This is a genomic window from Lysobacter humi (ex Lee et al. 2017) (assembly GCF_054781815.1).
Genome location: NZ_BAAGTR010000001.1, coordinates 113,620 through 338,000, shown reverse-complemented (window position 1 = coordinate 338,000; position 224,381 = coordinate 113,620). Strand labels below are relative to the sequence as shown.

205 protein-coding genes, 2 tRNA genes, 1 other RNA gene, 2 pseudogenes and 2 riboswitches (2 of these 212 only partly in view) are annotated in these 224,381 nt (G+C 70.7%); of the genes and pseudogenes, 144 read left to right on the top strand and 66 right to left on the bottom strand.

Going from position 1 to position 224,381, the window contains the following annotated elements; all coding sequences use genetic code 11:
* The 3 genes in view from ACYVJJ_RS01530 to ACYVJJ_RS01520 are tightly spaced (at most 31 nt apart) and all read left to right on the top strand, a layout consistent with a single transcriptional unit that may run on beyond the window.
* Positions 1–911, top strand: partial view of a sodium:calcium antiporter gene (locus ACYVJJ_RS01530; RefSeq protein ID WP_460830540.1) — the 3' portion only. 40 nt of this gene lie to the left of the window's left edge; 911 of the gene's 951 nt are visible here — the last part of the coding sequence; its start codon lies off the left edge, out of view; it ends in the stop codon at positions 909–911.
* A gap of 31 nt (positions 912–942) precedes the next feature.
* Entirely contained in the window at positions 943–2,163 is a 1,221-nt protein-coding gene (nhaA, locus tag ACYVJJ_RS01525) for a Na+/H+ antiporter NhaA (RefSeq protein WP_460830538.1), read from the top strand.
* Positions 2,163–3,026, top strand: a complete 864-nt coding sequence (locus ACYVJJ_RS01520) for an NAD-dependent epimerase/dehydratase family protein (RefSeq protein ID WP_460830537.1) — start codon at positions 2,163–2,165, stop codon at positions 3,024–3,026. The genes nhaA and ACYVJJ_RS01520 overlap by 1 nt, the downstream gene beginning before the upstream one ends.
* A gap of 1 nt (position 3,027) precedes the next feature.
* Here ACYVJJ_RS01520 and ACYVJJ_RS01515 read toward each other — a convergent pair whose 3' ends face one another.
* The 3 genes from ACYVJJ_RS01515 to ACYVJJ_RS01505 all read right to left on the bottom strand — a co-directional run bounded on the left by ACYVJJ_RS01515 (position 3,028) and on the right by ACYVJJ_RS01505 (position 5,771).
* On the bottom strand, positions 3,028–3,933 hold the full coding sequence (locus ACYVJJ_RS01515; protein ID WP_460830536.1) for a DMT family transporter: 906 nt from the start codon (positions 3,931–3,933) through the stop codon (positions 3,028–3,030).
* Positions 3,934–3,936: 3 nt separating this feature from the next.
* Positions 3,937–4,413 (bottom strand): Mpo1 family 2-hydroxy fatty acid dioxygenase, encoded by a 477-nt coding sequence (locus tag ACYVJJ_RS01510; RefSeq protein WP_460830534.1) that lies wholly within the window; start codon positions 4,411–4,413, stop codon positions 3,937–3,939.
* A gap of 416 nt (positions 4,414–4,829) precedes the next feature.
* Positions 4,830–5,771 carry a phosphoribosylaminoimidazolesuccinocarboxamide synthase gene (locus ACYVJJ_RS01505; protein WP_460830533.1) on the bottom strand — a complete coding sequence of 314 codons (942 nt, stop codon included), beginning with the start codon at positions 5,769–5,771 and terminating at the stop codon, positions 4,830–4,832.
* Positions 5,772–5,888: 117 nt separating this feature from the next.
* Here ACYVJJ_RS01505 and ACYVJJ_RS01500 point away from each other — a divergent pair, with 117 nt between their 5' ends.
* Positions 5,889–6,230 carry a J domain-containing protein gene (locus tag ACYVJJ_RS01500; RefSeq protein ID WP_460830531.1) on the top strand — a complete coding sequence of 114 codons (342 nt, stop codon included), beginning with the start codon at positions 5,889–5,891 and terminating at the stop codon, positions 6,228–6,230.
* Between the two features lie 6 nt (positions 6,231–6,236).
* Here the strand turns inward: ACYVJJ_RS01500 and ACYVJJ_RS01495 are convergent, their stop codons facing one another.
* Positions 6,237–7,058, bottom strand: coding sequence for an outer membrane protein (locus ACYVJJ_RS01495; RefSeq protein ID WP_460830529.1), 822 nt, complete (start codon positions 7,056–7,058; stop codon positions 6,237–6,239).
* A gap of 124 nt (positions 7,059–7,182) precedes the next feature.
* On the opposite strand from ACYVJJ_RS01495, the gene rpe reads away from it, so the two are divergent.
* The 9 genes from rpe to ACYVJJ_RS01450 all read left to right on the top strand — a co-directional run bounded on the left by rpe (position 7,183) and on the right by ACYVJJ_RS01450 (position 14,961).
* Positions 7,183–7,857 carry a ribulose-phosphate 3-epimerase gene (gene rpe, locus ACYVJJ_RS01490; protein WP_460830527.1) on the top strand — a complete coding sequence of 225 codons (675 nt, stop codon included), beginning with the start codon at positions 7,183–7,185 and terminating at the stop codon, positions 7,855–7,857.
* 202 nt (positions 7,858–8,059) lie between these two features.
* Positions 8,060–9,037, top strand: a complete 978-nt coding sequence (yegS, locus tag ACYVJJ_RS01485) for a lipid kinase YegS (protein ID WP_460830526.1) — start codon at positions 8,060–8,062, stop codon at positions 9,035–9,037.
* Positions 9,038–9,147: 110 nt separating this feature from the next.
* Positions 9,148–10,629 (top strand): anthranilate synthase component I, encoded by a 1,482-nt coding sequence (gene trpE / locus ACYVJJ_RS01480; RefSeq protein WP_460830525.1) that lies wholly within the window; start codon positions 9,148–9,150, stop codon positions 10,627–10,629.
* Between the two features lie 73 nt (positions 10,630–10,702).
* A complete protein-coding gene (locus ACYVJJ_RS01475) occupies positions 10,703–11,479 on the top strand; it encodes an SIMPL domain-containing protein (RefSeq protein ID WP_460830523.1) in 777 nt (258 codons plus the stop codon).
* Between the two features lie 3 nt (positions 11,480–11,482).
* Positions 11,483–12,061, top strand: coding sequence for an anthranilate synthase component II (locus ACYVJJ_RS01470; RefSeq protein ID WP_460830521.1), 579 nt, complete (start codon positions 11,483–11,485; stop codon positions 12,059–12,061).
* Positions 12,062–12,063: 2 nt separating this feature from the next.
* Positions 12,064–13,098 carry an anthranilate phosphoribosyltransferase gene (gene trpD / locus ACYVJJ_RS01465; RefSeq protein WP_460830519.1) on the top strand — a complete coding sequence of 345 codons (1,035 nt, stop codon included), beginning with the start codon at positions 12,064–12,066 and terminating at the stop codon, positions 13,096–13,098.
* On the top strand, positions 13,095–13,445 hold the full coding sequence (locus ACYVJJ_RS01460; protein WP_460830518.1) for an antibiotic biosynthesis monooxygenase family protein: 351 nt from the start codon (positions 13,095–13,097) through the stop codon (positions 13,443–13,445). Before trpD ends, ACYVJJ_RS01460 begins: the two co-directional genes overlap by 4 nt.
* Positions 13,442–14,230, top strand: a complete 789-nt coding sequence (gene trpC / locus ACYVJJ_RS01455) for an indole-3-glycerol phosphate synthase TrpC (protein WP_460830516.1) — start codon at positions 13,442–13,444, stop codon at positions 14,228–14,230. The genes ACYVJJ_RS01460 and trpC overlap by 4 nt, the downstream gene beginning before the upstream one ends.
* Positions 14,227–14,961: an HAD-IB family phosphatase gene (locus ACYVJJ_RS01450; RefSeq protein ID WP_460830515.1), complete on the top strand. Its 735-nt coding sequence runs from the start codon at positions 14,227–14,229 to the stop codon at positions 14,959–14,961. Before trpC ends, ACYVJJ_RS01450 begins: the two co-directional genes overlap by 4 nt.
* Positions 14,962–15,035: 74 nt before the next feature.
* On the opposite strand, the gene ACYVJJ_RS01445 is transcribed toward ACYVJJ_RS01450, so the two are convergent.
* A complete protein-coding gene (locus tag ACYVJJ_RS01445; RefSeq protein WP_460830513.1) occupies positions 15,036–15,491 on the bottom strand; it encodes a GNAT family N-acetyltransferase in 456 nt (151 codons plus the stop codon).
* 3 nt (positions 15,492–15,494) lie between these two features.
* Positions 15,495–16,181: a cAMP-activated global transcriptional regulator CRP gene (crp, locus tag ACYVJJ_RS01440; RefSeq protein WP_460830511.1), complete on the bottom strand. Its 687-nt coding sequence runs from the start codon at positions 16,179–16,181 to the stop codon at positions 15,495–15,497.
* Between the two features lie 184 nt (positions 16,182–16,365).
* Between crp and speD the strand changes: the two genes are divergently transcribed.
* Entirely contained in the window at positions 16,366–17,160 is a 795-nt protein-coding gene (speD, locus tag ACYVJJ_RS01435; protein WP_460830509.1) for an adenosylmethionine decarboxylase, read from the top strand.
* Between the two features lie 60 nt (positions 17,161–17,220).
* Here the strand turns inward: speD and coq7 are convergent, their stop codons facing one another.
* Together coq7 and ACYVJJ_RS01425 are read right to left on the bottom strand one after the other, a co-directional pair.
* Positions 17,221–17,862, bottom strand: a complete 642-nt coding sequence (gene coq7, locus ACYVJJ_RS01430; RefSeq protein WP_460830508.1) for a 2-polyprenyl-3-methyl-6-methoxy-1,4-benzoquinone monooxygenase — start codon at positions 17,860–17,862, stop codon at positions 17,221–17,223.
* A gap of 68 nt (positions 17,863–17,930) precedes the next feature.
* On the bottom strand, positions 17,931–18,239 hold the full coding sequence (locus tag ACYVJJ_RS01425; RefSeq protein ID WP_460830506.1) for a 4Fe-4S dicluster domain-containing protein: 309 nt from the start codon (positions 18,237–18,239) through the stop codon (positions 17,931–17,933).
* Between the two features lie 166 nt (positions 18,240–18,405).
* Between ACYVJJ_RS01425 and rplM the strand changes: the two genes are divergently transcribed.
* From rplM to maiA, 6 genes are all read left to right on the top strand, one after another.
* Positions 18,406–18,834, top strand: coding sequence for a 50S ribosomal protein L13 (gene rplM / locus ACYVJJ_RS01420; RefSeq protein ID WP_460830504.1), 429 nt, complete (start codon positions 18,406–18,408; stop codon positions 18,832–18,834).
* 3 nt (positions 18,835–18,837) lie between these two features.
* The gene (gene rpsI / locus ACYVJJ_RS01415) at positions 18,838–19,230 is read left to right on the top strand and encodes a 30S ribosomal protein S9 (RefSeq protein WP_460830502.1); all 393 of its coding nucleotides are present in this window, start codon (positions 18,838–18,840) and stop codon (positions 19,228–19,230) included.
* Between the two features lie 63 nt (positions 19,231–19,293).
* Positions 19,294–19,368 (top strand) — tRNA-Gln (locus ACYVJJ_RS01410).
* A 77-nt stretch (positions 19,369–19,445) separates the two neighbouring features.
* Positions 19,446–20,195 (top strand): 2OG-Fe dioxygenase family protein, encoded by a 750-nt coding sequence (locus ACYVJJ_RS01405; protein ID WP_460830501.1) that lies wholly within the window; start codon positions 19,446–19,448, stop codon positions 20,193–20,195.
* Positions 20,196–20,393: 198 nt separating this feature from the next.
* Positions 20,394–21,380, top strand: a complete 987-nt coding sequence (locus ACYVJJ_RS01400) for a fumarylacetoacetate hydrolase family protein (protein WP_460830499.1) — start codon at positions 20,394–20,396, stop codon at positions 21,378–21,380.
* A 91-nt stretch (positions 21,381–21,471) separates the two neighbouring features.
* Positions 21,472–22,137 (top strand): maleylacetoacetate isomerase, encoded by a 666-nt coding sequence (gene maiA, locus ACYVJJ_RS01395; RefSeq protein ID WP_460830498.1) that lies wholly within the window; start codon positions 21,472–21,474, stop codon positions 22,135–22,137.
* Between the two features lie 3 nt (positions 22,138–22,140).
* On the opposite strand, the gene ACYVJJ_RS01390 is transcribed toward maiA, so the two are convergent.
* A complete protein-coding gene (locus ACYVJJ_RS01390) occupies positions 22,141–23,247 on the bottom strand; it encodes a PilT/PilU family type 4a pilus ATPase (protein ID WP_460830496.1) in 1,107 nt (368 codons plus the stop codon).
* 90 nt (positions 23,248–23,337) lie between these two features.
* Between ACYVJJ_RS01390 and ACYVJJ_RS01385 the strand changes: the two genes are divergently transcribed.
* From ACYVJJ_RS01385 to ACYVJJ_RS01320, 14 genes are all read left to right on the top strand, one after another.
* Positions 23,338–24,603 carry an OmpA family protein gene (locus ACYVJJ_RS01385; RefSeq protein WP_460830495.1) on the top strand — a complete coding sequence of 422 codons (1,266 nt, stop codon included), beginning with the start codon at positions 23,338–23,340 and terminating at the stop codon, positions 24,601–24,603.
* A gap of 241 nt (positions 24,604–24,844) precedes the next feature.
* Positions 24,845–25,066 (top strand): YdcH family protein, encoded by a 222-nt coding sequence (locus ACYVJJ_RS01380; protein WP_460830494.1) that lies wholly within the window; start codon positions 24,845–24,847, stop codon positions 25,064–25,066.
* Between the two features lie 121 nt (positions 25,067–25,187).
* Positions 25,188–26,564: a pyridoxal-phosphate dependent enzyme gene (locus ACYVJJ_RS01375; protein WP_460830492.1), complete on the top strand. Its 1,377-nt coding sequence runs from the start codon at positions 25,188–25,190 to the stop codon at positions 26,562–26,564.
* 285 nt (positions 26,565–26,849) lie between these two features.
* Positions 26,850–28,019, top strand: a complete 1,170-nt coding sequence (locus ACYVJJ_RS01370; RefSeq protein WP_460830490.1) for a cystathionine gamma-synthase — start codon at positions 26,850–26,852, stop codon at positions 28,017–28,019.
* Between the two features lie 10 nt (positions 28,020–28,029).
* Positions 28,030–28,818: an ABC transporter permease gene (locus ACYVJJ_RS01365; protein WP_460830489.1), complete on the top strand. Its 789-nt coding sequence runs from the start codon at positions 28,030–28,032 to the stop codon at positions 28,816–28,818.
* Between the two features lie 4 nt (positions 28,819–28,822).
* A complete protein-coding gene (locus ACYVJJ_RS01360; RefSeq protein ID WP_460830487.1) occupies positions 28,823–30,097 on the top strand; it encodes an ABC transporter ATP-binding protein in 1,275 nt (424 codons plus the stop codon).
* Between the two features lie 13 nt (positions 30,098–30,110).
* Entirely contained in the window at positions 30,111–33,608 is a 3,498-nt protein-coding gene (locus ACYVJJ_RS01355; protein WP_460830485.1) for a glycosyltransferase, read from the top strand.
* A gap of 2 nt (positions 33,609–33,610) precedes the next feature.
* Entirely contained in the window at positions 33,611–34,396 is a 786-nt protein-coding gene (locus ACYVJJ_RS01350) for a class I SAM-dependent methyltransferase (protein ID WP_460830484.1), read from the top strand.
* Between the two features lie 48 nt (positions 34,397–34,444).
* On the top strand, positions 34,445–36,910 hold the full coding sequence (locus ACYVJJ_RS01345) for a hypothetical protein (protein WP_460830482.1): 2,466 nt from the start codon (positions 34,445–34,447) through the stop codon (positions 36,908–36,910).
* A complete protein-coding gene (locus tag ACYVJJ_RS01340) occupies positions 36,907–37,938 on the top strand; it encodes a glycosyltransferase family 2 protein (RefSeq protein WP_460830481.1) in 1,032 nt (343 codons plus the stop codon). The genes ACYVJJ_RS01345 and ACYVJJ_RS01340 overlap by 4 nt, the downstream gene beginning before the upstream one ends.
* Positions 37,935–38,621 carry a class I SAM-dependent methyltransferase gene (locus tag ACYVJJ_RS01335; protein ID WP_460830480.1) on the top strand — a complete coding sequence of 229 codons (687 nt, stop codon included), beginning with the start codon at positions 37,935–37,937 and terminating at the stop codon, positions 38,619–38,621. The genes ACYVJJ_RS01340 and ACYVJJ_RS01335 overlap by 4 nt, the downstream gene beginning before the upstream one ends.
* On the top strand, positions 38,618–38,974 hold the full coding sequence (locus ACYVJJ_RS01330) for an SMR family transporter (protein ID WP_460830478.1): 357 nt from the start codon (positions 38,618–38,620) through the stop codon (positions 38,972–38,974). The genes ACYVJJ_RS01335 and ACYVJJ_RS01330 overlap by 4 nt, the downstream gene beginning before the upstream one ends.
* A 3-nt stretch (positions 38,975–38,977) precedes the next feature.
* A complete protein-coding gene (locus ACYVJJ_RS01325; RefSeq protein ID WP_460830477.1) occupies positions 38,978–40,192 on the top strand; it encodes an SDR family oxidoreductase in 1,215 nt (404 codons plus the stop codon).
* Positions 40,189–41,745 carry an FAD-dependent monooxygenase gene (locus tag ACYVJJ_RS01320; protein ID WP_460830475.1) on the top strand — a complete coding sequence of 519 codons (1,557 nt, stop codon included), beginning with the start codon at positions 40,189–40,191 and terminating at the stop codon, positions 41,743–41,745. The genes ACYVJJ_RS01325 and ACYVJJ_RS01320 overlap by 4 nt, the downstream gene beginning before the upstream one ends.
* 83 nt (positions 41,746–41,828) lie before the next feature.
* Here the strand turns inward: ACYVJJ_RS01320 and ACYVJJ_RS01315 are convergent, their stop codons facing one another.
* From ACYVJJ_RS01315 to ACYVJJ_RS01275, 9 genes are all read right to left on the bottom strand, one after another.
* On the bottom strand, positions 41,829–44,027 hold the full coding sequence (locus ACYVJJ_RS01315) for a hypothetical protein (RefSeq protein WP_460830474.1): 2,199 nt from the start codon (positions 44,025–44,027) through the stop codon (positions 41,829–41,831).
* Positions 44,028–44,034: 7 nt separating this feature from the next.
* The gene (locus tag ACYVJJ_RS01310) at positions 44,035–44,475 is read right to left on the bottom strand and encodes a hypothetical protein (RefSeq protein ID WP_460830473.1); all 441 of its coding nucleotides are present in this window, start codon (positions 44,473–44,475) and stop codon (positions 44,035–44,037) included.
* A gap of 44 nt (positions 44,476–44,519) precedes the next feature.
* The gene (gene rffA, locus ACYVJJ_RS01305) at positions 44,520–45,659 is read right to left on the bottom strand and encodes a dTDP-4-amino-4,6-dideoxygalactose transaminase (RefSeq protein ID WP_460830471.1); all 1,140 of its coding nucleotides are present in this window, start codon (positions 45,657–45,659) and stop codon (positions 44,520–44,522) included.
* 52 nt (positions 45,660–45,711) lie between these two features.
* A complete protein-coding gene (locus ACYVJJ_RS01300; protein ID WP_460830470.1) occupies positions 45,712–46,077 on the bottom strand; it encodes an EamA family transporter in 366 nt (121 codons plus the stop codon).
* A gap of 2 nt (positions 46,078–46,079) precedes the next feature.
* Positions 46,080–47,207, bottom strand: coding sequence for a GNAT family N-acetyltransferase (locus ACYVJJ_RS01295; RefSeq protein WP_460830468.1), 1,128 nt, complete (start codon positions 47,205–47,207; stop codon positions 46,080–46,082).
* Complete coding sequence (locus tag ACYVJJ_RS01290) at positions 47,204–48,133, bottom strand: glycosyltransferase family 2 protein (RefSeq protein WP_460830467.1); 930 nt, start codon at positions 48,131–48,133, stop codon at positions 47,204–47,206. The genes ACYVJJ_RS01295 and ACYVJJ_RS01290 overlap by 4 nt, the downstream gene beginning before the upstream one ends.
* A 70-nt stretch (positions 48,134–48,203) precedes the next feature.
* Positions 48,204–49,331, bottom strand: coding sequence for a non-hydrolyzing UDP-N-acetylglucosamine 2-epimerase (wecB, locus tag ACYVJJ_RS01285; RefSeq protein ID WP_460830465.1), 1,128 nt, complete (start codon positions 49,329–49,331; stop codon positions 48,204–48,206).
* 11 nt (positions 49,332–49,342) lie between these two features.
* Positions 49,343–50,281: an electron transfer flavoprotein subunit alpha/FixB family protein gene (locus ACYVJJ_RS01280; protein ID WP_460830463.1), complete on the bottom strand. Its 939-nt coding sequence runs from the start codon at positions 50,279–50,281 to the stop codon at positions 49,343–49,345.
* 85 nt (positions 50,282–50,366) lie between these two features.
* On the bottom strand, positions 50,367–51,119 hold the full coding sequence (locus tag ACYVJJ_RS01275) for an electron transfer flavoprotein subunit beta/FixA family protein (protein ID WP_460830461.1): 753 nt from the start codon (positions 51,117–51,119) through the stop codon (positions 50,367–50,369).
* 136 nt (positions 51,120–51,255) lie between these two features.
* Between ACYVJJ_RS01275 and ACYVJJ_RS01270 the strand changes: the two genes are divergently transcribed.
* The 4 genes from ACYVJJ_RS01270 to ACYVJJ_RS01255 all read left to right on the top strand — a co-directional run bounded on the left by ACYVJJ_RS01270 (position 51,256) and on the right by ACYVJJ_RS01255 (position 56,825).
* On the top strand, positions 51,256–52,668 hold the full coding sequence (locus tag ACYVJJ_RS01270) for a mannose-1-phosphate guanylyltransferase/mannose-6-phosphate isomerase (RefSeq protein ID WP_460830868.1): 1,413 nt from the start codon (positions 51,256–51,258) through the stop codon (positions 52,666–52,668).
* Positions 52,669–52,792: 124 nt separating this feature from the next.
* On the top strand, positions 52,793–53,509 hold the full coding sequence (locus ACYVJJ_RS01265; RefSeq protein ID WP_460830459.1) for a CoA transferase subunit A: 717 nt from the start codon (positions 52,793–52,795) through the stop codon (positions 53,507–53,509).
* Positions 53,510–53,640: 131 nt separating this feature from the next.
* A complete protein-coding gene (locus tag ACYVJJ_RS01260) occupies positions 53,641–54,270 on the top strand; it encodes a CoA transferase subunit B (RefSeq protein ID WP_460830457.1) in 630 nt (209 codons plus the stop codon).
* Between the two features lie 287 nt (positions 54,271–54,557).
* Positions 54,558–56,825: a reprolysin-like metallopeptidase gene (locus ACYVJJ_RS01255; RefSeq protein WP_460830455.1), complete on the top strand. Its 2,268-nt coding sequence runs from the start codon at positions 54,558–54,560 to the stop codon at positions 56,823–56,825.
* A gap of 46 nt (positions 56,826–56,871) precedes the next feature.
* On the opposite strand, the gene ACYVJJ_RS01250 is transcribed toward ACYVJJ_RS01255, so the two are convergent.
* A complete protein-coding gene (locus ACYVJJ_RS01250; protein WP_460830453.1) occupies positions 56,872–58,500 on the bottom strand; it encodes an electron transfer flavoprotein-ubiquinone oxidoreductase in 1,629 nt (542 codons plus the stop codon).
* A 78-nt stretch (positions 58,501–58,578) separates the two neighbouring features.
* On the opposite strand from ACYVJJ_RS01250, the gene ACYVJJ_RS01245 reads away from it, so the two are divergent.
* The gene (locus tag ACYVJJ_RS01245) at positions 58,579–59,187 is read left to right on the top strand and encodes an alpha-ketoglutarate-dependent dioxygenase AlkB family protein (RefSeq protein WP_460830451.1); all 609 of its coding nucleotides are present in this window, start codon (positions 58,579–58,581) and stop codon (positions 59,185–59,187) included.
* A gap of 142 nt (positions 59,188–59,329) precedes the next feature.
* Here ACYVJJ_RS01245 and ACYVJJ_RS01240 read toward each other — a convergent pair whose 3' ends face one another.
* The 4 genes from ACYVJJ_RS01240 to ACYVJJ_RS01225 are packed head-to-tail and all read right to left on the bottom strand — an operon-like array spanning position 59,330 to position 62,818.
* On the bottom strand, positions 59,330–59,986 hold the full coding sequence (locus ACYVJJ_RS01240; protein ID WP_460830450.1) for an ABC-type transport auxiliary lipoprotein family protein: 657 nt from the start codon (positions 59,984–59,986) through the stop codon (positions 59,330–59,332).
* Positions 59,983–60,909: an MlaD family protein gene (locus ACYVJJ_RS01235; RefSeq protein ID WP_460830448.1), complete on the bottom strand. Its 927-nt coding sequence runs from the start codon at positions 60,907–60,909 to the stop codon at positions 59,983–59,985. Before ACYVJJ_RS01235 ends, ACYVJJ_RS01240 begins: the two co-directional genes overlap by 4 nt.
* On the bottom strand, positions 60,909–61,700 hold the full coding sequence (locus ACYVJJ_RS01230) for an ABC transporter ATP-binding protein (protein WP_460830446.1): 792 nt from the start codon (positions 61,698–61,700) through the stop codon (positions 60,909–60,911). Before ACYVJJ_RS01230 ends, ACYVJJ_RS01235 begins: the two co-directional genes overlap by 1 nt.
* Entirely contained in the window at positions 61,700–62,818 is a 1,119-nt protein-coding gene (locus tag ACYVJJ_RS01225) for an ABC transporter permease (protein ID WP_460830444.1), read from the bottom strand. Before ACYVJJ_RS01225 ends, ACYVJJ_RS01230 begins: the two co-directional genes overlap by 1 nt.
* A 59-nt stretch (positions 62,819–62,877) precedes the next feature.
* On the opposite strand from ACYVJJ_RS01225, the gene ACYVJJ_RS01220 reads away from it, so the two are divergent.
* The gene (locus tag ACYVJJ_RS01220) at positions 62,878–64,122 is read left to right on the top strand and encodes a threonine/serine exporter family protein (protein ID WP_460830442.1); all 1,245 of its coding nucleotides are present in this window, start codon (positions 62,878–62,880) and stop codon (positions 64,120–64,122) included.
* Positions 64,123–64,299: 177 nt separating this feature from the next.
* Here the strand turns inward: ACYVJJ_RS01220 and ACYVJJ_RS01215 are convergent, their stop codons facing one another.
* From ACYVJJ_RS01215 to ACYVJJ_RS01200, 4 genes are all read right to left on the bottom strand, one after another.
* Positions 64,300–64,698: a YkvA family protein gene (locus tag ACYVJJ_RS01215; protein ID WP_460830441.1), complete on the bottom strand. Its 399-nt coding sequence runs from the start codon at positions 64,696–64,698 to the stop codon at positions 64,300–64,302.
* Positions 64,699–64,753: 55 nt separating this feature from the next.
* Positions 64,754–65,140 carry an H-NS histone family protein gene (locus ACYVJJ_RS01210; protein ID WP_460830440.1) on the bottom strand — a complete coding sequence of 129 codons (387 nt, stop codon included), beginning with the start codon at positions 65,138–65,140 and terminating at the stop codon, positions 64,754–64,756.
* Positions 65,141–65,229: 89 nt separating this feature from the next.
* The gene (locus ACYVJJ_RS01205; RefSeq protein WP_460830437.1) at positions 65,230–66,948 is read right to left on the bottom strand and encodes a proline--tRNA ligase; all 1,719 of its coding nucleotides are present in this window, start codon (positions 66,946–66,948) and stop codon (positions 65,230–65,232) included.
* 77 nt (positions 66,949–67,025) lie between these two features.
* Positions 67,026–67,448, bottom strand: coding sequence for a DUF4124 domain-containing protein (locus tag ACYVJJ_RS01200; protein ID WP_460830436.1), 423 nt, complete (start codon positions 67,446–67,448; stop codon positions 67,026–67,028).
* Positions 67,449–67,523: 75 nt separating this feature from the next.
* On the opposite strand from ACYVJJ_RS01200, the gene pssA reads away from it, so the two are divergent.
* From pssA to rimI, 3 genes are read left to right on the top strand one after another with little or no spacing between them, the layout of a single operon-like run.
* Entirely contained in the window at positions 67,524–68,300 is a 777-nt protein-coding gene (gene pssA, locus ACYVJJ_RS01195; protein WP_460830434.1) for a CDP-diacylglycerol--serine O-phosphatidyltransferase, read from the top strand.
* Positions 68,297–68,596, top strand: a complete 300-nt coding sequence (locus ACYVJJ_RS01190; protein WP_460830433.1) for a hypothetical protein — start codon at positions 68,297–68,299, stop codon at positions 68,594–68,596. The genes pssA and ACYVJJ_RS01190 overlap by 4 nt, the downstream gene beginning before the upstream one ends.
* On the top strand, positions 68,593–69,069 hold the full coding sequence (gene rimI, locus ACYVJJ_RS01185; RefSeq protein ID WP_460830431.1) for a ribosomal protein S18-alanine N-acetyltransferase: 477 nt from the start codon (positions 68,593–68,595) through the stop codon (positions 69,067–69,069). Before ACYVJJ_RS01190 ends, rimI begins: the two co-directional genes overlap by 4 nt.
* A 6-nt stretch (positions 69,070–69,075) precedes the next feature.
* Here rimI and ACYVJJ_RS01180 read toward each other — a convergent pair whose 3' ends face one another.
* Together ACYVJJ_RS01180 and ACYVJJ_RS01175 are read right to left on the bottom strand one after the other, a co-directional pair.
* Positions 69,076–69,216, bottom strand: coding sequence for a hypothetical protein (locus ACYVJJ_RS01180; protein WP_460830429.1), 141 nt, complete (start codon positions 69,214–69,216; stop codon positions 69,076–69,078).
* A 77-nt stretch (positions 69,217–69,293) separates the two neighbouring features.
* Positions 69,294–72,146 (bottom strand): valine--tRNA ligase, encoded by a 2,853-nt coding sequence (locus ACYVJJ_RS01175; protein WP_460830427.1) that lies wholly within the window; start codon positions 72,144–72,146, stop codon positions 69,294–69,296.
* Between the two features lie 221 nt (positions 72,147–72,367).
* Here ACYVJJ_RS01175 and ACYVJJ_RS01170 point away from each other — a divergent pair, with 221 nt between their 5' ends.
* On the top strand, positions 72,368–73,162 hold the full coding sequence (locus tag ACYVJJ_RS01170) for a hypothetical protein (protein ID WP_460830426.1): 795 nt from the start codon (positions 72,368–72,370) through the stop codon (positions 73,160–73,162).
* Positions 73,163–73,199: 37 nt separating this feature from the next.
* On the opposite strand, the gene ACYVJJ_RS01165 is transcribed toward ACYVJJ_RS01170, so the two are convergent.
* Both ACYVJJ_RS01165 and ACYVJJ_RS01160 read right to left on the bottom strand, forming a co-directional pair.
* Positions 73,200–73,625, bottom strand: a complete 426-nt coding sequence (locus ACYVJJ_RS01165; protein WP_460830425.1) for a DNA polymerase III subunit chi — start codon at positions 73,623–73,625, stop codon at positions 73,200–73,202.
* Between the two features lie 18 nt (positions 73,626–73,643).
* Positions 73,644–75,128 (bottom strand): leucyl aminopeptidase, encoded by a 1,485-nt coding sequence (locus ACYVJJ_RS01160; RefSeq protein WP_460830423.1) that lies wholly within the window; start codon positions 75,126–75,128, stop codon positions 73,644–73,646.
* 159 nt (positions 75,129–75,287) lie between these two features.
* Between ACYVJJ_RS01160 and lptF the strand changes: the two genes are divergently transcribed.
* Both lptF and lptG read left to right on the top strand, forming a co-directional pair.
* Positions 75,288–76,385 (top strand): LPS export ABC transporter permease LptF, encoded by a 1,098-nt coding sequence (gene lptF, locus ACYVJJ_RS01155; protein WP_460830422.1) that lies wholly within the window; start codon positions 75,288–75,290, stop codon positions 76,383–76,385.
* Positions 76,382–77,482, top strand: a complete 1,101-nt coding sequence (gene lptG, locus ACYVJJ_RS01150) for an LPS export ABC transporter permease LptG (protein WP_460830420.1) — start codon at positions 76,382–76,384, stop codon at positions 77,480–77,482. The genes lptF and lptG overlap by 4 nt, the downstream gene beginning before the upstream one ends.
* A gap of 168 nt (positions 77,483–77,650) precedes the next feature.
* Here the strand turns inward: lptG and ACYVJJ_RS01145 are convergent, their stop codons facing one another.
* Positions 77,651–78,109: an RDD family protein gene (locus ACYVJJ_RS01145; RefSeq protein WP_460830418.1), complete on the bottom strand. Its 459-nt coding sequence runs from the start codon at positions 78,107–78,109 to the stop codon at positions 77,651–77,653.
* Between the two features lie 29 nt (positions 78,110–78,138).
* On the opposite strand from ACYVJJ_RS01145, the gene xerD reads away from it, so the two are divergent.
* The 17 genes from xerD (at position 78,139) to ACYVJJ_RS01060 (ending at position 97,349) form a co-directional block, all read left to right on the top strand.
* The gene (gene xerD / locus ACYVJJ_RS01140) at positions 78,139–79,110 is read left to right on the top strand and encodes a site-specific tyrosine recombinase XerD (RefSeq protein ID WP_460830417.1); all 972 of its coding nucleotides are present in this window, start codon (positions 78,139–78,141) and stop codon (positions 79,108–79,110) included.
* 150 nt (positions 79,111–79,260) lie between these two features.
* Positions 79,261–79,611 carry a hypothetical protein gene (locus ACYVJJ_RS01135; RefSeq protein WP_460830415.1) on the top strand — a complete coding sequence of 117 codons (351 nt, stop codon included), beginning with the start codon at positions 79,261–79,263 and terminating at the stop codon, positions 79,609–79,611.
* 75 nt (positions 79,612–79,686) lie between these two features.
* On the top strand, positions 79,687–80,496 hold the full coding sequence (locus tag ACYVJJ_RS01130; RefSeq protein ID WP_460830413.1) for a thioredoxin fold domain-containing protein: 810 nt from the start codon (positions 79,687–79,689) through the stop codon (positions 80,494–80,496).
* Between the two features lie 64 nt (positions 80,497–80,560).
* Positions 80,561–84,481, top strand: a complete 3,921-nt coding sequence (gene purL / locus ACYVJJ_RS01125; RefSeq protein ID WP_460830412.1) for a phosphoribosylformylglycinamidine synthase — start codon at positions 80,561–80,563, stop codon at positions 84,479–84,481.
* A 176-nt stretch (positions 84,482–84,657) separates the two neighbouring features.
* A complete protein-coding gene (gspE, locus tag ACYVJJ_RS01120) occupies positions 84,658–86,307 on the top strand; it encodes a type II secretion system ATPase GspE (protein ID WP_460830866.1) in 1,650 nt (549 codons plus the stop codon).
* Positions 86,308–86,314: 7 nt separating this feature from the next.
* Positions 86,315–87,532: a type II secretion system protein XpsF gene (xpsF, locus tag ACYVJJ_RS01115; protein ID WP_460830410.1), complete on the top strand. Its 1,218-nt coding sequence runs from the start codon at positions 86,315–86,317 to the stop codon at positions 87,530–87,532.
* Between the two features lie 169 nt (positions 87,533–87,701).
* Positions 87,702–88,136, top strand: a complete 435-nt coding sequence (gene gspG / locus ACYVJJ_RS01110) for a type II secretion system major pseudopilin GspG (protein ID WP_460830408.1) — start codon at positions 87,702–87,704, stop codon at positions 88,134–88,136.
* Entirely contained in the window at positions 88,133–88,636 is a 504-nt protein-coding gene (gene xpsH / locus ACYVJJ_RS01105) for a type II secretion system protein XpsH (protein WP_460830406.1), read from the top strand. Before gspG ends, xpsH begins: the two co-directional genes overlap by 4 nt.
* Complete coding sequence (gene xpsI / locus ACYVJJ_RS01100) at positions 88,633–89,064, top strand: type II secretion system protein XpsI (protein WP_460830404.1); 432 nt, start codon at positions 88,633–88,635, stop codon at positions 89,062–89,064. The genes xpsH and xpsI overlap by 4 nt, the downstream gene beginning before the upstream one ends.
* Complete coding sequence (locus ACYVJJ_RS01095; RefSeq protein WP_460830402.1) at positions 89,061–89,699, top strand: prepilin-type N-terminal cleavage/methylation domain-containing protein; 639 nt, start codon at positions 89,061–89,063, stop codon at positions 89,697–89,699. Before xpsI ends, ACYVJJ_RS01095 begins: the two co-directional genes overlap by 4 nt.
* Entirely contained in the window at positions 89,696–90,574 is an 879-nt protein-coding gene (locus ACYVJJ_RS01090; RefSeq protein WP_460830400.1) for a type II secretion system minor pseudopilin, read from the top strand. The genes ACYVJJ_RS01095 and ACYVJJ_RS01090 overlap by 4 nt, the downstream gene beginning before the upstream one ends.
* A complete protein-coding gene (locus tag ACYVJJ_RS01085) occupies positions 90,571–91,725 on the top strand; it encodes a PilN domain-containing protein (RefSeq protein WP_460830399.1) in 1,155 nt (384 codons plus the stop codon). The genes ACYVJJ_RS01090 and ACYVJJ_RS01085 overlap by 4 nt, the downstream gene beginning before the upstream one ends.
* Positions 91,722–92,546 carry a type II secretion system protein GspM gene (gene gspM / locus ACYVJJ_RS01080; protein WP_460830397.1) on the top strand — a complete coding sequence of 275 codons (825 nt, stop codon included), beginning with the start codon at positions 91,722–91,724 and terminating at the stop codon, positions 92,544–92,546. The genes ACYVJJ_RS01085 and gspM overlap by 4 nt, the downstream gene beginning before the upstream one ends.
* Positions 92,536–93,333, top strand: a complete 798-nt coding sequence (locus ACYVJJ_RS01075) for a type II secretion system protein XpsN (RefSeq protein WP_460830396.1) — start codon at positions 92,536–92,538, stop codon at positions 93,331–93,333. The genes gspM and ACYVJJ_RS01075 overlap by 11 nt, the downstream gene beginning before the upstream one ends.
* Before the next feature lie 9 nt (positions 93,334–93,342).
* Complete coding sequence (gene gspD / locus ACYVJJ_RS01070; RefSeq protein WP_460830394.1) at positions 93,343–95,631, top strand: type II secretion system secretin GspD; 2,289 nt, start codon at positions 93,343–93,345, stop codon at positions 95,629–95,631.
* A 3-nt stretch (positions 95,632–95,634) separates the two neighbouring features.
* On the top strand, positions 95,635–96,507 hold the full coding sequence (locus ACYVJJ_RS01065; RefSeq protein WP_460830393.1) for a glycosyltransferase family 2 protein: 873 nt from the start codon (positions 95,635–95,637) through the stop codon (positions 96,505–96,507).
* Positions 96,504–97,349, top strand: coding sequence for a glycosyltransferase family 2 protein (locus ACYVJJ_RS01060; protein ID WP_460830392.1), 846 nt, complete (start codon positions 96,504–96,506; stop codon positions 97,347–97,349). The genes ACYVJJ_RS01065 and ACYVJJ_RS01060 overlap by 4 nt, the downstream gene beginning before the upstream one ends.
* Here the strand turns inward: ACYVJJ_RS01060 and ACYVJJ_RS01055 are convergent.
* The 5 genes from ACYVJJ_RS01055 to ettA form a co-directional block, all read right to left on the bottom strand.
* The gene (locus ACYVJJ_RS01055) at positions 97,346–97,861 is read right to left on the bottom strand and encodes a hypothetical protein (protein WP_460830390.1); all 516 of its coding nucleotides are present in this window, start codon (positions 97,859–97,861) and stop codon (positions 97,346–97,348) included. The two genes, ACYVJJ_RS01060 and ACYVJJ_RS01055, sit on opposite strands and share 4 nt — an antisense overlap.
* Positions 97,862–97,994: 133 nt before the next feature.
* Positions 97,995–98,807 carry an orotidine-5'-phosphate decarboxylase gene (gene pyrF, locus ACYVJJ_RS01050; protein WP_460830389.1) on the bottom strand — a complete coding sequence of 271 codons (813 nt, stop codon included), beginning with the start codon at positions 98,805–98,807 and terminating at the stop codon, positions 97,995–97,997.
* On the bottom strand, positions 98,804–99,112 hold the full coding sequence (locus tag ACYVJJ_RS01045) for a hypothetical protein (RefSeq protein WP_460830387.1): 309 nt from the start codon (positions 99,110–99,112) through the stop codon (positions 98,804–98,806). The genes pyrF and ACYVJJ_RS01045 overlap by 4 nt, the downstream gene beginning before the upstream one ends.
* Positions 99,109–99,279: a hypothetical protein gene (locus ACYVJJ_RS01040; RefSeq protein WP_460830385.1), complete on the bottom strand. Its 171-nt coding sequence runs from the start codon at positions 99,277–99,279 to the stop codon at positions 99,109–99,111. Before ACYVJJ_RS01040 ends, ACYVJJ_RS01045 begins: the two co-directional genes overlap by 4 nt.
* Positions 99,280–99,340: 61 nt before the next feature.
* A complete protein-coding gene (gene ettA / locus ACYVJJ_RS01035) occupies positions 99,341–101,002 on the bottom strand; it encodes an energy-dependent translational throttle protein EttA (protein WP_460830384.1) in 1,662 nt (553 codons plus the stop codon).
* 185 nt (positions 101,003–101,187) lie between these two features.
* Here ettA and glyA point away from each other — a divergent pair, with 185 nt between their 5' ends.
* The 11 genes from glyA (at position 101,188) to ACYVJJ_RS00980 (ending at position 110,038) form a co-directional block, all read left to right on the top strand.
* Entirely contained in the window at positions 101,188–102,447 is a 1,260-nt protein-coding gene (gene glyA, locus ACYVJJ_RS01030) for a serine hydroxymethyltransferase (protein ID WP_460830382.1), read from the top strand.
* On the top strand, positions 102,447–102,986 hold the full coding sequence (locus tag ACYVJJ_RS01025; protein ID WP_460830380.1) for an energy transducer TonB: 540 nt from the start codon (positions 102,447–102,449) through the stop codon (positions 102,984–102,986). Before glyA ends, ACYVJJ_RS01025 begins: the two co-directional genes overlap by 1 nt.
* Complete coding sequence (gene nrdR / locus ACYVJJ_RS01020; protein WP_460830379.1) at positions 102,986–103,507, top strand: transcriptional regulator NrdR; 522 nt, start codon at positions 102,986–102,988, stop codon at positions 103,505–103,507. Before ACYVJJ_RS01025 ends, nrdR begins: the two co-directional genes overlap by 1 nt.
* A 37-nt stretch (positions 103,508–103,544) precedes the next feature.
* Positions 103,545–104,639: a bifunctional diaminohydroxyphosphoribosylaminopyrimidine deaminase/5-amino-6-(5-phosphoribosylamino)uracil reductase RibD gene (gene ribD / locus ACYVJJ_RS01015; RefSeq protein WP_460830377.1), complete on the top strand. Its 1,095-nt coding sequence runs from the start codon at positions 103,545–103,547 to the stop codon at positions 104,637–104,639.
* On the top strand, positions 104,636–105,391 hold the full coding sequence (locus tag ACYVJJ_RS01010; protein ID WP_460830376.1) for a class I SAM-dependent methyltransferase: 756 nt from the start codon (positions 104,636–104,638) through the stop codon (positions 105,389–105,391). The genes ribD and ACYVJJ_RS01010 overlap by 4 nt, the downstream gene beginning before the upstream one ends.
* 91 nt (positions 105,392–105,482) lie before the next feature.
* Positions 105,483–105,646, top strand: a riboswitch (FMN riboswitch).
* Between the two features lie 130 nt (positions 105,647–105,776).
* Positions 105,777–106,376, top strand: a complete 600-nt coding sequence (locus tag ACYVJJ_RS01005; RefSeq protein ID WP_460830374.1) for a riboflavin synthase — start codon at positions 105,777–105,779, stop codon at positions 106,374–106,376.
* Complete coding sequence (gene ribB / locus ACYVJJ_RS01000) at positions 106,373–107,479, top strand: 3,4-dihydroxy-2-butanone-4-phosphate synthase (protein WP_460830373.1); 1,107 nt, start codon at positions 106,373–106,375, stop codon at positions 107,477–107,479. The genes ACYVJJ_RS01005 and ribB overlap by 4 nt, the downstream gene beginning before the upstream one ends.
* A 65-nt stretch (positions 107,480–107,544) precedes the next feature.
* A complete protein-coding gene (gene ribH / locus ACYVJJ_RS00995) occupies positions 107,545–108,024 on the top strand; it encodes a 6,7-dimethyl-8-ribityllumazine synthase (RefSeq protein ID WP_460830372.1) in 480 nt (159 codons plus the stop codon).
* Between the two features lie 67 nt (positions 108,025–108,091).
* The gene (gene nusB / locus ACYVJJ_RS00990) at positions 108,092–108,559 is read left to right on the top strand and encodes a transcription antitermination factor NusB (protein WP_460830370.1); all 468 of its coding nucleotides are present in this window, start codon (positions 108,092–108,094) and stop codon (positions 108,557–108,559) included.
* Between the two features lie 13 nt (positions 108,560–108,572).
* Positions 108,573–109,565 carry a thiamine-phosphate kinase gene (gene thiL, locus ACYVJJ_RS00985; protein ID WP_460830369.1) on the top strand — a complete coding sequence of 331 codons (993 nt, stop codon included), beginning with the start codon at positions 108,573–108,575 and terminating at the stop codon, positions 109,563–109,565.
* Positions 109,562–110,038: a hypothetical protein gene (locus ACYVJJ_RS00980; protein ID WP_460830367.1), complete on the top strand. Its 477-nt coding sequence runs from the start codon at positions 109,562–109,564 to the stop codon at positions 110,036–110,038. Before thiL ends, ACYVJJ_RS00980 begins: the two co-directional genes overlap by 4 nt.
* On the opposite strand, the gene ACYVJJ_RS00975 is transcribed toward ACYVJJ_RS00980, so the two are convergent.
* The 3 genes from ACYVJJ_RS00975 to ACYVJJ_RS00965 all read right to left on the bottom strand — a co-directional run bounded on the left by ACYVJJ_RS00975 (position 109,999) and on the right by ACYVJJ_RS00965 (position 112,710).
* Complete coding sequence (locus ACYVJJ_RS00975) at positions 109,999–110,619, bottom strand: uracil-DNA glycosylase family protein (RefSeq protein WP_460830365.1); 621 nt, start codon at positions 110,617–110,619, stop codon at positions 109,999–110,001. The two genes, ACYVJJ_RS00980 and ACYVJJ_RS00975, sit on opposite strands and share 40 nt — an antisense overlap.
* 359 nt (positions 110,620–110,978) lie before the next feature.
* A complete protein-coding gene (locus ACYVJJ_RS00970) occupies positions 110,979–111,398 on the bottom strand; it encodes a YraN family protein (RefSeq protein ID WP_460830363.1) in 420 nt (139 codons plus the stop codon).
* A complete protein-coding gene (locus ACYVJJ_RS00965) occupies positions 111,361–112,710 on the bottom strand; it encodes a penicillin-binding protein activator (protein WP_460830362.1) in 1,350 nt (449 codons plus the stop codon). Before ACYVJJ_RS00965 ends, ACYVJJ_RS00970 begins: the two co-directional genes overlap by 38 nt.
* 103 nt (positions 112,711–112,813) lie before the next feature.
* On the opposite strand from ACYVJJ_RS00965, the gene rsmI reads away from it, so the two are divergent.
* The 17 genes from rsmI to lpxC all read left to right on the top strand — a co-directional run bounded on the left by rsmI (position 112,814) and on the right by lpxC (position 131,479).
* The gene (gene rsmI, locus ACYVJJ_RS00960) at positions 112,814–113,638 is read left to right on the top strand and encodes a 16S rRNA (cytidine(1402)-2'-O)-methyltransferase (protein ID WP_460830361.1); all 825 of its coding nucleotides are present in this window, start codon (positions 112,814–112,816) and stop codon (positions 113,636–113,638) included.
* A gap of 76 nt (positions 113,639–113,714) precedes the next feature.
* Positions 113,715–114,062, top strand: an RNA gene (gene rnpB, locus ACYVJJ_RS00955) — RNase P RNA component class A.
* Between the two features lie 352 nt (positions 114,063–114,414).
* Positions 114,415–114,861, top strand: coding sequence for a division/cell wall cluster transcriptional repressor MraZ (gene mraZ, locus ACYVJJ_RS00950; RefSeq protein ID WP_460830359.1), 447 nt, complete (start codon positions 114,415–114,417; stop codon positions 114,859–114,861).
* An 11-nt stretch (positions 114,862–114,872) separates the two neighbouring features.
* On the top strand, positions 114,873–115,811 hold the full coding sequence (gene rsmH, locus ACYVJJ_RS00945) for a 16S rRNA (cytosine(1402)-N(4))-methyltransferase RsmH (RefSeq protein ID WP_460830357.1): 939 nt from the start codon (positions 114,873–114,875) through the stop codon (positions 115,809–115,811).
* Complete coding sequence (gene ftsL / locus ACYVJJ_RS00940) at positions 115,808–116,074, top strand: cell division protein FtsL (protein ID WP_460830355.1); 267 nt, start codon at positions 115,808–115,810, stop codon at positions 116,072–116,074. Before rsmH ends, ftsL begins: the two co-directional genes overlap by 4 nt.
* Before the next feature lie 68 nt (positions 116,075–116,142).
* Positions 116,143–117,939 carry a peptidoglycan D,D-transpeptidase FtsI family protein gene (locus ACYVJJ_RS00935; RefSeq protein WP_460830865.1) on the top strand — a complete coding sequence of 599 codons (1,797 nt, stop codon included), beginning with the start codon at positions 116,143–116,145 and terminating at the stop codon, positions 117,937–117,939.
* A gap of 8 nt (positions 117,940–117,947) precedes the next feature.
* Positions 117,948–119,405 (top strand): UDP-N-acetylmuramoyl-L-alanyl-D-glutamate--2,6-diaminopimelate ligase, encoded by a 1,458-nt coding sequence (locus ACYVJJ_RS00930; RefSeq protein WP_460830353.1) that lies wholly within the window; start codon positions 117,948–117,950, stop codon positions 119,403–119,405.
* Positions 119,402–120,787, top strand: a complete 1,386-nt coding sequence (locus ACYVJJ_RS00925) for a UDP-N-acetylmuramoyl-tripeptide--D-alanyl-D-alanine ligase (protein ID WP_460830352.1) — start codon at positions 119,402–119,404, stop codon at positions 120,785–120,787. Before ACYVJJ_RS00930 ends, ACYVJJ_RS00925 begins: the two co-directional genes overlap by 4 nt.
* On the top strand, positions 120,787–121,887 hold the full coding sequence (gene mraY / locus ACYVJJ_RS00920) for a phospho-N-acetylmuramoyl-pentapeptide-transferase (protein ID WP_460830350.1): 1,101 nt from the start codon (positions 120,787–120,789) through the stop codon (positions 121,885–121,887). The genes ACYVJJ_RS00925 and mraY overlap by 1 nt, the downstream gene beginning before the upstream one ends.
* The gene (gene ftsW, locus ACYVJJ_RS00915) at positions 121,887–123,224 is read left to right on the top strand and encodes a putative lipid II flippase FtsW (RefSeq protein ID WP_460830349.1); all 1,338 of its coding nucleotides are present in this window, start codon (positions 121,887–121,889) and stop codon (positions 123,222–123,224) included. Before mraY ends, ftsW begins: the two co-directional genes overlap by 1 nt.
* Positions 123,221–124,330, top strand: a complete 1,110-nt coding sequence (gene murG, locus ACYVJJ_RS00910) for an undecaprenyldiphospho-muramoylpentapeptide beta-N-acetylglucosaminyltransferase (RefSeq protein ID WP_460830348.1) — start codon at positions 123,221–123,223, stop codon at positions 124,328–124,330. The genes ftsW and murG overlap by 4 nt, the downstream gene beginning before the upstream one ends.
* The gene (gene murC / locus ACYVJJ_RS00905; RefSeq protein WP_460830346.1) at positions 124,327–125,763 is read left to right on the top strand and encodes a UDP-N-acetylmuramate--L-alanine ligase; all 1,437 of its coding nucleotides are present in this window, start codon (positions 124,327–124,329) and stop codon (positions 125,761–125,763) included. Before murG ends, murC begins: the two co-directional genes overlap by 4 nt.
* Positions 125,760–126,746 (top strand): D-alanine--D-alanine ligase, encoded by a 987-nt coding sequence (locus ACYVJJ_RS00900; protein WP_460830345.1) that lies wholly within the window; start codon positions 125,760–125,762, stop codon positions 126,744–126,746. Before murC ends, ACYVJJ_RS00900 begins: the two co-directional genes overlap by 4 nt.
* A complete protein-coding gene (locus ACYVJJ_RS00895; protein ID WP_460830344.1) occupies positions 126,743–127,576 on the top strand; it encodes a cell division protein FtsQ/DivIB in 834 nt (277 codons plus the stop codon). Before ACYVJJ_RS00900 ends, ACYVJJ_RS00895 begins: the two co-directional genes overlap by 4 nt.
* Positions 127,573–128,808 carry a cell division protein FtsA gene (ftsA, locus tag ACYVJJ_RS00890; protein ID WP_460830342.1) on the top strand — a complete coding sequence of 412 codons (1,236 nt, stop codon included), beginning with the start codon at positions 127,573–127,575 and terminating at the stop codon, positions 128,806–128,808. The genes ACYVJJ_RS00895 and ftsA overlap by 4 nt, the downstream gene beginning before the upstream one ends.
* 176 nt (positions 128,809–128,984) lie before the next feature.
* Positions 128,985–130,220, top strand: a complete 1,236-nt coding sequence (gene ftsZ, locus ACYVJJ_RS00885) for a cell division protein FtsZ (protein ID WP_460830341.1) — start codon at positions 128,985–128,987, stop codon at positions 130,218–130,220.
* Between the two features lie 350 nt (positions 130,221–130,570).
* Positions 130,571–131,479: a UDP-3-O-acyl-N-acetylglucosamine deacetylase gene (gene lpxC, locus ACYVJJ_RS00880; protein WP_460830339.1), complete on the top strand. Its 909-nt coding sequence runs from the start codon at positions 130,571–130,573 to the stop codon at positions 131,477–131,479.
* Positions 131,480–131,998: 519 nt separating this feature from the next.
* Here lpxC and ACYVJJ_RS00875 read toward each other — a convergent pair.
* Positions 131,999–132,421, bottom strand: a complete 423-nt coding sequence (locus ACYVJJ_RS00875; protein WP_460830338.1) for a DciA family protein — start codon at positions 132,419–132,421, stop codon at positions 131,999–132,001.
* Positions 132,422–132,533: 112 nt separating this feature from the next.
* Between ACYVJJ_RS00875 and ACYVJJ_RS00870 the strand changes: the two genes are divergently transcribed.
* The 4 genes from ACYVJJ_RS00870 to coaE all read left to right on the top strand — a co-directional run bounded on the left by ACYVJJ_RS00870 (position 132,534) and on the right by coaE (position 138,195).
* On the top strand, positions 132,534–133,334 hold the full coding sequence (locus tag ACYVJJ_RS00870) for a M23 family metallopeptidase (RefSeq protein WP_460830864.1): 801 nt from the start codon (positions 132,534–132,536) through the stop codon (positions 133,332–133,334).
* A gap of 404 nt (positions 133,335–133,738) precedes the next feature.
* The gene (secA, locus tag ACYVJJ_RS00865; protein ID WP_460830337.1) at positions 133,739–136,453 is read left to right on the top strand and encodes a preprotein translocase subunit SecA; all 2,715 of its coding nucleotides are present in this window, start codon (positions 133,739–133,741) and stop codon (positions 136,451–136,453) included.
* A 127-nt stretch (positions 136,454–136,580) separates the two neighbouring features.
* Positions 136,581–137,546, top strand: a complete 966-nt coding sequence (locus tag ACYVJJ_RS00860; RefSeq protein WP_460830336.1) for a Nudix family hydrolase — start codon at positions 136,581–136,583, stop codon at positions 137,544–137,546.
* Positions 137,547–137,571: 25 nt separating this feature from the next.
* Positions 137,572–138,195: a dephospho-CoA kinase gene (coaE, locus tag ACYVJJ_RS00855; protein WP_460830334.1), complete on the top strand. Its 624-nt coding sequence runs from the start codon at positions 137,572–137,574 to the stop codon at positions 138,193–138,195.
* Between the two features lie 6 nt (positions 138,196–138,201).
* Here the strand turns inward: coaE and ACYVJJ_RS00850 are convergent, their stop codons facing one another.
* Genes ACYVJJ_RS00850 through pilB form a run of 3 tightly spaced genes read right to left on the bottom strand, consistent with a single transcriptional unit; the run spans position 138,202 to position 142,052 of the window.
* A complete protein-coding gene (locus ACYVJJ_RS00850; RefSeq protein WP_460830333.1) occupies positions 138,202–139,065 on the bottom strand; it encodes a prepilin peptidase in 864 nt (287 codons plus the stop codon).
* 2 nt (positions 139,066–139,067) lie between these two features.
* Complete coding sequence (locus ACYVJJ_RS00845) at positions 139,068–140,321, bottom strand: type II secretion system F family protein (protein ID WP_460830332.1); 1,254 nt, start codon at positions 140,319–140,321, stop codon at positions 139,068–139,070.
* Positions 140,322–140,324: 3 nt separating this feature from the next.
* A complete protein-coding gene (gene pilB / locus ACYVJJ_RS00840; RefSeq protein WP_460830330.1) occupies positions 140,325–142,052 on the bottom strand; it encodes a type IV-A pilus assembly ATPase PilB in 1,728 nt (575 codons plus the stop codon).
* Between the two features lie 116 nt (positions 142,053–142,168).
* On the opposite strand from pilB, the gene ACYVJJ_RS00835 reads away from it, so the two are divergent.
* The 6 genes from ACYVJJ_RS00835 to ACYVJJ_RS00810 are packed head-to-tail and all read left to right on the top strand — an operon-like array spanning position 142,169 to position 147,151.
* Complete coding sequence (locus tag ACYVJJ_RS00835) at positions 142,169–143,023, top strand: glycosyltransferase family 2 protein (protein ID WP_460830328.1); 855 nt, start codon at positions 142,169–142,171, stop codon at positions 143,021–143,023.
* Positions 143,023–143,742: a class I SAM-dependent methyltransferase gene (locus ACYVJJ_RS00830; protein ID WP_460830327.1), complete on the top strand. Its 720-nt coding sequence runs from the start codon at positions 143,023–143,025 to the stop codon at positions 143,740–143,742. The genes ACYVJJ_RS00835 and ACYVJJ_RS00830 overlap by 1 nt, the downstream gene beginning before the upstream one ends.
* Positions 143,739–144,905 carry a glycosyltransferase gene (locus ACYVJJ_RS00825; protein ID WP_460830326.1) on the top strand — a complete coding sequence of 389 codons (1,167 nt, stop codon included), beginning with the start codon at positions 143,739–143,741 and terminating at the stop codon, positions 144,903–144,905. The genes ACYVJJ_RS00830 and ACYVJJ_RS00825 overlap by 4 nt, the downstream gene beginning before the upstream one ends.
* Positions 144,902–145,702, top strand: coding sequence for a class I SAM-dependent methyltransferase (locus ACYVJJ_RS00820; RefSeq protein ID WP_460830325.1), 801 nt, complete (start codon positions 144,902–144,904; stop codon positions 145,700–145,702). The genes ACYVJJ_RS00825 and ACYVJJ_RS00820 overlap by 4 nt, the downstream gene beginning before the upstream one ends.
* 10 nt (positions 145,703–145,712) lie before the next feature.
* Positions 145,713–146,642: a hypothetical protein gene (locus tag ACYVJJ_RS00815; RefSeq protein ID WP_460830323.1), complete on the top strand. Its 930-nt coding sequence runs from the start codon at positions 145,713–145,715 to the stop codon at positions 146,640–146,642.
* A complete protein-coding gene (locus ACYVJJ_RS00810; RefSeq protein ID WP_460830321.1) occupies positions 146,639–147,151 on the top strand; it encodes an acyltransferase in 513 nt (170 codons plus the stop codon). The genes ACYVJJ_RS00815 and ACYVJJ_RS00810 overlap by 4 nt, the downstream gene beginning before the upstream one ends.
* 8 nt (positions 147,152–147,159) lie before the next feature.
* Here ACYVJJ_RS00810 and ACYVJJ_RS00805 read toward each other — a convergent pair whose 3' ends face one another.
* The 6 genes from ACYVJJ_RS00805 to ACYVJJ_RS00780 all read right to left on the bottom strand — a co-directional run bounded on the left by ACYVJJ_RS00805 (position 147,160) and on the right by ACYVJJ_RS00780 (position 154,848).
* Entirely contained in the window at positions 147,160–148,197 is a 1,038-nt protein-coding gene (locus tag ACYVJJ_RS00805; RefSeq protein ID WP_460830320.1) for a DegT/DnrJ/EryC1/StrS family aminotransferase, read from the bottom strand.
* Between the two features lie 321 nt (positions 148,198–148,518).
* Positions 148,519–148,851, bottom strand: a complete 333-nt coding sequence (locus ACYVJJ_RS00800) for a pilin (RefSeq protein WP_460830318.1) — start codon at positions 148,849–148,851, stop codon at positions 148,519–148,521.
* Between the two features lie 68 nt (positions 148,852–148,919).
* Complete coding sequence (locus ACYVJJ_RS00795; RefSeq protein WP_460830317.1) at positions 148,920–150,782, bottom strand: hypothetical protein; 1,863 nt, start codon at positions 150,780–150,782, stop codon at positions 148,920–148,922.
* A 90-nt stretch (positions 150,783–150,872) separates the two neighbouring features.
* Positions 150,873–151,235: a prepilin-type N-terminal cleavage/methylation domain-containing protein gene (locus tag ACYVJJ_RS00790; protein WP_460830316.1), complete on the bottom strand. Its 363-nt coding sequence runs from the start codon at positions 151,233–151,235 to the stop codon at positions 150,873–150,875.
* Positions 151,236–151,698: 463 nt separating this feature from the next.
* Positions 151,699–153,144 (bottom strand): sigma-54-dependent transcriptional regulator, encoded by a 1,446-nt coding sequence (locus tag ACYVJJ_RS00785; protein ID WP_460830314.1) that lies wholly within the window; start codon positions 153,142–153,144, stop codon positions 151,699–151,701.
* Between the two features lie 102 nt (positions 153,145–153,246).
* Entirely contained in the window at positions 153,247–154,848 is a 1,602-nt protein-coding gene (locus ACYVJJ_RS00780) for a sensor histidine kinase (protein ID WP_460830862.1), read from the bottom strand.
* A gap of 172 nt (positions 154,849–155,020) precedes the next feature.
* Here ACYVJJ_RS00780 and sucC point away from each other — a divergent pair, with 172 nt between their 5' ends.
* The 6 genes from sucC (at position 155,021) to ACYVJJ_RS00750 (ending at position 163,715) form a co-directional block, all read left to right on the top strand.
* Positions 155,021–156,190, top strand: a complete 1,170-nt coding sequence (sucC, locus tag ACYVJJ_RS00775) for an ADP-forming succinate--CoA ligase subunit beta (protein ID WP_460830313.1) — start codon at positions 155,021–155,023, stop codon at positions 156,188–156,190.
* Between the two features lie 52 nt (positions 156,191–156,242).
* On the top strand, positions 156,243–157,118 hold the full coding sequence (gene sucD, locus ACYVJJ_RS00770) for a succinate--CoA ligase subunit alpha (protein ID WP_460830311.1): 876 nt from the start codon (positions 156,243–156,245) through the stop codon (positions 157,116–157,118).
* A 536-nt stretch (positions 157,119–157,654) separates the two neighbouring features.
* Positions 157,655–157,863: riboswitch (cobalamin riboswitch) on the top strand.
* A gap of 174 nt (positions 157,864–158,037) precedes the next feature.
* Positions 158,038–160,434 carry a ribonucleoside-diphosphate reductase subunit alpha gene (locus tag ACYVJJ_RS00765; protein ID WP_460830310.1) on the top strand — a complete coding sequence of 799 codons (2,397 nt, stop codon included), beginning with the start codon at positions 158,038–158,040 and terminating at the stop codon, positions 160,432–160,434.
* Positions 160,435–160,659: 225 nt separating this feature from the next.
* Positions 160,660–161,670 carry a ribonucleotide-diphosphate reductase subunit beta gene (locus ACYVJJ_RS00760; RefSeq protein WP_460830308.1) on the top strand — a complete coding sequence of 337 codons (1,011 nt, stop codon included), beginning with the start codon at positions 160,660–160,662 and terminating at the stop codon, positions 161,668–161,670.
* Positions 161,657–162,064 carry an acyl-CoA thioesterase gene (locus ACYVJJ_RS00755; RefSeq protein WP_460830307.1) on the top strand — a complete coding sequence of 136 codons (408 nt, stop codon included), beginning with the start codon at positions 161,657–161,659 and terminating at the stop codon, positions 162,062–162,064. Before ACYVJJ_RS00760 ends, ACYVJJ_RS00755 begins: the two co-directional genes overlap by 14 nt.
* Before the next feature lie 19 nt (positions 162,065–162,083).
* Complete coding sequence (locus tag ACYVJJ_RS00750) at positions 162,084–163,715, top strand: NAD+ synthase (protein WP_460830305.1); 1,632 nt, start codon at positions 162,084–162,086, stop codon at positions 163,713–163,715.
* A 267-nt stretch (positions 163,716–163,982) separates the two neighbouring features.
* Here ACYVJJ_RS00750 and ACYVJJ_RS00745 read toward each other — a convergent pair whose 3' ends face one another.
* Both ACYVJJ_RS00745 and ACYVJJ_RS00740 read right to left on the bottom strand, forming a co-directional pair.
* Positions 163,983–164,822, bottom strand: coding sequence for a PhzF family phenazine biosynthesis protein (locus tag ACYVJJ_RS00745; RefSeq protein WP_460830303.1), 840 nt, complete (start codon positions 164,820–164,822; stop codon positions 163,983–163,985).
* 147 nt (positions 164,823–164,969) lie between these two features.
* Positions 164,970–165,833, bottom strand: coding sequence for an outer membrane protein assembly factor BamD (locus tag ACYVJJ_RS00740; RefSeq protein ID WP_460830302.1), 864 nt, complete (start codon positions 165,831–165,833; stop codon positions 164,970–164,972).
* Positions 165,834–165,944: 111 nt separating this feature from the next.
* Here ACYVJJ_RS00740 and rluD point away from each other — a divergent pair, with 111 nt between their 5' ends.
* Genes rluD through ACYVJJ_RS00720 form a run of 4 tightly spaced genes read left to right on the top strand, consistent with a single transcriptional unit; the run spans position 165,945 to position 168,667 of the window.
* On the top strand, positions 165,945–166,916 hold the full coding sequence (rluD, locus tag ACYVJJ_RS00735; protein ID WP_460830300.1) for a 23S rRNA pseudouridine(1911/1915/1917) synthase RluD: 972 nt from the start codon (positions 165,945–165,947) through the stop codon (positions 166,914–166,916).
* The gene (gene pgeF / locus ACYVJJ_RS00730) at positions 166,913–167,671 is read left to right on the top strand and encodes a peptidoglycan editing factor PgeF (protein WP_460830299.1); all 759 of its coding nucleotides are present in this window, start codon (positions 166,913–166,915) and stop codon (positions 167,669–167,671) included. The genes rluD and pgeF overlap by 4 nt, the downstream gene beginning before the upstream one ends.
* Positions 167,668–168,189: a DUF4166 domain-containing protein gene (locus ACYVJJ_RS00725; RefSeq protein ID WP_460830297.1), complete on the top strand. Its 522-nt coding sequence runs from the start codon at positions 167,668–167,670 to the stop codon at positions 168,187–168,189. The genes pgeF and ACYVJJ_RS00725 overlap by 4 nt, the downstream gene beginning before the upstream one ends.
* Positions 168,179–168,667, top strand: a complete 489-nt coding sequence (locus ACYVJJ_RS00720; protein ID WP_460830296.1) for a thiol-disulfide oxidoreductase DCC family protein — start codon at positions 168,179–168,181, stop codon at positions 168,665–168,667. The genes ACYVJJ_RS00725 and ACYVJJ_RS00720 overlap by 11 nt, the downstream gene beginning before the upstream one ends.
* Here ACYVJJ_RS00720 and ACYVJJ_RS00715 read toward each other — a convergent pair.
* From ACYVJJ_RS00715 to otsB, 4 genes and pseudogenes are all read right to left on the bottom strand, one after another.
* On the bottom strand, positions 168,609–169,724 hold the full coding sequence (locus ACYVJJ_RS00715; RefSeq protein ID WP_460830294.1) for a saccharopine dehydrogenase family protein: 1,116 nt from the start codon (positions 169,722–169,724) through the stop codon (positions 168,609–168,611). The genes ACYVJJ_RS00720 and ACYVJJ_RS00715 overlap by 59 nt on opposite strands.
* A gap of 197 nt (positions 169,725–169,921) precedes the next feature.
* Positions 169,922–171,277 (bottom strand): annotated as a pseudogene (gene otsA / locus ACYVJJ_RS00710) (alpha,alpha-trehalose-phosphate synthase (UDP-forming)); the annotation flags it as partial.
* Between the two features lie 147 nt (positions 171,278–171,424).
* Positions 171,425–173,197, bottom strand: a complete 1,773-nt coding sequence (locus ACYVJJ_RS00705; RefSeq protein WP_460830292.1) for a glycoside hydrolase family 15 protein — start codon at positions 173,195–173,197, stop codon at positions 171,425–171,427.
* Entirely contained in the window at positions 173,194–173,964 is a 771-nt protein-coding gene (gene otsB, locus ACYVJJ_RS00700) for a trehalose-phosphatase (RefSeq protein ID WP_460830291.1), read from the bottom strand. The genes ACYVJJ_RS00705 and otsB overlap by 4 nt, the downstream gene beginning before the upstream one ends.
* Before the next feature lie 167 nt (positions 173,965–174,131).
* Here otsB and clpB point away from each other — a divergent pair.
* Positions 174,132–176,714: pseudogene (clpB, locus tag ACYVJJ_RS00695) on the top strand (ATP-dependent chaperone ClpB); the annotation flags it as partial.
* Between the two features lie 94 nt (positions 176,715–176,808).
* Here clpB and ACYVJJ_RS00690 read toward each other — a convergent pair.
* From ACYVJJ_RS00690 to ACYVJJ_RS00675, 4 genes are all read right to left on the bottom strand, one after another.
* Positions 176,809–177,537, bottom strand: coding sequence for an NAD-dependent deacylase (locus ACYVJJ_RS00690; protein ID WP_460830289.1), 729 nt, complete (start codon positions 177,535–177,537; stop codon positions 176,809–176,811).
* Positions 177,538–177,640: 103 nt separating this feature from the next.
* Positions 177,641–180,046: a TonB-dependent receptor plug domain-containing protein gene (locus tag ACYVJJ_RS00685; RefSeq protein WP_460830288.1), complete on the bottom strand. Its 2,406-nt coding sequence runs from the start codon at positions 180,044–180,046 to the stop codon at positions 177,641–177,643.
* A 263-nt stretch (positions 180,047–180,309) separates the two neighbouring features.
* The gene (locus ACYVJJ_RS00680; protein WP_460830287.1) at positions 180,310–180,930 is read right to left on the bottom strand and encodes a hypothetical protein; all 621 of its coding nucleotides are present in this window, start codon (positions 180,928–180,930) and stop codon (positions 180,310–180,312) included.
* Between the two features lie 97 nt (positions 180,931–181,027).
* Positions 181,028–182,719: a monovalent cation:proton antiporter-2 (CPA2) family protein gene (locus ACYVJJ_RS00675; RefSeq protein WP_460830285.1), complete on the bottom strand. Its 1,692-nt coding sequence runs from the start codon at positions 182,717–182,719 to the stop codon at positions 181,028–181,030.
* Between the two features lie 132 nt (positions 182,720–182,851).
* Between ACYVJJ_RS00675 and ACYVJJ_RS00670 the strand changes: the two genes are divergently transcribed.
* The 22 genes from ACYVJJ_RS00670 to ACYVJJ_RS00565 all read left to right on the top strand — a co-directional run bounded on the left by ACYVJJ_RS00670 (position 182,852) and on the right by ACYVJJ_RS00565 (position 202,084).
* Positions 182,852–184,702: an ABC-F family ATP-binding cassette domain-containing protein gene (locus tag ACYVJJ_RS00670; protein ID WP_460830283.1), complete on the top strand. Its 1,851-nt coding sequence runs from the start codon at positions 182,852–182,854 to the stop codon at positions 184,700–184,702.
* Positions 184,703–184,777: 75 nt separating this feature from the next.
* Complete coding sequence (locus ACYVJJ_RS00665) at positions 184,778–185,164, top strand: FmdB family zinc ribbon protein (protein WP_460830861.1); 387 nt, start codon at positions 184,778–184,780, stop codon at positions 185,162–185,164.
* Between the two features lie 111 nt (positions 185,165–185,275).
* Positions 185,276–187,048 carry an aspartate--tRNA ligase gene (gene aspS / locus ACYVJJ_RS00660; RefSeq protein ID WP_460830281.1) on the top strand — a complete coding sequence of 591 codons (1,773 nt, stop codon included), beginning with the start codon at positions 185,276–185,278 and terminating at the stop codon, positions 187,046–187,048.
* Entirely contained in the window at positions 187,045–187,575 is a 531-nt protein-coding gene (locus tag ACYVJJ_RS00655; RefSeq protein ID WP_460830280.1) for a GNAT family N-acetyltransferase, read from the top strand. The genes aspS and ACYVJJ_RS00655 overlap by 4 nt, the downstream gene beginning before the upstream one ends.
* A 20-nt stretch (positions 187,576–187,595) precedes the next feature.
* Entirely contained in the window at positions 187,596–187,997 is a 402-nt protein-coding gene (locus ACYVJJ_RS00650; RefSeq protein WP_460830278.1) for a lysozyme inhibitor LprI family protein, read from the top strand.
* A gap of 184 nt (positions 187,998–188,181) precedes the next feature.
* Complete coding sequence (locus ACYVJJ_RS00645; RefSeq protein ID WP_460830277.1) at positions 188,182–188,793, top strand: alpha/beta fold hydrolase; 612 nt, start codon at positions 188,182–188,184, stop codon at positions 188,791–188,793.
* 80 nt (positions 188,794–188,873) lie between these two features.
* Complete coding sequence (locus ACYVJJ_RS00640) at positions 188,874–189,605, top strand: YebC/PmpR family DNA-binding transcriptional regulator (RefSeq protein WP_460830275.1); 732 nt, start codon at positions 188,874–188,876, stop codon at positions 189,603–189,605.
* Positions 189,606–189,619: 14 nt separating this feature from the next.
* A complete protein-coding gene (ruvC, locus tag ACYVJJ_RS00635) occupies positions 189,620–190,147 on the top strand; it encodes a crossover junction endodeoxyribonuclease RuvC (RefSeq protein ID WP_460830274.1) in 528 nt (175 codons plus the stop codon).
* A gap of 133 nt (positions 190,148–190,280) precedes the next feature.
* Positions 190,281–190,877, top strand: a complete 597-nt coding sequence (gene ruvA / locus ACYVJJ_RS00630) for a Holliday junction branch migration protein RuvA (RefSeq protein ID WP_460830273.1) — start codon at positions 190,281–190,283, stop codon at positions 190,875–190,877.
* A gap of 53 nt (positions 190,878–190,930) precedes the next feature.
* Positions 190,931–192,832 (top strand): potassium transporter Kup, encoded by a 1,902-nt coding sequence (locus ACYVJJ_RS00625; RefSeq protein ID WP_460830271.1) that lies wholly within the window; start codon positions 190,931–190,933, stop codon positions 192,830–192,832.
* Between the two features lie 44 nt (positions 192,833–192,876).
* Positions 192,877–193,923, top strand: coding sequence for a Holliday junction branch migration DNA helicase RuvB (gene ruvB / locus ACYVJJ_RS00620; RefSeq protein WP_460830269.1), 1,047 nt, complete (start codon positions 192,877–192,879; stop codon positions 193,921–193,923).
* Positions 193,924–194,260: 337 nt separating this feature from the next.
* Entirely contained in the window at positions 194,261–194,710 is a 450-nt protein-coding gene (gene ybgC / locus ACYVJJ_RS00615) for a tol-pal system-associated acyl-CoA thioesterase (protein WP_460830268.1), read from the top strand.
* A 64-nt stretch (positions 194,711–194,774) separates the two neighbouring features.
* Positions 194,775–195,566, top strand: a complete 792-nt coding sequence (gene tolQ, locus ACYVJJ_RS00610; RefSeq protein ID WP_460830860.1) for a protein TolQ — start codon at positions 194,775–194,777, stop codon at positions 195,564–195,566.
* Between the two features lie 4 nt (positions 195,567–195,570).
* Entirely contained in the window at positions 195,571–196,008 is a 438-nt protein-coding gene (gene tolR / locus ACYVJJ_RS00605) for a protein TolR (RefSeq protein WP_460830267.1), read from the top strand.
* Complete coding sequence (locus ACYVJJ_RS00600) at positions 196,005–196,913, top strand: cell envelope integrity TolA family protein (RefSeq protein WP_460830265.1); 909 nt, start codon at positions 196,005–196,007, stop codon at positions 196,911–196,913. Before tolR ends, ACYVJJ_RS00600 begins: the two co-directional genes overlap by 4 nt.
* Before the next feature lie 70 nt (positions 196,914–196,983).
* Positions 196,984–198,291 carry a Tol-Pal system beta propeller repeat protein TolB gene (gene tolB / locus ACYVJJ_RS00595; RefSeq protein ID WP_460830264.1) on the top strand — a complete coding sequence of 436 codons (1,308 nt, stop codon included), beginning with the start codon at positions 196,984–196,986 and terminating at the stop codon, positions 198,289–198,291.
* A 40-nt stretch (positions 198,292–198,331) separates the two neighbouring features.
* Complete coding sequence (pal, locus tag ACYVJJ_RS00590; RefSeq protein ID WP_460830262.1) at positions 198,332–198,862, top strand: peptidoglycan-associated lipoprotein Pal; 531 nt, start codon at positions 198,332–198,334, stop codon at positions 198,860–198,862.
* A 203-nt stretch (positions 198,863–199,065) separates the two neighbouring features.
* The gene (gene ybgF, locus ACYVJJ_RS00585) at positions 199,066–199,893 is read left to right on the top strand and encodes a tol-pal system protein YbgF (RefSeq protein ID WP_460830260.1); all 828 of its coding nucleotides are present in this window, start codon (positions 199,066–199,068) and stop codon (positions 199,891–199,893) included.
* A 46-nt stretch (positions 199,894–199,939) separates the two neighbouring features.
* The gene (queE, locus tag ACYVJJ_RS00580; protein ID WP_460830259.1) at positions 199,940–200,614 is read left to right on the top strand and encodes a 7-carboxy-7-deazaguanine synthase QueE; all 675 of its coding nucleotides are present in this window, start codon (positions 199,940–199,942) and stop codon (positions 200,612–200,614) included.
* 105 nt (positions 200,615–200,719) lie between these two features.
* Positions 200,720–201,433 carry a 7-cyano-7-deazaguanine synthase QueC gene (gene queC, locus ACYVJJ_RS00575; RefSeq protein ID WP_460830257.1) on the top strand — a complete coding sequence of 238 codons (714 nt, stop codon included), beginning with the start codon at positions 200,720–200,722 and terminating at the stop codon, positions 201,431–201,433.
* A 44-nt stretch (positions 201,434–201,477) separates the two neighbouring features.
* Positions 201,478–201,553 (top strand) — tRNA-Lys (locus tag ACYVJJ_RS00570).
* 234 nt (positions 201,554–201,787) lie between these two features.
* Positions 201,788–202,084: a hypothetical protein gene (locus tag ACYVJJ_RS00565; RefSeq protein ID WP_460830256.1), complete on the top strand. Its 297-nt coding sequence runs from the start codon at positions 201,788–201,790 to the stop codon at positions 202,082–202,084.
* Here the strand turns inward: ACYVJJ_RS00565 and recQ are convergent.
* Positions 202,042–203,853: a DNA helicase RecQ gene (recQ, locus tag ACYVJJ_RS00560; protein ID WP_460830254.1), complete on the bottom strand. Its 1,812-nt coding sequence runs from the start codon at positions 203,851–203,853 to the stop codon at positions 202,042–202,044. The two genes, ACYVJJ_RS00565 and recQ, sit on opposite strands and share 43 nt — an antisense overlap.
* 261 nt (positions 203,854–204,114) lie before the next feature.
* Entirely contained in the window at positions 204,115–204,660 is a 546-nt protein-coding gene (locus tag ACYVJJ_RS00555; RefSeq protein WP_460830253.1) for a Dps family protein, read from the bottom strand.
* Between the two features lie 93 nt (positions 204,661–204,753).
* Here ACYVJJ_RS00555 and hrpA point away from each other — a divergent pair, with 93 nt between their 5' ends.
* Positions 204,754–209,010 carry an ATP-dependent RNA helicase HrpA gene (gene hrpA, locus ACYVJJ_RS00550; RefSeq protein WP_460830251.1) on the top strand — a complete coding sequence of 1,419 codons (4,257 nt, stop codon included), beginning with the start codon at positions 204,754–204,756 and terminating at the stop codon, positions 209,008–209,010.
* 11 nt (positions 209,011–209,021) lie between these two features.
* On the opposite strand, the gene ACYVJJ_RS00545 is transcribed toward hrpA, so the two are convergent.
* Positions 209,022–209,501: a hypothetical protein gene (locus ACYVJJ_RS00545; protein ID WP_460830250.1), complete on the bottom strand. Its 480-nt coding sequence runs from the start codon at positions 209,499–209,501 to the stop codon at positions 209,022–209,024.
* Positions 209,502–209,639: 138 nt separating this feature from the next.
* Here ACYVJJ_RS00545 and ACYVJJ_RS00540 point away from each other — a divergent pair, with 138 nt between their 5' ends.
* Positions 209,640–211,811 carry a RelA/SpoT family protein gene (locus ACYVJJ_RS00540; protein WP_460830248.1) on the top strand — a complete coding sequence of 724 codons (2,172 nt, stop codon included), beginning with the start codon at positions 209,640–209,642 and terminating at the stop codon, positions 211,809–211,811.
* A 4-nt stretch (positions 211,812–211,815) separates the two neighbouring features.
* Here ACYVJJ_RS00540 and ACYVJJ_RS00535 read toward each other — a convergent pair whose 3' ends face one another.
* A complete protein-coding gene (locus tag ACYVJJ_RS00535) occupies positions 211,816–213,912 on the bottom strand; it encodes a glycosyltransferase (protein ID WP_460830247.1) in 2,097 nt (698 codons plus the stop codon).
* 123 nt (positions 213,913–214,035) lie between these two features.
* On the opposite strand from ACYVJJ_RS00535, the gene mrcB reads away from it, so the two are divergent.
* Genes mrcB through tsaB form a run of 4 tightly spaced genes read left to right on the top strand, consistent with a single transcriptional unit; the run spans position 214,036 to position 219,779 of the window.
* Positions 214,036–216,489 carry a penicillin-binding protein 1B gene (gene mrcB, locus ACYVJJ_RS00530; RefSeq protein WP_460830245.1) on the top strand — a complete coding sequence of 818 codons (2,454 nt, stop codon included), beginning with the start codon at positions 214,036–214,038 and terminating at the stop codon, positions 216,487–216,489.
* Positions 216,489–217,010: a hypothetical protein gene (locus ACYVJJ_RS00525; RefSeq protein WP_460830244.1), complete on the top strand. Its 522-nt coding sequence runs from the start codon at positions 216,489–216,491 to the stop codon at positions 217,008–217,010. The genes mrcB and ACYVJJ_RS00525 overlap by 1 nt, the downstream gene beginning before the upstream one ends.
* A gap of 1 nt (position 217,011) precedes the next feature.
* Complete coding sequence (locus tag ACYVJJ_RS00520) at positions 217,012–219,072, top strand: ATP-dependent DNA helicase (RefSeq protein ID WP_460830243.1); 2,061 nt, start codon at positions 217,012–217,014, stop codon at positions 219,070–219,072.
* Positions 219,073–219,086: 14 nt separating this feature from the next.
* Positions 219,087–219,779 carry a tRNA (adenosine(37)-N6)-threonylcarbamoyltransferase complex dimerization subunit type 1 TsaB gene (tsaB, locus tag ACYVJJ_RS00515; protein ID WP_460830241.1) on the top strand — a complete coding sequence of 231 codons (693 nt, stop codon included), beginning with the start codon at positions 219,087–219,089 and terminating at the stop codon, positions 219,777–219,779.
* A 21-nt stretch (positions 219,780–219,800) separates the two neighbouring features.
* Here tsaB and ACYVJJ_RS00510 read toward each other — a convergent pair whose 3' ends face one another.
* Together ACYVJJ_RS00510 and gshB are read right to left on the bottom strand one after the other, a co-directional pair.
* Positions 219,801–220,670 (bottom strand): energy transducer TonB family protein, encoded by an 870-nt coding sequence (locus ACYVJJ_RS00510; RefSeq protein WP_460830240.1) that lies wholly within the window; start codon positions 220,668–220,670, stop codon positions 219,801–219,803.
* 1 nt (position 220,671) lies between these two features.
* Positions 220,672–221,625, bottom strand: a complete 954-nt coding sequence (gshB, locus tag ACYVJJ_RS00505; RefSeq protein WP_460830239.1) for a glutathione synthase — start codon at positions 221,623–221,625, stop codon at positions 220,672–220,674.
* 174 nt (positions 221,626–221,799) lie between these two features.
* On the opposite strand from gshB, the gene pilG reads away from it, so the two are divergent.
* The 4 genes in view from pilG to ACYVJJ_RS00485 are tightly spaced (at most 31 nt apart) and all read left to right on the top strand, a layout consistent with a single transcriptional unit that may run on beyond the window.
* Complete coding sequence (pilG, locus tag ACYVJJ_RS00500) at positions 221,800–222,198, top strand: twitching motility response regulator PilG (protein ID WP_460830237.1); 399 nt, start codon at positions 221,800–221,802, stop codon at positions 222,196–222,198.
* Positions 222,199–222,217: 19 nt separating this feature from the next.
* A complete protein-coding gene (locus ACYVJJ_RS00495) occupies positions 222,218–222,583 on the top strand; it encodes a response regulator (RefSeq protein WP_460830235.1) in 366 nt (121 codons plus the stop codon).
* 1 nt (position 222,584) lies between these two features.
* Positions 222,585–223,136, top strand: a complete 552-nt coding sequence (locus ACYVJJ_RS00490) for a chemotaxis protein CheW (protein WP_460830859.1) — start codon at positions 222,585–222,587, stop codon at positions 223,134–223,136.
* 31 nt (positions 223,137–223,167) lie between these two features.
* A protein-coding gene (locus ACYVJJ_RS00485) for a methyl-accepting chemotaxis protein (protein ID WP_460830233.1) crosses the window boundary here: on the top strand, positions 223,168–224,381 show its 5' portion. Its footprint extends 808 nt past the window's final position; 1,214 of the gene's 2,022 nt are visible here — the first part of the coding sequence; its start codon is at positions 223,168–223,170; the stop codon falls past the right edge of the window.

Here is a 224,381-nt window from a genome sequence, read left to right as displayed (position 1 = left end):
CCCTGGGCGGCGACTCGCTCATCAAGGGCGCGTCGGGTCTTGCGCGCGCGCGAGGCTGGTCGCCGTTCCGGACGGGCCTGGTGCTCGTCGCGCTGGCGAGCTCGATCCCGGAGATCGTCGTCAATGCGGTCGCCGTGTCACGCGGCCAGGACGAGCTCGCGCTCGGCAATGCGGTCGGCAGCAACGTGGTGAATGTCGGGCTCACGCTGGCGCTCGCGGCCCTCGCAGCCCCGCTCGTGGTGCGTTGGCGCAGCCTGTCGGCGCTGCTCGCGATGCTGCTGCTGATCACGCTCGCCGTGCTGCTGCTCGCGCTCGATGGGCGCCTGTCCGCCATCGAGGGCGTGCTTCTCGTCGCGGTGTTCGTCGGCGTGCTCGCCTTCAAGCTCGCGCGCAGCCGCGACGAGGCGCCCGAGCTGCGCGCGGAGATCGAGGCCTTCACCCAGACGAGCGACGTGCTCGGGCTGAACCTGGCACGGCTCGCGATCGCCGCGGGCCTGCTCGGCTACGGCGCGTGGCTCGTCGTGCGCGAGGCGCCCGCGATCGGCGCCGCGCTCGGCCTGTCGCCGCTGCTCACCGGCCTGCTGCCGGTCGCCATCGCGACCGCGCTGCCCGAAGCCGCTGCCGCGGTCCGCGCCGCGCGGCGCGCGCAGGGCGACCTCGTGGCCGGCCACGTGGTGGGCTCGAGCCTGGTCAACGTCAGCCTGGTCCTGGGCGGGATGGCCCTGCTCGGCGGCGGGCTCGCGATCCCTGCATCGTTCGTACGCTACGAGCTGCCGGCAGCGCTCGTGTTCTCGGCCATGCTGTTGCCCATGCTGCGCGGCGACATGCGCATCTCGCGCACCGAAGGCGGCGTGCTGTTCGTCGCGCTGCTCGCCTGGATCGCTTTCGAGGTGCTGATGCTGCGCGCCTGAGGCGACATCGGGCGCCGATATACTGCGGTGCATGCCGCCTGCGTCCACCGCTGCGCGCGGATCCCGCGCCGTCCGTGCCTTCGCCGAATTCTTCCGCCTCGAGGCGGCGGGCGGCATCGTGCTGATCGGCGCGGCCGCGCTCGCGCTGCTCTGCGCGAACTCGCCCCTGTCGGGCATGTACGAGGCCTTCCGCCAGCTGCCCGTCGAAATCCGGATCGGTACGTTCGCCCTGGCGAAGCCGTCGCTGCTGTGGATCAACGACGGCCTGATGGCGATCTTCTTCCTGCTCGTCGCGCTCGAGATCAAGCGCGAGGCGGTGAGCGGGCAGCTCGCACGCCGTGACCAGCTGATCCTGCCGATGGTCTGCGCCGCCGCGGGCGTGGTCGTGCCGGCGCTGATCTTCGTCGCCTTCAACCGCGGCGATGCCGGCGCGATCCGCGGCTGGGCGGTGCCCACGGCGACGGACATCGCCTTCGCCCTCGGCGTGCTCGCCCTGCTCGGCTCGCGCGTGCCGACCGGAATGAAGCTGCTGCTGTCGACGATCGCGGTGGTGGACGACCTGATCGCGATCGTGATCATCGCGCTCTTCTATTCGCACGGCCTGTCGCTGGCGTCGCTCGGCTGGGCCAGCGCCGCGCTGCTGGCGATGGTCATCCTCAACCGCCGCGGGGTCACCGCCCTCACGCCCTACCTGCTCCTGGGCGCGGTGCTGTGGATCTGCGTCCTGAAATCGGGCGTGCACGCCACGCTCGCGGGCGTGGCCACGGGCCTGATGATCCCGCACGTCGATCCGCACAATACGATCGACGACGAGATCGAGCACTCGCCGCTCGAGCACCTGGAGCATGCCCTGCACCCGTGGGTCGCCTACGCGATCCTGCCGGTCTTCGCCTTCGCCAATGCGGGGCTGCCGCTCGGCGGCCTGACGCCCGCCGCCTTCCTCGCGCCGGTCCCGCTCGGCGTCATGCTCGGCCTCGTCATTGGCAAGCCGATCGGCATCGTCGGCGCGGCGCTCGGCCTGCGTGCGACGGGCCTCGCGCAGCTGCCGGACGGCATGGATGCGCGCGCGACCCTCGGCCTCGGCCTGCTGTGCGGCATTGGGTTCACGATGAGCCTGTTCATCGCCTCGCTCGCCTACGGCGAGCCCGCGCGCTATTCCGCGGCGGTGGCGGGCATCCTCGGCGCCTCGCTCGTCGCGGCGGTCGCCGGCTACGGCTGGCTGCGCGCGACACTTCCGGCGGCGGCGCGCTGATGCGCCACGCGCTCGTCTTCGGCGCCACGGGGCAGATCGGCGAGCCGCTGCTCGCACGGCTGCGACGACAGGGCTGGCGCGTGACTGCCGTGTCGCGCCGCGCCCGGGCCGACGAGCCCGGTCTGGCCTGGCTGCAGGGGGATCTCGATGCACCGCCCGCGATGCCCGGGCACGTGGATGCGGTGCTCAGCTGCGGCCCGCTGGATGCGTTCGCGCGATGGTACGCACGTGGCGGCGTCGAGGCCGCGCGCGTGGTCGCGTTCGGCTCGACGAGCGTGGTGGTCAAGCAGCATTCGGTCGACGAGGCCGAGCGCGACGTGGCGCAGCGCCTGCAGCACGCCGAGGACGTACTCATGACCGCCGCGCGCCAGCGCGCCGCCGGCGCGACCGTGTTGCGGCCGACACTCGTCTACGGCGCCGCGCGCGATGCCACGCTCAGCCGGCTCGCCGCGATCGCGCAGCGCACGCGCTGGCTGCCGTTGCCGCGCCGCGCGCGCGGGCTCCGGCAGCCCGTGCACGTGGGCGACCTCGCCGATGCGGCCATCGCCTGCCTCGCGCAGTCCGTCACCGCCGGCCGCGCCTACGACCTGCCCGGCGGCGAGACGCTCGAATACCGCGAGATGGTGCGCCGGGTGCTGCAGGCGCTCGAGCCGCCGGCGCGGCTGGTCGAGCTGCCGGGGCCGGTGTTCGACGCGGTGCTGCGGCTCGCCCAGGCACGCGGTTACGCGGCGGACTTCGGCGACGCCGCGGTCGAGCGCATGCGACGCGATCTCGTCTTCGACATCGCGCCGGCGCGCGAGGATTTCGGCTACGCGCCGCGTTCCTTCCAGCCGACCGCGCGCATGTTCCCGCCGCGCAGCTGATTCAGGCGCCCGGCGCCGCGGGCACCTGCCGCGCCTTCGCGAGCGAGCGCAGCGCGATCATCAGTACGCCGCCGAGCACCATCGCGCCGCCGAGCAGCAGGCGCGGGCCGGGGCGGTCACCCCAGTAGAGGATGCCGAGCCCGACGGCGAGCAATGGCGCGATCAGCAGCCAGGGCGTCACCTGCGCGACCGGATGGCGCTGCACGAGCACGTAGAACAGCCCGTGCCCGAGCAGCGAGGACACGAAGGCGGCATAGATCGCACCGAACCAGCCCACCCAGCTCGACGCGCGCAGCGCCGCGAAGCCCTGCGGCTCGATCACCAGGCTGATCGCGAGCAGCGGCAGCACGGACATCAGCGCGATGAAGCCCTGCTGGCTGAAGACGTCGAGTCCCTTCACCGGCTTCATCACGACCGTGCCGAACGCGAGGAAGAAGGCCGAGACGAGCATCGTGACGAGCGCCGCCGGATGGTCGAGCACCATCGGATCGAAGCCCAGCACCAGCACGCCGGCGAAGCTCGTCGCGATCGCGAGCCCGGTGCGCCAGCCGAAGCGTTCGCCGAGCAATCCCCAGCCGAGCAGTGCCGCCATCGGCACGTAGCTCTGCATGACGATCGCGGGCGAGGAGAGGTCGCCGGCGAGCTTGAGCGCGGTGAAGCTCAGCCCGAAATGCAGCACGCCCAGGCTCAGGCCCGCGAGCACCAGGCGCGGCCACTGGCCGGGCGCCGGGCGCTTGAGGAACGGCAGCAGCGCGAGGCCGAGCATCGCGAAGCGCAGCGCGGTGAACAGGAACGGCGGGATCTCGCGCAGGGCGAGTGCGGCGGTCAGGAAATTGCCGGCCCAGGCGAGGCAGATCAGCATCGCCAGCAGCAGGTCGCGGCCGCCGAGGCCGGAGGATCGCGCCATCGGTCAGTACGCCATGCCGAAGCGGCGATAGAGCTTGGCGAGCACCCAGGCCGGGCCGATCAGCAGGTAGGTGAGGTCGGTGAGGAAGCTCGGCTTGCGGCCTTCGAGCTTGTGTCCGACGAACTGACCGATCCACGCCACGACGAACACCGCGAGGGCGAGCCCGGCGAGATCGCGCGGGCCGAGCGCGTCGTACAGCAGGCGGGCAACCCCACCGAAGACGAGGAAGACCGCCGCCATGCCCACGCCGAGGCGCCGCGACTGGCGCAGGTAGTACATCGCGGCGGCGAACATCGCCAGGCCCGCCCAGACACCCGGGCGGAACAGCGTGCCCGGCACCGGGATGCACCACAGCAGCGCGATCACGCTCCACAGGATCGCCGGCACGCAGACCAGGTGGATCGACTGGTTGGTCGCATGGCGATGGTCGTCGCTGTAGCTCGCGAACCAGCGGTCGATCGGACGGGCGGGAGCGTTCATGGCGGGGCCGCTCGGGGGAGATCACCATGATGCCGCAGCGCGCGGCGACGACGCGTCGCACCGCTGCAACGATGGGATGCGGGGCCGATGCTCAGGCGTCGACGCTGGGCGCCTGCCGGAAACTCTCGCCCTTGCCGTATCCGGGCAGGCGTAGAGCTGAGGGACTTCGTGGCGGACGGGGAGCCCGCGCGGCTCGCTGGGCAGGAACGGCGCCACGCCGCTCCCCTCGTGGAACGCCGGCATACGCCGTCGCGTCATCGGCGCGGCGCATGCCGTCGATCACGCGCAGGCCCGCAGCCCCGGCGAGTGCCCGGGCATCGAGCCGTCCGCGCGGGTGCCGCCAGGCGCGCACAGACCGCAGCCGGCGTCGTTCGCGGTGCCGGGGCGCGGACGCGCGCAGCCGGGCACGGACCCGCTCAGTCGACCTGCAGGCCGGCCAGTCGCTCGAGCGCTTCGGCGTACTTCGCGCGGGTCTTCTCGATGACCTCGGGCGGGAGCACAGGCCCCGGCGGCGTCTTGTCCCAGCCGATCCGCTCGAGGTAGTCGCGTACGAACTGCTTGTCGTAGCTCGGCGGGCTGGTGCCGACCTCGTAGGAATCGGCCGGCCAGTAGCGCGACGAGTCCGGTGTCAGCATCTCGTCCATCACGTAGAGGCGTCCGTCGGCATCGGTGCCGAACTCGAATTTGGTGTCCGCCAGCAGGATGCCGCGCTGCGCGGCGTAGTCGGCGGCGAAGGCGTACAGCCGCAGCGTCGCGTCGCGAACCGCCTCGGCGAGCTCGGCGCCGCACAGGCGCACGGCGGCGTCGAAGTCGATGTTCTCGTCGTGGTCGCCCACCGCGGCCTTCGTCGACGGCGTGAAGATCGGCTCGGCCAGCTGCTCGGCCTGGCGCAGGCCGTCGGGCAATGCAATGCCGGAAACGCGGCCGGTGCGCTGGTAGTCCTTCCAGCCGCTGCCGATGAGATAGCCGCGCGCGATGCATTCGATCGGCACCGGCCTGAGCCGCCGCGTGACGACCGCGCGCTGCGCGTACAGCGACGCATCGACGCCCGCGGGCAGCACGCTCGCGACATCGATGCCGGTGAGGTGGTTGGGCACCAGGTGCGCGGTCTTGTCGAACCAGAAATTCGAGATGCGGCAGAGCATCTCGCCCTTGCCGGGAATCGGATCGGGCAGCACCACGTCGAAGGCGCTGAGGCGATCGGTCGCGACGATGAGCAGGTGGTCGCCGGCGAGCGCGGCCTGCGGCGGCAGGCGATCGGCCGGCACGTCGAAGACATCGCGGACCTTGCCGCGATGGCGCAGGTGCAGGCCGGGCAGGTCGGAAGCGGAGAGCGAGGCTCGCGTCGAGGTGGACACGCACGTTCCCTGGATGGCGGTGGGCCCCGCCCGACAGCGGCGGGCCGGGCAGTGTACGCCGGCCGCGACCGGCCTGCAGGTAGACTGCCGACCCTTCCGCCGCGTGCCGGAGCCCGGGTGAAAACGCGCTGGTCCGGCAAACTGGTGGGCTTCTTCGTCGGCGCGCTTCTGCTGCGCGCGGAGCCGCCGCTGGGCGCGCTGCTCGGCCTGCTGATCGGCCATGCCGTCGACGCCGGCTGGTTCGAGGCACGCCGCGAGGATCCGTACCGCGAACTCGGCGTCGACGCCGACGCGAGCGATGCCGACATCGATCGCGCCTACCGCCGGCTGATGGCGCGCCACCATCCCGATCGACACGCCACCGCCGCCCCGCGCGTGCAGCGCGAGGCGGAGAAGCGCGCACGCGCGATCAACGCCGCCTACGACCGGATCCGCGCATTGCGGTCCGGTCGCGGTTGACTTCGCTCAGAAGCGCCAGTTGGCGACGACGCGGAACGTGCCGAAGTCGAGGTCCTCGTCGCTGCGGCGGAAGTCCGTGCCCTGCGGATTGGCGAGGATGAACGGGTTGGTCGCAGGCGCCGGGCCCGCGGCGCGCACGCGGAACTCGTCGTCGTCGAGCATCGTCATCACGTACTCGGCGCCGACCGTCCAGTTGCTGCCGATGCGGCGCTCGTAGCCGAGGCCCACCTGGCTGCCGGTGGCGTCGCTGTCGCCGTTGGTGGTGAACGTGTTTACGCCGTTGCTGGTGAGGTGCGTGTTCTCGATCGACGCACGCGCCGCGCCGGCGGTGACATAGGCCAGCTGCACGTCGTCGAAGGCATAGCCCACGCGGGCGCGCAGCGCGGCGAGCGTGTCGACCTTGCGCAGCATCGTGTAGCGCGCCGGCGTGGTGCTGAAGGCGGAGACCGCATCGCGCACGTCGCTGCCGCCGACGTCGAGCACCGCGCCCACCACCCACTGGCCCATCTGCCAGTCGTAGCCGGCGCGCACGCCGTAGTCGGCGCCGCCGGTGTTCTCGGCGCAACCGGCCGCCGGGGTGCGGTCGCGCGCCACGCCGTTGCAGAAGCCCGGCGAGAACGCATCGGCGCCGGCGGCGGTGCGCACGGTGTCGTTGAAGTTGCCGTCGAGGTTCGTGTCGAACAGGAAGCGGTCGGCATCGTCGTCGGGCTCGGTGGACGCGCCGGCATAGGCGCCGACGTAGCCACCGGTCCAGGCGTCCTGGGCGGCGGCGGGGAGGGCGACGGCGAGCAGCAGGCAGGCGGCGGGGGCGAGGCGGGAAGCGCGCATGAGGAACTCCATGAGGGGGGACGACGGCAGCCCTCGCGGGGCCACGTCCAGGGGACTACGGGCGCGATGCGGGCGGGGATGCACCGGATGCGACAATGGCGCCCTTTCCACGCCGGCCGCTCCCATGCAGTCCACCGTCATCGCGCCTTCGATCCTGTCCGCGAACTTCGCCAAGCTCGGCGAGGACGTCGATGCCGTGCTCGCAGCAGGCGCCGACTGGGTGCACTTCGACGTCATGGACAACCACTACGTGCCGAACCTCACCATCGGCCCGCTGGTCTGCGAGGCGCTGCGCAAGCACGGCGTGACGGCACCGATCGACGTGCACCTGATGGTGGAGCCGGTGGACCGCCTCATTCCGGACTTCGCCAAGGCCGGCGCCTCGATGATCACGTTCCACCCGGAGGCCAGCCGGCACGTGCATCGCACGGTCCAGCTCATCCGCTCGCACGGCTGCCAGGCCGGGATCGTGCTCAACCCGGCGACGCCGGTCGACGTGCTCGACTACGTGCTCGGCGACATCGACATGGTGCTGCTGATGAGCGTGAACCCGGGCTTCGGCGGGCAGGCCTTCATCCCGTCGGCGCTCGACAAGCTGCGCCGCGTGCGCTCGATGATCGATGCGAGCGGCCGCGCCGTGCGGCTGGAGATCGACGGCGGCGTGAAGGCCGACAACATCGGCGCAATCGCCGCGGCCGGTGCGGATACCTTCGTCGCGGGCTCGGCGATCTTCAACGCGCCCGACTACGCGGACGTGATCGCGCGCATGAAGCAGGCCGTCACGGCCGCCCGCGGCTGAGAAGGAAGGGCCGGCGTCCTCCGACACCGGCCCTCCGGAATAGTTGAGGCATCCTGCCTCGCCGGTCGTCCCTGCGATGGCCTTCGATGCTCCGCCGGCTGCATGACGCGCTCATAACAGCGGCGATCCCGCTGCTTCACCGTCGCCCGACCCGCGCCCCGCTAGCCTGTCCACTCGCGCGAAGGCGGAGGACAGGCAGGGCGTGAAGCGCTGGCGGCTCTTACTCAACGGCAAATCGGCGGACGACGCGCTCCTGCGCGAAGCCGTCACCGCGCGACGCGACGCCGGGCGCAGCGTGAGCGTACGCGTGACGTGGGAGCACGGCGATGCGCGCCGCTACGTCGCCGAGGCGATCGCCGACGGGATCGACTGCGTGATCGCGGCCGGCGGCGACGGCACGCTCGGCGAGACCGCCGGCGCGCTGGTGGAATTCGCGACCGAAGGCCGGCGCGTGCCCGCGCTCGCCGCGCTCCCGATGGGCACCGCCAATGATTTCGGCCGTGCGGCGGGCCTGCCCGAGGGGATCGACGATGCGCTCGAGCTCGCCGCGCACGGGCGGCCGCAACGCGTGGACATCCTGCGCGTCACCGCCGGTGCGCAGTCGCGCTGGTGCTTCAACCTCGTCAGCGGCGGCTTCGGCACCGAGGCCACGGTGGAGGCGCACGACCTGCTCAAGAAGGTGCTCGGCGGCTTCTCGTACGTGGTCAAGGGCATCGCGCGGCTGCATGCGATCGAGTCCACGCCGATCGAGCTGCGCGGCCCGGGCTTTCGCTGGCACGGGCCGATGATCGTGCTCGGCGTCGGCAACGCACGCCTCGCCGGCGGCGGCCAGCTGCTCTGTCCCGATGCCCTGATCGACGACGGCCTGCTCGACGTCACCGTGGTGCCGGAGCTCGAGGAAGGCGTGGTGATGACGATGGTGAACGTCGTCGTCGACGGCAAGCGTGCGACGCTCGAGCGCGTCGCCGCACGCGCGCGCCTGCCGTGGATCGAGATCCGCGCGGCCGAGCCCCTGCGCCTGAACCTCGACGGCGAGCCGATCGCGGCGCGGCGCCTGCGCATCGACTGCGTGCCCGCGGCGCTGTCGATGTACCTGCCGCGCGACTGCCCGCTAGTCCGGCGCACGCGGGCGCACGCGCTGGCGCCGCCGAATCGCATGGTCGACGCGGAGCCGCTATAGTCCGCCCATGGAACTCCGGGCGATCACGCATTCCCACAGGGCCGACGCAGGTTGGCGATGGTGGCCGCTGGCCGCCGCCGCCCGTGTCCGCACCTTCCAGGAAATGCCCCGTGACATCGCTCGAGTCGTTCCAGCAGCAGGCCGCTGACGGCCACACCCGCATCCCCGTCGTCCGCGAGGTCCTTTCCGACCTCGACACGCCGCTCTCGGTCTACCTGAAGCTGGCGGACGGGCCGCACACCTACCTCTTCGAATCTGTCGAAGGCGGCGAGCGCTTCGGGCGCTATTCGATCATCGGCCTGCCGGCGAAGCGCGTGTACGCCTTCGCAGGCCACACGCTGTTCGTCACCGAGGACGGCGAACTCCTCGGCGCGCGCGAGGTCGAGGACCCCTTCGCGGAGGTCGAGCGACTGCGCACCGAGCATTCGGTGCCGAAGATCGACGGCCTGCCGGGCTTCACCGGCGGGCTGGTGGGCTGGTTCGGCTTCGAGTGCATCGACTACATCGAGCCGCGCCTGGCCGCCTCGGGCCGCGGCAAGGAGGACCAGCTCGGCACGCCCGACATCCTGCTGATGCTCAGCGAGGAAGTCGCGGTCTTCGACAACCTCAAGGGCCGGCTGTACCTCATCGTGCACGCCGATCCGCGCGAGGAACGCGCCTTCGCAAAGGCGAACCGCCGCCTCGACGAACTCGTCCACCGCCTGCGCCAGGGCGGGCCCGGCTATCCCGAGACGCTGCAGTCCGCGGCCCTCGATGAGTCGGACTTCGTCTCCGGCTTCACGCAGGAAGGCTTCATCGCCGCGGTGGAGAAGTCGAAGGACTACATCCGCGCCGGCGACATCTTCCAGGTGGTGCTGAGCCAGCGCCTGTCGGTGCCGTTCAAGGCACGCCCGGTCGACGTCTATCGCGCACTGCGTGCGCTGAACCCGTCGCCCTACATGTATTTCCTCGACGTCGGTGACATGCAGGTGGTCGGCTCTTCGCCCGAGATCCTCGTGCGTCTCCAGGACGGCGAAGTCACTGTGCGCCCGATCGCCGGCACGCGCCCGCGCGGCGAAACGCCGGAGCAGGACGCCGCGCTCGAGGCCGAGCTGCTCGCCGATCCCAAGGAGCGTGCCGAGCACCTGATGTTGATCGACCTCGGCCGCAACGACGTCGGCCGCGTGAGCGAAGCCGGCAGCGTGCAGGTGGGCGAGCAGTTCGTGATCGAGCGCTACAGCCACGTCATGCACATCGTCAGCGAGGTCACCGGGCGCCTGAAGGACGGCCTCAGCTATGCCGACGTGCTGCGGGCCACGTTCCCGGCCGGCACCGTCAGCGGCGCGCCGAAGATCCGCGCGCTGGAGGTCATCCGCGAACTCGAGCCGATCCGCCGCAACGTCTATGCCGGCTCGATCGGCTACATCGGCTGGCACGGCGACGCCGACACCGCGATCGCGATCCGTACCGCCGTCATCCAGGACGGACGCCTCTACGTGCAGGCCGGCGCCGGCATCGTCTACGACTCCGATCCGCAGAAGGAATGGGAGGAGACGATGAACAAGGGGCGTGCATTGTTCCGGGCGGTGGCGCAGGCGGCGAAGGGGCTGTGATCGACCCCGCACGACCAATGCGGCCGTTGATCGGCATGCGGCACATTCGACCGCGAATCGTCACGGAGCTTCCATGATCCCGCGTCTGATCCTCTCGCTTGTATTGCTCACTGCCTCCGGTGTGGCCATTGCGCAGGTCAACGCGTTGCCGCCCACCCGCCACATCCTCGTCTACGGCGACGCGCAGGCCCGCGCCATCCCCGACCGGTTCAAGATCACACTCGACTTCAGCGCGCTCGACCACGATGCAGGTGCCGCTCGGCGGCGTGTCGAGGACTCGCTCGCCGGCGCCGTACGGCGGCTTCGTGATGTCGGCGTCCCCGACGCAGAGATCGTGGCGACGTCGCTCGCCATCGCGCCGGAGCGCCGCTACGACGAAGCACAGAGGACGCAAGTCTTCGCCGGCACCCGCGTGCGTCGATCATTGTCTGCACGGTTCGCCGGCAAGGCGGACGTCGAGGCCTTTCTGAGCGGGCTCCAGACGTCGCAGGAGTTGGCGGTGTCGCAGATCGAGACGGAGCTCGCGGATGAAAGGACGCTCCGTGCGGCATTGCGCACCGGTGCCATCGATTCCACGCGCGAGAAGGCCGCAACGTTGGCACGTGGCTATGGCGCGCGACTTGGAGCGCTGTACAGCGTGTCGGACGTCGCGCCGCAATTTGAATACGGTATCCGGGAAGGAAACTGGCCCGCCCTATATGAATGGAACCCGCGTACCCGTGCGCTCGATCGAATCGTGGTGACCGGGTCGCGGGTTTCGGCGCCTGCCGCCGCACCGCAGACCGCACTCCAAACGGGCTACGTCACCTACACCGATCGCATCTACGCCGTCTTCCTGCTTGCGGACTGAATCATGCTGTTGATGATCGACAACTACGACAGCTTCACCTGGAACCTCGTCCAGTACCTTCAGGCGCTGGGCGCGGAGGTGAAGGTGGTGCGCAACGACGAGCTGTCGGTGCCGCAGATCGAGGCGCTCGCGCCCGAGCGCATCGTGATCTCGCCAGGCCCGTGCACGCCGAATGAGGCGGGCGTGTCCGTCGACCTGATCCGTGAGCTCGGGCCGCGTACGCCGATCCTCGGCGTCTGCCTCGGCCACCAGGGCATCGGCCAGGCCTATGGCGGCGACGTCGTGCGCGCCAAGACGATCATGCACGGCAAGACCTCGCGCATCCGCCACGAGGGCCGCGGCGTCTTCGCCGGGCTGCCCGATGCGTACGAGGCGACGCGGTACCACTCGCTGGTCGTTGCGCGTGACACGCTGCCCGAATCGCTCGAGATCACCGCGTGGACCGAGGACGAGGCCGGCGGCTTCGACGAGATCATGGGCCTGCGTCATCGTGAGCATCCGGTCGAGGGCGTGCAGTTCCATCCCGAGTCCATCCTCACCCAGCACGGCCACGCGTTGCTGAAGAACTTCCTGGAGCGCTGAGCATGCCGATCACGCCGCAGCAGGCACTCCAGCGCACCATCGAGCACCGTGAAATCTTCTTCGACGAGATGGTCGAGCTGATGCGCATGATCATGCGCGGCGAGGTCAGCCCGGCGATGACCGCCGCGATCCTGACCGGCCTGCGCGTCAAGAAGGAAACCGTCGGCGAAATCGCCGGCGCGGCGAAGGTGATGCGAGAGTTCTCGCTTCCCGTGCACGTCGCCGATCGCACGCACCTTGTCGACATCGTCGGCACCGGCGGCGATGGCGCGAGCACGTTCAACATCTCCACCGCGAGCATGTTCGTGGTCGCGGCGGCCGGCGCCAAGGTGGCCAAGCACGGGGGGCGCAGCGTCTCGTCCAGCTCGGGCAGCGCCGACGTGCTCGAATCGCTCGGCGCGCACATCGAGCTCGCGCCGGACCAGGTCGCGCACTGCATCGCGCAGACGGGCATCGGCTTCATGTTCGCGCCGCTGCACCACCCGGCGATGAAGGTGGTCGCGCCGGTGCGGCGCGAGATGGGCGTACGCACGCTGTTCAACATCCTCGGCCCGCTCACCAACCCGGCCGGTGCGCCGAACATCCTGATGGGCGTCTTCCACCCGGATCTGGTCGGCATCCAGGTGCGCGTGCTGCAGGAACTCGGTGCCGAGCGCGCGCTGGTCGTCTGGGGCCGCGACGGCATGGACGAGCTCTCGCTGGGCGCCGGCACGCTCGTCGGCGAACTGCGCGATGGGCAGGTGCGCGAGTACGAGGTGCATCCCGAGGATTTCGGCATCGCGATGGCGGCCAGCCGCAATCTGCGGGTCGCCGACGCGGCCGAGTCGCGCGCGATGATGATGCTCGCGCTGGACGACGAGCCCGGCCTGCCCCGCGAGATCGTTGCGCTGAACGCCGGCGCCGCGCTGTATGTCGCGGGCGTCAGCGATTCGATCGCCGACGGCATCACGCTCGCTCGGCGTACCATCGCCTCGGGCGCGGCGCGCGCGAAGCTCGATGCCTTCGTCGCCGCCACGCGGGCGTTCGCCGCAGCATGAGCGGGCCGGGCTTTGCGACCTTGCCGCGCCCGCCTTACTGGGCCGTGATCTTCTCGTCGCGGCGCCGCGACGATGACGGTGCCGCTTATGCCGTCGCAGCGGCGCGGATGCTGGAGCTGGCCGCGTCGCAGCCAGGCTTCCTGGGTGCTGAGTCGGCACGCGGTGACGACGGCTTCGGCATCACCGTCTCCTACTGGCGCGACGAAGCGGCGATCGCCGCCTGGCGCGACCACGTGGAGCATCGCGCGACCCGCGAGTTCGGCCGCGCCCATTGGTACGAGCATTTCGAGGTGCGCATCGCGAAGGTCGATCGCGCCTATGCACGCAAGGACACCGAGACGGCATGAGCGACATCCTCAACACCATCCTGGCGCGCAAGGCCGAGGAGATCGAGCAGCGCAGCCGCGTGCGCTCGCTCGCGGACCTGCGCGCGCGTGCGCTCGACGCGCCGCCGGCGCGTGGCTTCGTCGACGCGATCCGCGCGAAGCACGCAGCGCAGCGGCCGGCGGTGATCGCCGAGGTCAAGAAGGCGAGCCCGTCCAAGGGCGTGATCCGCCCCGAGTTCGACCCGGCCGAGATCGCCCGGCAGTACGAGGCCGGCGGCGCGGCCTGCCTCTCGGTGCTCACCGACGTGGACTTCTTCCAGGGCAGCAATCTCTACCTGGGCCTCGCCCGTCGCGCCTGCGCGCTGCCGATCCTGCGCAAGGACTTCACGATCGATCCTTACCAGGTCTATGAGGCGCGCTTCATCGGCGCCGACGCGGTCCTGCTGATCGTCGCCGCGCTCGACGACGGCGCGCTGGTGGACATGGCGAACCTCGCCATGGAGCTCGGCATGGACGTGCTGGTGGAGGTGCATGACGTCGACGAACTCGAGCGCGCGCTCCAGACCGGCTGCGAGCTGATCGGCGTCAACAACCGCAACCTGCGCACGTTCGAGGTCTCGCTCGACACCACGATCGCGCTGCGCCCGGCGGTGCCGACCGACCGCATCCTCGTCACCGAGAGCGGCATCGCGACCGCGGCCGACGTCGCGCGCATGCGCGCGGCAGGCATCGAGACGTTCCTCGTCGGCGAGAGCTTCATGCGCGAGCGCGATCCCGGCGCGGCGCTGGCGCGGCTGTTCGGATGAGCGTCGCCGGCCGCCGCTATCCGGCCGCGCAGGACGGCGCGCCGCTCGTGGTCTTCGACTTCGACCACACCCTCTACGACGGCGATTCGGGCAGCCACCTGTTCCGTTGGCTGATCCGCCGCAGCTGGTGGCGCACGCTGCTCGCGCTGCTGATCACGCCGGTCGCCGGGCCGATGGTGGCCTGGCTGCCCACCCGCCGGCGCGGCATCGGCGCCTTCATCTGGGTGGGGACGATCGGCTTCCAGCGCCGGCGCGACCTCGACGACCTGATCGACCGCTACGTCGCCGCGAACGTCGAGGCGATCCGGCCGCGCCTGCTGCCGGTGGCGCTCGACGTGCTGCATCGGCACCGCGAGGCGGGCGACCGTGTGGTCGTGGCGACCGGTGCACCGCCTGAGCTCGCCCGCGCGATCCTCGCGTTCGTCGCGCACGAGGACGTGCCGGTGGTGGGCACGAAGGTCGGCCGTCGTCTCGGTGCGGTGATCGCCACGCGCCACTGCCACCACGAGATGAAGATGCGCATGTTGCGCGAGGCCGGCTTCGTCGGCGACGTCGCCGTGGCCTATTCCGACAGCACGGCCGACCTTCCGCTGCTCAAGGCCGCGCGCCGGCCGGTGGTGGTCAACCCGAAGACGGATCGCGTCGACCTGTTCCGCCGGGTGCTGCCGGCCGGGACGCCGATCCTCAACTGGGGCTGCCCGGGACGCGGCGGTGACGCAGCGCCTGGCTGAGCGGCGATCCAGCGCGGCACCGGTTCCAGTGCGCGACCGGGCGCCAGCGCGGGGCTCGCGACGCCCCCGTCGCTTCAGTCGCCCAGCAGTTTCGCGAAATGCAACGAGGCTTCGCTGTAGCCGCAGCTGCGGTAGAACGAGTGCGCCGTGTCGCGGCTGCCGGCGGTCGTCACTTCGATGCGTGCGGCGCCCGCCTGGCGGGCGATCCCTTCGACCTCGCGCACGAGCCGGCGGCCCACGCCCTGCCGCTCGCACGACGGCGAGACCACGAGGGCCGTAATGCGCGCCTGTTCGGCGCCGCGTGCGAGCGAGTAGCGCAGCTCCATCCCGACCAGCCCGCAGGCGTGGCCGCCGATCTCGGCGAGGATCAGCCGCTGGCGCGGATCGCCCAGCACGTGGGCGATGCGGTCGGCCGCCTCCTCGCGATCGCAGGGGTAGCCGAGGGCGGCGAGCAGGTCGGCGACGTCGCTCGCATCCCCGATCCGCGCATCGCGGATGCGGATGTCCGAGCCCGGCTCGCCGTGCGCCATGCGTCAGCGGGTCCCGTAGAGGACGACCGTCTTGCCGCGGGCGTGGAGGATGCCATCGGCCTGCAGCTTCTTGAGCACGCGGCCGGCCATCTCGCGCGAGCAGCCGACCAGGCGTGAGAGCTCCTGGCGGGACACGCGGATCTGCGTACCCTGCGGATGGCTCATCGCCTCCGGCTCCTTGGCGAGGTCGTGCAGGGTGCGCACGATGCGGTCGGTGACGTCGAGGAAAGCCAGGCGGCCGGCCTTGCGCGAGGTGTCGAGCAGGCGCCGGGAGATCTGCGCGCCGATCGAGTACAGCAGCTTGGGCGCGTCGGTCGACAGCCGGGTCATCAGCAGGTCGTAGAAGCGCTCGTGGCCGATCTCGGCGAGTTCGGTCGCGGTGCGGGTGCGCAGGGTCACCTCGCGGCGGTCGCTCTCGATGAACAGGCCCATCTCGCCGACGAACTGGCCGGGCCCGAAATAGCCCAGGACCAGCTCGCGGCCGTCCTCCTCCTCGTTGATGATGCTCACCGAGCCGGAGATGACGAAGTACAGGGTGGTCGCCGCGTCGCCCGGGCGGAACACGTCCGTGCGTGAGGGATAACGACGGCGGTGGCAGTGCGCGAGGAACCGCTCGATCGCCGCGTTGTCGGGGAGCAGGGGGCTCTGGGCGCGACGTGCCGCGTGCTGGAGTGCCAGGTCGGGGGACATGGGCCGGGCTCTGGGAGAATGAACCGACTATATAGACCAATCCCTGCAAAGGGCCAATCCCGTCACCTTTCGCGCGGACCGGCGTCCCGCCATCGCAGCGGCGGTATCCCGGATCCGTTCGTTCCGCCGTCATGCTCCATGCCCCATAATCCCCGGTCCACCCACGCATCCGGGATCCACGCACGTGGTCAAGCCACTGCCGCGCCTGCGGCTCCAGGGGTTCAACAACCTGACCAAGGCGCTGTCGTTCAACATCTACGACATCTCCTATGCCGCGTCCGAGGATGAGCGCCAGCGCTACATCCAGTACATCGACGAGGCCTACAACGCCGACCGCCTCACGCAGATCCTGACGGACGTCGCCGACATCATCGGCGCCAACATCCTGAACATCGCGCGCCAGGACTACGACCCGCAGGGCGCGTCGGTGACGATCCTGATCTCGGAAGAGCCGGTGATCGACAAGAAGGATGCCGGCAAGGAGCTGATCTCCGACGCCGTCGTCGCGCACATGGACAAGTCGCACATCACGGTGCACACGTATCCGGAGACGCATCCGGACAACGGCATCGCGACGTTCCGCGCCGACATCGACGTGGCCACGTGCGGCGTGATCTCGCCGCTGAAGGCGCTCAACTACCTGATCGAGAGCTTCGAGTCCGACATCGTGATCATGGACTACCGCGTCCGTGGCTTCACGCGGGACATCAAGGGCCGCAAGCACTACATCGACCACAAGATCAATTCGATCCAGGACTACCTGGCGAAGAACGTCCGCAATCGCTACGAGATGCTGGACGTCAACGTCTACCAGGAAAACATCTTCCACACGAAGATGCACCTGAAGGAGTTCGACCTCGACACCTACCTGTTCGAGGAGAAGGCGAAGAACCTCTCCTTCAAGGACCGCATGAAGGTCGAGGCGCGCCTGAAGCGCGAGATCGAGGAGCTCTACCACGGCCGCAACCTGATCGACTGATCGGGGCGCGACGAAAAAGGCCGGCGGATGCCGGCCTTTTCCATGGGCGTCGCGTGGCGATCAGAGCCGGTACGCGACCGTCTTCATCACCTTCGACGCGGCTGCCATCACCTGCGGGATCGGCACGGGCAGCTCGCGTGCGCCAGCGGACTGCGCATTGTCGGCATGGCGTGCCTCGTCGGCCTTCATGACTTCGAGGATCGCGCGGCTGCGGCCGTCGGCGGCGGGCAGCGATTCGAGGTGTTCGTCGATGTGCGCCTCGACCTGGCGCTCGGTCTCCACGACGAAGCCGAGATTCCAGCCATCGCCGCGCAGCCCCGCGGCGAGGCCGATCGCGTACGCGCCGGCATACCAGAGCGGATTGAGCAGGCTGGGTCGGCTGTCGAGCTCGCGCAGTCGGTCGGCGCACCAGGCGAGGTGGTCGGTCTCCTCCTGCGCCGCATGCATGAGGTGCGCGCGCGTGCGCGGATCGCGCGCGACCGAGGCCTGGCCGACATAGAGCGCCTGCGCGCAGACCTCGCCGACGTGGTTGATGCGCATGAGCCCCGCCGCGTGCCGGCGCTCCTCGTCGTCGAGGACGATCTCGGCATGGCCCCCCGCCGGGTTCGGGCGAGCCGCGACGGGCGCGCCGGCGACGGTTTCAAGGGCACGCTGGGCGGTGTCGATCCAGCGGTCGAGGGCGGTCAGGCGGCGCGTGCTCATGCGTGAAGTCTAGCGCCGCGGCGCGACCGGGCCGTCGAGGCGCTCGGCGAGGAATTCGAGCGGGTGCATCACAGGAACGCGCGTGGCCCCCGCGGGATACGCGCGACAGCCGAGGTTCGCGCTGAGCAGGACGCCGGCCGGGCACACCGACTCGCAGCTGGGACAGCCCCGGCAGGTACGTGGCGGTCGCCGACGGCCGTCGGCGGCAACGCTCCAAGCGACCGCGCACGCGCTAGCGCGATCCGGCCGCGCGGCGATTCGAGCTCGTCCCGGGACGCGCGGTCGGTCGGGCAGGCCGGCAGGCACATGCCGCACCGGGCGCAGGGGTTGACGAGTGCGAACCGCGGATCGGTCGCAGGCGGGCGGGGCAGGGGCATGACCCGATGCCCGCCCGATCTTGACGCGGCTTGCACGCTCCCGGGGCGCCGGCTATGATTCCGCTTCTTTGTTCCGCGGGACCCCGGTCCCACCACAACGCGTGGCGAAGTTCGGCCGCTCCGGCAGCCCAACCAACCCGACCAGGCACCCACCTAGAGTTTTGTCATGAAGACCTTTATCGCCAAGTCCGAGACCGTCCAGCGCGACTGGTATCTCGTCGACGCCTCCGGCAAGACCCTGGGCCGCCTGGCCTCGGAGCTCGCCCGCCGCCTGCGCGGCAAGCACAAGCCCGTCTACACCCCGCACGTCGACACCGGCGACTACCTCGTGGTGGTCAATGCCGAGAAGATCGCGGTGACCGGCAACAAGCTGCAGGACAAGAAGTACCACCGCTTCACCGGCTACGTCGGCAACCTGAAGACGGAGTCGCTGGCCCAGGCGCTGGAGCGCCATCCGGAGCGCGTGATCGAGATCGCCGTCAAGGGCATGCTGCCCAAGGGCCCGCTGGGCCGCGCGATGTACCGCAAGCTCAAGGTCTACAAGGGTGCCGAGCACCCGCACGCCGCGCAGCAGCCGCAGGTCCTGGATATCTAAGTCATGGCAACGAATCAGAATTACGGCACCGGCCGCCGCAAGTCCTCCACTGCCCGCGTGTTCCTGCGCAAGGGCTCGGGCCAGATCACCGTCAACCAGCGTCCGCTGGACGAGTTCTTCGGCCGCGAGACGGCGCGCATGATCGTGCGCCAGCCGCTCGAGCTGACCAAGAACGTCGACACGTTCGACGTCGTGGTCACGGTCGCCGGCGGCGGCATCACCGGCCAGGCCGGTGCGATCCGCCTCGGCATCGCCCGCGCGCTGGTCGAGTACGACGAAGCGCTCAAGACCGACCTGCGCCGCGCCGGCTTCATGACGCGCGATGCCCGCGAGGTCGAGCGCAAGAAGGTCGGCCTGCACAAGGCCCGCCGCGCCACGCAGTTCTCGAAGCGCTAATCGCGCTTCACCGGATGCTGGCGCACTTGCCGTCAGCATCCGTCGCGGTAGAATTTGCTCCATAGCCCCGTCGCCAAGCGGTAAGGCACCTGACTCTGACTCAGGCATTCGGTGGTTCGAATCCATCCGGGGCTGCCATACACCGACCGGTCCGCCGGTCACCCGAAGACCCGCCGCGTGCGGGTCTTCGCGTTTCCGGGCTCAGGAGGGATGCCATGGTCGCCCGCTTCGCGCCGCCGCTGGTGCCTGCAGAGGCCGCGGTCGAACGGCTTCAGGCCGACGGCTATGCCGTGCTGGCCGCACCCGCACTCGCATCGCTCGTGCGCTGCAGTGCCGAGGACCTGCACGCGCTGGCGCCGAGCTGGGACGACCTCGCACCCGATGCCTACCTGCGCGACGGCGGGCGCTACCGGCACCGACGGCATTCGTGCTTCATCGTCGAGCGCGATCGGATCGAGCAGGCGCCGCATCGCGCGCACTGGCAGTCGCTCGACTACAACGCACTGCACGGCGGCATGCATCGCTGGTTCGAGCCGATGCGGGCGGACATCGCGACGTCGCCCGGTTTCCTGCGCCTCGTCGCCGGGCTGGGCGCGGCCTTCGCGCAGGTGCGACCCGTGGCGCGCTGGCACGTGGAGGCGCACCAGTTCCGCATCGACACTGCCGGTGGATTGGGCCGGCCGACGCCGGAAGGCGCGCATCGCGACGGCGTCGACTTCGTCGCGGTGCTGCTGGTCGCACGCGACGCCATCAAGGGCGGCGAGACCCGCGTCTTCGACGCCGACGGCCCGGCGGGCATGCGCTTCACGCTCGAGGAGCCGTGGTCGGCCCTGCTGCTCGACGATGCGCGCGTGATCCACGAGTCGACGCCGATCCAGCCGCTCGAGGCGACGGGCGGGCACCGCGACACGCTGGTGCTGACGTATCGGGCGGATGGGTTCCAAGGGGACGACGCGGCCGCGTAGCGCCCTCCGCGGGTGCCGTCGATGGAGCGGTGCGGTCCGACGCTCGAGGGGCCTCGGAGGCGTCTGCCCGAAGCCGCGCCTGCCCCGGTGGGGTCCCGGCGTTCCGATCACCGTGCGCAGCGGTCGTCGACCTGCGTGCGCACGCGGTCGTTACAATTGAAACCATCGCGCCGACCGGCGCCATCCCTGGAGCGATCGATGAAGCTGGGTTCCCTCAAGGAAGGCGGCCGCGACGGCACGCTGGTCGTCGTCTCGCGTGACCTGACGCGCGGCGTGCGCGCCGACGGCATCGCGCCGACGCTGCAGCGCGCGCTCGAGGACTGGTCGAACACCGCCCCGCGCCTCAACACGCTCTACGACGCGCTCAACGACGGCGCCGCCGACGGCGCGTTCGACGTCGACTTCGCCCAGCTCGCCGCGCCGCTGCCGCGCGCCTACGAGTTCGTCGACGGCTCGGCCTACCTGCCGCATGTCGAGCGGGTCCGTCGTGCGCGCGGCGCGCAGGTGCCGGAGAGCTTCTACGTCGACCCGCTGATGTACCAGGCCGTCAGTGCCGGCTTCTACGGCCCGCGCGACCCCGTGCGCGTGCCGGACGAGGCGTACGGCATCGACCTCGAGGCGGAAGTGGTCGTGATCACCGACGACGTGCCGATGGCGGTGACGGCCGACGAGGCCGCGCAGCACATCCAGCTCGTCGGCCTGGTCAACGACGTCTCCTTGCGCAACCTGATTCCCGACGAGCTCGCCAAGGGGTTCGGCTTCCTGCAGAGCAAGCCGCGCTCGGCACTGAGCCCGGTGTTCGTGACGCCCGACGAGCTCGGCGACGCATGGCGGGATTCGAAGGTGCACCTGCCGCTGCTGACGCACATCAACGGCGAGTGGTTCGGCGCGCCCGAAGCGGGCGTCGACATGCAGTTCTCGTTCGCGCAGCTCATCGCGCACGCGGCGAAGACGCGGCCGCTGTCGGCCGGCACGATCGTCGGCTCGGGCACGGTGGCCAATGAGGACACCTCGCTCGGCGCCTCGTGCTTCGCCGAGAAGCGCACCGTCGAGACGCTCGAGCACGGCAAGCCGTCCACGCCCTTCATGAAGTACGGCGACATCGTGCGCATCGAGATGCTCGACCGCGCGGGCACGAGCATCTTCGGCGCCATCGAGCAGCGCATCGAGCCGCACGCGCGCTGAGGCGCCGGCCGGTGCATCCGGCGCCCTGGACGGCATGGCACGTGCACACGGGGCCCGCTAAGGTGCGGGTCCCGGAAAGCCGAGCGACGCCGTGACCGAGACCTTGCGCCTGTACTCGTACTGGAGGTCCAGCGCGGCGTACCGCGTGCGCATCGGCCTGCACCTGAAGGGCCTGCCGTTCGAGACGGTGCCGGTCCATCTCGTGCGCGACGGCGGCGAGCAGCATCGCGAGGACTTCCTCGAGACGAACCCGCAGGGCCTCGTGCCGGTGCTGCAGCACGGCAGCCGGCTGTACCGGCAGTCGCTCGCGATCCTCGAATACCTCGACGAGACCTGGCCGGAGCCCGCGCTGCTGCCGGTGATGAGCCGCGATCGCGCCCGCGCGCGCGCGCTCGCCCAGCTGATCGCCTGCGACGTCCATCCGCTCAACAACCTGCGCGTGCTGCAGTACCTCGAGCACGAGTGGAATGCGCCGCAGCCCGAGCGCGACGAGTGGGTCAAGCACTGGATCGTGCGCGGCTTCCGCGCCTTCGAGGCCTCGCTCGACGACCACCCGGCGACCGGCGCGTTCTGCGAGGGCGATACGCCGACGATCGCCGACTGCTGCCTGATCCCGCAGGTCTACAACGCGCGCCGCTTCGGCGTCGACATGACGCCGTTCCCCACGATCGTGCGCATCGAGCGCGCCTGCCTGGCGCTGCCGGCCTTCGACGCCGCGCGTCCGGAGCGCCAGCCGGACGCGCCGGCCGGCGCCTGAGGCTCAGACGCCGCCGTACATGTCTGCGTAGGGGTCGTGCTCGGCCCCGGCGCCTTCGGACAGTCGGAACTTGAGGGCGAGGCCGTCGCGCGAGTCGGCGGCGCGCAGCGCGGCTTCGACGTCGATGCGGCCTTCCTTCGCGAGGCGGAACAGGCACTGGTCGAAGGTCTCCATGCCTTCCTCCAGCGATTCCTCCATCGCCTGCTTGATCTCGTGCACCTGCCCACGGCGCATCAGGTCGCGCACGTGCGGCGTATTGATGAGCACTTCCGTCGCCGGCAGGCGGCGGCCGTCGACGCCCACCACCAGGCGCTGGCTGAGCACCGCGCGCAGGTTCAGCGCGAGGTTCATCAGCACGTTCTTGTGCGCGGCTTCCGGGAAGAAGTTGAGGATGCGCTCGAGCGTCTGGTCGGCATTGTTCGAATGCAGCGTCGCCAAGCACAGGTGGCCGGTCTCGGCGAAGGCGATCGCCGCCTCCATCGTGGTCGCATCCAGGATCTCGCCGATCAGGATGACGTCGGGCGCTTCGCGCATCGCGTTCTTCAGCGCGTTGTGGAACGTGTGCGTGTCCAGCCCGACCTCGCGCTGGTTCACGATCGACTTCTTGTGCTTGTGCAGGAACTCGATCGGATCCTCGATGGTGAGGATGTGCCCGGTCTGGTTGGAATTGCGGTAGTCGATCATCGAGGCGAGCGTGGTCGACTTGCCCGAGCCGGTGGAGCCGACGATCAGCACGAGCCCGCGCGGGGACATGATGATGTCCTTGAGCACCTGCGGCAGCTGCAGCTCCTCGATCGTCGGGATCTCGCTCTTGATCGCGCGGATCACCATGCCGACCTCGCCGCGCTGCTTGAAGACGTTGACGCGGAAGCGGCCGGAGTCCGGTACCGCATAGGCCATGTTGAGCTCGAGGTTCTTCTCGAACTCCGGGACCTGGCCCTCGTCCATCAGCGAGTAGGCGATCTTTTTCACCATGCCCGACGGAAGCCCGGTATTGCCGAGCGGCTGCAGCTTGCCCTCGACCTTGATGTACACGGGCGCGCCCGTCGTCAGGAACATGTCCGACGCGTTCTTCTCCGTCATCAGCTTCAGGAAGTAGCCGATGTCCATGCAGTCTCCTTGGATGCGCCAGGGGTTTGCGCCGGTACAGCCGGCGTGGCCACAATGACCTCGCGTCCCCACGCTCTGGTCCGGACCCTCATGCCCCCAAGCTTCGCACAGTTGCGCAAGACGCTCCTTGTCACCGTTCTCGCTTCCACGCTCGCCGCGTGCGCGAGCCTGCCGCCGCCCACGGGCGAGCTCGCGGCGGCCGAGCAGTCGGTCTCGCGCGCGGCCACGGCCGATGCCGAGCAGTACGCCGCCGCCGAGTTCGCGGCGGCGCGTTCCGCGCTGTCGCGCGCGCAGGCCGCGATGTCGGCGGGCGACGAGGACGAGGCGCGCCGCCTCGCGCTGCTCGCGGCGGCCGATGCCGACCTCGCGCATGCGCGCAGCCGCGTCGCCAGCGCCAGCGCGATGCAGGCGCAGCGTCGCGCGGAGGTGGTCGAGCTGCAGCAGCGGCTCGGCATGGACGCGGACGCCGGCGTCGCGGTGCCGGCCCCGCCGGTGTCGGTCGCCGGTAACCACGCCGCGCGACTGCAGGCGTTGGCGGCCGATCCCCGACTCGGCGGTCTTGCCGCGGTCGAGCGGCTGCAGGCACAGCAGGCCGTCGCCGCGGTCGCGGTGGCCAAGAGCCGCCAGCGCCCCGAGGCCGAGGCCCTCGCCGAGCGCCGGGTCCTCGCCGCCGAGGCCGCGGCTTATGCGCAGGCGGTCGAGCGCGATGCCGAGCGGCTGGAGCGCGAGGCCCGCGACCTGCAGCTCGAGGCCACGCGTCGCGAGGCCGCCGAGGCCCGCGCCGAGGCCGAGCGGCTGCGGCTCGAGGCGCGGCGGCGCGAGGAAGAAGCCGAGCGCATGCGCCAGGCCGCACTCGCCGAAGAACAGGCACGCCAGCAGGCCGAGCAGGCCGCCACGGCGCAACAGGCGGCGAAGGTCGGCGCGGCCCGCGACCGCGAGCTCGCGCTCGCCCGCGAGGAAGCCGAGCTGGTCACCGGCGCGAAGCTCCCGCCCGCCAAGCGCGCCGCGGGGAGCGAGGTCTACACGCTCGCGGGCGATGCCTTCGCCTCCGGGCAGGCGAGCCTCACCTCGGGCGCGACCGGCAGCCTCAAGGCACTCGCCGCCTACCTCGCGATCGCCCGGCCGGCCGGGATCCGGATCGAGGGCCACACCGACAGCCAGGGTGACCCGGCGGCCAATCAGGCCCTTTCGCAGCGTCGCGCCGATGCGGTGCGCCAGGCGCTCGTCGCAGCGGGCGTCGACCGCAGCCTCGTCGAGGCGGCCGGCCGCGGCGCCGCCGCGCCGATCGCCGACAACGGCAGCGCCGCCGGCCGTGCGAAGAACCGACGCGTCGAGATCTCGGTCAGCCTCATGTAGCCGATTTATCAGGCACTTAACGTGGCCTTGCCGCGGTCTTCAGACCTCGGCACGCCGGCCGTCGGCATGGCGTCACCGTCGCTTGCCGCCCTGCGGCACGCGGAGTAGGTTCGAGGTCGACGGTCCTGCCGTCAGACGCCGGGTCGCTCTCCGCCGGCAGCAGTCCGCGGACGCGCGACTCGGTCCATCACCGTCTCCGGCGGTCGATGCCGGCGATGCCGCACGTGTCGAGGAGGTCTGCATGTTCGAAGAACGGTCCGCAAACGAGGTCGAGTCGCTGCTCAAGTCGAACAACGAGTTCCGGCAGCTCTATCAGCACCACCAGGAACTCGATCGACGCGTCATGAACGCCGAGCTGGGCGTCAATCCCGTGGACGATCTCGAGCTGGTCCGCATGAAACGCGAGAAGCTGCACGCCAAGGACCGCCTGGTCCGCATGGCCGATACGCTCACCACGCACTGAGCAGGTGCAGGTTTCCGGATGCCGTCGCCGCGGCCGCGTGGCGACGGCCGCCGGGCGGCCGGCCGGGTCACGCGGTGCGGGCCGCTAGAATGGCGCGATCACCCGGCAGTACGGATCCGCCATGCCCCTGCACCATTCCGTTCTCGAGCTGATCGGCCGCACGCCGATCGTGAAGGCGCAGCGCCTCGACACCGGCGTCTGCGAGCTCTACTTCAAGCTCGAGAGCCAGAACCCCGGTGGATCCATCAAGGACCGCATCGGGCTGGCGATGATCGAAGCCGCCGAGAAGCGCGGCGACATCGAGCCCGGCGACACGCTCGTCGAGGGCACGGCGGGCAACACCGGCATCGGCCTCGCGCTCGTCGCCCAGCAGAAGGGCTACAAGCTGCTGCTCGTCGTGCCGGACAAGATGAGCCGCGAGAAGATCTTCAACCTCAAGGCGATGGGCGCGCAGGTGGTGCTGACGCGCTCCGATGTCGCCAAGGGCCATCCGGATTACTACCAGGACATGGCCGAGCGCATCGCGCGCGAGACCCCGGGCGCGTATTTCATCAACCAGTTCGGCAACGCCGACAACCCGGCCGCGCACGAGTTCGGCACGGGCCCGGAGATCCTCGAGCAGATGGCGGAGGTCGGTGGGCTCGATGCGATCGTGTTCGGCTGCGGGAGCTCCGGCACGATGACCGGCCTGTCGCGCTGCTTCGGTTCGATGTCGCCGCAGACCGAGCTCGTGCTGGCGGACCCGGTCGGCTCGATCCTCGAGGAGTACATCAACCGCGGCACGCTGTCGGAGAAGAGCGGCAGCTGGATGGTCGAGGGCATCGGCGAGGACTTCCTGCCGGGTATCTCCGACTTCTCGCGCGTCAGGAAGGCCTATGCGATCTCCGACAAGGAGAGCTTCCTCACCGCTCGCGAGCTGCTTGAAAAGGAAGGCATCCTCGGCGGCTCCTCGACCGGCACGCTGCTCGCCGCGGCGCTGCGCTACTGCCGCGAGCAGACGACGCCGAAGAAGGTGCTGGTCTTCGTCTGCGACACGGGCAACAAGTACCTGTCGAAGATGTACAACGACTACTGGATGCTCGACAACGGCTTCATCCAGCGCGAGCAGACCGGCGACCTGCGCGATCTCATCCTGCGCCCGTACTCGCAGCGCGACACGGTCGTGGTCGGCCCGAAGGACCTGCTGGTCACCGCCTACCAGCGCATGAAGCTCTACGACGTCTCGCAGCTGCCGGTGATGGACGGCGAGGAACTGATCGGCATCGTCGACGAGTCCGACATCCTGCTGCACGTCTATGGCGACGAGCAGCGCTTCCGCGATGCGGTCTCGACCGCGATGGTGAGCAAGCTCGACAAGGTCGACGTGCGCTCGCCGATCGAGGCGCTACTGCCGGTGTTCGACCGCGGGCACGTGGCGATCGTGATGGACGGGGGGCGCTTCCTTGGGCTCATCACGCGGATCGACCTGCTGAACTTCCTGCGGCGGCGGGTGCAGTGACGACGGCGGATGGGCGACGGGCCCGCGGGTAGCCCACGCTCCGCCCGCTGCGGATCAGGCGGATGCCGGCAGCCGCACGGCAATCGCTCGTCGCCACGCAGTCCTTCTAGGCGCTCATTCCGTCAGCGACGCACAGTGGCGGCCGGGGAGCGCCGCCCGCGCACGCGCACCGGTTCGACGAGTCGGGGGCCGGCAAGCGACCACCGGCGTTCAGGCCAGCGCGCCTTTCCGGCCGCTTACGGCCCGGCCGGGTAGAATCCGGGCCCGATTCCATGGACCTGGCCGATGCACACCTCCGACGACATGCCCCGCGCCGGCCTCGGCACCCTCGCGATCCATGCCGGCCAGTCGCCCGACCCCAGCACGGGCGCGGTGATGACGCCGATCTATGCGACCTCGACCTACGTGCAGCGCAGCCCCGGCGAGCACCAGGGCTTCGAATACTCGCGCAGCCACAATCCCACGCGCTTCGCCTACGAAGGCTGCGTGGCGGCGCTCGAGGGTGGTACGCGCGGCTTCGCATTCGCCTCCGGGCTGGCGGCGACGTCGACGATCCTCGAGCTGCTCGACACCGGCAGCCATGTGATCGCGATGGACGACGTCTACGGCGGCACCTACCGCCTGTTCGAGCGCGTGCGCCGTCGCAGCGCCGGGCTCGACTTCAGCTGGGTCGACCTTACCGACCCCGCCGCGTTCGAGGCAGCGATCCGTCCCGAGACGAGGATGGTATGGATCGAGACGCCGACCAATCCGCTGCTCAAGCTCGTCGACATCCGCGCGATCGCCGACATCGCGCGCGCGCGCGGGCTCATCGTGGTCGTCGACAACACGTTCTGCTCGCCGATCATCCAGCGCCCGCTCGAGCTTGGCGCGCACATCGTCATGCATTCGGCGACGAAGTACCTCAACGGCCATTCCGACATGGTCGGCGGCATGGCCGTCGTGGGGGACGATGCCGCGATCGCCGAGCAGATGACGTTCCTGCAGAACGCCGTCGGCGGCGTGCAGGGCCCGTTCGACAGCTTCCTCGCGCTGCGTGGCCTCAAGACGCTGCACCTGCGCATGCGCGCGCACTGCGAGAACGCGATGGCGCTCGCGCAGTGGCTCCAGACGCATCCGGCGATCGAGAAGGTGATCTATCCGGGGCTCGCCTCGCATCCGCAGCATGCGCTCGCGCAGCGGCAGATGACCGGCTTCGGCGGCATGATCTCGATCTATGTCCGTGGCGGGGCCGACGCCTCGAAGCGCTTCTGCGAGCGCCTGCGTGTATTCGCGCTGGCGGAGTCGCTCGGCGGCGTGGAGAGCCTGGTCAACCACCCGGCGATCATGACGCATGCCTCGGTGCCGCAGGAGCGACGCGCGCAGCTCGGCATCGCCGACCACCTGGTGCGGCTGAGCGTCGGCGTCGAGGACCTCGCGGACCTGCGCGCCGACATCGAACGCGCGCTCGCCTGATCCCGCGCCCATGCTGAAGTCGTTGTGGACCTACCGCGGCCTGTCGCGGGAGCTGGCCAAGCGCGAGGTCCTGGGCCGCTATCGCGGTTCCGTGCTGGGGCTCACCTGGTCGTTCCTGACGCCGCTGCTGCTGCTCGGCGTCTACACGCTGTTCTTCACCGAGGTGTTCCAGGCGCGATGGGGCGTGCGCGAGGGCGGAAAGCTCGCCTTCGCCTCGGCCGCGTTCGTCGGGCTGATCGTGCACGGCTTCTTCGCCGAGTCGGCCGTTCGCGGGGCGGGCGTGCTGGTCGCGAATCCGAACTTCGTCAAGAAGGTCGTGTTCCCCCTCGACATCCTGCCGTGGGTGAACGTGCTCGCCTCGCTGTTCCATTCCCTCGTGAGCGTGCTGGTGCTGCTCGCGGTGATGCTCGCGATGGGCGCGGGCGTCTCGTCGACGCTCTGGCTGTGGCCGCTGCTGCTCGTGCCGATGCTGCTCGCCGCGGCGGGCACCGCGTGGCTGTTGTCCACGCTCTCGGTGTATTTCCGCGACGTGGCGCAGGTGGTGGGCTTCCTCGCGACGATCTTCCTGTTCACCTCGCCAGTGTTCTTTCCCGCCGAAGGCCTGCCGCCGACGTTCGCCGCGATCGTCGCCGCCAATCCGCTGACCTACCTGATCGAACAGTCGCGCGAGCTGCTGCTCTGGGGCGGCGCGATGGACTGGCTGCGTTACCTGCGCTACACCGCGATCGCGGCGGGCTATGCGTGGCTCTGCCACGTCTTCTTCCAGCGCACGAAGCGGGGCTTCGCCGATGTCCTGTGAGGCGATGCGTCCTGTGATCGAGGTCGTCGAGGCGGGCAAGGCCTACGTCGCCTATACGCAGCCGTACAAGCGCCTGCTCGATGCATTGTTCGGCGGCGTCCGCCACGGCCGCGAGTTCTGGGCGCTACGGAATTGCTCGTTCGAGGTGATGCCCGGCGAGACGCTCGGCATCGTCGGCCGAAACGGCGCGGGCAAGTCGACGCTGCTGCAGATGCTTTCGGGCGTGCTGCAGCCGAGCGAGGGGCGCATCGCGGTCGCGGGCAAGCTCGCCGCGCTGCTCGAGCTCGGGGCCGGCTTCAACCCGGAGTTCACCGGCCGCGAGAACGCGCGCCTGAATGCCGCGATCCTCGGGCTCACCTCGTCGGAGATCGATGCGGTGATCGACCGCGTGGTCGAGTTCTCCGAACTCGGCGACTTCATCGAACAGCCGGTCAAGACGTATTCGACCGGCATGTACGTGCGCCTCGCGTTTTCCGTCGCGATCCACGTCGACCCTGCCGTGCTGGTGATCGACGAGGCGCTCGCCGTCGGCGACGCGCGCTTCCAGGCCAAGTGCATGGAGCGCATCCGCGCCATGAAGGCGTGCGGCGTCACGATCCTGTTCGTGAGCCATGACGTCGGCGCCGTGCGCCAGTTGTGCGACCGCGTGCTGTGGCTCGAGGGCGGACGCGTGCGGATGCTCGGCGACGTGCTCACCGTGACCTCGCGCTACATGGAAGCGCTGTTCGGCAGCGGCGACGCGCCACCCGATCCACCAGCCTTCGACGCGCCGCCGTCCGCCGGTGCGGACGTGCCGGCCGACACGCCCGCGCGCGCGCACCATCCGCTGGTGCGCTGGGGCAGCCATGTCGGCAGCATCCTCGACGTCGCGCTGGTGGACGAGGACGGCCGCCCGGCGGAACTGGTGCAGGACGACGCGCGGCTGGAGCTGCGCGTGCGCTTCCGTGCGCCGTCGGATGCGGCGCGCGAGCGCCTCGCGGTCGCGTTCTCGATCAAGGACACCAACGGCACCGACCTCTTCGTCTCGACCACGCTCGACGCGATCCGGCCCTGTCCGGTGCCGGCGGCCGGTGAGGTCTTCGAAGCCCGCTTCGCATGGCGCAACATGCTGGCCCCTGGCGACTACCTGCTGGTGGTCGCACTCGAGGACCGCCGCGGCCCGGTGATCGACTACTTCGACTACATCGAAGGCGCGCGCTATTTCTCCACCGTATTCAGCCGCATCGTCCATGGCAGGATCGTCCTGCCGGTCGAGCAGGGGCTGCACGCGGTCGACTGACCTGGAAGGATCGATGAGCATCAACAGCCGCGACTACTGGAACACCCGGTTCCAGACCGACTGGACGCAGAACGAAGGGCCCGCGCAGACGCGATTCTTCGCCTTGCTGGCGATCGACGCGATGCCGGGCTGGTTCAAGGCGCGCGTGCGCTCCGGGCGCCTCGACGTCTGCGACTGGGGCTGCGCGGAGGGCGAGGGCGCCGCGCTGCTCGCGGAGGCGCTCGCCGTGCCGGTCACCGGCATCGACTTCTCGGCCGAGGCGATCGCACGCGCGCAGGCGAAGTTTCCCAACGTCCGCTTCGAGGCCACCGACTGGCTCTCGCGCGAGCCCGAGCCGCTGTTCGACGTCGTGTTCTCCTCGAACACGCTCGAGCACTTCCACGAGCCGTGGTCGGTCTTCGACCGCATTGCCGGCTTCGCACGGCGCTATGTTGCGCTGATGCTGCCGTACCGCGAGGTCGATCGTCACCCCGAACACTTCGCGGGCTTCGCGCCCGACACCATGCCCGCGATGCGCGCCGGCTGGGTGCTCGTGCATTCGAGCGTGATCGATGCCGCACAGGTCGATCCGGCGCTGTGGCCGGGCGAGCAGATCCTGGCGATCTATGCGCGCCCCGAGGAGCTCGAGGCGATCCGCCTGCCGCTCGCCGCGCTGCATATCGCCGCGGACGAGAGGCCGGGCGATGCAGGTGCTGAGCCGCGCCGCGTCACCCTCGACACGCGCGCCATCGAGCGGCGCCTCGAGACCATGCACGCCGACCTCGTGCGTGCGATCAGCGACGACCTCGTGCGCATGCAGGACGAGCACGGCTCGATGCTCGCCACGTCCACCGTGCTCCAGCATGAGCGCGACGCGCTGCTCGAGCGCGCGAACCGGGCCGAGCAGTTCAGCCGCTGGGCCGCGCAGGCCTGGGGGGACGCCACCGAGCAGCGGCAGGCGATGGAGTCGCTGACCGAGGCGGTCACCGGCATGGAAACGCGTCTTTCGCAGGCGATCAGTGGCGACATCGGCCGCATGCAGGCGGCGCACGGCGAACTGCTGCGCACCGCGGGCGAGCTGCAGGGGCAGATCGCGCAGCTCTCCGCTGCGCTCGACGATGCCCGCCAGCAGCGCCAGCGCGCCGAGCTCGACGCGCACGCGTCGCGCGAGGATCGCGTGCGCATGGAAGCACTGATGGCGGTCTCGCGTGAGGACCGCATCCGCGCCGAGGGCGAGGCCGAGCGCCTGCGCGCGGCGCTCGCCGACGTGCAGGGCGAAATGCGTACGCTGCAGGATCATCTCGCGTCGCGCGATGCGGACCTCGAACGCAGCCGGCGCAGCGTCGCCGAGCTCGAGGCGGCGCGGTCGCGCGACCAGGCCGAGCTCGTGCGACTGCGCGCCGATGCGCAGCAGCTCGGCGAGGTGCTCGCCAGCTCGAGCTGGCGCCTGACCAAGCCGCTGCGCTTCGCACGCCGGCTGCTCACCCACGGGTTCGGGCCGTCCGAACGCGCCGCCTTCGGTCGCTGGCTCGGTGGCTCCCAGGCCGTACCGTTGCCCGCGGGTACGCGCACCGCGCTCGCCCGCAAGCTGCAGCCCGACGACACGGCGCCGCACCTGCTTCCGTCAATCACGGTCGAGCCGCAGGGGCTTCCGGCGCTGTGCGCCGCCGACGCGCTGCCGGACGTCTTCGTGTGGGCCGTCATCGACTGGCACTTCCGCACGCAGCGTCCGCAGCACTTGGCGCGCGCGCTCGCGGGCAAGGGCCACCGTGTCTTCTACATGTCGAACAACTTCGTCGACGCGGCCGAGCCCGGCTTCTCCGTCGACGACCTCGACGGGTCCGGCCGCCTCGTCCAGATCCACCTCAACGTGCCCGGCGCGCCCTCGATCTATGCCGCGCAGCCCGGCGAGGCGGATCGCGACGCGCTTGCGGCAAGCCTCGCGCGCCTGCTCGGCTGGGCGTCGACCTGCCGCTCGGTCAGCATCGTGCAGCATCCGTACTGGACCGAGCTCGCGCAGTGCGTGCCCAACGCGAGACTCGTCTACGACTGCATGGACCACCACGCCGGCTTCGGCGACAACAAGCCGGAAGTGCTCGCTGCCGAGGAAGCGCTGGCGTCGCGGTCGGACGTGGTCGTGGTGACGTCGTCCTGGCTCGAGGAGGAGCTCGCGGGCCGCTGCCGTGCCACGGCGCTGATCCGCAATGCCACCGACTTCGAGCATTTCCGCGAAGCGCCGGCGGAGGTCTACCGCGACCCGCAGGGCCGTCGCGTCATCGGCTACATCGGCGCGATCGCCGAATGGTTCGACGTCCAGGTGATCCGCGCGATCGCCGAGCGCCATGCCGACTGCGCGCTCGTCCTGGTCGGTGCCGACACCGCCGGGGTCGCCGCGCAACTCGACGGCCTCGACAACATCCGCTTCATCGGCGAGGTGCCGTACACGCAGCTGCCCTACTGGCTCCACGGCTTCGACGTCTGCCTGCTGCCGTTCCGCGTGCTGCCGCTCACGCTCGCCACCAATCCGGTCAAGGTCTACGAGTACCTGAGCGCCGGCAAGGCGGTGGTCGCCACCGAGCTGCCGGAGATGAGCCAGTTCGAGGGCCTGATCGCGACCGCGCGCACGCCGCCCGAGTTCGCCGATCGGGTCGGCGAGGCCCTCTCGACGCCGGCGACGACCGAGGTCGTCGACGCCCGACGGGCCTTCGCTGCCCAGCAGACGTGGGCGCACCGCGCCGAGCAGCTCGACCGCGTCGTCGCCGGCATCGACGAGCCGAAGGTCAGCGTCATCGTGCTGACCTACAACAACCTCGCCTTCACCGATGCCTGCCTGTTCAGCGTCGAGGCCTACAGCGATTACCCGAACCTCGAAGTGATCGTCGTCGACAATGCCTCGAGCGACGGCACGCAGGACTACCTGCGCGAATGGGTCACCAAGGGCCCGAACCGACGCATCGTGCTCAACGACGAGAACCTCGGCTTCTCGGCGGGCAACAACCGTGGCCTCGAAGCCGCCACCGGCGACTACCTCGTGCTGCTGAACAACGACACCTACGTCACCCCTGGCTGGGTGCGCACGCTGCTCGGTCACCTGCGCCGGCGGCCGGACCTCGGGCTGGTGGGGCCGGTGACGAACAACATCGGCAACGAGGCGCGCATCGAGATCGGCTACGGCGACATGGCGGGCATGATCCACGCCGCCGCGCGCCACACGCGGGCGCATCCGGGCGAGCTGCGGCGGATACCGGTCGTCGCGTTCTTCTGCGTGATGATGAGCCGGTGCGTCTACGAGGCCGTCGGCGGGCTCGACGAGCAGTTCGGCATGGGCTTCTTCGAGGACGACGACTACTGCCGGCGCGTCGCCGATGCGGGCTGGTATTCCGGCTGCGCCGAGGACGTCTTCGTGCACCACCACCTCTCGGCGAGCTTCGACCAGCTCAAGGCGGAGAAGAAGCAGGCGCTGTTCGAGCGGAACAAGGCCCTGTACGAGGCGAAGTGGGGCCCCTGGACACCGCACAGCTACAGGACGTGAGCATGCATTCCGCCGAGGCGAAGCACCGGGCCGAGGGCCTGTCGACGTTCTGCTGCAACATCTGCGGCCACGGGAACACCTGCGATCCGGCGCGCATCGGTCGCGAGGACGCGTCGTGCGTTGGCTGCGGCTCGAGCGTGCGGCTGCGCGCGATCGTGCACCTGCTGTCGCTCGCGCTGTTCGAGGAGTCGATGCCGCTCGACGAGTTCCCGGTCCGACCCGACATCTACGGGCTCGGTCTGAGCGACTGGGCGGTCTATGCGAAGCCGCTCGCGCGTCGCTTCGCCTACCTCAACACGTTCTATCACACGGCCCCGCGGCTCGACATCACCGCGGTCCCCGACGAACTCGCGGGAAGCGCGGATTTCCTCATCGCGACTGACGTGTTCGAGCACGTGCTCGCGCCGGTGTCGCGCGCGTTCGAGGGCGCGCGCAGGCTTCTGCGCCCGGGGGGCGCCTTCATCTTCTCGGTGCCCTTCGTGCCGGGCGACGGCGACGCCGTCGAGCATTTCCCGATGCTCCACGACTTCCGGATCGAGTGCGAGGCGGGCGAGTACCGCCTCGTCAACACGCGGAGCGACGGCGTCGTGGAATCCTTCGGCGACCTCGTCTTTCACGGCGGTCCAGGCTCGACGCTCGAGATGCGCCTGTTCTCGCGTGGTTCGCTCGTGCGCGAGTTCCAGCGTGCGGGGTTCTCGCAGGTGACCTTCCATGCCGAGGCCGAGCCGCGCTGGGGCATCCACTGGCCGTCGCCGGACATGTCGGTCGTGATCCTCGCGCGCGCATGAACCCGCGCGTATGAACCAGAGACGGAGTTGCACCGTGGAGAAGCACGAATGAACGCATCGGTCATGTCGAGGGGGACGCTGCTCGCGACCGCGCTCGCACTCGCGGCGGGGAGCGTCGCGCTTGTTGCAGGCATCGCGATCAACCATGCGTCCTTGCAGCCCGGCTGGCAGGCCGACGGCTTGAAGACGCTCGCGATGGTCGCGATGATGCTCGCGGCCGTGCCGTTCGTCGCGCGCACGCTGCGGATCGGGACAGTCCCGTGCCTGCTCGCCGGGGGGCTGGTGCTGGCGGTCTCGGGGGTCGGTCCCGGCGCCGTCGCCGCGGTGCTTCTGGTGCTCTCGGCCTCGCTACAGGTTGGCTTCCTCCTGCTCGCGCCGCTGCGCTGGGGCGCGGGCCTGCGCGTCGCCGTGGGCCTCGCCGTGGGACTCGCGGCGTTCTCCGCCGTAGTCCAGGCGCTCGGCCGGCTGCCCGTCCACTATCCCGCGGTCTACGTGGTGCTCGCGCTGGCGCCGTTCGTCCTCCGGACGCCCGCGACGCGTGCCGGCTGGACGGCCCTGGCGCAGCTTGCGACGCGCGCGGCGCTCCGGAGCCGCGGCCTCGACCTCGCGTTGTGGGCGTTGGCGGGCATCGGCCTCGGGACGCGGTTCGTCGTCGCACTCGCTCCCGAGCTCGGGGTGGACGCGCTGGGCATGCACCTCACCATGCCGGCCATCGTGGCGCGCGACCATGTATGGCGACCGGCGGATGCCGAGTTCATCTGGGGCTGGATGCCGCTCGCGGTGAACTGGCTCTATGCGGTCGTCTATCCCCTCGGTGGCGAGGCGGCGGTACGACTGTTGAACTGGTGCGGCGATGCCTTCGCGCTGATGCTGGCGGCCGGGGCCGCACGGCAGTGGGCCGGACGCCGCGCCGGTGCGATCGCGGCCGCGCTGCTCGGCACCTTCCCGCTGCTGTACCTGCTGTCGACGACGGCATTCGTCGAGAACATCTGGATGCTCTGGTGGACCGCTGCCGTGGTCCTGCTCGGGCACCTGCAACGCCGGCGCGTTGCAACGAACCGACCCTACGCCGCCGCCGGGCTGCTGGTCGGCGCCGCGCTCGCCGCGAAGGTGATCACCGCATTCTGGGCGCCACTCGTCGCATGGTTCGTGTTCATCGGCTGGCGACGCGGGACGCTTTCCCCGCGCGCCTTCGCAAGCGTCGCCGCGGTGGCCAGCGTCGTCGGCTTCTGGCCGTACGCGAGCGCGTGGATCGAGACGGGAAACCCGGTGTTCCCCTTCTTCAATGATGTCTTCCGCTCGCCGCTTTTTCCCCCGCACGCGCCGTTCGAAACGCCCTTCCGCGAAGGCATCGATCTGCGGACGCTGTACGACCTGACGTTCCACACCAACAGGTACCTCGAGGCCGAGCCCGGCTCCTTCGGTTTCGCATGGCTCGCATTGCTCCCGGCGGGACTTCTCGCGGCCGCCGTCGTGGGTCGCGGGTGGACGCGCGGCGTTGTGCTCGTATCGCTCGCCTTCGTCGCGCTCTGCTTCGTATTCACTGCCTACGTGCGCTACGTCGCGCCGGTATTCCCGGTCTGGGCAATACTCGTTGCCGGCGGGCTCGCCCGCATCGCCCGCCCGTTGCGTGTCGCCGCGACGGCGACGACGCTGGCGACGGGCCTGCTCGGCCTGGCCTTCTTCGCCGACTCGGGCTGGTGGTATCGCGCGCCGCCGCCGGCCGGCCCCTTCGATCGCGACGCGTATGCCGACCTCGTGCGCCGCATGCGCCCCGAGGCGGCGCTCGTCGAGCGGTCCAATGCGCTAGGGCTGCGCAACGTGCTGTGGATCGGCCGTGGCTTCTACCCGGGCCTGCGGGCCCACGTGAGCGCGAGCAACTGGCACCAATACACGGGCTGGTCGGCATTGCAGACCCGGCGCGAACTCGATGCGTGGATCGCGAAGCGCGACATCGACGGCGTCGTGCTCGCCGCCGACGTGGATCCCTGCACGACGGTGCTCTGCAGTGCGATGGGCACGCTTGGCGCGCCGGATACGGTGGTCGGCACGGCGCGCCTGTATCGGGTGCGGCCCGGCACGCTGCAGGGCATGCACGCGCGGGTTTCGCAGAGCACCTTCGCCGTCGAGCGCCTTCGCGATCCTGAGCTGACCGGCCAGGCCGCCGCGTGGTCGGGGTCCGGCGACTGGGATCGGGACCAGGGCCGGATGCGCGTCGATGCCGTGCGTGCCTTCTCGCAGGGCGTTCGGGTGTCGGGAGGCACGGCCTACCGGTACCGGATCGTCGCCCGATGCGTGGGTGCTCCGGGCCGGTTCCGCGCCCAGATCAACTGGCTGCGGGGCGACGGCAGCATCATCGAGCCGGTGATCGACACGCCTATGTGCCGGGCCGGCTGGACGCCGGCCACGCTCGACCTCGTCGCGCCCCCCGAGGCCGAGATCGGCATCGCCTATGCCATCGGCCACGATCCCGGGGTCGTGGTGGAGGTCGACTCCGTGAGCCTGCGCGAATGAGCCTGCGTATTGACACCGCGGCGCCGCCGCGGATCGCTGTCGTGATCCCCGCCTACCGGGTGCGCGCGCATGTCCTCGACGTCGTCGCCGCGATCGGTCCCGAGTGCCAGGGCATCTATGTCGTCGACGACGCCTGCCCCGAGGACAGCGGGAGCCTCGTCGAGAGCCGCGTGGACGACACGCGCGTCCGCGTCCTGCGGAATGCGCGCAACCAGGGTGTCGGCGGCGCCGTGATGACCGGTTACGCCGCCGCGATCGACGACGGCTTCGATGTCATCGTCAAGCTCGACGGCGACGGCCAGATGGATCCGCGCCTGGTGCCAGCGCTGGTCGCGCCGATCGTCGCCGGCGAGGCGGACTACGTGAAGGGCAATCGCTTCTTCGACCTGCGCCACATCGGCCGCATGCCCGCAGTCCGCCGGTTCGGAAATCTGGCCCTGTCGTTCATGTCGAAGGCGTCCACGGGCTACTGGGACATCTTCGATCCCACAAACGGGTTGACCGCGATCCATGCCGCCGTCGCCGCGCGGCTGCCCTTCGACCGGATCAGCCGACGCTACTTCTTCGAGACCGACATGCTGTTCCGCCTCAACACCCTGCGGGCGGCCGTGCTGGACATGCCGATGGACGCGCTCTACGGCGACGAGAAGAGCAGCCTGCGCGTGGGCCAGGTGATGGGCGAGTTCCTCGCCAAGCACGTCCGGAATGCCGGCAAGCGCATCGCCTACAATTACTTCCTCCGCGACCTGTCGTTCGCCTCCATCGAACTGGTCGTCGGGCTGGGCCTGCTGGCCTTCGGCGCCGTCTTCGGTGCGCTGAAGTGGCTCGAATCCGAGCGGCTCGGCGTACCGGCATCCGCAGGCACGGCCATCATCGCCGCGCTCGCGGTGCTGTCGGGCCTGCAGTTCCTGCTCGCCTTCGTGGCCTACGATGTGGCGGCCGTGCCCCGGCGCCCGATCCACCGGCGGCTGGCGCGCTTCAGCGGCGCTGTACGCCCCACGCCTGTTAACTCCGAGACTTCCGTATGAAGCCCGCACCCGATTACCACGAGCTCTACGTCCAGGGCTACGAGCAGAACAACGTCGACCGCACGCTGTCGGGCCGCCTCCTGCAGAAGAGCCACCGCCTTCTCGAGGACGCGCTTCCGCGCGGCCATCGCGACGACCGCGTGCTTGAGGTCGGCGCCGGCTCGGGCCACCATTACCGCTACCTGCGCGAGAAGCCGCGGGAATACCTGCTGACCGACGGCAGCGAGACGATGCTGCAGGTTTCCCGCGAGCGCTATGCGGACGAGATCCGTGCGGGACGGATCGTCGTCGAGGCGCAGGACGCCTCCGCGCTCACCTATCCGGACGCGTCGTTCGACCGCCTGATCGCGACGCACGTCCTCGAGCACATCCCCGATCCCGTCGCCGTGCTGCGCGAATGGAGCCGCGTCGTGAAGCCCGACGGCCTCCTGTCGATCGTGCTGCCCTGCGATCCCGGCCTGCTGTGGCGGATGGGCCGGCACCTCGGCCCGCGGCGAAATGCCGAGCGGCTCGGTCTGCCATACGACTACGTGCAGGCCGCCGACCACGTGAATGCGATCTTCAACCTCGTCGTGTTTATCCGGCACCACTTCGAGATTGCCCACCAGGCCTGGTGGCCGGCGCGCGTCGCCTTGCCCGACATCAACCTCTTCTACGTCTGCCACCTGCGGAACGCGCCGTGATCCCGCGCAGCATGCTGCCGCAGGCGGCCGTGGCCTTCTGCGTCGTCGTGCTCGCGATCGGGCAGGTGATGTTCAAGCAGGTCGCGGTCAACTACAACGCGAAGCAGACGTGGCAGGACTGGTCGGTCGCCGGGACGCTCGCGCTCGCGCTTACGCTGTATGCGCTGTCGACGGGAGTCTGGATCTGGGCACTGCGCCACGTGCAGATCTCGCGCGCCTACCCGGCCTTCGCGCTCGGTTTCGTGCTGGTGCCGCTGCTCGGGGCCTGGCTCTTCGGCGAGCGGCTCTCGATGCGCTACCTCGCGGGCGTCGCCTGCATCGTCCTCGGGGTCGCCCTCACGGCGCGTTCCTGACCGATGCGGATCGGCGTCACCGGTGCTTCGGGCTACATCGGGCGCGCCCTGCTGCGGCGCTTCGCCGACGAGCAGGTCGTCGTGCTCGGCAGGCGCACCGTGGGTGCACGGGAGCATCGCCGGTTCGACCTCGCGCGGCCGATCGATCCCGCAATGCTGGACGGCCTCGATGCGGTCGTGCACTTGGCGGCGTACACGCAGGGCGACGGTGACACGGCGCACGAGGTCGAGCGCGCGCGCGAGCTCGCCGGGGCGGCGCGCAGCCGCGGCCTCCGGCTCGTCGTCGCGTCGAGCCAGGTCGCGGCGCCGGACGCGCCCTCCGCCTACGGGCGCACCAAGGCCGCGATCGAGGCCTGCGTGCTCGCGCAGGGCGCCGTCGTGCTCCGGCCGGGGCTGGTGTACGGCGGCGCCCCCGCCGGTCTCTTCGGCCTCCTGCTCGGGCTCGTGCGGCGCCTGCCGGTCCTGCCGGACCTTCGGCCTGCGCCTTATGTGCAGCCGGTCCACGTCGACGACGTCGCCGCGGCAATCGTCGCCGCGTTGCGCGCCGAAGTCGCGCCCGAGCTATACGGCGTGGCGGGCGGGCCCGTGTCATTCGGGGACCTCCTGCAGTGCATCGCCACGCAGCGCCTCGGCGTCCGGCGCGTGATGCTGCCGGTCCCGGTGGCCGCCGTGCGCCTCGCGCTCGGGCTCGCGCGGCCGGTGCTGGGATCGCGGATGGCGCCCGAGCGCCTGGACTCGCTGCTGCGTGTCCCGGCGATCGATGCGCGGGACGACCTGGAACGCCTAGGCATCGCGTTGCGGCCGCTGGAGACCGGCATGGCGCGCAGCGGCCGCCCTCGCGCGGCGCTCCTGCGCGAGGCGGCGCGCCTCACGCGTGCGACGCTGCGCATCGCGCCGCCGCAAGGCCTGCTGCGCGGGTACGTGCGTGCGATGGAGCGGCTCGGCGAAAGCGACGCCCTCCCCGGGATCGGGTCGATGTCCGGGATCGCCATCGCCGCACGCGATCGCCCGGCGGACCGGCGACGGCCCGGCTCGGCCGCCGCGCGCACCAGCGTCCTGCTGCGCATCGCCGAGACGCAGCCGCGGCTCGCCGGGCACTTCATTCGCCGACGCGCGGGAGGCCGGGAGGTGTTCGTCGAGATTGCGCGCGCGGCGCTCCTCTGCGTCGTGCTCGTGCCGCTAGGCATGTTGTCACGGCGGCCACGGAGGCCCGAGTGAGCGCCGACGTGCTCGTGATCGGGGCAGGCCCTGCGGGTACGAGCGCCGCGCTCGCGCTACGCGACTGCGGGATCGGCGTACGGCTCGTCGACGCCGGCCGTGCACCCGTCGCCTGGCCGCCCGCGGGCGAAATGCTGAGCCTGCGCTTCGCGGACGCAGGCCAGCAGCGCTGGCAGCTCGGTGCGGACTTCGAATCGCTCGCGGCGCCCGCCGGCAACTCGCCCAAGCTCCGCGTCCCGGGCTTCCAGGGCATGTTCCGCGACTACGCGCGCGAGAACTGCATCGTCGGCGAGGACGGGTTCCAGGTCGTCGGCGCGCTCGCTGCGGGCGGGCTGTCGAATGCCTGGGGCTGCGGCGTCGCGGCGTTCGACGACCGCGATCTCGAGCCCCTGGATGCGGACGAGCGTGCGGCGATGCGACGGGCCTACGCGCGGGTAGCCACGCGGATGGGCATTTCCGGACGCGCCGACGACGCCCTCGCGGACCGTCTGGGCATCGATGCCTGGGCCGATCCGGGCGTCGCGCTCGATCCGCTGATGGCCTCGCTCCTGGCGCGTTCTCGCGCATTGCCCGCGGGGCTGTACCTCGGGCGCGCCCGCGTCGCGGTCACGACACGGGCGCGCGACGGCCGCGAGTCGTGCGACCTCAGCGGGATGTGCCTGTGGGGCTGCGCGCGACGGGCGACGTGGAATGCCGCCTGGGACCTGCAGCGCCTGCAGGCGGACCCCGGGGTGCACATCATCGAGGGGTGGATCGCGGAGCGTCTCGTCCGGGACGGGGCGGGCTGGCGCGTGGAGGGACGCGGCCCGCACGGCCACGAGTCGCTCCGCGCCGACCGCGTGCTGCTCGCGGCCGGAACGCTCGCGACGACGCGGCTCGCACTGACGGCGATGGCGGATCCGCCGCAGGCGCTGGCGTTGCAGTCCAATCCCATGGCCGCCTTCCTTCTCGCGTTGCCGCGTGCGCTGGGGCGATGCCACGACCGCGCCTTCGGGCTCGCGCAACTGTCCTTCGCGCTCGACGATCCGGCGGGCGCGCCGGCCTTCGGCAACCTGTTCTCGACCGCCGGCCTGCCGGTGAGCGAGTTCTTGGAGCACATGCCGGTGCCGCGCGCGGCGGCACTCCCGTTGTTGCGGGCGTTGCTGCCGGCCTCGATCGTCGGCAACGTCTTCCTGCCGGGGGCTTGGTCGCGCCATCGCCTCACCTTGCGCGGCAGCGACCTGCACGTGCAGGCCGGCCATGCGCCGGACCTGCCGCAGGTGATGGAGCGGCTGCGGTCGCGCCTCGCGGTGGGCTTCCGCCGCACTGGCGCATGGATGCTTCCCAGCAGTTTCGTCGTCGGCGCGCCCGGTGCCGACATCCACTATGCGTCCACGCTCCCGATGCGGCGGCGCCCGGCGCCCCACGAATGCGCCACCGACGGACAGGTGGCGGCGCTGCCCGGTGTGTATGCGGTCGACGGCGCATCGTTGCCGACGCTGCCCGAGCGTGCGCACACGCTGAGCATCATGGCGAACGCGGACCGGATCGCGCGGCGCCTCGCCGGCGGCTGAATCCGGCGCCCGCCGTTGCGCCTTCGCCGCGTGCGACTGACGACCGCTCCGCACGGCCGCTCGCTGTGGCCGCACGTCATCCGCTAGGCGTTGGGGCAGCCGCGCGGTGGCGCCGTCTCCAGGTAGCGATACACCCGGAAGCCGCCGAGATCGCCGGCAACACGCGCGCGCCGCTGAGCGACCAGCTGCTCCATCGCACGCGCGGTGAACGCGTGCAGCTCGGGCCGGAGGCGCGCGACGTCGTGCTCAGCTGACTTCGGGAGGACGACGAACTGCGTACCCGTCGCACGCATCAGCGCCGTGAACCGTTCCGCGGACCGGAACGCGCCACGGTTGTTCCACGACCATTCCACGAGCGGCTCGAACCGGATCGGCAGGGCGAACGCCTGTCCGTTCTCGGGCAGCAGGCCCACGACGCGCGTCAGCCGATGGCATTGTCCGAAGCCCATCGCGACCCGGCCCAGGCCCGCCTCATCGATGTACGCACCGATCTGCGCCGGCTGGTCCCGCGGATCGCGATCGAACCGGGGCTGCCAGGGGGCCGTTCCCGGGATCCAGTTCGATGTCAGCAGGTAGGCGAAGAGCCCCAGCGCACCGCCGGTGAGCAGGAGGCCGTCCGCGATCCGGCTCGGGGACATGCCGGCGAAGCCGACGATCGCCAGGCATGCGGCCGGGACGATGAAGTAGTTGCCGTCGCCACCTGCGACGGGCCACGAGTTGAGGCAGAGCAAGAGGGGCAGCGCAAGGCCCAGCGCCAGCGGGATGACGCTCCCGCGCCACCAGGCGCCACGGCCCGCGACGAGGCCATGGAGCAATCCGACGAGGGCTGCGCCCAGCCATAGGCCCCCCAGCCACTTGATCACGTGGAACGTGTAGGCGTGGGGCGCCAGGGCGATGCCGGTGAAGTCGGCCAGGCCGCGCAGTCCCGCGGGCGGCTCGCCGCCCGTCAGCGCACCGACCGGGAAGCGCAGGCCCATGCCCCAGCGATCGAGGAGCAACTGTGTCGAGGCATTGGTGACGATCGGCGTGCCGGTGAGGAGCCACGTCCGAGCATGCACCAGCGCCGCTAGCGACAGCGCCCCGATCACCATCAGCCCCGATGGGCCCCGCAGCCAGGCCCACGCGGCGGCGACCTCGCGGCGCATCCGGATCGCGATCGCGCCGAGCGTCAGCAGACACAGCACGGCAAGCCAGGGGAGGGCCGACAGTCGCAGCGCGGCGGCGATCAGGGCGCAACACAAGACGTCGGCAAGGGCCCGGTCGTCGCGCTGCGCGACGTATTTCTGCAGGGCACGCGCGGCGAAGACTACGAACGCCGCGCAGAGGATGTCGCCCTTGCTGGTCTCGGCCACGCCCGCGACCGCGGGAAAGCACGCGAGCGCGACCGCGATGACGCTGGCGCGGACCCGCTCGACGCCGGTGCCGATCGCCAGGTCCTTGAGGGCGATGAAGAGCAGGAGCATCGTCCACACGTTGAACCCGATGACCGGCGAGAGGTCGTCCCAGCCATAGAGCGGGGCGACCGCCACTTCGTAGAGCTTCGGGTAGTAGTGGACCTGGGTCGTGAGCCCGAGGAAGCTGTAGATCCCGTTCGTGCCGAACAGGACGCGATCCGGGCGCAGGCCGTACCAGATCGAGTCGTAGTAGAGGACGCTGTTCGAGCGCACCAGGACCGCCAGCAGGCAGCTCGCCGCCAGTCCCGCCGCGAGCGCCATGATGCCCGTTGGCCGCGCGAAGACCGGCATGCTCCAGTGGTTCGCGCGCCAGCGCAGCACCGCCGACGTCCAACCAAGCAGGGCTACCGCGAGCCCGAGCGCTCTCGACGCTTCGAAGCCGGCGCCCAGCACGCCCGCGGTCCAGAGGGCGAGCCCCCCGGCCGTGACCGCGAAGATCGCGGCACGGCGGACGCGATCCTCGCGATCGACGGAGGCCGAGGTGCGCCGCTCGACCTCCACCCCGACGAACCACAGGCCGAGGACGTAGTAGCCGCTGAGCAGCGCGGCGAAGTCGATCGCGTAGATGCGCAGGAGCAGCGCGACGGGGAGGACGACCGCGATCGCGCGCGCGATCACGGACGGTATGCGCAATGCAGCCGCGATCAACAGGGCGAACACGGCATGGACGACGAGCCCGTCGCGCAGGCTCGTCTGCTCCAGGTGCCAGTCGAAAGTGCGCGAGTCCAAGAGGTCGGTGAGCCCGACCCCGGTCGCGGCGAGCGCGCAGGCCGCGCTCGCGATTGCCCATCCGGACGCCCGGAGCGGCGGCTTTGCGCTAGGACTCACGCCGAGCTCAGCTGCTGCAGGGCTTCGAACCGGCGATGCCGCGACCCACCTCCTCGCCACTGTCGTGATCGCGGAGCACCACGACGGCCTTCGGGCCGATCCACGGACCGGTCTGCTTCGAGCCGTTCGGGCCGCCGGTCGCGAACAGCGATTCCGTGCCGTCGGCATTGATCATCATCACGTCCACGAGCTTCGTGCCGGCGGGATTCGCATCCCAGCTGATGGTCGCGACGACGAACTTGGGCGGCGCGCATTCCTCGAAGACGGAGGGTTCGAACGTGACCTTGGCCGCGCCGATCTGCTGCGCCTCGACCACCGCGTTCGCCTCAAGCCCCTTGCCGGTCGACGCCGCAGCAGCCGTCGGGGCCGGCTGGTTCTCGGGCTCCTGCGCCTGTTGGCAGCCGGCGGCGAGGAGGATGCAGGTGGCGAGCAGGGCGATCTTGCGCATGCGTAAGCTCCGGAACGGGGGAGGAAAGTATAGGTGCGCGGTGCTCAGGCCATGCATCGGCCAAGCGCGAGTTCGGCGGCTTCCGCGACGCGTTCGAAATGCGGTTCCAGGCCCACCCACAACGGCATGCGCACGAGGCGGTCGCTGATGTCGTCGGTCACGGCCAGTGCACCATGCGTACGCCCGACCTTGAGGCCGCACGGCGAGGAATGCAGCGGGATGTAGTGGAAGACGGCGCCGATCCCCGCGGCTTTCATCGACGCGATGAAAGCCGTGCGTGCCTCCAGCGACGGCAGCAGCAGGTAGTACATGTGCGCGTTGTGCCCGCAATGGGCCGGGACGATCGGCCGGCGGACGATGCCCTCCGCCTCGAACGCGGCGGCCCAAGCGTGGTAGCGCTGCCAGATCACCATCCGGCGCGCGGTGATCTGCTCGCCTTCGTCGACCTGAGCGGCGAGGAATGCCGCGGTGATCTCGCCGGGCAGATAGGACGAACCGACGTCCACCCACGTGTACTTGTCGACATGGCCGCGGAAAAAGCGGCTCCGGTTCGTGCCCTTCTCGCGGATGATCTCGGCGCGTTCGGCGAATTCGGCATCGCGCGCGAGCAGCGCGCCGCCCTCGCCAGCAATGATGTTCTTGGTTTCGTGGAAGCTCAGGCAACCGAGCTCGCCGATCGTACCGAGCGGGCGCCCCCGGTAGCTCGAGAAGATCGCCTGCGCGGCGTCTTCCACCACCTTGAGGCCGTGCCGCGTGGCGATCGCCATGATCGCATCCATCTCGCAGGCCACGCCCGCGTAATGGACGACGCATATCGCACGGGTGCGCGATGTAATCGCGGCCTCGATCAGCCGCTCGTCGATGTTCAGCGTGTCGGGGCGGATGTCCACGAACACCGGCACCGCGCCTCGCAATGCAAAGGCGTTGGCGGTGGAGACGAACGTGAACGACGGCATGATCACCTCGTCGCCGGGCGCCAGGTCGAGCAACAGGGCCGACATCTCGAGCGCCGCGGTGCAGGAATGGGTGAGCAGCGCCTTGTGGGCGCCCGTGCTGCGGGCGAGCCACTCGTGGCAGTAGCGCGTGAATGGGCCGTCGCCGGACAGATGCCCGTTGGCATGGGCCTGCGCGATGTTGGAAAGTTCGCGACCCGTCATGTAGGGCCGATTGAAAGGGATGTCCATTGCAGGTCCTTCGTCCGCCGCGCGCACGGCAATGGTCGCAGAAAGCGTGGGCTCAGGCCCGCGTGGCAAGCACGACGACGCCCAGCACCACCAGGCCCGTGCCGAGCGCCTTCGGCCAGCTAAGCGGTTCGCCGAGGAACAGCGCGCCGAAGGCGAGCACGAGGATGAAGCTCGAGGCCGTCAGCGGATAGGCGCTGCTCAGCGGCAACTTGCTGAGGGCGAGCATCCAGCAGAGCGATGCGGCGAACGCGGCCGCCAGTCCGCTCAATACCCACGGGTTGAGCATGAGATGGGCGAGGAACGCGAGCTTGCCGAACGCGCCTGCGGGAGGTGCGCCCGCGAGCGTCACCTGCCACTTCAACACCAGCTGTCCGTAGACCGTGAGCAGTACCGTGAGCGCGACGAACAGGTAGCCCATGGTCAGGCCTTCTGGAGCAAGTCGGAGTAGGCCAGCAGGCACGTGCGGCCCTCGGCGTCGAGCAGGCGCGAGACCGCGAGCCGTGCGCGCCCGGCCGGGCGGGATTGGGCGCGAATGATGAGCCGGTGAGCACGACCCGCGTAGACGGGGTGCAGGAACGCCATGGACGCACGCAGGAAGAGCGTGCCCGGCCCCGGCGCGACCATGCCGAACACCCGCGAGAGCTCGGCCCCGGCGAGCATGCCATGGCTGATGCGCGCCTCGAAGCCGGCGGCGCGCGCGGCGGCCTCGTCGACATGGAGCGGATTGGCATCGCCCGAGACTTCGGCGAAGCGTGCGACCTGCTCGTGCGAGAACGCGACCTCGCGGTCGCAGAGCACCTCGCCTGCCGACAGCAGCGAGTTGACGTGCCACGTATCCAGCGCGTGCGACATCCAGAAGCCCTCGCGGGCCCAGACCTTCTGCACCGCGTAGTTCCACACCTGCGTCGAGACCCGCATCGCGGTGCGACCGCGCGCCGCGAACACCGCCTGCGTGTGGCGGATCAGGTCCGAGTACACGCCGCCACCGGCATGCTCGGGATGCACGCCGTAGAGGACGCCTTCACCGCTCGTGCCGTCGTCCAGGCAGGTCGCGAAGGCAATGGTGCGGCCCGCGCGCCGCGCGATCCAAGTCTCCCGGCCGTCGCCCTCGTGGCCGGTGAGGTAGCCGAGCGCCCATTCGACGTAGCCCGCGAGGACGCACTCCGCGTCGAAGAGCGCGTTGGCGTCGTAGTGGGCGCGATAGCCGTCGAAGGTCATCGCGACCAGGACTTCGAGTTCGGCCCGGTCCTCCGGGGTCGCGCGTGAGAAGTGCAGGTCCGCGTTGCGCAGCGCCTCCGGGGGCGTGCGCTGCAGGTCGCACCGGTAGTGGACCAGCGTATCGGCATGCAGGCAGGCCATGCCGTACCGCTGCATCGCATGCCCGGCGAACGGGGCGGGCCCGCGGACGATGGCGACATCGGCCTCGAGCCGGAGCAGCTCGGCGAGCAGCTCGCGCTCGGCCATGGCCTCGGCGTTGCCGCGCACGACACGCAGCCCCAGGCGTGCGGACTCGAGCGGCGACTCGGCAAGTTGCAGGCGGGGCTTCATGCGCGCGCTGTGTCCTCGCTCACGATGTAGGCCGGGCGGCCCTTCGCGGCATTGAAGAGGCGGCCGAGGTACAGCCCGGTGACGCCGATGCAGAACACCGTCGATCCGCCCAGGAACCAAATCGAGGCGATGATGCTGGTGAAGCCTGCGACCTCGATGTCGCCATTGAGGTAGCGGTAGACGCTCCAGCCGGCGAACACCACCGCGAACATCGCCAGCAGAAGCCCCGCCCGGATCACCAGCCGCAGTGGCTTGTCCGAATACGACAGCACGATCCCGAGCGCGAGGCGCAGCAGGCGTCGCAGCGTATAGCCGCTGCGGCCCTCGGCGCGTTCGGCATGGGGCACGGGCACGAGCACGGTCGGCAGGCCCAGCCACTTCACCATCAGCGGGAAGCAGCGGTCGTATTCCGGCATCGCGTTCACCGCCTGGACCGCGCGCCGGCTGTACACGCCGAAGTTCGCGGTGCGATGGTCATGCGAGACACCGGTAAGCCGGCTCAGGGCGCGGGAGAACGCATAGGACGCGAAGCGCTTGAATGCCGAGTCCTTGCGGTCGGCGCGTGCCGCCATCGCCACGTCGGCGCCGCTTGTGCGCCAGGCCGCGACGAGCGCCGGGATCTCCTCCGGCGGGTCCTGCAAGTCGCAGTCCAGCACGACGATCGCGTCGCCCCGCGCGGCCTCCACGCCCGCGGAGATCGCGTAGTGCTGCCCGAAGTTGCGCGACATGCGCAGACCGCGGACGTCGTCGCTCGACGCGCAGATCTCCTCGATCCGCGGCCAGGCGCCATCGGGACTCGCGTCGTCGACGAGGATGATCTCGACGGCATCCGCAAGGCCCGCGCAGCCCTGGCGGATGCGGTCGACGAGTTCTTCCAGGCAGCCCGCGCAACCGTATACCGGCGAGACCACAGACAGGAGGCCCACCGAGCCATCGCCGCGGGGCGGCAGGCGGAACCCGTTGAGGCGCCCGGCCACGGGCCCGCCGGAGGGCGGCTCAGCCCGCATGCAGGATCGCATCGGCGATGCGGCGCGCCGCGCGGCCGTCGCCGTAGGGATTGTGGGCGCGGGACATCTCGGCGTAGGCCGCGGGATCGTCGAGCAGGCGCCCGGTCTCCCCGACGATCCGCGCCCGATCGGTGCCGACCAAGCGTACCGTGCCGGCCTCGACCGCCTCCGGCCGCTCCGTGGTCTCGCGCATCACGAGCACCGGCTTCCCCAGCGACGGCGCCTCCTCCTGGACACCGCCGGAGTCGGTGAGGATCAGCTCGGCGCGATCCATCAGGTGGACGAACGGCAGGTAGTCCTGCGGCGCGATCAGGTGGATGCCCGGCACGTCGGCCAGCAGGCTGTTGACCGGGCCCTGCACGTTCGGATTGAGGTGGACGGGATAGACGACCTGCACGTCCGGCCGTGACGCGATCTCGCGGAGCGCGAGGCAGATCTGCTGAAAGCCGTCGCCGAAGTTCTCGCGCCGGTGGCCCGTCACGAGAACGAGGCGCCGCGCGGGGTCGAGGAAAGGAAAGCGCGCCTCGAGCGCCGCCTGCAAAGTGGCGTCCGCGCGGATGCGGGCGACGACCTCCAGCAGCGCATCGATCACCGTATTGCCGGTCACGTGGATCCCGTCGCGGATGCCCTCTGCTTCCAGGTTCGCGCGTGCGGTCTCGGTCGGCGCGAAATGCAGCCGCGCGAGCGGCGCGGTCAGACGACGGTTCGCCTCCTCCGGCCACGGCGCCTCCATATTCCCGGTGCGGAGGCCCGCCTCCACATGCCCGACCGGCACGCGTTCGTAGAACGCCGCCAGCGCGGAGGCGAACGTCGTGCTGGTGTCTCCGTGGACGAGAAGGAGATCCGGGCGGGCCCGCTGCAGCGCGTCAGTCATACCCTGCAGCAGGCGGCCGAACAGGCCAGCGAGCGACTGGTTCGGCGCCATTACGTCGAGGTCGATGTCCGGCACGATCCGAAACAGCTCCAGCACCTGGTCGAGCATGTGGCGATGCTGCGCCGTCACCGCGACGATCGTCTCGATATCGGGACACGCCTTCAGCGCCTCGACCACCGGCGCCATCTTGATTGCCTCGGGCCGCGTGCCGAAGGCGAGCATTACACGCTTGCGGGGAGCCACGGAGGATGCGCTCAGAGCGCGGCCTGCAGTTCGGGCAGGATCTGGAACAGGTCGCCCACCAGGCCGATATCCGCGATCTCGAAGATCGCCGAATCCGGATCCTTGTTGATCGCCACGATCGTGCCCGCGTCCTTGATTCCGGTTAGGTGCTGGATCGCGCCGGAGATGCCGATCGCGACGTACAGCTCCGGTGCGATGATCTTGCCGGTCTGGCCGACCTGCATCTCGTTCGGGCAGTAGCCGGCGTCGACCGCGGCGCGCGAGGCGCCCACGGCCGCGCCGATCTTGTCGGCGAACTCGTAGACGATCCGGAAGTTCTCCGCGGAGCCGACGCCCCGGCCGCCGGAGACGACGCGCTTGGCGCTCTGCAGGTCCGGGCGGTCGCTCGAGCCGGCGGCGAGGCCGACGAAGCGCGTGTGCGTCGGAAGCGCGGCATCGACGCCCACGGCCTCGACCGCGGCATTCCCGTCGCGTGCGCACTCGGCGAACGAGGCGGTGCGGATCGTCGCGACGACCACCACGCCTTCCGGCACCTCGACGGTCACGATCGCGTTTCCGGCGTAGATCGGACGCTTGAACGTGCGCGGGCCTTCGACGGCCATCGCGTCCGACACCTGCGGCGCATTCAGCAGCGCGGCCACGCAGGGCATCAGGTCCTTGCCGAACGTGGTGCTCGGGCCGAAGACGTGCGTGTAGTTCGCGGCGAGCTGCGCAACCTGCGGCGCGAGCACCTGGGCGATCGGTGCCGCGTTCGCAGGGTTCGAGACGGCGAGCACGCGTGCGACGCCCGAGAGCTTCGCGGCCTCGGCGGCAACGACGGACGCGTCGTCGGCGAGCACGAGCACGTCGATCGACTCGGGCGACAGCGCCTGCGCGGCGGTGACGGACTTGGCGGTGGAGGCATTGAGCTGGCCGCCCAGGTGCTCGGCGACGATCAGGACGTTCGACATCGGGATTTCCCTCAAGGTTTCGATGTTCCCGCGGGAACCTACGTGTGCGGGCGGTCGCGCGGCGCGCGGTCCACCCGGTGCGTCGTTACAGCAGGCCGCGCTGCTTGAGCGTGGCGACGAGCTCGGCCGCGTCCTTGACCATGATGCCCTTCGTGCGCTTTGCCGGCGCCGCGTAGCTCGTGGTCTTCAGTCCGGCGCCGGCGTCGACGCCGAGCTCGCCGAACTGCAGTGTCTCGAGCGGCTTGCTCTTGGCCTTCATGATGTCCGGCAGCTTGATGAAGCGCGGCTCGTTGAGGCGCAGGTCGGTGGTGACTACAGCCGGCAGGTCGACCTCGAGCGTCTCCAGGCCTGCATCGACCTCGCGCACCACCGTCGCCTTGCCGCCCTCGACATCGACCTTCGAGGCGAACGTGGCCTGCGGGCGGCCCCACAGCGTGGCGAGCATCTGGCCGGTCTGGTTGGCGTCGTCGTCGATCGCCTGCTTGCCGAGGATCACGAGGTCCGGCTGCTCGCGCTCGACGAGCTTGAGCAGCGTGCGTGCGGCCGTGAGCGGCTGCACGTCGGTGCCGGGCTCGACGACGACGTGGATCGCACGGTTGGCACCCATCGCGAGGCCGTTGCGCAGGTGCGCCTGGGCGTCGGCGGGGGCGATCGTCGCGACGACCACCTCGGTGGCGATGCCCTTGTCACGCAGGCGCAGCGCCTCTTCCAGCGCGATCTCGTCGAACGGGTTCGGCGAGAGCTTGACGCCCTCGGTGACCACGCCCGTACCGTCGGGCTTGACCTGGATGCGGACGTTGTAGTCCACCACGCGCTTGTAGGCGACGAGGATCTTCATCGGGGAGGTTCCAGTGAGCGGGCGCGCCGCGCGCGCCGAGACCGGCCATTTTAGCGGACGCAGGCGGCCGCTGCCGTTAGGCCGGGGTGAGGGCGGGCGGCGGTATCCTGTCGGCCCTTTTTCGATGGCCCGGCCGATGCTGCATCCGGTGGTCCTCAGCGGTGGCAGCGGGACGCGGCTCTGGCCGCTCTCGCGGCAGAACCAGCCCAAGCAGTTCCTTGCCCTGATGGGCGACCGTTCGCTCTACCAGGAGACCGTGCTGCGCGCGAGCCGCCTGCCGGGCGCGCAGGCGCCGGTGACGGTCTGCGCCGAGGACCACCGCTTCATGGTGGGCGAGCAGTTGCACGGCGCCGGCGTGGCGAATGGCGGGATCCTGCTCGAACCGTCGGCGCGCAACACGGCGCCGGCGATCGCACTCGCCGCACTGCACCTCGCCGCCCGCGATCCCGAGGCGACGATGCTGGTGCTGCCGGCCGATCACCTGATCGAGGACGAGGCCGCCTTCCGCAGCGCCGTCGCGCAGGCGCGGGCGCTCGCCGACGACGGCTGGCTGGTCACCTTCGGCATCCGCCCGGACTACGCGGAGACGGGCTACGGCTACATCCTCGGGGGCGAGCCGCTCGGTACGCACGGCTACCGCGTCGATCGCTTCGTCGAGAAGCCCGACGTCGCCACCGCAGAAGGCTATGTCGCGCATGGCGGCTATTCGTGGAACTCGGGCATGTTCCTGTTCCGCGCCGTGCGCTACCTCGAGGAACTCGCGCGCCACGCGCCCGCCATCGAAGCCGCGGCGCGCGCCGCGCACGGTGCTTCGCGAAGCGACCTCGACTTCACCCGCATCGATGCGCAGGCCTTCGCCGCGAGTCCGAGCGACTCGATCGACTACGCGGTGATGGAGAAGACCGATCGCGCCGCCGTCGTGCCGGTGAGCTGCGGCTGGAGCGACATCGGCTCGTGGTCGGCGCTTTGGTCGGTCGCCGAGCGCGATGCCGACGGCAATCGCCACGACGGCGACGTGATCTCGGTCGACACGCGCGGCAGCCTGGTGCGCGCGTCCGAGCGCCGCATGATCGCGACGCTCGGCGTCGAGGACCTCGTGATCATCGACACCGCCGACGCCACCTTAGTGGCCCGCAAGGACCGCGTGCAGGACGTCAAGAGGCTGGTCGATCGCCTGAAGGCCGACGGACGCACGGAGCACCTCGTGCATCGCAAGGTCTACCGGCCCTGGGGGAGCTACGACTCGCTGGCCGTCGGCGAGCGCTTTCAGGTCAAGCGGATCGTCGTGAACCCCGGCGCCGCGCTGAGCCTGCAGCGGCATGCGCATCGCGCGGAGCACTGGGTGGTGGTGTCGGGCGTCGCCGAGGTGACCTGCGGCGACCGCGTCTACGAGGTCGCCGAGAACGAGAGCACCTACATCCCGCGCGGCAGCGTGCATCGGCTGCGCAATCGCGGGAAGACGCCCGTCGAGCTGATCGAGGTGCAGTCGGGCGGGTATCTGGGCGAGGACGACATCGAGCGCCTCGAGGACGTCTACGGGCGGTCCTGACGGACGCGGTACACGACGCCTCGATGCACGGCCGTGTCCACCGACGACCCGCATCGGCCGAAGGTACGGTGCGGCGCCGCAGGCGCGCCGCTAGAATCCGCGGGTCCCGTACAGGAGTGGTGGCATGGCGCGCAGCAAGCTGTATCCCGACGCGAAGACGGCGCTCGCCGACCTCATCGAAGACGGCCAGACCCTCGCCGTCGGCGGCTTTGGCCTGTGCGGCATCCCCGAGGCGCTGATCGCCGCTCTGCGCGACTCCGGCGCGAAGGGTCTGACCGCGATCTCCAACAATGCGGGCGTCGACGGCTTCGGTCTCGGCCTGCTGCTGGAGACGCGCCAGATCCGCAAGATGATTTCGTCCTATGTCGGCGAGAACAAGGAATTCGAGCGCCAGTTCCTGTCGAACGAGCTCGAGCTCGAGTTCAATCCGCAGGGCACGCTCGCCGAGCGCCTGCGCGCCGGCGGCGCGGGCATCCCCGCGTTCTTCACCCGCACCGGCTACGGCACGGTGGTGGCGGAAGGCAAGGAGACGCGTGAGTTCGACGGGCACATGTACGTCATGGAGACGGCGCTGCGTGCGGACGTCTCGCTGGTGAAGGCGTGGAAGGCCGACGAGTCCGGCAACCTCGTGTTCCGCAAGACCGCGCGCAACTTCAATCCGGCCTGTGCGATGGCCGGCCGGGTCTGCGTCGCGGAGGTCGAGGAGCTGGTGCCGATCGGCGCGATCGATCCCGACCACGTCCACCTGCCGGGCATCTACGTCGACCGCATCGTGGTGAATGCGAGCCCCGAGAAGCGCATCGAGCAGCGCACCGTGCGCGCGGGTGAAACGACGCGCTGAGCCGATGCCGCGGCATCGGCTGCGTCGGTGAGCGCCCGGGCAGGATGCCCGGGCGGGGCCCGACGGAGAGGTGCCGTGGCGCCATGGACGGCCACCCGCCGTCCGAAGCAGACAACTTCCGGAGAACCGCAATGCCCTGGACCCGCGACGAGATGGCGCAGCGCGCCGCCCGTGAGCTCACCGACGGCGCCTACGTCAACCTCGGCATCGGCCTGCCGACGCTGGTGGCCAACCACATCCCCGAGGGCATGCACGTCTGGCTGCAGAGCGAGAACGGCCTGCTCGGGATCGGTCCGTTCCCGACCGAGGACGAGATCGACGCCGACCTCATCAACGCGGGCAAGCAGACCGTCACCGCGATGCCGGGCGCGAGCTTCTTCGGCAGCCACGACTCGTTCGCGATGATCCGCGGCGGGCACATCGACCTGGCGATCCTCGGCGCGATGCAGGTCACCGCGACGGGCGACCTCGCCAACTGGATGGTGCCCGGCAAGATGGTCAAGGGCATGGGCGGCGCGATGGACCTCGTCGCCGGCGTGAAGCGCGTGGTGGTGCTCATGGAGCACACGGCCAAGAACGGCGAGCACAAGATCCTGCCGGAGTGCACGCTGCCCCTGACGGGCGTGGGCGTGGTGAACCGGATCATCACCGAGCTCGCGGTGCTGGATGTCACCGCCCAGGGACTGCGGCTGGTCGAGCTCGCGCCGGGCGTCGAGGTCGATGAGCTGCGCGCCCGGACAGGGGTCGCCATCCTCGACTGAGCGGCCGTCGCGCCTGAACGCGGGGCCGCGGTTTCATGAACATCCGCTGGGCGACGGTGGGCATGTTCGGAGCGCATCACGTTTGGCCTGATGCAGGCCATTGAATCAGCGGAGTTTTCACGCGAGCATCATCACGTCAATCGACCGGTGATGCCATGAAGCTTCGTCTCCCGCTCCTCCTGTCCTGCGCGCTCATTGCCGCCGGTTGTGCTCGCGACGAGCCGTCCGTGGTGATCCGGGCGCAGGACGCTCCGCGTGCGACCACCGCTGCCGCACCCGCCGCAGGGATGCGGGCCGCGCTCGCCCAGGCGATCGCGGCGCACCGGTTCGCGAATGCGCCGGACCGCGGCGGACTGATGACGTATCCCGCGCAGCGCGTGGTGCGCCACGACGGCGCCTATACTTGGCATCGCACGGACCTCAGCGAGGCGCATGCGCGAGCGGCGGTCGGCGGCGAGCTGACGGTGCCGCTGCCGTCGGGTGAGCAGCTGCGCTTTCGCTTCAGCCGCGAGGCCGCGCACGCCTCCGGCGACTGGACCTGGGTCGGCTCGCTCAACGGCGATCCGTCGCAGCGCGCGATCATCACGTTCGGCGAGAAGGCCGCGTTCGGCCTGATCGACCGGCCGGGCGAGGAGCCCCTGCGCCTGACGATCCGCGACGGTCGCACCTGGCTGGTCGAGACGGATCGTCGCCGCCTTGCCGGCATCGTCAACGCCGCCACGCGGCCCAGCGGGCGCGACTTCCTCGTGCCGCCCCGTCTCGCGGGCACCGCCGCGGCGTCGCAGCCGATGCTCGCTTCCGCGGCGGTCGGCGCGGCCCCTGCGACCGCGGCGAATACCGTCGACGTGGTCGTCGGCTACACGACGGGCCTGGCGAGCGCTCTCGGTGGCGATTCGCAGGCCGTGACGCGCATGAACCTGCTCGCGGAGGTCACCAACGAGGCCTACGCGAACTCGCAGATCGACGCGCGCGTGCGCATCGTCCACACCGTCAAGGTGAGCTACACCGACGCGAACAAGAACGACACCGCGCTGCAGGAGCTGACCGGCCACACCGGCAGCAGCCAGACGACGCCCAACGCCGCCTTCTCGGCGCTGCGGGCGGCGCGTGACCAGTACGGCGCGGACCTCGTCTCGCTGGTGCGCAAGTTCAACGATCCCGAGAACGACGGCTGCGGCGTGGCCTGGATCAATGGCGGCGGCAATCAAGGCAAGATCACCTCGGGCAGCGCGTTTTTCGGCTACTCCGTGGTGAGCGACGGCGAGGACAAGGGCACCGACGGCAATACCTACTTCTGCCGCCAGGAGACGTTCGCGCACGAGCTCGGCCACAACATGGGCGCGCAGCACGACCTGGCCACCGCCGACGACAACAACAACGGGACGCTCGAGACCGACGAGATGGGCGTCTTCCCGTACGCCACGGGCTACAAGACGGGCGCGGCGAACGGCAACTTCTACACGATCATGGCCTATGGCGATTCGGGCCAGTCGCGCTATCGCGTGTTCTCGAACCCGCGCATCACGCTCTGCGGTGGCCGCGCCTGCGGCGTGGAGAACCAGGCCGACAACGCGCGTGCGCTGAGCCAGACGATCCCGCAGGTGGCCGCGTTCCGCGCGATGGTGGTGCCGCTGCCGAACTCGACTCGGCCGGCACGTGGCGATGCTAATGCCGACGGGAGATCCGACGTTCTCTGGCATGGCATTGACGCCCAGGGGTTCCAGCCATGGTTGATGAATGGCGCCGCATGGTCCTACGGTCCCGTAAGTGCGATCTCGAACGTCTATCGAGTCGGTGCGACCGGCGACTTCAACGGAGACGGTCGTGCCGACATCCTTTGGCATGACACTGGACGGACCCAGTTGTGGGCCTGGATCGCGACTGCGAACGGGACGTACTCGGTGATTTACCTGCGCGATTACCCCGCTGGCTGGCACCCGGTTGCCACGGCGGATGCCAACGCCGACGGCCGATCGGACATTTATTGGCACAGTCCCAGTGCCCAAGGCATGCAGGTCTGGCTGATGAACGGTGCGAACTGGACCTATGGGCCGGTGCACCGGATTACCAGTGAGTACCGTGTTGTAAGCATTGGCGACTACAACGCGGATGGGTATGCCGATGTCCTCTGGCGTGATATGGCGGAAACCACATTGTGGCAGTGGCAGGCCAGCCCCTCAGGTGGGTATGGGGTCATCTACATGCGCGATTACCCGCGAGGCTGGACGGTCGTGGGAACGGGTGATCTCAATGCTGATGGGCGCGAAGACGTGCTGTGGCATAACGTCGGGCCCAACGGAGGAAGCGTCCAGGGTTGGAACATGCAGGGGGCCAGTTGGACCTACGGTGGCGTCAACTCGATTTCGCAGATTTATCAGCCGGTCGCGACGGGGGACTTCAATGGCGATGGGCGTATGGACGTCCTGTGGGTAGGCGATAACCAGGTATGGACTTGGACCGCGAACGCGAACGGCTCCTTCGCTCCCACGTACCTGCGTGGCCAGCCCAGCGGTTGGCAGGTGCGTAACCAAAGCATGCCGAACTACGGTTTCTGACTGCTCGCCCGAAATACAAATGGCCCGCATTCGCGGGCCATTTGTATTACAGCATCTGGTAATTCGGCCCCGCTCCACCCTCCGGCGTCACCCAGTTGATGATCTCGTACGGGTCCTTGATGTCGCAGGTCTTGCAATGCACGCAGTTGGCGGCATTGATCTGCAGGCGGCGGCCGGTGCCCTCGCTCGAGGCGTCCTCGACGATCTCGTAGACGCCCGCGGGGCAGAAGCGCGTGCAGGGGTTGCCGTACTCCTCGACGCAGCGGGTGACGCAGATCGACGTGTCGAGCACCCTGAGGTGCACCGGCTGGTCTTCGTCGTGCTCGGTGGCGGCGAAGTAGACGCCGGCGAGGCGATCGCGCGGGGCGAGCGTGCGCTCGCCGTAGCCGCGGTCGGGTGACTCGTACTCGGCGAGCTTCTCCATCTGGCACCAGTCGGGCGCGTTCTTCAGCGTCCATGGCGACTTACCACGCGTGACCGTCTCCCACGCCGCATTGAGCAGGCCGAACCACAGGCCGCGCTTGAAGGCCGGCTTGACGTTGCGGACCTCGTGCAGCTCGCGCATCGCGTCCGAGTTCCGGAGCTTCGCGTCCCAGCCCGCGGGCGACAGCGCATTCGCCGCGAGATGCTCGGCCGCGAGCATGCCGGAGCGGATCGCCTGGTGAGTGCCCTTGATCTTCGGCACGTTGAGCAGGCCCGCGGTGTCGCCGATCAGGATCGCACCGGGCATCTCGCACGTCGGCAGCGACTGCCAGCCGCCGGTGACGATCGCGCGTGCGCCGGCGGAGACGATGGTCCCGCCGTCGAGCAGCGGCTTCACCGACGGATGGTTCTTCCATTGCTGGAAGGCTTCCCACGGGCGGTAGTTGGGGTCCTTGTAGTCGAGGCCGCTGACATAGCCGACCGCGATGCGGCCCTTGTCGAGGTGGTAGAGGAAGCTGCCGCCGTAGGTGCGGTTGTCCGCCGGCCAGCCGAAGGAGTGCACGATCTTGCCGGGCTTCACCCGTTCCTCGGGCACCTGCCACAGCTCCTTGATGCCGATGGAGTAGGTCTGCGGATCATGGCCCGCGTCGAGCGCGAACTGCTTCACCAGGCGCTTGGTCAGGTGCCCGCGCGCCCCTTCGGCGAGCACGGTGACCTTCGCGCGGATGTCGATACCGGCGGTGAAGCCCGGCTTGTGCGAGCCGTCCTTCGCGATTCCCATGTCGCCGATGCGCACGCCGACGACTGCGCCCGACTCGTCGTGCAGGGTCTCGCTCGCGGCGAAGCCCGGGTAGATCTCGACGCCGAGTGCCTCGGCCTGCGGCGCGAGCCAGGCGCACATCGCCGACAGGCTCACGATCACGTTGCCGTGGTTGTTCATGCCGGGCGGCACGGGGAGCTTGCGGCCGCCGGTCTTCGTCAGCAGCCAGAACTCGTCCTCCGTGGCCGGCACGCAGACCGGCGGCGGGTTCTCGCGCCAGTTCGGCAGGAGCGCGTCGAGCGGGCCTGTCTCGATGACCGCACCCGACAGGATGTGCGCGCCGATGGTGGATGCCTTCTCGATCACGCAGACGGAGAGCTCCGGGCTCACCTGCTTGAGGCGGATCGCGAAGGCCAGCCCGGCCGGCCCCGCGCCGACGGTGACGACGTCGTACTCCATCACGTCGCGTTCGATCTCGGGACTCGTGCTCATGGAACTCTCCGCGGGCTGACCCGCCATTGTCGCGGTTTGGCCCGGAGGCGCCAATGCAGGCGTGCTAGCGTCGCCGGCGTGCGACTGGACCTGCCCGACGCGGACGTACGCCTCGAGCCCGGCTGGCTCGAGCCCGGCGCGGCCGACGCACTGTTCGCGGCCTTGCTCGGCGAGGTGCCGTGGCGCTGCCATCCGGTGCGCCTGTTCGGCCGCGAAGTGCCGTCGCCGCGACTCAGCTGCTGGATGGGCGACCCCGGGGCCGCGTACCGGTATTCCGGCGTGCGCCACCTGCCGGAGCCGTGGCGTCCGGCGCTGGCGCCGCTGCGCACGCGGCTTGCCGCGGAGCTCGGCGTGGCCTTCGACAGCGTGCTCGTCAACCTCTATCGCGACGGCGCCGATGCGATGGGCTGGCATGCGGACGACGAACCCGAGTTGGGGCCCGCGCCGGTGATCGCGTCGGTCAGCCTGGGCGCGACCCGCCGCTTCGCACTTAAGCATCGCGCATCCGGGGCCCGCCACCACGTCGAACTACCGCACGGCAGCCTGCTCGTGATGGCGGGCACGACACAGCAGGCGTATCGCCATGCGCTGCCCCGCACGCGGCGGCCGGTCGGTGCGCGCATCAATCTCACCTTCCGTCGGGTGGCCGGCGAGGCGGCGCGCCGGGCACCCCGGGGCGGGGCCTGACGCGGCGCCCGACCTCGTGGTCAGTGGCTACGGGAGACGCGTTGTCCTCAGGGCGCCGCCCACGCGCGGCAGAGTAGGGTGTCGAGACGATCGGCAGGCTGTGCAACGGGCGCGGGAGCGCTTGTCACCTCGTGACCGCAGCTCAGCGCCCGCGGCCCGACCCGCCCGATGCGACCGTCCAGTCGGCCACGTCGCGGCTGACGCGCGCGAGCGCGCGGTCGAAGGCATCGACCACCGCCGGTACCGCGGTGCCCGCGGCCGGCTCGGCCTGCACGAACACGCGCGAGGCGACGACGTCCGCGGACTTCGAATGCAGCAGCTTCGCGCTGACCTCGATCGTCGCACTCGGCACGGCCGCGCCGGCGTAGTCGGCCTCGAACCGCCGGATGTCGAGCAGCAGCCGGTAGTCGCCGACGATGCCGCTGCCCGCGCGCGCCACGGCTGGAAGCCGGCCGGAATCCTCCAGCGTGCGCAGCAGGGCGCGCTCGAGCATTTCCGCGGGGCGCTGCGCCCACGTGCCGTCCTTGTAGACCTGCAGCTCCTGCGGCGCAGGCCGCACGGCGATGCGCAGGCTGTCGTACGGCCGTGCCACCTGCACCGGTGCGAGCACCAGCTGCCAACCCGCGGTGGGTCCCGCGGTCGCGGCGGCGGTCGGCGATGCGCCGATCGGGTCGTACTGCGGCGGCTTGTCCTTCTTGCCGAGCAGGCCGCAGCCCGTGAGGGCGGCGAGCACGCCGGCGAGCGCGAGCACGCGCGATGCGCGCACCACGAGCGGGAAACGGGCGGGGTGCGGACTCATTTCGGCTCGAACTCCTTGGGCGCGTCGCGGCCGAGCAGGTAGCCGCCCGCGCCGCCTTCCAGGCGGTCGGTGACCTGGCGCAGGTCGCGCACGAGCGCGCGCAGGTCGGTCAGCGTCGGGCCGACCTGGCTCAGGCCTTCATTGGTGAAGCTGCTGATCGCCGCGCGGTTCTCGTTGACGATGCCGTTGGCGCCGTCCGCCGCGGACTCGAGCTTGGTCAGCGTGCTGTCGAGCTTGCCGACGAGGCCGGGCAGCTTGTTCGCGAGTTCGCGATCCACGTCGCCGACCACGTCGTTCGCACCCGCCAGCGTCGCCTTCAGTTCGGCGGCGGAGATCCGCGCGTCGGCGATGATCGCGCGCATGTCCTCGCGCTGCGCGGCGAGCGAGCCGGTGAGGGACTCGATGTTCGCCAGCGTGTTCGACACGTGGGCGATGTTCTTCTCGCTGAGGACGTCGTCGAGGCGCGCGACGAGGCGGTTCGCGGTGTCGGCGATGTTCTGCAGCGCCGAGGCCTCTGTCCTGATGATCGGGATGTCGCGACGGTCGACAGCCGTCAGGCGCGGCGACTTCGGGCTGCCGCCGGTGAGCTGGATGAAGGGCGGCCCGGTGATGCCGCTCTGCGACATCTTCGCGCGGGTGTCGGTCTTGATCGGGGCGTCGGCCTGCACGCGCAGGGTGGCGACCACGCGCCGCGGATCCTCGGGTGCGAGCCGGAGTGTCTCCACGGTGCCGACCGAGATGCCGTTGTACTGCACGGAGCTGCCTTCGGAGAGGCCGGTCACCGGCTCGTTGAAGACCACCGCGTACTGCTGCCAGTCCTTCTCCGAGGAATACTTCGCCGCCCACAGCGCGAACAGCAGGAGCACGGTGCTCGCGATCAGCGTGAAGGCGCCGATGAGGACGTAATTGGCCTTGGTTTCCATCAGCGCGTGTCTCCGCGTTCACGGGCCACCTGCGCCGCGCGGGCACGCGGGCCGTGGAAGTATTCCTGCACCCACGGGTGGTCCAGGCGCTCGATCTCCTCGATGGGCGCGGTCGCGATCACCTTGCGATCGGCGAGCACGGCCACCCGGTCGCAGATAGCGTATAGCGTGTCCAGATCGTGTGTGATGAGGAAGACCGTGAGCCCGAGCGCCTGCTGCAGCGTGCGGATCAGGTGGTCGAACGCCGCCGCGCCGATCGGGTCGAGGCCTGCGGTGGGCTCGTCGAGGAACAGCAGGGGCGGGTCCAGCGCGAGCGCGCGCGCGAGGCCCGCGCGCTTGCGCATGCCGCCCGAGAGCTGCGACGGCAGCTTGTCGATCGCGTCCGCGGGCAGGCCGGCGAGCTTGATCTTGAGCAGCGCGAGCTCGTAGCGCAGGGATTCGGGCAGGTCGCGGTGGTATTCCTTGAGCGGCACCTCGACGTTCTCGCCCACCGTGAGCGACGAGAACAGCGCGCCGTCCTGGAACAGCACGCCGGTATTGCGCTCGATGTGGCGGCGCGCATCCGGATCGCCTGCGCGCGCGTCGACGCCCAGCACCTCGATCTCGCCCTCGTCGGGCGTGCGCAGGCCGAGGATCGAGCGCATCAGCACCGACTTGCCGGTGCCCGAGCCGCCCACCACGCCGATGATCTCGCCCGGCATCACGTCGAGGTCGAGCGCGTCGTGCACGACCTGCTCGCCGAACCGGTTGCTCAGGCCGCGCACGCGGATGATGGGTTCGCGCTCGGCCATCAGATGCCCATCACCATGTACCAGAGCGCCGCGAAGGCATCGAGCACGATCACCAGCGAGATCGCCTGCACCACGCTCGAGGTCGTGCGCTCGCCGACCGATTGCGCGGTGCCCTGCACCTGCAGGCCCTCGAGGCAGCCCACCAGCGCGATCACCGTCGCGAACACCGGCGCCTTCGAGAGGCCGACCCACATGTGCTTGACCTCGATCGTCTCCTGCATGCGCGCGAGGTACTGCTGGGGCGGGATGTCGAGACCGAAGGCGCCCACCGTCAGGCCGCCGAGCAGGCCGGCGAGCATGGCCAGGAAGGTCAGCAGCGGCAGCATCACCAGCAGCGCGAGCACGCGCGGGATCACCAGCAGGTCGACCGGGTCCATGCCGAGCGTGCGGATCGCGTCGATCTCCTCGCGGCTCTTCATCGCGCCGATCTGCGCGGTGAACGCGCTCGCGGTGCGGCCGGCGAGGATGATCGACGTCAGCAGCACGCCGAACTCGCGCAGGAACGCGACGTTCACCAGTTCGACGACATAGATCTCCGCACCGAAGTCGCGCAGCACGTTCGCCCCGAGGAAGGCAATGACCGCGCCGACCAGGAACGACAGCACCGCCACCAGCGGCACCGCGTCGAGCCCGACCTGCTCCATGTGGTGCACGAGCGCGGTCGGCCGGAAACGCGTCGGCTCCTTGACCGTGCGCAGCAGCTTGACCAGCGTCTCGCCGAGGAAGCCCACCAGCGCCAGCACTTCCTTCCAGTTGTCCTTGACCGCAAAGCCGAGGCGGCCGAGGGCGGCGGCGACGCCGTACTCGCGGCGGCGCTTGGGGCGTTCGTCGGCGACGTCCTCGATCGCGCTCACCAGCGCGCAGTGCTCGTCGCGGAACTCGAACGACGAGAACTCCACGCCGCAGCGGCGCGAGTAGCGCAGCAACTGCAGCACGCCGAGCGAATCCAGACGCTCGATGCCGCGCGCATCCACGCGCGCGAGCCCGCAGGGCGCGGCGGACAACGCGTCGCCGATCGCTGCGGCATGGTCGATCGTCCAGTGCCCGACGAGGCGCACGGCACCGTCCCGCGGGTCGGCGTCGATCGAAGGCGGCGCGGGCGGGGAGGGCAGGGTCATGCGTCGCGCAGGAGCATACAGACTCGGCCGTCGCCGTACAGGCATGCGATCCTTCACCGATGACCGCCCCCCTGAGCGAGGCCAACTACGCCGCACGCATCGACTTCATGGTCGAGCTCGCGCAGCGCCTGCATCGCTACGGCACCACGTCGGACCGCCTCGAGGGCGCGCTCACCGCGGTGGCCACGCGGCTCGGCGTGGGCTGCGAGCCCTGGTCGAACCCCACGGGGCTGATCCTCACCTTCAGTGATCCCGGGCGCGCGACGGGCCTGCGCGACACCACGCGCGTGCTGCGGCTCGCGCCCGGCGAGGTCGACCTGCACCGGCTCACGCAGACCGACCATATCGCCGAGGAGGTGCTCGCCGGGCAACTCGATCCGGCCGACGCGCTCGCGCGGATGCGTGCGCTCGACCGTCCGCCCACGCGGCGCATGCGGCAACTCGAGGTGCTCGCCTTCGGCCTCGCCGCGGCGTCGGTCGCGGGGCTGCTGCGGCTGCCGTGGCTCGACATCGCCGTCGCAGGCGCCACCGGCCTGCTGATCGGCCTGCTCGCGCAGGCGGCGGAATGGATGCCGCGCGTGCGCGCGGGATTCGAGGCGCTCGCCGGCATGCTCGCGGGCACGATCGCGGTGCTCGTCGCGACCGCGATCGCGCCGCTCAACCAGAACACCGTGATCATCGCCTCGCTGGTCGTGCTGCTGCCCGGCCTGACGCTCACCAATGCGATGAGCGAGCTGACCGGCCAGCACCTCGTCTCCGGCACCGCGCGCTTCGCCGGGGCGCTCACGACCGTGCTCAAGCTCGGCATCGGCACGCTGATCGCGCTCTACACGATGGACCTCATCGGGCTGGTGCCCGACGTGCGCGCGTCGCGGCCGCAGCCCGCGTGGATGGAGTGGGTCTCGCTCGCGCTCGCCGCGCTCGCCTTCGCGGTGCTGTTCCGCGCGAGCTATCGCGACTATCCGAAGGTGATGCTCGCCGCCGCCTGCGGCTACCTGATCTCCAAGTACGCAGGGCAGGCCGCCGGCAGCCCGGCGGGCGTCTTCCTTGCCGCGCTCGCGATGACGGCCATCGGCAACGCCTACGCGCGCTGGTGGCATCGGCCCGGCGCGATCATCCGCGTGCCCGGCATCATCATGCTGGTGCCCGGCAGCGCGAGCCTGCGCGGGCTGCTCAGCCTGATCCAGCAGCAGGATATCGGCGCGGGACAGGCGGCCTTGCTGGCGGTGCTCAACACGCTCGCGGCACTGATCGCCGGTCTGCTGTTCGGAAACCTCCTGCTGCCGCCGCGGCGGAATCTCTGAGGCGACGAGGCCCTCGCGCGCCGCGACCTGTCGTCAGGCCAGCGGATGCGGGGCCGCTGCATGGGTTGGACGCCAGCTCAGCGGTGATAGTGCCTGCATCGCGTTCCGACCGCGGATTGCGTCTAACCGCACCTCATCGGAATGCGCTCGGCCCGCGACGCGTTGCGGTCGCATCGCTCAGCCGGAACGCGCCGTCCAGTATCGCCAAGCCCATGACGCAGCCGACCCGAGCGCGATGAGCCAGACCCCGACGATCGCCACCGCCATGGCCCGGCGCGTCGGTCGCGACGCGGCGGCGTCGGCCTGCAGCCGTGCGCGCTCGGCGACCTGCCGCGGCAGCAGGCGCAGCACGAACGCGATCCCGAGCGGCAGGATCAGCACGTCGTCGAGATGACCGAGCACCGGGATGAAATCGGGGATCAGGTCGATCGGGCTCAGTGCGTAGGCGGCGACGGCGAGCGCGAGCAGGCGCACGGCCCAGGGCGTGTCGGGATCGCGCGCGGCGTAGTAGACGACCAGCGTCTGGCGCTTGATCGTGCGCGCCCAGCCGCGCATGCGCCCGAGAAGTGGAGGCATGCGTTCAGGCTTCCGCGTCTGACGTGATCGCGCGATGAGCGCGGCCCGCCGCGCATCAGGCGATGCGGAATTCCTCGAGCGCGCGGCCCTGCGCCGTGTAGGCCGCGAGCCAGCGCGGCTGCTTGCCGCGGCCCGACCACGTCTCCGCGGCATTGGCGGGATTGCGGTACTTCGGCTCGACCTTGGTGCCGGCCATCTTCGACGGGCCGCGCTTGGCCCGCTTGGCGGGTGCGCGCGGGCCGGCGGGCGTCGCGGCCGAGACGCCGCTGCGTGCACCGAACAGTTCGGTGATCGAATAGCCCTCGGCGCGCGCGATCTGCTCGAGGCGCTTGCGCACGTCGGCGACCGGCTTGCGCTTCTTCAATGCCGCGCGGCGCTTGTTCGCCTGCGCGATCAGCGCTTCGAGCTCCTTGGCCGACATGCTGTTGAGGTCGAGTGCCATGGGGTTCTCCGGAAGTCGAAAAGAAAATAGGCCGCCGTTCGCGGGCGGCCCATCCTAGCGGGCGGCAATTGCCGGGTAAATCGCGGTAACTACGCGCTGGCGGCGACGCGCGCGATCGCTGCCGCACGATCGAGCTGCTCGGCCTCGCTCGCGCGCCGATGGCGGTATTCGAACGTGCCGGCCTGAAGGCCGCGCTCGCTCACCACGATGCGGTGCGGGATCCCGATCAGCTCGATGTCGGCGAACATCTGGCCTGCGCGAAGGCCGCGGTCGTCGAGCACGGCGTCCACGCCGGCCTGCTGCAGCTCGCGGTGCAGCGACTCGGCGGCCTCGGCCACCTCCGGCGCGTTCTTCGGATTGATCACGCAGACCGCCACCTGCCACGGCGCGATCGCTTCCGGCCAGACGATGCCGTTGTCGTCGTGGTTCTGCTCGATCGCCGCCGCGACGATGCGCGAGACGCCGATGCCGTAGCAGCCCATCGCCGGCGTCGTGGCGCGGCCGGTCTCGTCGAGCACGGTGCACTTCATGGCTTCCGCGTACTTGCGGCCGAGCTGGAAGACGTGGCCGACTTCGATGCCGCGCGCGATGCCGAGCGTGCCGGTGCCGTCGGGCGACGGATCACCGGCCACCACATTGCGGATGTCGGCGACGAGGTCCGGCTCGGGCAGGTCGCGGCCCCAGTTCACGCCCGCGAGGTGGGCGCCGTTCTCGTTCGCGCCCACGACGAAATCGGCCATCGCGGCGACCGAGCGGTCCGCGACGACGAAGATCGGCTTCGCCGGCGAGACCGGCCCCAGGAAGCCCGGCGAGGCACCGAGGTGCGCGCGGATCTCGTCCTCGGTCGCGAGGCGGTACTCGGTCATGCCCGGCAGCTTGGCGAGCTTGATCTCGTTGACGGCGTGGTCGCCGCGCACGAGCGCGAGCACGAAGCGCGGATTGTTCTCGGGATCGACGCCCATTACGGCGACGGACTTCACCGTCCGCGTGAGGTCGATGCCCAGCAGCGCGGCCACGTCCTCGCAGGTCTTCTGCGTGGGCGTGTCGACGCGGCGCATCGCCTCGCTCGCGGCGGGACGCCCGCCCGGCGAAACGGCTTCGGCCAGCTCGACGTTCGCCGCGTAGTCCGAGCCCGTCGAGTACGCGATCGCGTCCTCGCCCGAATCGGCGAGCACGTGGAACTCGTGCGAGGCGCTGCCGCCGATCGCGCCGGTGTCGGCGAACACGGCGCGGAACTTGAGCCCCAGGCGCGTGAAGATGCGCCCGTAGGCGTCGTACATGTTCCGGTACTCGCGGGCGAGGTCCTCGTCGGTGACGTGGAACGAGTAGGCGTCCTTCATCAGGAACTCGCGCGCGCGCATCACGCCGAAGCGCGGGCGGATCTCGTCGCGGAACTTGGTCTGGATCTGGAAGAAGTTGACCGGCAGCTGCTTGTAGCTCGCGAGCTCCTGCCGCGCGAAGTCGGTGATGACCTCCTCGTGCGTGGGGCCGTAGGCGTACCAGCTCTCCTTGCGGTCGCGGATCTTGAGCAACTGGCCGCCGAACTTCTCCCAGCGGCCGGTCTCCTCCCACAGCTCGCGCGGCTGGATGGACGGCATCAGCACCTCGATCGCGCCCGCGTTGGTCATTTCCTCGCGGACGATGCGCTCGACCTTGCGCAGCACGCGCAGGCCCAGCGGGCTCCACGTGTACACGCCGGCGGCGAGCTTGCGGATCATGCCCGCGCGCAGCATCAGCCGGTGGCTGACGACTTCGGCGTCGGCGGGCGTTTCCTTGGTGGTGCGGAGGTGGAACTGCGACAGGCGCATCGGCGGGCTTCAGGCGCGGAAAGGGCGCCATTCTGCCACGCGGGGGCGGCGGGGCCGCCGCCGCCGTGGTGCGTCGCTCAGCGCGTCTTCGCGGCCGCGGCGGTGGCCGCCGCGTTCGCCGCCGGCGCGTCGCAGTAGATCTCGATCTGGCCCTCGGCCATCTTCAGGCGGCCGGCGCGCTCGCTGGTGGTGAGCTCGCGATCGAGCTTGCCGTCGTTGTTGTCGTCGACGCCCAGCTTGCCGGTGCCCTGCAGCAGCTTGAGGTTGTTGCGCGCATTGCTGCAGTCGGCGTTGACGACCGGCTTGGCCGCGGCGACCGGCGCGGGCCGCGCGTCCATGCGACGCGTGGTGTGCTTCTGACCGGGCGGCGGCGCGTCGGAGTAGTGGGTCACGCCCTTGGCGTCCTTCCACTGGTAGAGCTCGCCGGCACCCGCGGCGAGCGCGAACGTGGCGAGGGCGAGACCGAGCGGCAACAGGGCAAAGCGGACGGGCCGGCGCATGGCGGCTCCAGGCAACGGGGGAACGGCCCGATTGCACCACCGCGCGACCCCGGGGGCAAGCGATACACTGCCGAAATGGAACCTGGTCCGCTGGAAACGAAGGCCCGCCCGCGCGCCCGCGGCATCTACCTGCTGCCCAACCTCTTCACCACCGGCGGCCTGTTCGCTGGCTTCTACGCGATCATCGCCGCCGCCCAGGGGCACTATCCGGACGCCTGCATCGCCGTCTTCGTGGCCGCGATCCTCGACGGCGTCGACGGCCGCGTGGCCCGCCTGACGAATACCCAGAGCGAGTTCGGGGTGCAGTACGACTCGCTGGCCGACCTGATCAGCTTCGGGCTCGCGCCGTCCCTGCTCATGTACCACTGGGCGCTCGCTTCGATGCGGCTCGACGGCGCCACGCCCGGCAAGCTCGGCTGGATCGTCGCCTTCCTGTACGCGGCCTGCGCGGCGCTGCGGCTGGCGCGGTTCAACTCGCAGGTCGGGCAGGTCGACAAGCGCTGGTTCATCGGCCTGGCGAGTCCGGCCGCGGCCGGGCTGGTGGTCAGTTTCGTCTGGACGTGCGCGGAATTCGGCTGGTCCGGCGAAGCCCTGCGCTATCCGGCACTCGCCGTGACGGTCGCCGCGGCGCTGCTGATGGTCAGCCGCCTGCGCTACTTCAGCTTCAAGGGCGGGGGGCCGCGCAACGACCGGGTGCCCTTCCTCGCCATCGTCGTGGTGGTCGCGGTGCTGGTGGCGATCGCCGTCGATCCGCCGACCGTGCTGCTCGCGATCACGGGCCTGTATGCGCTGTCCGGCATCGCCTACGCGATCTGGCGGCGCATGCGTCGGCCCGCCGAGGCGGCCGCATGAGCCTGCCCTGGACCCGCGAGCAACTCGACTGGCTCCAGGCCATGGGCTTCGACGTGCTGCGCCTGCAGGACGCGCCGGTGATCGCGCCCACGCGGGCGATCGCGCCCGAGCTGCCGGCCTCCGACGACGATGCGCCCCCGGCCGCGGGCGTGCTCCCGCCCGGGCTGGTTCGCGCCGCGCGGGGGCTCGAGCTCGGGCCGCTCATTGCGGTGCACGGCGTCCCGCGCGACGCCGCTGCCCGACGGGCGTTCTGGCGCGTGTTGCGCCCGCTGCGCAAGGCGCGTCGCGCCCCATGAGCGCACAGCCGCTTCCCGCTGCCGCCGCCTTGCGGCCGATGCGCGAGGCCGACGTCGACGCCGTCTTCGCCGTCGAGCGACGCGCCTACGAATTCCCGTGGACGGCCGGCATCTTCCGCGACTGCCTGCGCGCGGACTACATCGCCTGGGTGCTCGAGATCGACGGGCGGATCGGCGGCTATTTCCTGATGAGCCTCGCGGCCGGCGAGGCCCACGTGCTCAACATTTGCGTCGCGCCCGAGGACCAGGGCGCGGGGCACGGGCGCCGGCTCTTGCGGGCGCTGCTGCACCTGGCGCGCGCGCGGGGCGCGCAGCGGGTCTTCCTCGAGGTGCGCCCCTCCAACCTCGGCGCGATCGCACTGTACGACCGCGAAGGCTTCAACGAGATCGGGCGGCGGCCGCGCTACTACCCGGCCCGCGACGGGCGCGAGGACGCCATCGTGATGGCGATGGAGCTGCTGCCGCCGGAGTAGGTGGCGTCAGGGGCCGTGCGGGCGCGGCCGGCGCAGGTGGCGCGAACAGGCGTCGACCAGTCGGCCGACGCCGTACGCGGCGAGCGCGAGCACCGAGATCGCAACGAGCGCGAGCGGATGGCTCTCAAGCATGCTGTCCAGGATCACGGCGTGCCTCCTTCAGGCCGAGGATAACGCCGGGCGGGCCGCCGCGATGCCTGCATTGCGGTAGGCCCGGAAACCGTTCAGCCCAGTTTCGCGCGCTGGGTCGCCAGCGCCTCGCGCTGTGCGGTCCAGTCGACGAGGCGCTTGCGTTCCTGCTCGACGACCGCGGCGGGCGCATTGGCCACGAAGGTGTCGGAGGCCAGCTTGCCCTGCGACTTCGCGATCTCGCCGTCGACGCGCTTGAGCTCCTTGTCCAGACGGGTGCGCTCGGCGCCCAGGTCGACCAGGCCGTCCAGCGGCACGAGCAGCTTCAGCTCGCCGACCACGCCCGCAGCCGAGGCCGGCGCGGCCGTCGCATCGTCGAGCACGGCGATCGAGTCGAGCTTGCAGAGAAAGCGCAGCTGCGAGTCGAAGCGCGCGAGGCGGGCGCGGTCCTCGCCGCTGCCGCCGGCCACGAGGAGCGCGACCTGCTTCGACGGCGCGACGTTGAGCTCGCTGCGGATGCGGCGCACGGACGAGATCACGGCCTTGAGCCATTCGACGGACGTCTCCGACGATTCGAACTCGTCGTTGAGGTAACCCGGAACGTCGAGCTGCGTCGGATAGGGCCGCAGCATGATCGTCGTCTCCGCGATGCCGAGCTTCGGCGCAACCGCCTGCCACAGCTCCTCGGTGACGAACGGGATCAGCGGATGCAGCAGCGAGAGCAGGCGCTCGAGCACGTAGAGCAGCGTATGACGCGTGCTCGCCGCGGCTTCGGCGTCGTCCCCGGTGAGCGCGGGCTTGGCGAGTTCGACGAACCAGTCGCAGAACTGGTTCCAGGCGAATTCGTACAGTGCCTGCGAAAGTAGGTCGAAGCGGTAATCGGCGAAATGCTGCTCGGCCTCGGCGGCCGTGCGCGCGAGCTGCGCGAGGATCCAGCGCTCGGCGTCCGTCCGCGGCTCCGGCGTGCCCGACGCGGTGAAGCCGTCGGTGTTCATCAGCACGAAGCGCGTGGCGTTCCACAGCTTGTTGCAGAAGTTCTTGTAGCCCTCGGCGCGGCCGAGGTCGAACTTGATGTCGCGGCCGTGCGTGGCGAGCGCGCAGATCGTGAAGCGCAGCGCATCGGCGCCGAAGGCCGGGATGCCGTTCGGGAATTCCCTGCGCGTGGCCTTCTCGATCTTCTCGGCCATCTTCGGCTGCATCAGACCTGATGTGCGCTTGGCGACGAGGTCGTCGAGCGAGATGCCGTCGATGAGGTCTAGCGGGTCGAGAATGTTGCCCTTGGACTTGCTCATCTTCTGGCCCTGCGCGTCGCGCACCAGGCCGGTGATGTAGACGTCCTTGAACGGGACTTCGCCGGTGAAGTGGTCGGTCATCATGATCATCCGGGCCACCCAGAAGAAGATGATGTCGAAGCCGGTGACGAGCACGCTGGAGGGCACGTAGCGGTCGAAGCCGCGCTCGGCCATGAGCTGCGCGTTCGGCCAGCCCTGCGTGCTGAAGGGCCACAGCGCGGACGAGAACCAGGTCTCGAGCACGTCGCTGTCCTGCGTCAGCGTGACGTCCGTGGCGAGGTCGTTCTTGGCGCGCACCTCGGCCTCGTCGCGGCCCACGTAGACGCGACCGTTCGCGTCGTACCAGGCGGGAATGCGATGGCCCCACCAGAGCTGGCGCGAGATGCACCAGTCCTGGATGTTCTCCATCCAGTGGCGATAGGTGTTGATCCAGTTGCCCGGGACGAACTTCACCGCGCCGGTTTCGGCGAGCTCCAGACCGCGCGCGCCGAGCGTGTCCATCTTCACGAACCACTGGTCGGTGAGGTAGGGCTCGATCACCTGGCTCGTGCGGTCGCCGCGCGGCACCTGCAGTTTGTGCGGCTTGGTCTCCAGCAGCAGGCCCTGCGCCTCGAGGTCGGCGAGCACGGCCTTGCGCGCGTCGAAGCGGTCGAGGCCGCGATAGGCTGCCGGCACGCCGGCGTCGTCGACCACCTTCGCGTCCGGCGTGAAGATGTTGATCATCGGCAACGCATGGCGCTGGCCGACCGCGTAGTCGTTGAAGTCGTGCGCCGGCGTGACCTTGACCACGCCCGTGCCGAAGGCGCGGTCGACGTAGTCGTCGGTGATCACGGGGATGCGGCGGCCGGTCAGCGGCAGCTCGACCTGCTTGCCGTGCAGGGCGAGATAGCGTGGATCCTCCGGATGCACCATCGCCGCGGTGTCGCCGAGCATCGTCTCGGGGCGCGTGGTGGCGACGACGAGGTAGTCGCGCACCTCGCGCAGCACCTCGACGCCGTCCGCATCGTGCTCGACATGCTCGTAGGTGGCGCCGTCGGCGAGCGGATAGCGGATCGACCACAGCGAGCCGTCCTCCTCCTCGTTGACGACCTCGAGGTCGGAGATCGCGGTCTTCAGCACCGGGTCCCAGTTGACCAGGCGCTGGCCGCGGTAGATCAGGTCCTCCTCGAACAGGCGCACGAAGGCTTCGCGCACCGCGTCGGCGGCCATCGGGTCCATGGTGAAGACGCTGCGCGTCCAGTCGCCGGACGTGCCGAGCCGGCGCATCTGGCGCTCGATGGTGTCGCCGGACTTCTGCTTCCAGTCCCAGACCCTGGCGATGAAGCCGTCGCGGCCGAGCGAATCGCGCGTCTCCCCCGTGCCTTCGAGCGCGAGGTTGCGCGACACCACCATCTCGGTCGCGATGCCCGCGTGGTCGGTGCCCATCTGCCACAGCACGTCGAAGCCGCGCATGCGGTGGTAGCGGATCAGCGCGTCCTGCAGCGTGTGCTGGAACGCATGGCCCATGTGCAGCGTGCCGGTGACGTTCGGCGGCGGCAGCAGGATCGAATACGGTTCACCCGTGCCGCGCGGCTTGAACACGCCGCTCGCCTCCCACTGCTGGTACAGGCGCGTCTCGAACTGGGTGGGGTCGTAGCCGGGGGCGAGGGTGGTCATGGCGAGGGCGCGGTCGGTGCCCCGCGGACGGAGCAGGAATCCAGAGAGGGGGCGCGGGCCGGCGAGCGGTCGCGTGGATAGATCAGGATACCGGACGCGGCGCGGGCCCCGACGAGGTCGGCCGCGGCAGTACGCGACGGATCGCGCATCCGGGCGCAGCGGCCCTTGCGGATAGGAATTGGAGCGGATTCACTGTCGACATCCGAAGGGGGGATGGGCGAATGAAGCCGACGACGGTACTGGCACTGCTGCTCGCTGTGTTCGCACTGCCGGCGGGAGGCAGGGACGAGGACAACTGGGTGTTCCTCGGCTTCAGCAGAGATCACACCGCGTCCCTGCGTATTTCGCCCGATTCCGTACCGGCGGCCCTCCAGCTGCAGGAGCACGTCGAACTCGACCTTCTCGAGAGTGACGGGGTGATGGTCCAGTCCATCCAGGAAATCGTCGCCAACTGCCCCGCTGGAACCCTCCAGCGCGGCAAGCACCACTGGGAATACGGCCATTCCTTCCAGAAGACGGAGCGACTGCCGATCCCCGATCCGGTCGAGATCGTTGTCGACGCGTCGCCACGCGTGCCGTCCAAGGGTTCGTATGACGAGCTGGTCCTCCAGGTGGCCTGTTCAAAACGCGGGGAGGGGGCACAGGCCGGGCGGCCGCGACACATCTGGGCGTTCATGAACGCGGAACTCATCAATTACCTCAAGACGGCCGACCCCAGCTCGCGGCTGCCGACGGCGCAGGGGATCGCGATCAGCGGCGACTTCACCGCCACGGTGTCCGGCGAGACCCACCCGGTTCGCGCCCACCGCGCGCTGCGGGCGAAGTGCGCCGATGCGGGACTGGAGTGCGCGCAGATCTTCCTCTCGCGGCGCTGCTTGGCACTTGCCGAGGCGAGTCAGGGCGTCATCCCCGGCTTCGGCGACAATGCGAAGGCCGCGGCGGACGCCGCGATGGCGGCTTGCAAGGGCGAGGGCGGCACCGGATGCGCCCTGCGCAGCGAGGCCATGTGTCCCTGAGCGTTCGGCGTGCGACTGCGGTGCGCACCGGTCGCGCTCACATGTCGTGCTTCTTCAGCTCCAGCCCGCGCGCCTGGTACTGCTTCCAGCGCTCGCGCAGCGGGCCACGTGCGGACTCGTCCGCCGGTACGACCTCAAGAACACGGTCGAAGCCGCTCTCGACCGGTGCATCGCGCAGGTTGATCACCAGCGCACGCAGCGGCACGTCGGCCTCCGGGGGTGCGATCAGCACCTCGGCCTCGTCCTCGTCGTCCTCCGCGCCGGCGATCTGGTGCGGGATGTAGACGTCGTCCCCCATATCCCAGAGCAGGTCGTCGAGGGCCTCGGCCTGTGCCTGCGAGCGCGTCAGCACGAGCGTCGGCAGGCCGGCCGCGACCGACTTCTTGACGAGCTCGCACACCAGCCGCAGCGGCTCCTCGCGGAACCGCGGCGTGGTGATCAGGTAGAAGTCGGCGCGGGCCATCCGGTCGTGGCTGCCGGCTCAGGCCTGCGCGGCGCGATCCATCAGCCACTGCGACAGCAGGCCGACCGGCCGGCCGGTGGCCATGCCGCGCTTGCCCTCGTCGTTGGCGACGCCGGCGATGTCCATGTGCGCCCAGCGCTGGCCCTCGGTGAAGCGCGCGAGGAAGCAGCCCGCGGTGATCGCGCCGCCCCAGCGGCCGCCGATGTTGTAGACGTCGGCGAAGGTCGACTCGAGCTGCGTCTGGTACTCGTCCCACAGTGGCAGCGGCCAGGCGCGGTCGAACACCGTCTCGCCGGCCTTGAGCAGTTCCGCCGAGAGGTCCTCGTGCTTGCTCATCAGGCCGGTGGCGTACTTGCCGAGCGCGACGACGCAGGCGCCGGTGAGCGTGGCCACGTCGACCAGTGCGGCCGGCTCGAAGCGCTGCGCATAGGTCAGCGCGTCGCACAGGATCAGGCGGCCTTCGGCATCGGTGTTGCCGACCTCGATCGTCTTGCCCGCCATCGAGGTGATGACGTCGGAGGGGCGGTAGCTGTCGCCGTCGGGCATGTTCTCGACGGCCGGCACGACCACCACGAGGTTGATCGGCAGCTTCATGCCGACCGCGGACACGAACGTGCCCATGACGGTGGCGGCGCCGCACATGTCGTACTTCATCTCCTCGACGCCGCCCTGCGTCTTGAGGTTGATGCCGCCGGTGTCGAAGGTGATGCCCTTGCCGACGAGCACGTAGGGCTTCGCGTCGCCGCCGTTGCGGTACTGCAGCACCACGAGCTTCGGCGGGTTGGCCGAGCCGCGCGCCACGGAGAGCAGCGAGCCCATGCCGAGCGCTTCCATCTGCTCGCGGTCGAGCACCTCGCACGAGCACTCGGCAAAGCGCGCCGCGAATTCCTGCGCCTGCTGGCCGAGGTACGTGGGATTGCAGATGTTCGGCGGCAAGTTGCCCAGCTCGCGCGCGAACTGCACGCCCGCGGCGATCGCCTGGCCCTGCGCGAGCGCCTGCGCGTCGTCGCCCGCGACCGACAGCCGCGCCAGGCCCGGCTCGATCTTCGCCTTCGACTTCTCGCCCAGCGTGGCGGTGTAGCGGTAGGCGACGTGGTCGGTCGCGATGACGGCCTGGCGGATCGCCCAGGCGGCGTCGCGGTCCTTGACCGGCACCTGCGGCAGCGTGGTCAGCGCATGGCTGACCGGGCCGGCCTTGAGCGCGCGCGCGGCGTCGCCGGTCGCCTTGATGTACTGCGGCACGCCGAACTTCGCCGCGTCGCCGAGGCCGACGACCAGCACGCGCGGCGCGGTCACGCCGTCCAGGTCGTGCAGCAGCGCGACCTTGCCGGTCTTGCCCGAGACGTCGCCGCGCTCGATCAGCGCGCGGATGCGCCCGCCCGTGGCCTCGTCGATGGCCGTCGCCGGGCCCGCGAGGGTCTTGTCGGCGAAGACGCCGACGATCACGCAGTCGACGCTGGCGGAGGCCGGTGCATCGGAGAAGAGGTCGAATTCGAGGGCCATCCAGCGTTCCCGGGCAGTCAAAGCGGTCGTGAAGGGGGTTTTACGTACAATCGCCGACCCTGAGGGCCGACACCGGTCCGATCGGCCGGTCCAGCACCGGTCGGGCGAGGCAGTATCCGCCGGGCCGGTGAACGAACGAGTCTAAAGCAGCCCCCCAGAATGCTGAAATTCGACCGCTACCTCCTGTCCGAGTTCGCCCAGGCCACCTTCGCCACCACGCTGGTGCTGCTGATGGTCGCCTTCGGCGCGGTCTTCGCCGACGTGCTGCGCGACATCGCCGAGGGCACGGTGCCGGTCGACATGCTGCTGCCGCAGCTCGGCCTTCTGTTCGTGAACTGGATGCCGATCATCCTGCCGCTGGCGCTGATGATCGGGATGATGCTGGCGATCGGCCGGCTCTACCGCGACTCCGAGATGCCGGTGATCAGCTCGGTCGGCGTCGGCCCGCGGCGGATGCTGCGGCCGGTGCTCGCGCTCGTGCTGCCGGTGGCCGGCATCGTCGCGCTCTGCTCGCTGTGGCTCGCGCCGTGGGCCGAGCGCGAGGCCAAGCAGATGGTCAACGAGGCGAGCCGCAACCTGCTCGTCGCCGGGCTGGAGCCCGGCCGCTTCACCTCGATCGGCAATGGCGGCGTGGTGTTCGTGGGCCGGATGTCGACCGATGGCGCGCGCTTCGAACAGGTCTTCATCTACCGCCAGAAGGGCGAGCGGCTGGACGTGACGACCGCGAATTCCGGCCATCTCGAGGTCGACGACGAGGGCCGGCGCTACCTCGTGCTCGACAACGGTTTCGAGGTCGAGGGCCCGCGCGAGGGCGAGGGCCGCGACTACCGCCTGATGCGCTACCGGCGCAACGAGGCGCAGATGCCGGCCGCGTCGCGCCGCTACGATCCGAACGATCCGCGCCTGCTGAACACGCTGCAGCTGATGGCCGACGACCGCCGCGAGGCCAAGGCCGAGCTGCAGTCGCGCATCGCGCCGCCGTTCCTCACGCTCGCCTTCGCGCTGCTCGCTGTGCCGCTCGCGCGCAGCTCGCCGCGGCAGGCGCGCTACGGGCGGGTGATGGTCGGCTTCCTGACCTACCTCGTCGCCACGAACTTCATGCTGATGGGCACGAACTGGCTCGCCAAGGGCAAGATGCCGATCGCGCTCGGCCTGTGGTGGCTGGTGCTGCCGCTGCTGGCGATCGCTGCGTGGCTCTACTTCGGTGACGGCCGGATCCGCGCGCCACGCCGCCGGCTCGCCAGGGGCGCCGCATGACGCCGTTTCCGAGGATCCACGACGTCTACGTCGCCCGCGCGGTGCTCGGCACGGTGCTGCTCACGTGGACGGTACTGCTCGGCCTCGACGTGATGCTCGCGCTGGTCGGCGAGATCGGCGACGTCGGGCGTGGCGACTACACCTTCGGCCGCGCGCTCGCCTACGTCGCGTACACCGCGCCGCGGCGCGCTTACGTGCTGTTCCCGACCGCCGCGGTGATCGGCGCGCTGATGGCGCTCGGCCAGCTCGCCGCCTCGTCGGAGCTCACCGCGCTGCGGGCGCTCGGGCTGTCGCGCCGCCGGCTCTCGATCACCGTCGCGATGGCCGTGGCGCTGCTGACCGGCCTGATGGTGGTCAACGGCGAGACGCTCGGCCCGTGGGGCGAGCGCAGCGCGAACGTGCTCAAGCAGACGTCGAAATCGCGCGACACGGTGGTCGCGCGCTACTCGGGCCTGTGGGCGCGCGAGGGCGACGTGATCCTCAATGCGCAGGGCGGGCAGGAGCGGCAGGACGGCGGCACGCGGTACCTGGAGCTGCGCGACGTGCGGCTCTACGAGTTCGAGGACGACGGGCGCCTCAAATCGATCGCGCTCGCGCGCATCGCCGAGCACCGGCCCGGCGCCTGGCTGCTGCGCGACGTCACCCGCACGCTGTTCGAGGGCAAGACGGTGCGTCGCGTGCGCGTGCCTGAGGAGCGCTGGACGTCGAAGCTCGACACCACCGCGCTCACGGCCGACATCGACCGCCCGCGCTTCCTGGCAGCGGGCGAGCTCGCCGCCGCGATGGAATACCGCCGTCGCAACGGGCTCGACGAGAGCGAGTTCGCGCAGCACTACTGGGGCCGCTGGTTCTACCCGCTCAATGCGCTCGCGCTGTGCCTCGCCGCCGTGCCGTTCGCCTTCGGCACGCTGCGCAGCGGCGGCCTCGGGCGCCGGCTGTTCATCGGCATCGTCTTCGCGCTGGGGTTCTACCTGCTGCAGGAAGTCTTCGTGCGCTCGGCGCGCGCCTTCCAGCTCGACTACCGCGTGGCCTACCTCGCGCCGACGCTGGTCATGCTCGGTGTGTCGATGATCCTGTTCCGCAAGCGTTCGGGGTGAGCGGCGGCAATGGCCGCGCCTTCGCGGCGGGTTTGCTCGAGTCGACAAGGTCGGGCGACGCGCTGAGGCGCGCGACGCGACATCGCGAGTCCGCTCGGATCGGCGCCGGACGCGCGGATCGGCGGCATGAGCGCACGCGGCGCCGTGGTGATCCGGTCCGCGTCGCAGCTAGTGCGCGGGCTCGCGAACGAGCCGCGTCCCGCTCGCGCGGTCATGCCACGTGAGGCGGTCAGGATCGAGCCAGGCCCACCAGAAGCCGAGGCCGCCGGCAGCGAGCGCGAGCGAGCCCACCGCGTAACGCAGCCAGAGCGCGCGCGCCGCCGCCGGCGCACCCGTCGAATCGACCACGCGCAGCCGCCACGGCCGCATGCCGAGCGTCTGTCCACCGCGCCGCCAGCTCGTCACTGCATAAAGGCCCGCGATCGCCCAGCAGGCGAGCCAGAGCAGCCACTGCAACGGGCTGAACGGCGCGATGTTTTCGCGCGCATCGTGCCCGGCGACGTAATAGCCGAAGGTGACCACGCCCGAGGCGAGCATCCACAGCGCGAGCACCGGGAAGAGGTCGTAGACGAGCGCGGCCAGCCGCCAGCCGACCAGCGCGCGCGGCGGTGTATCGATCGATGCCATGCGTGAAGGATAGTCGCTAAGCTCGACGCATGACCTCCGAAAGCAGCCGTCGCGGCGCGGCGGGCGTGACCGCGCGCCGCCTCGCCGCCCGCGAATTGCCCGCGCTGCGCGAGGCCGACGCCGCGGTGATCGACCGCCACCTCGACGCGATCTGGGCCGAGACGGGCCTTTCGCCGGCCTCGCGTGCCAGCTACCGGCGCGACCTGGCGGGCCTCGCGCGAAGCCGCATCGCATCGACCTCGCTCGACCAGGCCACCGCCGACGAGCTCGCGGCGCACCTCGCCGGCCGCGCCCGCGCCGGCTACTCGCCGCGCAGCAATGCGCGCCTGCTGTCGGCGCTGCGCGGCTTCTACGCCTGGTGCCTGCGCCAGCGCCTGCGCGGTGACGATCCCACTACCCACCTCGGCACGCCGACCCTGCCGCGCCCGCTGCCGAAGGCGCTCACCGAGAGCCAGGTCGCCGCGCTGCTCGCGGCGCCGGACGTCGCGCACCCGGAAGGGCTGCGCGACCGCGCGATGCTCGAGCTGATGTACGCGACGGGCCTGCGCGTCTCCGAGCTGGTGGGGCTGCCGGCACCCGCGGTGAACCTGCGCCAGGGGGCCCTGCGCGTGACCGGCAAGGGCAGCCGCGAGCGGCTCGTGCCGATGGGCGAGGAGGCGCAGCACTGGCTGGAGCGCTACCTGCGCGAGGCCCGGCCGGCACTGGCCGCAGGCCGCAGCATCGCGACGCTGTTCGTCGCTGCAGGCGGCGATCCGCTCACGCGCCAGCAGTTCTGGTCGACGGTCAAGCGGACGGCAGTGGTCGCGGGAATCGACCCGGCGCGCATCAGTCCGCATGGCCTGCGCCATTCCTTCGCCACCCACCTGCTCAACCACGGCGCGGACCTGCGCGCGCTGCAGATGCTGCTGGGCCACGGCTCGCTGTCGACCACGCAGATCTACACGCTCGTCGCGCGCGAGAAGCTCAAGCAGCTGCACCGCACCCACCATCCGCGCGGCTGAGGCCGCCGTGCGCCCGCGGGGCGATGCCGCCCGTCCGCGCGATGGATCCGCCGCACACGCCCAGGTCGCGGCGCGCTATGGTGCGATCGGGTGTCCGGGCCGATGCACCCACCGCCGCGGCGGGACCACGGCCGCTCCGGAGTTCCCGTCATGCGCATCGCTCTCGCCCGCTGGCTTCTCCTCCTCGCTGCGCCGTCGGCCGTGCACGCCCAGGCCGCGCCGGACGCCGTGCGCGGCTTCTCGACTGCATCCGAGGTCTATGTCGATGCGGCCCGTGCCTATCGTCTCGACGACCGGGCGATGCCCCTCAAGCGTCTCGACGCCTACCTCGGCGAGCTCGACCGGCAGGCGCCGGTGGACCGCCTGATCCTCCGCGCCGGCAAGGCGCCGGTCACGGCGGACGAGATCGCCGACATGGCGGGGATCGCCACGCGACTCGGCGCGCAACTGCTGATCGAGCGCGACGGCGCGCTGGTACCGGCCGAGCCCGCGACGCGTTAGCCCTTGACGGCGTGCAGGGACGGGCGTGACAGAATGCCCGCCCGGCCGCGTCCGCGGTGCCACCGTCTTTCCACGATGCGGCTTCCGATCCGTTCGCTCCTCGCCGTCGCGCTCGCCGCGATCAGCCTCTCCGCCTGCGCGCAGGCGCCGTCGCCGTCGGGTGCCAAGGCTGCGGCCGCCGCGTCCGTCAAGCCGCGTGCCGGCACGCCGGACGCGCGCGCCATCGAGGCCGTGCGCTCGCTCAATCCGCGCGCGGTGGTCGACCAGGTCGGCGCGGCGCCGCTGCCGGGCTTCCGGGAGGTGATCGTGGACGGGCAGGTCGCCTACGCCTCCGACGACGGCCGCTACCTCTTCGCTCCGGGCGCGGGTGGCGCGCTCTACGACACGCGCGGGGCCGAGAACCTCACCGAGGCCTCGCTGTCGAGGATCCGCCGCGGCCTGCTCGCGAAGATCCCGGTCAGCGAGCGCATCGTGTTCGCGCCGGCGAATCCGAAGCATCGCGTCACCGTCTTCACCGACATCTCCTGCGGCTACTGCCAGAAGATGCACAGCGAGATCGCCGAGTACAACCGCCAGGGCATCGCGGTGGAGTACGTGGCGTTCCCGCGCATGGGCCTGGGCAGCCCCGACCACCAGAAGATGATCTCCGTCTGGTGCGCGCCCGACCGCCGCAAGGCGCTGACCGATGCCAAGAACGGCCGCGCTGTTCCCGCGCGCGACTGCAGGAACACCATCACCCAGCAGCACGACATCGGCCGCCGCGCCGGCCTGCAGGGCACGCCGATGGTGATCGCCGCCGACGGCACGCAGCTCGGCGGCTACCTGCCGCCGGCGCAGCTGCGCAAGGCGCTCGACGAGCTGAAGCCGGCCCGCGCCGGCGGCTGATCCGGGGCGCCGCCCCGCGGGCGGGTACAATGAAGGGCCCTGCCGTCGCACGGTCCCGCCGGACATGATCGTCCTCGAGGGCGCCCCCGCCCTGTCGCCGTTCCGCCTGGAGCGGCTCGAAGCCCGCCTCCGCAGTCTCCACCCGTCCGTCCGCGTCACCGGCGCCTGGCACACCTACTGGGTGCTGCCGGACCCCGGCGCGCAGCCCGACCTGCCGACGCTCGGGGCGATCCTCGAGGCCGGCGATGCCGTCGCGGCCCGGGACGGGGGCGCCGTCTCGCGCTACGTCACGCCGCGGCTCGGCACGCGCTCGCCGTGGTCCAGCAAGGCCACCGAGCTGCTGCGCGGGGCGGCGCAGCCGGTGCAGCGCGTCGAGCGTGGCCTGCGCATCGACCTCGCAGGCTGGCCCACGGACGCCACCGCGCAGGGCCGCCTAGCGAAGGTGCTGCACGATCCGATGACGCAGTCGCTGCTCGAGTCGCGCGACGACGCCTCGGCGCTGTTCGACGCGCCGGCCCGCGGCGACCTCGAGCGCATCGACCTCGCCGACCTCGACAACGCGAACGTCCGGCTGGGCCTCGCGCTCGCCGACGACGAGATCGCCTACCTGCGCGAGCGCTACGCGGCATTGGGTCGCGCGCCGGCCGACGTCGAGCTGATGATGTTCGCGCAGGCGAACTCCGAGCATTGCCGGCACAAGATCTTCAACGCGAGCTGGACGATCGACGGCGTCGATGCGCCGAAGTCGCTGTTCGGCATGATCCGCCACACGCATGCCACCACGCCGCAGCACACCCTGAGCGCGTACAGCGACAACGCCGCGGTGGTCGAGGGCTATGCCGCGCGCCGCTTCCGGCCGTCGGGCGAGGGCGGCACCTACCGTAGCGAGCCCGAGACCGGGTCGGCGTTCTGCATCAAGGTCGAGACGCACAATCATCCCACCGCGATCTCGCCGTTCCCCGGCGCGTCCACCGGCGCCGGCGGCGAAATCCGCGACGAGGGCGCGACGGGCCGCGGCGGCAAGCCGAAGGCGGGCCTCGCGGGTTTCTCGGTCTCGCACCTGCGCATTCCGACCCTGCCCCAGCCGTGGGAGGCGCCGCGTGCGTTGAATCCCCGCATGGCGCCCGCGCTCGAGATCATGCTCGACGGCCCGCTCGGCGCGGCCGCCTTCAACAACGAGTTCGGTCGTCCGAACCTGCTCGGCTACTTCCGCAGCTTCGAGCTTCCCGAAGGCGATATCGCGCGCGCCTACGACAAGCCGATCATGCTCGCCGGCGGCCTCGGTGCGATCGACCGTATCCAGGTGCAGAAGCACGGCCTGCGTCCCGGCGACGCGATCGTGGTGCTCGGCGGCCCGGCGATGCTGATCGGCCTCGGCGGCGGCGCGGCGAGTTCGGTCGCATCCGGCGAGAGCCAGGAAGCGCTCGATTTCGCCAGCGTGCAGCGCGACAACCCGGAGATGGAGCGCCGCTGCCAGGAAGTCATCGACCGCTGCGTCGGCATGACCGAAGGCAATCCGATCGCCACCATCCACGACGTCGGCGCCGGCGGCCTGTCGAACGCGATCCCCGAGCTGCTGCACGACAGCGACCTCGGCGGCGTGATCGACCTCGACCGCGTGCCGTCGGATGATCCTTCGCTGTCGCCGATGCAGCTGTGGTGCAACGAATCGCAGGAGCGCTACGTGCTGGGCCTGCCGCCCGAGCGCGTCGCCGAGTTCGCCGAGATCTGCGAGCGCGAGCGCTGCCCGTTCGCGGTGGTCGGTTACGCGACGGCCGAGGAACGCCTCGTGGTCGGCCACGGCGCGACACTCGAGGCGGTGGCCGCAGGCGAGACCGGCTGGGCGATCGACATCCCGATGGACGTGCTGTTCGGCAAGCCCCCGAAGATGCACCGCGACACCGCGCATCCGCCCGCGCCGAAGTGGCCGGCGCTGAAGTGGGCCGGGCTCGACCTGCGCGAGGCGGCGCTGCGCGTGCTCGCGCATCCGACGGTCGCCTGCAAGAGCTTCCTCGTCACGATCGGCGACCGCTCGGTCGGCGGCCTGACCGCGCGCGACCAGATGATCGGCCCGTGGCAGCTGCCGGTCGCCGACTGCGCGATCACCTTCGCCGGCTTCGACGGCCATGCGGGCGAGGCGATGGCGCTCGGCGAGCGCACGCCGCTCGCGCTGCTCGATTCGGCCGCCGCCGCGCGCATGGCGGTCGGCGAGGCGATCACCAATCTCTGCGCCGCGCCGGTCGACTCGCTCGATCGCGTGAAGCTCTCGGCGAACTGGATGGCCGCCTGCGGGCATGCGGGCGAGGACGCCTTGCTGTTCGACGCCGTCAAGGCGATCGCGATGGAGCTGTGCCCCGCGCTGCAGCTCGCGATCCCGGTCGGCAAGGACTCGCTGTCGATGCAGGCGCAGTGGCAGGCCGATGGCCAGCCGCAGAAGTCGGTGTCGCCGGTGTCGCTCGTCGTCACCGCGTTCGCGCCCGTCGCCGACGCGCGCCAGCAGTCGACGCCGCTGCTCGACCGCGACGTCGAGTCGGACCTCTGGCTGATCGGCCTGGGCGGCGGGAAGCAGCGCCTGGGTGGCTCGATCCTCGCGCAGTGCCACCCCGAGGCCGGGGCCGACGGCGCGCTGCCGGCCTTCGCCGGCGCCGGCGGCCGCGACGACTTCGGCGTGCCCGACGTCGACGATCCGCAGCGCCTGTGCGACTTCTTCGAGCTGATGCGCGGCGCGCGCCAGGCGGGCCTCGTGCGGGCCTACCACGACCGCTCGGACGGCGGCGCCTTCGCCACGCTGTGCGAGATGGCGTTCTGCTCGCGCACGGGCCTCGACATTTCGCTCGACGCCTGGGGCGAGGATCCGTTCCGCGCGCTGTTCAACGAGGAGCTCGGCGCGATCGTGCAGGTCGCGGTCGAGGATCGCGCGGAGTTCGCCGACCTCGTCGCGCAGCACGGCCTGATCGACTGCGCGCAGCGTGTCGCCCGCCCGACCGCGCACCCGAGCGTGCGCGTGCGGCTGGAGGGCGAGACGCTCGCCGAGTGGACCTGGCAGGAACTCTTCGACGCCTGGTGGTCGGTGACGCATGCGATGCAGCGGCTGCGCGACAACCCGGACTGCGCCGACGAGGAGCGCGAGATCGCGCGCGATTTCCATGCGCCCGGCCTGGTGCCGCAGCTGACCTTCGACCCCGCCGAGGCCGTCGAGGCGCCATACGTCAACACCGGCGCGCGGCCGAAGGTCGCGATCCTGCGCGAGCAGGGCGTCAACGGCCAGGTCGAGATGGCCTGGGGCTTCGACCGCACGGGCTTCGAGGCGGTCGACGTGCACATGAGCGACCTGATCGCCGGCCGCGTGGACCTGCGCGACTTCCGCGGCCTCGCCGCGTGCGGTGGCTTCAGCTACGGCGACGTGCTCGGCGCGGGCCGCGGCTGGGCGACGAGCGTGCTCGAGCGGCAGGCCGTGCGCGAGGCGTTCGCGGCGTTCTTCCTGCGCGAGGACACCTTCGCGCTCGGCGTCTGCAACGGCTGCCAGATGATGGCCTCGCTCGCGCCGGTGATTCCCGGTGCCGAGCATTTCCCGCGCCTGCTGCGCAATCGCAGCGAGCAGTTCGAGGCGCGCCTCGGGCTGCTGCAGGTCGTCGAGTCGCCGTCGATCCTGCTCCGTGGCATGGAAGGCTCGCGCATCCCGGTCGCGATCGCGCACGGCGAGGGCCGCGTGCATTTCGACGACCCGGCCGCGCGCATGGCGATCGACGTCGCGCTGCGTTACGTCGATGGCCGTGGCGAGCAGGCCGCGCGCTATCCGATCGACCCGAACGGCTCGGTCGATGCGATCGCCGGCTTCACCAGCCGCGACGGCCGCGTCACCGCGCTGATGCCGCATCCCGAGCGCACGCTGCGCACCGCGAACCTGAGCTGGGCGCCGGCCGACTGGCCGGCCGATTCGCCGTGGCTGCGGATGTTCGGCAACGCGCGTGCGTGGGTCGGCTGAGCGCGCCTGCATCGAGCTGAACGACGGGGCCCTGCGGGGCCCCGTCGCGTTTCGCAGAGGCAAAGCGCGGGGAGGGGAATGCTAGAGTCGCGATCCGCAGGAGGAGCCCCGTGAGCGCAGCCGCCGACGCCCTGACGCCGCCCGAGACCCCGGACGACCGCATCGTCGCCGTGCTGATGGAGCGCGGCCGCCTGAAGGACGCCGACCTCGTCCGCGCGCAGCGCCTGCAGGCCGAAACCGGCGGCAGCCTGCTTGCGCTGCTGGGGCGGCTCGGCCTCGTCTCCGAGCGCGACCATGCCGAGACGGTCGCCGCCGTGCTCGACCTGCCGCTCGTGGCCACCAAGGACCTGCCCGACCTGCCGCCGGAGAACGTGGCGCTGTCGGTCAAGTTCATGCGCCAGTTCCACCTCTGCCCGATCCGCGAGACCGAAGCCGGGCTCGACGTGCTGATGGCTGATCCGCAGGACGGCTACCAGCTCGATGCATTGCGCCTCGCACTGCCGCGGCCCATCACGCCGTTCGTGGGCGTGCGCTCGGAGATCGATGCGCTGATCGAGCGCTGGCACGGCCAGGGTCGCAGCGCGATGGGCGCGATCCTCGACAATGCGGAAGGCGAGAGCGCGGATCTCGACGACGTCGAGCATCTGCGCGACCTCGCCTCCGAGGCGCCGGTCATCCGGCTGGTGAACCTGATCATCCAGCGCGCGGTCGAGCTGCGCGCCTCCGACATCCACATCGAGCCGTTCGAGACGGCGCTCAAGGTGCGCTACCGCGTCGACGGCGTCTTGCACGAGGGCGAGAGCCCGCCGTCGAACCTCACCGCCGCCGTGATCAGCCGCATCAAGATCATGGCCAAGCTCAACATCGCCGAGCGCCGCCTGCCGCAGGACGGGCGCATCCAGCTGCGCGTGCAGGGCCGCGAGCTCGACCTGCGCGTGAGCACCGTGCCGACGGCGCACGGCGAGAGCGTGGTGATGCGACTGCTCGATCGCGAGTCCGTGGTGCTGAGCTTCGAGAAGCTCGGCTTCACCAATGAGTTCCTGCCGCAGTTCCAGAAGGTGCTCGACCTGCCGCACGGCATCCTGCTCGTCACCGGTCCGACGGGCTCGGGCAAGACGACCACGCTCTACACGGCGCTGAGCAAGCTCAACACGCCGGACGTCAAGATCATCACGGTCGAGGACCCGGTCGAGTACCAGATCGAGGGCATCAACCAGATCCAGGCGAAACCTGCGATCGGGCTCGACTTCGCGCATGCGCTGCGTTCGATCGTCCGCCAGGACCCGGACATCATCATGATCGGTGAGATGCGCGACCTGGAGACCGCGAAGATCGCGATCCAGTCCGCGCTCACCGGCCACCTGGTGCTCTCCACGCTGCACACCAACAACGCCGCCGGCGGCATCACGCGCCTGCTGGACATGGGCGTCGAGGACTACCTGCTCACCTCGACGATCAACGGCATCCTCGCGCAGCGCCTCGTGCGCCGGCTCGAGCCGACCCATGCCGAGCGCTATCGCGCGTCCCCGGAGGAGATCGAGAAGTTCGGCCTGCGCCGGCTGCAGCCCGAGGGCGACATCTACCTGTACCGCCCGAAAGGCTCGCCGCTCGCGCCCACGGGTTATGCGGGGCGCACCACGATCATGGAATTCCTCGTCATGAACGACGAGCTGCGCCGTGCCGTCATGCGCCATGCGGGCATGGGCGAGATCGAGCAGCTCGCGCGCGCGGCCGGCATGCGCACGATGTACGAGGATGGCATCGCCAAGGCGCTCGCCGGCCTGACGACCATCGAGGAAGTGCTGCGCGTGACGGAAGAGAGCTGACGCCGCGATGGCGCTGTTCCGCTACAAGGCGCTGAACTCGCGCGGCGAGATGCTCGACGGGCAGATGGAAGCCGCGAGCATCGACGAGGTCGTGCAGCGCCTGCAGGGGCAGGGGCACCTGCCGGTGGAGGCGAAGCCTGCGAGCGAGGGCGGCGGCCCGGCGGTCTGGAAGGGCCTGTTCAAGCCGAAGCCGTTTGGTGGCGCGCGCCTGGTGCAGTTCACGCAGCAGCTCGCGACGCTGCTCGGTGCCGGCCAGCCCCTCGATCGCGCGCTCACCATCCTGCTCGAGCTGCCGGAAGAGGAGGCCGCGCGCCGCACCGTCGCCGACATCCGCGACGCCGTGCGTGGCGGCGCGCCGCTGTCGACCGCGCTCGACCGCCAGCACGGCACCTTCTCGCGGCTCTACGTGAACATGGTCCGCGCGGGCGAGGCGGGCGGCAACCTGCACGACACCCTCGCGCGCCTGGCCGACTACCTCGAACGCGCCCGCGCATTGCAGGGCCGCGTCATCAATGCGCTGATCTATCCGGCGATCCTGCTGGTGATGGTCGGTCTGTCGCTGCTGTTCCTGCTCGGCTACGTGGTGCCGCAGTTCGCGCAGATGTACGAGAGCCTCGGCGCGGAGCTGCCGGGCTTCACGAAGGTGATCCTCGCCGTGGGCAACTTCGTGCGCGACTTCTGGGTGCTCATTATCGCGCTGCCGGCCGCGGGGCTCTGGTACTTCGAGCGCAAGCGCCGCGACCCGGTGTTCCGCACCGCGTTCGACGGCTGGCTGCTGCGGCGCAAGTTCGCCGGCACGCTCGTCGCACGCGTCGAGGTCGCGCGCCTGGCGCGCACGCTCGGCACACTGGTCAGGAACGGCGTGCCGCTCATGGCCGCGCTGGGCATCGGCCGCAACGTGCTCGGCAACCGCGTCCTCGCCGACGACGTCGAGAAGGCGGCCGACGAGGTCAAGAACGGCGTCGCACTCTCCACCGCGCTCGGACGCGGCAAGCGCTTCCCGCGTCTCGCGCTGCAGATGATCCAGGTGGGCGAGGAGTCCGGCGCCCTCGATTCGATGCTGCTGCGCACCGCCGAGACGTTCGAGCACGAGACGTCGCTCGCGCTCGACCGGATGCTGGCCGCGCTGGTGCCGATCGTGACGATGGTGCTGGCGCTGGTGATCGGCGTGGTGATCATCGGCATCCTGATGCCGATGTACGAGCTGACCGGTCAGATCGGCTGATCCGTGGAGCCGCGGCGAGCTGTGCCCGCGCGTACCACAATCGCCGTGCGGTGACCGGCCGCGACCTGAATCGCTCCGGGCGTTTGCTGGCGTGAACACGCCCGGATCCGGCGCGCGCCGCCGGGATTTGGTAATAAGGCAGACCCGTAGCCCCCGACGCCGAGCCCCCATGCGCAACCGCCGTTCCCTCACCCGGTCGACCGCCGCCGCCCAGCGCGGCATGAGCCTGATCGAGATCATCATCGTGATCGTGCTGATCGGCGTGGTGCTCACCTTCGTCGGCAGCCGCATCCTCGGTGGCGCGGACCGCGCGAAGGCGAACCTCGCGAAGTCGCAGGTGGAGACGCTCGCCGGCAAGATCGAGCAGTTCAAGATGGACACCGGCCGCAAGCCGACGTCGCTGCAGGACCTGGTCGCCTCGCCGCAGGGCGTCTCGGGCTGGCTCGGCCCGTATGCGAAGGCGCCGGAACTGCTCGATCCGTGGGGCAATCCGATGCACTACAAGGCGCCCGGCGACGAGGGCCGCGAGTTCGACCTGATCGCCCTCGGCAAGGACGGCAAGCCCGGCGGCGAAAGCTACGACGCCGACATCCGCTACGAATGACCGCGATCGCGCCCCGGCCGGCCCGGCGCCGGGCGGGGTGCGACGGCCCCCGCCACGCGCGGGGCGTCTCGCTGCTCGAGCTGGTGCTGGTGATCATGCTGATCGGCGCGACCAGCGTGCTCGCCGCGGCGGCGATGAGCGGCGGCTTCAAGGGCATGCAACTTCGGTCGAGCGCGAAGGAGGTCGCCGGCCAGTTGCGCTACACGCGCACGCGCGCCATCGCCAGCGGGCGGATCCAGCGCTTCACGGTCGATCCGCGCGCGCATGCGTGGACGGCCGCCGGCGAGCGTCGCGGCGACATCCCCGACGCGTTGCGCATCCGCTTCACCGGCGCGCGCGAGGCGCAGCCGTCGGCGGGCGAGGGCGCGATCGTGTTCTTCCCGGACGGCGCCTCGACCGGCGGCCGCGTGCAGCTCGCCCTCGAGGACGCGGCCTGGAACATCGACGTCGCCTGGCTCACCGGCGAGGTGCGGCTGACGCGCGCGGAGGCCACACCGTGAGCCGGCGTCGCGAGCGCGGCTACACGCTGCTCGAGGTGGTGATCGCCTTCGGCGTGCTCGCGCTCGCGCTTACGCTGCTGCTCGGCATCCTCACCCACTCGAGCCGGCAGGTGCGCTGGTCGACCGACGCCGGGCGTGCCGCGCTCATCGCGCAGTCGCTGCTCGACAGCGTCGACATGGCGGGCGCGCTGCAGCCCGGCACGACCGAGGGCGACCTCGAGGGCGAGCCCTACCGCTGGCAGCTCGAAGTGCGCGACTGGCGCGATCCGACGGCCGCCGGGCAGCCGGTCGAGCCCAGCGCGCCGCGCCTGATGCACGTGCGCCTGACGATGAGCTGGGACGACGGCGGCCCGCGCGAGCGGCTGGTGCTGGAATCACTGCGGCTGGTGCCGGCCGGCCTCCAGGCCGGCGCGCAGGCGGGGCCATGAGGCCCGCACGCGGCTTCACGCTGGTCGAGGTCCTGCTCGCGACGGCACTGCTCGCGGCCGGGCTCGCGCTCGCCTTCGCGACGCTGGGCGGCGCGACGACGGCGGCGCGCCGCGGCGAGGCGCTGGCGCAGGCCAACGAGCATATCCGCGGCGTGCAGGGCTTCCTGCGTCGCCGGCTCGCGGGCGCGCGCGCCGTGCCCTTCCAGGTCGACACCTCGACCGGCCTGCCGATGCGGTTTTCCGGCGAAGCCGCCCGCATGCGCTTCGTCTCCGACCTGCCGGACTACATCGGCCGCGGCGGGCCGAGCCTGCACGAGTTGCGGGTCGAGAAGATGCCGGCCGGCGAGGGCCTGCGCCTCACGCTGGGCCTGGCCGTGGTGCAGGCCGGCGCGACGGCCGCGGAGCCCGAGCGCGCGCCCGAGCTGCTCGCGGAGAACCTCAAGGAGGTGAGCTTCCGCTATCGCGGGCTCGGCGAGGACGGCCAGCTCGCCGAATGGCGCGACGACTGGACCGCGATCGAGCAGCTGCCGCTGCTGGTCGAGATCCGCATCGTCGACGACCTCGGCCGGCCGTGGCCGGACCTCATCGTCGCCCCGCGGCTCGCGGCCGGCTACGCCGGTGGGGTCGCGCGATGAAACGCATGCGGGGCGCGGCCCTGCTGCTGGTGCTGTGGCTGGTCGCGCTGCTCGCCGCGCTGGTGGGTGCCTTCGCGCTGCTCGCCCGTACCGAGGGCCTGCAGGGCCATGCGCTCACGCAGGGCACGGTGGGCGCGAGCGCCGCGCGGGCGGGCGTCGAATACGCGCTCACGCGGGTCGCCCTGACCGATCCGCGCCGGCAGTGGCGTCCCGACGGCCGCCCCTACCGCTGGGCCTTCGCCGACAGCCAGGTCGAGGTCCGGATCATCGACGAGGACGCCAAGCTCGACCTCAACCATGCCGACACCGCCCTGCTGGTCGGGCTGATGCAGGCGGTCCGGATCCCGCGCGAGCGCGCCGAGCGTCTGGCGGGCGCGATCCTCGACTGGCGCGATCCCGATCCGATGACGCAGCCCTCGGGCGGCGCCGAGGACCCCGACTACGCGAGCGCCGGCCTGCCCTACGGGGCCAAGGATGCGGAGTTCGAGAGCGTCGCCGAGCTGCTGCAGGTGCTGGGGACGACGCCGGAGGACTACGCCGCGCTGGCGCCGCACCTGACCGTCTTCAGCGGCCGCACCCGGCCGGAGCCCGCGTTCGCGTCGGGCCCGGTCCTGACCGCGATGGGCCTCGACGGTGCCCGCCTCGCGGCCCAGCGCGAGGCCTGGGACCCCGCCAGCGGCCAGCCGATGCCGGGTGTGCCGGGGGCGGAGAACCTGCAGGCGTACGGCAGCGGAACGTATAGTATCCGGAGCCAGGCACGCCTCCGCGACGGTCGTATCGTCCGGATGGACGTGGTGGTGCGCACCGGGGGCAGTGCCATACCGGGCATGGCCTATACACCGTTGCGTTGGGAGGAGGGGACTCAGTCACCATGACCTCGGTTCTCGAAGGCCGCCTGCGCGGCCTCGGGCGTCTGTCGGCCCGGCTGGGCCCGCAGGCGACCGGCATCCGTGGCCTGTTCGCGTGGTGGGGCCATGCCCTCGCCGCGTGGCTGCCGCCGCGCCTGCGCCGCGTGCTGGGCGTCGACCGCGGCCGCCTTCTGCTCGACCTGCCGGGCGACGGCCTGCGCGTACGGCTGCAACAGGGCGGCGAGCTGCGCGACCTCGCCCGCCTGCCGCTGGAGGCCGATGCCGTCGAAGGCGCGCCCGATCCGCTCGACCGCGTGCTCGCCCCGGCCGCCGCCGACCTGCCGCGATGGCTGGTCCTGCCGGCCACGAGCAGCCTGGTGCGCCGCCTGCCGTTGCCTGCCGCCGCGGCCGATCGCCTGCGCGACGTGGTGCGGTTCGAGATCGACCGCCAGACGCCCTTCGCCGCCGAGGCGGTGATGTTCGACGCGCGCCTGCTCGGGCGCCGCCCGGCCGACGGCCAGCTCGACGTTGAACTGGTGGCCGCGCCACGTGCCGCGCTCGAGCCGCAGCTCGCCGCGCTCGGCCCGGTCGCCGGGCGCCTCGCCGGCATCGACGTTGCGGGGCCGGACGGACTGCCGCGCGGCGTGAACCTGCTCGATCCGGCCGCGCGCGGGCGGCGACGCGACGTCTGGGAAGGCTGGAACCGCGTGCTCGCCGCCGTGGCGCTGATCGGCGTCGCCGCCACGCTGTGGACCGTGCTCGAGAACCGCCGCCAGGCGGCCGATGCGCTGGAGCGCCAGGTGCGCGCGCTGCAGCCGGACGCCGAGCGCGCCGCGGCGCAGCGGCGCGCGCTGGAGGACCTCGTCGCCGGCCAGAGCTTCCTCGACCGCCACCGCGCCGAGCGCCCGACCTCGGTCGAAGTGATGGACGAGCTCAGCCGGCGCCTCCCGGACGGCACGTACCTCGAGAAGCTCGCCATGGAAGACACGCGGCTCACGCTGATCGGCCTGAGCAACGAGGCCCCCTCGCTGCTCGCGCGCCTGCAGGGCTCGAACCTGTGGCGCTCGCCGGCGCTCACCGGCGCGCTGCAGCCCGACCCCGCGACCGGCCGCGACCGTTTCACCCTCACCGCCGATCTCTCGCGCACCGATGCCGCCCCGGCCGGGGGCACGCGATGACGCCGGTGGTGACCGACCGCGAGCGCTGGATCGCGCTGGGCCTGCTGCTGCTCGTGCTGCTGCTCGCCTATGGCGTGCTGGTGCACCCGTGGTGGACCGTGCCGATGCAGGAGACGCAGGCGCGCATCGAGCGCCTGCGCGATCGCGAGGACCGCCTGCGCGCGCAGCTCGCGCAGCGCTCGCAGGTCACCCAGCGCCTCGCCGCGGCGCAGGCGCAGCTCGCCAGCCGCCCGGGCTTCCTGCCCGAGGCGACCGCCGAGCTCGCCACCGCGGGGCTCGTGCAGCGTCTGGAGACGGTCGTCGCGCAGGCGAGTCCGGGCTATCGCAGCTGCGCCATCAGCAACCGCTCGCCGCTGGCCGAACGGGGCAGCGAGACGTACGCGCGCGTCGCCGTGCAGGTGCGACTGCGCTGCGGCACGCCCGAGCTCGCCACCGTGCTGCACGCGCTCGAGGCCGGCACGCCGCGCCTGTTCGTGGAGAACCTCAACATTCTCGCCCAGCGCTTCTTCTTCGCCGGCGCCGGCGACAGCGGCTCCGGCCGCGACACGGGGCTGGACGTGAGCTTCGACCTCGTCGGCTACCTGCGCCCGCAGCCGGAGCTGGCCGAGGGCGCGTCGCTGCCGACCGAGCCGTCGCAGATGCCGGGCCTCGTGCCCGCGCCCACGGCCATGCCGGGCGCCATGCCCGGCCCGCCGCCGCAGCCCTCGTCCACCGCGCCGCCCGCGGCGATGCCCGCGCCGGCCACCGGCACCATCCCCGCCATGTCCGAGCCGGCGCCGCCGGCGCCCGTCGACGCCCCCGGAGGCCCCGGTGCGCCTTGACGACGTCGCCCCGCGCACATTGCTGCTCGGCGGCCTGGCCGGTTGGGCCGTGCTCGCCTGGATCCTCGCGCTCGCCGGCATGGGTAGCCGCCTGCCGCCCGGCGAGCCCGGCGCGGTGCGCGCCGCCCCGGTGCCTTCGCTGCCACCGCCGGCCGCCGACGCGCCCGCACTCGGCCCGATCAGCCAGTACGCCACCACCGCGGCGCGCCCGCTGTTCGCGACCGACCGCCGTCCGCATCCGTTCTTCCTGCAGGGCGAAGGCGGCGGGCCCGCAGAGGCGCCCGAGTTCGACCTGGTGCTCACCAGCGTGCTGATCACGCCGCAGGCCACGATCGCGATCGTGCAGAAGCCCGACGGCAGCGCCGGCTGGCGCGTGCGCATGGGCGAGGCGCCGGAATCGCATCCGAACTGGACGCTCGTTCGGCTCGAGCCGCGGCGCGCGGTGTTCCAGGGCCCCGAGGGCCAGAAGGAACTCGCGCTGCGCGTGTTCGACGGCAAGGGCGGCGCGACGCCCACCGCCAGCGCGGTCCCCGGCCCGGCGAACGTCGACCCGCCCGCGACGATGGGCGGCGTGCCCGTGCCGACACCCCCGCCGCCGCCCCCGACGGGCGTCGACACCGGCACCAAGGGCCCGCCGTCGGCCGACGCCAACGCGCCGGATCCGGCGCAGATCGAGGCGATCCGTCGCCGCATCGAACAGCGCCGGCGCGAGTTGCGCCAGCGCGCCGACCCGTCTTCCCCCCAGCCGGCGAACCTGAACCAGGCGCCGCCGACCGAGATCCGCTGAGTGCACGCGATGAGCCTTCCGAACGCCCCCGCCTTCCAGCGCAGCCTCAGCGCGCTGGCCATCGCCTCGATCCTCGCCGGCTGCGCGAGCCAGCCCGTGGCGGACATCCGCCGCGAGGGGCGGCTCGACGGCCCGGTCGCCGGCACGCCCGCCTCGGCGACGGTCGTCGGCGCCAACGGCGAGATCGTCAGCACGCCGCTGCCCGAGCAGGAGGCCGGGCCGACCGCGCAGATCCGTCGCGGCACGGGGCAGGTGATCAACCGCCAGGCCGCCGCTGCGCCGCTGCCGAACCCGGGCGGCAGTTCGGGCGCGGCGACGTTCAACTTCGAGGGCGAGTCGCTGCATGCGGTCGTCAAGGCGATCCTCGGCGACATGCTCGGGCAGAACTACGTGATCGCGCCGGGCGTGCAGGGCACGGTGACGCTCGCGACGCCCAAGCCGGTGAGCCCGGCGGACGCGATGAACCTGCTCGAGATGGTGCTCGGCTGGAACAACGCGCGGATGGTGTACTCGGGCGGGCGCTACAACATCGTGCCGGCCGACCAGGCGCTGGCCGGCAACGTCGCGCCGCGCACCGGCCCGGCGTCGAGCGCGCGGGGCTTCGAGGCGCGCACCGTGCCCCTCAAGTACGTCTCCGCGACGGAGATGGAGAAGATCCTCAAGCCGTACGCGCGGCCGAGCGCGATCGTCGGCGTCGACAATGCGCGCAACGTGATCACGCTCAGCGGCAGCCGCACCGAGCTCGAGAACTACCTGCGCACGATCGAGATTTTCGACGTCGACTGGCTCAGCGGCATGTCGGTGGGCGTGTTCCCGCTGCAATCGGGCCGCGCCTCGCGCGTGGTCGCCGACCTCGAGAAGGTGTTCGGCGAGCAGAGCAAGTCGCCGGTCGCGGGCATGTTCCGCTTCATGCCGCTCGAGGGCGCGAACGCGATCCTCGTGATCACGCCGCAGGCGGCGTACCTCGACGACATCCAGCAGTGGCTCGAGCGCATCGACGGCGCCGGCGGCGATCCGCGCCTGTTCTCGTACGAGCTCAAGTACATCAAGGCGCGCGAACTCGCCGCGCGGCTGTCGGAAGTTTTCGGCAACGGCAGTGGCGGCAGCTCGGGCGGCACCTCCGCACCCTCCCTGATGCCGGGCCTGGAATCGGCCGAGCTGCGCGATACGGACGACGGCGCCACCGCCGCGATCGGCGGCGCGCCGCAGGGCGACGAGGCGAGTCTCGGTGGCGGCACAGGGGGGACGGGTGGCGCCGGCGGCTCGACGCCGTCGATGTCGCTCGGCGGCGGTGGCAACAGCCGCGGTGGTGGCGCCGGCAGCGTCTCGTTCGAGGTCGACGGCCAGCGCGTGGGCGTCAGCGCGGTGGACGAGACCAACTCGCTGCTCGTGCGTGCGACGCCGCAGGCCTGGCGCTCGATGCGCGAGGTGATCGAGCGCCTCGACGTGATGCCGATGCAGGTGCAGATCGAGGCGCAGGTCGTCGAGGTCACGCTGAGCGGCGCGCTCGAATACGGCGTCAACTGGTTCTTCGAGAACGCGGTGAGCGATGCCGCGACCGCGGGCGGCGCCGGCCTGCCCAATGCCGCGGCGCGTTCGATCTGGGGCGACCTGCGCGGCAGCGTGCGCCCGGTCAGCGGTGGCACGGGCGGGCTCGCGTGGACCTTCCTCGGCAACAATGCCGCGGCCGTCATCAGCGCGCTCGACCAGGTCACCGACCTCAAGCTGCTGCAGACGCCCTCGATCTTCGTGCGCAACAACGCGGAAGCCACGCTCAACGTCGGCTCGCGCATCCCGATCGAATCGGTCACCGTGGACCCGGGCATCGGCAATGGCGCGACCTTCAGCCAAGTGCAGTACCTCGACACCGGCGTGATCCTCAAGGTGCGCCCGCGCATCACCCGCGACGGCATGGTCTTCCTCGACATCGTGCAGGAGATCAGCTCGCCCGGCCCCCGCGAGACCGGCCAGCGCAACGTCTCCATCAACACCCGCAAGGTGAAGACCGAAACGGCGGTGCAGAGCGGCGAGACCGTGATGCTCGCCGGCCTGATCAGCGACGGCGTGACGCGTGGTTCCTCCGGCTTCCCGGGCCTGAGCCGGATCCCGGTGCTCGGTGGCCTGTTCGGCCGGCAGACCTCGCGGACGGATCGCAGTGAGGTCGTGGTGCTGCTCACGCCCACGGTGGTGCGCAATCCGCTCGAGGTGCGCCAGCTCACCGACGAATACGGCCAGCGCTTCCGTGCGCTCACCCCGATGCGGCCCAAGCCGAGGACGCAGGGCATCGAAGTCCGCTGACGCATGGCGGACGGCTGCGCAACAGGCGGCGCGCTGCCGGTGGTGGTCGTGACCGTCGGCGTCGACGAGCAGGCGCTCGATGCCTGCCTCGCCGCGCTCGATGCAGGCACGCCCGCCGGCACCCGCGTCTGGCTCGCCGACGATGCGCAGGGCGGGCCGCGCGTGCAGGCGGTGGTCGACGTTTGGCGCAGCCGCACGCGGCTCGACGTGGCCTACACCCGTCGCACGTCGCCGCTCGGCGAGAGCACGCACCTCGCCGACGTGCTCGCAGCCTGCAGCGATGACCACGTCGCGCTGCTGTCGGTGGATGCGCGCCCGGCGCCCGGCTGGCTGGTGCGCATGCACGCGTCGCTGCATGCCGAACCCGATGCCGTCGCGCTGACGCCCTGGTGCAATGCCGGCGAGACCGCGGGCTGGCCGCGGCTGGGCCGGGTCGAACCCGCGCCCGATTCCGCGCGCATCGCGCTCGCCGCGGCGGTGGCGGCGATGCCACCGGTCGCGTTGCCTGCGGCGGTCGACCACTGCGTGCTGCTGCGTGCCGGCGCCGCCCGACGCATCGGCGGGATCGATGCGGCGAGCTATCGCTCCGGCTATGCGGCGCTCATTGACTTGTCCCTGCGGCTCGCGGCGAACGGCGGGCGCGTGCTGCTGTGCACGCAGGCCTTCGTCGCGCGCGATCGCGAGGGCCGTCCCGCCGAGGGCGACCTCGAGCGCGTCGCCGCGCGCTGGCCGCGCTGGACGGCCGACCTCGCCGAATTCCTGATGCGCGATCCGGCGGCCGACGCACGCCGCGCGGTGGCCGCGGCGCTCGTGCGGCTCGAGGCGGGCGTGGCGCGGCAGCCCGTGCTGTTCCCGCCGGCGGATGCGCTCGCATGAGCGCGGACATCGCCGCCGTCGTGGTCACCTATCGCAGCGCGGAGACGATTGCGCTCTGCCTGGAACGGCTGCGCGCCGCCGAGGGCGTGGTGGCCATCCGCGTCGTCGACAACGGCTCCGACGACGGCACGGTGGAGATCGTGCAACGCCTGGCGAGCAGCGATGCGCGCCTGCGCTTCATCGCCAACCCCGATAACCCCGGTTTCGCCGTGGCCTGCAACCAGGGCGCGCGCGATGTCGACGCGCCGTGGCTCGCCTTCGTCAATCCCGACTGCCTGGTCGAGCCCGACAGCCTCGTGCGTTTGCGCGGGGCGGTCATGCAACTCGGCCCCGCGCTCGTCGGCGCGGACCTGGTCGACGAGGACGGCGTGCGCGATGGCGCCGCCCGCCGCCGCGATCCCGATTTCTTCGCGATGCTCGCGCGCGCACTGGAAGGCGCGGGCGCCGCGCTCGACGTGCCGGTCGAGCGCACGCCGCTGCAGGGGGTCGATGCGGTCTCGGGCGCATTGATGCTGCTGCCGCGCGCGCTGTTCGAGCACGTCGGCGGCTTCGACGAGGGCTATCGCCTGCATGCCGAGGATCTCGACCTGTGCCGGCGCGTGCGCGAGGCCGGCGCCGTGGTCGCGGTCGCGAACGACGTGCGCGTGGTGCACGTGCGTGGCGTGTCGAGCCGGTCGCGCCCGGTGTTCGTCGAGTGGCACAAGCACCGCGGGCTGTGGCGCTATTTCCGCCGGTTCGAGGCGCCGCGACGCAGCGGTCCGGTGCGCGCGGCAATCGCGCTGGCCATCGCCGTGCGCTTCGTCGTCGCCGCGCTGCGTGCCTGGTGGCGTGCCCGGGGCTAGCGGCCCAGGCGCAGCTTGAACTGCAGGCCGAGCGTGTTCGGGGTGACGCCGCTGATCCGCGGCAGGTAGATCAGGTTCATGCCCACGCGGTCGCCTTCGATCTTCGCGACCAGTCCACCCGCGGGCGCGATGCCGCCGTCGTTGTAGCCGGGATAGCCGGTCACCACGCCGGCCATGCCACCGACACGCACGAATCGCCCGAGCTGCAGCGGCGTGTAGTGGTAGAGCGCGTAGAGCGAGTGCTCGTCGACCGAGTTGCGGTAGTAGCCGGCCGAGGCGCCGTGCCGCGGCTTCCATTGCACCTCGAGGCCCGCGCCCCAGTTCTCCTGGTTGAAATCCTCGCCGGGCGCGAGGAAGTCCTCCTCGTCATCGAGGTGGTAGGAGGCGAGATTCACGTTGGCCCACCACTCGGGGGCCGCGGGGTCGCGCGCGCCCTGTCCACGCGCGACGCCGGCGGCGGCGAGCAGGACGGCGAACAGGCAGGGACGGAGCAGGCGGGCGGCGGTGGACATGGCGGCGGTCCCGGGGGGGTGACGCCTGCAGTGTCCGCGCCGCCGCGTGCAGTCGGGATCATGTCGGGCGGCCGCACGACCGATCCGCGCACGCAGGGCGTGCGTCGACCGGGCGGGCGGGCGCGGCGGTGCGTCAGCGGTGCGCGTTGATCGCGTCGCGCAGCGCGCGCGCGGCCGCCGCCGCCGCGTCCGCGTAATCCTCGCCCGCCGAGGCGTAGAGCACGGCACGCGAGGAGCTGACCATCAGGCCGGTACCGTCGGGCGTCTTGGCGTTCTCGACCACCGCCGCCGCATCGCCGCCCTGCGCCCCGACGCCGGGCACCAGCAGCGGCACGTCCTTCACCAGCGCGCGCACCTCGGCGAGCTGGCCGGGCCACGTCGCGCCCACCACCAGCGCCACGTTGCCGTTCGCGTTCCACTCCAGCGCCGCCTTCTTGGCCACGTGCTGGTACAGCGGCTGCCCGGCGACGAGCAGGTCCTGCAGCTCGCCCGCGCCGGGATTGGACGTGCGGCAGAGCACGATCACGCCGCGGTCGACGCGGTCGAGGAAGGGCTGCAGCGCATCGCGGCCGAGGTAGGGATTCACCGTCACCGCGTCGGCGCCATACCGGTCGAAGGCCTCGCTCGCGTAATGCTGCGCGGTGCTGCCGATGTCGCCGCGCTTGCTGTCGAGGATCACCGGCACGTCGGGGTGCGTCGTCTTGAGGTGCGCGATCAGGCGCTCCAGCGCGCCTTCGGCGCCGAGCGCGGCGAAGTGCGCGATCTGCGGCTTGAAGGCGCAGGCGTAGTCGGCGGTGGCGTCGGCGATGTCGCGGCAGAAGGCGAAGACCGCGTCGGGATCGTCCGCGAATCGGGCGGGGAACTTCGCCGGCTCCGGGTCGAGGCCCACGCAGACGAGGCTGTTGGCGGCCTGCCAGCGGGCGCGCAGGGCCTGCATGAAGGTCATCGGGCGTTCTCCGGAACGAGGGGCGCCGCGACGGCGCGCAGGGACAGATGCGGCCAGGCCTGCACCAGGCCCAGCAGGTGCACGAGGCCGTAGCCAAGGCAGATCAACGAGCTCCAGACGTCGAAGGCGGTCGGCGCGAAGTCGGCGTCGAGCATCAGCGGCAGCAGCACGAGGCCGCGCACGAGGTAGACCGCGGTGATCGCGACGAGCGCCGTGCGCAGCAGCGGCAGCCGGCGGATCACGCCGGCCCCGGACAGCGCGTACATCGCCCACAGGCCGAGCACGGCCGCGATCCCGAGCGTCACGAGGTCGGGCAGACGGCTGCCCGCTGCATCGAGCTGCGCGAAGCGCTCGCCGCGCCGAAGAAGCGGTACCACGCCGGCCCACCGAAGATGATCCCGACATGCACCAGCGCGGCGGCGGTGCTCAGCGCGGCGCCGAGCAGGAGCGGTCGGTTTCGGGGTGCGTCCATGAGGCCTCCGGCCATCGAATGCGAAGACGCCCGCCGGTGAGGGCGGGCGTCCGTGTCGCGATTACTTGAGCGCCTTGAAGCGCAGGCGGTGCGGCTGCGCGCCGGCCTCGCCGAGGCGACGCTTCTTGTCTTCCTCGTATTCGCGGTAATTGCCCTGGAAGAACTCCACGTGCGAATCGCCCTCGAACGCGAGGATGTGCGTGGCGATGCGGTCGAGGAACCAGCGGTCGTGCGAGATCACGAACGTGTTGCCCGGGAACTCGAGCAGCGCGTCCTCGAGCGCGCGCAGCGTCTCGATGTCGAGGTCGTTCGACGGCTCGTCGAGCAGCAGCACGTTGCCGCCCTGCAGCAGCGTCTTGGCCATGTGCAGGCGACCGCGCTCGCCGCCCGAGAGCTGGCTGACGATCTTCTGCTGGTCCTGGCCCTTGAAGTTGAAGCGGCCGATGTAGGCGCGCGACTGGATCTCGATGCCGTTGATGTTGAGGATGTCGAGGCCGCCGGACACCTCCTGGAAGACGTTGTGGTTGCCTTCGAGAGCGTCGCGGCTCTGGTCGACGTAGGCGAGCTTGACCGTCGGCCCGATGTCGATCGAGCCGGAATCCGGCTTCTCCTTGCCGATGATCATCTTGAACAGCGTCGACTTGCCGGCGCCGTTCGGGCCGATGATGCCGACGATCGCGCCCGGCGGCACCGAGAACGAGAGGTCGTCGATCAGCAGGCGGTCGCCGAACTTTTTGGACACGTTCTTGAACTCGATGACCTTCTGGCCCAGGCGCTCGCCCGGCGGGATGAAGATCTCGTTCGTCTCCTGGCGGCGCTGGTAGTCGACCGACTGCAGCTCCTCGATGCGTGCCAGGCGCGCCTTGCCCTTGGAGCGGCCGCCCTTGGCATTGCTGCGCGCCCATTCCAGCTCCTTCTGGATGGCCTTCTGGCGCGACTTCTCCTGGTTTTCTTCCTGCTTGAGGCGCTCGTCCTTCTGCACCAGCCACTCGGTGTAGTTGCCCTTCCACGGGATGCCGCGGCCGCGATCGAGCTCGAGGATCCACTCGGCGGCGTTGTCGAGGAAGTAGCGATCGTGCGTCACCGCCACCACGGTGCCGGTGTAGCGGGCGAGGAACTGCTCCAGCCACTCGACCGACTCGGCGTCGAGGTGGTTGGTCGGCTCGTCGAGCAGCAACATGTCCGGCTTCTGCAGCAGCAGGCGGCACAGCGCGACGCGGCGCTTCTCGCCGCCCGAGAGCTTGCCGACGATCGCGTCCCACGGCGGCAGGCGCAGCGCGTCGGCGGCGACTTCCAGCTGGTTCTCCAGCGTGTGCGCATCGCCGGCGGCGAGGATCGCCTCCAGCCGCTCCTGCTCCTTGGCGAGCGCGTCGAAGTCCGCGCCTTCCTCGGCGTAGGCGGCATAGACCTCTTCCAGCCGCGCCTGCGCCTGCAGCACTTCGCCCACGCCTTCCTCGACGGCCTGGCGCACGGTGTGCTCCGGATTGAGCTCCGGCTCCTGCGCGAGGTAGCCGACCTTGATGCCGGGCTGCGGCCGGGCTTCGCCGGAGAAATCGGTGTCGACGCCGGCCATGATCTTCAGCACGGTCGACTTGCCCGCGCCGTTCAGGCCGAGCAGGCCGATCTTCGCGCCCGGGAAGAACGACAGGGAGATGTCCTTGATGATCTGGCGCTTGGGCGGAACGGTCTTGCTGACGCCGTTCATCGTGTAGATGTACTGCATGGGATCTCCGGTGGAACGGGGCGCCCGGGCGGGGCGCCCGTGCACAGACGGCGGCCGCCCGGGCGGGCAGGGCCGAAGGAATGCGGAATAGCCGCAAATTATAAGCCGCGACGCGGGTTTGCGGGCCCGGGGCAGGGTGCCGACCGGCTAGAATCCGGCGATTCCCCGCCCCCTCCGGAGTTCCGATGTTCCCGCGCGATGCCCGTATCGAAGGATTCGACCCCGAACTGGCCCAGGCGATCGCGAACGAGGCGCGCCGGCAGGAGGACCACGTCGAGCTGATCGCCAGCGAGAACTACGCCTCCCCGCGCGTGCTCGAGGCGCAGGGCTCGGTCCTGACCAACAAGTACGCCGAAGGCTATCCGGGCAAGCGCTACTACGGCGGCTGCGAATACGTCGACGTGGCCGAGCAGCTCGCCATCGACCGCCTCAAGCAGCTGTTCGACTGCGACTACGCCAACGTGCAGCCGCATTCGGGTGCCTCCGCGAACATGGGCGTCTACTTCGCGCTGCTCAATCCGCACGACACCGTGCTCGGCATGTCGCTCGCGCACGGCGGGCACCTCACGCATGGCGCGAAGGTTAATTTCTCCGGCAAGGTCTTCAACGCGGTGCAGTACGGCGTCGACGAGAACGGCCTGATCGACTACGCCGAGGTCGAGCGCCTCGCGCAGGAGCACAAGCCGAAGATGCTGATCGCCGGGTTCTCGGCGTATTCGCGGATCATCGACTGGGCGCGCATGCGCCAGATCGCCGACAGCGTGGGCGCGATCTTCTTCGTCGACATGGCGCACGTCGCCGGGCTCGTCGCCGCCGGCGTGTACCCGAGCCCGCTGCCGCATGCGCACGTGGTGACGTCGACCACGCACAAGACCCTGCGCGGCCCGCGCGGCGGGATCATCCTGGCGAAGGATCCGGCCGAGGACCTCGTCAAGAAGCTGCAGTCGATCGTCTTCCCGGGCATCCAGGGCGGCCCGCTGATGCACGTGATCGCCGCCAAGGCCGTCGCGTTCAAGGAAGCGCTGGAGCCGGAGTTCAAGGGCTACCAGCAGCAGGTCGTGACGAACGCGCAGGCGATGGCGAAGACGCTGATGGCGCGCGGCTACAAGATCGTTTCCGGCGGCACCGACAACCACCTGATGCTGGTCGACATGATCGGGCGGGAAGTATCGGGCAAGGAAGCGGAGGCCGCGCTCGGCCGCGCGCACATCACCGTCAACAAGAACTCCGTGCCGAACGATCCGCGCTCGCCGTTCGTGACCTCGGGCCTACGCCTGGGCACGCCGGCAGTGACCACGCGCGGCTACGGCGAGGCCGAGTGCGTGGACCTCGCGAACTGGATCGCGGACGTGCTCGACAATCCGAAGGACGAGGCGGTGATCGCGCGCGTCGCGGAGGCCGTGCAGGCACAGTGCAAGCGGTTCCCGGTGTACGGGGACGCATGATGCGGGCGGCTCTGCTCTGCGTGTTGCTGCTGGCGCTGCCGACCGGCGCCCAGGAGGCGGTCGTGCCGATCGCCGACGTTCCGCTGCCGAACCGCGTCGATTACACGCATCCACGCGCTCGCGATCTCCCCATCCGCTGCCATGACGGCGATGTCGAGTACTTCGCGGGCAAGACGCTCGGCGAAGTGTTCGGTGATCAGTGGCCGGACGCCCCGGCCGCGACCCGTGCGACCCCCGCCCGTCAGGTCGAGCGTACGGCCCTGAGTTGGCCGAACGGTCTCGGGCAGACCGGTGCACGTTCGATGGTCGCCGTGCTCGTCGGGCCCGACGGCAAGGCCATCCAGGCGCGAGCGCTTTGCGCCTCCACGCCGGCGATCTCCAAGCCTGCCGTTCGCGCGTCGATGCGCAGCCGCTACGCACCGGCGACCTACGACGGGGTCCCTGCGACCGGTGTATTCATCAGCACGATCCGCTTCGGCGTGCTGGATGCGCCCGAGTCGCCCGTGCCCGAGCGCCCGGCTGCCGCCGGCCGCCCCTGATGCATTGCCCCTTCTGCCAGCACCAGGACACGCGCGTGATCGACTCGCGCGTGTCCGAGGACGGCGCCACGATCCGTCGGCGCCGCGTCTGCGAGGTCTGCGCGGAACGCTTCTCCACGCTCGAGACCGTCGAGCTCAAGCTGCCGACGATCGTGAAGAGCGACGGCCGGCGCGAGGCTTTCGACGCGCGCAAGTTGCGCATCGGCTTCGACCGCGCGCTGCAGAAGCGCCCCGTCGCCGAGGAGCAGATCGAGGCCGCGGTGCGTGCCGTCGTTCACCAGCTGCGCATGACCACCGAGCGCGAGGTGCCGTCGCGGCGCATCGGCGAGTTCGTCATGGGCGAGCTGCGCAAGCTCGATCATGTCGCCTACGTGCGCTTCGCGTCGGTCTACCGCGCGTTCGAGGACGTCGCGGACTTCCGCGAGGAACTCGACCGGCTCGAGCGCGACGTGACGCCGGAGGGGCAGCTTCCGCTGCTCGAGGAGCCGGAGCCGCGCCCCGAGCGCGGGCGCCGGCGTTGACCGCGGGCGCGGCCCGCGAGCGCGGCCGGGAGGCCCGATGACGTTTTCCGCGATCGACCATGCGCACATGGCGCGGGCGCTGCGCCTCGCCGAGCGCGGGCTCTACACGGCACGCCCGAATCCGGTCGTCGGCTGCGTGCTCGCGCACGGCGCGGACGTGGTGAGCGAGGGCTGGCACGAGCGCGCCGGCACCCCGCATGCCGAGGTTCATGCGCTGCGCGAGGCCGGCGAGCGTGCGCGCGGCGCGACCGCCTACGTCACGCTCGAGCCCTGCGCGCACACCGGGCGCACCGGGCCATGTGCCGACGCATTGATCGCGGCTGGCGTTTCCCGTGTCGTCGCCGCGATACGCGATCCGTTCCCGCAGGTGGACGGCGCGGGTTTCGATCGGCTGCGCGCGGCGGGCATCGAGGTCGCGCAGGGGCTGATGGAAGCGCAGGCGCGCACGCAGAACCGCGGCTTCCTGTCACGCATCGAACGCGGCCGGCCGTGGCTGCGCGTCAAGCTCGCGACCAGCCTCGACGGGCGCACCGCGCTGGCGAGCGGCGATTCGAAGTGGATCAGCAGCGAATCCTCGCGCCTGGACGTGCAGCGCTGGCGCGCCCGCGCCGGGGCGCTGCTCACCGGTGCGGGCACGGTGCTCGCGGACGATCCCTACCTCACGGTGCGCCTCGGCGACGACACGCCGTTCCTGCCGCCGTTGCGCGTGGTGCTCGACCCGGGCCTGGCGACGATCCACCGCGGCCACATCCGCGAAGGCGACGCGCCGACGCTCTACCTCCACGCGCCGGACGCGCGCGTGCCGCGGGGCGTCGAGGTCGATCGTGCGTCGGTGCCGGTGGCCGGCGTGCGCATGGACCTCGACGCGGTGCTCCGCCTGCTGGCCGAACGCGGCATCAACGAGGTGCAGGTCGAGGCCGGCGCGACGCTCGCCGGCGCGTTCGTCGCGGCGGGCCTGGTCGACGAGCTGCTGCTCTACGTCGCGCCGGTGCTGCTCGGTGCCGAGGCACGGCCGCTGCTCGACGGGCTCGACGTGCGCAGCATGGCCGAGCGGCACGCGCTGCGCATCGTCGAGACCCGCCAGGTCGGGCCCGACCTGCGTCTGCTCCTGCAGCCCGCGCCGCGCGCGTGAGCGTGCAGGACCATTTCTCGAGCGTCGCCGGCACGTATGCCGCAGCGCGCCCCGAGTATCCGGACGCCCTGTTCGACGCGATCGCGCGTCACGTCCCCGCGAGTGCCCACGTGTGGGAGCCCGGCGCGGGCAGCGGTCAGGCCACGCGCGGGCTCGCCGCGCGCTTCGCGCACGTGCACGCCACCGACCCGAGCCCGCAGCAGCTCGCCGAGCACTGGGCGCAGGCCGGCGACGCGCGTGTGAGCCTCGCGGTCGAGCCCGGCGAGGCCACGGCGCTTGCGCACGGATCGGTCGGCCTCGTGGCCGTCGCGCAGGCGCTGCACTGGTTCGACCTTCCGCGCTTCTTCGCCGAATGCGATCGCGTGCTCGCGCCGGGCGGCGTCCTCGCGGCCTGGGGCTATGGCGATTTCGACATCCCCGCCGGCATGGAGCGCGAGCTCGGCGCCTTCCGCGAGCGCATCGCGCCCGACTGGCCGCTCGGCCGATCGCTGGTCGACGCGCACTACGCTTCGTTCGACTGGCCCTTCGAGGCGCTGCCGGCGCCGGCCCTGTGGCTCGAAGTCGACTGGCCGCTCGAACGCGTGCTCGCCTACCTGTCGAGCTATTCGGCGGTCGTGCGCCATCGCGCGCGCACGGGCGAGGACGCCGTCGCGGCGCACCGCGGTGCCGTCACGGCGGCCTGGGGCGATCCGTCCGCCGTCCGCCGCATCCGCTGGCCGCTGTTCCTGCACCTGCGCCGCAAGCCGGCCTAGACGCCGACTGCGGCCGGCGGCGGAACGCGACGTCCCGCCGGTGCCGCGGCCCGCGGCGCTACAATGCGCGCGGCCGGTCCGCCGGCTTCCATGACGTCTTCAGGGCGGGGTGCGATTCCCCACCGGCGGTAGGCACGGCGACGTGCGAGCCCGCGAGCGCCTCTGCCCTGCGGAGGGTCAGCAGATCCGGTCCGATGCCGGAGCCGACGGTCGGGGTCGCGAGGCCCCGGAAAGTCCGGATGAGAGAAGACGGCTACCGCGTGCACGGCTCCGGCCGCGCGTGCGTCGCCTTCGTGCCCCGAGGCGTTTTTCGCCCGTCCTTCCGCGAGAAGCGTTTCATGTCCAGCTGCAGCACCGCGCGCACGGCCCCTCGGGGGCTGCGCTGATGTTCACCGGCATCATCGAGGGCGTCGGCGCGGTCGCGTCGATCGAGCCGCGTGGTGGCGACGTGCGCCTTCGCGTCCATACCGGCACGCTGCCCTTCGAGGACGTGCGCCTCGGCGAGTCGATCGCGGTCAATGGCGTCTGCCTGACCGTGGTGGCGGCCGATGCGGCGGCGTTCGAGGCCGACGCCTCCACCGAGACCCTATCGCTCACCACGCTCGGGCGCCTCGCGCCCGGCGCGCCGGTGAACCTCGAGCGCGCGATGCGACCGCAGGACCGGCTCGGCGGCCATCTGGTCAGCGGACACGTCGACGGTATCGGCGCGGTGCTGTCGGTGCACGACGACGCGCGCGCGCAGCGCTGGCGCTTCGCCGCGCCGCCCGCGTTCCTGCGCTATGTCGCGAAGAAGGGCTCGATCTGCGTGGACGGGGTGAGCCTCACCGTCAACGAAGTCGATGCCGACGGCTTCGAGGTGGCGCTGGTGCCGCACACCGTCGCGCATACCGCCTTTTCCAGCACGCGCGTCGGCGACGCGGTGAACCTGGAGATCGACCTCGTCGCCCGCTACGTCGAGCGCCTGCTCGCGAAGGACATGCCATGAGCTTTTCCCCCATCCCCGAACTGCTCGATGAGATCCGCGCCGGCCGCATGGTCGTCATCGTCGACGACGAGGACCGCGAGAACGAGGGCGACCTGATCATGGCCGCCGAGCTCGTGCGGCCGCAGGACATCAACTTCATGGTCACCCATGCGCGCGGGCTGGTCTGCCTGTCGCTCACGCGCGAGCGCTGCCGGCAGCTGGGGCTGCCGCCGATGGTCCGCGACAACACGTCGCCGCACCACACCAACTTCACCGTGAGTATCGAGGCGGCCGAGGGCGTCACCACCGGCATCTCCGCCTACGATCGCGCACACACCGTGCGCACCGCGGTGCGCCCCGACGCCGCCCCGCACGACCTCAGCCAGCCCGGCCACATCTTCCCGCTGATGGCGCAGCCGGGCGGGGTGCTCAGCCGCGCAGGCCACACCGAGGCGGCGAGCGACCTGTCGCTGCTCGCGGGGCTCGAGCCCGCCGGCGTGCTGGTGGAGATCCTCAATCCCGACGGCTCGATGGCGCGCCGGCCGGAACTCGAGGTGTTCGCGCGCGAGCACGGCCTGAAGATGGGCTCGATCGAGGCGCTGATCCGCTATCGGCTCGAGAACGAGCACACCGTCGAGCGGGTGGAGACGCGTGCGATCGAGACCGAGCATGGCCCGTTCACGCTGGCGGTCTATCGCGACCGCGTCGGCCATGCGCTGCACTTCGCGCTGTTGCGCGGAGAGCCCGATCCGGCGACGCCGACGCTCGTGCGCGTGCACATGCTCAATCCGCTGGCCGATGCCGTGCACTGGCGACGCGCGGATTTCGGCCCGGCGGTGGGCGACGTGCTCGCGCGGATCGCGGCCGAAGGCCGCGGCGCCCTCGTGCTGCTCGCCGAGCCGACCGACCCGGCCGCGCTGCTGGCGCGCATCCGCGAGCAGCCGGCGCCCGATCCCGAAGGCCGCGGCGCAGGGCTCGCGGAATGGCGGCGCAACGGCGCGGGCGCCCAGATCCTCGCCGACCTCGGCCTCGGCCGCCTGCGGGTGATCGGTACCCCGCGCAAGCAGATCGGCCTGGCGGGCTTCGGGCTCGAGGTGGTCGAGTACGTCGAGCCGGAGCGCTGAGCGACGTCTCACGGCCCGGCCGGCGGCGAGCCGGTAAACTCCGCGTCCCCCTTGAGGCCCCCTCGATGCCGCATTTCGAAGGCGACCTGCGCAGCCCCGACGGCGCGCGCTACGCCATCATCGCCAGCCGCTGGAACCCGCGCATCACCGATGCGCTGGTGGCCGGCGCGCGCAAGACATTCGCCGATCACGGCGTGACGGACGAGGCGGTCGACGTGGTGCGCGTGCCCGGCGCCTGGGAGATCCCGCTCGCGATCGCGCGGCTTGCCGCCGCGGGTCGGCATGCGGCGTTCGTGGCGCTCGGCTGCGTGGTACGCGGCGATACGCGGCATTACGAGCAGGTCGCCGACGGCTGCTCCGACGCGCTGATGCGCCTGCAGCTCGACCATGCGCTGCCCGTGGCGAACGGCGTGCTCGCCGTCGACCGCTTCGAGGACGCGCAGGCGCGCGCCGACGGCACGCACGGCAACAAGGGCGAGGAGGCCGCGCTCGTCGCGATCGAGATGGCCCATCTGCTCACCCGGCTGCCGAAGGCGGCCGAATGATTCCGCGCGACGGCGTTCCCGCGCCGCGTGCTCCCGGCCCCGGCCGGCTCCCGATGGAACCGCACGCATGAACCGCAACACCCGCAAGGACGGCATCGATCCCGTCGCCCGCTCCCGCGCCCGCCGCCGTGCGCTGCAGGCCGTCTACGCCTGGCAGATGTCCGGCGCGAACGCGCGCGAGGTGATCGCGCAGTTCGCCCACGAGCAGGCGAATGAAGTGGCCGACCTCGAGTACTTCGAGGACCTGGTCCGCGGCGTCGACGGGAATCACGAGGCGCTCGACGAGGCGCTGCAGCCGTACCTCGACCGCGACATCGACCAGGTCGACCCGGTCGAGCGCGCGGTGCTCCGCATCGCCACCTACGAGCTGCGCATGCGGCCCGACGTGCCCTACCGCGTGGTGATCAACGAGGCGATCGAGACCGCCAAGCGCTTCGGCGCCGAGCACGGCCACACCTATATCAACGGCGTGCTCGATCGCGCGGCGGCCGAGTGGCGCGGCGTCGAGGTGCAGGCCGCGCGCCGGCCGCGCTGAGCCCGCGCACGCCGTGGACCGTCCCGGCGAGTTCGACTTGATCGAGCGCATCCGTCGCCGCGCGGGGACGCGCGCGGACGTGCTGCTCGGCATCGGTGACGATGCCGCGCTGCTGCAGCCGCCCGCGGGCATGCAGTTGGCGATCGCGATGGACGTGCTCAATGCGGGCGTGCATTTCCCCGTGGACACCGCGCCTGCCGACATCGGCTGGAAGGCGCTCGCGGTGAACCTCTCGGACCTGGCGGCGATGGGCGCGTCACCGGCCTGGTGCACGCTCGGGCTCGCGCTGCCGCAGGGCGATGCGGCCTTCGTCGACGGCCTGCTCGACGGCTTCCTCGCGCTCGCCGATGCGCACCGCGTCGCGCTGGTGGGCGGCGACACCACGCGCGGGCCGCTGTCGGTCAGCGTGACCGCTCACGGCCTGCTCCCGCCCGGCAGCGCGCTGCGGCGTGGCGTGGCGCGGGCCGGCGACAGCGTCTGGATCAGCGGCACGCCCGGGGACGCCGCGGGTGCGCTCGGCGCGCTGGGCCTCGGCCTTGCGGTACCGCACGAGCATGCGCCTGCCGATGCGCTCGCCGCGCTGCGCGCGCGGCTCGACCGCCCGACGCCGCGCGTCGCGCTGGGGCTCGCGCTGCGTGGCGTGGCGCATGCCTGCATCGACATCTCCGACGGCCTGCTCGCCGATGCCGCGCACGTGGCCGCCGCCAGCGGCGTGGCGGTCGAGTTCGACGTGGACCTGTGGCCGACGTCCCCCGCGCTCGCGGCCGCCTTCGACACGGATGCGCGTCGCGTGCTGCAGGCCGGCGGCGGCGACGACTACGAGCTGTTGTTCACCGCCCCGGACGGCGCCGAGGCCGCGATCGAGGCAGCGGCCGCGCGCAGCGGCACGCCGGTGACGCGCGTGGGCCGCGTGCGTGCCGGCGCGGGCGTGGCGGTGCGCGCATCCGACGGTCGTGCCTGGGCGGCCGGCCGCCGCGGCTACACGCATTTCGGGGAGGACGCGTGAGGCTCGTCGCGCGCCGCGCTGCGGCGAACGCGCGCAGCGACGCGCTGGATGTCCATCGCGAGGACGGCAGCGTCGCGAGCATCCCGCTGCCCCGGCAGGGCATCCTCCCGCACGACCTCGTGCATGCAGTGGTGGAATCGATGCTGCCGCTGCGCGGCTACCTCGGCGCGATCGACGCGGGTGCGGAACTCGCCTTCACGATGCAGGCGCCGTCGCCGGAACACGCGGCATCGCTGGCGCGCGTGGAGGCGGTGGTCGAGGCGCTGCAGTCGCAGCTGTGGGCCGGCGCGCTCGATGCCGCCGCGTTCGACGCGGGCCTACGCGGCGCCTGCGCGCAGCGCGCCGTGGACCCGCCGCAGCTCGACGCCGCCATGCTGGCGCGCCTGTACGACGCCGCGCAGGCGCTCGATGCACGCTGGCAGGCGGTGCCGCCCTATGGGGCGCTGGAGCTCGACTTCGTGCCGGCCGGCTGAGCGGCGAGCACCGCGGCGACGCGCTCGCGCAGCGCGGGCACGACCTCCGCCTCGAACCACGCATTCGCCTTGAACCAGCCCACGTTGCGCGGGCTCGGATGCGGCAGCGGCAGCGCCTCGGGCAGGTAGTCGCGCCAGGCGCGCACGGTCTCGGTCAGCGTCGCGCGGCGTCGCGCACCGAGCACGTGGGCCTGTGCGTACTGGCCGATCGCGAGCGTGAGTGCGACCGACGGCAGCAGCGGACGCAGGCGCGGATGCCACGTCGCCCGGCATTCCGGTCGCGGCGGCGCGTCGCCGGAGCCGGCGCGGCCCGGATAGCAGAAGCCCATCGGCACGATCGCCACGCGGCGCTCGTCGTAGAAGGCGTCGGACGCGAGGCCGAGCCAGTCGCGCAGGCGTCGCCCGCTCGCATCATCCCAGGGCACGCCGCTCGCATGCACGCGCGTGCCGGGTGCCTGGCCCACGACCAGCAGGCGTGCGGTCGGCGACGCGCGCAGCACCGGCCGCGGGCCGAGCGGCAGGTGCGCCTCGCACAGGCGGCAGGCGCGGATCGCGTCGAGCAGGGCGGGAAGGTCGGTCAAGGCGGGCAGCCCGGTGGAGCCGGCATTCTCCGAGGGCGGTGCTGAGCGGCGGCGGACCGTGCGTCGCTGCACGCCGCAGGGTCGTGCACTGACCGAGGGCGGCGGCGCACGCTGCAAGCAGGCCACCCGTTCGCGCTTCCCAGCAACGCATCAGTGCAGCAACTTGCCCGGATTGAGGATCCGTCCGGATCGGACGCGGCCCGGACCTGTCGCATCAGCGCGAGCGCGGCGCGCTCACCGCCTCACGAAGTGCGTCGCGCGCGTCACGGCGTGCCGGGCCGCGTGCACCGGCATGCGACCTATCGTCCGCTGCGAGTCGACCTGCACGCGCTGCCACGCGATGCATGGAGCGGGCATCGTCAGTCGTCCGCGCGGAATGCGTCGCGGATCCAGCGCAGTGTCGGCGCGGCAGGATCGCCTTCGGCCTCGACCACATCGAACCGGCATGCCGCCTGCGCCCAGCGCGGATGCGCGCCGAGGAAGGCGCCCGCGGCCTGCACCAGCTTGCGGCGCTTGGCCGCGGTGATCGACTCGGCGCCGCCGCCGAAGCGGCTCGCCGTGCGATGGCGAACCTCGACGAAGACGAGTATCGGGCCGTCGGCCATGACGAGGTCGAGCTCGCCGAAGCGATACGTCGCGTTCGTCGTGACCGGCGTCAGTCCCGACCGGGTGAGATACGACTGCGCGGCGGCTTCGACCGCCGCGCCGCGCGCACGCGTCGAAGCCGCGTCGGACGCGGGCTCAGCGCGCCGCGTCGGCCAGCGGGGCGGGCTCGCCATCGCGGAAGGTCGACCACGCGGGCGTGCGCAGCACGTTGCCGAAGCCGTCCAGGCGCAGCACGCCGGTGGCGCCGTCGATCGAGCCTTCCGCGCTGCGCCCGAGCAGGTCGAGGTAGGCGGTCAGCAGCCAGGCGTCGTAACCGAAGGCGAACAGGCGGCCGGCCGCGCCGCGCGCGGTCGGCAGGCGGGCACCGGCGGCCTCGGCGGTCGGCAGCGAGCGCACGCTGCGGGTGATCCAGCTCTCGCTCGGGAACGCGATGCCGTCGAGCGCGCGATCGTCGGCGGCCTTGCCTGTGCCGGCGAGCAGTTGCGACGTCGCCGCGCGCGGCTTGCCGGCCAGTCCTGCCGCCGCGAGGCGAGGCGCGATGAGGCGCGCGGTGTTGCCGCGCGTGGCGAGGAAGACGCCGTCCGCCGCGGCGTGCGGTGCGAGGTCCGCCGTACCTTCGGTGACGGTGGCGAGCACGCGGCCGCCGCGCGAGGTCATGCGCTCGCGGAAGGCGGCGACGGCGCGCCGCTGGGTGTCGTCGTCGCCGGCGACCACGAGCACCTCGCGCGCGCCACGGCCGAGCAGGAAGTCCGCGGCTGCGAGGCCCTCGTCCTCGGGCGACAGCGAGAAGCTCGCATGGCCCTGCGGCGGCGACTGCGTGCCGCGGTTGAGCGCGAGCGTGGCGACCGGCAGCGTGCCGCGGCCGAACAGCGCAGCGACCTCGTCGCGGCCGAGCGGGCCGACGATGAAGTCGACGCCGTCGCCCGCGGCGCGGTCGTAGGCGGACAGCGCACCGGCCGGGGTACCCGCCGTGTCGTAGAAGCGGATGTCGGGGCGGCGGCGGCCTTCGCCGTAGTAGCCGGCGAGGAAGCCGTCGCGTACCGGGCGCGCGGCGCCGGCGAGGCTGCCCGAAAGCGGCAGCAGCACCGCGAGTTTCACCGGCGGGCGATAGCCGTCGCGATCGGCGGCCGGACGGTCGTCGAAGTCCCAGCCGGCGCGCGCGAACGGCTTGGGGAGCGGCAGCCCGCGGCGCAGCAGCGCGCGGCCGAGGTAGGGATACAGCGCATCGCCCGCGTCGAGCGCGGCGGCCTCGCGACGCAGCCCGGCATCGTCGAGCTTTGCGATCAGGCGCTCGATCTCGGCCTCCGTGGTGCGCTTCGCTTCGCCGGTCTGTGCGGCCGCGGTGCGCGCGAGCGCGGCGGCCTCGCGCACGGCATCGCGATCGGCCTGCGTGGTGCTGGGCGCGGTCGGCGCGGCTGGCCGCGTATTGACCTGCGAGCAGCCGACCGCCAGCAGCGCCACAAGGCCCGCGGCGAGCAGGCGCACGACAGCGCGGGACGGGACACGGAACGACGGGGTGAGAGGCATGCGCGCGGGGGGACGGCGAGGACCGGGTTAGGATTCTACCCGCGCCCTGTGTAGGAACACGATGCAGACCCCCGGCACGCTCCACGTGGTCGCCACGCCCATCGGCCACCTCGGCGACCTCAGCCCGCGGGCGCTCGAGACGCTTCGCACGGTCGACGCGATCTGCGCCGAGGACACCCGCCACACGCGCCAGCTCCTCGCGCATTTCGGCCTCGAGCGACCGCTAATCGCGCTCCACCAGCACAACGAGGACGCGCAGGTCGGCCAGCTGGTCGAGCGCCTGCGCGCCGGGCAGTCGCTCGCGCTCGTGAGCGACGCCGGCACGCCGCTCGTCAGCGATCCCGGCTACCGCCTCGTGCGCGGCGCGCGCGAGGCGGGGCTGCGGGTCTCGCCGGTGCCGGGCGCCTGCGCGGCGATCGCGGCGCTGAGCGTCGCGGGGCTGGCGTCCGACCGGTTCGTCTTCGAGGGCTTCCTGCCCGCGAAGTCCGGTGCGCGGCGCGAGCGCCTCGCCGCGTTCGGCGCCGAAACGCGCACGACGATCCTGTACGAGTCCGCGCATCGCATCGAGGAGACGCTCGCCGACATCGTGGCCGTGCTCGGCGCCGATCGCGGCCTCGTGCTCGCCCGCGAGCTCACCAAGCTGTTCGAGACGGTGCTCGACGGCCCGGCCGCGGACGTGCTCGCGCAGGTGGCCGCGGACCCGAACCAGCGTCGCGGCGAGTTCGTGCTGGTGCTCGCGGGTGCGCCGGAAAACGAGGACGCGCGCGTCCTCGAAGGCCGCAGGCTCTACGCGAAGCTCGTCGACCACCTCAAGCCTTCGCAGGCCGCCAAGCTCGCCGCCGAGCTCAGCGGCGCGCCGCGCAAGGCGCTCTACGGCGGCGAGTGAGCGATCGTCGAGCGGCCGGACCGTTCAGGCGGCGCCGTATCGCCCGTCCCGCCCCACCCGTACACTTCGCCGCGGCGGAGTCGGCCAGACAGTCGCGTCATCGGAAACGATGCCGAGGAAAGTCCGGGCTCCACAGGGCACGGTGCCAGGTAACGCCTGGGCGGGGCGACCCGACGGAAAGTGCAACAGAGAGCAGACCGCCGATGGCCCTCGGGCACAGGCAAGGGTGAAACGGTGCGGTAAGAGCGCACCGCGAGTCCGGCAACGGACCGGCATGGCAAACCCCACCGGGAGCAAGACCAAATAGGGAGACGATGCCGCGGCCCGCGGTGTCTCCGGGTAGGTTGCTCGAGCGGCGCGGTGACGCGTCGCCTAGAGGAATGACTGTCCACGACAGAACCCGGCTTACCGGCCGGCTCCGCCACTTTCCTTTCCGCTCAATGACTTGGCACAAGCAGCCGTAGGCGGCCGTGCCGACGGACGGTGGGCGCCGTGAAAGCGGCCGTAGGGACTGTGGATATCCAGTGAAGATTTCGCTGTCAAAGCCTTTGGTCTCAGGATTTGAGACAAAACAGCAGCTTGTGGATAAAGCTTGAACAATTCTCTCAAGTGTTCTGCAAGTCGTTGACTTCACTTAGGAAAATGAGCGCGCCGGATTGTTGACAACCCTCGGGGAGGGGCCTAAGGTGGGCTCCCGTGGGAAAACCGGGTAATTCGTGGTTTTCCCCTCACTGTCAAGCCCGCGTGAAGACGGGCGGCCGAAGGGGACAGGTCCCGTGTTCCAGGGCGAAACCGCCATCACCATCGACGACAAGGGCCGGATGGCAGTGCCCACTGCCTACCGGGACCTGATCGCGCGTGAGTGCGGCGGCCGACTGGTGTTCACGTACAACCCATTCGAGCCGGGCTCGCTCTACCTCTATCCGCAGCCGGTCTGGGAACGCGTCCGCGACCAGGTCAATGCGCTGCCGCGGACCAAGCGCACCAGTCGTCAGTTCCAGCTCAAGCTGGTCGGCGCGGCCACCTTCGTCGAGCCCGACGCCAACGGTCGCATCTCGGTGCCCGCGAGCCACCGCGCCGCGGTCGGCATCGAGAAGCGCGCGGTGCTGCTGGGCATGGGCGACAAGTTCGAACTGTGGAGCGAGCAGGCGCACCACGCCCAGATCCGCCAGACGATCTCTGACGACGATCTGAGCGACGGCCTGCTCGACCTGGCGCTGTGACGGTGGGTGGCATGGAGCGCACCCAGCGCTCGGGCCACCTCCCGGTGCTGTACACGCAGGTCCTGGACGGCCTGCGGGTGGTGGGGGATGGAACGTATCTGGACGGCACGTTCGGTCGCGGCGGGCATGCCCGCGGCGTGCTCGAACACCTGGGCCCGGAAGGTCGCCTGCTCGTGATGGACAAGGATCCCGATGCGATCGCCGTCGCCGGACGCGAGTTCGGTGGCGATCCGCGCGTGGCCGTCTTCCACGGCTCGTTCGCGCAGCTCGGGCAATGGAACGCGACCGCGGGCGGACTCGACGGCGTGCTGTTCGATCTCGGCGTGTCCTCGCCGCAACTCGACGTGGCCGAGCGCGGCTTCTCGTTCGGCAAGGACGGCCCCCTCGACATGCGCATGGACCCGACGTCGGGTGAGAGCGCGGCCGACTGGCTCGGGCGCGCCACCGACAAGGAGATCGCCGACGTGCTGTGGACGTTCGGCGAGGAGCGCCAGAGCCGCCGCATCGCCCGCGCGATCGTCGCGCGCCGCGACGAGCAACCGCTGCTGCGCACCGCGCAGCTCGCGGACCTGATCGCCTCGGTGATCCCGCGCGGCGACCAGAAGATCCATCCGGCCACGCGCTCGTTCCAGGCGATCCGCATCTACATCAACCGCGAGCTCGGCGACCTCGAGGACGGCCTCGACGCCGCGCTCGCGCGCCTGAAGCCCGGCGGTCGGCTCGCCGTGATCAGCTTCCATTCGCTGGAAGACCGCATCGTCAAGCAGTTCATCGCGCGCCATGCGAAGGCACCCGCAGGCAATCGGCGCATGCCGATCGAGGCGGCGTTCACGCCGACGCTGCGCGACGTGAGCGGCGCGGTGAAGGCTGACGACGCCGAACTCGCCGCGAATCCGCGTGCCCGCAGCGCGGTGCTGCGCGTCGCCGAGAAGCTGGAGCGCGCCGCATGATCCTGCGCGTCGTGCTCGCCGTGCTCGTCGTCGCGAACGTCGCCACCGGCTTGGCGATCGTGCACGCGCGGCATGCGCATCGGCAGCTGTTCGTGCAGGTCAGCCGGCTGGAGAAGGCACGCGACGAGCTCAACATCGAGTTCGGCCGGCTGCAGCTCGAGCAGGCGACCTGGGCCGAGGCCAATCGCATCGACCAGGTCGCGCGCGACCGGCTCGGCATGAAGTTTCCCGAAGGCAACGAGATCGTGGTGATCCGCCCATGAGGACGTCGGGCGAAGGCCGCGACCGCAATGCACGCCGCGCACGCGACCCGCGCCGGCTGCTGCGCGCCCTGCTCGGCGCCGGCGGCGGCCGCGGGCGGGCCCGCACCGACCTGCGCATCCGTGTGCTGGTGGTGGCCGGCGTGCTCGGCTTCGGTGCGATGGCGCTGGTCGCCCGCGCGTTCTGGGTGCAGGTGCTCGATCGCGACTTCTACGTCGCGCAGGGCCAGGCGCGCTCGCTGCGCGAGATTCCGATCCCGACCTCGCGCGGCATGATCACCGACCGCAACGGCGAGCCGCTCGCGGTGTCCACGCCGGTGGAATCGGTGTGGGCCAACCCGCAGGAGCTGCTCAAGCGGCCGGATCGCCTGCCGGCGCTCGCGCGCGCACTCGGCGTGCCGGTGGACGTGCTGCAGCGCAAGCTCGGCCAGAAGTCGACGAAGGAGTTCGTCTACCTCAAGCGCCGCATCAACCCGGACGAGGCCCGGCGCATCCTCGCCCTCGGGATTCCGGGCGTGGCGAGCCAGCGTGAATACCGGCGCTTCTACCCGCAGGGCGAGGCGCTCGCGCACGTGCTCGGCTTCACCAATATCGACGACGAGGGTCAGGAAGGCCTCGAGCTCGCCTTCGACGAGTGGCTGCGCGGCAAGCCGGGCACCAAGCGCGTGATCCGCGACGGCCAGGGCCGCATCGTCGAGAGCGTGGACCTGGTGCGCCCCGCGCAGGCCGGGCACGACCTCACGCTCACGATCGACCGCCGCATCCAGTTCCTCGCGCACCGCGAGCTGCGCAACGCGATCCTGCGCCATGGTGCGAGCAGCGGCTCGATCGTGGTGCTCGACGTCGCCTCGGGCGAGGTGCTCGCCATGACCAACCTGCCGACGTTCAACCCGAACGCGATCGGCACCGCGCCGCGCGATGCGCATCGCAACCGCGCCGTCACCGACGTCTTCGAGCCCGGCTCGACGATGAAGCCGATCACCGTCGCCGCGGCGATGAAGGCCGGCCTCGTGCGGCCGAACACGATGATCGACCTCAATCCGGGCTGGATGAAGCTGGGCCGCTTCACCATCCGCGACCACAACAACTACGGCGTCCAGACGATCACGGGCGTCATCCAGAAGAGTTCGAACCTCGGCGCCGCCAAGCTCGCCGCGCGCATGGACGATGGCTACTTCTACGATTTCGTGCGCGGTTTCGGCTACGGCAGCAAGCCGGGCAGCGGCTTCCCGGGCGAGTCCTCGGGCGTGCTGCCCTCGCCGGCGCGCTGGAGCGGCTCGTCGAAGGCGACGATCTCCTACGGCTACGGGCTGTCGGCGACGCCGCTGCAGATCGCGATGGCCTACGCGGCGATCGCCAACGGCGGCCGGCTGATCACGCCGACCTTCGTGCGCGGCGAGCGCGGGCAGTCGCGCCAGGTGATGGAGCCTTCGATCGCGCGCGAGGTCATGAAGATGATGCAGACCGTGACGGAAGAGGGCGGCACGGCGACGCAGGGCGCGATCCTCGGCTACCACGTCGCCGGCAAGACCGGCACCGCGCGCAAGTTCAACGGCACTGGCGGCTACTCGCGCGACTACATCGCCTACTTCGCGGGCGTGGTGCCGGTCGACAACCCGCGCTTCGCCACCGTGGTGATCGTCAACGATCCCGATCCCGCGAAGGGCGGCTACTACGGCGGACTCGTCTCCGCGCCGGTGTTCAAGACGGTGATGGAAGGCTCGCTGCGCCTGATGGACGTGGCACCCGACGACATCGAGACCTGGATCGCCGCGCAGGAAAAGGCCAATGCGCCGGCGGCCGCCGCGCGTCCCGCCGTCGCGGTCGCGGCGCCCGTGCTGCGCCTGCCCGCACCGGTGCAGCCGTGAGCCCGCGCATGCGACTCGCCGAGCTGCTGCCCGACGTCGCCGGGATCCCGGTCGAGCTGGAGATCGGCGGCCTCGTGCAGGACTCGCGCGACGTCCGCGCAGGCGACGCGTTCGTCGCGATCGGCGGCTTCGGCGCCCACGGCCTCGGCTTCGTCAATGCCGCGCGCGCGCGCGGTGCCGCCGTGGTGCTGTTCGAGCCGCCGGCACCCGCGGAGCATCCCGCGCCGGCCGATGCGATCGCGGTCGATGGCCTGCGTGCGCGCCTGGGCGAGATGGCGCACCGCTTCCACGGCCGCGCCAGCGAGTCGATGGACGTCGTCGGCGTCACCGGCACCAACGGCAAGACTTCGACCGTGCAACTGCTCGCGCAGGCCTGGACGCTCCTCGGCACCACCGCCGGCACGATCGGCACGCTCGGCGCCGGCCTCTACGGCGCAACCGTCCCGACCGGCTTCACCACGCCGCTGGTGCTGCGCCTGCATGCGCTCATCGGCGAGCTGCATGCGCAGGGCGCCCGGGCGCTCGCGATGGAAGTCAGCTCGCACGCGCTCGACCAGGGCCGCGTGGACGGCGTACGGTTCGACACCGCGGTGTTTACAAATCTCACCCGCGACCATCTCGACTACCACGGCTCGATGGCCGCCTACGGCGCCGCTAAGGCGCGCCTGTTCGGCTGGCCCGGGCTGCAGCATGCGGTCGTCAACCTCGACGACGACTACGGTCGCCAGCTGTTCGCCGCGTTGCCGTCGTCGGTGCGCGGGCTCGGCATGAGCTCGTGCGGCGCCGAGGGCGCCGGCCTGCGTGCCGAAGACATCGTGCTCGATGACGCGGGCCTCGCCTTCGCGCTCGTACAGGGCGATGCACGCGCGGCCGTGCGTTCGCCGCTGCTCGGCCGCTTCAACGTCGACAACCTGCTCGCCGTGGCGGGCGTGCTCGCGGCACGCGACGTGCCGCTGGCGACGATCGCCGCGACGCTGTCCGGCCTCGCGCCGATCCACGGCCGCATGAACCGCCTCGGCGGCGGCGACCGCCCGCTCGTCGTGATCGATTACGCGCACACGCCCGACGCGCTCGAGCAGGCGCTGTCGACGCTGCGCGCGCATACGCGCGGCCGGCTGGTCTGCGTCTTCGGCTGCGGCGGCGAGCGTGATGCCGGCAAGCGCCCGCAGATGGGCGCGATCGCCGAGAAGCTGGCCGATGTCGCGATCGTCACTGACGACAACCCGCGTGGCGAGGACGGCGACGCGATCGTCGCCGCGATCGTCGAGGGCTTTCTCGATCGCACGAAGGCACGCGTGGAGCGCGATCGCGCCCGCGCGATCCGCGCCGCGGTCTCGATGGCGGGCGAGGGCGACGTCGTGCTGATCGCGGGCAAGGGCCACGAGCCCTACCAGGAGATCGCCGGCGTGCAGCACCGGTTCGACGACACCGAAATCGCGCGCGACGCATTGGGAGTCTGTGCATGAGGCCGCTGCGCCTGTCCGAGATCGCCGCGATGACGGCCGGCCGGGTGGTCGGCGAGGACGTCGTCGTCGAGCGCCTGCTCACCGATACCCGCGCGCTCGCCACCGTGGACCCGGCCGCGCGCGCCGCGTCGATGTTCGTCGCGCTCAAGGGCGCGAACTTCGATGGCCATGACCACCTCGGTGCCGCCGCCGAAGCCGGCCTCGGCGCGGCGCTCGTCACGCGTCCGGTGGGCACGCTGCCGCAGGTGCAGGTCGGCGACACCCAGCTCGCGCTCGCGGACCTCGCGCGCGGACTGCAGGCCACGCGCGGCACGCACGTGGTCGCGATCACCGGCAGCAATGGCAAGACCAGCGTCAAGACGCTCACCGTCTCGGTGCTCGAGCAGGCCGGCCGCACGTATTCCACGCCGGGCAACCGCAACAACGAGATCGGCCTGCCGCTCGCGGTCATCGAGGCTGCCGAGGACGCCGACTTCGCCGTCTACGAGATGGGCGCGGGCCAGCCCGGCGACATCGCCTATCTCACCGCGATCGCGCGGCCGCAGGTCTCGATCGTCAACAACATCGGGCCCGCGCATCTCGAGCGCATGGGCTCGCTGCTGGGCATCGCCGACACCAAGGCCGCGATCTACGACGCGCTGCCGGGCGACGGCGTCGCCGTCATCAATGCCGACGACGCGTTCGCGCCGTATTTCGCCGAGCGTACGCAGGGCCGCCGGCAGATCCGGTTCGGGCTCGACGGCACGGCCGACGTGACCGCGCGCGACATCCGCCTCTCCGAGGCAGGCTCGACCTTCGTGCTGGCCACCCCCGAGGGCGAGGCGCCCGTGGCCCTCGCAATGCCGGGCCGCCACAACGTGCGCAACGCGCTCGCGGCGGCGTCGCTCGCGCTGGGCGCCGGCGTCAGCCTCGCCGCGATCGTGCGCGGGCTCGAAGCGGCGCGCCCCGTCGTCGGGCGCCTGGTCACGCATCGCCTGCCGAGCGGTGCTGTGCTGATCGACGACAGCTACAACGCCAATCCCGCCTCGCTCGCCGCCGCGATCGACACGCTCGCGGCCACGCCGGGCGAAGCCTGGCTCGTGCTCGGCGACATGCGCGAGCTGGGCGACGACGCCCGCGCGCTGCATGCGCAGGCCGGTACGCGGGCCCGCGAGGCCGGGCTTGCGCGCCTCTACACACTCGGGCCCCTGAGTGCGGCCGCCGCCGAGGCCTTCGGCACGGGCGCCGCCCATTTCGATACCCATGAAGCACTGGCCGAGGCACTGCGCGCCGATCTCAAAGGCGGCCTGCGCGTGCTGGTGAAGGGCTCGCGCGGCAGCGCGATGGACCGGATCGTCAGCCTGTTGCTGCCCGTCCACGCGGGCGACAAGGACATTCACTGATGCTGCTCGAACTCTTCCGCTGGCTCGAACAGTCGCAGGGCCTCTTCGGCCTGTTCGGCTACCTCACCTTCCGCGGCATCCTCAGCGCGCTCACCGCGCTCGCGCTGTCGCTGTGGTGGGGTCCGGCGGTGATCCGCCGACTCGGCCAGCTCAAGGCCGGCGGCCAGCCGATCCGCACCGACGGCCCGAAGTCGCACTTCTCCAAGGCCGGCACGCCGACCATGGGCGGCGCGCTGATCCTGCTCACGGTGATGGCCGCGGTGCTGCTGTGGGGCGACCTGCGCAGCAAGTACGTCTGGCTGGTGCTCGCGGTGATGCTCGCCTGCGGCGCGATCGGCTGGTGGGACGACTGGATCAAGATCGTCAAGCGCGATCCGAACGGCATGCGCTCGCGCACCAAGTACCTGCTGCAGTCGATCATCGGCATCGGCGCGGGCCTGTTCCTGTACTACACGGCGGACGTGCCCGCCGCGGTCACGCTCTACATCCCGTTCTTCAAGAACGTCGCGCTGCCACTGGTGGGCACCGCGGGCGTGATCTTCTTCCTCGCGATCGCTTATCTCTGGATCGTGGGCTTCTCCAATGCGGTGAACCTCACCGACGGCCTCGACGGCCTGGCGATCATGCCCACCGTGCTGGTGGCCTGCGCGCTCGGCGTCTTCGCCTACGCCTCGGGCAATGCCGTGTTCTCCGACTACCTGCAGATCCCGCAGGTGCCCGGCGCGGGTGAGCTGGTGATCATCTGCGCGGCGATCGCCGGCGCGGGCCTGGGCTTCCTCTGGTTCAACACGTATCCCGCCATGGTCTTCATGGGCGACATCGGCGCGCTCGCGCTCGGTGCGGTGCTCGGCACCATCGCGGTGATCGTCCGCCAGGAGCTGGTGCTGGTGATCATGGGCGGCATCTTCGTCGTCGAGACGCTCTCGGTGATGATCCAGGTCGCGAGCTTCAAACTCACCGGCAAGCGCGTCTTCCGGATGGCGCCGATCCACCACCATTTCGAGCTCAAGGGCTGGCCCGAGCCGCGTGTCATCGTGCGCTTCTGGATCATCTCCGTGATCCTCGTGCTGGTCGGCCTCGCCACGTTGAAGGTGCGCTGATGGACGCCACGACCCGCCAGGCCACCCGCCTCGACGCCATCACCGGGCGCTTCGACCCGTGGTTGCTCGGCCTGATCGGCGCGCTGATCTGCCTCGGCGTGGTGATGGTCGGATCGAGCTCGGTCGCGCAGCACGAGAGCCCGACCTACTACCTGATGCGCCACCTGTTCTTCGTCGGCGCCGGGCTCGTCGCCGCGATGTGGGTGATGCGGCTCGAGCTCAAGACGATCGAGCGCTACGCGCAGTGGCTGCCGCTGATCAGCGTCGTGCTGCTCGCACTCGTGCTGGTGCCGGGCCTCGGCGTGACGGTGAAGGGCGCGCGGCGCTGGATCAACCTCGGCGTCTCGAACTTCCAGCCGGTCGAGGCGGTGAAGGTGATGCTGATCGTCTGGCTCGCCGCCTACCTCAAGCGCTTCTCGGACGAGGTCAGCGCGACCTGGCGCGCGATCATCAAGGCGATCGCCGTGGGCAGCCTGCTCGCCGGCGTGCTGCTGATCGTGCAGAAGGACTTCGGCTCGGCCTCGCTCGTGCTGTCGCTCACCGCCGGCATGCTGATCCTCGGCGGCGCGAACCTGCCGCGCATGATCGGCCCGGTGCTGGCGCTGATGCCGTTCCTGGCGATCATGATCCTGCTCGAGCCGTACCGCGTGCGGCGCCTGACCTCGTTCACCGATCCGTTCGCCGACCCGTTCGGCGACGGCTACCAGCTCGCGAACGCGCTGATGGCGGTGGGCCGGGGCGAGTGGACGGGCGTCGGCCTGGGCGCCTCGGTGCACAAGCTCTCGTATCTGCCCGAGGCGCATACCGACTTCATCCTGTCGGTGATCGCCGAGGAGCTCGGCCTGGTCGGCATCTGCGTGGTGGTCGCGCTGTACGCCGCACTGGTGGGCCGCTCGCTCTGGCTCGGGCTGCAGTGCGTGGAGATGCGCCGCCACTTCGCCGGCTACTGCGCCTTCGGCATCGCGCTGTGGATCGGCCTGCAGAGCACGGTCTCGATCGGCGTGAACCTCGGGCTGCTGCCGACCAAGGGCCTGACGCTGCCGCTGATCTCCTACGGCGGCTCGAGCATCGCGATGACGGTCGCGGCGATGGGCCTGCTGCTGCGCGTGTCCTACGAGCTCGAGCGTGCGCGCCGGCAGGTGGCACGCGTGCGCGGCGGCGACATGCCCGCCGCGGCGACCGCGCCGGCTGCGCCGCAAGTTCCCCGCGCGAGCGCATTCGCCGCGCCGCCGCGGCCGGTCGTGGTCGCCACATCCGCAGCGACGCGCCCTGACACGCGCGGCACCACGCGCCTGCGGCCGCGCATCGAGCCCACGTTCGGGCGCAGCAGCGCATGAACGACGCGCGTGCCACGGCCGACGCATCCACCGGCGGGGTGATGATCCTCGCCGGCGGTACGGGCGGGCACATCTTTCCGGGCCTCGCCGTCGCACACGAGCTGCGTCGTCGCGGTGTGCCGGTGGGCTGGCTTGGCAGCGCCGGCGGCATGGAGACGCGCCTCGTGCCGCCGCACGGTATCGAGGTCGACACCATCGCGATCCGCGGCGTGCGCGGCAAGGGTGCCGCGACGCTGCTCAGCGCACCGTTCAAGCTGATGGGCGCGGTCGCCGCGGCGCGCCGTGTGCTTGCGCAGCGTCGCCCGCGTGCGGTGATCAGCTTCGGCGGATTCGCCGCCGGGCCGGGCGGACTCGCCGCGAAGCTCGCCGGGCTGCCGCTCTACGTGCACGAGCAGAACCGCGCGCCGGGCATGACCAATCGCGTGCTCGCGCGGCTCGCCTCGCGCGTGCTCACGGGCTTTCCCGACAGCTTCCCCGGCCGCGAGCAGGTGGTCGGTAACCCGGTGCGTGCCGAGATCGCCGCGATCATGCCGCCTGCGCAACGCTTCGACGGGCGCGATGGCCCGCTGCGCCTGCTCGTGCTCGGCGGCAGCCAAGGCGCCGCCGCGCTCAATCGCGCGGTGCCCGAGGCCGTCGCGCGCAGTGGTGCCGCGTCGTGGACGATTCGCCACCAGTGCGGCGAGAAGATGCTCGACGACGCGATCGCCGCGTATCGCGCGAACGGCGTGGACGCCTCCGTCGAGCCGTTCATCGCCGACATGGCCGCCGCCTACGCCTGGGCCGACCTCGTGGTCTGCCGCGCCGGCGCGCTCACACTCGCCGAGGTCTGCGCTGCCGGCGTGCCGAGCCTGCTCGTGCCGTTCCCGCAGGCCGTGGACGACCACCAGACCAAGAACGCCTGCTTCCTCGTCGAGCGCGGCGCCGCGCGGCTGCTCCCGCAGAGCGACAGCCTGCCGACCCGCCTCGGCGACACGCTCACCGCCCTGTCGAGCCGCGAGGCGCTGCGCCCGATGGCCGACGCCGCGCGCGCGCTCGCGCGCCCCGAGGCCGCCGCGCATGTCGCCGACCTCGTCATGGAATCGATCGAAAGGACCCCCGCCGCATGAGTCGCAACGACCGCCACCACCTGCCGGAGAACGCCGCGGCCGAGGGCACGCGCGTGCATTTCGTCGGCATCGGCGGCGTGGGCATGAGCGGCATCGCCGAGGTGATGTGCACGCTCGGCTACGTGGTCTCCGGCTCCGACAATGCCGACAACGCGGTCACGCGCCGGCTCGCCTCGCTCGGCATCGCCGTGCATCGCGGGCATGACGGCGCGAACGTGGAAGGCGCCGAGTGCATCGTCGTCTCCAGCGCCATCGGCGCCGACAATCCGGAAGTCGTCGCCGCCCGCGAGCGCCGCATCCCGATCGTGCCGCGCGCGGAGATGCTTGCCGAGCTGATGCGCTTCAAGCGCGGCATCGCCATCGCCGGCACGCACGGAAAGACGACCACCACCTCGCTGACCGCGAGCGTGCTCGGCGAAGGCGGCCTCGACCCGACCTTCGTGATCGGCGGCCAGCTGCTCGCGGCCGGCGCGAATGCCCGGCTGGGGGGCGGCGACTGGCTCGTCGCCGAGGCCGACGAATCCGATGGCTCGTTCCTGCGCCTGAACCCGCAGATCGCCGTTGTCACCAACATTGATGCCGACCACCTCGAGAACTACGGCGGCGACTTCGCCAAGGTGCAGGCCGCGTTCGACGAATTCCTGCATCGCCTGCCGTTCTACGGCCTCGCGGTACTCTGCATCGACGATCCGGAAGTCGCGCGGCTCTCGCAGAAGGCCTCGCGCCACGTGCTCACCTATGGGTTCGCACCCGAGGCCGACGTGCGTGCCGAGGACGTCGAGCAGGATGGCGCGCGCATGCGGTTCACGCTGGTGCTGCCCGACGGCGTGCGCTGCCGGGTGACGCTGGCGCTGCCGGGCCGCCACAACGTGCTCAATGCGCTGGCCGCCGCCGCGGTGGGCTGGCAGCTCGGTGTCGAGCAGCCGGCGATCTGCCGCGCGCTCGAGAACTTCGCCGGCATCGGCCGCCGCTTCAACCTGCTCGCGCAGGTGCCGGTGGGCGAGGGCACGGTCACCGTGGTCGACGACTACGGCCATCACCCGAAGGAACTCGAGGCGGTGTTCGCCGCTGCGCGCGGCGGCTGGGCCGACAAGCGCCTGGTCGTCGCCTTCCAGCCGCACCGCTACAGCCGCACGCGCGACCTGTTTGACGACTTCGCCGCGGTGCTGTCGAAGGTCGACGTGCTGGTGCTGACCGAGGTCTATCCGGCCGGCGAGGCGCCCATCGCCGGCGCCGACGCGAAGTCGCTCGCGCGCGCGATCCGTGCGCGCGGCCGCGCCAATCCGGTCGTGGTGCAGCGTGCGGGCGACCTCGCCTCGGTGCTGCCCGACGTCCTGCAGGCCGGCGACCTGCTGCTGATGATGGGCGCGGGCGACATCGGCCACGCCGCGCAGCACATCGCCGCGAACGGTTTCGAAGGAGCGAGCAAGTGAGCCAGCCGATCGCGCCCCCGCGCATCACCGATCCCGCCGCGTTCGGCCGCGTCGCCGTGCTGATGGGCGGCACCAGCTCCGAGCGCGAGGTCTCGCTCGACTCGGGTCGCAACGTGCTCGAGGCGCTGCAGTCCAAGGGGGTCGATGCCTTCGCCGTCGACGGCATCCCGGCGCTGGTCGACGCGATCCGCGAGGGCCGCGTCGATCGCGTCTTCAACATCCTCCACGGCAACAAGGGCGGCGGCGAGGACGGCGTGCTGCAGGGCCTGCTCGAGGCGCTGCGCATTCCGTACACCGGCTCCGGCGTGCTCGGTTCCGCGCTGAGCATGGACAAGATCCGCACCAAGCAAGTCTGGCTGAGCCTGGGCCTGCCGACGCCGCGCTACGTGCGCCTCGGCAAGGGCGACGACGTGCACGTCGCGGCGCGCGAGCTCGGCCTGCCGGTGATCGTGAAGCCGTCCTGCGAAGGCTCGAGCGTTGGCGTCTCGCGCGTGCACGACGACGCCGGTCTCGACGAGGCCGTCGCACTCGCCGCGCGCTATCCAGGCGAGCTGCTGATGGAGCAGCTGATCGTCGGCGACGAGCTCACCGTGGCAGTGGTCGCGAACGGCGATGCGCACACGGCGCTGCCGTCGATCCGCATCGTCCCGAAGGGCGAGTGGTACGACTACAACGCCAAGTACATCGCCGAGGACACGCAGTACCTGTGCCCGGGGCTCGACGGCGAGGCCGAGGCCGAAATCCGCCGGCTCGCCGAGACCGCATTCGAGGCCGCCGGCTGCATCGGCTGGGGCCGCGTCGACGTCATGCGCGACCGCGCATCGGGCCGCTTCTACCTGCTCGAAGTCAATACTGCGCCGGGCATGACCAGCCACTCTCTGGTGCCGAAGGCCGCACGCCAGGTCGGCATCGAGTTCGCCGACCTGTGCTGGCGCGTGCTGGAGTCGAGCTTCGATCGCGATGCGGGAGGCCCCGCCGCGTGAGCGCACTGCTCCGCCTCGTCGCATGGCTGCTCGCACTGGCGCTTGTCGCGCTGCCGGTGGTGGCGGTCATGCGCGGGTGGATCGGCGCCGACCAGTGGCCGCTGCGGCAGCTCCGCGCGAGCGGCGACTTCGAACGCGTCGACCCGGCGCTGGTGCAGCGCACGCTGCAGCCGTATGCGCGGCGCGGTTACTTCGCGGTCGACCTGCGCGGTGCGCAGGCCGCGGTCGCGCGGTTGCCTTGGGTCGAGCAGGCCGAAGTGCGCAAGCACTGGCCGGACACGCTCGAGGTGCGCATCGTCGAGCACCGCCCGTTCGCCCGCTGGGGCCGGGATCGCCTGCTGTCCATGCGCGGGCGCCTGTTCCGAGCGACGAACCAGGTGCCCGCCGGGCTGCCGCGTCTCGGCGGCCCCGATGGGCGGGTCGCCGAAGTCGTGCAGCTCTACCAGCAGACACGCGAACTCTTCGGGCCGGTGGGCCTGAACGTACGCGACGTCGTCCTCGACCCGCGCGGCAGTTGGTCGGTGATCCTCATCGACCGCGCGCAGGGCGGCCGTGATACGCAGGTGGTAGTCGGCCGCGCCGAGGCGCGCGCGCGGCTCGGGCGCTTCGTGCGCCTGCTGCCGCAGCTGCGCGTGAACCCGGAGCGCCACATCGTCCGCGCCGACCTGCGCTACACCAACGGTTTCGCGCTGACCTGGGCCGCGCCCGCATCGAAACCGGCCACCGCCGTGCCGGCGCCTCGCCCCGCGACCCCCGTCGCTGCGCCCGCGCTGCCGCGCCCGGTGGCGTCGCGCCTCCGCCCCAATTCCCCCATACCCGGCCTCTCATGAATCGCAAGGGCGACAAATCGCTGATCGTCGGCCTCGACATCGGCACCTCCAAGGTGACCGCGCTGGTCGGCGAGTACATGCCGGGCCAGCCGATCGAGGTGATCGGCCTGGGCTCGCACGAATCGCGCGGCATGCGCCGCGGCGTCGTCGTGGACATCGACTCCACCGTGCAGTCGATCCAGCGCGCGATCGAGGAGGCCGAGCTGATGGCCGGCTGCGAGATCCGCTCGGTCTACGCCTCCATTTCCGGCAGCCACGTGCAGTGCCGCAACTCGCAGGGCATCGCCCCGATCCGTGATGGCGAGGTCACCTACGGCGACCTCGACCGGGTGCTCGAGGCCGCCAAGGCCGTCGCGATCCCCGCCGACCAGAAGATCCTTCACGCCATCCCGCGCGACTACGTGCTGGACGACTCGCAGGAAGGCATCCGCAATCCGGTCGGCATGACCGGCGTGCGGCTCGAGGTGCATGCGCACCTGGTGATCTGCGCGCAGTCGGCCGCGGCCAACATCTCCAAATGCGTGCAGAAGTGCGGGCTGCAGGTCGACGACCTGATCCTGTCGGTGCTCGCTTCCGCGAACGCGGTGCTCACCGCCGACGAGCGCGAGCTCGGCGTGGTGCTGGTCGACCTGGGTGCCGGCACCACCGACATCGCGGTCTTCGTGCAGGGTGCGATCGCCCATTCGGCGTCGCTGCCGATCGCCGGTGACAAGGTCACCGAGGACATCGCGCACATGCTGCGCACGCCGACGCCCGAGGCCGAGCAGATCAAGGTCCGCTACGCCTGCGCGCTGGCGCAGATGGCCACCGCCGAGGAATCGATCCAGGTCCCGAGCGTCGGCGATCGTCCGCCGCGCCGCATGCCGCGCGCCTCGCTCGCGCAGGCGGTGCAGGCGCGCTACGAGGAGATCTTCGAGATGGTGCAGGCCGAGCTGCGCCGCTCCGGCTTCGAGCAGCACGTCCGCGCCGGCATGGTGCTGACCGGCGGCGCCTCGAAGATGGAAGGCGTCGTCGAGCTCGCCGAGGAGATGCTGCAGATGCCGGTGCGCGTGGGGATTCCGCAGCACGTCACGGGCTTGGGCGAAGTGGTTGGCAATCCGGTGCATGCCACCGGCGTCGGCCTGCTGCTCATGGGCAGCCAGATCGAGAATCCGCGTCGCCCGATGCTCCCCGCCGGGCGTGCGGGCGGCTTCTTCAGCCGACTGAAGAACTGGTATCGCGGCGAGTTCTGAACATCGGGACCCGTCGCTGAGGGAAAGGCGTCGCACCCGCGGCGCGCATTACGAAAAGAGCAGCAAAAAAGTCGCACCGGCAGCACAACACGCGTCGAACATCAGCAACAATACACATCAAATAAAGCGGCATCGGACGGCACGACCGAATGACTGCATCAACGAGGACAACGGACATGGCGCATTTCGAACTGGTCGAGAAGATGGCTCCCAACGCCGTCATCAAGGTCGTGGGTGTAGGCGGCGGCGGCGGCAACGCGGTCGCGCACATGGTCAACAGCAGCGTGGACGGCGTGGAGTTCATCACCGCCAACACCGACTCGCAGGCCATCAAGAACTGCGGCGCGAAGCTGCAGCTCCAGCTCGGCGGCAACGTGACCAAGGGTCTCGGCGCCGGCGCCAACCCGGAAGTCGGTCGCCAGGCCGCGCTCGAGGACCGCGAGCGGATCATGGACGCGCTGCAGGGCGCGGACATGGTCTTCATCACCGCCGGCATGGGCGGCGGCACCGGCACCGGTGCCGCGCCGGTCGTCGCGCAGCTCGCGAAGGAGATGGGCATCCTCACGGTGGCCGTCGTCACCAAGCCGTTCCCGTTCGAAGGCCGCCGCCGCATGCAGGTCGCGCTCAAGGGCATCGAGGAGCTCAGCCAGCACTGCGACTCGCTGATCACGATCCCCAACGAGAAGCTGATCACCGTGCTCGGCCGCAATGCCACGATGATCCAGGCCTTCCGCGCCGCGAACGACGTGCTCCTCGGCGCCGTGCAGGGCATCGCCGACCTGATCGTCCGCCCGGGCCTGATCAACGTCGACTTCGCCGACGTCCGTACCGTCATGTCCGAGATGGGCCTCGCGATGATGGGCACCGGCGCCGCCCGCGGTGACGACCGCGCGCAGGCCGCCGCCGAGGCCGCGATCCAGAACCCGCTGCTCGACGACGTCAACCTGTCGGGCGCGAACGGGATCCTCGTCAACATCACCGCTGGCCCGGACTTCACGATGGCCGAGTTCGACGAGGTCGGCCGCACGGTCGAGCAGTTCGCCTCCGAGGACGCCACCGTCGTCATCGGCACCGTGCTTGATCCGGACATGCAGGACGAAGTGCGCGTCACCGTCGTCGCTACGGGCCTCAACCGCGCCGCCGCACGTGCGACCGACCGCGGCTTCGAATCGGCGCGTCGTCCGCAGATGCAGGTCGTCGCCTCCAAGCGCGACGGCACCACCGGGCTGCCGATCGATGCGGTGGCCGACGCCTATGCGCCGAGCGTGCCGAATTTCACCTCGGGCCTGCGCCAGCCGTCGGGCCGCATCGAGCCGTCCGCCCCGGCACCGTCGCACCAGCCGGCCGCGGCCGACTTCGGTGGCGACAGCTACCTCGACATCCCGGCCTTCCTCCGCCGCCAGGCCGACTGAGGATCGCAGCGCCGGGTGTGCGGGCGGGTCGATGTGCGAGCACGTCCATCCGCCCGGCGCCCGCTCGGGTCATCCGCGCGCCGCGACCGCGGCGCGTGGTTCCGGGGCAGGGCGGGCATGTATCCGCCCGCCGCAGGGGATTCCCGCGTCCGGCGACCGGGTCGGAACCGTGGACATGACCGCGTCGCCGTCCGTCGACCCCGGTCCGCCACTCCTCGTTCGATCCGCGGGCTCCGTGCCGGAGCCCGCGGCGTTTCCCCGAGCCACCGCCCGAGCGCTTTCATTCAGGTTCAGCCGGTGGCGTGCTAACTTTTCGGTCCGGGTCCGACCGGCCTGACGCCTCGAACGCCATGCTCCGTCAACGCACGCTCAAGAACGTCATCCGCGCGACCGGCGTCGGCTTGCACAGCGGCGAGAAGGTGTTCATGACGCTGCGTCCGGCGCCTGTCGACACCGGCATCCGCTTCCGCCGCACCGACCTCGACCCCGTCGTCGAGATCCCCGCGCGCGCCGACCTCGTCACCGAGACCACGCTCTGCACGGGCCTGACCTGCGGCGTCGGCAAGATCCAGACGGTCGAGCACCTGCTGTCCGCGCTCGCAGGCCTCGGCATCGACAACTGCTTTGTCGAGCTGTCCGCGGCCGAGGTGCCGATTATGGACGGCTCGTCGGGCCCGTTCGTTTTCCTGCTGCAGTCCGCCGGCATCGCCGAGCAGGACGCCGCCAAGCGCTTCATCCGCGTCACGCGTCCCGTCGAGGTGCGCGACGGCGACAAGGTCGCGCGCTTCGTGCCGCACGACGGCTTCCGCCTCGACTTCACCGTGCGCTTCGACCATCCGGCGATCCCGTCGTCGCAGTCGCGGCAGGTGCTCGATTTCTCAACCGAGGCCTACATCCGCGAGGTCAGCCGCGCGCGCACGTTCGGCTTCATGCGCGACCTCGAGTACATGCGCGAGCGCAACCTGGGCCTGGGCGGCTCGATGGACAATGCGATCGTGCTCGACGAGTTCCGCGTGCTCAACGAGGACGGCCTGCGCTATCCCGACGAGTTCGTGCGGCACAAGATCCTCGATGCGGTCGGCGACCTCTACCTCGCCGGCCATCCGATCATCGGCGCGTACGAGGGCTACAAGTCCGGTCATGCGCTCAACAACCTGCTCGTGCGCGCACTCCTCGCGGAGCAGGGCGCATGGGAGGAAGTGCGCTACGGCGCCGATGCGCCGACGCCGCCGATGTACGGGATGCCGGCCTACGCCTGAGGCGTCACGGCGCGCGGCGGTGGGGGCGAAGGGTATTTCGCGGAATTCTCCCGAGATGCCGCGCCGGGGCGCGGCCCCGCTCGCCGCGGGCTGACCGATTGAGTGGATCGCGATCAGCCGGACTTTGATGCGCATGCCGCACGGGCGCTCGGTGAAGCCTATGGGCGCCGCCACCCTGCTCGCCAGCGAACTGATGGCCTGTCCACCCGAACGCGCCGGATCACGACGGCCTCCGCCGCAGCCATCACCCGCCGACGGCCGCTTCAAGGCGGGCTGCCCGTCGCGCGAGACGGGGCGCCTCCCAATGTGTGTCCGCCGTGGCCGCCGACGCCACGGCCGCTTTGTCGACCGTTCGTCGTCACGCGGGTGAACTTCCGGTGACGATTTCTTTTTTCTTAACGCCAGCGTCGCGTCACTTACCGAGCCCTTAACACCCCGGCCGGGGGTGTCCCGTAGCATCCCGTCACCCCGAGTTCACGGCGTACGGCGCCGTACGGGGCTGGCATCACGCGTACGGGGCTACTCGATGTCCCTCAGCGATGCCAAGGCCGCCTGCAGCGCCTGCTGGCTCGCGGCCGACATGGGACGAGGCGCCTTGACCGGTCGGTCGGCGGGAGTCCCGGGCGACGTCCGTATGACGACGTCGTTCGCAGCAAGCCCGATGGATCGGGCCGCATGTAGGAGTTCCGGAGTCGCGAGCCGCACCCTGGCCCGCCACGCCGGAGCGTCGACGACAAACACGAGCCTGCCGCGATCGAAGTTCGCGAGCCGCACATGGGCGGCGATCTCCGCCGGCAGGCATGGGCGTAATCGACGGTCCAGCCCGTCGAGCCACAGGGCTCGGCGCACGGGATCACCGGCCGGTTCGGCGAGCAGCGCATCGAGCGCATCGCGGATCGGTCCGGAGGCTTTCCGGGAACGGCTGGACTTGGAATCTGACATCGGACCTATGACCTCTGCCAATAGCCTAAGCCCCTTCCGTCTCGCGCAGGACGGGATCGCCCATCTCGCGCAGCACGCCGCGCGTCGCCCGGCGGCCGCGCTCGCGAGCTTCATGGCGGGCGGCCTCGCACTGCTGCTCGCCGGCGTCGCCGCTGGCACTGCCCTGTCGAAGCAGGAGTTCGGCGCCCAGGCCGCACAGGCCCGGATGAGCCAGTCCGAGGCCCAGCGCGAGCTGAACGCGCTCGCCGCCCGCGTCGGTGAGCTCCAGGCTCAGGCCAACCGCCTGAATGCGCTCGGCATCCGCCTGACCCGCATGGGTGAGCTGCCCGAGGGCGAGTTCGACTTCGGCAAGCCGGTCGGCGTCGGTGGCGACGACGGCGTGGTGGCGATCCCGCGCGCCGGCCTCGACCGTGCGCTCGACGTGCTCGCGCGCGACTTCGACCGGTCCGGCCGCCAGCTCACCGTGCTCGAGACGCTGCTCGCCAACCGCCGCGTCGCGCAGGACTCCGTACCCTCGCGCGTGCCGATCCTCGACAGCTACATCACCTCCGGCTTCGGCGAGCGCGTCGACCCGATCCTCGGCGGCAGCCAGTTCCACAAGGGCATCGATTTCGAGGCCGACATCGGCGATCCGGTGCTCGCCGTGGCCGACGGCGTGGTGAGCTTCGCCGGCGACCGCTCCGGCTACGGAACGACGGTCGAGGTCGACCACGGCAACGGCTACGTGACGCGCTATGCCCACAACTCGCAGCTGGGGCGCAAGGTCGGCGAGCTCGTGCGGGCCGGCGACCAGATCGCCAAGGCCGGCTCGAGCGGACGTTCCACCGGCGCGCACGTGCATTTCGAGGTCTGGCAGGACGGGCGCGTGGTGAATCCGCGGCAGTTCCTGCAGGGTGCGTCGCAGCAGGGCTGATCGCCGCTTACGTCGAATCGACGACGGCCGCCGTGTGCGGCCGTCGTCGCTTGAGCGGCGTCCTTTCCATCGTCATTGCGTATACGCGCGCCGCCGAGCGACCCGGCCCGAGCGCCTCCGACCGGCGCAAGCCGCCCGCTTGCAAGCGCCCGTCGTCTCCCGGCCTTCACGGCACGGCCGCTCCGGCGCTCGTCGCGGCGTAAACCGCTGGCTTCCAGGTGCCGCTCCTCGTCCGGCCCTCCGCGCGCCGCGCTCCGAGTGCTCCGCCGGGCGCAAGCCTGCGGCTTGCAAGCGCCCGTCGTCGCCCCCAGCTACAATCCGCGATGCCGCAAAGGGCGCCCAGCGCCCTTTTTTGTTGGCGACCGCCCGAAGGTCGCCGCCGCCCCTTTTCCAACCGGTCCGCCATGCTCAACAGCCTGCTCACCCGCGTCTTCGGCAGCCGCAACGAACGCCTCCTGCGCCAGTTGCAGCGCTCGGTCGACAAGATCAATGCCCTCGAGCCGCAGATGCAGGCGCTCGACGACGAAGCGCTCAAGGCCAAGACCGCGGAGTTCCAGCAGCGCATCGCCAACGGCGAATCGGTCGACAAGCTCCTGCCGGAGGCGTTCGCGGTCTGCCGCGAGGCCTCGGTGCGCGTGCTCGGCATGCGCCATTTCGACGTGCAGCTCGTCGGCGGCATGGTGCTGCACCTGGGCAAGATCGCCGAGATGCGCACGGGCGAGGGCAAGACGCTCACCGCGACGCTGCCGGTCTACCTCAATGCGCTAACCGGCAAGGGCGTGCACGTCGTCACCGTCAACGACTACCTCGCCCGCCGCGACGCCGCGACGATGGGCAAGCTCTACGGCTGGCTCGGCCTCACGACGAGCGTCGTCTACCCGGGCATGCCCCACGGCGAGAAGCACGCCGCCTACGCCGCGGACATCACCTACGCGACCAACAACGAGATCGGCTTCGACTACCTGCGCGACAACATGGCGCTGTCGAAGGGCGATCGCGTGCAGCGCGGCCTGAACTACGCGATCGTCGACGAGGTCGACTCGATCCTGATCGACGAGGCGCGCACGCCGCTGATCATCTCGGGCCCGGCCGACGAATCGCCGGAGCTCTACATCCGCGTCAACCGCATCGTGCCGCAGCTCACGCGGCAGGCGACCGAGGAGGGCGAGGGCGACTTCTGGGTCGACGAGAAGGCCAAGCAGGTCCACATGTCCGAGTCGGGACAGGAGCATGCCGAGCGCCTGCTGCGCGAGGCCGGCATCCTCGGCGAGGACGACGACCTCTACGATCCGAAGAACCTGAGCGTGGTCCACCACCTCAATGCCGCGATGCGCGCGCATGCGATCTACCAGCGCGACGTCGACTACATCGTGCGCGACGGCGAAGTGGTCATCGTCGACGAGTTCACCGGCCGGACGCTCCCCGGGCGCCGTTGGTCCGACGGCCTGCACCAGGCGGTCGAGGCGAAGGAGGGCGTGCCGGTCCAGCGCGAGAACCAGACGCTCGCCTCGATCACGTTCCAGAACCTGTTCCGCATGTACGGCAAGCTCGCCGGCATGACCGGCACGGCCGACACCGAGGCCTACGAGTTCCAGTCGATTTACGGGCTCGAGGTCACGGTGATCCCGACCAACCGCCAGATGATCCGCAAGGACCATCCCGACGCGGTCTTCCTCAACAAGGCCGGCAAGTTCCGCGCCGTCGTCAACGAGATCAAGGACTGCTACGCCAAGCAGCAGCCCGTGCTCGTCGGCACGACGTCGATCGAGGTCTCGGAGATGCTCAGCGAGCAGCTGCGCGTGGCGGGAATCCCGCACGAGGTGCTCAATGCGAAGCAGCACGAGCGCGAGGCGCATATCGTCGCGCAGGCCGGCCGCCCGGGCGGAATCACGATCGCGACCAACATGGCCGGCCGCGGCACCGACATCGTGCTCGGTGGCTCGCTCGAATCCGAGCTCGCGCAGCTCGAGGCGGCGGGGGAGGTCGACGACGTCACGCGCCAGCGCCTGAAGTCGGAATGGCAGGCCCGCCACGAGGCGGTCAAGGCCGCCGGCGGCCTGCACATCATCGGCACCGAGCGCCATGAATCGCGTCGTATCGACAACCAGCTGCGCGGCCGCTCCGGTCGCCAGGGCGATCCGGGCTCCTCGCGCTTCTACCTGTCGCTCGAAGACAACCTGATGCGCATCTTCGCCGCCGACTGGGTGCAGAAGGTGATGGCGCGCATGGGCCTGAAGGAAGACGACATCATCGAGTCGCCGCTCGTCACCAAGCAGATCGCGAACGCGCAGCGGAAGGTCGAGGCGCACAACTTCGACATCCGCAAGAACCTGCTCGAGTACGACGACGTCAACAACGACCAGCGCAAGGTGATCTACGGCCAGCGCGACGAGCTGCTCGAGGCCGAGGACGTGGGCGAGAACGTGGCGGCGATCCGTGGCGACGTCGTCGCCGAGACGGTCGAGCGCTTCGTTCCGCCGAACTCGATCGACGAGCAGTGGGACCTGCCGGGTCTGGAGGCCACGCTCGCCGAGGACTTCGGCGTGCAGGTCGACCTGCAGCGGCTCTCGCGCGAATCGAGCACCCTCGATGCCGAGGGCATCCTGCAGCACGTCGACCAGGCGGTCGGCGAGCACTTCGCGCAGCGCGAATCGCAGCTCGGCGCCGAGACGATGCGCATGCTGGAAAAGCACATCATGCTCAACGTGCTCGACGACAACTGGAAGCAGCATCTCGCACGCATGGACTACCTGCGCCAGGGCATCCATCTGCGCGGCTACGCGCAGAAGCAGCCCAAGCAGGAGTACAAGAAGGAGGCCTTCGAGCTGTTCTCGAACATGCTCGAGAAGGTCAAGCGCGAGGTCGTGACGATGCTCGCCCGCGTGCGCATCCGCACCGAGGAAGAGATCGCCGAGATGGAGGCGGCCGAGCGCGCCGCGCTCGAGGCACAGGCGCGCCAGATGCAGTTCCAGCATCCCTCCGCCGGCGGCTTCGGCGCCGACGAGGAGGCCGTGCAGGAGCTCGAGGCCGGTGCGGTGCCCGCCAACATCGGCCGCAACGACCCGTGCCCCTGCGGCAGCGGCAAGAAGTACAAGCACTGCCACGGGCAGCTGGCCTGATCGGTAGCCTGCACGGGTCGAGGGAAGGCGTCATGCGTCGCCGCCGCAGGTCGGTCATGGCCCGCGCGCGACGTCCGTGGTTGCCGGTGGACAGGCCGGCCCGGCTGCAGTTGCGGCTCGGCCACTGATGGTCCAAGGCGCGTCCCGCGTGGTGCACGTGGTCGCCGCCGTGCTGCGCGACGTGCGGGGCCGCGTGCTGCTCGCGCGTCGCACCGAGGGGCGCGACCTCGCCGGTCTCTGGGAATTCCCGGGCGGCAAGTGCGAGGCCGGCGAATCGGCGCACGAAGCGCTGGTCCGTGAGCTCCGGGAGGAACTCGGCATCGAGGCGCGGATCGGCGCGCCGCTGATCCGCGTGCCGCAGCAGTACTCCGACAAACGCCTCGTCCTCGACGTCCATCTCGTGGATGGCTGGGCCGGCAGCGCGCGCGGCCGCGAGGGGCAGGCGCTCGCCTGGGTACCCCTCGGCAAGCTCGCGCGCTACGCCATGCCTCCGGCCGACCGGCCGGTGGTCGCCGCGCTCACCCGGCCCGCCTACTACGCGCTCACGCCCGAGGCCGAATCGCCGGAGGCATGGCTCGCACAGGTCGAGGCGCTGCTCGCGCGCGGCGCACGGCGCGTACAGTTGCGCTCCCGCCTGCTCGCCGCATCGGACGGCGAGTCGCTTGCGGCCGCGGCGGTCATGCGCTGTCACGCGGCGGGTGCCGAGGTATTGGCCAGTCGCGACATCGAACTCGCGCGCCGGCTTGGGATCGGCGTCCATCTCGCCGCCGCGCAGGTGCGGGCGTTGGCCGCACGGCCGCTTTCCGAAGACGTCGCTGTTGCGGCGTCCTGCCACGACGCCGTCGAACTCGAAGCCGCGCAGGCGCTGGATTGCGACTTCGCGGTGCTGGGCAGCGTGCAGGCGACGGCCTCGCATCCCGGCGTCGCGCCGCTCGGCTGGCAGGCGTTCGCGCGGCTGCGCGAGGGTGTCGCGCTGCCGATCTATGCGATCGGCGGGCTCGACGCGTCGGACCTCGCGACGGCGCGTGCCCACGGCGCGCAGGGGGTCGCGGCGATGCGTGGATTCCTCACCGCCCCTGCGGCGCTGGGCTAGGCTGGGCGGGTCGGCAGGAGGACGCATGGCGCGCTACGTGATTGGCCTGACCGGCGGGATCGCATCGGGCAAGTCCGAGGTCGGCCGGCTCTTCGAAGCGCTGGGGCGAGTGGTCGTCGATGCGGACCTGCTCGCCCGGGAGGTCGTCGCGCCGGGCACCGCAGGCCTCGCCGAGGTCGCCACGCGCTTCGGCCCAACCGTCCTCGCCGGCGATGGAAGCCTCGATCGCGCGGCGCTGCGGCGTCGCGTCTTCGACGCGCCCGAAGAGCGCCGGGCCCTCGAGGCGATCGTCCATCCGCGGGTGCGCCTTGCGCTCACCGAGCGATGCGCCGCGGCGCCCGGTCCGTATGCGCTCGCGGCAGTTCCGCTGCTCACCGAGGCCGGCGGCCGCGACGGCTACCCCTGGCTCGCACGCATCCTCGTCGTCGATACCCCGACCGACGTGCAGCTCGCACGCCTCGTCGCGCGCGATTCGATCGACGCCGCGCTCGCGCGACGGATGATCGACGCGCAGGCCACGCGTGAGGCGCGTCTTGCGATTGCGGACGACGTGCTCGTCAACGATGCCGGCCGCGATCGGCTGGCGACCCATGTCGCGTCGCTCGACGAACTCTACCGGCGGCTCGCGGCGGGTACCGCCGGCGCCTAGCCGCGCTCAGCGCAGGCCCGACATCCGCAGGTAGGCGCCCACCAGCGCATCGCCCCAGAAGAAGACGATCCAGCCGGCAACGGCGAGGTAGGGCCCGAACGGAATCGGCGTCGCCCGGTCGCGCCCCTTGGCGAGCAGCCAGAGCGAGCCGACCACCGCGCCGACGACCGACGAGATCATCAGCGTCGGCAGCACGCCCTTGAGCCCGGTCCAGGCGCCGATCGCCGCGAGCAGCTTGAAGTCGCCGTGCCCCATGCCTTCCTTGCCGGTGAGCTGCTTGAACAGCCACCAGACCGACCAGAGGACGAGATAGCCCGCCACCGCCCCGAGGAGCGCGGGCTTCGCGCCGAAGTACAGGTTGTCGGACGCGGCGATCAGGCCGAGCCACATCAGCGGCAGGGTCAGGGCGTCGGGCAGCAACTGCGTGCGCAGATCGATCCCCGACATCGAGACCAGGAAGCCCGTGAAGACCATCGCGCCGAAGCCCTGCCAGCCGAAGCCGAAGCGCCAGACGCAGGCGACGAACAGCAGCATCGTCAGCAGCTCGACGAGCGGATACTGCGGCGAGATCGGCGCCTTGCAATGGCGGCAGCGGCCGCGCAGCGCCAGCCAGCTGAAGAGCGGGATGTTCTCGTACCAGCTCAGCACGTGCCGGCAGTGCGGGCAGTGCGAACGCTCGACCACGATCCCGGGCGGCGGCGGATCGTAGACGTCCGGCTGCTCGAGCACCTCGCGCGCGTCGCGCTTCCAGCCCCACTCCAGCCGCTTCGGCAGCCGGAGGATCACCACGTTGATGAAGCTGCCGACCAGCAGGCCGAGGCCGGCAGCGAGGGGGTAGCCGAGCTGGGGATTGCCGTCGAGGAACGCCACCGTCAGCCGACGACCGAGGCCAGCTTGAAGATCGGCAGGTACATCGCGACGACCATGCCGCCGACCACGACGCCGAGGAAGACCATGATCAGCGGCTCGAGCAGGCTGGCGAGCGCGTCGACGGCGTTGTTGACCTCCTGCTCGTAGAACTCGGCCACCTTGAACAGCATGGTGTCGAGCGCGCCGGCTTCCTCGCCGATTGAAGTCATCTGGACGACCATGTGCGGGAAGAGATTGGTCTGCTTCATCGAGACATTGACCGGGTAGCCTACGGCGACGTCCTCACGCATGCGCCGCACGGCGTCCTCGTACACGATGTTCCCGGTGGCGCCGGCAACGGTGTCGAGCGCCTCGACGAGCGGCACGCCGGCCTTGAAGGTCACGGCCAACGTGCGCGCGAACCGAGCGATCGACGAGTTGTGCATGATCTGCCCGATGACCGGGAACTTCAGCACCAGGCGATCAAGGAAGTGCTGGAATGCCACTGAGCGCTTCTTTGCGGCGATGAATGCACCGACGGCCGCGATCACGCCGAAGAGGATCAGCCACCACCACGCGACCATGAACCGGCTCAACGCCACGACCATCTGCGTAAACGCCGGAAGGTCCGCGCCGAAGCTACGGAAGACCTCCTCAAACTGGGGCACCACGAAGACGAGCAGAATACCGCTCACGATCAGGGCAACGGCCACGACCATGATCGGATAGAACATCGCCTTCTTGATCTTGCCTTTGAGCGCCTCCAGGTTTTCCTTGTAGGACGCAACAGTGTCGAGCACAGTCTCCAGAACGCCGGCCGCTTCGCCAGCCCGCACAAGGTTCCGATATAGCTCGTCGAAATAGACTGGATGCCGACTCAGTGCTTCGTGGAGTGACATGCCTCCCTGGATATCCGCCCGGATCTCGCCCACCAGGTTGCGCATCCGCACATTCTTGTTTCCGTTGCCGATGATCTCCAGCGCGCTCACGATTGGCACGCCCGACTTCATCATCGTCGCGATCTGGCGGCTGAAAATCGCGATGTCGCGAGGCTTGATCGCCTGTCCGGCACTGCCGAACAGCGGCTTGGCCTTCGGCTTCACCGTCTGAGGCGTGATCCCCTGACGGCGGAGTTCCGCCTTCACGAGGTTGACGTTCTTGGCCGACTGCTCGCCTTTCATGACGACGCCACGGCGGTCCTTGCCCACCCACGTGAAGGTCTGCATCGAATCTGCAGTGCGGGTGGCGTTTTTTGCGGTCGAACGGCTCGCGGACATGGTTTAGTCCTTGGTGACGCGGTTGATTTCGGCAAGGCTGGTGACGCCATTGCGCGCCTTGAGCAGCGCGGACTGGCGCAGGTCACGGATCCCCGACTTCTGAGCGGCCTCGGCGATCTGCAGGGCGTTCCCGCCGGCGAGGATGATTGCCTGGATTTCCTCGGTCATCGGCATGACCTGGTAGATGCCGGTACGGCCCTTGTAGCCTTCCGTGCAGTCCGGGCATCCGACGGGCTCGAACAGCGTGATCCCCTGTGCCACTTCTTCCGGCCGGAAGCCCTCCGTGAGCAGGGCATGTTCCGGCAACTGCACGGGGCGCTTGCAGTCGTGCAGGCGACGGGCCAGGCGCTGGGCGATGATCAGGCTCACCGACGAGGTGATGTTGTACGGCGCGATGCCCATGTTCATGAGGCGCGCTACGGTCTGCGGCGCGTCGTTCGTATGCAGCGTCGACAGCACCATATGGCCCGTCTGCGCGGCCTTGACGGCGATCTCCGCGGTCTCGAGGTCGCGGATTTCGCCGACCATGATCACGTCCGGGTCCTGGCGCAGGAAGCTGCGCAGCGCCGCGGCGAACGTCATGCCGCGCTTGACGTTCATCTGGACCTGGTTGATGCCCTGCACACGGATTTCGACCGGGTCCTCGACGGTGGAGATGTTGCGCGCTTCCTCGTTGAGGATGTTTAGCGCGGTGTAGAGCGACACCGTCTTGCCGGAGCCCGTCGGGCCGGTCACCAGGACCATGCCGTAGGGCTTGGCGATCGCCGACAGGAACAGTTCCTTCTGGTCCTCCTCGTAGCCGAGCTTGTCGATGCCGAGCTTGGCCGCACTGCCGTCGAGGATACGCAGCACGACCTTTTCGCCGAACAGCGTCGGCAGGGTGCTCGCGCGGAAGTCGATCTGCTTGGTCTTCGAGAGGTTGAGCTTGATGCGCCCGTCCTGCGGCACGCGCTTTTCCGCGATATCCAGCTGCGCCATGACCTTCAGGCGCGCCGCGATGCGGGTGTTGAGCTTGGACGGGACCTTGGCGACCTGCTTGAGGATGCCGTCGATACGCATGCGTACGCGGTAGTCCGTCTCGTAAGGCTCGAAGTGGATGTCGGAGGCGCCACGACGGATGGCGTCGACCAGCACCTTGTTCACGAACTTGACGACGGGGGTGTCGTCGCCCTTCGCGTCGACGCCGGAGTCGCCGCCGGCCGCGAAGTCCTCGTCCTTGCCGACCTCGAGATTGTCGAGGCCTTCCTCGTCGCCGGTGGCCTCCCCCAGAGCATCGGATGTCTCGAGCCAGCGGTCGAGGCAGCGGGTGATCGTGTCCTGATCGACCAGGACCGCTTCGACCGTCAGGTTCGTCTGGAACTTGATCTCGTCCAGCGCATGGGAATTCGTCGGGTCCGCGATCCCCACGAACAGTCGGCTGCCGCGCTTGAACAGCGGAAGCACCCCATGCTTGCGCAGCAGCTCCTCACTGACCTGCTTGACGCAGGACTGGGCCGGGTCGAACGCCATTGCGTCCATGAGCGGGACGCCGAACTCGACGGAATTGGCGGCAGCCATGTGGGCGGCCGTGACCAGCCGCCGGTCCGACAGGTAGACCGCGAGCGGCTTCTTCTCGGCCGTGGCAGCGGCCATGGCATCGCGCGCGGCGCTCTCGTCGAGCGCTCCGTCGAGCACCAGGCGGCGCGCAATGCCCGTGATCCCCACCAAGTTGGCGGTAGCGACGGTTGACATGTGAAGACGACCCTTTTTCCAGCCCCTTAGCGACTCTAGCGCAAAAAGCGGGTCATGCATTGCGGAGGGGTCGGCCTTTTCTGCACTCTAGACCCTGGGAGTTCAGGGAAAATCTGATGCGCATCACGGTCGTTCTGCCGGCCAAGAATGAAGCTGCGGGGCTCGAAAAGACGCTGCCGGCGCTCCGCGCCGGTCTGCCTGATGCCGAGGTGATCGTAGTGGACGATGGATCGGAGGACGGTACGGCGGATGTCGCCCGCCGATTCGGCGTCGAGGTACTGAGCTCGCCCTATCCCATGGGCAACGGGGCAGCGATCAAGCGCGGCGCGCGTCGCGCAACTGGCGACGTGATCGTCTTCATGGACGCCGACGGCCAGCATGATCCGCTGCTCATCCCGCGGCTGCTCGCGAAACTGGAGGAGGGCTACGACATGGTCGTCGGCGCGCGGGATGCCGAAGGCCAGGCAAGCCGGAGCCGCGGGCTCGCGAACGGCTTCTACAACCGCTTGGCATCCTGGATGACGGGACATCAGATCATGGACCTGACGTCGGGCTTTCGTGCGGTGCGCCGCGAGCGATTCGCGGATGTCCTCCACCTGCTGCCAAACGGGTTTTCCTATCCGACGACCAGCACGATGGCATTCTTCCGCAGCGCGTACGCAGTGGCCTACGTGCCGATCCCCGTGGCGCAGCGGATCGGCCGCAGCCACATCCGTCCGCTGCGCGACGGCGTCCGGTTCCTGCTGATCATCTTCAAGATCGCAACGCTCTATTCGCCGCTCAAGTTGTTCGTTCCGATCTCGCTGCTCGCGTTTGGACTGGGTGTCGGCTATTACATCCATACGTTCCTGACGGTGCATCGCTTCACCAACATGAGCCTGCTCCTCATCAGTGCGGGCGTCATCGTTTTCCTGATCGGTCTGGTCTCCGAGCAGCTGACGTCCCTCGTCTACGGGCGGCCCAAGGACTGATGGACGACCTGGTGCGACGGCTCTTCGCGCGGGTCAGGCATACGCCTCTGCATCCCCAATGGCTCACGCCGCGCCGTAGCCGGCAAGCGGCTGACATTGCGCGGGTCGCCCGGGGCCTCGTCCTCGATATCGGCTGCGCAGATCGGTGGGCCGTGACAGCTTTGCCGTCCGGATGCGACTACGTGGGCCTGGACTACCCGGCGACGGGAGGGTCGCTCTATGGCGCACGCCCCGATGTTTATGCGGACGCGGCAGGGCTCCCGTTTCGGGACCGCACCGTAGACACCGTGCTCCTTCTCGAAGTGCTTGAGCACCTTCCGGAGCCTGCAGCAACGATGCGCGAAATCGCCCGGGTGCTGTCGGACGGGGGAAGAGTCGTGCTGAGCCTACCGCTCCTGTATCCGATCCACGACGCGCCCTACGACTTCCAGCGCCTGACGGAACACGGCCTGCGTCGGCTGCTGGGAAGTACCGGTTTCGAGATCGAGGATCTGCGGCCGTCAACCAACGCTTTCGAGTCCGCATCACTGGTAATGAACCTGGTGATCGCCGGTACTGCGCTCGAGTCCATCCGTCGACGGAGCCTGATGACGTTGGTCGCGTTACCACTTTGCAGTCTCGTGCCGCTCTTCAATCTCGCCGGCCGGTTGCTGGGGTGTCTGCTCCCGAACTGGGGCGCCGCCACGGGCGGGTACCACGTCGTGGCCCGTCGCGCGTGAATGAACCCGCGCTCGTCCTCGTCACGACGTCCTTCCCTCAGCGCGGCGATGGGAGCGAAGCTGCTGGTGCATTCGTGGCGGATGTGGCCGACGAGCTGTCGCGTCACCTGCCGGTCCGCGTGGTCGCGCCGGGCCGCGAGGCGACACGCGAATCGTGGTCAGCGTCGCTCGAGGTCTTCCGGTTCGCTGCGCCGCGAGCGCCGCTTTCCACTCTGAAGCTCTTTCATCCCCTGCACGGCATCAGGATCGCGGGTGTGCTTCACGGCGGCGCGGCAGCGACGCGCCGTGCGGTGGACGCAGGGCCGACTGCACATGTCGTCGCACTGTGGGCGCTTCCTTCCGGGGCATGGGCTCGTTCCGTGGCTCGTGCGCGCCGCATCCCTTTTTCCGTTTGGACGCTGGGCAGCGATATCTGGACACTCGGACGGGTTCCCGGTATCCGCCGTTACATGCGGGGCGTACTGCGCGATGCAGACAACGTATTCTCCGATGGCCTACAACTGGCTGAAGCGACGAGTGCAATCAGCGGGAAGCCCACGGAGTTCCTGCCAAGTGCGCGGCAGCTGGCGCCTATCCGCGAGAAATGCCTCCGCGAACAGCCCCCGTATCGCCTGCTCTTCATCGGCCGATGGCACCCCAACAAGGGCGTCGATCTCCTCCTGGAGGCCCTTGAGGGGCTGCATGACGAAGACTGGGCACTGCTCGAGCGGGTCGACGTCTGCGGTGGCGGTGCTTTGTCGCAGCAGGTGACTGCCGCTGTCACCCGCCTTCAGCGGCTAGGGCGCCCCGTCTGCATTCGCGGTTACGTTGACGCCCCGACCGCCGCCACGCTGCTCAACGTCGCCGACTACGTGTTGATCCCTTCGCGCATCGAGAGCATCCCGGTTGTGTTTTCCGATGCGATTCGCAACGGTTGTCCCGTCATCGCGATGCCGGTCGGAGACCTGCCGACACTGATTCAGGAGGGCGGCGTGGGTGTCGTCGCGGCACGGGTCGACCCGGAGGCATTCCGTGTGGCGATCCGCGAAGCTCTTGCGCGTCGCCCGGTGGAGTTCTCGACAGCCCTCGGGCGGTTGGCGTCGCGCTTTTCCGTCGAAGATGCGATCGTGCCGAGACTCCTCGGCCTCGCGGTGTCAACGGGCCCGGTGGGCGGAGTTGTATGACGGAGCGCGGCTACCAGTTCGACTTTTCGAAAGGCAATCCGGCGATGCACGCTGCAGACGTGCGCACGCGGAAGGCCCGTACAATGATCGCCGTCCTTCGGGACGCAATCGGCTCGGACGCGCTCTGTACCGCGAAACTGCTCAACGTAGGATGTTCAACCGGCCTGATCGACCGAGAACTTGCGCGACACGTGGCGCAGCTCACCGGAATCGACATCGATCGCGAAGCGATTGAGCTCGCTGCTGCACGAGCGCCTGCAAATGCTCGATTCCAGGTCGGCGATGCGATGGAACTCGACTTCGCTCCGTCGTCGTTCGACATCGTCGTCTGCTCGCAGGTGTACGAACACGTGCCCGATCCTCGACGCATGATGCGCGAGATCGCACGCGTCCTGCGGCCCGGTGGGCTCTGCTACTTCGCTGCGACGAATCGCTTCTGCGTGATCGAGCAGCATTATCGTCTTCCGTTCCTGTCGATCATTCCCGTCAGCTGGGCGCATCGCTACCTCAGGCTGGCTAGGCGAGGTCGCTACTACCACGAGCGCCATCTAGGAATCCGTGGACTACGTGACCTGACAGGTGCATTCGAGGTGATCGACTACACGCTCAAGATGCTGCGCGAGCCGGAGCGCTTCGAGTTCGGCTACATGATGGGCACGGGGGTGCGGCGACTCGCGATTCGGGCCTTCGCACATGCCGCGTACCCGCTTTTCCCCGGCTATGTATGGCTGCTCCGCAAGCCGGTCCACGCGCGGGTCGAGGATCGCGTGCCGGCCTGCGGGGTAAAAGGCTGCTGAAGCACTCACGATGGCATTGGGTAATTCAACAAGGATTCGACGAGGGCTGGTCGCCATCATCGCGGTCGCAACCCTCGTGGCGCTGGTACTGGCCGCAAGGCAGGACGCCGGGTGGCTCGGGCGTCTGCTGGGCGACGCGCGTGCGCGTGAGGTCTGGCTTGCGATCCTGTCGCTCACACTGGGCAATGCGGGGGCCGCAGTCGTCGTTGCCGAGCTGACCGGCGAGCGGACCGTCGCGATGCGGTTCCGCATCGCCGGCGTCTATCTTGCATCGCAGGTCGCGAAGTACGTTCCAGGCCGGGTATGGACGTTCCTGGCACAGGCGGCGATGCTCGGGAAGATCCGCCCCGGCACGCTGCTGCGTGCCAACGTGGAGCTGATGGTAGGGCTCGTCGTCCTGATCACCGGCGCCGGGTTGGCGGGCCTATTCGCAAGCCGATACGGATATCCCATCGCCGCGTGCGTTCTGGTCGCCGCATGGATCGCGGCTTCGATCATTGTGGGGTCGCAAGGCATGTGGCGCGTCGTCGTTCGGGTGCCCGTGATCGGGCGGCGCCTGGACGGCCTGGGCGTCACACCCGATGCGCGACACGGCATGCGGCCCGATCTCTTGCGAGCGGCGGGCCTGGGGGCCTGTCTCCTCGGCTACTGCGTAGGCTGGGGACTCCTCGCGTCGATCGTGGTACCGCACGGTGATCCCGCCGCTCTGGTTGCGGCGCTTTCACTGTCTTACCTCGTGGGTATCATCAGCCTGCTGCCCGCCGGCATAGGTGCACGCGAGGCGAGCCTGTTGATGATGGGGCCGGTGATGGACATCGATTCACCCGATATGGCAGCGCTCGCCCTTGCGGCGCGGGCGGTGGTCCTGGTGGTCGACATAGGACTGGCCGCGGTGGCCGGTGTGCTGCTCGGCGTTCTCAGGACGGGACGAGTGCGATGAGTGCGCTGCGACACGGGTTGTGCATGGTGGTGGAACTGGCGCTGCGCTTTTGCGTGCACCCCCGCTTGCGCGCGCGATGCCTTGGAGCCTTGGGTGCGCGGATCGGCCGGAATGTGCGGATCTACGAATGCCGGCTCATCAACCTTGAAGAGGGCTTCCGTAACCTCCGGGTCGACGATGATGTACACATTGGGGCCGGCTGCCTTCTCGACCTCAAGGGCCCTCTATGGATCGGCCCCGGGAGCACGCTCTCACCGCGCGTGTGCGTCATCACTCATGCCGATCCCGGCGCCAGCCATGGGTCGCCCTTGTGCGACCGGTTTCCTCCAGAGAGCGATGGGGTATCGATCGGCGAGCATTGCTGGATCGGGACCGCTGCAGTCGTGCTCTCGGGAGCAGTTCTGGGTGCGCGTACGGTCATCGGGGCCGGTGCAGTCGTGAAAGGAATGCTCGAGGGTGCCGCCGTCTATGCGGGCGTACCTGCGCGACGGCTCCGGACACTCGAGTAACCTCCGCATCAGCGGTTCTTCTCGAGGACGTCGTCAACTGCATCGATGACGCGCATGACATCCGCGTCGCTCAGCTTCGGCGAGATCGGGAGGCTCGTCGTCTGCCGCCCGATCCGCATCGCATTCGGCCACTGCTCCGGCCTCCAGCCGAACCGTGCTTGGTAATAAGGATGCTCGGCCACCGATAAGTAATGGACTCCCGTGCCGATGCCGCGCGAGGTCATCGCGTCGAGGAAGGCATCCCGCTCGATACCGGCACGCGCCGGATCTACGTCGATCGTGAAAAGGTGGAAGGCGTGGCGCGTATCCGGTTCCACGTCGGCCGGCAGGCCCAGGCGATCGCCCGGGAGGCATGTGGAGTAACGCTCCCAGACTTCTGCACGACGGCGCCATGACGCCTCGACGCGGGCCAGCTGATGGATGCCGATCGCGGCCTGCAGGTCCATCATGTTGTACTTGAAGCCGCTCTCTACGACCTGGTAGTGCTTGTAGCCGCTGTCGCTGAAGCGGTGCCACGCATCCTTGCTCATGCCCTGGAGCGCAAGGATCCTGCATCGGTCCCCGAGCTCGCGATCACGGCCAATGATCATTCCGCCTTCGCCGGTCACGACGTTCTTCGTCACATAGAAGCTGAAGCAACCGAAGTCGCCGAAGCTACCCGCATGTTGTCCCTTGTACGTGGTCTCGATGGCGTGGGCGCAGTCCTCGATGACCATCAGGCCATGTGCTCGTGCAATGGCCATGATCCGGGCCATGTCACATGGGCGCCCCGCGAAATGAACGGGCACGATTGCTCGCGTCCTCGGCGTGATCGCCGCCTCGATGGCATCTGGATCGATATTGTGCGTGCGAGCGTCCACGTCCGCGAGTACGGGAGTCAGGCCGGCATGGAGAATCGAGTTCACCGTCGCGCAGAAGGTGAGGGGCGTCGTGATGACCTCCGAGCCGGCGGGGAGGCCCGACGCGACCATGCTCACATGGAGCGCCGCCGTGCATGAATTGACCGCGGCTACCTGGCTCGGCTCGAATCCCTTGAACGCAGCCATGTCGGCTTCGAATCGGGCAACACGGGGCCGGTGCCCAGCCATCCGGAGCGCATGCATTCGACGACCTCCGCGATTTCCTCGTCGTGGATGTCGGGCGCTGCAAACACGAGGGATGGCCGCTCTGTCATCGCGGATCTCCGGAGGGCCCGTTGCCATTCTAGGTCAGGACATCAGGGCTCACGGGGCACCGGGGTGATGCCGGATACGGCGAGAACTACGCGGTCGAACCCGCCCTGACACCGCATCGTGAAGTGAAGGATCGGCGCTCGATCGACGCGAGCAAGGCGCTCAGCCCTGTGCCGCCGTGCGCTTGAATTGCTGTCAGGGTTCGAGTGCGCAGGTCGCGGACGCCGCCGAGCATATCGTCCGCCGCATTCCCGGTGAACGCGGGGTGCCCGTCACCGTGGTGCTCACGGCGCTGATGGTGTCTCCGCTGCCACATGCCCGCAGTGGCGGCGCCTGGGGCGCATCCTGGTTGGCCATCGCGGCGAGTGACATGCTGACGTAGGTCTTGGTTTCGGCGAGACAAGATGCCTCAGCGGCGCGTACCTGTTGCCTAACGATCAGCGGAAGCGCGACCGCCGACAGCAGCGCGATGATCGCGACGGTAATCATCAGTTCGATTAGCGTGAAGCCACGGTTGCGCGGGTACATCAACAGTGTCCGGAATCTGCGGCCAGTCAAGTAGGCAAGCATGGATCGTGCCAGCGCGGCTTGATCGGTCAATGCGTGCGGGGCTTCACCTTTCGCAGGCCGCGGAGATGGTCGACCCAGTCGGAGCGGCCTGCCGCAGTGAGGTTGACCAGCACGCGATCGATCAGAGGAGAGCCCGGAGGCGCAATGCGCACTGCCTGCTCCAGGAACGGGAGAGCGCTTTCGGGATTGGCCCCGTTCTTGTAGACATATGTGGCGATATGCACGTACTGCACATCGGAAAGTGGCGTCCGTCGGGCCACGATGTGGAGAGCTTGCACGGTTCCAGCCGGATCCAACGGGAAGCCATGGTCCACGTTCTTGAGAATGGCGTGGTAGATGCCCTCGAGCTCGGCGCTGGGAGGTGCGGCCTCAAGCTGCTTCAAGAAGACTGGCCAATCCCCGCGCGTCGGTCGCCCGGCGATCGTCTTGTAGACGATGACGTTGAAGAGCAACTGGGGTGAACGGGTTGCCGCGGCGCCTCGCTCGCAGGTGGTGATTGCGCGAGCGAGCTTCTGCGAATCCGTGCCGTCCACGCTCAGGTCGAACTGATGTGTGCAAAGGTCGCTCCATGCGCGGATCGACCGCGGAGCCAATTCGACGCCAAGTGCTGCAAAGCGCGACGGCTCACCCCACTGCTGCGCGCGGATGGCCGTCGCGGCGGAGACGCCGGCTATGGCGAGCGCGCAGGCTGCACCAGGAACCCAGTGCCGCATCCGAAAGCGCGCGAACAGCTCCGCCGCCAGAGCCCCCACGGCGATCAAGGCGCCGATCAACGGGAAATGATTGCGATGCTCGAATGCGAGCTCGAGGTTGACGACGTTGCTCGTCATCGAGTGGCCGGCGAAGAAGAGCAGTATTCCGAGCGCAACTAGTGGACGCCGCCGCCGCTGCTGGACGGCGAGCGACAGCAGTCCCGCGATGAATACGACTGCGGCGGCCGTGGAAGGCGGATCAAGCAGGCCTCGCGACACCGGGAAGTCGTCATAGTAGAAATGAAGGTGCCCGGGCAGTGGGAACAGGATCTGCCCGATATACATCGCGAGGACCCTGGCCTGCGAAAGCAGCCGATCGGAACTCGAGAAGGTCCGGCCGGGATAGGCGTCCCAATGCCAGTAGTGCGGCACGATCACCAAGAAGAAGGCGAGTGCACCAAGCGCGCAGACTGCCGAGTAGCCCAGCCGTAGCCTCCGGGCGAGCTGCTGCTCGGCAGCGCCGAAACGCAGCACGGTGATCTCGAGCAGGAACGCGTAAAGCGGCAACAGCACGGAATCTTCTTTGCTCGCGAGCGCAAGGCCCCAGAACAGCGCGGTGACGATACCGAAGTGGCGGCTGCGCCGACCTTCGATCTGCGCTTCGCGCATCCGAAGGTACGTCCAGAGCGCGAGGACGAGGAACAAGGTGCCGAGCGTCTGCATCCGTTGGACGACATACAGAACGGCCGACACCTGCAGGGGATGCAGGGCCCATAGGAGCGACAGTGCTAGTGCTCCGCTCGAAGCAGGGCGCAGTGCAGCGCCCGACATGAGGAAGAGCCGACGAAGAAAGGCGGCGAGCGCCACGGTCGTGACGCAGTGGATCAGGACGTTCGTCGTCTTGAAGACGGCTGGGTCACCACCTCCACGCCAGTAGTCGAGGGCAAAGGTAAGCATGGCGAGCATTCGCGAACCGTTCCCCGCCTCGAAACTGTAGGCGGCACGGAGCAGGTGCTCGAGATCCAGTGATGCCATCCGCAACGCGCCGTTGTACTGGACGGTCTGGCGGTCGTCGAAAATGAAGTCTCCGCCCAAGCCCAGCAGGAATGGAAGCATGGCGAGTGCCGCCAGTGCGATCGCGATCGCGACGAAAGGCGGTTGCCGAGAGTATTCCTGGGGGGCTGCGTTGATCGCCATGTTCAATCGGGCGCTAGTCGCGCCGGTCTCCAAAAAAAAGCCTCCGGCTTGCGCCGGAGGCTTCTGCGTCACGGGGTATGCCCTGCTACGTTACTGCAACTGGCAAGTGCCGCTGCCGGACTGGCACGAGACGTTCTGACGAAGCGTCGCGTTGCCGCGGACCGGCGTCGTGAAGGTTTCGGTCGCGCCAGCCGTGCTGTACTCCGCCGGAGTAACCGTGATGGTGCCCGCTGCAACGCTGCAAGCGCGGCCGACGAACGCCGAGCCGGTGCGGTTGTCCGCTGCTTCGGCGACCGCCGTGTTCATCCAGGCCTTCGCCTCGCCCAGGCACGCGCTGTTCGCCGAACGCTGCGTGTAGTTGCGGTACTGCGGCAGCGCGATGGCGGCCAGGATGGCGATGATCGCGACGACGATCATCAGCTCGATGAGGGTAAAGCCCTGCTGCTTCTTCATGATGTATCCCCTAGGAGTGGTTTGAACTTCACGGACTGCTGCCGGACGACTCGCCGCATCCTTCGGTCTGCCATGCGTGCTGCCCGTGCACCGTGAGCATACGCATATCGCGTGCCAACCGCAGTTTCCAGCCGATCGGCGCGCTTTCGGGTGATAGGTCACGCTTGTGGTCCGACAAGCGGTCGCGCAGGTGACGCGATGCGTCAGCCAGTTCGGGAAGTGACGCAATTTGTCACTACTCGAAAGTGGCTTGGTCCCGAACGCAATGGCCGATGCATCGCGAGCACGGTCAGGGCGCGCTGTCGCGGCGGGTCGGAGGTTTTCCACGCGGGCCCCATGCGCAACTCCGAGGTGTAACGGAGCTCATCGGCCGACCGACCGTGTTACCTGCCAATGCAAGCGCATCTTCGACCCGTCGAGCGGCTGGCATTGCCGCGGTCAACAGCCTACGGCGGGCAGCAGCCTAATCGATGCCCAGCTTCTTCAGCTTGTACCGCAGCGCGCGGAACGTGATCCCCAGCGCGGCCGCGGTGCGCGTCTTGTTATACCGGTTCTCCTGCAGCGCATGCTGGATCGCCGCGCGCTCGATCTCCTCGATGTACGAGGGCAGGGCGCTGGTCGCGGTATCGCGGGGATCAAGGGTGCGGGGATCGGCGGGCTGCGCCGCGGGCGCAGCCGGTGCAGCGTCCGCCGTCGAGGACGCGGATGGCATGGAGGCGGGCACGGCGCGGGCGGCAGGCTTCGGCAGGCTCAGGTCGTCGACCTCGATGACGTCGCCCTCGGCCAACGCGAGTGCGCGCTCGAGGATGTTCTCGAGCTCGCGGACGTTGCCCGGGAATCCGTAGCCACGCAGCGCTTCGAGCGCCTCCGGGGACAGGCGCGAGACCGCGCGGTCCTGGTTCGAGGCGAGGCGGCGCAGGATGATGTCGGCCAGGCCCGGAAGATCCTCGGGGCGCTCGCGCAGCGGCGGCACGCGCAGCTCGATCACGTTGATGCGGTAGTAGAGGTCGTGCCGGAAGCGGCCCTCCTCGACCAGTGACGCGAGGTCCTTGTGTGTGGCCGACAGGATGCGCACGTCGACCTTCGCCTCGCTGTTGGAGCCGACCGGGCGGACCGATTTCTCCTGGATCGCGCGCAGCAGCTTCACCTGCATCGGCAGCGGCAGCTCGGCGACCTCGTCGAGGAACAGGGTGCCGCCGTCGGCGGCCTGAAACAGGCCGGGCTTGTCGGCATGGGCACCGGTGAAGGAGCCCTTCTTGTGGCCGAAGAACTCGCTCTCCATCAGCTCGGCCGGGATGGCGCCGCAGTTGACCGGCACGAACGGGCCGGAAGCACGCCCGCCTTCGGCATGGATCGTGCGCGCGACGAGCTCCTTGCCCACGCCGGACTCGCCGGTGATGTAGACCGGGGCCTGGCTGCGCGCGACCTTGGTGAGCGTGGCGCGCAGCTGCGCCATCGCACCCGATTCGCCGTAGAGCCGCGAGGCGATGCCGGCTTCGCTGGCGGCGCGCCGCTTCTCGTGCAGCTCCAGCGCCTGGCGGACGAGGTCGCGCAGCACGCCGAGGTCCACAGGCTTGGCGACGAAGTCGAAGGCCCCGGCCTTCAGCGCCTCGACGGCGGCCTCGACGTTGCCGAAGGCGGTGATCATCGCCACCGGCGTGGTCGGGTGCTTCTGGTTGATCTCGGCGACGATCTCCAGGCCGGTGCCGTCGGGCAGCCGCATGTCGGTCAGGCAGAGGTCGTAGCGGTTCCTGGACAGCAGCGCGCGGGCGTCGGTGACGTTGGCCGCGGTGTCGCAGCGCAGGCCCATGCGGCCGAGCGTCATCACCAGCAGTTCGCGGATGTCGCGCTCGTCGTCGACGACGAGGGCGCTACGGGGCGGGGCGGCGCTAGGGGCTGCTTCGGGCATCGGGTCCTCCGCCGCGCACCTTAGCTGAAGTGACGGTTTGCGGCCACTTTCGGCGGTTCGCGTCAGGTCCGGACCGTTACCCGGGGCGTGCCGTGTACGCGGTCAGCCCGCCGGCGGTCCGCCCCACGGGCTCATGCGGATCCGGAAGCAGCCGCCGCCCCCCGGGGTGGGCACGTAGTCGAGTGTCGCCTGGTTGGCGCGGCAGAGCTCCCGCGCGATGTACAGCCCGAGCCCTGTGCCATGGCTCGACGTCGTGAAGAACGGGCGGAACAGCCGGCTGCGCACGGCCTCGGGGATGCCGGGCCCCCGGTCGAGCACGTCGAGCACGGGTTGGCCGCGGTCGTCGCCTACGCGCAGGGTGACGCGCGCCGGCTCGCCCGGCATGCGCCCGTAGTTGAGCGCATTGCTCACCAGCACCGTCACCGCCTGGTGCAGCTGGCGTGGGTCGAACAGCGCCGACAGCTCGCGCAGCGAGGACGTCGCCGCGAGCATGTCCGACTCGATCGGATGGCTGACGAGGTAGTCGTCGACGAAGTGCCGGGCGAACTCGACGAGCTCCACGCCGACGGGCTTGGCGGTCTCGCGGCGCGCGAGCCCGAGCACGTTCTCGACGATGCCGTTCATGCGCTGGCAGTGCTGGTGGATGATCTCCAGCAGTCGGCGGTCGGCCGGGCGGATGTCCTCGGATTCCTCCAGCAACTGCACCGCATAGCGGATCGCGGCGAGCGGATTGCGGATCTCGTGCGCGAGGCTCGCGGAGAAGCGGCCGAGCGTGGCGAGCGTGATCGACTCGGCGCGCTGCGAGACCAGCGACGTGTCGTCGAGGAAGACGAGCACCTGGTCGCTGTTGGCCTGCAGCCGCGCGAAGCGCGGAATCACGTCGGGCTGGTCGGGGGCGACGCGCAGCGGGCTCTCGTCCACGACACCGCTCTCGCGCCACTGCGCGAGGCGCCGCCCGAGCTCCGGCACGGCGACCGTCAGCTCGCGATAGCCGTGCAGGCTGTCGCCAATGTCGCCGAGCAGTGCCGATGCAGCCTCGTTCGCGAGGCGCATGCGGCCGCCGCCGTCGACGAGCAGGACGCCCGTGCGCAGGCGGCGGATGATCAGCTCGTTGACCTGCGCGAGATGCTCGTTCTCGGTGGTGCGCTGCGCGGCGAGCTCGTAGCTCTCGCGCATCTGCCGGCCGAGCACGTTCATCACCGTGGCGAGCGCGACGTAGCCGATCGAGAACATGATCGGCTCCGCGAGCGAACGCCGCTGGTCGAAGTCGAGCGTGCTCCAGAGGTATTCGCCCGACAGGGCCGCCACCGCGGTGAACGCGAGGGCCGCGGCCATGCGCGGCGGAAGCAGGAGGGCCGCGGCTCCCACGTTGAACATCAGCATCAGGGCGATGCCCGTACCCAGCGAGGGCAGAGCATGGATCGCGAGCAGGCCGAAGAAGAGGTCGGCGGCCACGCCCACGGCCGCGACGAGCCGCAGCTCGAGCCGGCGCCCCAGCGGAAGGGCCACCAGCGCGATGAACAGGTAGGCGATCACCGTCGCCTGCGCGAGCAGCTCGTGCCGGGCAGGCTCGAGCATCGCCCGCACCGGCCCGAACATGGCGAGCACCAGCAGGGCCGCCTCGAGCACGCGGTAGAGGTTGAAGAGCCGGAGCTCGCGATAGAGGACGTGCTCGACGTCGAGCGGGGAAACGGCGGACTTCAGGGGCACGACGCGCGTCCTGCGGGCGATCGCCGGAGTATAGGCGGGGTGAAAGCGCGGCCGCGGAGGCGTCTTTTGCCCGGCTCCGGCCGATCGGCGACAATACCGGCCCCTCGCGCCGGCCCGGTCGGGTGCGCTTTCGCGCGCGAGCCCCACGTCCATCCTTCGGTGACGCATGAATTTCCACGAATACCAGGCGAAGCAGCTCTTCGCCGACTACGGCATCGCCGTTCCCAAGGGCATCGTCGCCCGCTCGCCGGACGAGGCCGTCGCGGCGGCCAAGCAGATCCCGGGCGACCTGTGGGTCGTCAAGGCGCAGATCCACGCGGGCGGCCGCGGCAAGGCCGGCGGCGTCAAGCTCGCCCGGTCGTTCGACGAGGTGCGCGACTACGCCAAGGCGATGCTCGGCACGAAGATGGCGACCTACCAGACCGCCGGCGTCGAGCTGCCGATCGACAGCGTCCTGATCTCCGAAGGCACGGACATCGACAAGGAGCTGTACCTGTCGGTGCTCGTCGACCGCTCGACGAAGACGGTCACGTTCATCGCCTCGGCCGAAGGCGGCATGGACATCGAGCAGGTCGCCCACGAGAAGCCCGAGGCGATCCACACGCTCAACATCAACTACGTCGAAGGCCTGCAGCCGTACCAGTGCCGCGACGTCGGCTTCGCGATGGGCCTCAACGCGAAGCAGGTCGGCCAGCTGACCAAGATCATGACGGGCCTGTTCAAGCTGTTCATGGAGAAGGACCTCGCGCTGGTGGAGCTCAATCCGCTCGCGATCCTCACCAACGGCGACCTCGCCGTGCTCGACGGCAAGATCAACTCCGACGACAACGCCTCGTTCCGCCATCCGCAGCTGGTCGCGATGCGCGACACGCGCCAGGAGGACGAGACGGAGGTGCTTGCGTCGAAGTACGACCTCAACTACGTCACGATGGACGGCGACATCGGCTGCATGGTCAATGGCGCCGGCCTGGCCATGGCGACGATGGACGTCATCTCGCTCAACGGCGGCTCGCCGGCCAACTTCCTCGACGTGGGCGGCGGCGCGACCAAGGAGCGCGTCACCGAGGCGTTCAAGCTGATCCTGTCCAGCGACAAGGTGAAGGCGATCTTCGTCAACATCTTCGGCGGCATCGTCCGCTGCGACATGATCGCCGAGGGCATCATCGCGGCGGTCAAGGAAGTCGACGTCAAGGTGCCGGTGATCGTGCGCCTCGAGGGCACGAACGTCGAAGCGGGCAAGGAGCTGCTGCGCAACTCCGGCCTCGCCATCACGGCGGCCGACGACATCAACGACGGTGCGAAGAAGGCCGTCGCGGCCGTCCAGCAGGCCGCCTGAGACATTCCCGTCGCGCGGTGACCCGCGCGACCGACACAGGAAACGAAATCCAATGTCCGTTCTGATCAACAAGGACACGAAGGTGCTGGTGCAGGGCTTCACCGGCTCGCAGGGCACCTTCCACGCGCAGCAGATGCTCGACTACGGCACCAAGGTCGTCGGCGGCGTCACCCCGGGCAAGGGCGGCACCGAGCACCTCGGCCTGCCGGTCTTCAACACGATGGAAGAAGCCGTCGCCGCCACCGGCGCCGATGCGTCCGTCATCTACGTGCCGCCGCCGTTCGCGGCCGACGCGATCATGGAAGCCGCGGCCGCGGGCATCCGCGTCATCGTCTGCATCACCGAGGGCATCCCGGTGCTGGACATGCTGCGCGCGAAGAACGTGCTCAACGGCTACCCGGAGACGGTGCTCGTCGGCCCGAACTGCCCGGGCGTGATCACGCCGGGCGAGTGCAAGATCGGCATCATGCCGGGCCACATCCACCAGCCGGGCAAGATCGGCATCGTGTCGCGCTCGGGCACGCTCACCTATGAAGCCGTGAAGCAGACGACCGACGTGGGCCTCGGCCAGTCGACCTGCATCGGCATCGGCGGCGACCCGATCAACGGCACCAACTTCATCGATGCCCTGCGCTGGTTCCAGGACGATCCGCAGACCGAGGGCATCATCATGGTCGGCGAGATCGGCGGCTCGGCAGAAGAGGAAGCCGCGGAGTTCATCAGCCAGTACGTGACCAAGCCGGTCGTGGGCTTCATCGCCGGTGCGTCGGCGCCGAAGGGCAAGCGCATGGGCCACGCGGGCGCGATCGCCTCGGGCGGCTCCGGCACGGCCGAGGGCAAGTTCGCGGCGCTGGAGAAGGCGGGCGTCACCACGGTGAAGTCGCCGGGCGATCTGGGGGCGGCGATCGCGAAGCGACTCGCGAGTTGATCGATTCGCCAGGATGTTCGTGGGAGGCCGCCTTCGGGCGGCCTTCTGCTTTTGGGGCGGTCGCGTCGTGCTGCCACTGCGCGGATAGGGCCTGGGTGCGCGGGTCGATGGCTGATTCCCTCGCTGGCCGCTGGCCGCTGGCCGCTGACGCCAGAGCGAGGGGCGTTTCGTGCGCTGGCGCGCGCGAGTTCCTTTTCTTTGCCGGCCCAAAGAAAAGGAACCAAAAGAAAGGGCCGTCCCCGACGGATCTACAGCTCGCAACGGGTGAGTGCGCCGCGATCCGCACACTCGCCATCCTGGCTCGAGTGCGGACGGCGGGCATCCATGCCCGCCGCCCTTCGGGTCCCCCGTGTGCCTCCGGCTATTGCCCTTCCGAAGACGAGAGGGAAGCGGCATCCCGGCCCGGTTGGCGGAGCGGCGCTACGTCAGATACGGGAATCCGAACCGGCAATGCTGCTTTCGAAGATGCAGGGCAACATCGCCCGCCCAGACTCAGACTTCACAAAATCTTGTGTTGACGGATCGGTCCGTGCCGCATATGTTGTGCCCGTCGAAGGTGCCGCGCCTGCCAGGGCCGGCTTAATAGGGAACCCGGTGGGAATCCGGGACTGCCCCGCAGCGGTAAGTGGAAACGACCCGCGTCATTGGCACTGGCCCGAGCGGCTGGGAAGCGACGCGCAGTAGGTGGCGACCCCGGTCGCCGTGGTCCACGAGTCCGAAGACCTGCCTCGATCGGTGGCCGCGTGCCGCCGTTGGCCAGGCGTCCTCGTGGGAGGGACGGGTCGGTCCGCGGACCCGTGTCCGCCGCCTTCCGTCTCCATCGCGTCGATGCCGGCTCGCCCGAGGGGGCGGGGGCCGGCGCAGGACGACGCGTGCGCCGCTTTCGCTTCCTCTCCATCGCCACCGGAGAGGAATCATGATGATCGAAACACTGACCCACGCCACGCCGCCTGAGGCGCTCGACGCCGACCCGTCGGGCTTCGCGCTGACCCCGCCGCATGCACCGGCGACCATGACCGTCACCAAGCGCGACGGCCGCCGCGAGCCGGTCGACGTCGCCAAGATCGTGCGCGCCGTGCAGCGCTGCGCAGGCGGGCTCGACGACATCGACCCCATGCGCGTCGCGCTCAAGACGATCGGCGGGATCTTCGATGGCGCCACGACCCGAGAGCTCGACGAGCTGTCGATCCACACCGCCGCCGCGTTCACCGCCGAGGAGCCGCAGTACTCACGCCTCGCCGCGCGGCTGCTGAGCGCCTACATCGACAAGGAGGTCGCCGGGCTCGGCGTGTACTCGTTCTCGCAGTCGATCGTGCTCGGCTACGACCTCGGCCTGATCAACGATCGCGTCCGCGACGTCGTCGAAGCCAATGCACGCAAGTTCAACGATGCGATCGACGCCTCGAACACCCAGCGATTCGAGTACTTCGGCCTGCGCACGCTCTACGACCGCTACCTGCTCAAGCACCCGCACTCGCGGCACGTCATCGAGACGCCGCAGCACTTCTTCATGCGCATCGCGGTCGCGCTGACCGACAGCCCGGCAGGTGCGCTGCAGCTCTACCGGCTGATGGCTTCGCTCGACTACCTTCCGAGCTCGCCGACGCTGTTCAATTCGGGCACGCGCCATGAGCAGCTCTCGTCCTGCTTCCTGCTCGATTCCCCGCAGGATTCGCTCACCGACATCTACGCCCGCTACGGTGACGTCGCGCAGCTGTCGAAATTCTCCGGCGGCATCGGGCAGGCCTACCACCGCATCCGCGCGCGCGGCTCGCTGATCCGCTCCACCAACGGGCGCAGCAACGGGATCGTGCCGTGGCTGAAGACGCTCGACGCCTCCGTGGCCGCCGTGAACCAGGGCGGCAAGCGCAAGGGCGCGGCCTGCATCTACCTCGAGTCGTGGCATGCGGACATCGAGGAATTCCTCGAGCTGCGCGACAACACCGGCGACGAGATGCGCCGCACGCACAACCTCAACCTCGCCAACTGGATCCCCGACCTCTTCATGCGGCGGGTCGAAGCCGACGGTGACTGGTCGCTGTTCGACCCGAAGGCCGTGCCCGAGTTGCCGGACCTGTGGGGTGAGGCCTTCGAGCGCGCCTACGAGCAGGCCGAGCGGCAGGGGCTCGCCACCCGCACGCTCAAGGCGCGCGAGCTCTACGCACGGATGATGAAGGTGCTCGGCGAGACCGGGAACGGCTGGATGACGTTCAAGGACGCGGCCAACCGCACCTGCAACCAGGTCGGCCCGGGCCGCACGGTGCACCTGTCGAACCTGTGCACCGAGATCCTCGAAGTAACCAGCGCCGAGGAGACCGCCGTCTGCAACCTCGGCTCGATCAACCTCGCGCAGCACGTCCTCGATGACGCCTTCGATTTCGACAAGCTCGCCGAGACCGTGCAGGTGGCCGTGCGCCAGCTCGACCGCGTGATCGACCTCAACTTCTATCCGATCGAGTCCGCGCGGCGCTCGAACCTGCGCTGGCGGCCGGTCGGGCTCGGCGTGATGGGCCTGCAGGACGTCTTCTTCAAGCTCCGGCTGCCGTTCGACTCGGCCGACGCACTCGCACTGTCGACGCGCATCGCCGAGGCGATCTACCTGCATGCGCTCGAGGCCTCCTGCGATCTTGCCGAGCGGCACGGCGCGCATCCGTCGTTCGCCGAGACCCGTGCGGCGCAGGGCGAGCTGCAGTTCGACCTCTGGGGCGTGACGCCGACGCAGACACCCGCTTGGGACGCGCTGAAGGCACGCATCGCGAAGCACGGCCTGCGCAACTCGCTGCTCGTCGCCATCGCGCCGACGGCCACGATCGCCTCGATCGCCGGCTGTTACGAATGCATCGAGCCGCAGGTGTCGAACCTGTTCAAGCGCGAGACGCTGTCGGGCGACTTCGTGCAGGTCAACCGCCATCTCGTCGACGAGCTGAAGAAGCTCGGCCTGTGGACGCAGACGATCCGCGACGCGATCAAGCTCGGCGAGGGCTCCATCCAGTCGATCGACGCGATCCCCGCGCCGCTGCGCGAGGTCTATCGCACCGCCTGGGAACTGCCGCAGAAGGCCTTGATCGACCTCGCCGCGGCGCGCGGCGCGTACATCGACCAGTCGCAGTCGCTCAACCTGTTCATGGAGAGCCCGGTGATCGGCCCGCTGTCGTCGATGTACATGTACGCCTGGAAGTCCGGCCTGAAGACGACCTACTACCTGCGCTCGCGCCCCGCGACCCGCATCGCGAAGGCGACGGTGAGCGCGGCGACGCCGCCGGCCGCGATCGCCTGCTCGCTCGAGAACCCCGAGGCCTGCGAGGCCTGTCAGTAACCGCCCAGTCCGTCACCTCGTGGTGGCACCGGTGCTTCGGCCGCCGGTGCCACCGCGGGGCTGACGTTTCCTCTGCGGCGGTGGCGGAGGCGGCAGGAGCCGCCGAGGACGTCCCGGACCCGGCGCGACGGAGCGCGCCCACGGATCGACCGAACGGATTCGACCGCCGCCCCCGCACCCTTTCCAGGCGACGCCGCCACGCGGCGATCGCCGCACGGACCCGCCATGACCGCCACCCGCCTGCTCGACCCCGGCTTCGCCCTGACCCTGCGCCCGATGCGCTATCCCGCGTTCTACGACATGTACCGCGATGCGGTGCGCAATACGTGGACGGTGGAGGAGATCGACTTCGGCATCGACGTCAACGACCTGCGCGACCGCCTCACGCCGGCCGACCGGCACCTGGTCGAGCGCCTCGTCGCCTTTTTCGCGACCGGCGATTCGATCGTGGCCAACAACCTCGTGCTGAACCTCTACCAGCACATCAATGCGCCCGAGGCGCGCATGTACCTGTCGCGGCAGCTGTACGAGGAAGCGCTGCACGTGCAGTTCTATCTCACGCTGCTCGATGCCTACGTGCCCGACGTCGAGCGACGCGCCGCCGCGTTCGCCGCGATCGAGAACATCGCCTCGATCCGCGCCAAAGCCGACTTCTGCTTCCGCTGGATCGACTCGATCCAGGGCCTGCAGCGGCTGGAGACCCGCGAGCACCGTCGAACGTTCCTGCTGAACCTGATCTGCTTCGCCTGCTGCATCGAGGGCCTGTTCTTCTTCGCGGCCTTCGCCTACGTCTGGTTCCTTCGCTCGCGCGGCCTGCTGCCGGGCCTCGCCGCGGGCACCAACTGGGTGTTCCGCGACGAGTCGGGCCACATGGCGTTCGCGCTCGAGGTCATCCGCACCGTGCGCGACGAGGAGCCCGACCTGCTCGACCTCGCGCTGGAGACCGACGTGCGCTCGATGCTGCGCGAGGCGGTGGGCGTCGAGGCCGCATTCGCCCATGACGTGCTCTCGGGTGGCGTGAACGGCCTCTCGCCGCGCGAGATGCGGCAGTACCTGGAATACGTCGCCGACCTGCGGCTCGCCGCGCTCGGCCTCGCGCCCGAGTTCGGCAGTCGCAATCCCTTCGCCTTCATGGACCTGCAGGACGTGCAGGAGCTGACGAACTTCTTCGAGCGCCGCGTGTCCGCCTACCAGGTGGGCGTGAGCGGACAGGTGGCCTTCGATGACGCCTTCTGACACCCCGCGCGAGGCGCGCCTCTGGGAGATCGTCTTCCCCGACCACGCCAACCACCTCGGCACGCTGTTCGGCGGGCAGGCGCTCGCCTGGATGGACAAGGCGGCCTTCGTCGCCGCCACGCGCTATGCGCGGCGCACCGTGGTGACGGCCCGCTCGGAGCAGGTCGACTTCCATGTGCCGGTGCGGCAGGGGCAGCTGGTCGAGCTGGTCGCCCGCGTCGTCGGCGTGGGGCGCAGCTCGATGCAGGTCGAGGTCGAGCTGCATACGGAGGACCCGCATGCCGGCACGCGCCACCTGTGCACGCGCGGCCGTTTCACGATGATCGCGCTCGATGCCGGCGGACGCCCCGCGCCCGTCGCGCCGCTCGACGGCAGCTCACCGGCGGACGGCTAGAATCGGCGGATCTCGAGGAGTGGCCATGGCCCTGCGGATCGCACTCGCCCAGTTCGATTTTCCCGTCGGCGACATCAACGGCAATGCCGACCGGATCGTCCGCCTCGTCGCCGAGGCGCGCGACGCCTACGGCGCGCAGCTCGCGGTGTTCCCGGAACTCACGATCAGCGGCTATCCGCCGGAGGACCTGCTGCTGCGGCCGAGCTTCCTCGTCGACTGCGCGGCGGCGCTGGAGCGCATCGCCGCGGAAGTGCGGGGCATCACCGCGATCGTCGGCTGGCCCGAGGCCGCCGGTCCGATCGTCTTCAATGCCGCGAGCGTGCTGCGCGATGGCCGCGTCGAGCGCACCTACCGCAAGCGCGAGCTGCCGAACTACGCCGTCTTCGACGAGCGCCGCTACTTCGCGGTCGATCCGGATGGCGAAGCCTGCGTGATCGATGTCGAGGGCGTGCGCGTCGGGCTGGTGATCTGCGAGGACGTCTGGTTCGCCGAGCCACTCGCCGCGACCGTCGCGGAAGGCGCGGAACTGGTCGTCGTGCCGAATGCCTCACCGTTCGAGCACGACAAGCATGCCCTGCGCGACGCGCTGCTCGAGCAACGCACGCGCGAGTCGGGGGTGGCGATCGCCTACGTGAACTGCGTGGGCGGGCAGGATGCGGTGGTGTTCGACGGTGCCTCGGTCGTCGCCGATGGCGACGGCGCCGTGCATCCGGCCGCCGCGGCCTTCAGCGACGAGATGCTCGTCGTCGACTTCGACCCGGCCACGCGCCGCTTCGACGCCCTGCAGTGGGCCGAGGACGGCGACGAGAGCCGCGAGGCGCTCGCCTGGCGCGCACTGGTGCGCGGCACGCGCGACTACTGCCGCAAGAACGGCTTCGAGACGGTCTGGCTCGGGCTGTCGGGCGGCATCGACTCGTCGCTCGTGCTCGCCATCGCCGTCGACGCGCTGGGCGCGGAGAACGTCACCGCGGTCCGGCTGCCGTCGCGCTTCACGGCGGACCTGTCCAACGACCTCGCGCAGGAGCAGTGCGACAAGCAGGGCGTGCGCCTGCTTACGCTGCCGATCGAGGCGCCGTTCGCGGCCTACCTCGAGACGCTCGCCGGCACGTTCGAAGGGCGCGCGCCGGACCTCGCCGAGGAGAACCTGCAGTCGCGCATCCGCGGCGCCATGCTGATGGCGCTGTCCAACAAGTTCGGCGGCCTGCTGCTCACCACCGGCAACAAGAGCGAGTACGCGGTCGGCTACGCCACGATCTACGGCGACATGGCCGGCGGCTACGCGCCCCTCAAGGACGTCTACAAGACCGACGTCTACCGCCTGGCGCGCTGGCGCAACACGGTGGGCGATCCGGCCATCCCCGTGGGCGTGATCGACCGCGCGCCATCGGCCGAGCTGCGCGAGAACCAGAAGGACCAGGACTCACTGCCGCCCTACGACGTGCTCGATGCGATCCTGCTGCGGCACGTCGACCAGGAGCAGTCGCGCGACGAGATCGTCGCCGCGGGCTTCGACGCGGCGACGGTCGACAAGGTGCTGCGGCTGGTGCGCATCAGCGAATGGAAGCGCCACCAGGCGGCGCCGGGGCCGAAGCTCACGCGCCGCGCGTTCGGGCGCGAACGGCGCTATCCGATCACGAACGGGTACCGCTGAAGGCCCGAGCGTCACGGTCCACGAGCGCCGGCGTTACCGGTGGCGCGGGCGGATCATTCGAATGTGTCCTCGTGCTGCGCCGTCGACGGCCGTGGGTCGCCGACGGGCACGTCGTGCTGCGCGTCGGCTCGCTGTCCCTTGGCGTCGCGGCGATCCGCAGCCGTCAAACGCACCGCGAGTGCTGCACAGCCGCCGATACGGTCGGAGCCGCCCTAGAGTGGCCCACCGCGACGCACGCTCGATTGCTTCGACCGACGCCGCCGACGCTCAGTCGCCCATGCGCACGGCATGGCCGCGCACGCGGATGCCCGGCGCGCTGCCGATGCTCACGTGGAGGCGGCTCGGCCGGCCCATGTCGTCGCCCTGGTGCAACTCGATCTCCGCGGGCGGATGGGCGAGGCCCCGCTCGCGCAGGTAGGCGCCGAACGCCGCCGCGGCAGCACCGGTCGCGGGATCCTCGACCACGCCGCCCACGGGGAATGGGTTGCGCACGTGGTAGCGCGTTGCGCTCTCGCGCTGCACGAGGGCGACGGTGGTCAGGTCGTGCGCGAGCATGAGCGCGCGCAGCGCGTCGAAGTCGTAGTCGAGTCGCGCGAGGCGATCGCGCGTGGCCGCGGCGAGCACGAGGTGCCGCGCGCCCGCGAAGGCGATGCGCGGGGGGAGCGCGGCATCGAGCTCCGCGCGCGACCAGCCCAGTGCGGCGAGCGCGCGGTCGACCAGCCCGTCGGGGGCCGGCTCGACGCGCGGCGCGACGCTCGTGAGCGTGGCATGCGCGCCCGCGGCGTTGCGGCCTGTCTCCACGTCGACGCGGCCGGCGCGCGTGTCGAATCGCAGCGCGCCCGGTCCATCGCGGTCGGCGATCGCCACGGCGCTCGCGATGGTGGCGTGGCCGCAGAACGGCACCTCGGCCTCGGGGCTGAAATAGCGCACGTCGAACCGGCCCTCGCCGTGTGGCACGAGGAAGGCCGTCTCGGAATGGCCGAGGCGGCGCGCGATGGCCTGCATGGCCGCCTCGTCGAGGCCGCGGGCATCGGGGACGACGCCCGCGGGATTGCCGCCGTCGGGGTCGGTGCTGAAGGCGGTGTACTGGAGGATCGGGGTGTCCATGGGCGTCGTCCCGGGGTGATGGCCGCAGTCTGGTGGCCCGGACCGCCGCTTCGAGGCCACTCGGCGGGCCACTGCATTCCGCGCATCGCATGGCCGGAAACGAAGACGCCGCCCGGAGGCGGCGTCTTCATCGCGGCGGTGCGTCGGTCAGTCCCGCGCGAGCGGCGACTTGTCGCCCGCGAACGGATTCAGGCGGCGCAGGTGGCCCGGGTAGTCCGGCCAGTCGCCGCGCAGGTAGGGGTGGTTCGGGTCCTGCTGCTGCAGCGTGGTGCGGGCGTCGTTCGCGAGTGCCGTGTTGCCGAGGCCGGTGTAGGCGGCAGCGAGCGCGGCGATCGCATCGTTCTGGTAGGCCGACTGCGGATACGTGTCCAGCACGTAGCGCGCGCGCGACGCGGCCGAGACGTAGGCTTCGCGACGCAGGTAGTAGAGCGCGGTATCCATCTCGTGGCGCGCGAAGATGTTGCGCAGGTCGGTCATCCGCTTGCGCGCATCCTCGGCGTAGCGGCTGTTGCCGTAGCGCTCGGCGACGATCGAGAAGTCGTTGTAGGCCTGCATCGGCGTGGCGAGGTCGCGGCGGGCCGGGTCCAGGCGCCAGACCCGCTGCAGGAAGACCGTGTCGCGGCTCGAGTTGACCAGCCCGCGCAGGTAGTAGAGGTACGCGATGTTGCGGTGGGTCGGGTACGTGCGGATGAAGCGGTCGATCGAGCTGACCGCGTCCTCGTGCTTGCCGGCCTTGTACTGCGCGTAGGCGGTCTCGATCAGCGCCTGCTCGGTGTATGCGCCGTACGGGTACTGGGCGACGAGGCGCTTGTACGTCTCCTCGGCGTTCGACCAGTTGCCGTTGACCATCGAACGGTGGCCTTCGGCATAGAGCTGCTCGACGGGCACGCCCTCGGTCTTGGCATCGTCGCGGAACAGGCCCTTGACGCGGGCGCAGCCGGTACCGGCGAGCAGCGAGACCGCGAGCACGGCGGCCATCGCCGGACGGACGAAGGCGGACGGACGGAGCATGGAGCGAAGGCTCATGAGGGCGATGGGCCGGCAGGAAGGCGGGAAGGCCCGATAATAGCAGGCCCGTCTTAACCGGCCCGCGCTGGCGGCCCGCACCACCGAGACCCGCCGATGCCCGATCCGATCACCTTCGATGCGCGCGTGCCCGACGAATTCGCCGGGCGCCGCTTCGACGCCGTCCTCGCCGAGATGTTCCCCGAGCATTCGCGCTCGCGACTGGCCGGCTGGATCAAGGGCGGACAGGCGCTGCTCGACGGCCGCGAGGCCCGCCCGCGCGATGCCGTCCGCGGCGGCGAGCGGATCACGGTGCAGGCCGAGATCGGCGTGCAGACCGACGCACCCGCCGAGGACATCGCGCTCGACGTCCTGTACGAGGACACCCACGTCATCGTGCTCGACAAGCCGGCGGGGCTCGTCGTCCATCCGGGTGCGGGCAATCCGGCCGGCACGCTGGTGAACGCGCTTCTGCATCGCGACCCGGGGCTTTCGGCCCTGCCGCGCGCCGGCATCGTGCATCGCCTCGACAAGGACACCTCGGGCGTGATGGTCGTCGCGCGCACGCTCGAGGCCCATACCTCGCTCGTCGCGCAGCTCTCGGCGCGGCAGGTGCATCGCCAGTACCTCGCGGTGGTGGTCGGTGCGCTGGTCTCGGGCGGCACCGCGAACGCGCCGATCGACCGCCATCCGCGCGACCGCCTGCGCATGGCGGTGCGCGAGGACGGCAAGGAGGCGGTGACGCATTTCCGCCTGCGCGAGCGCTTCCGCGCGCACACGCTGCTCGAGTGCCGGCTCGAGACCGGCCGCACGCACCAGATCCGCGTGCACATGGCGCACCTCAAGCATCCCATCGTGGGCGATCCGCTCTACGGCGGGCCGCTCAAGCTGCCGCGCGGCGCGTCCACCGAGACCATCGACGCCCTGCGCGGCTTCAAGCGCCAGGCCCTGCATGCCGAGACGCTCGAATTCGCGCATCCGGTGAGCGGCGAGGCGATCCGTGCGACCGCGCCGGTGCCGGCCGACCTGCAGGCGCTGATCAGCGCACTGCGCATCGATGCGCACGAGGCGGAGGCGCGCGGCCGGTGAGCGCCCGCCTGCACGCCGATGCGCCCCTGCCGCCCGGCGTGCGGGCCTTTACCACGCTGCGTTACGGCGCGGGCGCCTCGCAGGCCCCCTTCGATACGTTCAACCTTGGCAACCGCCATGCCGCCGACGGCGACGACCCGGCTGTCGTCGAGGCCAACCGCCGCGAGCTCGTCGACCGCTTCGCGCTGCCGTCGGCACCGGTCTGGATGCGGCAGGTGCACGGCATCGACGTGATGCGGCTGGACGAGGCCGTGGTCGACGCCTACGAGTCCGAGGCGGACGCCGCGGTGACGACCACGCCGGGTCGCGTCGTCGCGATCCTCACCGCCGACTGCCTGCCGGTGCTCTTCTTCGCCGACGACGGCCGCGAGGTGGGCGGCGCGCATGCGGGCTGGCGGGGGCTCGCCGCGGGCGTGCTCGAGGCGACGGTCGACGCGATGCGCACGCCGGCCGCGGACCTGCATGCCTGGCTCGGCCCCGCGGCGGGCCCGCAGAACTACGAGGTCGGCGTCGAGGTCTTCGATGCCTTCGTCGCGCCCGACTGGACCTGCGGCAGCGCATTCGCCTGCACGCGGCCCGATCACTGGCGCGTCGATCTCTATGCACTCGCGCGCCGGCGCCTCGAACGGGCCGGGCTGCGCGCCGACCGCATCCACGGCGGCGGCCTGTGCACGATCGGCGAGCCGGACCGCTTCTACTCGCATCGCCGCGACCGGCGCACGGGGCGCATGGCCTCCGTCATCTGGTTCGAATGACGACGATCTTCGCGCGGCTGCTCGGCGGCGAATTCCGGACGCTGCCGCCGACCGTGCAGCGCCTGCATCTGCGCGAAGGGCGAGCGCGCTATCACGGCGAGGTCGTCGTCGAGCGGGGCGCGGGGCTGCTGTCGCGCCTGTGCGCCGCGGCGACGCGGCTGCCGCCGCCGGGTTCCGGACCGATCGTGGTGGATCTGGACATCACCCCCGGACGCGAGATGTGGACGCGACGCGTGGCAGGCCGTGCGATGCCCTCGCGCCTGGTCGCGCACGGCGGGCGCCTGCGCGAGCGGCTGGGGCTCGTCACGTTCGACTTCGACCTCGCCGTGCGTGACGGCTGCATCGAATGGCGCGTCGCGCGCGCCGCGGCGCTGGGGCTTGCGCTGCCACTGCGCTGGTTCGACGGCGTGCGCGCGACGGAATCGGAGGCCGACGGGCGCTACCGCTTTGATGTCCGCGCCCGCCTGCCCGTCGTCGGGCGGCTGGTGCACTACCGGGGCTGGCTCGATGTCGACTGACGCCGAGTACGCCGCGGCGAATGTCTCGCGGGCGGGCCCGGTCATCGTCTTCGACGGCATATGCCTGCTCTGCAATGCCTGGGTGCGCTTCCTGCTGCGCCACGACCGCCGGGCGCACTACCGTTTCGCGGCAATGCAGTCGCCGGCGGGCGCGGCGCTGCTCGCGGCGTACGGGCTCGATCCCACGGACCCCGCGTCGTTCCTGCTGGTCGATGCGGATGGTGCATGGACCGACAGCACGGCGATCGCGCGCCTGCTGCGAGGCCTCGGCCTGCCGTGGTCGATCGCCGGCGTCGCGCTGCTTCTGTTGCCCCGCGCGCTTCGGGATCCGGCCTACCGGCTGGTGGCGCGCAATCGCTACCGCTGGTTCGGGCGGCGCGAAGCCTGCCTGCTGCCGGGGCCCGCCGTCGCCGCACGGTTCATCGACGCGCTTCCCGCAGCGTCGTCCGGATCGGAAACGCCGCCAGCGCCGCCATGAACTCGTCGAGGTCGAAGAGATCGAGGCAGGCCCGGGCCCCTGCGCCGGGCAGCGTGCCACGGGCGAGCTTGCGCGCGAGCACGACGGCGGCGGTCGCGGGGATCTGGGGCCCGCTGCCCTCGGCCGCCACGATGCGCCAGTCGAGCGAGAGTGCTCGGCCCGCGGGGTCGCTACCGTCGAGGCGCACCTGCATCAGGCCCACGTCGCTGCCGGCATCGAGCCAGCGCTCGCTCAGGCGCAGCAGCGCCGGCGCCCACCGCGGCAGCGCGCGCATTCGTCCCACGCGCACGGCCCAGCTCGCGAGCCATAGTCCGAGGTGCATGCGCCGCAGCTCGAGGCCCGCGCGGAAGTCGCAATGCTGCAATCCGGGCACGTGTTCGGGGAGCAGCGCGAGGTCGGGCACGTCGCAGCGCGCGAGCCAGCGCGTGCCGGTGGCCGAATCGTGCAGGCAGCGCAACGACTGCCAGCCGTGCACGTCGCGCCAGCGGCCGTCGATCAGTGCAGGAAACGGGCGGCCGACATAGCCGAGGATCGCGCGTGTCGTGGCGAGGCCGCGTTCGGTGCGGTTGCCGGGGCTGATCGCCGACTCGATGCGTTCGAGCCGTGCGAAGCGGGGCCGCAGCGCGGCCACCACCGCGGCCGACAGGCCCGGCACGCTGCTCGCGCCGCTCACCACCCAGCGGCGCGCGGCGCGCGCGCGTGCATCGAGCGCGGTGATGCCGTGTACGAACGCGCGACCGTCGGCGAGGTCGACATAGTGCGCGCCGCAGGCGAGCGCGGCTTCGGCGACGCGGTAATCGCGCTGCTGGAACGGGCCGGCCGCGTGGATGACGAGCTCGGGCGACTGCGCGGCGATCGCGGTGTCGAGAGCTGCCGCCTCGACGTCGATCGCGGTGGCGAGCACGTCGCCACCGAGCGTCGCGGCAAGTGCCCGTGCCTTGGCGACATCGCGCCCGGCGAGCACCAGCTGCAGGTCCGGATCGCGCGCGAGCTCGCCCGCGATGCGTCGACCGAACTGCCCGTAGGCACCGATCAGGAGGACACGGAATCGCGGCATGCCGCCATGCTAGCGGCGGGGACGGCTCAGTGTGCGAGGTGCGGGCCGGGCCCGGTATGGGGATCGATCGTAGGCCGCCGATCCGGAATCGCGCCGGCGGCGCCGCGACGCTGGCGCGATGCGCTTCCCGGCCGATCCGCGCGGGTGCCGCTGTCGAACGTCGTGTCGATGGCCGGCTGCTCGGGCAGCGGCGCGCGCAGGGCCTGCAGGTAACTGCGCCGCCAGTGGGTGACGTCGTGCTCGCGCAGGTGCTCGAACATGCCCTGCCAGCGTTCGCGCCGCTCGGCCAGCGACATCGTCATCGCCTGCGCGATCGCGTCGCCGACGCCGTCGAGGTCGTAGGGGTTCACCATCAGCGCGCCATCAAGCTCGCGTGCCGCACCGGCGAACGGCGAGAGCAGCAGCACGCCGGGATTCTCCGGATCCTGCGCGGCGACGAACTCCTTCGCCACCAGGTTCATGCCGTCGCGCAGGGGCGTGACCAGCCCCACGCGCGCCATGCGGTAGAAGCCGGTCAGCGTGGAATGCGGGAAATTGCGATTGACGTAGCGCACGGGGGTCCAGTCGGGCTCGGCGAAGCGCCCGTTGATGTGACCCGACAGCTGCTCGAGCTCGTGGCGCAGGTCCTTGTACTCGGCGACGTCGCCGCGCGAGACCGGCGCGATCTGCAGGAACGTGAGCTGCCCGCGCTGGTCCGGGTAGCGCTCCAGGTAGTTCGCGAAGCCGCGGAAGCGCTCGGGCAGGCCCTTGGAATAGTCGAGGCGGTCGACGCCGATCGCGAGCGCCCGGCCCGACATGCTCGCCATCAGGCGGTTCACGCCGGGCTTGCCGGCGGCCTCGACCGCCTGCTCGGCGATGCGCTGGGTGTCGATCGAGATGGGGAACGCGTCGGCGCGGAACCGCCGCCCGTTCGGGGCCTCGAGGAGCCCGCGCTCGATCACGCGGCCGCGGCCGAACAGGCGCACGTAGTCCTGGAAGCGTTCGAGGTCGCGCCCGGTCTGGAAGCCGACGAGGTCGCAGGAGGACAGCCCCTCGAACAGCCGCTGGTGGCTCGGCAGCGCGGCGAGCAGGTCCGAGGAGGGCATCGGCACGTGCAGGAAGAAGCCGATGCGGCAGCGCACGCCCCGCTCGCGCAGCAGCTTCGCGAGCGGGATCAGGTGGTAGTCGTGGATCCAGACGAGGTCGTCCTCGCGCAGCAGCGGCGCGAGCTTGCCGGCGAACAACGCATTGACGCACTGGTAGCCCGCATAGGTGTCCCGGTCGTAGTCGACCAGGTCCATGCGGAAGTGCAGCAGCGGCCACAGGGTGCGGTTCGCGAAGCCGTTGTAGTAGTCCTCGTGGTCCTGCTCGGACAGGTCCATCGTGGTGAAACAGATGTTGCCTTCCTGCTGCTCGCGCATGCGTCCCGATGCATGCGGATCGATCCTGCCGCTCCAGCCGAACCACAGGCCGCCTTCCTCGCGGAGCGCATCGAGGAGCGCGATCGCGAGCCCGCCGGCGCGCGATTCCTCCGGCAGTGCGACGCGATTGGAGACGACGACGAGGCGACCCATGCGGACCCGTTGGCTATGGACGACGGCCGACCGTCGCCGGCGAATCGAGGTTGCGCGAACGTGGCTCTGAGGCGCGTGACGGGGCCCCGTTTACCGCCGCGCGCGTCGTGCGGCGCGCAGAGGCGGCGTGGTGGCATACGCCGGGCCTCACGTCGCGTCCTCCCACGGCCGGCTGAGCCGCATCGCCGCATTGATGAGCCCCACGTGCGAATACGTCTGCGGGAAGTTGCCCCACAGCTCGCCGCCCTCCAGCGAGAGGTCTTCGGAGAGCAGGCCGAGGTGGTTGCGGCGTGCGAGCACGCGCTCGAACATCTCGCGCGCCTCGGCGGTGCGACCGACCGCGGCGAGGGCGTCGATGTACCAGAACGTGCAGATCGTGAAGCTCGTCTCCGGCACGCCGAAGTCGTCCGGCGCGATGTAGCGCAGGATGCCGTCGCCCCGGCGCAGCTCGCGGCCGATGACCTCGACCGTCGCCGCGAAGCGCGGGTCGTCGGGGGCGACGAAGCCGAGGTCGGCGAGCAGCAGGATCACCGCGTCCAGCCGCCCGCTGTGCGTGCCTTCGACGAAGATGCCCTGCTGCGGGTGGAAGGCGAGTTCGCTGATCCGGGCGTGCATGCGCGCGGCACGCTCGCCCCAGAAATGGGCGCGATCGTGCAGCTGCAACTGCCGCGCGATCTTCGCGAGCCGATCGCAGGCGGCCCAGCACATCACGGCCGAATAGGTGTGCACCTCCACGCGACCGCGGAACTCCCAGAGGCCCGCATCGGGCTGGTCGTACAGCCCCCAGGCGCGCTCGCCGAGCCGCTCGAGGCGGTGGAAGTGCGTGGGGTCGGAGGGCAGGTTGAGGCGCCGGTCGAAGAAGAGCTGCGTGGAGGCCAGCACCACGCTGCCGTAGACGTCGTGCTGCGGCTGGATCCAGGCGAGGTTGCCGCGCCGCACCGGGCCCATGCCGCGGTAGCCGGTGAGCGAGGGCACCTCTTCCTCGTGCAGCTCGCGCTCCAGGCCGATCCCGTAGAGCGGCTGCAGGTGGCCGTCCTCGGGGATCAGGTTGGAGACATAGCGCAGGTACTCCTCCATGGTCCGCGTCGCGCCGAGGCGATTGAGCGCGCGCACCACGAAGGCCGCATCGCGGAGCCAGCAGTAGCGGTAGTCCCAGTTGCGCGCCGTATCCGCGTACTCGGGAATCGACGTGGTGACCGCGGCGATGATCGCGCCGGTCTCATCAAACTGGCAGAGCTTGAGCGTGATCGCGCTGCGGATGACGGCGTCCTGCCACTCGAGCGGGATCGACAGTGCACGCACCCATTCGCGCCAGTAGTCGACCGTCTTCTCCAGGGCCTCGCGGGCGAAAGTGGCGACCGACTGGGTGAAGGTCTCGTCCGGGCCGATCACGAAGTGCAGCTCGCGGTCGAGCAGCAGCGGAATTTCGTCGCGCACCATGCGGATCGGCGCATTGGTGTTGAGGCGCAGCGTGTACGTGCCGAGCACGTAGCGCACGTGGTTGCTGCCCCAGGTGATCTCCGGCACGCGGCTGCCGTAGTCGCTCAAGGGGCGCAGGCGGATGCGGATGCGCGGCTCCCCCGACAGCGGGCGGACGCTGCGGATCGTCATCACCGGGCGGTAGAAGCGGTCGAACTGCTTCCATCGCGGGCAGAAGTCGAGGATCTCGATCGCGCCGCCGCGTGTGTCGCGCAGCACCGTACGCAGCACCGCGGTGTTCTCGAGGTAATGCTGCTCGCTGCCCGCGCAGTCGGCGAGCTCGATGGTGAAGTCGCCGCCGTCGATCTGCGGGGAGAGGAGCGCGCAGAAGGTCGGGTCGCCGTCGAAGGCCGGCACGCAGCCCCAGACGATCCGCGCACGCGGATCGACGAGCGCCGCGATGGAGCCGTTGCCGATCAGGCCGAGGTCGAGCGAGCTCATTCGGCGGCTCCAAGGCGACGCGCGCCGTCGGAGAGCCAGGCGCGCAGCGCGGCGGTATCGCGGATGCCGTGGCGGGCGGTGGTGGGGCGGCGGTCGCCGACGATGATCGACAGGCCGCCGAGCGAATTGGTGGTCATGAAGCCGTCCTCGTCCGTGAAATCGTCGCCCGCGTAGACGGGCAGCCGCCCTTCGAACGGACTGGTGCGCATCAGGCGCTCGATGGCCGTGCCCTTGTGGTGGCCGTCCGGGCGCAGCTCGACCACGCAGTTGCCGTGCTGCAGGCGATAGCCGGGCATCTGGGAGACCGCAGACGCGGCGATCGCCTCGAGCGCGGAGCGGGCTTGCGGCGCCGCACGCCAGTGCAGCGCGAGCGCGATGCCCTTGTCCTCCACGCGCGCGCCGGGATGCGCGCCGGCGACCTGCTCGGCGGCCTCGCGCACGCGGACGAGGTCGTCGACGTTCGCGGCCGGCCCGGCATCACCGGTGAGTCCGGCGCGCAACTGCAGGCCGTGCAGCCCGGCCGCCTCGAGCTGCATCTCGGGGAACAGCGCGTCGATCTGCGCGAGCGAGCGCCCGCTCACCAGCGCGAGCGCGCCGCCGAGGGCCTGCCGCAGGCGCGCGATGTCGTCATGCAGCCCCGGCGGGACGTCGACGTCGTCCGGGTGGTCCGCGAAGTCGAGCAGGCAGCCATCGATGTCGAGGAACAGCGCCCAGTGGGGCTGGACGGGCGGCGGGGCCGGCAGGGCGAGGGGGGCGGTCGCACTCATCCGGCGCAGTCTCGTCGCGGGGCTGTAAGCGGAAGGTGGATGGCCCCGGCCGCGCAGAGGCCCCACGGCGGCTGAATATCGGCCGGCGCTGCTTGAAACGCGGCGTCGGGGCCGCATCTCACCGCCATCGCGGCGCATGCGTCGCCCCGGATCAGAGGAAAACCGCCATGCGGATGGACAAGCTCACGTCGCGCTTCCAGCAGGCCCTGGGCGATGCCCAGTCGCTGGCCGTCGCGCGCGACCACAGCGTGATGGAACCCGTGCACCTGCTCGCCGCGCTCGTCGACCAGACCGGCGGCAGCACGCGCCCGCTGCTCGCGCAGGCGGGCGTGAACGTGGCGAGCCTGCGCGAGCGGCTCGGCGAGGCGCTGGAGAAGCTGCCGAAGGTGTCGGGGCAGGCCGGGAACGTCTCGGTCGGCAACGATCTCGCGCGCCTTCTCAACGTGACCGACAAGCTCGCGAGCGAGCGGGGCGACGCCTTCATCGCCAGCGAGCTGTTCGTGCTCGCGGCGCTCGACGACGGCGGTGAAGTCGGCCGCGCGCTCAAGGCCACCGGCGCCACGCGCGAGAAGCTCGAGGCGGCCGTCGACAGGCTGCGCGGCGGTGAGAAGGTGCAGGACGAGAACGCCGAGGACGCGCGCCAGGCGCTCACCAAGTACACGGTCGACCTCACCGAGCGCGCCGAGGCCGGCAAGCTCGATCCCGTCGTGGGCCGCGACGAGGAGATCCGTCGCACGATCCAGGTGCTGCAGCGGCGCACGAAGAACAATCCGGTGCTGATCGGCGAGCCGGGCGTGGGCAAGACGGCGATCGTCGAAGGATTGGCGCAGCGCATCGTCAACGGCGAGGTGCCGGAAGGCCTGCGCGGCAAGCGCGTGCTCTCGCTCGACATGGGCGCCCTGATCGCGGGCGCGAAGTACCGTGGCGAGTTCGAGGAGCGCCTCAAGGCCGTGCTCAACGAGCTGTCGAAGAACGAAGGGCAGGTAATCCTGTTCATCGACGAGCTGCACACGATGGTGGGCGCGGGCAAGGCCGACGGCGCGATGGACGCGGGCAACATGCTGAAGCCGGCGCTCGCGCGCGGCGAGCTGCACTGCATCGGCGCGACCACGCTCGACGAGTACCGCAAGTACGTCGAGAAGGACGCCGCGCTGGAGCGCCGCTTCCAGAAGGTCTTCGTGGGCGAGCCTTCCGTCGAGGACACGATCGCGATCCTGCGCGGCCTCAAGGAGCGCTATGCCGTGCATCACGGCGTGGAGATCACGGACCCGGCGATCGTCGCCGCCGCGACGCTGTCGCACCGTTACATCGCCGACCGCCAGCTCCCCGACAAGGCCATCGACCTGATGGACGAGGCGGCGAGCCGCATCCGCATGGAGATCGACTCCAAGCCCGAGGAGCTCGACCGCCGCGAGCGCCGGCTGATCCAGCTCAAGATCCAGCGCGAGGCGCTGAAGAAGGAGAAGGACGAGGCGTCGAAGCAGCGACTGGCGGACCTCGAGGCCGACATCGGCACGCTCGAGCGCGAGTTCAACGACCTGGAAGAAGTCTGGAAGGCCGAGAAGGCGAGCGTGCAGGGCGCGACGCGGATCAAGGAGCAGATCGAGGCCGCGCGCGTGGAGCTCGAGGCCGCGCAGCGCAAGCAGGACTATGCGCGCATGTCGGAGATCCAGTACGGGCGTATTCCCGAGCTCGAGAAGCAGCTCGCCGCCGCGCAGGAGGCCGAGACGAAGGGCTTCACCCTGCTGCAGGACAAGGTGACCGACGAGGAAATTGCCGAGGTCGTGAGCCGCTGGACGGGCATTCCGGTCAACAAGATGCTGGAAGGCGAGCGCGAGAAGCTGCTGAAGATGGAGGAGCAGCTGCATGCGCGCGTGGTCGGCCAGGACGAGGCGATCAAGGTCGTGTCCGATGCCGTGCGCCGTTCGCGCGCGGGCCTGTCGGATCCGAACCGCCCGAGCGGTTCGTTCCTGTTCCTCGGCCCCACCGGCGTCGGCAAGACCGAGCTGTGCAAGGCGCTCGCCGAATTCCTCTTCGATTCGCCCGACGCCATGGTGCGCATCGACATGAGCGAGTTCATGGAGAAGCACGCGGTGAGCCGGCTTGTCGGCGCGCCCCCGGGCTACGTGGGCTACGAGGAGGGCGGTTACCTGACGGAAGCCGTGCGCCGGCGTCCCTACAGCGTGATCCTGCTCGATGAGGTCGAGAAGGCCCATCCGGACGTCTTCAACATCCTGTTGCAGGTGCTCGACGACGGCCGCCTCACCGATGGCCAGGGCCGCACGGTCGACTTCCGCAACACCGTGATCGTGATGACGTCGAACCTGGGCTCGCACCAGATCCAGGAGCTCTCGGGCGACGGCTCGCCGGAGGCCTACCTGCAGATGAAGGCGGCGGTGATGGGCGTGGTGCAGGCGCACTTCCGCCCGGAATTCATCAACCGGCTCGACGACATCGTCGTCTTCCATCCGCTCGACAAGACGCAGATCCGCGGGATCGCGCGGATCCAGCTGCGCGGACTGGAAAAGCGCCTCGCCGAGCGCGGACTCAGGCTGCAGCTCACCGACGAGGCGCTTACGCTGCTCGCGAACGTCGGCTTCGACCCGGTCTACGGCGCCCGTCCGCTCAAGCGCGCGATCCAGCAGCAGCTGGAGAACCCGCTCGCGCAGCGGATCCTCGCCGGCGAGTTCGCGCAGGGCGACACGATCCACGTGCGGCCGGAGGGCGGGCACCTCGCATTCGATCGTGCAGGCGACACGCCGCCGCCGGCGCAGCGCGCGTCGCCCGACGCGGCCAGCCCGAGCGCGCATTGACGGCCGGGGGCGGCGGCCGCGTCGCTGCCCCTTAGTCCAACGCGATCCCGTCGAGCAGCCGACGCAGCCCTTCGCCTGCCCCGACCGGCCAGTGCGCGTCGACGGACGATGTGATCGCACTGCGGTTGGGATTGATCTCGAGCACGGGCTTGCCGAGCTCGCGCGCCAGCAGCGGGAGCGACGCCGCGGGCTGGACCAGCCCCGAGGTGCCGACCACCACGACGCGATCGCACGCCGAGATCGCCTCGACGGCGGCGTCCCAGGCGTCCTGGGGCAGCGCCTCGCCGAACCAGACCACGTCCGGGCGGAACGACCCGCCGCAGTCGGTACACGCCGGTGGCGCCTCGGGGCCTCCGCCGTCCTGCGGCGCGAGCTCGTGCAGGATCGGCTCGGGCGTGCGGCGGGCGCCGCAGTCGATGCAGCGCGACTGCAGCAGGCGGCCGTGCAGGTGCAGCACGCGCGTGCTGCCGGCGCGCTCGTGGAGGTCGTCGACGTTCTGCGTCACCACGTCGACCCGCGCGCCCCGGCGTTCCATCTCGGCGATCGCGCGATGCCCTGCGTTGGGCTGCACCGCGAGAAGCTGCGACGCCCGCCATCGATACCAGCCCCAGACCAGTGCGGGGTCGCGCCGGAACGCCTGGGGCGTGGCGAGCGATTCGGCGTCGAAGCGCGACCACAGGCCGGTGAGGCCGTCGCGGAAGGTCGGCACGCCGCTCTCGGCGGACATGCCGGCGCCCGTGAGGAAGACGAAGCGGTCCATCAGCGCGGGCCTGCGGCGCCCGGCCACCGCGGGCGGGACGACCGATGCGTCGACGCCACACGCATGCGCCGCGGCCGGGCACGCCGCGTGACGCCGTTCCGACTCACCAGCGGTAACGCACGTTGCCGTAGACGAACGCGCCGTTGAAGCCGAACGGCGAGCTCGACGAATACGGCAGCTGGCCCGAGGTGGAATTCGCGAAGATCACCTCGTCGGGATACTCGTCGAGCACGTTGTCCGCGCCGAGGGTGAACTCCCAGGCATCGCGCGTGTAGCTGAGCGCGAGGTCCCACAGCCACTTGGCCTCGAAGGTCTGGTCGAGCGCCGGCGTCGCGCCGCGAACGGTCACGCTGCCGTAGCGCGTGGTGTTGGAAGCGAGCTTCCACGGCCCATAGCTGTAGACGCTGCCCATGGTCAGCTTGTTGCGCGGCGAGCCCACCACCAGGCGACCCACCTCGGTCCGCCCGAAGCGGACGGCCGTCGGATCGATCGCCTGCAGCGAAGGCGGATTGGGCGCGATGCGGTCGATTTCCGTCTTGTTGTAGTTGTAGCCGCCGGTGAAATCGATGCGCAGGTCCCCGCGCCGCACGACATAGGTGGCGACCAGATCCGCGCCGCGCGTCGTCGTGTCGATCGCGTTGGTGAAGTAGCGCCCGCCGCCGACATCCGGGAAGCCGTTCGCGTTGAGATAGGTCCGCACGGCCGGCGACGTCAGGTTCTCCGACAGCGCGATCCGGTCATCGATCTCGATCTGGTAGGCGTCGAGGGTGATGTAGAGGTCCTTCGCCGGCGTGAGCACCACGCCGAGCGAGAGGTTCTTCGACTCCTCGGCGCGCAGCGGCTCGGCGCCGAGCGCGATGGCCGCGGGATCGTTGACGCGGAACGTGCGGATATCGAAGGGCACCGTGCCCACGCCCGGCACGCTGATGAAGTTGGTCGCCGTGGACTGGAAGAACTGCTGCTGCAGCGACGGTGCACGGAAACCGGTCGACGCGGTGCCGCGCAGCGCGAAGGCCGGGGTGAAGGCGTAGCGCGCGGAGAGCTTGCCCGACGTCGTGTCGCCGAAGTCGCTGTACTGCTCTGCACGTGCCGCGAGGCCGAGCGAGAATTTCTCGGTCAGCTCCATCTCCACGTCGCCGTAGACCGAATAGCTGTGGCGATCGAAGGCCCGCGCATCGGCGGGCCGGAAGCCCGGGAAGACCTGCGAGCCCGAGGGCGCGGGCGTGCCGTTCGGCAGCAGCACGCCGCCGTTGACGTAGGACGCCGGCTCGCCGGCACGCTGCGCGAAGTCCTCGCCGCGCCATTCCACCCCGAAGGCGATCGCGAGCGGTGCATGCAGCCGGCCGGACTCGACGTACTTGGTGAAGTCGAGATTGAGCACGCGCTGCTCGAATTCCAGCGCGCCGGCGAAGAAATTGCGCTGCGAGGTCGGGCCGAGGGAGCGGTTGAGGCTGTTTTCGATGCGAAAGTCGAGGTCGCTGCCGCCGTAGTTGTAGCTGAACTCGATGCCGAGCCCGCCCGCGGTTTCCCCACGCAGGCCGGCGACGAACGCACGATCGTCGGCGATGTTGCGGATCTGCGGCAGGAAGCCGTTCGGGTAGATCGCCGGGATGTTGCGCGTATCGCCGGCCGGGCGGAAGAAGCCGTTCGAAAGCGCGTCACGCCGGCTGGCAGTGCCGAAGGCGAATAGTTCCACGCCGCCGCCGAGTGCGTATTCCGAATTGAAGCCCACCGCCTGCTGCTCGATCGCCGGATCGCCCTGCCGCTGCACCACGACCCCGAGCGGTGGCGATGTCGCCGACGGCGTTCCCTGGAACGGCCGCGCACGGTCGGTCTGGTCGCTGTCGACCCCCTGCGCGGACAGGTGCACGAAGCCGGCATCGCCGAGGGCGAAGCCGCTGTCGCCCGAGAGCTGGACGGTACGTCCGTCGCCCGCGCTGTACTGGCCGACACGCGCATTGATGCTGCCTGTTCCCGGCTTGCCCTTGAGCACGATGTTGATCACGCCCGCAATCGCATCCGAGCCGTACTGCGCGGACGCGCCGTCGCGCAGCACCTCGACGCGATCGATCGCGGCGATGGGGATGGCATTGAGATCCACGGGCGACGAGCCGCGCCCCTGTGTGCCATTGAGGTTGAGCAGCGCCGTGCCGTGCCGGCGCTTGCCGTTGACGAGCACCAGCACCTGGTCCGGCGCCAGCCCGCGCAGTTGCGCCGGCCGCACCGCATCGGTGCCGTCGGAGATCGCCGGCCGCGGGAAATTCAGCGACGGCAGGGTTCGCGCCAGCGCCGTCGCGAGTTCGGTCGTGCCGGTCGCCTCGAGCGCCTCGGGTCGGATCACGTCGATCGGTGAGGCCGACTGCGCGACCGTGCGATCCGACGCACGGGTGCCGGTCACGATCACCTGGTCGAGAGTCGCCTCGTCGGTGCCGGCCTCTTGGGCGAAGGCGGGGCGCGCCATGCCGGCGAGCGCCAGCAGCAGTGCGGCATGCAGGGCAGTGCTCTTCATCGGAAACTCCGGGCCCAGCGAGGCGGAAGGCCCGAGACTAGCCCAGTCGGCAGGAGCGGGCCGTCGTGGTCGCGTTTACGCGTTTTTGCGCACGTGGGCAGAGGGCGTGCAGGGCACGGGCTGACGTGGCAGCGCATCGCTGCCCCCCCCTGCCGGCCCGGTCGCCAGCGCAAGCTCGCGACGGGCGGGCATCGGCCTCTTGCCGCGTAAATGGAAACGGCCCGGTCGCCCGGGCCGTTCGTGCGGAACGCGACCGGAGCCGCTTACTTCGCGACGAACTTCAGTGGGCCGTTGTACTGCGGCCAGGCGATCGAGCCTTCGCCACGCATGTTGAGCGCCCGCGCTTCGCCGGCCGGCTCGGTGCCGACGATGCTCGCCATCAGCGTCGGCATGTAGAAGTTCACGACGAACGCCGCGTCGCGATAGATCACCGGCTTGATGTTGAGCGTGGTGGTCTGCCCCGGCGTGATCGTGAAGCGGAGCACGTCCTGGTTCACGAAGGCGCCGCGGTCGAGGATCTTCTGCACGCTGAAGCCCGCCGACATCTCCAGGCCGATGCCCGTCACGCGGTACTCGCCGGCCGGCAGGCTCAGCGTCTCGGAGCGCCCGTAGCGCGTCATCTGGCTCAGCGGGAAGTCGACGAACTGCTTGTTGACCATGCTGAAGACCACTTGGCCGTCACGCACGCCCCACTCGATGCCGCCGTTGCGCAGCTGCGCGTCGACCTTCTTCGGCAGCTCCTTCTCGCTGGTGAAGTTCTCGATGTTCACCACCAGCGTGCCCTGGGCGGACATCGCCGGTGCGGATGCCGGCTCCTGCGCGCGAACGGTGGTCCCCAACAGCATTGCGAGCGCGACGAGTGCGCCCTTGAATCCGATCCCCATGACATCCCCCTGAAATGCTCGGCCGCGACCATCGCGGGCGGCGGGGATCATAGCAACGGCCGCTTGCCGCCCCGCGGGCGCAGGCGCGCTCTCGCGTTCAGCCCAGTGCGCCGGCGGGCGGCAACGGCCCGGTGCGGTATCGCGGCATCGCCAGCACCATCTCCGCGAGGCTGTGCGCGAGCTCGCGCTCGGCCATCACCGCCGCGTCGGCGCCGTGCTCGAGCAGGTGCCGCACCTCGCCGTCGGAATGGCCGCGCGCAAGGATGCTGAGGGCCGGATTCGCCATGCGCAGCGCGGCGACGATCTCGCCGGCCTCGAGCGCATTGGGGATCGCCACCATCGCGGTGGTCGCCCGCGCCGGATGCGCCTCGGCGAGCACGAGCGGGTTGACCGCGTTGCCGCGCACCGCCGGGAAACCGTCGGCGCGCGCGCGGTCGATCAGGTGCGTTTCCGCGTCGATCACCACGACGGCGACGCCGCGTGCGGCGAGCAGGCGGGTGAGCTCGCTGCCCACGCGCCCGTAGCCGACGACGATCGCGTGGTCGACGATGCCGGCGGGCACCGGCGCGAGCGTGTCGGCCGCGACCGCCGCCGCTTCAACGCTACGGGCCTCGCGCCGCGCGCGCCGGTCGAGCCAGGCGAACAGCAGCGGGTTGACGATGATCGACATCAGCGCACCGGCGAGCACGAGGTCCTGGCCTTCCTTCGGCAGCAGCCCCAGCGAGACACCGAGGCCGGTGAGGATGAAGGAGAACTCGCCGATCTGGGACAGGCTTACCGCGAGCAGGAGCGCGGTCGCGTTCGGCTTGCCGAGCGCCCGTGAGATGCCCCATGTGATCGCCGCATTGCCGCCGACGATCACCGCGAACGTGGCGAGCAGCTCGAGGGGCCGCTCCAGCACGATCATCGGGTTGAACAGCATGCCGACCGAGACGAAGAACAGCACGGCGAAGGCATCGCGCAGCGGCAGCGTCTCGCTCGCGGCCTGGTGGCTGAACTCGGACTCGCTCAGCAGCAGCCCGGCGAAGAACGCACCGAGCGCGAACGAGACCCCGAACAGCGTCGCCGAGCCGAAGGCCACGCCGAGCGCGATCGCGAGCACGCAGAGCGTGAACAGCTCGCGTGATGCCGTAGCGGCCACGCGCTCGAGAATCCCCGGGATCACGCGCCGGCCGACGATCATCATGAAGGCGACGAAGCCGCCGACCTTCAGCACCGTGGTGCCCAACGCGGCGGCGATCGCCGGCACGCCGCCGCCGGGCCCGGTCTTCGTCCCCGCCAGTGCCGGCAGCAGCACCAGCACCATTACCATCACCACGTCCTCGACGATCAGCCAGCCCACGGCGATCCGGCCGCGATCGCTCTCGAGCAGGCGCCGCTCCTCGAGCCCGCGCAGCACCACGACCGTGCTGGCGACCGACAGGGCGAGGCCGAACACCACGCCCGCGGCGTCCGACCAGCCGAACAGGCGCGCCAGCCCCCAGCCCATCGCCGTCGCCACCACGATCTGCACCATCGCGCCGGGCACGGCGATGTTCCTCACCGCCATCAGGTCGCGGATCGAGAAGTGCAGCCCCACGCCGAACATCAGCAGGATCACGCCGATCTCGGCGAGCTGCGGGGCGAGGGTCGCATCGGCGACGAAGCCCGGGGTGAACGGGCCGATCACGACACCGGCCAGCAGGTAGCCCACCAGCGGCGAAAGCCGCAGGCGGTGCGCGAGCGCGCCGAGGACGAAGGCCAGCACGAAGCCGGCGACGAGCATGGCGATGAGCGGGGTGTGGTGCATGCGGCTCCGGGGCAGGGCAGGGATCGCCGGCGCGGCCGGCGCCTGTTCACCTTAACGAAAGCGCGTCTCGCCGGGCCTGGGATTGCGGATTGCGCGCAACGTGAGCCGGCATCGCGCCCGTACAATGGCGCCATGATCGGTTTTCGTGACTTTGCGCTGCGTCGCGGCGAGCGCCTCCTTTTGTCCGGCGTCGACCTCTCCCTGCATGCCGGATGGCGCGTGGGCGTGGTCGGTCGCAACGGTACGGGCAAATCGTCGCTGTTCGCGGCGCTGCAGGGCGAGGTGGAGCCCGACCGCGGCGACATCGACATCCCGGGCCGCGCGCGCATCGCGAGCGTCGCGCAGGAGACGCCGGCGCTCGACGACCTCGCGCTCGACTTCGTGCTCTCCGGCGACAAGGTGCTGCACCAGGCGGTAATGGCCGAGCGCGACGCGGTAGCGCGCGAGGACTGGGAAGCCGTCGCCGAGGCGCATCACCGGCTCGAGGAAGTCGGCGGATACGACGCCGAGGCGCGCGCCGCCAAGCTGCTGCACGGCCTGGGCTTCTCGGCGGAGACGCACGGCAAGGCAGTGCGCGAATTCTCCGGCGGCTGGCGCGGGCGGCTCAACCTTGGCCGCGCGCTGATGACGCCGTCGGACCTGCTGCTGCTCGACGAGCCCACCAACCACCTCGACCTCGACGCCGTGCTCTGGCTCGAGCAGTGGCTGCTCAAGTATCCCGGCACGCTGTTCGTGATCTCGCACGACCGCGAGTTCCTCGACGGCATCTGCAGCCACGTCCTGCACCTGCATTCGGGCACCGCCAAGCTCTACACCGGCAACTACACCGACTTCGAGCGCCAGCGCGCCGAGCAGTTGCGCCAGCAGCAGATCGCCTTCGAGAAGGAGCAGGCCGAGCGCGCGCACCTGCAGAGCTTCATCGACCGCTTCAAGGCCAAGGCGTCGAAGGCCAAGCAGGCGCAGAGCCGCATGAAGCGCCTCGCCAAGCTCGCCGGCACCGAGGCCGTGCGCGCAGAGCGCTCGCTGCACATCGACTTCCCCGTGCCCGACAAGCTGCCGCACTCGCTGCTCGGGCTCACGCATGCGCGCTGCGGTTACGGCAGCACGACGATCCTGGGCGACGTCACCCTTCGCCTCGAAGCCGGCGACCGCATCGCGCTGCTGGGCCCGAACGGCGCAGGCAAGTCGACGCTGGTCAAGACGCTGGTCGGGGAGATCCCGCTGCTCGGCGGCGAGCGCGGCGGCCATCCCGACCTGCGCATCGGCTATTTCGCGCAGCACACGGTGGAATCGCTGCGCGAAGGCGAAACCCCGCTGGATCATCTCTCCAAGCTCGCGCCCGGCGTCGCGACGCAGCAGCTGCGCGACTTCCTCGGCAAGTGGCAATTCCCGGGCGATCGCGCGTTCGAGCCGGTCGACGGCTTTTCCGGCGGCGAGCGCGCGCGCCTGGCGCTGGCGATGATCGCCTGGCGCAAGCCGAACGTGCTGCTGCTCGACGAGCCCACCAACCACCTCGACCTCGACATGCGCGAGGCGCTCGCCGAGGCGCTCTCCGATTTCGACGGCGCGATCGTGCTGGTCAGCCACGACCGCCACATGATCGGCCTGGTCTGCGACACGTTCTGGCGCGTCGCCGGCGGCGTCGCGCAGCCCTTCGACGGCGACCTCGACGAATATGCGGTCTGGCTCCGCACGCGCGATCCGGACGAGGGGAAGGGGGGCAAGGCGCCGCCACCGGCACCGGCGGTCGAGCCGCCGAAGCCCGTCGTGGCCAGGTCCGGCAAGAAGGCCAATCCGGTCAAGCTCGCGCAGGCCGAGGCCCGCGTGGCCGAGCTGGAGGCGCAGGTCGCCGCGATCGACGCCGCGCTCGCCGACCCCGCACGCCTGGGCGAGTGGAGCCGTCTCGGCGAGGAGCGCGCGCGCCTCGCCACCGCGCTCGCGAAGGCCGAGGAGGCCTATCTCGAGCTCTACGAGGCCGGCTGACCAAGCCGGCGCGGCGCCTTGAAAGCCCGCGCGCCGGCCCCATCCTGCCCGCCGATTCGACACACCGGACCCGCCATGCCCATCTACGCCTTCGAATGCTCCGCCTGCGGCCACGACTTCGATCGCCTGCAGAAGCTGAGTGACCCGGACCCGACCGACTGCCCGCAGTGCGGCGCGCCGCAGGTCCGGCGTCGCCTGACCGCGCCGCAGTTCCGCCTCGCCGGCGGCGGCTGGTACGAGACGGACTTCAAGAAAGACGGGGACAAGAAGCGGAACCTCGCAGGGGATTCGGCCGCGCCGTCGTCGGGTGGATCGGAATCCAAGTCCGAATCGAAGCCTGCGGAATCGAAGCCGGCCGAGGCCAGGCCGGCGCCGAAGGCGGATCCGAAGCCGGCGGCGGGTAAGGGGACGGGACGCTGCGGGTCGGGGCGTCGCGCGGTCGCAGGCTCCGCAAGCGGGTAGCGCAGCGCGCGGCGGCGCGTTAGACAGGCACCGTCGGCCGACTTGAGTCCCTGCGCCCGGTAAACTACCCGGCTCATCCGCACCCCGCGCCGGGGTGCCGCCGGAGCCTCCATGCGTACCCATTTCTGCGGCCTCGTCGACGAGCGCCTGATCGGCCAGACCGTGACCCTCTGCGGCTGGGTCGACAGCACGCGCGTCCAGAGCCACCAGACCTTCATCGACCTGCGCGACCACGAGGGCGTGGTGCAGGTGCTCGTCGAGAGCGACCAGCCCGAGCTGTTCAAGGCCGCCGCGGCGCTCGGCGCCGAGGACGCGGTGACCGTCAGCGGCATCGTGCGCGAGCGCTATGCCGCCAACGAGAAGATCCGCACCGGGCGTGTTGAGATCATCCCGACCGCGATCGACGTGCTGAACAAGGCCGAGCGCCTGCCGTTCCACGCGCACGAGAACGCGGGCGAGGACATCCGCCTCAAGTATCGCTACCTCGACCTGCGCCGCCCCGAGATGCAGCAGATGATGCGCACGCGCATCAGGCTCGTCGCGGCGCTGCGCCGCTTCCTCGACGAGCGCGGCTTCCAGGACATCGAGACGCCGATCCTCACCAAGGCCACGCCCGAGGGCGCACGCGACTTCCTCGTGCCGGCACGCATGCATCCGGGCGAGTTCTACGCGCTGCCGCAGAGCCCGCAGTTGTTCAAGCAGATCCTGATGATGGCGGGCTTCGATCGCTACTACCAGATCGCCCGCTGCTTCCGCGACGAGGCCCTGCGCGCCGATCGCCAGCTCGAGTTCACCCAGCTCGACATGGAGTTCGCGTGGGTGTCCGAGCGCGACGTGCAGGACTTCGTCGAGACGATGATCCGCGACGTCTTCGCCGAGGTGATCGGCGTCGAGCTCGCCGATCCGTTCCCGCGCATGACCTTCGCCGAGGCGATGCGTCGCTTCGGTTCCGATAAACCGGATCTGCGCATCCCGCTCGAGTTCACCGACATCGCCGAGCTCGTGAAGGGCTGCGAGTTCAAGGTCTTCACCGACTGGGCGAACCATGCGGATGGCCGCGTGATCGCGCTGCGCGCCCCGGGCGGCGCGCAGCTGTCGCGCAAGCAGATCGACGAGCTCGGCGCGCATGCCGCGAAGTACGGCGCCAAGGGCGTCGCATGGATGAAGGTGGACGACGCGTCCAAGGGCCGCGAGGGCATCAATTCGCCGATCGCCAAGTTCCTCGACGATGCGACGCTGCAGGCGATCGTCGAAGCGACCGGCGCGACCACGGGCGATGCGATCTTCTTCGGCGCCGCCACCTACAAGACCGCCTCCGACTTCATGGGCGCGCTGCGCCTGAAGCTCGGCAAGGACCTCGGCCTCGTGGAAGCCGGCTGGAAGCCGCTGTGGGTCACCGACTTCCCGATGTTCGAATGGGACGACGAGGCGCAGCGCTACGTCGCGCTGCACCACCCGTTCACCGCGCCGAGCATCGACGACGAGGCCGACCTGCGCGCGAACGCCGCGACGGCCGTGTCGCGCGGCTACGACATGGTGCTCAACGGCAACGAGATCGGCGGCGGCTCGATCCGCATCCACCGCTCGTCGATGCAGTCGGCGGTGTTCGACCTGCTCGGCATCGGGCGCGAGGAGGCCGAGCTCAAGTTCGGCTTCCTGCTCGAAGCGCTGCGCTACGGCGCGCCGCCCCACGGCGGCATCGCCTTCGGCATCGACCGCATCGCGGCGCTGATGGCCGGCACCGAGTCCATCCGCGACGTGATCCCGTTCCCGAAGACCACGTCCGCGCAGTGCCTGATGACCGGCGCGCCGTCGCCGATCCCGGATGCGCAGCTCGCCGAGGTGCATGTGGCGGTGCGTCCGCGCGAGGCCAAGGCGGAATGAGCACGAGGATCCGGCGGGCGACGGTCGACGACGCGCAGACGCTGTCGACGCTCGCGCGTGCCACGTTCGTCGAGAGCTTCGGCCACCTGTACGAGCAGGAGGACCTGCAGGCCTTCCTCGACGATTCGTATGCGGTCGAAAAGCAGGCGGTGATCCTCGGCCACCCCGACTACGCCGTCTGGTTCCTCGAGACCGACGGGCGCGCGGTGGGCCATTGCGCCGCCGGTCCCTGCGGGCTGCCGCACGAGGACGTGTGCCCGGGCGACGGCGAGATCAAGCGCCTCTACATCCTGCGCGACTTCCAGGGCGGCGGGCAGGGCGCGCGGCTGATGGACACCGCGATGGCCTGGCTCGAGCGGGACGGCCCGCGCACGCTGTGGATCGGCGTCTGGAGCGAGAACGCCGGCGCGCAGCGCTTCTACGCGCGCTACGGTTTCGAGAAGGTCGGTACCTACGGCTTCCCGGTCGGTCGCGTGGTCGACCTCGAATTCATCCTGCGCCGCCCGGCGTGCGGTCGGGCCGGGTGATGCCGGTGCCGCGCGCCCCTTTGGCAACGCTCCTGGCGGCGCTGGTGGCCGCCGCGGCGGTCGCCCCGCCTGCCGGCGCGCACGAGCCGACGTACCGGCCGAGCTACGACCGGTGCATCGACGCCGCCGGCGGTGTCACCGCTGCGATGATCGACTGCATGCATGCCGAGCTCGATGCGCAGGACGCACGGTTGAACGCCGGCTACCGCGCGGCCTCGCGCGCGCTTCCGGCTGCCCGGCGTGCGGCGCTGACCCGCGCGCAGCGTGCCTGGGTCGCCTGGCGCGACGCGCGCTGCGCGTTCGAGCTCGACCCGGACGGCGGCTCGATCGCGCGGATCGTCGCCAACAGCTGCGTGCTCCAGCTCACCACCGAGCGCGCGACGGAACTCGAAGGCATCGCACGCGACGCGGCGGGCCCGTAGCGCCCTCGCGGCGGCGCGGATGCGCGTCGTGCCGACGGTCCGTGGCCGCCGCCGGCCGGCGCGGTGTCCACGCATGCGGCCCGGCGCCATGCCCGGGCCACGCCACGCGTCGCGAAACCGGGCGCGGGCGGGTGGGGCCGGCCGACGGCTTGCATTCCCCGCGTGCTGCCCCGACGTCGCCCGCATGACCCGCCGCGTGATCCTGCTCCACGGCCTGTGGATGCGCCCCGCTTCGCTCGCCCTGCTGGGCCGGCGCCTCGCCGATGCCGGCTTCGAGCCCGTCGGCCTCGGCTATTCCACCGTGCGCGGCGGCCCGGCCCGCGCGGTGCCGGACCTGATCGAGCTGGCGGGGCAGGGGCCGTGCCACGTCGTCGGGCATTCGCTCGGCGGGCTCGTGGCGCTGACCGCGCTCGAGCAGCGCCCGGCGCTCCCGGTCGAGCGCGTGGTCTGCCTGGGCTCGCCGCTGTGCGGCAGCGCCGCGGCCGCGGGCATCGCGCGCCTGCCGGTCGTCGGGCGCGCGCTCGGGCGCAGCCGCGACCTGCTGCGCGAGGGCTGCCGGCCCTGGACCGGCGCCGCCCGCGTGGGGATGGTCGCGGGCAGCCGGCCCCTGGGGCTCGGGCAGTTCCTCGGCCGGCTCGATGGCGTCTCCGACGGCACCGTGGCCGTGGCGGAGACGCGCCTGGCCGGGCTCGCCGACCACGTCGTGCTGCGCGCGAGCCACACGGGGCTGGCGTTCTCGCCGCAGGTGGCCCGGCAGGTGGTCGCGTTCCTGCGGGAAGGGCGCTTCGAGCGCTGAACCGTCCAGCGTCGTCCGCCTGCCGGCGCGGGGCGATTCGGTAGAATCCGCGCCCTCCATATCCTTCGCCGGACGTCGCAATGGGTCGTGGCCCTTCGATCGAAGCCCGCAAGAACGCCGTCGACGCGCGGCGCGGCAAGATCTTCACCAAAATCATCCGCGAGATCTCGGTCGCCGCGCGCCAGGGCGGCGGCGATCCGTCCGGCAATCCGCGCCTGCGCACGGCCGTCGACAAGGGCCTCGCGGTGAACATGTCGAAGGACGTGATCGAGCGCGCGATCAAGAAGGCGACCGGTGAACTCGAGGGCGTCGAGTACGAGGAGATCCGGTACGAGGGCTATGCGCCGGGCGGCGTCGCCGTGATCGTCGACTGCCTCACCGACAACCGCATCCGCACCGTCGCCGACGTCCGCCATGCCTTCTCCAAGTTCGGCGGCAACCTCGGTACCGACGGCTCGGTCGCCTTCATGTTCCAAAAGCGCGGCGTGATCTGGTTCGAGGCCGGCAGTGACGAGGACCGCATCACCGACGCCGCGATCGAGGCCGGCGCCGAGGACGTCGTCGTGTACCCGGAAGACGGCTCGATCGACGTGCTCACCACGGCTGAGTCGTTCGGCGAGGTCAAGGCCGCGCTCGAGGCGGCCGGCCTGACGCCCGGCGAGGCCGAAGTCACGTACCGCGCCGAGAACGACATCAAGGTCGAGGGTGACACCGCCAAGCAGGTGGCCAAGCTGCTCGCGTGGCTCGAGGACCTCGACGACGTGCAGAACGTCTACTCCAACGCCGAGCTCGGCGAGGACGCCTACGCCTGAGGGCGCAGGCCATCGTGACCCGCATCCTCGGCATCGATCCGGGCTCGCAGCGCACCGGCGTCGGCTTCGTCGACGTCGGCGCAGGCGGCAAGTGCGCCTACGTGCACGCCACCGCGCTCAACCTATTGGGCGCCGAGGATTTCCCGTCGCGCCTGGGGCTGCTGTGCGAGGGACTCGACGCGCTGATCGACGAGTGGACGCCCGACCAGGTCGCGATCGAGAGCGTCTTCATGGACAAGTCCGCGACGTCCGCACTCAAGCTCGGGCATGCGCGCGGCGCGGCGATCGCCACCGTGGTGCGGCGTGGCCTCAAGGTGAGCGAATACGCGCCGCGGCTGATCAAGCAGTCGCTGGTGGGCCGTGGCGCCGCCGACAAGCAGCAGGTCCAGCACATGGTGCGTCTGCTGCTGGGCCTGCCCGAGCAGAAGATGCAGGCCGACGCCGCCGACGCCCTCGCCGTCGCGCTCACCCACGCGCACCTGAGCGCGACCTCGCTGCGCGCCGGCGTCGACGTGGCGCAGCTGCGCCGGCGCGGCGGCTGAGACGCGGCGGTGGCAGCGTTCGCGGCGCGGCAGGCGTACCATCCGCGCCTCACGAGCGGGGCCACGGGCCGATGACCGGACCACAGCACATGATTCGCCGTTCCAGCCCCACGCAACCTGTCGGAGCGCGCCCGTGATCGGTCGCCTGCGCGGCGTGCTCGTGCACAAGCAGCCGCCGTGGCTCATGGTCGAGGTGGCCGGCGGCATCGGCTACGAGCTCGAGGCACCGATGAGCACCTTCTACGACCTGCCCGAGGTCGGCCGCGAGGTCGTGCTGTTCACGCACTATGCGCAGAAGGAAGACTCCGTCGCCCTCTACGCCTTCCTGCGCGAGGGCGAGCGCCGGCTTTTCCGCGAGGTGCAGAAGGTGACCGGCATCGGCGCGAAGATCGCGCTCGCGGTGCTGTCGGCGGTGAGCGTGGACGACTTCGCACGGCTGGTGCAGGCCGGCGATGTCACGGCGCTCACGCGCATTCCCGGCATCGGCAAGAAGACCGCCGAGCGCATCGTGGTCGAGCTGCGCGACCGCGCGGCCGACCTCGCCGGTGTCGGCGCGGCCCTCGGCGTGAACACCGGCGTGCCGGCCGATCCGCAGTCCGAAGCGGTCGTCGCGCTGCAGCAGCTCGGCTACAAGCCGGCGGAGGCGCAGCGCATGGCCAAGGACGCCACCGAGGCCGGCGACGACACCGCGACCATCATCCGTAAGGCGCTAAAGTCCGCGCTCCGCTGAGCCCGGACCCCTCGAGACGCTCCATGGCAGCTCCCGCGAGCACGGATACGCACATGAACGGTGCCGGCCATGCCGGGCACGGGAATGCGGGGCTCGCCGCGCTCGTGGTGGGTGCCGTCGGCGTCGTCTTCGGCGACATCGGCACGAGCCCGCTCTACACCATCCAGGAGATGTTCCATCCGCACTTCGGGCTCACGCCCGACGCGGCGACGGTGAAGGGCCTGCTCTCGCTCGGCTTCTGGTCGCTGATGCTGATCGTCACGCTGAAATACGTCGTGGTGATCATGCGCGCCGACAACGACGGCGAGGGCGGCATCATGGCACTCACCGCGCTCGCCCAACGCTCCCTCGACAAGGGCTCGCGCCTCAGCTACGTGGTGGGCATCCTCGGCATCTTCGGTGCGTCGCTGTTCTTCGGTGACGGCATGATCACGCCGCCGGTCACGGTGCTCGGCGCGGTGCAGGGCCTGGGCGTGATCTCGCCCGCGTTCACCCGCGCGATCGTGCCGATCAGCGTGGTCATCCTGATCATCCTGTTCTCGTTCCAGCGCTACGGCACCGCGAAGGTCGGCAAGGCGTTCGGGCCGATCATGATCACGTGGTTCGTCGCGATCGCCGCACTCGGCATCTGGAACATCGCGCAGAACCCGATCGTTCTGCGCGCGCTGAACCCGTACTGGGCGTGGAACTTCTTCGCCACGCACGACTGGCACGCGCTGCTGATCCTCGGCGCGGTAGTGCTCACCGTGACCGGCGGCGAGGCGCTGTATGCCGACATGGGCCACTTCGGCAAGCGCCCGATCCGCTGGGGCTGGTTCGGCTTCGTGCTGCCGGCGCTGGTGCTGAACTACTACGGGCAGGGCGCGGTGCTGCTGGAGAATCCGCGCGCGGTCGCCAATCCGTTCTACATGGCGGTGCCCGGCTGGGCGCAGATGCCGATGGTCTGCCTGGCGACGCTCGCCGCCGCCATCGCCTCGCAGGCGGTGATCACCGGGGCGTTCTCGGTGACGCGGCAGGCGGTGCAGCTCGGCTACCTGCCGCGGCTCTCGATCCGCCACACCTCGCGCGAGACGATCGGCCAGATCTACGTGCCGTCGATCAACTGGATGCTGCTCGGCGCGACGATCATCCTCACGCTCTCGTTCCGCTCGACCACCAACCTCGCCACGGCCTACGGACTGTCGGTGACCGGCACGATGCTGATCGACACGCTGCTGCTGGCGGTCGTCGCCTACACGCGCTGGCCGGATTCGCGCAGGTGGGTGCTGCCGCTTTGCGGCCTGTTCTTCCTCGTCGACATGGCGTTCCTGATCGCGAACGGCGCCAAGCTCTTTTCGGGCATCGGCGCCTGGGTGCCGCTGTTCATCGGCATCGGCGCCTTCACGATGATGCGCACCTGGCGCCGCGGCCGCGAGCTGCTGCGCGAGGAGGTCCGCAAGGAAGGCATCCAGCTCGACACGTTCCTGCCGGGACTCATGCTCGCCCCGCCGGTGCGCGTGCCCGGCACCGCGGTATTCCTCACCGCCGACCGGGGCGTCGTGCCCCAGGCCTTCCTGCACAACCTCAAGCACAACAAGGTGCTGCACGAGCGCAACGTCTTCCTCACGGCCGAGACGCTTACCGTGCCGGTCGCGCCGAAGGAGAAGAAGCTGCGCATCGACTCGATCGGCGAGGACTTCTACCGCGTCACCCTCAAGTTCGGTTTCATGGAGACGCCGGACGTGCCGCTGGCGCTGATGCGCTCCTGCGACAAGGGCGGCATCCATTTCGATCCGATGGACACCACCTATTTCGCGAGCCGCGAGACCGTGGTGGCCAGCCGCCACCGCGGCAACATGCCGGTCTGGCGCGACAAGCTGTTCGCGCTCATGCACCGCAACGCAGCGCCGGCCACCGGCTTCTTCCGGATTCCCGGCAACCGCCTGGTCGAGCTGGGCGCGCAGGTCGAGATCTGAGCGGCCGTCGCATCGGGTGATCCGCGCCGGGCCATAATCGCCGGATGACCGAGAACCGCATCATCGCCGCCGGCGCCACGAACGAGGACGCCGCGGTCGAAGCCTCCATCCGCCCCAAGCGCCTCGCCGAATACCTCGGCCAGGCCCCGGTGCGCGAGCAGATGGGGATCTACATCGAGGCCGCGAAGGGCCGCGGCGAGGCGCTCGACCACGTGCTGATCTTCGGCCCGCCGGGCCTGGGCAAGACCACGCTGAGCCAGGTGATCGCCAACGAGCTCGGCGTGAACCTGCGGCAGACCTCGGGCCCGGTGATCGAGAAGGCCGGCGACCTCGCCGCGCTGCTCACCAACCTGCAGCCGCACGACGTGCTGTTCGTCGACGAGATCCATCGCCTCTCGCCGCTGGTCGAGGAAGTGCTGTATCCGGCGATGGAGGACTTCCAGCTCGACATCATGATCGGCGAGGGCCCCGCGGCCCGCTCGATCAAGATCGACCTGCCGCCGTTCACGCTGATCGGCGCGACGACCCGCGCGGGCCTGCTTACCGCGCCACTGCGCGACCGCTTCGGCATCGTGCAGCGCCTGGAGTTCTACACGGCCGAAGAACTCACCAAGATCGTGCAGCGCTCGGCGCAGATCCTCGGCATCAGCTGCACGCCGGACGGCGCCGGCGAGATCGCGCGGCGCTCGCGTGGCACGCCGCGCATCGCCAATCGCCTGCTCCGGCGCGTGCGCGACTTCGCGCAGGTGCGCGGCGACGGCACGATCACCTCGGAAACGGCGTTCGAGTCGATGACCATGCTCAAGGTCGATCCGGAAGGTTTCGACGAGCTCGACCGGCGCCTGCTCGGCACCATCATCGGCTCGTTCGACGGCGGCCCGGTCGGCGTGGAATCGCTCGCCGCGGCGCTGAGCGAGGAGCGCGGCACGCTCGAGGACGTGGTCGAGCCGTTCCTGATCCAGCAGGGCTACCTGATCCGCACCGCGCGCGGCCGCATGGCGGCGCCGAAGGCCTATCGGCACCTCGGTTTCACCCCGCGTGCGAAGGCGCCGGACCTGTTCGAGCCACCGGCGACGCCGCAGGTCGATTGAGCCGCCGCGGCGGGACGCAGATCCGATGCCGCGGCAACGCGCCGCCGCGCGCTGCACGATCCGCATGCCCGCGTCACCCCTGGCACAGGTGCGCGGCATCGCGCCCCGGCCGCGGCCCGGCGGAACCTCGTTCCGCATGGATCGTGCCCCGCTCGCATCCGCCGCACATCACCCCGCATGCGTCGCGGCAGGGAGGATCCAGCGCCCGCACCGCTACTGCAGCGCGCATCGATGCCCGCTGAACCGCGGCCGGGGCTGCGCGTCCACCCGTGACGGCCGTCGCGGGTAGACTGGGCGGCCCCCACCGCCACGCCCGCACCTGCGCGGGCGCCGCGACATGCCGAGCCCCTTCAGCCTGCCGGTCCGCATCTACTGGGAAGACACCGACGCCGGCGGCGTGGTCTACCACGCGCAGTACCTCGCCTTCATGGAGCGCGCGCGCTCGGACTGGATGCGCCACCACGGCCACGGCCAGGAGGCGCTGCGCCGGGCCGGCGTCGTCTTCGTCGTCCGCGCGATGACGATCGACTTCCTCAGACCTGCCCGCCTCGACGATGCGTTGGAGGTGGGCGTGGAGCTTGTCGACTGCCGCCGCGCCAGCCTGATCTTCCGGCAGGCGATCCTGCGCGGCGGGGAACGCCTGCTCGACGCCACGGTCAGAATCGCGTCGCTCGATGCCGCGAGTTTCCGCCCGATGCCCATTCCCGCCGACCTGCATGCCGCGCTGAAGGCCCTGCAGGCCCCGTCCACCGGAGGGCCGGACGCCCGGCCCGGAGATTCCGCATGACCGTAATGCCCCGCATCCGCCCGTCCATCACCCGTCCGGAGGGTCGTCGATGAGCCTGCTGCCGATGCTGCAGTCCGCGACCGCCGTGCAGGCGCTTCCCGAGAGCGCGGCCGTCGACGCGCAGCCGCTCGCCGAGACCGCGCAGGCCGCCACGGCGGCCGCGGGTGCGGCCGCGCCGGCGTCGCTCGACTGGGCGCGGCTCATCGGCGAGGCCAGCCTGCCGGTGCAGCTGATCATGGCGCTGCTCGTGGTCGCCTCGATCGCCTCGTGGGTGATCATCTTCCGCAAGCGCGCGCTGCTGCGCCGCGCCGCGCGCGAGGCCGAGCAGTTCGAGGAGCGCTTCTGGTCCGGCGCGGAGCTCACCAAGCTCTACGAGGGCGCCACGGGCCGGGGCCGCGACATCGCCGGCATGGAGGCTATCTTCGAAGCAGGCTTCCGCGACTTCAACCGCCTGCGCCAGCGCAAGGGCGTGGACCCGCGCACGCAGCTCGAAGGCGCGCAGCGCGCGATGCGCGCGACCGCCTCGCGCGAGCTCGACGGGCTGGAACACAATCTCGAGCTGCTCGCGAACATCGGCTCGACCGCGCCCTACATCGGTCTCGTCGGCACGGTGTTCGGCATCATGGTGACGATGCACCAGCTCGCCAACAGCGGGCAGCAGGTGGGCATCAAGGACGTCGCGCCCGGCATCTCCGAGGCGCTGCTCGCCACCGCGATCGGCCTGTTCGTCGCGATTCCCGCAGTCTGGGCCTACAACCGCTTCGCCACCGCGGTGGAGCGGCTCGCGAGCCGGTATGAGGCGTTCGCCGAGGAGTTCTCCTCGATCCTGCAGCGGCAGGCGCACCTGGAAGGTTGAGGCCATGTCGATCGCACTGCGGCGCCATCGCAAGCGCAAGCTCAAGAGCGAGATCAACGTCGTGCCCTACATCGACGTGATGCTCGTGCTGCTGGTGATCTTCATGATCACCGCGCCGCTGCTGAACCTCGGCGTCGACATCGACCTGCCGAAGTCGAACGCGAAGTCGCTGCAGCAGAAGACCGACCCGGTGGTGGTGCAGGTCGATGCGGACGGCAACTACACGCTGATCGTGAAGGCCGGCACCAAGGAGGCGGTGACCGCCGCGGACCTGACGTCGCGCCTGTCGGCCATCGTGGCCGAGAACCCGGAGGCGCAGGTGCTGATCGGCGCGGACGGCAGCGCGAGCTACCAGACGGTCACCGAGGCGATCGACGTGCTCAAGGACGCCGGCGTCGACAAGGTCTCGCTGATCAGCGCCCCGAAGGACACCACGAAGTGAGGAACGACACCGCCGACACCGCGCGCGCCGTCGTGCTGGCGGTGCTGGTGCATCTGGCGATCGTCGGGCTGTTCGTGCTGTCGATGTGGTGGGCGGATCGCACGCGCCCGGCCGAGGCGGCGGGCGGCATGGCCGCGGACGTCGTCGAGGCGAGCGCGCTGAGCGGCGCAATGCAGCGCACGCTGCGGCAGGAGGCCGAGCCCATCGAGCCGCCGGAACCGGAGCCCGAACCCGAGCCGGAGCCCGAGGCGGCACCGCCCGAGGCCCAGCCCGAGCCGCAGGCGATGCTCCCGCAGCCCGAGGACGTCGACCAGGACGAGGTGGTCGACGCACCCACGCCGCTCGCGGCCACCGATTCGAAGGAGCAGGAAGAGAAGCGCCGGCAGGCGCAGGTCGACCTCACCACACCGCCGAAGCAGCGCGAGCAGCAGGCGACCCCGCCGCCGCAGCAGGTTGACGAGGCCCGCCTCGCCGCGATCCGGCGCCAGCGCGCCGCGCAGATCCGCGAGCAGCGCCTCGCCGCCGAACGCGCGCAGCAGGTCGCCGAGCTGCGCGAGCGGCAGGGGGGGAGTGCCGCGGAGGAATCGGCGCGTTCGGACGCAGCCGCGAGCGGAGGCGACAGCAGTGACCTGCAGGCACGCTACGTGGCCGCGCTATCGGAGGCGATCCGCGCCAAGTGGAAGCGGCCGGGCAACATCGACCGCGTCGCCGGGCTGTGCCGCCTCGTGATCACGCAGAGCCCTGGGGGCCTCGTGCGAGAGGCGCGCACGGAGGAGCCCTGCAGCTACGACGAGGCCGCACGGCGCTCGATCGAGAGCGCCGTGCTGATGGCGCAGCCGCTGCCGTACGAAGGGTTCGAAAGCGTCTTCAAGCGGGATATCGCCTTCCGCTTCCGTGACGAGTGAGCCCGTGATTCAGGCGTGAGCAAGCCCGTGCTCGGAAACTGTTAAGGTTGTTCAGCTGCCCACCGGTGAAATGATGCGGATCCTCGTCGCGCTCCTCCTCGCCCTGCTGACCGCGCCGCTGACGGCGCTCGCGCAGAACCGTCTCGAGGTCGACATCGTCGGCGCCAACGCCGCCGCGCTCCCGATCGCCGTGGTGCCGATGGCCTACCAGGGCGGCAACGCACCCTCGACCGATGTCGCCGGGGTGATCGCCGCGGACCTCGCCCGCTCGGGCCAGTTCCGGCCGATGCCCGAGGCGAGCCTGCCCGAGCGTCCGGCGCGCAGCGAGCAGCTGAACTATCCGGCGTGGCGCGCGGTGAACCAGGACTACGTGGTCGTCGGGCGCGTGCTCGACGCCGAGGGCGGCGCCTACCGCGTCGAATACGAGCTGCTCGACGTCGCCCGCCAGACGCGCCTGCTCGGCTTCGCGATGACCGCGCGCGGCAATGCGATGCGCGACGTCGCCCACCAGATCGCCGACGCGATCTACGAGAAGATCCTCGGCGTGCGCGGCGCGTTCTACACGCGGATCGCCTACGTCACCGCGAGCGGTACCGGCGGCGGCGCGCGCTACGCGCTGGTGATCGCCGACAGCGACGGCTACAACCCGCAGACCGTCGTGCGCTCGACCGAGCCGCTGCTCTCGCCGTCGTGGAGCCCCGACGGCGCCCGCCTGGCCTACGTCGGCTTCGAGGGCGGCAGCTCGGCGATCTACATCCAGACCATCGCCACCGGCGCACGCGAGAAGATCGCGCAGTTCCGCGGCATCAACGGCGCCCCCGATTTCTCGCCGGACGGCCGGCGTCTGGCGATGACGCTCTCGCGCACCGGCAATCCCGAGATCTATGTGATGGACCTCGGCAGCCGCGGCCTCACCCAGCTCACCAGCCACTTCGGCATCGACACCGAGCCGACCTGGAGCGCGGACGGTTCGCGGATCTACTTCACCTCCGACCGCGGCGGGCGTCCGCAGATCTACCAGGTCGGCGCGGGCGGCGGCAGCGCCACGCGCGTGAGCTTCAGCGGCACCTACAACGCGAGCCCGACCGTCTCCTTCGACGGCAAGAAGATCGCGACCGCGCAGGGCGCCGGCAACGTCTACCGCATCGCGCTGATGGATTCGAGCGTCGGCGGCGCACGCTGGAACCTGCTCTCGCCGGGCTCGCTCGACGAGTCGCCGAGCTTCGCCCCGAACGGCGCGATGCTCGTCTACGCCGCGCGCGAAGGCGGCCGCGGCGTGCTCTACACCGTTTCCGGCGATGCGCGCGTGCGCCTGCGGCTGCCCACCGACGGCGACGTGCGCGAGCCGACCTGGGGCCCGTACCGCACGGCCCGCTGACCGACCGTCACCCCGATCGAACCCTGAAGAAGGAACGACCATGGATATCCGCTCCGCCAGCAAGCTCGTCGTCGTCGCGACCCTCTGCACGCTCGCCATGGCGTGCTCGAAGAAGGTCAAGGAAGCCCCGCCGGTCGACAACGGCGCCGGCACCGGCACCACCCAGCCGGGCATCGTGACCCCGCCGTCGACCTCGGGCCTTTACGGCCCCGGCGACCTCGATACGGACAGCTGCCTGCGCCAGCGCGTCGTCTACTTCGACCTCGACCAGGACACGCTGAAGCCCGAGTTCCAGAGCATCGTGAACTGCCACGCGAAGTACCTGCGCGACCGGCCGTCCTCGCGCATGGCGCTCGAGGGCCATGCCGACGAGCGCGGCTCGCGCGAGTACAACCTCGGCCTCGGCGAGCGCCGCGCGGGCGCGATCTCGTCGGCCCTGCAGGCCGCCGGCGGCTCGGGCGGGCAGATCACCGCCAACAGCTACGGCGAGGAGAAGCCGGTCTGCACCGAGTCCGGCGAGGACTGCTGGTCGCGCAACCGCCGCGTCGAGATCACCTACCGCGAGCGCTGATCGGCGCGGAACGCATCACCGACGGGCCGCCTCGCGCGGCCCGTTTCCGTTTGAGGTCGTCGGCGGAACCCGCCATGGCATCCGCGTGGCCGGAAGGGTGCCGAGGACGGTCGGCTCAGGCGGCGCGGAGGATTCAGCGGCCGGCTGGCCCGGCCGGTCGGCGCCGCCGCATACTCCCCGCTCCCCTGGCTCCCGGCATCGCGATGCGCCCGATCCTGTCCGTCCTCGCCGCCGCGCTTCTGGTCGCGCTCGCGCCGTCCGCCCACGCACAACGCGCGAGCCTCGCCGACCGCGTGGCGATTCTCGAGCAGCGCTCGCTCAACACGCAGGGCAACACCGACCTTCTCAACCAGCTCGCGCAGCTGCGCAGCGAGGTGCAGGCGCTGCGTTCGCAGGTCGAGGAGCTGCAGCAGGCCAACGAGCAGCTGCGCTCCACCCAGCGCGCGATGGATGCCGACACCGACAGCCGCCTGCAGCGGCTCGAAGGGGGCGGCCCGCGCGCGGCATCACCGGGCGCCACGCCTGCGGCAACGGCCGCTTCGACGGTTCCGCCGACGGTCGCGCCGCGGCGCGTTGCGACGCCCACCACGCCGTCCGCGACGAGCCGCCCCGCGCCGGTGCGCACCGGCGCGACGTCCGCGATCCCCACGGGCGCCGAACTCGACGCCTACAACGTCGCCTTCGATGCCCTGAAGGCCGGTCGCTACGCCGACGCCTCGCGCCTGTTCGCCGACTTCCTCGACCGCTATCCGGGCGGCGTGTACGCCCCCAACGGCTTTTACTGGCTCGGCGAGAGCTACTACGCCACCCGCAACTATGCGCTGGCGCTGGAGCAGTTCGAGCAGCTCCTCGACCGCTTCCCGACCCACGACAAGGCGCCCGGTGCGTTGCTCAAGCTCGGGCTCACCCGGCTCAGCCTGCGGCAGGACGACGCCGCGCGCGCCGCCTTCGCCGAGGTGGTCGAGCGCTATCCCGGCACCGACGCCGCCCGCTCGGCCGCCGAGCGCCTGCAGGCCCTCGGCGCGCGCTGAGGCCGCGGTACAGCCGCGCCGTGGAGCGTGGCGCTAAAATCGCCGGATGAGCCTGTCCGCCCCCGCGGTCGTCGCGGCCGCCGAGCGGCTGCGCCTGACCGAGATCTTCCTGTCGCTTCAGGGCGAGTCGAATTCCGTCGGCTGGCCCACGGTCTTCGTGCGCCTGACCGGCTGCCCGCTGCGCTGCCAGTACTGCGACACCACCTATTCGTTCCACGGCGGCGACTGGTGGGAGATCGACGCGATCCTGGCCGAGGTCGCGCGTCTGGGCGTGCGCCATGTCTGCGTGACCGGCGGCGAGCCGCTCGCGCAGAAGCGGTGCCTGGTCCTGCTGCAACGCCTGTGCGACGCGGGGTACATGGTCTCGCTGGAGACCTCGGGCGCGCTCGACATCGGCGCCGTCGACCCGCGCGTCTCGCGCGTGGTCGACATCAAGACGCCGGGCTCGGCCGAGGTGCACCGCAACCGCTGGGAGAACATTCCGCTGCTCACGCCCCGCGACGAGGTCAAGTTCGTGATCTGCTCGCGCGAGGACTACGAGTGGTCGCGCGGGATCGTCGCCGAGCACGCGCTCCCCGCGCGCTGCGATGTGCTGTTCTCGCCGAGCCATGGCCAGGTGGCGCCGCGCGACCTCGCGCAATGGATCGTCGACGATCGCCTGCCGGTACGGTTCCAGCTGCAACTGCACAAGGTGCTGTGGGGCGAGGAGCCGGGACGCTAGCGCCCCCGGTCGCCCCTGCGCCGCAAGCCCACCTGCGGCCGCATCGCTGCGCACGACCCGATTCCCTCCGCGCCGTCCTGCGCATTCCTGCCGAACCGATCGACCATGTCCGCATCGCCCCGCAAAGCCGTCGTCCTCCTTTCGGGCGGCATGGATTCCGCTGTCGTCGTGGCGATCGCGAAGGCGCAGGGTTTCGAGGTGCACGCGCTGAGCGTGCGCTATGGCCAGCGGCATACGTCCGAGCTCGACGCCGCCAAGCGGGTCGCGCACGCACTTGGCGCGGCGCACAAGGTGGTGGACGTCGACCTGCGCAGCATCGGCGGCTCCGCACTCACGGATGCCGCCATCGACGTGCCCACCGCGGGCGACAGCGGCGATGCGATCCCGGTCACCTACGTGCCGGCGCGCAACACCATCATGCTGTCGCTCGCGCTCGGCTGGGCCGAGGTACTGGGCGCGGCGGACCTGTTCTGCGGCGTCAATGCGGTCGACTATTCGGGCTATCCCGACTGCCGTCCCGAGTTCATCGCCGCGTTCGAGCGGCTCGCGAACCTCGCGACGAAGGCGGGGGTCGAGGGTGCCGGCCTGCGCGTGCACGCGCCGCTGCAGCACATGAGCAAGGCCGACATCGTGCGCGAGGGCCTTCGCCTGGGCGTCGACTTCCACCTGACGGTCTCCTGCTACCAGGCCGACGCGCAGGGCCGCGCCTGCGGGCGCTGCGACGCCTGCCGCCTGCGCGCGCAGGGCTTCGAGGCGGCCGGCGCGGCGGACCAGACGCGCTACGCCGCCGTCCATGAAGGCGGGGACCAAGTGGGGTAAGATCGCGCCCCCGGCGCAGCCGGCGCCGGTCCGTCCGGTGGCGTGGGTCGTTAGCTCAGTCGGTAGAGCATCGGACTTTTAATCCGCTGGTCGATGGTTCGAATCCATCACGACCCACCATTCGTGCATGCCGCACGTGCGCCGCATCGCCTCCGCGTGCGCTTCATGACACGCACCGGCCATCGGCTCGGCATCCACGGGCTGCCGCTGCGAGGCGGCATCGGCGCGCCGTCCAGACGTGGCCTGCCGCCGTTCATCCGCGCCGGATGCGACATTCAGGCGGCTGCGGGCATCTCGCTATACGCTGTCGGTTCGTGGCGCTCCGGCGCCATGCCGCGCCGCTTCCGGGACCCCGTGAACCTCGATCTCTTCCGCCGCATCGATGGCGCGCTCGTCGTCGTGCCCACGCGCTTCGCGCATGCGCTGCCGTCGGTCGCGGCGGCGCCGATGCGCTATGTGCGTACGGTGGACATCGGGCTCGAGATGCTCGGAGATGCGCTGGTTCTGGAGATCGGCCTGCACGGCTTCGCCGTGGCCCGGGGCGCCGACGAGGCGCTGTTGCGCAGCGGGGCGCGGGTCGCCGAGACGGTCTGGCGTCGTAGGGCGCCTCAGGCCGCGTCGAACAGCTGCTGCAGCACGGCCTCGCCGTAGCGATCGAGCTTCGTCGTGCCGATGCCGGGAATGCGCGCGAGGTCGTCGATGTCGGCCGGGTCGGCCTCGGCGATCGCACGCAGCGTGGCGTCGTGGAAGATCACGTAGGCGGGCACGTTCTGCTCGCGCGCGGCCTGCGCGCGCCACTGCCGCAGCGCCTGGAAGCGCGCGAGGGACGCCGGATCGAGATCGAAGGCCTCGCCCTCGCTCGTGCGGCGGTCGCGGCGCGGCCGCGACGTCGGCGCCGGCTCCGCACGCAGCCGCAGCGTCGTTTCGCCCTTGAGCAGCGGACGGCTCGCCTCGGTCAGGCGCAGGGCCCCGAAATGCTCGACGTCGACGGTGGCCAGGCCCGCCGCAACGAGCTGGCGGAAGACGCTGCGCCACTGCCGGTCGTCGAGGTCGCTGCCGATGCCGAACGTGCTGAGCGACTCGTGGCGGAACTGGCGCACCTTCTCCGTCTGGGTGCCGCGGAGCACGTCGATGAGATGCCCCACGCCGAAGCGCTGGCCGGTGCGGAACACGCACGACAGCGCCTTGCGCGCGGCCTCGGTGCCGTCCCAGCTGACGGGGGGCGACAGGCAGTTGTCGCAGTTGCCGCAGGCGCCGTCGCGTTCCTCGCCGAACCAGCGAAGCAGCGCCTGCCGGCGGCAGCCGGTGGATTCGCAGTAGCCCAGCAGCGCGTCGAGCTTGCGCAGCTCGAGCTGCTTGCGCTCGCCCGAGGCCTCGCCCTGCTCGATCATCTGCCGCAGGCTCACGACATCGCCGAGCCCGTAGCTGAGCCAGGCTTCGGACGCATCGCCGTCGCGGCCGGCGCGGCCGGTCTCCTGGTAATAGCCCTCGATCGACTTGGGCAGGTCGACATGCGCCACGAAGCGCACGTCCGGCTTGTCGATGCCCATGCCGAAGGCGATGGTGGCGACCATCACGATGCCGTCCTCCTGCAGGAAGCGGCGCTGGTTCGCGGCGCGGATGCCTGCGTCGATGCCGGCGTGGTAGGGCAGGGCCTTCAGCCCGGCCTTGCACAGCTGCTCGGCAACGGATTCCACGCGCTTGCGCGAGAAGGCATACACGATGCCGCTCTGCCCCGGGTGCCGCGCGAGGAAGTCGAGCAGTTGCCGCGTGCCGCCGCCGTCCTTCGCAACCACCGTGTAGCGGATGTTCGGGCGGTCGAACGAACTGACGAACTGCTGCGCGTCCTCCAGCGCGAGGCGCTCGACGATCTCGCGCCGCGTCGGCGCGTCGGCCGTCGCCGTGAGCGCGATGCGCGGCACGTCGGGCCAGCGCTCGTGCAGCACGGTGAGCTGGCGGTATTCGGGCCGGAAGTCGTGGCCCCACTGCGAGACGCAGTGCGCCTCGTCGATCGCGAACAGCGCGAGCTCGGCCCGGTCGAGCAACGACAGGAAACGGCCGGTGAGCAAACGCTCGGGCGCGACGTAGAGCAGGTCGAGCTCGCCGCGCAGGAGCCGCCGCTCGACGTCCGCCGCCGCTTCGCCGTCGAGCGTGGAATTGAGGAACGCCGCGCGCACGCCGAGCTGCAGCAGCGCCTCGACCTGGTCCTGCATGAGCGCGATGAGCGGCGAGACCACGATCGCGCAGCCCGGGCGCAGCAGCGCGGGCACCTGGTAGCACAGCGACTTGCCGCCGCCGGTGGGCATGAGCACCAGTGCATCGCCGCCGCCGGCCACGTGCTCGACGATCCGGCCCTGCTCGCCGCGGAAGGCCGTGTGGCCGAAGACGCGGTGGAGGAGGTCGAGGGCGGGTTCGGACATCGGGGGCGGTCTGTCGGTCGTGGCACGAATATGGGGACGCGACCGGGAGCCGCCTACCGGCGCTGGACGCGATCCGGTGTGGGAATTATCCGGCCTTCCGGCCCCATGGGTGCTGAAAGGCGCGGACGCCGGCCACGTCGGGTCGCAGCCGTGGCGACGCTCCCCCGAGTGCGACGCGTCGGGTACCCGGCGCGGTCGGCGACCCGTCGAAAACGACGAAGGCCGGCACCGGGCCGGCCTTCGTCGCGACGCCGCTGCCGCTTACTGGAGCAGCGAGCGCAGCATCCAGGCGTACTTCTCGTGCGTCTGCAGCCGCTGGGTCATGAGGTCGACGGTCGGATCGTCGCCGGCCTCGTCGGCGCGTGCGAGCACCTCGCGCGCCGTGCGGCAGACGCCCTCGTTGCCCACCACGAGTTGGCGGACCATCTCGCGCCAGTCGACCGTGTCGGTCAGGCCCGGCTCTTCGGGCAGCGAGGTCAACCGGATGAACTCCGCGTACGAGCCCGGCGCGTTGAAGCCCAGCGCGCGGATGCGCTCGGCGAGGTCGTCCAGGGCGCCCCACTGCTCGGTGTACTGCGCCTCGAACATGTTGTGCAGGGCGTTGAACATCGGCCCCGTCACGTTCCAGTGGAAGTTGTGAGTCTTGAGGTAGAGGGTGAACGCGTCGGCGAGATAGCCCGAGAGCGCCTCGGCGACTGCCTTGCGATCGGCCTCGTCGATCCCGATATTCACGTGCGGCATGCCGCTCGCGACCGCGAGGCCGCTGCCGCCGAGGGGGGTCTGCCGCGTGTCGGATCCGTTCTGCATGTCGATTCTCCGAAGTCCTGCCGGGTGATGGGCGAAAATACCGCCGCGTTACGACGGTTGTGAAATAGAACGTCCTTCTCGAAACGATCCACGATGCCTATCGCACCCCGCCCCGATGCCGTGCTGCAGGACGCCCGGCGTCGCCTCGACGAGGCGATGACGCGCGACCGTGGGCGCCTGCATGGGCTGTGGAGCCGATGGAAGCAGGCGCCCGCCGATGCCGTGCGTCGAGAGGCCTTCGAACAGGCGCTCGCCGCGTCGACGGCGCAACGCGCCGCCCGTGCACGGAACCTGCCGCAGGCGACGGTGGACGAGGCATTGCCGATCGCCGCCGAAGCCGAGCGCATTGTGGCCCTCATCCGTGAACACCCGGTCGTGGTGATCGCAGGCGAGACCGGCTCGGGCAAGACGACGCAGATCCCCAAGCTCTGCATCGCCGCGGGCCGTGGCGCGGCGGGCATGATCGGCTGCACGCAGCCGCGGCGGATCGCCGCGCGCGCGGTGGCGCGCCGCGTCGCCGAGGAGCTGCAGGTGCCGATGGGCGGCGCGGTCGGTTACCAAGTGCGCTTCACCGAGAACGTCGGCGAGGACACGGTCGTGAAGTTCATGACCGACGGCATCCTGCTCGCCGAGATCCAGTCCGATCGCTGGCTCTCGCGCTACGACACGCTGCTGATCGACGAGGCGCACGAGCGTTCGCTCAACATCGACTTCCTGCTCGGCTACCTCAAGCAGTTGCTCGAACGCCGGCGCGATTTGAAGGTGATCATCACCTCGGCGACGATCGATACCGCACGCTTCGCCGCGCATTTCGCCGATGCGCCGGTGGTGAGCGTGGAAGGCCGTGGCTATCCGGTCTCGGTGCGCTACCGGCCGCTGGACGGCGAGTCGGAAGCGAATACGTCGCCGGGTGCGCGGCGCGGCCCGCTGCCCGACGAGGCCGACCGCGACGGTGCGCGCACCGTCAACGAGGCGATCGTCGCCTCATGCGACGAGATCACGTCGGAGGATCCGCGCGGCGACGTGCTGATCTTCCTGCCCGGCGAGCGCGAGATCCGCGACGCGCACCAGGCGCTCGAGCGCCGCAAGTACCGCCATACCGAGGTGTTGCCGCTGTACGCGCGGCTCTCCACGCGCGACCAGGATCGCGTCTTCAACCCGGGCCCGCAGCGCCGCATCGTGCTGGCGACCAATGTCGCCGAGACGTCACTCACGGTGCCGCGCATCCGCTATGTCGTCGATCCGGGGCTGGCCCGCGTCAAGCGCTACAGCCCGCGCGCCAAGCTCGACCGCCTGCACATCGAGCCGGTCAGCCAGGCCAGTGCGAACCAGCGCATGGGCCGCTGCGGGCGCGTCTCGGAGGGCACCTGCTACCGCCTCTATTCGGAGGCGGATTTCCAGTCGCGCGCTGAATTCACCGACCCGGAGATCCGCCGCGCCGCGCTCGCCGGCGTGATCCTGCGCATGCTCGCGCTGGGCCTCGGCCGCATCGAGGACTTCCCGTTCCTCGAGCCGCCCGACCCGCGCGCGATCGCCGACGGCTGGCAACAACTTGCGGAACTCGGCGCCGTGGACGACGCGCGCCAGCTCACCGCGACCGGCCGCGTGATGGCGCGCCTGCCGGTCGACGTGAAGCTCTCGCGCATGCTCGTGGCCGCGCAGGCGCATGGCGTGCTGCGCGAGCTGCTAGTGATCGCGGCGTTCCTCGGCATCCAGGACCCGCGCGAGCGCCCCTCCGACCAGCGCGGGGCGGCCGATGCCGCGCACGCGCAGTTCGCCGATCCGCGCTCGGAGTTCCTCGGCATCGTGCGCCTGTGGGACGCCTTCGATGCCGCGCATGCCGACCTCACGCAATCCAAGCTGCGCGCGTGGTGCGAGAAGAACTTCCTCGGCTTCCTGCGCATGCGGGAATGGCGCGAGCTGCATCGGCAGCTGAAGCTGATGGCCGAGGAGCTGGGCTGGGCCGACGCACACGCCCGCGATACGAGCGCGGGCGAACCCGGCGCCCCGCGAGGCATAGCAGACACGCGCGGCGTGCCGGCTCGCCGCGGGCGATCGCGCAGCGGTGCGCCGGGCGGCGCACGCACGATACCGGCGCGAACCGGCGGTGCAGCCCGTCGCGGCGACACGCTCGAGCCGAATGCAGCGGACGAGGGCCGCAGCCCCGCGACCGGCCAGCGCCTCGATGCACGTGGCGATGTCGGCAGCGCCGAACGCGCCGCTGCGGGCGCCACCGAGGCTTCGCCGGATGCCAAGGCCGCCGCCGCGCACTACACCAAGCTGCATCGCGCGATCCTCGCCGGCCTGCCGACGCAGGTCGGGCAGCGCAGCGACCGCGGTTACGACGGGCCCCGCGGCCGCAAGTTCCAGCTGTTCCCCGGGTCGCCGCTCGCGCGCAAGCCGCCGCCGTGGGTGCTGTCGGCCACGCTGCTCGACACCGAGCGCGTCTGGGCGCTCACGAATGCCTCGATCGAGCCGCAGTGGGCGATCGACGAGCTGCCGCACCTGCTCTCGCGTCGGCAGAGCGACCCGCGCTGGTCGCGCTCGCAGGGTCGCGTGATCGGAAGCGAGCAGGTCTCGCTGTTCGGCCTCGTGCTCGCGCCCAAGCGGCCGATCCACTACGGCGCGATGTTTCCGGAGGAGTCGCGCGCGATCTTCGCGCGCGATGCGCTCGTCACCGGCGAGATCAACACGCGTTCGGTGTTCCTGAAGAAGAACCTCGCCACGCTCGCGAAGGCGAAGGACGAGGAAGCCAAGCAGCGCCGCGCGGGGCTCGTGGTCGACGAGGAGTGGATGGCGCAGTGGTACCTCGACCGCCTGCCCGCGCACGCGCACAACGTGCAGGCCCTCGACGCCTGGTACGCGAAGCTCGCGCCCGCCGACAGGGCCGCACTCGAGTGGTCGCTCGACGACCTGATGATCGGTGAGGCCACCACGGCCTCGCGCTTTCCGCCATTCCTGCGCATGGGCGACGTGCAGCTCGCCGTGAAGTACCGCTTCGAGCCCGGTGCGCCGGACGACGGCATGACCGTCGCGGTGCCGCTGCACCTGCTCAATGCGCTCGACGCACCGCAGCTGTCCTGGCTCGCGCCGGGCTTCGTCGCCGACAAGGCGGCCGCGCTCATCCGCTCACTGCCGAAGGCGCAGCGGCGCAACTACGTCCCAGCGCCGGATTTCGCCAAGGCCTTCGCCGAGGCGCATGGTGCCTGGCAGGGTGGGCGGCCTGCCGAGCCGGATACGTTCGTCGGCACGCTCGCGCGCTTTCTGTCCAAGCTCACCGGGGCCGCCGTCGCCGCGACGGATTTCGACGAGGGCGCGATCGAGCCGCACCTGCGCGTCGCGCTGCGCCTGCTCGATCGAGACGGCCGGCATGTTCTCGCTGAATCGCGCGACCTCGACGCGCTGCGCGAGCGCTTCGGCGCGCTCGCCGCCGAGGCCTTCGCCGAGAAGGCCGCGAGCGGCCTCGCCCGCGAGGGCCTCACCGAGTTTCCGGCCACGCCGATCCCGGTTGCGGTCCGCGGCGCCGGCGGCGTCCCCGCGTTCCCGGCGCTGCAGGACGAGGGCGACAGCGCGTCGTTGCAGGTCTTCGCGCAGCGCAGCGACGCCGAGCGCCGGCATCCCGACGGCGTACGCCGCCTGCTGCGGCTCGCGCTGGCCGATCGCCTGCGCCAGGCGCGCAAGCAGCTGCCCGTCGCGCCGAAGACCGCACTCCTCTATGCCGCGATCGAGTCCGCCGCGCCGCGCACCGGCGAGGCCGCCTCGCTGAAGGAAGGCGATCGCCTGCGCCTGGATCTCGCCGAGGGCGCCTTCGAGGCCTTGACGGCCGACGACCTCGTCGGGATCCGCGATGCCGAGGCCTTCGCGACGCGCCGCGAGCAGGTCGCGAAGGGCCTGTTCCCCGAGGCGACGGCGCGACTCCGGCAGGCGGAAGCGATCCTCGCCGCGGTCGCCGAAGTGCGTGCGAAGCTCGAGTCGCCGCTGATGGGCTGGGCGAGCGGCAATCTCGACGACATGCGTGCGCACCTGGCCTCGCTCACGCCGCCGGGCTTCCTGCGCGACACGCCGGCGCTCCTGCTGCGGGAGTACCCGCGCTACCTGAAGGCGCTGTCGCTGCGTGCCGAGCGCGCACTGCGCGATCCCGGTCGCGACCAGGCCCGCATGCTCGAGCTGCGCCCGTTCGCGCAGGCACTCGATGAGGCGGGCGCGGCCGCAGCGAACGATCCGGCCTGGCAGGCGCTGCGCCAGGAGCTGGAGGAGCTGCGCGTCTCGCTGTTCGCACAGGAACTGGGTGCGCGCGGCGGCGTGTCCCCGAAGAAGCTGGCGACGCGCCTGTCGCAACTGCGCGGCTGAGTGCCGCCCCTTTACTTGACGAGTCGGACCGTCGCACTGGGCGAGTGGCCGTCCACCTGCAGGTAGAACCCGCTCACCAGCCCCGGCCGCACGCGCACCTTGGGCGACTCGATGCGCCGCGTCGAGTAGCTGCCGTCGACCACGCGCCAGCGCTGGCCGTTCGCCAGAGTGAATACGGTACCGACGTTCCAGCCGGTGAACGGGCCCTGGATCGTGCTCTCGAAGGCCTGCCGCGCCGGCGCGGCGGGGGGCGCTTCGGCGCGGGCCGCGCGGCGCGCCTCGACCGTCGCCTGTTGGACGACGTTCGCGCGCTCGTCGCTGAGCAGCCGGTTGAGGAGCGCGAGCTGCTCGGGCGACAGCCGATCGAGCCCGGTCTCGCGCATCTGCGCCGGGCTCAGGCGCTTTTCGATATCGACGTAGGCGTCCTGCGCGCCCGCGGCGGGGCTGAGCAGCGCGAGCGCGAGCAGGGCGGAGGTGGCGAAGGTCTTCATGGCGGGTTCCGTGCGCGATCCCGCGGCGGCGGGGACAGCCGACGATTTACCAGAAAGACCCGCGCGACGCGCGCTATGGCCATCGCGCCGCGTTGCAGGCTGTTCCGTTCCGCGACCCGCGGCTAGTGTAGGACGACCATGGATGCCGAACCGCCCACCCTGCATCGTCTCGACGACGCGCTCGCCCTGCCGGCCGCGGCGGTGCTCCCGCCGTCCGTGCGCGAGGTGCTCGCGAACGTCCCGGCGGGTTCGGTGGATGCGCGCACGTGGAGCGAGCTCACCGCGAGCCTCGACGCGCTCGCGCGGCTCGGCGCCGACGGCGACATGGTGGCGTCGGCGCTGGTCGCCGCATGGCCCGGGCTCGCGGCCGGGCTGGGCCCGGCATTCGAAGCGCGCTTTCCGGGCATCGCCGCGCTGCTCGACGGGCAACGGGCCGCCGAGCCGGTGTGGACGCTGCATGCGCAGCAGGGCGGTGCGCGTGGGAGCGAGGGCTTGCGCCGCCTGCTGCTCGCCATGGTCCGCGACCTGCGCGTGGTCCCGGTGCTGCTCGCGCGCCAGCTCGCGCGCCTGCGCCAGGCGGCCGCGCTGCCAGAGCCCGAGCGCCGCGAGCTCGCACGCCTGACGCGCGACATCCATGCACCGCTCGCGAACCGGCTCGGCATCTGGCAGCTCAAGTGGGAACTCGAGGACCTGGCCTTCCGCTTCCTCGAGCCGGAGACCTACCAGCAGATCGCCCGCCTCCTCGACGAGAAGCGCATCGCGCGGGAGGCCTACATCGACGACGTCGTGCGGGTGCTGCGCGACGCGCTCGATGCGCAGGGCGTCGCCGCGCAGGTCGTCGGACGGCCGAAGCACATCTACAGCATCTGGAAGAAGATGCAGCGCAAGGCGGTACCGATCGGCGAGCTCTACGACCTGCGTGCGGTGCGCGTGCTCGTCGACGACGTCGCCGGCTGCTACGCCGCGCTCGGCATCGTGCACGCGACCTGGGTGCCGATTCCGAGCGAGTTCGACGACTACATCGCGCGCCCGAAGCGCAACGACTACCGCTCACTGCACACGGCGGTCGTCGGCCCGGAAGGCAAGACGCTCGAGGTGCAGATCCGCACCCACGAGATGCACCGCCAGGCCGAGCTCGGCGTCGCGGCGCACTGGAAGTACAAGGAGGGCGCGGGACCGGGCGGCGCCTCGGCGCAGGCCGCCGCCGCCTTCGAGCGCAAGATCGCCTGGATGCGGCGGCTGCTGGAGCATTCGGCCGAGGCGGGCGAGGACGCCGCGCTTGCCGGCGCGCTCGACAGCGAGCTCGTCGAGGACCGCCTCTACGTGCTCACGCCGAAGGGCGAGGTGGTCGACTTGCCCGCCGGCGCGACGCCGCTCGACTTCGCCTACCACGTGCACACCGAGGTCGGGCATCGCTGCCGCGGTGCGAAGGTCGACGGCCGCATCGTGCCGCTCGACCATCGCCTGCGCAGTGGTGATCGCGTGGAGATCCTCACCGGCAAGGTCTCGGAGCCGCGTCGGGACTGGCTCGTCGCGTCGAACGGCTTCCTCGCCAGCAGCCGCTCGCGCGAGAAGGTGCGCACGTGGTTCAACCGGCTCGACCGCGAGCGCAACGTGCAGGCCGGGCGCGACATGCTGGAGAAGGAACTGCGCCGGCTCTCGCTGCTCGGCACCGACCTCGCGCCGGCGCGCGAGCGCTTCCACGCGGCCACCGACGACGAACTCCACGTGCTGGTCGCGCTCGGTGACGTGGGCCCGCACCAGGTCGGCCGCGTGCTGCTCGAGCACGAGCGCTCGACCCATGCGACCGAGCCGAGCGTGCCCCCGGTCCCGGCCCCCCGCGCGCCGCGCAGTGGTGCGCGCGGCGCGGGAGATTTCACCGTCGAGGGCGTCGGCAACCTGCTCGTGCAGCTCGCGCGCTGCTGCCAGCCGCTGCCGGGCGAGCCGATTGCCGGCTACCTCACGCGCGGGCGCGGCGTGAGCGTGCATCGGCCGGACTGCGCCGCGTACCAGCGCATGGCGGCCGCGGACCCGCAGCGCGCGCTGCCCGTGGAATGGCGCCGGGCCGGCAGCGGCTACGAGGTCGACGTCGAGCTCGTCGCGCTCGATCGCAAGTGGCTGCTCAAGGAAGTGACCAACGTGCTCGCGCAGAACGGCGTGGGCATCGCGAGCCTCAATGCGCTGCCCGGTCGTGACGGCGCGCATATGCGCGTGCAACTGCGGCTGCGCGTGGGCGACTACGGGCAACTCGCGGCGGTGCTGGGCCGGCTCGCCGCCCTGCCGGGCGTCGAGGAAGCGAGGCGCGCCTAGCGCGTCAGTCGCCGAGGATCACGCGACGCGCCACGTCGCGCGCCGCATCCAGCGAGAAGTGCCGCTCGATGTTCGCGCGGCCGGCCGCCGCGAGCCGGTTCCACAGCGCTTCGTCACGGTAGAGGCGCAGCACGGCGTCGGCGAAGGCCTCCGGCGTGTCCGCGACGAGCACGTCCTCACCGTCACGCAGGTGCATTCCCTCGACCGCACAGCCCGTCGCGACCACCGGCTGGCCGTGCGCCATGCTGAGGTTGACTTTGCCCTTCACGCCGGCGCCGTAGCGCAGCGGCGCGATGGCCAGGCGTGCGCCGTCCATCCAGGGCGACAGGTCCGGCACGTGGCCATGGACCTCGATGCCCGGCTCGGCGGCGAGCGCGCGGAGGTCCTCCGGCGGTTCCGCGCCGATGCAGTGGAAGGCGATCGAGGGATCGCGTGCGCGCACGATCGGGAAGACCTCGCGCGCGAACCAGCGCACGGCGTCGACATTCGGCGGATGGCCGAAGCCACCGACGAAGACGACGCCGCTGCGCTCGGCGAACGGCCGCCCGGGGCCGGCGACCTCGTGGAGATTCGAGAGGATCTCGACCCGCGCCTGCGGTGCGTCCTGCGCGAGCAGCGCGCGCTCGACGTCGCTCACCACGAGCGTCGCGTCGCTCCTCGCGATGAGGTCCAGCTCGAGCGCGCGGGTGCGCGCGGCGGCGCGCAGGCCGGCCGCGTCACCGGCGATCTCCGCGCCGCGGCGCTCGCGCAGGTAATGCAGGTCGACGGTGTCGAAGATGACCCGCGCGCGCGGCGCGTGCCGGCGCAGCAGCGGAAGGAATTCGCGGAGCACGTAGTGGCGGCAGGCGACGACCGCATCGAAGCGCGGCCCGTGGCGACGCAGCCAGGCAGGCGCGCGCTGCGCATGCGGGGCATGCCAGGCTTCGACGCCCAGCGCCTGCAGCACCTGCGTCGGCGCGCCCGCATGGCGGCGGTTCGCGGGCAGGAAGACCACGTGCGCGCCCTCGTCGCGCAGCAGGCGCATCAGGTTCACCAGGCGCAGCGAACCGGAGTCGCGCGTGGCATCCGGCGTCAGCGCATCGATGACGAGCACCGTCCGGCGCGCGCGTGTCGCCGCTCGGTCCGGGTCGCCGCCGGGCGCGGGCTGCTGCGCAAGGCGATGCGCCCACTTCGCCGCGAACTTCGCCTGGTTGCGGACCTGGTAGGCCTTGACGCCCTGGCCGACGTCGGTGCCGGATGTCACGCCCTCGCAGTGCACGACGCGCGACGCCGGTTGCACGCGCACCCGGAGCCCCGCCTCGCGCACCGCGAAGGCGAGGTCGGTGTCCTCGTAGTAGGCGGGGGCGTAACGCGTGTCGAAGCCCCCGAGGTGCGTGAACAGCACGCGCGGAATCGCGATCGCCGCGCCGGAGCAGTAGTCGGCCTCGCGTACGTAGGCGTAGCGCGGATCGTCGGGGTCGCCGAAGCGCCCGTAGTTCCAGCCGCTTGCGTCCGAAAAGACCAGCCCGCCGGCTTCCTGCAGGCGTCCGTCCGGGTAGATCAGCTGCGCGCCGACGAGCCCGGTATCCGGATGCGTGGCGAACGTGCCGAGCAGCGGCTCGAGCCAGCCGGGCTGCGGCACGGTGTCGTTGTTGAGGAACACCACGTACTCGCCACGCGCGAGGCCCGCGCCGTCGTTGCAGGCGGCGATGAAGCCGCCGTTCGCGGCGCGCCGGTGGTATCGGAGCCCGGCGATCTGCGGCAGCTGCCCGGGCGTGGCATCGGACGATCCGTCGTCGACGACGATCACCTCGTGCGGCGTCGACGGTGGATGCGCGGCGAGCGCGCGCAGGCAGGCGAGGGTGTGCGCGACGTGGTCGTAGACCGGGATCACGATGCTGGCGACCGGTGCGTCGGAGGTCGCGAGCGCGAACGGGGCGAAGGCCGCCTGCACCGGGACGTACAGACCGGCGCCCTGCGCAGGCGCCGCCGGGCGTAGCACGTCGCGCACCCGCGCGAGCGTCGACGCGAGGCCGCGCTGGCGCAGGCTCGCCAGCCCGCGTCGTCCGAGCCCGGTCGCGCGCCTCAGCAGGAAGCCGAGGTCGGCCCAGTGCGTGCTCATGCGGGACGGTCCATCCGGTCGCTCCGGTCGAGGTGAATCGCTCCCGAGCGGTTCCGACGGGCTGCGGGGGTGGCTGCGCTAGACTCGCGCCAGGCGGGCGCAAGCCCTTCATTCTCGCATTCCGTGGCCCGAATCGATTACGACGAAGACGATACCGTCGACGGCAGCCCGCACCGGGAGGCGCCCGTCTGGCGGCGCCGACTGCTCACCTGGGCCCTCGCGGCGATCGGGCTCGGGCTCGGTTTCCTGATTCCCTATTCGCTGTATCTCAACCACGAGGTCGGCCAGCGCTTCGGGCAGCTGCGCTGGCAGCTGCCGACGCGTGTCTATGCGCGGCCGTTGCAGGTCGCGCCCGGCCTGCCGATGGATGCCGCCACGCTGCGCACCGAGCTCGAGGCGGCGGCGTACCGCGAGGGCGACGGCCGGCGGCCCGGCAGCTACGCGCGCGACGGGAGCCGCTGGCGCATCGCCAGCCGCGGCTTCAGCGATGTCGACGGCGTGGTCCGCCCGCGCAGCGTGGAGGTCACGCTCTCCGGCGGCCGCATCGTCGGCGTTCGTGACCTCGAATCGCGGCGGAGCCTGCGCGCGCACCGGCTCGACCCGGCGCGCATCGCCACGCTCTACGGCCAGAAGCAGGAAGAACGCCGGCTGGTGCGCATCAACGAGGTCCCGGACCTGCTCGTCACCGGCCTGCAGGCCGTCGAGGACCGCGACTTCAACAGCCATTTCGGCATCGACATCTCCGGCATGTTCCGCGCGCTGTGGGTGAACGTGCGCTCCCGCGACACGCGCCAGGGCGCGAGCACGCTCACGCAGCAGCTCGCGCGTTCGGGCCTGCTCGGCATCGGCAACGAGCAGACGTTCCGCCGCAAGTTCAAGGAGATCCTCTACGCGATGCTGATCGAGGCGCGCTATGACAAGAGCGTGATCCTCGAGGCCTACTTCAACCAGGTCTACCTCGGCCAGCGCGGCTCGCAGGCCATCCACGGCGTCGCGGCAGGCTCCGAGTTCTACTTCGGCCGCGAGCTCGACGCACTCAAGACCGAGCACATCGCGCTGCTGATCGGCATCGTGCGCGGGCCGTCGTTCTACGACCCGCGCAAGCATCCCGAGCGCGCCAAGCAGCGCCGCGACTTCGTGCTGGGCGAGATGCTCGAGACGGGGCTGATCGACCAGGCCGAGCACGATCGCGCGGCGAAGGCGCCGCTCGGCGTGACCAAGAACCCGACCTCGCTCGCACCCAACCGCTTCCCGGCCTATGTGGACCTCGTGCGCCGGCAGCTCGCGCGCGACTACCCGTCCGACGAACTCATCGGCGCGGGCCTCGCGGTGATGACGGGCATGTCGCCCTCGGCGCAGGCCTATGCCGAGGGCGCGGTCAGTCGCACGCTCAAGTCGCTCGACCGACGTCGCGGCCCCGCGCTGCAGACCGGGATGGTCGTCACCGACGTGCATCGCGGCGAGGTCGTCGCGGTGGTCGGTGCACGCGAGGTCTCCGAGCACGGCTTCAACCGTGCGGTCGAGGCGCAGCGCCCGGTCGGCTCGCTGCTCAAGCCCTTCGTCTACCTGCTCGCGCTGGCGCAGCCCGATCGCTGGTCGCTCGCGAGCTGGGTCGAGGACCGGCCGATCACCGTGCGCCAGGAGCGTTCGAAGCCGTGGACGCCCGGCAATTCCGACGGCCGCAGCCATGGGACCGTGCGCGTCATCCAGGCGCTCGCGATGTCCTACAACCAGGCCACCGTGCGCATCGGCATGCAGGTCACGCCGCAGCGCCTGGCGGACCTGATCCGCACGCTCGCCGGAATCGAGGCCGAGGCACGCCCGTCGCTGATCCTCGGGTCGGTCGACCAGAGCCCGTATGCGATGGCGCAGCTCTACCAGTTCCTCGCGTCCGGCGGCGAGATCCAGCCGCTGCGCGCGGTGCGGGGCGTGCTCGACGCGAACGGTCGCGCGCTCAATCGCTACGACGCCGATCCCGCGCCCGCGCAGGAAGGTGATGCGATCGCGGCACGCCTGATCACCGTCGCGCTGCAGCGCGCGGTCACCAACGGCACGGCGCGCCAGCTCGTCAACGACGGCTTGGGGCGGCTCTCGCCCGCCGGCAAGACCGGCACCTCGAACGATGGCCGTGACAGCTGGTTCGCGGGCTGGACGGGCGACCACCTCGCCGTCGTCTGGGTCGGAAACGACGCCAACAAGGCGACCGGCCTCTACGGCGCGACCGGCGGCATGCGGGTCTGGTCGTCGCTGTTCGCGCGCCTGCCGACCTCGCCGCTGGTGGTGCCGGACGAGGGCCTCGACTGGCGCTGGATGCTTGGCAGCGATTCCACCGAAGCCGGTTGCCCGGGCGCCGAGCGCTTCCCGTTCGCGCGCGGCTACGCGCCGCCGCAGGTGCCGTGCCCGTACTCGGCGCCGGCCGCGCCGGTGGACGGCGGCGACGTGCCGGCCGAAGAGGCGCCTGCCGGGGAAAGCGAATCCGGTGGCGGCTTCTGGCGAAACCTGTTCGGCGGCGGCGATCCGGCCAAGGCCGCGCCGCCCGAGCCGGCGCCTGCGCCCGAGCCGCGGAACCGTCCGTGATGCCGCTTCGGATCGCCCATGGTGTCGTGATCGCGGGCCTGCTGGCGGGCTGCGCGTCGACGCCGCCGGCCGCGCCCGCGCGCGCGGGGCTCGATCCCGCCAAGGCACGCGCGGCGGTCCTGGTGATCCGCCAGGCCGGCGCCGCGCTGCCGACCGAGCTCGACGTGCAGCCCGTCCGCGATCCGCAGGTCACCGACCTGCAGGCGCAGGCCGAGGCCGCCGAGCGCGCGGGTCGCGTGGGCGATGCGGTGGTGGCGCTGGACCGCGCGATCGCGCTCGCTCCGGCGGATCCATGGCTCCTGCAGCTGCGCGCCGAGGCCGCGCTGCTGCTCGGCGATGCGCGCGTCGCCGGCGATTTCGCGGGCCGCGCGCATGCTTCGGGCCCGCAGGTCGGCCCGCTGTGCCGGCGCACGCTGGAGACGCTCGCGCAGGTCGCCATGCATGCACCGGGTGCGGACTCGCCGCAGGCCCTGCGTGCACGCCGCGACGCCTGCACCGTCACCCCGCCGCCGCGCTACTGACATGGCGACCGGACGGCTCGGCGAGGCCTGTCGCGCGGCGCTGGCCGAGGGCGGCGACCTCGCACGCGAGATCGGCGGCTTCCGCGCACGCCCCGCGCAGCAGGACCTCTCGGCGGCGATCGCCGATGCCTTCGACCAGCGCGCCACGCTGCTCGCCGAGGCCGGCACCGGCACCGGCAAGACGTTCGCCTACCTGGTGCCGACGCTGCTGTCGGGCAAGAAGACGATCATCTCGACCGGCACCCGCGCGCTGCAGGACCAGCTCTACCACCGCGACCTGCCGCGCGTGCGCACGGCGCTCGGCGCCGGCCACACCAGCGCATTGCTCAAGGGCCGCGCGAATTACCTCTGCGTCTACCGCATGCGCGTCGCGCAGGGCGGCACGTTGCAGCCGGGCGTCCCGGGCGAGGCGCGCTTCGGCAGTCGCGAGCAGGTCGCGCAGTTCCAGCGCATCGTCGCCTGGGCCGGGCGCACGCGCATGGGCGACCTCGCCGAGCTCGACGACCTGCCCGAGGACTCGCCCGTCTTCGCGCAGGTGACCAGCACCGCCGAGAACTGCCTCGGCACCGAATGCCCCTTCTTCTCCGAATGCTTCGTCGTGCAGGCGCGCCAGCGCGCGCAGGCGGCGGACGTCGTGGTCGTCAACCACCATTTGCTGCTCGCCGACCTCGCGCTCAAGCAGGAGGGCTTCGGCGAGATCCTGCCGGGCGCGGAAGCCTTCGTGATCGACGAGGCCCACCAGCTGCCCGAGCTCGCCGCGCAGTTCTTCGGCGAATCGCTCAGCGCACGGCCGCTGGTCGAGCTCGCGCGCGATGCGCTGCACGAGGCACGCGCCGTCACCGCCGCGCAGGTCGCCGTGCAGGACCCCGCGCGCGACCTCGAGCACCGCGTGCGCGCGCTGCGCATCGCGATGGACGACCTGCCCGTTCGCGGCACCCGCCGACGCGCGGCCGAGGCTCCCGGCGTCGAGGACGCCTTCGAGGCCCTCGACGAGTCGCTCGCGATGCTCGAGAACGCGCTGCGCCCGCTGTCGTCGGCTTCGCCCGGGCTCGATGCCTGCCTCGCACGCGCGACGGAGTTCCGATCGCGCCTCGATCGCTGGCGCAACGAGGCCGAATTCGACGAGCCGCCCGTCGACGACACGGATGCGGACGACGAGGTCGACGCCGTCGCGCCGCGCAAGCGCCGCGCCGATGCCGGCAGCGTGCTCTGGTACGAACTCACCGCGCGCGGCTTCCGCCTGAGCCGCACGCCGCTGGACGTGTCCGGCCCGCTCGCGCAGCACCGCACGCGCTCGCAGGCGGCGTGGGTGTTCACTTCGGCGACGCTCGCCGTCGGCGGCCGCTTCGAGCACTTCTCGATCAAGCTCGGCCTGTGGCAGCCGCAGACCATGCTCGCGCCGAGCCCCTTCGACTGGCGCACGCAGGCGCTGTGCTACGTGCCGCCCGGCATGCCGGATCCGGGTTCGCGCGACTACTCGCATGCGGTGGTCGATGCGGTGCGGCCCGTGCTCGAGGCCTCGGGCGGGCGCGCATTCCTGCTGTTCGCCTCGCATCGCGCGCTGCGCGAGACCGCCGAGCTGCTCAAGGGCGGGCCGTGGCCGCTGTTCGTGCAGGGCGAGGCGCCGCGCGGCGTGCTGCTCGAACGCTTCCGCGCCTCGGGCAATGGCGTGCTGCTCGGCGCGGCGAGCTTCCGCGAGGGCGTCGACGTCGCCGGTGATGCGCTCAGCGTGGTCGTCATCGACAAGCTGCCCTTCGCCGCGCCCGACGACCCAGTCTTCGAAGCGCGCCTCGACGCCATCCGCCGCAACGGCGGCGTGCCATTCCGCGACGAGCAGCTGCCGCAGGCGGTGATCGCGCTCAAGCAGGGCGTCGGTCGCCTGATCCGCACCGAGACCGATCGCGGCGTGCTCGTGCTGTGCGACCCGCGCCTGACCTCGCGCCAGTACGGCGCGGTGTTCTTCAATTCGATGCCGCCGTTCCCGCGCACGCGAAGCGTCGACGACGTGCGCCGCTTTTTCGGCGCGCACGCCGACACCCCCGCGCTCGCCTTCGCCCGCTGATCCGCAGGACCGCCATGAAACTGCTCGCCTTCGAGACGTCCACCGAAGCCTGCTCCGTCGCGCTGTGGCTCGACGGCGAGGTGATCGAGCGCTTCGAGGTCGCGCCGCGCCGGCATGCGGAACTCGCGCTGCCCTGGGCCGATGCGCTCCTCGCCGGTGCGGGCATCGCCCGCGGCGCGCTCGACGCGATCGCCGTCGGCCGCGGCCCCGGCGCATTCACCGGCGTGCGCCTCGGCCTCGCGCTCGCGCAGGGCGTGGCGCTCGGCCTCGACCGCCCGCTCGTGCCGGTCTCGACGCTCGCCGCGCTCGCATTGCCGCAGGCCGTCGACGATGCACCGGTGCTCGCCGCGATCGACGCACGCATGGGCGAGCTCTACGTCGGCCGCTTCCGTCGCGCGGGGGCGGACGTGGAGCCGCTCGCGCCGGAGGCGCTGCTGCCGCCCGAGGGCGTGGACGTCGAAGGAACCGGATGGCGCGGCGCAGGGACCGGCTTCGGCGCGCGCGACGGCCTGCTCGCCACGCGCCTGCAGCCCGCGTTCGTCTTGATCGACCCGTGCGCGCTGCCGCATGCCGCCGACACGGCGCGACTGGCGGCGATCGCCTTCGAGCGTGGTGAGGCATTGCCGCCCGAGCGCGTGGAGCCCGCCTACCTGCGGGACAACGTCGCGCTCACGCTCGTCGAGCAGCAGGCACGACGCGCATCGTGAAGCACGCCGCGCCCAGCGGGCTCACTCGTCGTCGAGCGTGCCGTCCGGGCTGAAGATCCACGTCCGCGTGACGTGCAGGATGTCCGGGTCCTCGGTCGTACGCGGCAGCGGCGCATAGGGCTCGGCGAGCCGTGCGATGCGCATTGCCGCCTGGTCGAGCACCGGGATGCCGCTCGACTGCACGATGTCGGCGCGCTCGACGCTGCCGTTGCGCCGGATCGCGATGGTGATCACCACCTGCCCCGTGAGGCGGCGGCGGAGCGCCTCGGGCGGGTAATTCGTCGTGCCCACGCGCTCCACGCGGTCGGCCCACTCGCGCAGGTAGCCGGCCCAGGTGTACTCCTGCGTGCTCGCCGAGACGAACTTGCGCTTGGGGCGCTTGGCATAGCGCTGCGAGCGCAGGTGGATCTCCGCCGCGAGCCGCGCCATGCGCATGTCGCGTTCGATCTTCTCCGGGCCGGGCGGCAGCGGGTTCGCGCTCGGCGTGGGCACCTGGCGCGCTTGGGGCGCGACCGTCTCGCCGCGCATCGAGCTCGCGACGCGGGCAGTAGGCGGGGGCGACGGCGCAGGCGACTGCGCACGCAGCTCGCGTGGCGCGACGCCCGGCTCCTCCTGCGGCGCCGGCCCGCTCTGCGCCTCGCGCGGGCGGTTGGTCTTCTCGTGCTCGCCGCCGCCGACGTTGCTCGCCTGCGCGAGGAAGTCGGCCTGCTTCGGCGTCAACGCGCTCTGGGTCTCGGTGAAGATGACATCCAGCGTCGGCACCACCGGCGCCGCGGCCTCCGGTGCGAAGCCGACCCCCAGCAGAAGCCCCGCATGCAGCGCCGCGGACAGCGCCAGGGCCGCGCCGAGCCGGCGCGGAGGCGCGTCCTGGGGGCCGGTCAGCGCGCTCACGTCAGGCCTGCGCGACGCGCGCCTCGATGGCGTCGAACAGCAGTCCGGCGATGTTGAGCCCGAACTGGGCGTCGAGTTCGCGGATGCAGGTGGGGCTGGTCACGTTGACCTCGGTCAGGTAGCCGCCGATCACGTCGAGCCCGACGAAAACCATCCCGCGCGCCTTCATCTCGGGCCCTACCTGCGCGGCGATCCAGCGGTCATGCTCGGTCAGCGGGCGGCCCTCGCCGCGGCCGCCGGCGGCGAGGTTGCCGCGGAACTCGTCGCCCTGCGGGATCCGCGCCAGGCAGAAGTCCACCGGCACGCCGTCCACCAGCAGGATGCGCTTGTCGCCGTCGGTGATCTCCGGGATGTAGCGCTGGGCCATGGTCTGGCGCACGCCGCCGTCGGTGAGCGTCTCGAGGATCACGTTGAGGTTCGCCTCGCCGGCCTGCGCCCGGAAGATCGAGCGGCCGCCCATGCCGTCGAGCGGCTTGAGCACCGCCTGCCCGTGCTCGCCCACAAAGCGCTTCAGCTCGCCCGGGTCGCGGCTCACCAGCGTGGGCGGGCAGCACTCGGGGAAGAGCAGGGCGGCGAGCTTCTCGTTGTAGTCGCGCAGGCCCTGCGGGTCGTTGACGACGAGCGCACCGGCCCGTTGCGCGATCCCGAGAATCTGGGTGTCGTGGATGTACTGCTCGTCGACCGGCGGGTCCTTGCGCATCAGGACGACGTGACCGGCGCCCAGCTCGACGTGTGATGCGTCTCCCAGTTCGAACCATCCGCTCGCGTTGTCGGCGACGTTCAGTGACGCGACGCGTGCCGTGGCACGACCATGCGCGATGCCGAGCCCGCCCGGGGCCACGTACAGCAGCCGGTGTCCCCGGCGCTGCGCTTCCAGCAGCATGGCGAACGTGGAGTCCTTGGCGATCTTGATGGATGCGATCGGATCCATCACGACGACGATGTCGAGGGGCATGGCTCAAGCCGTGGCGGGGTCGGCCGATGGTATCAGCGGGGGCTGGCGCCACCTGACGCAAATTGCCAGTTCTTCAGCTTTGTAGTGACCAAAAATGCCTGCTTGACAGCTATGGCGGGGCTTGAAATAAAGGCTTTACGCGCCACCGGTTTCGTGGCGCTGGGGGAAATTGGAATGCAGGACGACGCCCGCAACGGCAGCTTGGGCGGTCTGAAGGTCATGGTCATCGACGATTCGAAGACCATTCGCCGGACGGCCGAGACGCTGCTCAAGCGCGAGGGCTGCGACGTGGTGACCGCCTCGGACGGCTTCGAGGCGCTGGCGAAGATCGCCGACCAGCAGCCCCAGATCATCTTCGTCGACGTGATGATGCCGCGGCTGGACGGTTACCAGACGTGCGCGCTCATCAAGAACAACCAGAGCTTCAAGGGCACGCCGGTGATCATGCTGTCGTCGAAGGACGGCCTGTTCGACAAGGCCCGCGGTCGCATCGTCGGCTCCGAGCAGTACCTCACCAAGCCATTCACGCGCGAGGAACTGCTCGACGCGATCCGCAAGCACGTCACCGCCTGACCGGGGGGTAGGGCATTCCATGGCACGCATCCTGTTGATCGAAGACTCGCCGACCGAATCGGCGGTCATGACCCAGCTGCTCGAGCGCAACGGCCACCAGGTCCTGACCTCGGGCAGCGCCGAGGACGGCATCGAGGCCTGTCGCCGCGAGCGGCCCGACCTCGTCCTCATGGATGTCGTCCTGCCCGGCATGAACGGCTTCCAGGCCACGCGCGCACTCTCGCGCGATGCCGATACCAAGGCCATTCCCGTGCTGATCGTGAGCACCAAGGGCATGGAGACCGACAAGGCCTGGGGCCTGCGCCAGGGCGCCAAGGACTACATCGTCAAACCGCCGCGCGAGGACGAGCTGATCTCGCGCATCAACGAACTGCTGGGTGCCTGACATGACCGTCGCGATGAGCCCGTTCGACGTGCTCGTCGACTACGAGCGCCGCTCGCTCGCGCACGTCGCGGGCCTGCCGGAGCAGCTCGACGCGCCCGGCCTGTGGCGCGGCGTCGGCTTCCGCATCGGCAGCCGACGTCTCGCCGCGGAGTTCGGCGAAGTCCGCGAGATCCTCACCGTCCCGCCGATCACGCACGTCCCCGGCACGCAGCCGTGGATGCTCGGCGTGGCGAACCTGCGCGGCCAGCTGCTCCCGATCGTCGACATGAAGCAGTTCCTCGAAGGCGAGCGCACCGTGTTCCACGAGAACCTGCGCGTGCTGCTCGTACGCCAGCCGGGCGGCGACGTCGCCGTGCTGGTCGACGAGCTGTTCGGCCAGCGCTCCTTCACCGACCAGCAGCTCGTCGAGGACGACGAGGTCGTCGGGCAGGTCGCGCAGGGCCGCTACGCGCACTTCGTCGACCGCACCTATCGCCTGGGCGAGCACCTCTGGGGCGTCTTCAGCCTCGACCGGCTCGCCCGCACCCCCGAATTCCGACAAGCCGCCATCTGACGGCCCATAGAGCAACAGACCGAGGTTTACGATGAGCACTGTTATGGACTCCGTCGCCGGCAAGGGACGCAACATCGGCGTCAACACCTGGCTCACGGTGCTGGGCGTCTCGGTGTTGGTGTTCGCCGCCAACACGGGCTATGCGACGTGGAAGGCCGCCAAGCTCGGCGGTGCCAGTACGTCGGCATCGGACCTGCAGGTGCTCTCGCAGCAGCTCGCGGTGCAGGGCCAGGACGCGCTGAGCGGCAAGCCCGAGGCCTTCGAGCGCTTCCGCGGCACCAAGACGCAGATCGACCAGGCGGTCGAGAAGCTCAACGCCGGCTACGGCGACGCCGCCGGTGTCTCCGGGTCGATCGGCGAGGTGACCCAGCGCTGGGCACCGATCGAGAAGAACGCCGACCAGCTGCTCGAATCCGAAAAGGCGATCACCGAGCTGGCCGGACGTGCCGACTCGTTCTCGCGCAACCTGCCGAAGTTCCAGGCCACGCTCGACGAGCTCGTCCGCGCGATGTCGGCCTCCGGCTCGCCCGCCTCGCAGGTCTACATCGCGCTGCGCCAGGTCGTCATGTCGGGAACGATGGCGCGCCGCATCGCGGAAATCCGCAGCGGTGGCCCGGGTGCGCAGATCGCCTCCGACTCGCTGGCGCGCGACGCGAACCTCTTCTCGGCGGTGCTCACGGGCCTGCGCAAGGGTGACCCTGCGAACCAGATCGTCCCGCTCACCAGCGGCGGCGCGCTCGCGCAGCTCGGCCAGGCCGAGACGCAGTGGAAGACGATGAAGGCCGACCTCGACGCGATCACCGCGTCGTCGCGCAACCTCATCGGCGCGCAGACCGCGGCAGCGGCCATCACGAGCGACTCCGACGAGCTGCTGCAGGACTCGAAGGACCTGTTCCAGGCCTTCACCTCGTTCGGCTCCGTGACCAGCACGAACCCGCTCGGCCACGTGCTCGTCTCGATCATCTCGGGCGCCGCTGCGCTGCTCGCGATCGTCGGCCTGCTGTACTCGCTCAACAAGCAGCAGCAGCGCCGCTACCAGACCACGAAGGAACTCAACGATCGTAACCAGGAGGCCATCATGCGCCTGCTGGACGAGATGGGTTCGCTCGCAGAAGGCGACCTGACGGTGAAGGCGACGGTCACCGAGGACATGACCGGCGCGATCGCGGACTCCATCAACTTCGCGGTCGAGCAGCTGCGAAGCCTCGTGCAGACGATCACCGACACCTCGGTACAGGTCGCGGC

What these genes read in the sequence shown, in the direction of transcription:
- nhaA (WP_460830538.1), top strand. Translation starts at nt 943, where the DNA reads ATGCCGCCTGCGTCCACCGCTGCGCGCGGATCCCGCGCCGTCCGTGCC.
- ACYVJJ_RS01520 (WP_460830537.1), top strand. Translation starts at nt 2,163, where the DNA reads ATGCGCCACGCGCTCGTCTTCGGCGCCACGGGGCAGATCGGCGAGCCG.
- ACYVJJ_RS01515 (WP_460830536.1), bottom strand. Translation starts at nt 3,933, where the DNA reads ATGGCGCGATCCTCCGGCCTCGGCGGCCGCGACCTGCTGCTGGCGATG.
- ACYVJJ_RS01510 (WP_460830534.1), bottom strand. Translation starts at nt 4,413, where the DNA reads ATGAACGCTCCCGCCCGTCCGATCGACCGCTGGTTCGCGAGCTACAGC.
- ACYVJJ_RS01495 (WP_460830529.1), bottom strand. Translation starts at nt 7,058, where the DNA reads ATGCGCGCTTCCCGCCTCGCCCCCGCCGCCTGCCTGCTGCTCGCCGTC.
- rpe (WP_460830527.1), top strand. Translation starts at nt 7,183, where the DNA reads ATGCAGTCCACCGTCATCGCGCCTTCGATCCTGTCCGCGAACTTCGCC.
- ACYVJJ_RS01475 (WP_460830523.1), top strand. Translation starts at nt 10,703, where the DNA reads ATGATCCCGCGTCTGATCCTCTCGCTTGTATTGCTCACTGCCTCCGGT.
- ACYVJJ_RS01470 (WP_460830521.1), top strand. Translation starts at nt 11,483, where the DNA reads ATGCTGTTGATGATCGACAACTACGACAGCTTCACCTGGAACCTCGTC.
- trpD (WP_460830519.1), top strand. Translation starts at nt 12,064, where the DNA reads ATGCCGATCACGCCGCAGCAGGCACTCCAGCGCACCATCGAGCACCGT.
- ACYVJJ_RS01460 (WP_460830518.1), top strand. Translation starts at nt 13,095, where the DNA reads ATGAGCGGGCCGGGCTTTGCGACCTTGCCGCGCCCGCCTTACTGGGCC.
- trpC (WP_460830516.1), top strand. Translation starts at nt 13,442, where the DNA reads ATGAGCGACATCCTCAACACCATCCTGGCGCGCAAGGCCGAGGAGATC.
- ACYVJJ_RS01450 (WP_460830515.1), top strand. Translation starts at nt 14,227, where the DNA reads ATGAGCGTCGCCGGCCGCCGCTATCCGGCCGCGCAGGACGGCGCGCCG.
- ACYVJJ_RS01445 (WP_460830513.1), bottom strand. Translation starts at nt 15,491, where the DNA reads ATGGCGCACGGCGAGCCGGGCTCGGACATCCGCATCCGCGATGCGCGG.
- crp (WP_460830511.1), bottom strand. Translation starts at nt 16,181, where the DNA reads ATGTCCCCCGACCTGGCACTCCAGCACGCGGCACGTCGCGCCCAGAGC.
- coq7 (WP_460830508.1), bottom strand. Translation starts at nt 17,862, where the DNA reads ATGAGCACGCGCCGCCTGACCGCCCTCGACCGCTGGATCGACACCGCC.
- ACYVJJ_RS01425 (WP_460830506.1), bottom strand. Translation starts at nt 18,239, where the DNA reads ATGCCCCTGCCCCGCCCGCCTGCGACCGATCCGCGGTTCGCACTCGTC.
- rplM (WP_460830504.1), top strand. Translation starts at nt 18,406, where the DNA reads ATGAAGACCTTTATCGCCAAGTCCGAGACCGTCCAGCGCGACTGGTAT.
- rpsI (WP_460830502.1), top strand. Translation starts at nt 18,838, where the DNA reads ATGGCAACGAATCAGAATTACGGCACCGGCCGCCGCAAGTCCTCCACT.
- ACYVJJ_RS01405 (WP_460830501.1), top strand. Translation starts at nt 19,446, where the DNA reads ATGGTCGCCCGCTTCGCGCCGCCGCTGGTGCCTGCAGAGGCCGCGGTC.
- ACYVJJ_RS01400 (WP_460830499.1), top strand. Translation starts at nt 20,394, where the DNA reads ATGAAGCTGGGTTCCCTCAAGGAAGGCGGCCGCGACGGCACGCTGGTC.
- ACYVJJ_RS01390 (WP_460830496.1), bottom strand. Translation starts at nt 23,247, where the DNA reads ATGGACATCGGCTACTTCCTGAAGCTGATGACGGAGAAGAACGCGTCG.
- ACYVJJ_RS01385 (WP_460830495.1), top strand. Translation starts at nt 23,338, where the DNA reads ATGCCCCCAAGCTTCGCACAGTTGCGCAAGACGCTCCTTGTCACCGTT.
- ACYVJJ_RS01380 (WP_460830494.1), top strand. Translation starts at nt 24,845, where the DNA reads ATGTTCGAAGAACGGTCCGCAAACGAGGTCGAGTCGCTGCTCAAGTCG.
- ACYVJJ_RS01375 (WP_460830492.1), top strand. Translation starts at nt 25,188, where the DNA reads ATGCCCCTGCACCATTCCGTTCTCGAGCTGATCGGCCGCACGCCGATC.
- ACYVJJ_RS01370 (WP_460830490.1), top strand. Translation starts at nt 26,850, where the DNA reads ATGCACACCTCCGACGACATGCCCCGCGCCGGCCTCGGCACCCTCGCG.
- ACYVJJ_RS01365 (WP_460830489.1), top strand. Translation starts at nt 28,030, where the DNA reads ATGCTGAAGTCGTTGTGGACCTACCGCGGCCTGTCGCGGGAGCTGGCC.
- ACYVJJ_RS01360 (WP_460830487.1), top strand. Translation starts at nt 28,823, where the DNA reads ATGCGTCCTGTGATCGAGGTCGTCGAGGCGGGCAAGGCCTACGTCGCC.
- ACYVJJ_RS01355 (WP_460830485.1), top strand. Translation starts at nt 30,111, where the DNA reads ATGAGCATCAACAGCCGCGACTACTGGAACACCCGGTTCCAGACCGAC.
- ACYVJJ_RS01350 (WP_460830484.1), top strand. Translation starts at nt 33,611, where the DNA reads ATGCATTCCGCCGAGGCGAAGCACCGGGCCGAGGGCCTGTCGACGTTC.
- ACYVJJ_RS01345 (WP_460830482.1), top strand. Translation starts at nt 34,445, where the DNA reads ATGAACGCATCGGTCATGTCGAGGGGGACGCTGCTCGCGACCGCGCTC.
- ACYVJJ_RS01340 (WP_460830481.1), top strand. Translation starts at nt 36,907, where the DNA reads ATGAGCCTGCGTATTGACACCGCGGCGCCGCCGCGGATCGCTGTCGTG.
- ACYVJJ_RS01335 (WP_460830480.1), top strand. Translation starts at nt 37,935, where the DNA reads ATGAAGCCCGCACCCGATTACCACGAGCTCTACGTCCAGGGCTACGAG.
- ACYVJJ_RS01325 (WP_460830477.1), top strand. Translation starts at nt 38,978, where the DNA reads ATGCGGATCGGCGTCACCGGTGCTTCGGGCTACATCGGGCGCGCCCTG.
- ACYVJJ_RS01310 (WP_460830473.1), bottom strand. Translation starts at nt 44,475, where the DNA reads ATGCGCAAGATCGCCCTGCTCGCCACCTGCATCCTCCTCGCCGCCGGC.
- rffA (WP_460830471.1), bottom strand. Translation starts at nt 45,659, where the DNA reads ATGGACATCCCTTTCAATCGGCCCTACATGACGGGTCGCGAACTTTCC.
- ACYVJJ_RS01300 (WP_460830470.1), bottom strand. Translation starts at nt 46,077, where the DNA reads ATGGGCTACCTGTTCGTCGCGCTCACGGTACTGCTCACGGTCTACGGA.
- ACYVJJ_RS01295 (WP_460830468.1), bottom strand. Translation starts at nt 47,207, where the DNA reads ATGAAGCCCCGCCTGCAACTTGCCGAGTCGCCGCTCGAGTCCGCACGC.
- ACYVJJ_RS01280 (WP_460830463.1), bottom strand. Translation starts at nt 50,281, where the DNA reads ATGTCGAACGTCCTGATCGTCGCCGAGCACCTGGGCGGCCAGCTCAAT.
- ACYVJJ_RS01275 (WP_460830461.1), bottom strand. Translation starts at nt 51,119, where the DNA reads ATGAAGATCCTCGTCGCCTACAAGCGCGTGGTGGACTACAACGTCCGC.
- ACYVJJ_RS01270 (WP_460830868.1), top strand. Translation starts at nt 51,256, where the DNA reads ATGCTGCATCCGGTGGTCCTCAGCGGTGGCAGCGGGACGCGGCTCTGG.
- ACYVJJ_RS01265 (WP_460830459.1), top strand. Translation starts at nt 52,793, where the DNA reads ATGGCGCGCAGCAAGCTGTATCCCGACGCGAAGACGGCGCTCGCCGAC.
- ACYVJJ_RS01260 (WP_460830457.1), top strand. Translation starts at nt 53,641, where the DNA reads ATGCCCTGGACCCGCGACGAGATGGCGCAGCGCGCCGCCCGTGAGCTC.
- ACYVJJ_RS01255 (WP_460830455.1), top strand. Translation starts at nt 54,558, where the DNA reads ATGCGGGCCGCGCTCGCCCAGGCGATCGCGGCGCACCGGTTCGCGAAT.
- ACYVJJ_RS01250 (WP_460830453.1), bottom strand. Translation starts at nt 58,500, where the DNA reads ATGAGCACGAGTCCCGAGATCGAACGCGACGTGATGGAGTACGACGTC.
- ACYVJJ_RS01240 (WP_460830450.1), bottom strand. Translation starts at nt 59,986, where the DNA reads ATGAGTCCGCACCCCGCCCGTTTCCCGCTCGTGGTGCGCGCATCGCGC.
- ACYVJJ_RS01235 (WP_460830448.1), bottom strand. Translation starts at nt 60,909, where the DNA reads ATGGAAACCAAGGCCAATTACGTCCTCATCGGCGCCTTCACGCTGATC.
- ACYVJJ_RS01230 (WP_460830446.1), bottom strand. Translation starts at nt 61,700, where the DNA reads ATGGCCGAGCGCGAACCCATCATCCGCGTGCGCGGCCTGAGCAACCGG.
- ACYVJJ_RS01225 (WP_460830444.1), bottom strand. Translation starts at nt 62,818, where the DNA reads ATGACCCTGCCCTCCCCGCCCGCGCCGCCTTCGATCGACGCCGACCCG.
- ACYVJJ_RS01220 (WP_460830442.1), top strand. Translation starts at nt 62,878, where the DNA reads ATGACCGCCCCCCTGAGCGAGGCCAACTACGCCGCACGCATCGACTTC.
- ACYVJJ_RS01215 (WP_460830441.1), bottom strand. Translation starts at nt 64,698, where the DNA reads ATGCCTCCACTTCTCGGGCGCATGCGCGGCTGGGCGCGCACGATCAAG.
- ACYVJJ_RS01210 (WP_460830440.1), bottom strand. Translation starts at nt 65,140, where the DNA reads ATGGCACTCGACCTCAACAGCATGTCGGCCAAGGAGCTCGAAGCGCTG.
- ACYVJJ_RS01205 (WP_460830437.1), bottom strand. Translation starts at nt 66,948, where the DNA reads ATGCGCCTGTCGCAGTTCCACCTCCGCACCACCAAGGAAACGCCCGCC.
- ACYVJJ_RS01200 (WP_460830436.1), bottom strand. Translation starts at nt 67,448, where the DNA reads ATGCGCCGGCCCGTCCGCTTTGCCCTGTTGCCGCTCGGTCTCGCCCTC.
- pssA (WP_460830434.1), top strand. Translation starts at nt 67,524, where the DNA reads ATGGAACCTGGTCCGCTGGAAACGAAGGCCCGCCCGCGCGCCCGCGGC.
- ACYVJJ_RS01190 (WP_460830433.1), top strand. Translation starts at nt 68,297, where the DNA reads ATGAGCCTGCCCTGGACCCGCGAGCAACTCGACTGGCTCCAGGCCATG.
- rimI (WP_460830431.1), top strand. Translation starts at nt 68,593, where the DNA reads ATGAGCGCACAGCCGCTTCCCGCTGCCGCCGCCTTGCGGCCGATGCGC.
- ACYVJJ_RS01175 (WP_460830427.1), bottom strand. Translation starts at nt 72,146, where the DNA reads ATGACCACCCTCGCCCCCGGCTACGACCCCACCCAGTTCGAGACGCGC.
- ACYVJJ_RS01170 (WP_460830426.1), top strand. Translation starts at nt 72,368, where the DNA reads ATGAAGCCGACGACGGTACTGGCACTGCTGCTCGCTGTGTTCGCACTG.
- ACYVJJ_RS01165 (WP_460830425.1), bottom strand. Translation starts at nt 73,625, where the DNA reads ATGGCCCGCGCCGACTTCTACCTGATCACCACGCCGCGGTTCCGCGAG.
- ACYVJJ_RS01160 (WP_460830423.1), bottom strand. Translation starts at nt 75,128, where the DNA reads ATGGCCCTCGAATTCGACCTCTTCTCCGATGCACCGGCCTCCGCCAGC.
- lptF (WP_460830422.1), top strand. Translation starts at nt 75,288, where the DNA reads ATGCTGAAATTCGACCGCTACCTCCTGTCCGAGTTCGCCCAGGCCACC.
- lptG (WP_460830420.1), top strand. Translation starts at nt 76,382, where the DNA reads ATGACGCCGTTTCCGAGGATCCACGACGTCTACGTCGCCCGCGCGGTG.
- ACYVJJ_RS01145 (WP_460830418.1), bottom strand. Translation starts at nt 78,109, where the DNA reads ATGGCATCGATCGATACACCGCCGCGCGCGCTGGTCGGCTGGCGGCTG.
- xerD (WP_460830417.1), top strand. Translation starts at nt 78,139, where the DNA reads ATGACCTCCGAAAGCAGCCGTCGCGGCGCGGCGGGCGTGACCGCGCGC.
- ACYVJJ_RS01135 (WP_460830415.1), top strand. Translation starts at nt 79,261, where the DNA reads ATGCGCATCGCTCTCGCCCGCTGGCTTCTCCTCCTCGCTGCGCCGTCG.
- ACYVJJ_RS01130 (WP_460830413.1), top strand. Translation starts at nt 79,687, where the DNA reads ATGCGGCTTCCGATCCGTTCGCTCCTCGCCGTCGCGCTCGCCGCGATC.
- purL (WP_460830412.1), top strand. Translation starts at nt 80,561, where the DNA reads ATGATCGTCCTCGAGGGCGCCCCCGCCCTGTCGCCGTTCCGCCTGGAG.
- gspE (WP_460830866.1), top strand. Translation starts at nt 84,658, where the DNA reads ATGGAGCGCGGCCGCCTGAAGGACGCCGACCTCGTCCGCGCGCAGCGC.
- xpsF (WP_460830410.1), top strand. Translation starts at nt 86,315, where the DNA reads ATGGCGCTGTTCCGCTACAAGGCGCTGAACTCGCGCGGCGAGATGCTC.
- gspG (WP_460830408.1), top strand. Translation starts at nt 87,702, where the DNA reads ATGCGCAACCGCCGTTCCCTCACCCGGTCGACCGCCGCCGCCCAGCGC.
- xpsH (WP_460830406.1), top strand. Translation starts at nt 88,133, where the DNA reads ATGACCGCGATCGCGCCCCGGCCGGCCCGGCGCCGGGCGGGGTGCGAC.
- ACYVJJ_RS01095 (WP_460830402.1), top strand. Translation starts at nt 89,061, where the DNA reads ATGAGGCCCGCACGCGGCTTCACGCTGGTCGAGGTCCTGCTCGCGACG.
- ACYVJJ_RS01090 (WP_460830400.1), top strand. Translation starts at nt 89,696, where the DNA reads ATGAAACGCATGCGGGGCGCGGCCCTGCTGCTGGTGCTGTGGCTGGTC.
- ACYVJJ_RS01085 (WP_460830399.1), top strand. Translation starts at nt 90,571, where the DNA reads ATGACCTCGGTTCTCGAAGGCCGCCTGCGCGGCCTCGGGCGTCTGTCG.
- gspM (WP_460830397.1), top strand. Translation starts at nt 91,722, where the DNA reads ATGACGCCGGTGGTGACCGACCGCGAGCGCTGGATCGCGCTGGGCCTG.
- gspD (WP_460830394.1), top strand. Translation starts at nt 93,343, where the DNA reads ATGAGCCTTCCGAACGCCCCCGCCTTCCAGCGCAGCCTCAGCGCGCTG.
- ACYVJJ_RS01065 (WP_460830393.1), top strand. Translation starts at nt 95,635, where the DNA reads ATGGCGGACGGCTGCGCAACAGGCGGCGCGCTGCCGGTGGTGGTCGTG.
- ACYVJJ_RS01060 (WP_460830392.1), top strand. Translation starts at nt 96,504, where the DNA reads ATGAGCGCGGACATCGCCGCCGTCGTGGTCACCTATCGCAGCGCGGAG.
- ACYVJJ_RS01055 (WP_460830390.1), bottom strand. Translation starts at nt 97,861, where the DNA reads ATGTCCACCGCCGCCCGCCTGCTCCGTCCCTGCCTGTTCGCCGTCCTG.
- pyrF (WP_460830389.1), bottom strand. Translation starts at nt 98,807, where the DNA reads ATGACCTTCATGCAGGCCCTGCGCGCCCGCTGGCAGGCCGCCAACAGC.
- ACYVJJ_RS01040 (WP_460830385.1), bottom strand. Translation starts at nt 99,279, where the DNA reads ATGGACGCACCCCGAAACCGACCGCTCCTGCTCGGCGCCGCGCTGAGC.
- ettA (WP_460830384.1), bottom strand. Translation starts at nt 101,002, where the DNA reads ATGCAGTACATCTACACGATGAACGGCGTCAGCAAGACCGTTCCGCCC.
- glyA (WP_460830382.1), top strand. Translation starts at nt 101,188, where the DNA reads ATGTTCCCGCGCGATGCCCGTATCGAAGGATTCGACCCCGAACTGGCC.
- ACYVJJ_RS01025 (WP_460830380.1), top strand. Translation starts at nt 102,447, where the DNA reads ATGCGGGCGGCTCTGCTCTGCGTGTTGCTGCTGGCGCTGCCGACCGGC.
- nrdR (WP_460830379.1), top strand. Translation starts at nt 102,986, where the DNA reads ATGCATTGCCCCTTCTGCCAGCACCAGGACACGCGCGTGATCGACTCG.
- ribD (WP_460830377.1), top strand. Translation starts at nt 103,545, where the DNA reads ATGACGTTTTCCGCGATCGACCATGCGCACATGGCGCGGGCGCTGCGC.
- ACYVJJ_RS01005 (WP_460830374.1), top strand. Translation starts at nt 105,777, where the DNA reads ATGTTCACCGGCATCATCGAGGGCGTCGGCGCGGTCGCGTCGATCGAG.
- ribB (WP_460830373.1), top strand. Translation starts at nt 106,373, where the DNA reads ATGAGCTTTTCCCCCATCCCCGAACTGCTCGATGAGATCCGCGCCGGC.
- ribH (WP_460830372.1), top strand. Translation starts at nt 107,545, where the DNA reads ATGCCGCATTTCGAAGGCGACCTGCGCAGCCCCGACGGCGCGCGCTAC.
- nusB (WP_460830370.1), top strand. Translation starts at nt 108,092, where the DNA reads ATGAACCGCAACACCCGCAAGGACGGCATCGATCCCGTCGCCCGCTCC.
- ACYVJJ_RS00970 (WP_460830363.1), bottom strand. Translation starts at nt 111,398, where the DNA reads ATGGCGAGCCCGCCCCGCTGGCCGACGCGGCGCGCTGAGCCCGCGTCC.
- rsmI (WP_460830361.1), top strand. Translation starts at nt 112,814, where the DNA reads ATGCAGACCCCCGGCACGCTCCACGTGGTCGCCACGCCCATCGGCCAC.
- rsmH (WP_460830357.1), top strand. Translation starts at nt 114,873, where the DNA reads ATGGAGCGCACCCAGCGCTCGGGCCACCTCCCGGTGCTGTACACGCAG.
- ftsL (WP_460830355.1), top strand. Translation starts at nt 115,808, where the DNA reads ATGATCCTGCGCGTCGTGCTCGCCGTGCTCGTCGTCGCGAACGTCGCC.
- ACYVJJ_RS00930 (WP_460830353.1), top strand. Translation starts at nt 117,948, where the DNA reads ATGCGACTCGCCGAGCTGCTGCCCGACGTCGCCGGGATCCCGGTCGAG.
- ACYVJJ_RS00925 (WP_460830352.1), top strand. Translation starts at nt 119,402, where the DNA reads ATGAGGCCGCTGCGCCTGTCCGAGATCGCCGCGATGACGGCCGGCCGG.
- mraY (WP_460830350.1), top strand. Translation starts at nt 120,787, where the DNA reads ATGCTGCTCGAACTCTTCCGCTGGCTCGAACAGTCGCAGGGCCTCTTC.
- ftsW (WP_460830349.1), top strand. Translation starts at nt 121,887, where the DNA reads ATGGACGCCACGACCCGCCAGGCCACCCGCCTCGACGCCATCACCGGG.
- murG (WP_460830348.1), top strand. Translation starts at nt 123,221, where the DNA reads ATGAACGACGCGCGTGCCACGGCCGACGCATCCACCGGCGGGGTGATG.
- murC (WP_460830346.1), top strand. Translation starts at nt 124,327, where the DNA reads ATGAGTCGCAACGACCGCCACCACCTGCCGGAGAACGCCGCGGCCGAG.
- ftsA (WP_460830342.1), top strand. Translation starts at nt 127,573, where the DNA reads ATGAATCGCAAGGGCGACAAATCGCTGATCGTCGGCCTCGACATCGGC.
- ftsZ (WP_460830341.1), top strand. Translation starts at nt 128,985, where the DNA reads ATGGCGCATTTCGAACTGGTCGAGAAGATGGCTCCCAACGCCGTCATC.
- lpxC (WP_460830339.1), top strand. Translation starts at nt 130,571, where the DNA reads ATGCTCCGTCAACGCACGCTCAAGAACGTCATCCGCGCGACCGGCGTC.
- ACYVJJ_RS00875 (WP_460830338.1), bottom strand. Translation starts at nt 132,421, where the DNA reads ATGTCAGATTCCAAGTCCAGCCGTTCCCGGAAAGCCTCCGGACCGATC.
- ACYVJJ_RS00870 (WP_460830864.1), top strand. Translation starts at nt 132,534, where the DNA reads ATGGCGGGCGGCCTCGCACTGCTGCTCGCCGGCGTCGCCGCTGGCACT.
- secA (WP_460830337.1), top strand. Translation starts at nt 133,739, where the DNA reads ATGCTCAACAGCCTGCTCACCCGCGTCTTCGGCAGCCGCAACGAACGC.
- ACYVJJ_RS00860 (WP_460830336.1), top strand. Translation starts at nt 136,581, where the DNA reads ATGGTCCAAGGCGCGTCCCGCGTGGTGCACGTGGTCGCCGCCGTGCTG.
- coaE (WP_460830334.1), top strand. Translation starts at nt 137,572, where the DNA reads ATGGCGCGCTACGTGATTGGCCTGACCGGCGGGATCGCATCGGGCAAG.
- ACYVJJ_RS00845 (WP_460830332.1), bottom strand. Translation starts at nt 140,321, where the DNA reads ATGTCCGCGAGCCGTTCGACCGCAAAAAACGCCACCCGCACTGCAGAT.
- pilB (WP_460830330.1), bottom strand. Translation starts at nt 142,052, where the DNA reads ATGTCAACCGTCGCTACCGCCAACTTGGTGGGGATCACGGGCATTGCG.
- ACYVJJ_RS00835 (WP_460830328.1), top strand. Translation starts at nt 142,169, where the DNA reads ATGCGCATCACGGTCGTTCTGCCGGCCAAGAATGAAGCTGCGGGGCTC.
- ACYVJJ_RS00830 (WP_460830327.1), top strand. Translation starts at nt 143,023, where the DNA reads ATGGACGACCTGGTGCGACGGCTCTTCGCGCGGGTCAGGCATACGCCT.
- ACYVJJ_RS00820 (WP_460830325.1), top strand. Translation starts at nt 144,902, where the DNA reads ATGACGGAGCGCGGCTACCAGTTCGACTTTTCGAAAGGCAATCCGGCG.
- ACYVJJ_RS00815 (WP_460830323.1), top strand. Translation starts at nt 145,713, where the DNA reads ATGGCATTGGGTAATTCAACAAGGATTCGACGAGGGCTGGTCGCCATC.
- ACYVJJ_RS00810 (WP_460830321.1), top strand. Translation starts at nt 146,639, where the DNA reads ATGAGTGCGCTGCGACACGGGTTGTGCATGGTGGTGGAACTGGCGCTG.
- ACYVJJ_RS00805 (WP_460830320.1), bottom strand. Translation starts at nt 148,197, where the DNA reads ATGGCTGCGTTCAAGGGATTCGAGCCGAGCCAGGTAGCCGCGGTCAAT.
- ACYVJJ_RS00800 (WP_460830318.1), bottom strand. Translation starts at nt 148,851, where the DNA reads ATGTACCCGCGCAACCGTGGCTTCACGCTAATCGAACTGATGATTACC.
- ACYVJJ_RS00795 (WP_460830317.1), bottom strand. Translation starts at nt 150,782, where the DNA reads ATGGCGATCAACGCAGCCCCCCAGGAATACTCTCGGCAACCGCCTTTC.
- ACYVJJ_RS00790 (WP_460830316.1), bottom strand. Translation starts at nt 151,235, where the DNA reads ATGAAGAAGCAGCAGGGCTTTACCCTCATCGAGCTGATGATCGTCGTC.
- ACYVJJ_RS00785 (WP_460830314.1), bottom strand. Translation starts at nt 153,144, where the DNA reads ATGCCCGAAGCAGCCCCTAGCGCCGCCCCGCCCCGTAGCGCCCTCGTC.
- sucC (WP_460830313.1), top strand. Translation starts at nt 155,021, where the DNA reads ATGAATTTCCACGAATACCAGGCGAAGCAGCTCTTCGCCGACTACGGC.
- sucD (WP_460830311.1), top strand. Translation starts at nt 156,243, where the DNA reads ATGTCCGTTCTGATCAACAAGGACACGAAGGTGCTGGTGCAGGGCTTC.
- ACYVJJ_RS00765 (WP_460830310.1), top strand. Translation starts at nt 158,038, where the DNA reads ATGATCGAAACACTGACCCACGCCACGCCGCCTGAGGCGCTCGACGCC.
- ACYVJJ_RS00760 (WP_460830308.1), top strand. Translation starts at nt 160,660, where the DNA reads ATGACCGCCACCCGCCTGCTCGACCCCGGCTTCGCCCTGACCCTGCGC.
- ACYVJJ_RS00755 (WP_460830307.1), top strand. Translation starts at nt 161,657, where the DNA reads ATGACGCCTTCTGACACCCCGCGCGAGGCGCGCCTCTGGGAGATCGTC.
- ACYVJJ_RS00745 (WP_460830303.1), bottom strand. Translation starts at nt 164,822, where the DNA reads ATGGACACCCCGATCCTCCAGTACACCGCCTTCAGCACCGACCCCGAC.
- ACYVJJ_RS00740 (WP_460830302.1), bottom strand. Translation starts at nt 165,833, where the DNA reads ATGCTCCGTCCGTCCGCCTTCGTCCGTCCGGCGATGGCCGCCGTGCTC.
- rluD (WP_460830300.1), top strand. Translation starts at nt 165,945, where the DNA reads ATGCCCGATCCGATCACCTTCGATGCGCGCGTGCCCGACGAATTCGCC.
- ACYVJJ_RS00725 (WP_460830297.1), top strand. Translation starts at nt 167,668, where the DNA reads ATGACGACGATCTTCGCGCGGCTGCTCGGCGGCGAATTCCGGACGCTG.
- ACYVJJ_RS00720 (WP_460830296.1), top strand. Translation starts at nt 168,179, where the DNA reads ATGTCGACTGACGCCGAGTACGCCGCGGCGAATGTCTCGCGGGCGGGC.
- ACYVJJ_RS00715 (WP_460830294.1), bottom strand. Translation starts at nt 169,724, where the DNA reads ATGCCGCGATTCCGTGTCCTCCTGATCGGTGCCTACGGGCAGTTCGGT.
- ACYVJJ_RS00705 (WP_460830292.1), bottom strand. Translation starts at nt 173,197, where the DNA reads ATGAGCTCGCTCGACCTCGGCCTGATCGGCAACGGCTCCATCGCGGCG.
- otsB (WP_460830291.1), bottom strand. Translation starts at nt 173,964, where the DNA reads ATGAGTGCGACCGCCCCCCTCGCCCTGCCGGCCCCGCCGCCCGTCCAG.
- ACYVJJ_RS00690 (WP_460830289.1), bottom strand. Translation starts at nt 177,537, where the DNA reads ATGGACCGCTTCGTCTTCCTCACGGGCGCCGGCATGTCCGCCGAGAGC.
- ACYVJJ_RS00685 (WP_460830288.1), bottom strand. Translation starts at nt 180,046, where the DNA reads ATGAAGAGCACTGCCCTGCATGCCGCACTGCTGCTGGCGCTCGCCGGC.
- ACYVJJ_RS00680 (WP_460830287.1), bottom strand. Translation starts at nt 180,930, where the DNA reads ATGGGGATCGGATTCAAGGGCGCACTCGTCGCGCTCGCAATGCTGTTG.
- ACYVJJ_RS00675 (WP_460830285.1), bottom strand. Translation starts at nt 182,719, where the DNA reads ATGCACCACACCCCGCTCATCGCCATGCTCGTCGCCGGCTTCGTGCTG.
- ACYVJJ_RS00670 (WP_460830283.1), top strand. Translation starts at nt 182,852, where the DNA reads ATGATCGGTTTTCGTGACTTTGCGCTGCGTCGCGGCGAGCGCCTCCTT.
- ACYVJJ_RS00665 (WP_460830861.1), top strand. Translation starts at nt 184,778, where the DNA reads ATGCCCATCTACGCCTTCGAATGCTCCGCCTGCGGCCACGACTTCGAT.
- aspS (WP_460830281.1), top strand. Translation starts at nt 185,276, where the DNA reads ATGCGTACCCATTTCTGCGGCCTCGTCGACGAGCGCCTGATCGGCCAG.
- ACYVJJ_RS00655 (WP_460830280.1), top strand. Translation starts at nt 187,045, where the DNA reads ATGAGCACGAGGATCCGGCGGGCGACGGTCGACGACGCGCAGACGCTG.
- ACYVJJ_RS00645 (WP_460830277.1), top strand. Translation starts at nt 188,182, where the DNA reads ATGACCCGCCGCGTGATCCTGCTCCACGGCCTGTGGATGCGCCCCGCT.
- ACYVJJ_RS00640 (WP_460830275.1), top strand. Translation starts at nt 188,874, where the DNA reads ATGGGTCGTGGCCCTTCGATCGAAGCCCGCAAGAACGCCGTCGACGCG.
- ACYVJJ_RS00625 (WP_460830271.1), top strand. Translation starts at nt 190,931, where the DNA reads ATGAACGGTGCCGGCCATGCCGGGCACGGGAATGCGGGGCTCGCCGCG.
- ruvB (WP_460830269.1), top strand. Translation starts at nt 192,877, where the DNA reads ATGACCGAGAACCGCATCATCGCCGCCGGCGCCACGAACGAGGACGCC.
- ybgC (WP_460830268.1), top strand. Translation starts at nt 194,261, where the DNA reads ATGCCGAGCCCCTTCAGCCTGCCGGTCCGCATCTACTGGGAAGACACC.
- tolQ (WP_460830860.1), top strand. Translation starts at nt 194,775, where the DNA reads ATGCTGCAGTCCGCGACCGCCGTGCAGGCGCTTCCCGAGAGCGCGGCC.
- tolR (WP_460830267.1), top strand. Translation starts at nt 195,571, where the DNA reads ATGTCGATCGCACTGCGGCGCCATCGCAAGCGCAAGCTCAAGAGCGAG.
- tolB (WP_460830264.1), top strand. Translation starts at nt 196,984, where the DNA reads ATGATGCGGATCCTCGTCGCGCTCCTCCTCGCCCTGCTGACCGCGCCG.
- pal (WP_460830262.1), top strand. Translation starts at nt 198,332, where the DNA reads ATGGATATCCGCTCCGCCAGCAAGCTCGTCGTCGTCGCGACCCTCTGC.
- ybgF (WP_460830260.1), top strand. Translation starts at nt 199,066, where the DNA reads ATGCGCCCGATCCTGTCCGTCCTCGCCGCCGCGCTTCTGGTCGCGCTC.
- queE (WP_460830259.1), top strand. Translation starts at nt 199,940, where the DNA reads ATGAGCCTGTCCGCCCCCGCGGTCGTCGCGGCCGCCGAGCGGCTGCGC.
- queC (WP_460830257.1), top strand. Translation starts at nt 200,720, where the DNA reads ATGTCCGCATCGCCCCGCAAAGCCGTCGTCCTCCTTTCGGGCGGCATG.
- recQ (WP_460830254.1), bottom strand. Translation starts at nt 203,853, where the DNA reads ATGTCCGAACCCGCCCTCGACCTCCTCCACCGCGTCTTCGGCCACACG.
- ACYVJJ_RS00555 (WP_460830253.1), bottom strand. Translation starts at nt 204,660, where the DNA reads ATGCAGAACGGATCCGACACGCGGCAGACCCCCCTCGGCGGCAGCGGC.
- hrpA (WP_460830251.1), top strand. Translation starts at nt 204,754, where the DNA reads ATGCCTATCGCACCCCGCCCCGATGCCGTGCTGCAGGACGCCCGGCGT.
- ACYVJJ_RS00545 (WP_460830250.1), bottom strand. Translation starts at nt 209,501, where the DNA reads ATGAAGACCTTCGCCACCTCCGCCCTGCTCGCGCTCGCGCTGCTCAGC.
- ACYVJJ_RS00540 (WP_460830248.1), top strand. Translation starts at nt 209,640, where the DNA reads ATGGATGCCGAACCGCCCACCCTGCATCGTCTCGACGACGCGCTCGCC.
- ACYVJJ_RS00535 (WP_460830247.1), bottom strand. Translation starts at nt 213,912, where the DNA reads ATGAGCACGCACTGGGCCGACCTCGGCTTCCTGCTGAGGCGCGCGACC.
- ACYVJJ_RS00525 (WP_460830244.1), top strand. Translation starts at nt 216,489, where the DNA reads ATGCCGCTTCGGATCGCCCATGGTGTCGTGATCGCGGGCCTGCTGGCG.
- ACYVJJ_RS00520 (WP_460830243.1), top strand. Translation starts at nt 217,012, where the DNA reads ATGGCGACCGGACGGCTCGGCGAGGCCTGTCGCGCGGCGCTGGCCGAG.
- tsaB (WP_460830241.1), top strand. Translation starts at nt 219,087, where the DNA reads ATGAAACTGCTCGCCTTCGAGACGTCCACCGAAGCCTGCTCCGTCGCG.
- gshB (WP_460830239.1), bottom strand. Translation starts at nt 221,625, where the DNA reads ATGCCCCTCGACATCGTCGTCGTGATGGATCCGATCGCATCCATCAAG.
- pilG (WP_460830237.1), top strand. Translation starts at nt 221,800, where the DNA reads ATGCAGGACGACGCCCGCAACGGCAGCTTGGGCGGTCTGAAGGTCATG.
- ACYVJJ_RS00495 (WP_460830235.1), top strand. Translation starts at nt 222,218, where the DNA reads ATGGCACGCATCCTGTTGATCGAAGACTCGCCGACCGAATCGGCGGTC.
- ACYVJJ_RS00490 (WP_460830859.1), top strand. Translation starts at nt 222,585, where the DNA reads ATGACCGTCGCGATGAGCCCGTTCGACGTGCTCGTCGACTACGAGCGC.